The 192,077-nt window shown below is 60.9% G+C and carries 172 protein-coding genes, 3 tRNA genes, 2 other RNA genes, 6 pseudogenes and 2 riboswitches; of the genes and pseudogenes, 64 read left to right on the top strand and 119 right to left on the bottom strand.

Features of this window, described 5'->3' with window-relative positions:
• A pseudogene (locus IWX85_RS20310) lies at nucleotides 1-182 on the top strand (hypothetical protein); the annotation flags it as partial.
• Between the two features lie 115 nt (nucleotides 183-297).
• Here the strand turns inward: IWX85_RS20310 and IWX85_RS04570 are convergent.
• The 6 genes from IWX85_RS04570 to IWX85_RS04545 form a co-directional block, all read right to left on the bottom strand.
• Nucleotides 298-373 (bottom strand) — tRNA-His (locus IWX85_RS04570).
• A 36-nt stretch (nucleotides 374-409) separates the two neighbouring features.
• On the bottom strand, nucleotides 410-2,344 hold the full coding sequence (locus IWX85_RS04565) for a SurA N-terminal domain-containing protein (RefSeq protein WP_196868885.1): 1,935 nt from the start codon (nucleotides 2,342-2,344) through the stop codon (nucleotides 410-412).
• An 80-nt stretch (nucleotides 2,345-2,424) separates the two neighbouring features.
• Nucleotides 2,425-2,500 (bottom strand) — tRNA-Val (locus IWX85_RS04560).
• Nucleotides 2,501-2,518: 18 nt separating this feature from the next.
• Nucleotides 2,519-2,791: an HU family DNA-binding protein gene (locus IWX85_RS04555; RefSeq protein ID WP_011801034.1), complete on the bottom strand. Its 273-nt coding sequence runs from the start codon at nucleotides 2,789-2,791 to the stop codon at nucleotides 2,519-2,521.
• Between the two features lie 241 nt (nucleotides 2,792-3,032).
• Entirely contained in the window at nucleotides 3,033-4,127 is a 1,095-nt protein-coding gene (locus IWX85_RS04550; protein WP_196868884.1) for a tartrate dehydrogenase, read from the bottom strand.
• 16 nt (nucleotides 4,128-4,143) lie between these two features.
• A complete protein-coding gene (locus tag IWX85_RS04545; protein WP_196868883.1) occupies nucleotides 4,144-5,022 on the bottom strand; it encodes an alpha/beta fold hydrolase in 879 nt (292 codons plus the stop codon).
• A 129-nt stretch (nucleotides 5,023-5,151) separates the two neighbouring features.
• Here IWX85_RS04545 and IWX85_RS04540 point away from each other — a divergent pair, with 129 nt between their 5' ends.
• Nucleotides 5,152-6,114, top strand: a complete 963-nt coding sequence (locus tag IWX85_RS04540; RefSeq protein WP_196868882.1) for a LysR family transcriptional regulator — start codon at nucleotides 5,152-5,154, stop codon at nucleotides 6,112-6,114.
• On the opposite strand, the gene IWX85_RS04535 is transcribed toward IWX85_RS04540, so the two are convergent.
• The 3 genes from IWX85_RS04535 to uvrC all read right to left on the bottom strand — a co-directional run bounded on the left by IWX85_RS04535 (nucleotide 6,074) and on the right by uvrC (nucleotide 9,619).
• Nucleotides 6,074-6,955 (bottom strand): DMT family transporter, encoded by an 882-nt coding sequence (locus tag IWX85_RS04535; RefSeq protein WP_051984417.1) that lies wholly within the window; start codon nucleotides 6,953-6,955, stop codon nucleotides 6,074-6,076. The genes IWX85_RS04540 and IWX85_RS04535 overlap by 41 nt on opposite strands.
• 62 nt (nucleotides 6,956-7,017) lie before the next feature.
• Complete coding sequence (gene pgsA / locus IWX85_RS04530; protein WP_036811747.1) at nucleotides 7,018-7,584, bottom strand: CDP-diacylglycerol--glycerol-3-phosphate 3-phosphatidyltransferase; 567 nt, start codon at nucleotides 7,582-7,584, stop codon at nucleotides 7,018-7,020.
• An 85-nt stretch (nucleotides 7,585-7,669) separates the two neighbouring features.
• The gene (gene uvrC, locus IWX85_RS04525) at nucleotides 7,670-9,619 is read right to left on the bottom strand and encodes an excinuclease ABC subunit UvrC (protein ID WP_196868881.1); all 1,950 of its coding nucleotides are present in this window, start codon (nucleotides 9,617-9,619) and stop codon (nucleotides 7,670-7,672) included.
• Between the two features lie 43 nt (nucleotides 9,620-9,662).
• Here uvrC and earP point away from each other — a divergent pair, with 43 nt between their 5' ends.
• From earP to IWX85_RS04510, 3 genes are all read left to right on the top strand, one after another.
• Nucleotides 9,663-10,790, top strand: a complete 1,128-nt coding sequence (gene earP / locus IWX85_RS04520; RefSeq protein ID WP_196868880.1) for an elongation factor P maturation arginine rhamnosyltransferase EarP — start codon at nucleotides 9,663-9,665, stop codon at nucleotides 10,788-10,790.
• Nucleotides 10,791-10,961: 171 nt separating this feature from the next.
• Nucleotides 10,962-11,516, top strand: coding sequence for an elongation factor P (efp, locus tag IWX85_RS04515; RefSeq protein WP_029525317.1), 555 nt, complete (start codon nucleotides 10,962-10,964; stop codon nucleotides 11,514-11,516).
• Between the two features lie 178 nt (nucleotides 11,517-11,694).
• The gene (locus tag IWX85_RS04510; RefSeq protein WP_196868879.1) at nucleotides 11,695-12,558 is read left to right on the top strand and encodes a TIGR00730 family Rossman fold protein; all 864 of its coding nucleotides are present in this window, start codon (nucleotides 11,695-11,697) and stop codon (nucleotides 12,556-12,558) included.
• 33 nt (nucleotides 12,559-12,591) lie between these two features.
• Here IWX85_RS04510 and IWX85_RS04505 read toward each other — a convergent pair whose 3' ends face one another.
• The 12 genes from IWX85_RS04505 to IWX85_RS04450 all read right to left on the bottom strand — a co-directional run bounded on the left by IWX85_RS04505 (nucleotide 12,592) and on the right by IWX85_RS04450 (nucleotide 24,822).
• Nucleotides 12,592-13,788, bottom strand: a complete 1,197-nt coding sequence (locus IWX85_RS04505; protein WP_036811733.1) for an MFS transporter — start codon at nucleotides 13,786-13,788, stop codon at nucleotides 12,592-12,594.
• 13 nt (nucleotides 13,789-13,801) lie between these two features.
• Nucleotides 13,802-15,151, bottom strand: a complete 1,350-nt coding sequence (rmuC, locus tag IWX85_RS04500) for a DNA recombination protein RmuC (RefSeq protein WP_196868898.1) — start codon at nucleotides 15,149-15,151, stop codon at nucleotides 13,802-13,804.
• Between the two features lie 6 nt (nucleotides 15,152-15,157).
• Nucleotides 15,158-16,144, bottom strand: coding sequence for a D-glycerate dehydrogenase (locus IWX85_RS04495; protein ID WP_196868878.1), 987 nt, complete (start codon nucleotides 16,142-16,144; stop codon nucleotides 15,158-15,160).
• 18 nt (nucleotides 16,145-16,162) lie between these two features.
• Nucleotides 16,163-17,575, bottom strand: coding sequence for a sodium:proton antiporter (locus IWX85_RS04490; RefSeq protein WP_196868877.1), 1,413 nt, complete (start codon nucleotides 17,573-17,575; stop codon nucleotides 16,163-16,165).
• A 56-nt stretch (nucleotides 17,576-17,631) separates the two neighbouring features.
• On the bottom strand, nucleotides 17,632-18,828 hold the full coding sequence (gene pncB / locus IWX85_RS04485; protein WP_196868876.1) for a nicotinate phosphoribosyltransferase: 1,197 nt from the start codon (nucleotides 18,826-18,828) through the stop codon (nucleotides 17,632-17,634).
• Between the two features lie 89 nt (nucleotides 18,829-18,917).
• On the bottom strand, nucleotides 18,918-19,271 hold the full coding sequence (locus IWX85_RS04480) for an FKBP-type peptidyl-prolyl cis-trans isomerase (protein WP_036811726.1): 354 nt from the start codon (nucleotides 19,269-19,271) through the stop codon (nucleotides 18,918-18,920).
• Nucleotides 19,272-19,330: 59 nt separating this feature from the next.
• Nucleotides 19,331-19,972 (bottom strand): ABC transporter ATP-binding protein, encoded by a 642-nt coding sequence (locus IWX85_RS04475; RefSeq protein ID WP_196868875.1) that lies wholly within the window; start codon nucleotides 19,970-19,972, stop codon nucleotides 19,331-19,333.
• Nucleotides 19,965-20,747 (bottom strand): ABC transporter ATP-binding protein, encoded by a 783-nt coding sequence (locus IWX85_RS04470; RefSeq protein WP_196868874.1) that lies wholly within the window; start codon nucleotides 20,745-20,747, stop codon nucleotides 19,965-19,967. The genes IWX85_RS04475 and IWX85_RS04470 overlap by 8 nt, the downstream gene beginning before the upstream one ends.
• Complete coding sequence (locus IWX85_RS04465; RefSeq protein ID WP_196868873.1) at nucleotides 20,747-22,618, bottom strand: ABC transporter permease; 1,872 nt, start codon at nucleotides 22,616-22,618, stop codon at nucleotides 20,747-20,749. The genes IWX85_RS04470 and IWX85_RS04465 overlap by 1 nt, the downstream gene beginning before the upstream one ends.
• A 4-nt stretch (nucleotides 22,619-22,622) precedes the next feature.
• A complete protein-coding gene (locus IWX85_RS04460; RefSeq protein WP_196868872.1) occupies nucleotides 22,623-23,399 on the bottom strand; it encodes a nitroreductase in 777 nt (258 codons plus the stop codon).
• A complete protein-coding gene (locus IWX85_RS04455) occupies nucleotides 23,396-23,842 on the bottom strand; it encodes a thioesterase family protein (RefSeq protein ID WP_036814072.1) in 447 nt (148 codons plus the stop codon). The genes IWX85_RS04460 and IWX85_RS04455 overlap by 4 nt, the downstream gene beginning before the upstream one ends.
• Nucleotides 23,843-23,865: 23 nt before the next feature.
• The gene (locus IWX85_RS04450) at nucleotides 23,866-24,822 is read right to left on the bottom strand and encodes a histone deacetylase (protein ID WP_036811716.1); all 957 of its coding nucleotides are present in this window, start codon (nucleotides 24,820-24,822) and stop codon (nucleotides 23,866-23,868) included.
• A gap of 175 nt (nucleotides 24,823-24,997) precedes the next feature.
• Between IWX85_RS04450 and IWX85_RS04445 the strand changes: the two genes are divergently transcribed.
• The gene (locus IWX85_RS04445; RefSeq protein ID WP_196868871.1) at nucleotides 24,998-25,540 is read left to right on the top strand and encodes a phasin family protein; all 543 of its coding nucleotides are present in this window, start codon (nucleotides 24,998-25,000) and stop codon (nucleotides 25,538-25,540) included.
• A gap of 243 nt (nucleotides 25,541-25,783) precedes the next feature.
• Here the strand turns inward: IWX85_RS04445 and IWX85_RS04440 are convergent, their stop codons facing one another.
• Nucleotides 25,784-26,791 (bottom strand): patatin-like phospholipase family protein, encoded by a 1,008-nt coding sequence (locus IWX85_RS04440; protein WP_231379518.1) that lies wholly within the window; start codon nucleotides 26,789-26,791, stop codon nucleotides 25,784-25,786.
• 29 nt (nucleotides 26,792-26,820) lie between these two features.
• Between IWX85_RS04440 and IWX85_RS04435 the strand changes: the two genes are divergently transcribed.
• From IWX85_RS04435 to IWX85_RS04425, 3 genes are all read left to right on the top strand, one after another.
• Nucleotides 26,821-27,879: an extracellular solute-binding protein gene (locus IWX85_RS04435; RefSeq protein WP_196868870.1), complete on the top strand. Its 1,059-nt coding sequence runs from the start codon at nucleotides 26,821-26,823 to the stop codon at nucleotides 27,877-27,879.
• A 164-nt stretch (nucleotides 27,880-28,043) separates the two neighbouring features.
• Nucleotides 28,044-28,811 carry a 3-hydroxyacyl-CoA dehydrogenase gene (locus IWX85_RS04430; RefSeq protein WP_036814068.1) on the top strand — a complete coding sequence of 256 codons (768 nt, stop codon included), beginning with the start codon at nucleotides 28,044-28,046 and terminating at the stop codon, nucleotides 28,809-28,811.
• 173 nt (nucleotides 28,812-28,984) lie between these two features.
• Complete coding sequence (locus IWX85_RS04425; RefSeq protein WP_196868869.1) at nucleotides 28,985-30,841, top strand: gamma-glutamyltransferase family protein; 1,857 nt, start codon at nucleotides 28,985-28,987, stop codon at nucleotides 30,839-30,841.
• A gap of 271 nt (nucleotides 30,842-31,112) precedes the next feature.
• On the opposite strand, the gene IWX85_RS04420 is transcribed toward IWX85_RS04425, so the two are convergent.
• Nucleotides 31,113-32,021: a YihY/virulence factor BrkB family protein gene (locus IWX85_RS04420; protein WP_196868868.1), complete on the bottom strand. Its 909-nt coding sequence runs from the start codon at nucleotides 32,019-32,021 to the stop codon at nucleotides 31,113-31,115.
• A 136-nt stretch (nucleotides 32,022-32,157) separates the two neighbouring features.
• Between IWX85_RS04420 and dnaG the strand changes: the two genes are divergently transcribed.
• Both dnaG and rpoD read left to right on the top strand, forming a co-directional pair.
• A complete protein-coding gene (dnaG, locus tag IWX85_RS04415) occupies nucleotides 32,158-34,185 on the top strand; it encodes a DNA primase (protein ID WP_196868867.1) in 2,028 nt (675 codons plus the stop codon).
• Nucleotides 34,186-34,579: 394 nt separating this feature from the next.
• Entirely contained in the window at nucleotides 34,580-36,784 is a 2,205-nt protein-coding gene (gene rpoD / locus IWX85_RS04410) for an RNA polymerase sigma factor RpoD (RefSeq protein WP_036814062.1), read from the top strand.
• Between the two features lie 124 nt (nucleotides 36,785-36,908).
• Here rpoD and IWX85_RS04405 read toward each other — a convergent pair whose 3' ends face one another.
• Entirely contained in the window at nucleotides 36,909-37,166 is a 258-nt protein-coding gene (locus IWX85_RS04405) for a hypothetical protein (protein ID WP_036811684.1), read from the bottom strand.
• Between the two features lie 77 nt (nucleotides 37,167-37,243).
• On the opposite strand from IWX85_RS04405, the gene IWX85_RS04400 reads away from it, so the two are divergent.
• Complete coding sequence (locus tag IWX85_RS04400; RefSeq protein ID WP_036811683.1) at nucleotides 37,244-37,840, top strand: 3'-5' exonuclease; 597 nt, start codon at nucleotides 37,244-37,246, stop codon at nucleotides 37,838-37,840.
• Between the two features lie 287 nt (nucleotides 37,841-38,127).
• Here IWX85_RS04400 and IWX85_RS04395 read toward each other — a convergent pair whose 3' ends face one another.
• Nucleotides 38,128-38,766: a DUF6806 family protein gene (locus tag IWX85_RS04395; RefSeq protein ID WP_036811681.1), complete on the bottom strand. Its 639-nt coding sequence runs from the start codon at nucleotides 38,764-38,766 to the stop codon at nucleotides 38,128-38,130.
• 330 nt (nucleotides 38,767-39,096) lie between these two features.
• Between IWX85_RS04395 and egtD the strand changes: the two genes are divergently transcribed.
• On the top strand, nucleotides 39,097-40,128 hold the full coding sequence (egtD, locus tag IWX85_RS04390) for an L-histidine N(alpha)-methyltransferase (protein ID WP_370584209.1): 1,032 nt from the start codon (nucleotides 39,097-39,099) through the stop codon (nucleotides 40,126-40,128).
• Nucleotides 40,129-40,243: 115 nt separating this feature from the next.
• Here egtD and alaS read toward each other — a convergent pair whose 3' ends face one another.
• Together alaS and IWX85_RS04380 are read right to left on the bottom strand one after the other, a co-directional pair.
• Nucleotides 40,244-42,868, bottom strand: a complete 2,625-nt coding sequence (gene alaS, locus IWX85_RS04385; protein WP_196868866.1) for an alanine--tRNA ligase — start codon at nucleotides 42,866-42,868, stop codon at nucleotides 40,244-40,246.
• A 72-nt stretch (nucleotides 42,869-42,940) separates the two neighbouring features.
• A complete protein-coding gene (locus tag IWX85_RS04380) occupies nucleotides 42,941-44,332 on the bottom strand; it encodes a PLP-dependent aminotransferase family protein (RefSeq protein WP_196868865.1) in 1,392 nt (463 codons plus the stop codon).
• Between the two features lie 183 nt (nucleotides 44,333-44,515).
• On the opposite strand from IWX85_RS04380, the gene gabT reads away from it, so the two are divergent.
• The 9 genes from gabT (at nucleotide 44,516) to IWX85_RS04335 (ending at nucleotide 53,986) form a co-directional block, all read left to right on the top strand.
• Nucleotides 44,516-45,808, top strand: a complete 1,293-nt coding sequence (gabT, locus tag IWX85_RS04375; RefSeq protein WP_196868864.1) for a 4-aminobutyrate--2-oxoglutarate transaminase — start codon at nucleotides 44,516-44,518, stop codon at nucleotides 45,806-45,808.
• 122 nt (nucleotides 45,809-45,930) lie between these two features.
• Nucleotides 45,931-47,007 carry an ABC transporter ATP-binding protein gene (locus tag IWX85_RS04370; RefSeq protein ID WP_196868863.1) on the top strand — a complete coding sequence of 359 codons (1,077 nt, stop codon included), beginning with the start codon at nucleotides 45,931-45,933 and terminating at the stop codon, nucleotides 47,005-47,007.
• A 77-nt stretch (nucleotides 47,008-47,084) separates the two neighbouring features.
• Nucleotides 47,085-48,116 (top strand): ABC transporter substrate-binding protein, encoded by a 1,032-nt coding sequence (locus IWX85_RS04365; RefSeq protein WP_196868862.1) that lies wholly within the window; start codon nucleotides 47,085-47,087, stop codon nucleotides 48,114-48,116.
• Nucleotides 48,117-48,152: 36 nt separating this feature from the next.
• Nucleotides 48,153-49,427 (top strand): ABC transporter permease, encoded by a 1,275-nt coding sequence (locus IWX85_RS04360; protein WP_370584208.1) that lies wholly within the window; start codon nucleotides 48,153-48,155, stop codon nucleotides 49,425-49,427.
• A 7-nt stretch (nucleotides 49,428-49,434) separates the two neighbouring features.
• On the top strand, nucleotides 49,435-50,262 hold the full coding sequence (locus IWX85_RS04355) for an ABC transporter permease (protein ID WP_196868861.1): 828 nt from the start codon (nucleotides 49,435-49,437) through the stop codon (nucleotides 50,260-50,262).
• Between the two features lie 209 nt (nucleotides 50,263-50,471).
• Entirely contained in the window at nucleotides 50,472-51,416 is a 945-nt protein-coding gene (gene speB / locus IWX85_RS04350; protein WP_196868860.1) for an agmatinase, read from the top strand.
• A gap of 108 nt (nucleotides 51,417-51,524) precedes the next feature.
• Nucleotides 51,525-52,997, top strand: coding sequence for an NAD-dependent succinate-semialdehyde dehydrogenase (locus IWX85_RS04345; RefSeq protein WP_304609499.1), 1,473 nt, complete (start codon nucleotides 51,525-51,527; stop codon nucleotides 52,995-52,997).
• 171 nt (nucleotides 52,998-53,168) lie between these two features.
• Nucleotides 53,169-53,242: transfer RNA gene (locus IWX85_RS04340), tRNA-Gly, on the top strand.
• A gap of 270 nt (nucleotides 53,243-53,512) precedes the next feature.
• Nucleotides 53,513-53,986, top strand: coding sequence for a hypothetical protein (locus tag IWX85_RS04335; protein ID WP_196868859.1), 474 nt, complete (start codon nucleotides 53,513-53,515; stop codon nucleotides 53,984-53,986).
• Between the two features lie 110 nt (nucleotides 53,987-54,096).
• On the opposite strand, the gene IWX85_RS04330 is transcribed toward IWX85_RS04335, so the two are convergent.
• Together IWX85_RS04330 and IWX85_RS04325 are read right to left on the bottom strand one after the other, a co-directional pair.
• Entirely contained in the window at nucleotides 54,097-54,735 is a 639-nt protein-coding gene (locus IWX85_RS04330; protein WP_196868858.1) for a CoA transferase subunit B, read from the bottom strand.
• 3 nt (nucleotides 54,736-54,738) lie between these two features.
• Nucleotides 54,739-55,557 carry a CoA transferase subunit A gene (locus IWX85_RS04325; RefSeq protein WP_196868857.1) on the bottom strand — a complete coding sequence of 273 codons (819 nt, stop codon included), beginning with the start codon at nucleotides 55,555-55,557 and terminating at the stop codon, nucleotides 54,739-54,741.
• Nucleotides 55,558-55,666: 109 nt separating this feature from the next.
• Here IWX85_RS04325 and IWX85_RS04320 point away from each other — a divergent pair, with 109 nt between their 5' ends.
• The gene (locus IWX85_RS04320; RefSeq protein ID WP_036811649.1) at nucleotides 55,667-56,224 is read left to right on the top strand and encodes a PAS and helix-turn-helix domain-containing protein; all 558 of its coding nucleotides are present in this window, start codon (nucleotides 55,667-55,669) and stop codon (nucleotides 56,222-56,224) included.
• Nucleotides 56,225-56,272: 48 nt separating this feature from the next.
• Here the strand turns inward: IWX85_RS04320 and IWX85_RS04315 are convergent, their stop codons facing one another.
• Together IWX85_RS04315 and IWX85_RS04310 are read right to left on the bottom strand one after the other, a co-directional pair.
• Nucleotides 56,273-56,632, bottom strand: a complete 360-nt coding sequence (locus IWX85_RS04315) for an HPF/RaiA family ribosome-associated protein (RefSeq protein ID WP_196868856.1) — start codon at nucleotides 56,630-56,632, stop codon at nucleotides 56,273-56,275.
• Between the two features lie 291 nt (nucleotides 56,633-56,923).
• Nucleotides 56,924-57,313, bottom strand: coding sequence for a carboxymuconolactone decarboxylase family protein (locus IWX85_RS04310; RefSeq protein WP_036814050.1), 390 nt, complete (start codon nucleotides 57,311-57,313; stop codon nucleotides 56,924-56,926).
• A gap of 212 nt (nucleotides 57,314-57,525) precedes the next feature.
• Here IWX85_RS04310 and IWX85_RS04305 point away from each other — a divergent pair, with 212 nt between their 5' ends.
• Nucleotides 57,526-58,122 carry a peroxidase-related enzyme gene (locus tag IWX85_RS04305; protein WP_036811647.1) on the top strand — a complete coding sequence of 199 codons (597 nt, stop codon included), beginning with the start codon at nucleotides 57,526-57,528 and terminating at the stop codon, nucleotides 58,120-58,122.
• Between the two features lie 67 nt (nucleotides 58,123-58,189).
• On the opposite strand, the gene IWX85_RS04300 is transcribed toward IWX85_RS04305, so the two are convergent.
• The 8 genes and pseudogenes from IWX85_RS04300 to IWX85_RS20890 form a co-directional block, all read right to left on the bottom strand.
• The gene (locus tag IWX85_RS04300) at nucleotides 58,190-59,422 is read right to left on the bottom strand and encodes a beta-ketoacyl synthase (protein WP_081932740.1); all 1,233 of its coding nucleotides are present in this window, start codon (nucleotides 59,420-59,422) and stop codon (nucleotides 58,190-58,192) included.
• Entirely contained in the window at nucleotides 59,419-59,733 is a 315-nt protein-coding gene (locus IWX85_RS04295) for an acyl carrier protein (protein ID WP_051984414.1), read from the bottom strand. Before IWX85_RS04295 ends, IWX85_RS04300 begins: the two co-directional genes overlap by 4 nt.
• Before the next feature lie 14 nt (nucleotides 59,734-59,747).
• Complete coding sequence (locus IWX85_RS04290; RefSeq protein WP_036811643.1) at nucleotides 59,748-61,046, bottom strand: NAD(P)/FAD-dependent oxidoreductase; 1,299 nt, start codon at nucleotides 61,044-61,046, stop codon at nucleotides 59,748-59,750.
• Nucleotides 61,043-61,801 carry a methyltransferase domain-containing protein gene (locus IWX85_RS04285; RefSeq protein ID WP_231379517.1) on the bottom strand — a complete coding sequence of 253 codons (759 nt, stop codon included), beginning with the start codon at nucleotides 61,799-61,801 and terminating at the stop codon, nucleotides 61,043-61,045. Before IWX85_RS04285 ends, IWX85_RS04290 begins: the two co-directional genes overlap by 4 nt.
• Nucleotides 61,798-62,862, bottom strand: a complete 1,065-nt coding sequence (locus IWX85_RS04280) for a type III polyketide synthase (protein ID WP_036811641.1) — start codon at nucleotides 62,860-62,862, stop codon at nucleotides 61,798-61,800. The genes IWX85_RS04285 and IWX85_RS04280 overlap by 4 nt, the downstream gene beginning before the upstream one ends.
• 345 nt (nucleotides 62,863-63,207) lie before the next feature.
• Entirely contained in the window at nucleotides 63,208-64,812 is a 1,605-nt protein-coding gene (locus tag IWX85_RS04275) for a hypothetical protein (protein WP_051984413.1), read from the bottom strand.
• Between the two features lie 1,299 nt (nucleotides 64,813-66,111).
• Entirely contained in the window at nucleotides 66,112-66,534 is a 423-nt protein-coding gene (locus tag IWX85_RS04270) for a thioesterase family protein (protein ID WP_036811638.1), read from the bottom strand.
• A 452-nt stretch (nucleotides 66,535-66,986) separates the two neighbouring features.
• Nucleotides 66,987-67,378: pseudogene (locus IWX85_RS20890) on the bottom strand (ATP-binding protein); the annotation flags it as partial.
• On the opposite strand from IWX85_RS20890, the pseudogene IWX85_RS04260 reads away from it, so the two are divergent.
• Nucleotides 67,379-67,837 (top strand): annotated as a pseudogene (locus IWX85_RS04260) (IS3 family transposase); the annotation flags it as partial.
• A gap of 149 nt (nucleotides 67,838-67,986) precedes the next feature.
• Here the strand turns inward: IWX85_RS04260 and IWX85_RS04255 are convergent.
• From IWX85_RS04255 to IWX85_RS04205, 11 genes are all read right to left on the bottom strand, one after another.
• Nucleotides 67,987-68,319 (bottom strand): IS66 family insertion sequence element accessory protein TnpB, encoded by a 333-nt coding sequence (locus IWX85_RS04255; protein WP_196868855.1) that lies wholly within the window; start codon nucleotides 68,317-68,319, stop codon nucleotides 67,987-67,989.
• 116 nt (nucleotides 68,320-68,435) lie between these two features.
• Nucleotides 68,436-69,635 carry a glycosyltransferase family 4 protein gene (locus IWX85_RS04250; protein ID WP_196868854.1) on the bottom strand — a complete coding sequence of 400 codons (1,200 nt, stop codon included), beginning with the start codon at nucleotides 69,633-69,635 and terminating at the stop codon, nucleotides 68,436-68,438.
• Nucleotides 69,632-70,381 carry a polysaccharide deacetylase family protein gene (locus tag IWX85_RS04245; RefSeq protein ID WP_081932736.1) on the bottom strand — a complete coding sequence of 250 codons (750 nt, stop codon included), beginning with the start codon at nucleotides 70,379-70,381 and terminating at the stop codon, nucleotides 69,632-69,634. Before IWX85_RS04245 ends, IWX85_RS04250 begins: the two co-directional genes overlap by 4 nt.
• Nucleotides 70,382-70,399: 18 nt before the next feature.
• Nucleotides 70,400-71,899 carry a ribonuclease G gene (gene rng / locus IWX85_RS04240; protein WP_196868853.1) on the bottom strand — a complete coding sequence of 500 codons (1,500 nt, stop codon included), beginning with the start codon at nucleotides 71,897-71,899 and terminating at the stop codon, nucleotides 70,400-70,402.
• A gap of 18 nt (nucleotides 71,900-71,917) precedes the next feature.
• Nucleotides 71,918-72,520 carry a nucleoside triphosphate pyrophosphatase gene (locus IWX85_RS04235; RefSeq protein WP_196868852.1) on the bottom strand — a complete coding sequence of 201 codons (603 nt, stop codon included), beginning with the start codon at nucleotides 72,518-72,520 and terminating at the stop codon, nucleotides 71,918-71,920.
• Nucleotides 72,521-72,540: 20 nt separating this feature from the next.
• Entirely contained in the window at nucleotides 72,541-73,008 is a 468-nt protein-coding gene (gene rlmH, locus IWX85_RS04230; RefSeq protein ID WP_036811603.1) for a 23S rRNA (pseudouridine(1915)-N(3))-methyltransferase RlmH, read from the bottom strand.
• On the bottom strand, nucleotides 73,005-73,871 hold the full coding sequence (rsfS, locus tag IWX85_RS04225) for a ribosome silencing factor (RefSeq protein WP_196868851.1): 867 nt from the start codon (nucleotides 73,869-73,871) through the stop codon (nucleotides 73,005-73,007). The genes rlmH and rsfS overlap by 4 nt, the downstream gene beginning before the upstream one ends.
• A 30-nt stretch (nucleotides 73,872-73,901) precedes the next feature.
• Entirely contained in the window at nucleotides 73,902-74,495 is a 594-nt protein-coding gene (gene nadD / locus IWX85_RS04220) for a nicotinate (nicotinamide) nucleotide adenylyltransferase (RefSeq protein ID WP_370584213.1), read from the bottom strand.
• Between the two features lie 35 nt (nucleotides 74,496-74,530).
• On the bottom strand, nucleotides 74,531-75,454 hold the full coding sequence (gene hemF / locus IWX85_RS04215; protein ID WP_036811591.1) for an oxygen-dependent coproporphyrinogen oxidase: 924 nt from the start codon (nucleotides 75,452-75,454) through the stop codon (nucleotides 74,531-74,533).
• A 9-nt stretch (nucleotides 75,455-75,463) separates the two neighbouring features.
• Nucleotides 75,464-76,756: a phosphoribosylamine--glycine ligase gene (gene purD, locus IWX85_RS04210; protein WP_196868849.1), complete on the bottom strand. Its 1,293-nt coding sequence runs from the start codon at nucleotides 76,754-76,756 to the stop codon at nucleotides 75,464-75,466.
• Between the two features lie 38 nt (nucleotides 76,757-76,794).
• Nucleotides 76,795-77,520, bottom strand: coding sequence for a YebC/PmpR family DNA-binding transcriptional regulator (locus IWX85_RS04205; RefSeq protein WP_196868848.1), 726 nt, complete (start codon nucleotides 77,518-77,520; stop codon nucleotides 76,795-76,797).
• Nucleotides 77,521-77,608: 88 nt separating this feature from the next.
• Between IWX85_RS04205 and IWX85_RS04200 the strand changes: the two genes are divergently transcribed.
• The 5 genes from IWX85_RS04200 to IWX85_RS04180 all read left to right on the top strand — a co-directional run bounded on the left by IWX85_RS04200 (nucleotide 77,609) and on the right by IWX85_RS04180 (nucleotide 82,315).
• A complete protein-coding gene (locus tag IWX85_RS04200; RefSeq protein WP_196868847.1) occupies nucleotides 77,609-79,123 on the top strand; it encodes a helicase HerA-like domain-containing protein in 1,515 nt (504 codons plus the stop codon).
• Between the two features lie 36 nt (nucleotides 79,124-79,159).
• A complete protein-coding gene (gene upp, locus IWX85_RS04195) occupies nucleotides 79,160-79,789 on the top strand; it encodes a uracil phosphoribosyltransferase (protein ID WP_036811585.1) in 630 nt (209 codons plus the stop codon).
• 100 nt (nucleotides 79,790-79,889) lie between these two features.
• Nucleotides 79,890-80,687 (top strand): leucyl/phenylalanyl-tRNA--protein transferase, encoded by a 798-nt coding sequence (gene aat / locus IWX85_RS04190; protein ID WP_051984410.1) that lies wholly within the window; start codon nucleotides 79,890-79,892, stop codon nucleotides 80,685-80,687.
• Nucleotides 80,684-81,442 carry an arginyltransferase gene (locus IWX85_RS04185; protein WP_036811583.1) on the top strand — a complete coding sequence of 253 codons (759 nt, stop codon included), beginning with the start codon at nucleotides 80,684-80,686 and terminating at the stop codon, nucleotides 81,440-81,442. Before aat ends, IWX85_RS04185 begins: the two co-directional genes overlap by 4 nt.
• Before the next feature lie 93 nt (nucleotides 81,443-81,535).
• Nucleotides 81,536-82,315 carry an IclR family transcriptional regulator gene (locus IWX85_RS04180; RefSeq protein ID WP_036811581.1) on the top strand — a complete coding sequence of 260 codons (780 nt, stop codon included), beginning with the start codon at nucleotides 81,536-81,538 and terminating at the stop codon, nucleotides 82,313-82,315.
• 135 nt (nucleotides 82,316-82,450) lie between these two features.
• Here the strand turns inward: IWX85_RS04180 and pbpG are convergent, their stop codons facing one another.
• The 6 genes from pbpG to IWX85_RS04150 all read right to left on the bottom strand — a co-directional run bounded on the left by pbpG (nucleotide 82,451) and on the right by IWX85_RS04150 (nucleotide 90,043).
• Nucleotides 82,451-83,539 (bottom strand): D-alanyl-D-alanine endopeptidase, encoded by a 1,089-nt coding sequence (gene pbpG, locus IWX85_RS04175; RefSeq protein ID WP_196868892.1) that lies wholly within the window; start codon nucleotides 83,537-83,539, stop codon nucleotides 82,451-82,453.
• Between the two features lie 192 nt (nucleotides 83,540-83,731).
• Nucleotides 83,732-85,270, bottom strand: a complete 1,539-nt coding sequence (locus IWX85_RS04170) for a 2-isopropylmalate synthase (protein WP_196868846.1) — start codon at nucleotides 85,268-85,270, stop codon at nucleotides 83,732-83,734.
• 264 nt (nucleotides 85,271-85,534) lie between these two features.
• Entirely contained in the window at nucleotides 85,535-86,347 is an 813-nt protein-coding gene (gene pssA / locus IWX85_RS04165) for a CDP-diacylglycerol--serine O-phosphatidyltransferase (RefSeq protein ID WP_036811575.1), read from the bottom strand.
• A gap of 230 nt (nucleotides 86,348-86,577) precedes the next feature.
• Nucleotides 86,578-87,594, bottom strand: a complete 1,017-nt coding sequence (gene ilvC / locus IWX85_RS04160; protein WP_036811572.1) for a ketol-acid reductoisomerase — start codon at nucleotides 87,592-87,594, stop codon at nucleotides 86,578-86,580.
• Between the two features lie 67 nt (nucleotides 87,595-87,661).
• On the bottom strand, nucleotides 87,662-88,153 hold the full coding sequence (gene ilvN, locus IWX85_RS04155; protein WP_011801117.1) for an acetolactate synthase small subunit: 492 nt from the start codon (nucleotides 88,151-88,153) through the stop codon (nucleotides 87,662-87,664).
• Between the two features lie 111 nt (nucleotides 88,154-88,264).
• The gene (locus IWX85_RS04150; protein WP_196868845.1) at nucleotides 88,265-90,043 is read right to left on the bottom strand and encodes an acetolactate synthase 3 catalytic subunit; all 1,779 of its coding nucleotides are present in this window, start codon (nucleotides 90,041-90,043) and stop codon (nucleotides 88,265-88,267) included.
• Nucleotides 90,044-90,370: 327 nt separating this feature from the next.
• On the opposite strand from IWX85_RS04150, the gene IWX85_RS04145 reads away from it, so the two are divergent.
• The 6 genes from IWX85_RS04145 to IWX85_RS04120 all read left to right on the top strand — a co-directional run bounded on the left by IWX85_RS04145 (nucleotide 90,371) and on the right by IWX85_RS04120 (nucleotide 93,785).
• On the top strand, nucleotides 90,371-90,937 hold the full coding sequence (locus IWX85_RS04145) for an RNA polymerase sigma factor (protein WP_036811566.1): 567 nt from the start codon (nucleotides 90,371-90,373) through the stop codon (nucleotides 90,935-90,937).
• Nucleotides 90,934-91,380, top strand: a complete 447-nt coding sequence (locus IWX85_RS04140) for a DUF3619 family protein (protein ID WP_196868844.1) — start codon at nucleotides 90,934-90,936, stop codon at nucleotides 91,378-91,380. The genes IWX85_RS04145 and IWX85_RS04140 overlap by 4 nt, the downstream gene beginning before the upstream one ends.
• The gene (locus IWX85_RS04135) at nucleotides 91,377-92,102 is read left to right on the top strand and encodes a DUF3106 domain-containing protein (RefSeq protein WP_370584205.1); all 726 of its coding nucleotides are present in this window, start codon (nucleotides 91,377-91,379) and stop codon (nucleotides 92,100-92,102) included. Before IWX85_RS04140 ends, IWX85_RS04135 begins: the two co-directional genes overlap by 4 nt.
• A gap of 162 nt (nucleotides 92,103-92,264) precedes the next feature.
• A complete protein-coding gene (locus tag IWX85_RS04130) occupies nucleotides 92,265-92,735 on the top strand; it encodes an RDD family protein (protein WP_370584204.1) in 471 nt (156 codons plus the stop codon).
• Nucleotides 92,736-92,772: 37 nt separating this feature from the next.
• Nucleotides 92,773-93,177: a diacylglycerol kinase gene (locus IWX85_RS04125; protein ID WP_231379515.1), complete on the top strand. Its 405-nt coding sequence runs from the start codon at nucleotides 92,773-92,775 to the stop codon at nucleotides 93,175-93,177.
• Nucleotides 93,174-93,785, top strand: coding sequence for a TIGR00730 family Rossman fold protein (locus tag IWX85_RS04120; RefSeq protein ID WP_231379514.1), 612 nt, complete (start codon nucleotides 93,174-93,176; stop codon nucleotides 93,783-93,785). The genes IWX85_RS04125 and IWX85_RS04120 overlap by 4 nt, the downstream gene beginning before the upstream one ends.
• Nucleotides 93,786-93,791: 6 nt before the next feature.
• Here IWX85_RS04120 and IWX85_RS04115 read toward each other — a convergent pair whose 3' ends face one another.
• Together IWX85_RS04115 and IWX85_RS04110 are read right to left on the bottom strand one after the other, a co-directional pair.
• Nucleotides 93,792-94,130 (bottom strand): P-II family nitrogen regulator, encoded by a 339-nt coding sequence (locus tag IWX85_RS04115; RefSeq protein ID WP_029524602.1) that lies wholly within the window; start codon nucleotides 94,128-94,130, stop codon nucleotides 93,792-93,794.
• 85 nt (nucleotides 94,131-94,215) lie between these two features.
• Nucleotides 94,216-95,904, bottom strand: coding sequence for an NAD+ synthase (locus tag IWX85_RS04110; protein ID WP_036811550.1), 1,689 nt, complete (start codon nucleotides 95,902-95,904; stop codon nucleotides 94,216-94,218).
• Between the two features lie 36 nt (nucleotides 95,905-95,940).
• Here IWX85_RS04110 and IWX85_RS04105 point away from each other — a divergent pair, with 36 nt between their 5' ends.
• The 3 genes from IWX85_RS04105 (at nucleotide 95,941) to IWX85_RS04095 (ending at nucleotide 98,550) form a co-directional block, all read left to right on the top strand.
• The gene (locus IWX85_RS04105) at nucleotides 95,941-97,341 is read left to right on the top strand and encodes a GNAT family N-acetyltransferase (protein ID WP_196868840.1); all 1,401 of its coding nucleotides are present in this window, start codon (nucleotides 95,941-95,943) and stop codon (nucleotides 97,339-97,341) included.
• Complete coding sequence (locus tag IWX85_RS04100) at nucleotides 97,338-97,667, top strand: hypothetical protein (RefSeq protein ID WP_196868839.1); 330 nt, start codon at nucleotides 97,338-97,340, stop codon at nucleotides 97,665-97,667. The genes IWX85_RS04105 and IWX85_RS04100 overlap by 4 nt, the downstream gene beginning before the upstream one ends.
• Before the next feature lie 148 nt (nucleotides 97,668-97,815).
• The gene (locus tag IWX85_RS04095; protein WP_231379527.1) at nucleotides 97,816-98,550 is read left to right on the top strand and encodes a hypothetical protein; all 735 of its coding nucleotides are present in this window, start codon (nucleotides 97,816-97,818) and stop codon (nucleotides 98,548-98,550) included.
• Nucleotides 98,551-98,680: 130 nt separating this feature from the next.
• Here IWX85_RS04095 and IWX85_RS04090 read toward each other — a convergent pair whose 3' ends face one another.
• The 3 genes from IWX85_RS04090 to ppa all read right to left on the bottom strand — a co-directional run bounded on the left by IWX85_RS04090 (nucleotide 98,681) and on the right by ppa (nucleotide 104,822).
• Entirely contained in the window at nucleotides 98,681-99,388 is a 708-nt protein-coding gene (locus tag IWX85_RS04090) for a hypothetical protein (protein WP_036811540.1), read from the bottom strand.
• A 320-nt stretch (nucleotides 99,389-99,708) separates the two neighbouring features.
• Nucleotides 99,709-103,830, bottom strand: coding sequence for a chemotaxis protein CheB (locus IWX85_RS04085; protein WP_196868837.1), 4,122 nt, complete (start codon nucleotides 103,828-103,830; stop codon nucleotides 99,709-99,711).
• Nucleotides 103,831-104,279: 449 nt separating this feature from the next.
• Entirely contained in the window at nucleotides 104,280-104,822 is a 543-nt protein-coding gene (gene ppa / locus IWX85_RS04080) for an inorganic diphosphatase (RefSeq protein ID WP_036814011.1), read from the bottom strand.
• 298 nt (nucleotides 104,823-105,120) lie between these two features.
• Here ppa and IWX85_RS04075 point away from each other — a divergent pair, with 298 nt between their 5' ends.
• A complete protein-coding gene (locus tag IWX85_RS04075) occupies nucleotides 105,121-107,370 on the top strand; it encodes a sodium-translocating pyrophosphatase (RefSeq protein WP_196868836.1) in 2,250 nt (749 codons plus the stop codon).
• Nucleotides 107,371-107,509: 139 nt separating this feature from the next.
• On the top strand, nucleotides 107,510-108,619 hold the full coding sequence (locus IWX85_RS04070) for a hypothetical protein (RefSeq protein ID WP_196868835.1): 1,110 nt from the start codon (nucleotides 107,510-107,512) through the stop codon (nucleotides 108,617-108,619).
• Nucleotides 108,620-108,643: 24 nt separating this feature from the next.
• Here the strand turns inward: IWX85_RS04070 and IWX85_RS04065 are convergent, their stop codons facing one another.
• On the bottom strand, nucleotides 108,644-109,348 hold the full coding sequence (locus IWX85_RS04065) for a GntR family transcriptional regulator (RefSeq protein ID WP_036811531.1): 705 nt from the start codon (nucleotides 109,346-109,348) through the stop codon (nucleotides 108,644-108,646).
• Nucleotides 109,349-109,454: 106 nt separating this feature from the next.
• Between IWX85_RS04065 and araD the strand changes: the two genes are divergently transcribed.
• From araD to glp, 8 genes are all read left to right on the top strand, one after another.
• Nucleotides 109,455-111,194 carry an L-arabinonate dehydratase gene (araD, locus tag IWX85_RS04060; protein ID WP_196868834.1) on the top strand — a complete coding sequence of 580 codons (1,740 nt, stop codon included), beginning with the start codon at nucleotides 109,455-109,457 and terminating at the stop codon, nucleotides 111,192-111,194.
• Between the two features lie 17 nt (nucleotides 111,195-111,211).
• Nucleotides 111,212-111,928: a ribonuclease activity regulator RraA gene (locus tag IWX85_RS04055; protein WP_196868833.1), complete on the top strand. Its 717-nt coding sequence runs from the start codon at nucleotides 111,212-111,214 to the stop codon at nucleotides 111,926-111,928.
• Between the two features lie 64 nt (nucleotides 111,929-111,992).
• Nucleotides 111,993-112,976, top strand: a complete 984-nt coding sequence (locus tag IWX85_RS04050; RefSeq protein ID WP_196868832.1) for a tripartite tricarboxylate transporter substrate binding protein — start codon at nucleotides 111,993-111,995, stop codon at nucleotides 112,974-112,976.
• Between the two features lie 147 nt (nucleotides 112,977-113,123).
• On the top strand, nucleotides 113,124-114,557 hold the full coding sequence (locus IWX85_RS04045) for an aldehyde dehydrogenase family protein (protein ID WP_036814006.1): 1,434 nt from the start codon (nucleotides 113,124-113,126) through the stop codon (nucleotides 114,555-114,557).
• A 427-nt stretch (nucleotides 114,558-114,984) separates the two neighbouring features.
• On the top strand, nucleotides 114,985-115,746 hold the full coding sequence (locus tag IWX85_RS04040) for an SDR family oxidoreductase (RefSeq protein ID WP_036811522.1): 762 nt from the start codon (nucleotides 114,985-114,987) through the stop codon (nucleotides 115,744-115,746).
• Nucleotides 115,747-115,867: 121 nt separating this feature from the next.
• Nucleotides 115,868-116,998, top strand: a complete 1,131-nt coding sequence (moaA, locus tag IWX85_RS04035; protein ID WP_196868831.1) for a GTP 3',8-cyclase MoaA — start codon at nucleotides 115,868-115,870, stop codon at nucleotides 116,996-116,998.
• A 236-nt stretch (nucleotides 116,999-117,234) separates the two neighbouring features.
• Nucleotides 117,235-117,879 carry a molybdenum cofactor guanylyltransferase MobA gene (mobA, locus tag IWX85_RS04030; protein ID WP_196868830.1) on the top strand — a complete coding sequence of 215 codons (645 nt, stop codon included), beginning with the start codon at nucleotides 117,235-117,237 and terminating at the stop codon, nucleotides 117,877-117,879.
• Nucleotides 117,876-119,216 (top strand): gephyrin-like molybdotransferase Glp, encoded by a 1,341-nt coding sequence (gene glp / locus IWX85_RS04025; RefSeq protein WP_196868829.1) that lies wholly within the window; start codon nucleotides 117,876-117,878, stop codon nucleotides 119,214-119,216. Before mobA ends, glp begins: the two co-directional genes overlap by 4 nt.
• Before the next feature lie 11 nt (nucleotides 119,217-119,227).
• Here the strand turns inward: glp and IWX85_RS04020 are convergent, their stop codons facing one another.
• The 11 genes and pseudogenes from IWX85_RS04020 to IWX85_RS03985 form a co-directional block, all read right to left on the bottom strand.
• Nucleotides 119,228-122,398, bottom strand: coding sequence for an efflux RND transporter permease subunit (locus IWX85_RS04020; protein ID WP_196868828.1), 3,171 nt, complete (start codon nucleotides 122,396-122,398; stop codon nucleotides 119,228-119,230).
• Complete coding sequence (locus IWX85_RS04015; protein WP_196868827.1) at nucleotides 122,395-124,038, bottom strand: efflux RND transporter periplasmic adaptor subunit; 1,644 nt, start codon at nucleotides 124,036-124,038, stop codon at nucleotides 122,395-122,397. The genes IWX85_RS04020 and IWX85_RS04015 overlap by 4 nt, the downstream gene beginning before the upstream one ends.
• 20 nt (nucleotides 124,039-124,058) lie before the next feature.
• Nucleotides 124,059-125,339 (bottom strand): TolC family protein, encoded by a 1,281-nt coding sequence (locus IWX85_RS04010; RefSeq protein WP_196868826.1) that lies wholly within the window; start codon nucleotides 125,337-125,339, stop codon nucleotides 124,059-124,061.
• A 73-nt stretch (nucleotides 125,340-125,412) separates the two neighbouring features.
• The gene (locus tag IWX85_RS04005; RefSeq protein ID WP_370584201.1) at nucleotides 125,413-125,787 is read right to left on the bottom strand and encodes a hypothetical protein; all 375 of its coding nucleotides are present in this window, start codon (nucleotides 125,785-125,787) and stop codon (nucleotides 125,413-125,415) included.
• 219 nt (nucleotides 125,788-126,006) lie between these two features.
• Nucleotides 126,007-126,522, bottom strand: coding sequence for an efflux RND transporter permease subunit (locus tag IWX85_RS20885; protein WP_370584200.1), 516 nt, complete (start codon nucleotides 126,520-126,522; stop codon nucleotides 126,007-126,009).
• Nucleotides 126,482-127,336, bottom strand: a pseudogene (locus IWX85_RS20880) (efflux RND transporter permease subunit). The gene IWX85_RS20885 and the pseudogene IWX85_RS20880 overlap by 41 nt, the downstream one beginning before the upstream one ends.
• Nucleotides 127,324-128,124 carry an efflux RND transporter permease subunit gene (locus IWX85_RS20875; RefSeq protein WP_370584212.1) on the bottom strand — a complete coding sequence of 267 codons (801 nt, stop codon included), beginning with the start codon at nucleotides 128,122-128,124 and terminating at the stop codon, nucleotides 127,324-127,326. Before IWX85_RS20875 ends, IWX85_RS20880 begins: the two are co-directional and overlap by 13 nt.
• A 68-nt stretch (nucleotides 128,125-128,192) precedes the next feature.
• The gene (locus IWX85_RS20305) at nucleotides 128,193-128,345 is read right to left on the bottom strand and encodes a hypothetical protein (protein WP_231379535.1); all 153 of its coding nucleotides are present in this window, start codon (nucleotides 128,343-128,345) and stop codon (nucleotides 128,193-128,195) included.
• A 175-nt stretch (nucleotides 128,346-128,520) separates the two neighbouring features.
• Nucleotides 128,521-129,127: pseudogene (locus IWX85_RS03995) on the bottom strand (efflux RND transporter periplasmic adaptor subunit); the annotation flags it as partial.
• A 177-nt stretch (nucleotides 129,128-129,304) separates the two neighbouring features.
• Entirely contained in the window at nucleotides 129,305-129,787 is a 483-nt protein-coding gene (rnhA, locus tag IWX85_RS03990) for a ribonuclease HI (RefSeq protein WP_051984406.1), read from the bottom strand.
• A 51-nt stretch (nucleotides 129,788-129,838) separates the two neighbouring features.
• Nucleotides 129,839-130,675 carry a class I SAM-dependent methyltransferase gene (locus IWX85_RS03985; protein WP_196868825.1) on the bottom strand — a complete coding sequence of 279 codons (837 nt, stop codon included), beginning with the start codon at nucleotides 130,673-130,675 and terminating at the stop codon, nucleotides 129,839-129,841.
• Nucleotides 130,676-130,687: 12 nt separating this feature from the next.
• Here IWX85_RS03985 and gloB point away from each other — a divergent pair.
• Nucleotides 130,688-131,456: pseudogene (gene gloB / locus IWX85_RS03980) on the top strand (hydroxyacylglutathione hydrolase).
• Nucleotides 131,457-131,545: 89 nt separating this feature from the next.
• On the top strand, nucleotides 131,546-133,030 hold the full coding sequence (locus tag IWX85_RS03975) for a transglycosylase SLT domain-containing protein (RefSeq protein WP_036811497.1): 1,485 nt from the start codon (nucleotides 131,546-131,548) through the stop codon (nucleotides 133,028-133,030).
• A 35-nt stretch (nucleotides 133,031-133,065) separates the two neighbouring features.
• On the opposite strand, the gene IWX85_RS03970 is transcribed toward IWX85_RS03975, so the two are convergent.
• The 7 genes from IWX85_RS03970 to IWX85_RS03940 all read right to left on the bottom strand — a co-directional run bounded on the left by IWX85_RS03970 (nucleotide 133,066) and on the right by IWX85_RS03940 (nucleotide 138,869).
• Nucleotides 133,066-133,218, bottom strand: coding sequence for a DUF3096 domain-containing protein (locus IWX85_RS03970; protein WP_081932731.1), 153 nt, complete (start codon nucleotides 133,216-133,218; stop codon nucleotides 133,066-133,068).
• 180 nt (nucleotides 133,219-133,398) lie between these two features.
• Nucleotides 133,399-134,448 carry an ABC transporter substrate-binding protein gene (locus IWX85_RS03965; protein WP_196868824.1) on the bottom strand — a complete coding sequence of 350 codons (1,050 nt, stop codon included), beginning with the start codon at nucleotides 134,446-134,448 and terminating at the stop codon, nucleotides 133,399-133,401.
• 139 nt (nucleotides 134,449-134,587) lie between these two features.
• Nucleotides 134,588-135,001: an MAPEG family protein gene (locus IWX85_RS03960; protein ID WP_196868823.1), complete on the bottom strand. Its 414-nt coding sequence runs from the start codon at nucleotides 134,999-135,001 to the stop codon at nucleotides 134,588-134,590.
• Between the two features lie 49 nt (nucleotides 135,002-135,050).
• Nucleotides 135,051-135,674 (bottom strand): recombination mediator RecR, encoded by a 624-nt coding sequence (gene recR / locus IWX85_RS03955; RefSeq protein WP_036811491.1) that lies wholly within the window; start codon nucleotides 135,672-135,674, stop codon nucleotides 135,051-135,053.
• 85 nt (nucleotides 135,675-135,759) lie between these two features.
• On the bottom strand, nucleotides 135,760-136,092 hold the full coding sequence (locus IWX85_RS03950; protein ID WP_029524440.1) for a YbaB/EbfC family nucleoid-associated protein: 333 nt from the start codon (nucleotides 136,090-136,092) through the stop codon (nucleotides 135,760-135,762).
• Nucleotides 136,093-136,166: 74 nt separating this feature from the next.
• The gene (dnaX, locus tag IWX85_RS03945; RefSeq protein ID WP_196868822.1) at nucleotides 136,167-138,008 is read right to left on the bottom strand and encodes a DNA polymerase III subunit gamma/tau; all 1,842 of its coding nucleotides are present in this window, start codon (nucleotides 138,006-138,008) and stop codon (nucleotides 136,167-136,169) included.
• 93 nt (nucleotides 138,009-138,101) lie between these two features.
• A complete protein-coding gene (locus tag IWX85_RS03940) occupies nucleotides 138,102-138,869 on the bottom strand; it encodes a ParA family protein (protein ID WP_036811481.1) in 768 nt (255 codons plus the stop codon).
• Between the two features lie 238 nt (nucleotides 138,870-139,107).
• Between IWX85_RS03940 and ffs the strand changes: the two genes are divergently transcribed.
• Nucleotides 139,108-139,204, top strand: an RNA gene (gene ffs, locus IWX85_RS03935) — signal recognition particle sRNA small type.
• A 78-nt stretch (nucleotides 139,205-139,282) separates the two neighbouring features.
• Here the strand turns inward: ffs and IWX85_RS03930 are convergent.
• The 34 genes from IWX85_RS03930 to IWX85_RS03765 form a co-directional block, all read right to left on the bottom strand.
• The gene (locus tag IWX85_RS03930) at nucleotides 139,283-139,564 is read right to left on the bottom strand and encodes a hypothetical protein (RefSeq protein WP_196868821.1); all 282 of its coding nucleotides are present in this window, start codon (nucleotides 139,562-139,564) and stop codon (nucleotides 139,283-139,285) included.
• A 122-nt stretch (nucleotides 139,565-139,686) separates the two neighbouring features.
• Nucleotides 139,687-143,232 carry a YhaN family protein gene (locus IWX85_RS03925; protein ID WP_196868820.1) on the bottom strand — a complete coding sequence of 1,182 codons (3,546 nt, stop codon included), beginning with the start codon at nucleotides 143,230-143,232 and terminating at the stop codon, nucleotides 139,687-139,689.
• Complete coding sequence (locus IWX85_RS03920) at nucleotides 143,229-144,518, bottom strand: DNA repair exonuclease (protein WP_036811449.1); 1,290 nt, start codon at nucleotides 144,516-144,518, stop codon at nucleotides 143,229-143,231. Before IWX85_RS03920 ends, IWX85_RS03925 begins: the two co-directional genes overlap by 4 nt.
• 800 nt (nucleotides 144,519-145,318) lie before the next feature.
• Nucleotides 145,319-145,657 (bottom strand): hypothetical protein, encoded by a 339-nt coding sequence (locus IWX85_RS03915; protein WP_196868819.1) that lies wholly within the window; start codon nucleotides 145,655-145,657, stop codon nucleotides 145,319-145,321.
• Nucleotides 145,658-145,995: 338 nt separating this feature from the next.
• Complete coding sequence (locus IWX85_RS03910; RefSeq protein ID WP_036811438.1) at nucleotides 145,996-146,232, bottom strand: hypothetical protein; 237 nt, start codon at nucleotides 146,230-146,232, stop codon at nucleotides 145,996-145,998.
• An 11-nt stretch (nucleotides 146,233-146,243) separates the two neighbouring features.
• A complete protein-coding gene (locus IWX85_RS03905) occupies nucleotides 146,244-147,686 on the bottom strand; it encodes a DUF4331 domain-containing protein (protein WP_231379512.1) in 1,443 nt (480 codons plus the stop codon).
• Nucleotides 147,687-147,970: 284 nt separating this feature from the next.
• Nucleotides 147,971-149,443 carry a cobyric acid synthase gene (locus tag IWX85_RS03900; RefSeq protein ID WP_196868817.1) on the bottom strand — a complete coding sequence of 491 codons (1,473 nt, stop codon included), beginning with the start codon at nucleotides 149,441-149,443 and terminating at the stop codon, nucleotides 147,971-147,973.
• Nucleotides 149,444-149,458: 15 nt separating this feature from the next.
• Entirely contained in the window at nucleotides 149,459-150,568 is a 1,110-nt protein-coding gene (locus tag IWX85_RS03895) for an aminotransferase class I/II-fold pyridoxal phosphate-dependent enzyme (RefSeq protein ID WP_370584211.1), read from the bottom strand.
• Nucleotides 150,565-151,581: an adenosylcobinamide-phosphate synthase CbiB gene (gene cbiB, locus IWX85_RS03890; protein WP_196868890.1), complete on the bottom strand. Its 1,017-nt coding sequence runs from the start codon at nucleotides 151,579-151,581 to the stop codon at nucleotides 150,565-150,567. The genes IWX85_RS03895 and cbiB overlap by 4 nt, the downstream gene beginning before the upstream one ends.
• A gap of 7 nt (nucleotides 151,582-151,588) precedes the next feature.
• Nucleotides 151,589-155,869 carry a cobaltochelatase subunit CobN gene (cobN, locus tag IWX85_RS03885; RefSeq protein WP_196868816.1) on the bottom strand — a complete coding sequence of 1,427 codons (4,281 nt, stop codon included), beginning with the start codon at nucleotides 155,867-155,869 and terminating at the stop codon, nucleotides 151,589-151,591.
• The gene (locus IWX85_RS03880; RefSeq protein WP_051984404.1) at nucleotides 155,866-156,219 is read right to left on the bottom strand and encodes a DUF2149 domain-containing protein; all 354 of its coding nucleotides are present in this window, start codon (nucleotides 156,217-156,219) and stop codon (nucleotides 155,866-155,868) included. The genes cobN and IWX85_RS03880 overlap by 4 nt, the downstream gene beginning before the upstream one ends.
• Nucleotides 156,216-156,680 (bottom strand): MotA/TolQ/ExbB proton channel family protein, encoded by a 465-nt coding sequence (locus tag IWX85_RS03875; protein WP_036811428.1) that lies wholly within the window; start codon nucleotides 156,678-156,680, stop codon nucleotides 156,216-156,218. Before IWX85_RS03875 ends, IWX85_RS03880 begins: the two co-directional genes overlap by 4 nt.
• A 35-nt stretch (nucleotides 156,681-156,715) precedes the next feature.
• Nucleotides 156,716-157,477: a 5,6-dimethylbenzimidazole synthase gene (gene bluB / locus IWX85_RS03870; RefSeq protein ID WP_231379510.1), complete on the bottom strand. Its 762-nt coding sequence runs from the start codon at nucleotides 157,475-157,477 to the stop codon at nucleotides 156,716-156,718.
• Nucleotides 157,431-158,012 carry a cob(I)yrinic acid a,c-diamide adenosyltransferase gene (gene cobO, locus IWX85_RS03865; protein WP_196868814.1) on the bottom strand — a complete coding sequence of 194 codons (582 nt, stop codon included), beginning with the start codon at nucleotides 158,010-158,012 and terminating at the stop codon, nucleotides 157,431-157,433. The genes bluB and cobO overlap by 47 nt, the downstream gene beginning before the upstream one ends.
• A gap of 5 nt (nucleotides 158,013-158,017) precedes the next feature.
• Entirely contained in the window at nucleotides 158,018-158,782 is a 765-nt protein-coding gene (gene cobA / locus IWX85_RS03860) for a uroporphyrinogen-III C-methyltransferase (RefSeq protein ID WP_196868813.1), read from the bottom strand.
• On the bottom strand, nucleotides 158,772-159,122 hold the full coding sequence (locus tag IWX85_RS03855) for a ferredoxin (protein ID WP_036811422.1): 351 nt from the start codon (nucleotides 159,120-159,122) through the stop codon (nucleotides 158,772-158,774). Before IWX85_RS03855 ends, cobA begins: the two co-directional genes overlap by 11 nt.
• Nucleotides 159,119-160,114: a precorrin-3B C(17)-methyltransferase gene (cobJ, locus tag IWX85_RS03850; protein WP_196868812.1), complete on the bottom strand. Its 996-nt coding sequence runs from the start codon at nucleotides 160,112-160,114 to the stop codon at nucleotides 159,119-159,121. Before cobJ ends, IWX85_RS03855 begins: the two co-directional genes overlap by 4 nt.
• Entirely contained in the window at nucleotides 160,111-160,932 is an 822-nt protein-coding gene (locus tag IWX85_RS03845) for a CbtA family protein (protein ID WP_196868811.1), read from the bottom strand. Before IWX85_RS03845 ends, cobJ begins: the two co-directional genes overlap by 4 nt.
• 14 nt (nucleotides 160,933-160,946) lie before the next feature.
• Complete coding sequence (locus tag IWX85_RS03840; protein WP_081932726.1) at nucleotides 160,947-161,162, bottom strand: CbtB domain-containing protein; 216 nt, start codon at nucleotides 161,160-161,162, stop codon at nucleotides 160,947-160,949.
• A gap of 36 nt (nucleotides 161,163-161,198) precedes the next feature.
• A complete protein-coding gene (locus IWX85_RS03835; protein ID WP_196868810.1) occupies nucleotides 161,199-161,633 on the bottom strand; it encodes a cobalamin biosynthesis protein in 435 nt (144 codons plus the stop codon).
• Nucleotides 161,630-162,397 (bottom strand): cobalamin biosynthesis central domain-containing protein, encoded by a 768-nt coding sequence (locus tag IWX85_RS03830; protein ID WP_196868809.1) that lies wholly within the window; start codon nucleotides 162,395-162,397, stop codon nucleotides 161,630-161,632. The genes IWX85_RS03835 and IWX85_RS03830 overlap by 4 nt, the downstream gene beginning before the upstream one ends.
• Complete coding sequence (cobI, locus tag IWX85_RS03825) at nucleotides 162,394-163,212, bottom strand: precorrin-2 C(20)-methyltransferase (RefSeq protein WP_196868808.1); 819 nt, start codon at nucleotides 163,210-163,212, stop codon at nucleotides 162,394-162,396. The genes IWX85_RS03830 and cobI overlap by 4 nt, the downstream gene beginning before the upstream one ends.
• Nucleotides 163,205-164,542, bottom strand: a complete 1,338-nt coding sequence (cbiE, locus tag IWX85_RS03820) for a precorrin-6y C5,15-methyltransferase (decarboxylating) subunit CbiE (RefSeq protein WP_196868807.1) — start codon at nucleotides 164,540-164,542, stop codon at nucleotides 163,205-163,207. The genes cobI and cbiE overlap by 8 nt, the downstream gene beginning before the upstream one ends.
• A complete protein-coding gene (locus tag IWX85_RS03815; RefSeq protein WP_196868806.1) occupies nucleotides 164,539-165,636 on the bottom strand; it encodes a cobalt-precorrin-5B (C(1))-methyltransferase in 1,098 nt (365 codons plus the stop codon). The genes cbiE and IWX85_RS03815 overlap by 4 nt, the downstream gene beginning before the upstream one ends.
• Nucleotides 165,633-166,319: a precorrin-8X methylmutase gene (locus tag IWX85_RS03810; RefSeq protein WP_196868805.1), complete on the bottom strand. Its 687-nt coding sequence runs from the start codon at nucleotides 166,317-166,319 to the stop codon at nucleotides 165,633-165,635. Before IWX85_RS03810 ends, IWX85_RS03815 begins: the two co-directional genes overlap by 4 nt.
• Nucleotides 166,316-167,317, bottom strand: a complete 1,002-nt coding sequence (locus IWX85_RS03805; RefSeq protein WP_196868804.1) for a sirohydrochlorin chelatase — start codon at nucleotides 167,315-167,317, stop codon at nucleotides 166,316-166,318. The genes IWX85_RS03810 and IWX85_RS03805 overlap by 4 nt, the downstream gene beginning before the upstream one ends.
• A complete protein-coding gene (gene cobM / locus IWX85_RS03800) occupies nucleotides 167,314-168,138 on the bottom strand; it encodes a precorrin-4 C(11)-methyltransferase (protein ID WP_196868803.1) in 825 nt (274 codons plus the stop codon). Before cobM ends, IWX85_RS03805 begins: the two co-directional genes overlap by 4 nt.
• Before the next feature lie 195 nt (nucleotides 168,139-168,333).
• A riboswitch (cobalamin riboswitch) is annotated at nucleotides 168,334-168,569 on the bottom strand.
• A gap of 76 nt (nucleotides 168,570-168,645) precedes the next feature.
• Nucleotides 168,646-169,413 (bottom strand): ABC transporter ATP-binding protein, encoded by a 768-nt coding sequence (locus IWX85_RS03795; protein WP_196868802.1) that lies wholly within the window; start codon nucleotides 169,411-169,413, stop codon nucleotides 168,646-168,648.
• Nucleotides 169,414-169,436: 23 nt separating this feature from the next.
• On the bottom strand, nucleotides 169,437-170,456 hold the full coding sequence (locus tag IWX85_RS03790) for an iron ABC transporter permease (RefSeq protein ID WP_196868801.1): 1,020 nt from the start codon (nucleotides 170,454-170,456) through the stop codon (nucleotides 169,437-169,439).
• Nucleotides 170,453-171,307 carry an ABC transporter substrate-binding protein gene (locus IWX85_RS03785; RefSeq protein WP_036811385.1) on the bottom strand — a complete coding sequence of 285 codons (855 nt, stop codon included), beginning with the start codon at nucleotides 171,305-171,307 and terminating at the stop codon, nucleotides 170,453-170,455. The genes IWX85_RS03790 and IWX85_RS03785 overlap by 4 nt, the downstream gene beginning before the upstream one ends.
• An 80-nt stretch (nucleotides 171,308-171,387) precedes the next feature.
• Nucleotides 171,388-171,978 (bottom strand): bifunctional adenosylcobinamide kinase/adenosylcobinamide-phosphate guanylyltransferase, encoded by a 591-nt coding sequence (gene cobU / locus IWX85_RS03780; RefSeq protein ID WP_196868800.1) that lies wholly within the window; start codon nucleotides 171,976-171,978, stop codon nucleotides 171,388-171,390.
• Nucleotides 171,971-172,822 carry a cobalamin-binding protein gene (locus IWX85_RS03775; RefSeq protein ID WP_196868799.1) on the bottom strand — a complete coding sequence of 284 codons (852 nt, stop codon included), beginning with the start codon at nucleotides 172,820-172,822 and terminating at the stop codon, nucleotides 171,971-171,973. The genes cobU and IWX85_RS03775 overlap by 8 nt, the downstream gene beginning before the upstream one ends.
• Complete coding sequence (locus tag IWX85_RS03770) at nucleotides 172,815-174,158, bottom strand: cobyrinate a,c-diamide synthase (RefSeq protein ID WP_196868798.1); 1,344 nt, start codon at nucleotides 174,156-174,158, stop codon at nucleotides 172,815-172,817. The genes IWX85_RS03775 and IWX85_RS03770 overlap by 8 nt, the downstream gene beginning before the upstream one ends.
• 2 nt (nucleotides 174,159-174,160) lie before the next feature.
• A complete protein-coding gene (locus IWX85_RS03765; protein ID WP_196868797.1) occupies nucleotides 174,161-176,059 on the bottom strand; it encodes a TonB-dependent receptor domain-containing protein in 1,899 nt (632 codons plus the stop codon).
• Between the two features lie 85 nt (nucleotides 176,060-176,144).
• Nucleotides 176,145-176,432: riboswitch (cobalamin riboswitch) on the bottom strand.
• Nucleotides 176,433-176,468: 36 nt separating this feature from the next.
• Between IWX85_RS03765 and zapB the strand changes: the two genes are divergently transcribed.
• The 4 genes from zapB (at nucleotide 176,469) to IWX85_RS03745 (ending at nucleotide 178,189) form a co-directional block, all read left to right on the top strand.
• Nucleotides 176,469-176,717 carry a cell division protein ZapB gene (zapB, locus tag IWX85_RS03760; RefSeq protein ID WP_036811374.1) on the top strand — a complete coding sequence of 83 codons (249 nt, stop codon included), beginning with the start codon at nucleotides 176,469-176,471 and terminating at the stop codon, nucleotides 176,715-176,717.
• Nucleotides 176,714-177,058, top strand: coding sequence for a cell division protein ZapA (locus tag IWX85_RS03755; protein WP_036811371.1), 345 nt, complete (start codon nucleotides 176,714-176,716; stop codon nucleotides 177,056-177,058). The genes zapB and IWX85_RS03755 overlap by 4 nt, the downstream gene beginning before the upstream one ends.
• A 51-nt stretch (nucleotides 177,059-177,109) precedes the next feature.
• Nucleotides 177,110-177,289, top strand: a non-coding RNA gene (ssrS, locus tag IWX85_RS03750) — 6S RNA.
• 84 nt (nucleotides 177,290-177,373) lie between these two features.
• Entirely contained in the window at nucleotides 177,374-178,189 is an 816-nt protein-coding gene (locus tag IWX85_RS03745; RefSeq protein ID WP_036811368.1) for a sulfite exporter TauE/SafE family protein, read from the top strand.
• Between the two features lie 18 nt (nucleotides 178,190-178,207).
• Here the strand turns inward: IWX85_RS03745 and rraA are convergent, their stop codons facing one another.
• Complete coding sequence (gene rraA, locus IWX85_RS03740) at nucleotides 178,208-178,726, bottom strand: ribonuclease E activity regulator RraA (protein WP_196868796.1); 519 nt, start codon at nucleotides 178,724-178,726, stop codon at nucleotides 178,208-178,210.
• Nucleotides 178,723-178,899, bottom strand: a complete 177-nt coding sequence (locus IWX85_RS03735) for a hypothetical protein (RefSeq protein WP_196868795.1) — start codon at nucleotides 178,897-178,899, stop codon at nucleotides 178,723-178,725. Before IWX85_RS03735 ends, rraA begins: the two co-directional genes overlap by 4 nt.
• Before the next feature lie 65 nt (nucleotides 178,900-178,964).
• Here IWX85_RS03735 and IWX85_RS03730 point away from each other — a divergent pair, with 65 nt between their 5' ends.
• From IWX85_RS03730 to IWX85_RS03705, 6 genes are all read left to right on the top strand, one after another.
• A complete protein-coding gene (locus IWX85_RS03730) occupies nucleotides 178,965-179,381 on the top strand; it encodes an SWIB/MDM2 domain-containing protein (RefSeq protein ID WP_081932724.1) in 417 nt (138 codons plus the stop codon).
• A gap of 348 nt (nucleotides 179,382-179,729) precedes the next feature.
• Nucleotides 179,730-180,740, top strand: a complete 1,011-nt coding sequence (locus IWX85_RS03725) for an ABC transporter permease subunit (protein ID WP_036811362.1) — start codon at nucleotides 179,730-179,732, stop codon at nucleotides 180,738-180,740.
• The gene (locus IWX85_RS03720) at nucleotides 180,737-181,642 is read left to right on the top strand and encodes an ABC transporter permease subunit (protein ID WP_036811359.1); all 906 of its coding nucleotides are present in this window, start codon (nucleotides 180,737-180,739) and stop codon (nucleotides 181,640-181,642) included. Before IWX85_RS03725 ends, IWX85_RS03720 begins: the two co-directional genes overlap by 4 nt.
• 133 nt (nucleotides 181,643-181,775) lie before the next feature.
• Nucleotides 181,776-182,792: an ABC transporter ATP-binding protein gene (locus IWX85_RS03715; protein WP_036811356.1), complete on the top strand. Its 1,017-nt coding sequence runs from the start codon at nucleotides 181,776-181,778 to the stop codon at nucleotides 182,790-182,792.
• Nucleotides 182,789-183,787, top strand: a complete 999-nt coding sequence (locus tag IWX85_RS03710) for a peptide ABC transporter ATP-binding protein (RefSeq protein WP_036811353.1) — start codon at nucleotides 182,789-182,791, stop codon at nucleotides 183,785-183,787. The genes IWX85_RS03715 and IWX85_RS03710 overlap by 4 nt, the downstream gene beginning before the upstream one ends.
• Nucleotides 183,788-183,888: 101 nt before the next feature.
• Nucleotides 183,889-185,526 carry an ABC transporter substrate-binding protein gene (locus tag IWX85_RS03705; protein WP_231379509.1) on the top strand — a complete coding sequence of 546 codons (1,638 nt, stop codon included), beginning with the start codon at nucleotides 183,889-183,891 and terminating at the stop codon, nucleotides 185,524-185,526.
• Between the two features lie 147 nt (nucleotides 185,527-185,673).
• On the opposite strand, the gene ygiD is transcribed toward IWX85_RS03705, so the two are convergent.
• Nucleotides 185,674-186,528, bottom strand: coding sequence for a 4,5-DOPA dioxygenase extradiol (ygiD, locus tag IWX85_RS03700; protein WP_196868794.1), 855 nt, complete (start codon nucleotides 186,526-186,528; stop codon nucleotides 185,674-185,676).
• Between the two features lie 332 nt (nucleotides 186,529-186,860).
• Between ygiD and phaZ the strand changes: the two genes are divergently transcribed.
• Together phaZ and rsxB are read left to right on the top strand one after the other, a co-directional pair.
• Nucleotides 186,861-188,552 carry a polyhydroxyalkanoate depolymerase gene (gene phaZ / locus IWX85_RS03695; RefSeq protein WP_036811346.1) on the top strand — a complete coding sequence of 564 codons (1,692 nt, stop codon included), beginning with the start codon at nucleotides 186,861-186,863 and terminating at the stop codon, nucleotides 188,550-188,552.
• Between the two features lie 71 nt (nucleotides 188,553-188,623).
• Nucleotides 188,624-189,304: an electron transport complex subunit RsxB gene (rsxB, locus tag IWX85_RS03690; protein ID WP_196868793.1), complete on the top strand. Its 681-nt coding sequence runs from the start codon at nucleotides 188,624-188,626 to the stop codon at nucleotides 189,302-189,304.
• Between the two features lie 235 nt (nucleotides 189,305-189,539).
• Here the strand turns inward: rsxB and IWX85_RS03685 are convergent, their stop codons facing one another.
• Both IWX85_RS03685 and IWX85_RS03680 read right to left on the bottom strand, forming a co-directional pair.
• Entirely contained in the window at nucleotides 189,540-190,028 is a 489-nt protein-coding gene (locus tag IWX85_RS03685) for a VOC family protein (RefSeq protein WP_036811343.1), read from the bottom strand.
• Entirely contained in the window at nucleotides 190,028-192,076 is a 2,049-nt protein-coding gene (locus IWX85_RS03680; protein ID WP_196868792.1) for an acetyl/propionyl/methylcrotonyl-CoA carboxylase subunit alpha, read from the bottom strand. Before IWX85_RS03680 ends, IWX85_RS03685 begins: the two co-directional genes overlap by 1 nt.
• Nucleotide 192,077 lies beyond the last annotated feature (1 nt).

The raw sequence follows: 192,077 nt of genomic DNA, 5'->3' as shown, positions 1-192,077 counted from the left end.
TTTGCCAGTGGAAAAAGCAGGGTATCTGGCAGCGCATACACGACACGCTGCGCGCTGCTGTCCGGCGCAAGGCGGGCAGACACAAACACCCCACTTCACTCAAAGAGTGTTGCACGACCGTGCGCCTGCTCTTGGCGTCTACGGTGGATGGAAAACGGACAAAAAAACGCCGTGGCGGGTGAGGCCAAGGCGTGAGATGGTGGCGTGCAGATTTTTTTCGGCATTCGTGTCACTCGTTCGTGACACCGCCGAAGCTCGACTTGATGAAAAGTCTTTTAAATCAACACGATATTGGGTTGGGGTGGCTGATGGGGCTCGAACCCACGACAACAGGAATCACAATCCTGGACTCTACCAACTGAGCTACAGCCACCGTAAGAATAGATTATAACGGCAAAGTGAGCATGCATTACCTGCTTGAAGCAGCTTGCGCATTTTGCTGGGAAACTGCAGGTTTGGTAACCAGTATTTCTGCTTTCAAGCGATCTTTGAGACCGTTGTAATAAGCCAGTGTTTCAGCAGAGGCCCACTGTTGGCCGTACTGGTTGCGCTCTTGAACGGCTGCTACTTCAGCCGGTCGGTCACGTGACACGACCTTGTTGATTTTGACGATTGCATAGCCTTGAGCCCCCAGGTCAACGCCTTCAAAAGAGGGTAAAACGTTTGTATCAGCACGCAGCGCGGCATTAACAAGTATTGCCGACAACTGCTGGCTCTGTTGACGCGATACCACTATTGGAGAAGCCAATACCGCCAAGGCTGGTGCGGCCTTCCAGACTGCAAGCTTGCCAATCCCATCCTTGCCGGCTTCTTCGGCACCGTGCTGTGCCAGCCAGCGCTGGCGCACGCTGCTTTTGACCTCGGCCAAAGGCAAGCTCCGCGCCGGGGTGTACTGGACAATACGTCCTGATACCAGTAGGTTGGAGTCCACCTCAATGGCTTCGGTATTACGTTTTTTCTCGATTGAATCAGGTGAGAAAAGTGCATTGAGAAACTTGACATTGGCCATTGGACCTGTTGCGCCTGAAGCTGGCTGACGCAGTACATTTGCAGCAGTTTTGATTTCCAGTTTTAAACGATCAGCCACCGGCTTCAAACTGTCCGACTGCTCATACACGCCATTTGAGAAGGCTTCAGCAGTTTCAGAAAACTTCTTTTGTGCCTGCTGCTTCTTAAGATCCGCTTCAAGCGTCTCCTTCATCTCTTCAAAACTGCGTTGTTTAGGCACTTTGATATCGGTCAGCTTGATAATGTGGTATCCAAAATCAGACGCTACAACATCGCTGATATCACCCTTATGCATCGAAAAAGCAGTGTCTTCAAATGGCTTGACCATGGCGCCCTTGCCAAAAAATTCGAGATCGCCACCGCGGGGGGCAGAGCCCGGATCCTGGGAGTTTTTTCGGGCCACGTCAGCAAAGGTGTCTGGAGCTTTACGAAGAGTTGCGAGCAGTGCCTCAGCTTTTGCTTTCGCTTCTTCGCGCTGAGCGGCCGGTGCGCTGACCGGAGCGGTAATCAGGATGTGGCTGGCCCGACGCTCTTCCGCGCCACTCAATTGCTTGACGTTTTGCTCGTAATACGTCTTGAGGTCGGCTTCATTGACCGCAATGCCCTTGCTCACGGTATCAAGGTCGAGCAGAACATATTCGATGCTGGCTTGTTCGGGTGCCTGGAAAAGTTTTTCGTTGGCCTTGTAAAACTTCTCAATGTCGGACTCTGAGGGGTTGAGCTTTGCGACGTAATCAGCAGCGTTGAATCGCGCAAGCTGGATCTCACGCTTTTCAAAAAAAGCGTTCAATGCAAGGTCAGCCGCCACACCGGATGTCAAGCCGCTATTGGCCACCCCAGCCAGCACCTGTCGCCGGGACAAGTCAGACCGCACATTGGCTTCAAACGTTTCAGGACTCAAACCTTGGGCGCCGAGCAATTGACGATACCGTTCCAAGTCAAGCGAGCCATCAGTGCGACGCAAGGCGGCAATCTCGGGACTGCTCTGCAATTCCCGCGCAAGATGCTGGTCGCTGGTGGAAAGCTTGAGCTTTTCAGCCGCTGCCGCAACAACGCGGTCGCGAACCATGCGCTCTAAGGTGGCATAGCGTGCTTCAGGCGTGTCGAGCAGTTTGGCATCCAGCGTAGGCATTGAGGCGCGCAGACGGTCAACTTCGCTGAGATGCGCCCGATCCCATTCAGGCTGGGTGATCTCGGTTCCGTCCACCTTGGCCACCACACGGCCCTTTTCAGTGGAAGGGTTACTGTTCATGCCAACCAATATGAAGGATGGCACGATCAACAAAAACAACAATGCCATTGTCCACTTGGTGTGCTTGCGAATGAAATCAAACATCTTCGAATTTCCTGTGTGACGGCCCAAACGGGCACAACAATAAAAAAAGGCGAACCCTTGTTCGCCTTTTTTTTAGTGGGTGGTGGGTGCTGACGGACTCGAACCGCCGACCTACGCCGTGTAAAGGCGCTGCTCTACCAACTGAGCTAAGCACCCCACTGCAAAAAAATTACATCAGTTCAACGCATCCTTGAGCGCTTTGCCTGGACGGAATTTAGGAACCTTGGCTGCCTTGATTTTAATCGCATCGCCAGTCCTGGGATTGCGCCCTGTCCGGGCTGCACGTTTGCCGACAGCAAAGGTACCAAAGCCCACCAAGGACACAGAGCCTCCTTTTTTCAACGTAGCCTTCACTGCGCTGATGGTGGACTCCAAGGCACGCGTTGCAGCAGCCTTAGAAATATCGGCGTTTTGGGCAATGTGCTCAATCAATTCAGTCTTGTTCACAAAAGGCACCTCGTTATTTGATCTATTGGTCTGGTTGGCTTGATACCGGGTTTCACGACACACGGTAGTGCGGTATCGGGACGACAGCTTCATTTCTGGATTCATTAAAGCCATCGGCTTCCAGGCTGTCAACATGACGCAAGTATTTAAACTCTGGAGGAGAATTCTAGCTTTGTTTTGGCGAATTCTGATTTTGTTGCCAAGCATGCGCTTTAATTTTCATGCTTGACAACACGCGGTTTTACCCCTGGGTCAATACTTGTGCGATGGCTTTGCCGACATCCGCTGTGCTCGCATGCCCCCCCAGATCGGGCGTGCGTGGTGCACCACTCCGGGGACTGAGAACCTGTTCAATGGCGGCGAGAATGCCGTCATGGGCGTCCTTGTGTCCCAGGAATTCCAGCATCATGGCTCCGCACCAGATCTGGCCAATGGGATTGGCCAGATTGCGTCCGGCAATGTCTGGTGCCGAGCCATGGACCGGCTCAAACAGCGAGGGAAACTTGCGCTCCGGATTGAGGTTGGCGCTGGGCGCTATGCCGATGGTGCCCGTGCAGGCAGGGCCGAGATCGCTCAGGATGTCACCGAAGAGATTGCTGGCCACCACCACGTCAAAAAAGTCCGGTCGTTGCACAAAATGTGCCGTCAGGATGTCAATGTGAAACTTGTCGAGTTGGATCGCCGGATAGTTTTTCGCCATTTCGGCGACACGTTCATCCCAATAGGGCATCGAAATGGAAATACCGTTGGATTTGGTCGCGCTGGTCAGGTGTTTTTTGGGTCGCGTCTGCGCCAGTTCGAAGGCAAACTTCAACACCCGATCCACGCCGATGCGGGTAAACACCGACTCTTGCAGCACAAACTCCCGTTCGGTTCCAGGAAATGCCCTGCCACCAATGCTTGAATATTCGCCTTCGGTGTTTTCACGCACGATGTAAAAGTCTATTTCGCCTGGCTGGCGAGGGCTGCCGTCACGCCGCACGACCGGGGCAATGATGCCGGGCATCAGCCGTGCGGGCCGCAGGTTGATGTACTGGTCAAATTCGCGCCGGAACAGCAGCAGCGAACCCCACAGCGACAGATGGTCGGCAATCTTGTCAGGCCATCCGACGGCGCCAAAGTAGATGGCATCATGTCCGCCAATCTGGTCCTTCCAGTCGTCGGGGAGCATCTTGCCGTGCTTTTCAAAATAGTCCCAGCTGGAAAAATCGAAGTGGTCGAACTGCAGGTCAATGCCGTACTTGACCGCTGCGGCTTCCAACACGCGAATGCCTTCAGGCATCACTTCCTTGCCGATGCCATCCCCTGCGATGACGGCGATTCTTTTTTTACCCATGGTGTTTTCCTTTGGTTCAGTTTTTGAAAAATTCAAATGCCTGCGCCAGCACTTGTTCAGGCGCCTCTTCCGCGATGTAGTGCCCGCTCGCAACGCTTGCTCCGGATACATCACTGGCGCGTTCCCGCCACAGATGCATGACGTCAAAATACCTGCCCACCGCCCCATGCTCGGCCCAGAGCACGCGAAGCGGCTGCCTCAATTTCAGGCCTGCTGCCACGTCGGCACGGTCATGCACAAGGTCAATCGTCGCTGCAGCACGGTAGTCTTCGCAAATGCTCAGACCTGTACCCGGAATCTGCGCGCAGCGCTCATATTCAGCCAATGCGTCAGGGGCAAAAGCCGCCAGTCCCGCATGCCGCTGGCCCATCACGTTGCGGAGATAGCGAACAGGATCCGAATCGATCAACGCTTCCGGCAAAGGCGAAGGCTGGATCAGGAAAAACCAGTGCCAGTAAGCGCGGGCAAAAGCATCTGAGGTGTTGTCATACATGCCCAGCGTGGGCGCAACATCCAGCAGCATCAAGCGTTGAACCGCTTCAGGATGGTCTGCCGCCAGCCGGTGTGCCACCCGGGCGCCCCGGTCATGGGCCAGCACCTGAAATTGCGTAAATCCGTGATGGCGCATCACGGCGATGGCATCGAGCGCCATGGCTCGTTTGGAATACGCTTGGTGTTCCGCATCGGCGGGCGCGCGAACCGAATCGCCGTAGCCGCGCAAATCCATCAACACCACGGTGAATTCCGTTGCCAGCGCATCGGCCACGGCATGCCACATCACATGCGTTTGCGGATGCCCATGCATCAGCAGGAGCGGGGCACCGGAGCCACCCCGCAACGTGTGCAGTATTCCGGCAGGGCCTTCAACATCACTGGCAACAAAAGATTCAAACATGGATCAACCTAAATTTTTAGCGGTTTTTCACTGCGGTCCACACAAGCCCCCGCCTCACTAAATTTTGTCGCAATCAAAGAGATGATTCAAGCAATAATTTGGCAATCAATTATTTCCACCAAGGCAACAATGGAGCGCAGTGATCTGGAACTGGTGGTGGCCGTACGAAAAGAAGGCAGCATGGCAGCAGCCGCGCGCAGCCTGGATCTGGCGGCGCCTGTCGTCACCAAACGGCTCGCGGCGCTTGAAGCACGGCTGGGCCAGCGATTGTTCCAGCGGACCACCAGGCGTGTCAGTCCCACGGCAGAGGGCGAAACCGTCTATGAACGGGCCGTCGCGTTGCTGCAGGGCTTCGCTGCGCTTGAAGCCGAGCTTCAGGAGCGCAAGGCCGAGCCTTGCGGCCTGATACGGCTGGCCGCGACCTTTGGCTTTGGACGCCTGTGGCTGGGGCCGGCGCTGGCGCTGTTTCAGGAACGCTATCCACGGATCGACATCCAGCTGCAGCTCACCGAGCAATTGCCCGACCTTGGCAGCGAAGGCTTTGACGGCGCCATCTGGCTGTGGCAGGTGCGCGGCAGGCAGGCTGCCCAATGGGTATCACGCCGGCTGGGGCCCAACCGGCGCGTGCTGGCAGCGTCGCCCGACTACCTGAGGATGCACGGTGAACCGTTGACGTTGAGCGCCCTGTGCGACCATGACTGCCTGATCGTGCGCGAAAACGCTCCCGCACAGAGCCAGAGCTTCGATACCTGGACGCTGCACAAAAGCGACAGCAAGACACCCGAGCAGGTCAGGGTGCGGGGTCCGCTGTCGAGCAACTCCGGTGAACTTGTGCGTGACTGGTGCCTGGATAGCCGCGGCATCATGCTACGCAGCCTGTGGGATATTGAACCCTGGCTGGCTTCTGGCCAGCTGGTGCGGGTTCTCGAAGACTATGCCATGCCGGATGCCGACATTCACTGGCTGGCGCCTTACCGCACGGATTCGCCGCGCCGCATTCGTCTGCTGATCGACTTTCTGGTGGCGCAATTCCACGACGAGCCCTGGAAAACTAAGCGGCCTGCAGCTTCGCAGGCCGTACCACCAGGCTGACGCCCAGCGCCGTCAGCGCCGTGCCGACCACAGTCGCCAGCGTGATGGATTCTCCAAACAGCAGCCATGCCATGACGGCTGTGGTGGGCGGCACCAGGTAAAGCAGACTGGTGACCGCGGTGGCCGCGCCGCGCTGGATCAGCAGGTACAGCAGCGAACTGCCACCCAGCGTCAGCGCCAGCACAGACCAGGCCATGGCGCCGATGAATTCGGTGTTCCAGACAATCGCCTCGGATTCCAATAAGGAAAACGGCAGCGTGACCAGCAAGGCGGCAACCAGTTGTATGGCATTGGCGGTGCGCACGTCGGTCGGCTGGACAAAATGCTTTTGGTACAGCGTTCCCACGGTGATGCAACATAAGGCAAATACCGTGCAACCCAGCGTGAGCGCGGTCACTTCGCTGCCACTGCCGAATTTGCGCGCCACCACCAGCAGCAAGCCGCCCAGCCCCAGGGCCAACCCGGCCCACTGGCGGGGCGTGACCTGTGTTTTTGGCGCCATTGAGGAACTCGTTGCGCCTGCCCATGAAAGCCACAGGGCGGTCAGCACGGGCTGCAGGCCAACGACCAACGCCGCCAGGCCCGAGCCCATGCCGCTTTTCACCGCGACCCAGACGCCGCCCAGGTAACCTGCATGCATCAGCACACCGGTCAGTGCCAGGTGCAGCCACTGCTGGCGCACGCGCGGCCAGCGGGCGCGGCTGAAACCGATCCAGATCAAAAAGCAGGCAATGGAAAACGCATAGCGCAGCACCAGAAAGGTCAGCGGCGGCGCGTACGGCAGGCCGAACTTGGCGACGATGAAGCCGGTGCTCCAGATCAGCACAAAGACAGCGGGCATCGCCCGGATGAGGGCGCTGGAGGACGGCGGAGCGTTCAAAACCGGGTTGCGTCAGGAAACATTCATTTGGCCCGTGCGCGGATTTCAGGAATCGCTTTTTGCAGGTAATAGACCATGGACCAGACCGTCAGGATGGCGGACAGCCAGATCAGCCAGGTTCCCCAGACGGGGGTGTTGATGATGCCGAACAGCAGGCCGTCGTAGAGCAGGAAAGGAATTGCGATCATCTGCACCGTTGTTTTCACCTTGCCGAGCATGTGTACCGCCACGCTGCGGGAGGCGCCGATCTGCGCCATCCATTCGCGCAGCGCCGAAATGGCGATCTCTCGGCCGATGATGATGAGCGCCACGAACACATCGGCCCGTTGCAGATGCACCAGTACCAGCAGTGAAGCGCAAACCAGAAACTTGTCGGCCACCGGGTCCAGAAAAGCGCCGAAAGACGATGTCTGGTTCAACTTGCGGGCCAAATAACCGTCAAGCCAGTCGGTGGCGGCAAACACCACGAACATCACGGTGGCAATCAGATTGCGTTGCGCAGCAGGAATGTCGAGGTAAAACACCCCCACGATCAGCGGAATCGCAACAATCCGCGTCCAGGTCATTAAGGTGGGGATGGTCAGGAACATGGCGCCGATTTTCGCATGAGCTGCAGACCGGCTGCGTAAGCCATGCGGCCGACCTGTGCGCTGCAAGCTGCGTCGCGTTGGGCCATCAATGCAGCGCCCGGTAAATTTCCTCGGCCAGTGCGGTTGAAATACCATCGACCATGGCGATGTCCTCGACGCTGGCCGACGCAATGCCGCGCACGCCGCCAAAGCGCTGCAGCAAGCTGGCGCGCTTTTTCGGACCAATGCCGGCAATGTCCTCCAGCCGGCTGCCGCCCACCCGCACCTTGGCCCGCTTGGCACGCATGCCGGTGATGGCGAAGCGGTGCGCCTCGTCGCGAATCTGGGCGATCAGCATCAATGCGGCCGAATCGCGGCCCAGGTAGACCTTTTCCCGGCCGTCGGCAAACACCAGCTCTTCCAGCCCCACCTTGCGGCCCTCGCCTTTTTCAACGCCGGCAATCAGCCCCAGGTCCAGCCCGAGTTCGACAAACACCTCGCGTGCCATCGACACCTGGCCCTTGCCGCCGTCGACCAGCACCAGGTCGGGTAGCGTGGCCTCGCCATTGCGCGCGGCCTCGGCCAGCTTGGTGTAGCGCCGTGTCAGTACCTGGCGCATGGCGGCATAGTCGTCGCCGGGGGTGATGCCTTCGATGTTGTAGCGGCGGTATTCGCTGCTTTGCATCTTGTGTTCCTTGAACACCACGCACGACGCCTGGGTCGCTTCCCCAGCCGTGTGCGAAATGTCGAAACACTCGATGCGCAGCGCGTCCAGGTTGTCCATCGGCAGTTCCAGCGCTTCGGCCAGCGCCCGGGTGCGCGCCTGCTGCGAGCCCTGCTCGGCCAGCAGGCGCGCCAGCTGGAGGCCTGCATTTTTCTGCGCCATTTCCAGCCAGACACGGCGCTGCTCGCGCGGCTGGTGGATGGCGGCGACGCGGCTGCCGGTCTGCTCCGCCAGCGCGGCCATCAGGTCCCTGTCGACCGGCTCGCTGACCACCAGCGTGGGCGGCACCGGCACGTCGATGTAGTGCTGGGCGATGAAGGCCTCCAGCACCAGCGCCTCCAGCGATTTTTCCTTCACCGCAACGGCTGGCGAATCAGGCTCGGCATCAAGCGCCGCCACGTCGGCGGCATGCTCCACATGCGTCGGAAAGTACGGCCGGTCGCCCAGATGCCGGCCGCCGCGCACCATGGCCAGGTTGACGCAGGCCTTGCCGCCCTGCACTTTCACCGCCAGGATGTCCACGTCCACATCGCCGTTCTTGCCGCCAATTTCCATCGACTGTTGGTGCAGGATTTTCGACAGTGCCGCCATCTGGTTGCGCAGCTCGGCGGCCTGCTCGAACTCCAGCCGGTCTGAATGCGCGAGCATTTTCTTTTCCAGCTCGCTCAGAATTTCCTGCGTCTGGCCCTGCAGAAAGCGCTCGGCGTTGGCCGTGTCCAGCGCGTACTGCTCGGGCGACACATGGCCCACGCACGGCGCGGAGCAGCGCTTGATCTGGTACAGCAGGCAGGGCCGCGTGCGGTTGTTGAACACCGTGTCCTCGCAGGTGCGCAGCCGGAACACCTTTTGCAACAGCAAGATGGTGTCTTTCACCGCCCAGGCGCTGGGATACGGCCCGAAATAACGGTGCTTTTTTTCGACCGCACCCCGGTAGTAGGCAATGCGCGGAAAGGCGATGGCCGCCGGCGCGTCGCCCTCGGGCCGGGGCTGGGCGGCGGTCAGCTTGAGGTAGGGATAGCTCTTGTCGTCCCGGAACAGGATGTTGTACTTCGGGTGGAGCGTCTTGATCAGGTTGTTTTCCAGCAGCAGCGCCTCGGCTTCGGAGCGCACCACCGTGGTCTCCATGCGCACGATCTTGGTGATCATGTGGCCGATCCGGGTGCCGCCATGGTTTTTCTGAAAATAGCTGGTGACCCGCTTTTTCAGGTTGCGCGCCTTGCCGACATACAGCACGCCGCCCTGCTCGTCAAAGTAGCGGTAAACGCCGGGCAAGGGCGGCAATGCCGCCACTTCGCTGAGCAGCTGGGGATCGAATTCGTGGGTTGGGGTCATGGTGTCATGCGTGCGGGATGGCCGTATTGTGGACAATCCTTTCATGAATCACCGCCTGCAATGGGACATTTTTTGCAAAGTCATCGACAACTACGGGGACATTGGCGTGTGCTGGCGTCTGGCCGCCGACCTGGCGGCGCGTGGCCACCGCGTGCGCCTGTGGGTGGATGACGCTTGCGCGCTGCAGTGGATGGCCCCGGGGGGTTGCCGCAATGTTCAGGTGATTCCCTGGAAACAGCCGCTCGAGCTGCGGGCAGCAAACCTTGCCTCGCAGCCGAGCGATGTGCTGGTCGAAGCGTTCGGATGCGATGTCGCTCCTGAATTCATAGCTGCTTGCGCAGTTCAGCACAGCGCAAACGGCTTGAAACCCGTCTGGATCAACCTCGAATACCTGTCCGCCGAGGCGTATGTCGAGCGTTGCCATGCCCTGCCCTCGCGGATCCAGCGCGGCCCGGCGGCGGACTGGGACAAATGGTTTTTCTACCCCGGCTTCACGGCAGCCACCGGCGGCCTGTTGCGCGAACCCGGGCTGGCCGACCGGCAGTCCCGCTTTGACGCTCCAGCCTGGCTGGCCGAGCAGGGCATCACATTCAACGGGGAAAAACGGGTGTCGCTGTTCTGCTACGAACCCGGCGCGCTGCCAGGCCTGCTGAGACAACTGGATCAATACGGCCTTGACGGTAAGCCGGTGCGCCTGCTCGTGGCGGCGGGCCGGGCCAGCCATGCCGTTAAAGCCGTTTTTAATGACGAAATAGGCCTGTGGCGCAATACCAGCGGGCACAAGCAGCTATCAATTTCATATTTACCGCTGCTGACCCAGAATGAATTCGATCACCTGCTGTGGGCCTGTGACCTGAATTTCGTGCGCGGCGAGGACTCATTGGTACGCGCGCTATGGGCCGGAAAACCGCTGGTCTGGCACATCTACCCGCAGGACGATGCGGCGCACCTGGACAAGCTGGACGCCTTTCTTGACATGCTCGAAGCGCCGCCTTCATTACGACATTTTCACCAGGCGTGGAACCGCTCGGGCACCGGCCATGAAGCACCTCGGGTACTGCAGCGCGACCTGCAGGACTGGCAAACCTGCTTAGGCAATGCCCGCGAACGCTTGATGCGCCAGAACGACCTGTGCACCAGCCTGCTTAGCTTTGTGGCAAAAAACCGCTAAAATCATGGGCTTTGCGATCCAGCCTGTTGAGGCAAGACGCATGAATGGCCTGAAAACCGGCCCTGTCACTGGCGCCATCACTGGCCCCGTAGCGGGTCCTGGGCCTATAACCCGCCGCAGAACCTGCACCACAACTGCACAGGGTCAGCGGTCCACCACACTGAAATTGCTATGAAAATCGCTCAAGAAATCCGCGTCGGTAACGTCATCATGCACGGCAAGGACCCGATGGTCGTGCTGAAAACCGAATACAGCCGCGGCGGGCGCAACTCTGCCACCGTGCGCATGAAGCTGAAAAGCCTGATTGCCAGCTTCAACACCGAGCAGGTCTTCAAGGCCGACGACAAGCTGGACCAGGTTTTCCTGGACAAGAAGGAATGCACCTACTCCTACTTTGCCGACCCGATGTATATCTGCATGGACGCCGACTACAACCAGTACGAAGTCGAGGCCGAAAACATGGGTGACTCGCTGAACTACCTGCAGGACGGCATGGAACTCGAAGTCGTGTTCTATGACGGCAAGGCCATTTCGGTTGAAGTGCCCACCAGCGTGCAGCGCGAAATCACCTGGACTGAGCCCGCCGTCAAGGGCGACACCTCTGGCAAGGTGCTAAAGCCAGCCAAGCTGGCCACCGGTTTTGAAATTGGCGTGCCTATTTTCGTGGCTCAGGGCGACGTGGTCGAAATCGACACCCGCACTGGCGAATACCGCAAGCGCGTCTGATCCGGCATTGCCCTGCCCCCTAAAAAGGCTCCCACAGGGAGCCTTTTTTATTTCCTGGCGGGAAGCACGACACAAACCGTCTTTATGATGTTCCTGTTACCCATCGCTTTCCTTACCTTGCATACCGCGTGACCGGGGGGACAAACACCGAATTCACGCCTCACAGAAACCCAAGCCCATGGAACAAACACAAGACCTATCAGAAGACCGGCTGGCCAATGCCTGGGCTGAACTGCATTCCCTGTCCAGCGACAGCGCGCCGCTGCGGCCCGATGCCAACCGACTGGCCTTTGCCGACCCGGAGTTCATGCTGCGGCGCGAAACCCGCGCCATCCGCATCCAGCTCGAAATGCTCAAGCCCGAAATCGACCAGCAGGCCCAGGGCATCGAAAACACCATCGTGGTGTTCGGCAGCGCCCGTTTTCCGGCGCCCGAGCAGGCCGAAGCGGCACTTGCCCTGGCCGCGCAGGGCGATGACGAAGCCGCACTAGGGCTGGCCCAGCGGCATATGCGCAATGCCAGGTATTACGACCAGGCGCGGCAGTTCGCGCGCATCGTGGCGGGCTACAGCAACCCGCGCCCGTCGGCCGAGCAGTTGTTCATCTGCACTGGCGGCGGCCCGGGCATCATGGAAGCGGCCAATCGCGGCGCGCAGGAAATGGGCGCGCTGACCGTGGGCCTGAACATTGTGCTGCCACATGAGCAAGGCTCGAACCCTTATGTTTCTCCGTCGCTGAACTTCAAGTTCCATTACTTTGCCTTGCGCAAGATGCATTTCATGATGCGTGCCAAGGCACTGGTGGCTTTTCCCGGCGGTTTCGGAACGCTCGACGAGCTGTTTGAGGTCATCACGCTGGTGCAGACCAAGAAGGCCAAACCGGTGCCCATCATTCTCTTTGGCACCGAATACTGGAAACGGCTGTTCAACTTCGACGTGATGATTGAGGAAGGCGCGATTTCGCCGCAGGACCTGGACCTGATCCAGTACGTCGATCAGCCGCAGGCTGCCTGGGACGCGATCAAGAACTTTTACGAACTTTGAATCCGGCGCCGGGCAGACGCTGTCGAACTTGAGTCAGCCTGGCCTGTCGCCATGCGGCGTGGCGGCAATACTGTCCTTGAGCCGCCAGGCCAGGCGCGAGCCCATGCCCACCAAAGCGCCTGTCGCCCAGAAAACGCCGGCAATGCCGACCAGCGCACCGGCCGATCCGAACAGCATCGGCATCAGCACGCTGGAAGCGTTGATGGCCATGAGCCGCAGGCCCAACGCCTCGCCGTGGCGCGCCTCGGGCGTGATCTGGTGCAGCATACTCATGATCATGGGCTGCACCATGCCGAGTGAAAAACCCAGCAGCACCGAGCAGATGCCCATGCCGAGCGCCGAGCGCATGAAGGGATACACCGCAAACAGCAAGGCCGTTGCCAGCATCGAGGCGGCCAGCACCTTCCATTCCTTCAGGTGCGCGGCCAGCCACGGCATCAGCATGCGGATGACCGCAGCGGCCAGCGCAAAAGCGCCCAGGATCGAGCCGATCACCGAGGCGCTGATGCCGCGCTCAAAGCCCAGCACCGGCACGACGAAGGTGTGGACATCCCAGCACGACGACAACAACCAGTTCACGCCCATCAGGCGGCGAAACATCGGCTGGCGCAGCAAATCCCAGGCTTTGGGCCGCGTGCCATCGTTCGCGGCCAGCAACGCAGGCAGTTCGCGGGTCTGGCGCACCAGGAACCAGGTGACGAGCGGCAGCAGCGCCATCAGGAAAAAAGCCGCCCGGTAACCCGTCAGGCTGCCCGGCGACGTGCCGGCATGGTCGATCAGCAGGCCGGCTGAAAACGGGCCGACAAAATTGGAGATCGCCGGGCCGATCGCCAGCCAGCTGAACACCTTGCGCAGCTGCAAAACACCACCGGCCGCCCGCCCGACATGGCGCTGCAGGGCAATGGTGGCCACGCCGGTGGCGCCACCCGTCAGCAACGCGGCCAGGCATAGCACCGGAAACACCGGGAAAGCGACGGCAGCGCCCGCCCCGGCCATCGCGGCGAGCACGCCATAACTGACCGGGCGCCGCAGGCCATGCCGGTCGGCAAAGCGGCCCGCCGGCAATGCCAGAAACACCTGCGTCAGGGCAAACAGCGCCAGCAGCACACCCACGGCCGCCGGGCTGTAGCCTTCGCGCAGCGCCAGCAGGGGCGCTGACATGCGGGTGCCGGCCATGCAGGCGTGCAGGCAGATCTGGGCCAGGATCAGCCGGGCCAACTCGGGCGTCATGCGGCGGCTGTGCTCATTCCGGCTCCAGTTCCTTGGCCAGCGGAATCAGCCGGGCCGCTTCCGAGTCAGGCAGGGCTTCGACGTTGCGCAGCGCCTTGCCCATCACCCGGCTGCGCTGCTCGGCGCTGCTGAGCGTGTTGAGCACGGTTTCGGTTTGCGACTTGACCTTGGCCAGCACGTCGCCAAACTTGCCGAACTCGGTCTTGACCGCGCCCAGCACCTGCCAGACTTCGCTGGAGCGCTTTTCCAGCGCCAGCGTGCGAAAGCCCATTTGCAGGGAGTTGAGCATGGCCAGCAGCGTGGTCGGCCCGGCCAGTGTGATGCGGTGCTCGCGCTGCAGGCATTCGATCAGGCCCGGACGGCGCAGCACCTCGGCATACAGGCCCTCGGTGGGCAAGAACAAAATGGCAAAGTCGGTGGTGTAAGGCGGCTCGATGTATTTTTCAGAGATTGATTTCGCTTCCAGCCGGATGCGCATTTCCAGCGCCTTGCCAGCCACCTCGGCGCCCGGCCCGTCGGCGCGCTGCTGCGCATCGAGCAGGCGTTCGTAGTCTTCGTTCGGAAACTTGGCATCGATGGGCAGCCACAGCGGTTCGCCCGAATCGGACCGGCCCGGTAACTTGATGGCGAAATCGACCGGGTTCTTGCCGCCGCGCCGGGTCACGACCTGGGCGGCATACTGCTCCACCGTGAACACCTGCTCCAGCAGCGCGGCCAGCTGGGCCTCGCCAAAAATGCCGCGCGTCTTCACATTGGTCAGCAAATGCTTGAGGTCGCCCACGCCCTGCGCCAGCGTCTGCATTTCGCCCAAGCCCTTGTGCACCTGTTCGAGCCGGTCGGCCACCTGTTTGAAGCTCTGGCCAAGCCGCGCTTCCAGCGTGTTCTGCAGTTTTTCATCGACGGTGCGGCGCATTTCGTCGAGCTTGGCCGAATTGGTCTGCTGCAGCTGCGCCAGCTGGTGCGCCAGCGTTTCACGCACCTCGCCCATGCGCCGGGCATTCGACTCGCTGACCGACTGCAACTGGGTCGTCAGCGTGTCGGAAACGCTTTGCTGCAGCACGCTGAGCTGGCGCGAAAAGGCATCGATCTGGGTGTTCTGGGTGCGCGTGGCTTCGGCGCTTTGCTGCACCAGCGTTTGCTGGAAGGTGGCCAGCGTCGAAGCCAGTTCCTGGCGGCTGCTGCGCGCGCTGTCGCTGATTTCGCGCCGCAGTTCGCGCTCCAGCCGGTCGCTGATGTCGGCAAACCCGTTGAGCAGTTCGGCATGGCCTTCGGCGGGCGCGGGCTTGCGCACCAACAGCCAGACCAGCAGCAGCAGGTTGGCCAGCAGCAGGACCGCCGCCAGCCAGAATTCAGGGGAATTAATCACTATTTATTTGATAGCTAACACGGCAGCATTCAAGGGCGTTAAAGGCTTATTTCCTGTAAAAAAAGCGATCAGGTTGTCGGCCGCCAGGCTGGCCATGGCCAGGCGCGTCGGCAGTGTGGCACTGGCGATGTGCGGCGTCAGCACCACATTCGGCACGGCCAACAGGTCGGGATGCACCGACGGCTCGCCTTCGAACACGTCGAGGCCTGCCGCTGCAATCGTCCGGTTGCGCAAGGCTGCTGCCAGTGCCGCGTCATCGACAATGCCGCCGCGCGCAATGTTGACCAGCGTTGCAGTTGGCTTCATCAGCGCCAGTTCGGCGGCACCGATGACATGGTGCGATGCCGGTGAATACGGCAGCACCAGCACCAGATGGTCGGCAGTCTTGAGGAGTTCGTCCTTGCCGACGTAGCGGGCCTGGCATTCGGCCTCCAGCGCCGCATCGAGCCGGGAGCGGTTGTGGTAGATCACCTTCATGCCAAAGCCATGCGCGCCGCGCTTGGCAATTCCCTGCCCGATGCGGCCCATGCCCAGGATGCCCAGCACGCTGCCGTGGATGTCGGAGCCGGCGAACATGTCGTAGCGCCATTTCGTCCATTGCCCGGCGCGCAGGAAATGCTCGCTTTCGGTGATGCGGCGGGCCGTGGCCATCAGCAGCGCAAAGCCGAAGTCGGCGGTGGTTTCGGTGAGCACGTCGGGCGCGTTGGTCGCCAGCACGCCGGCGGCGGTCATGGCGTCGATGTCAAAGTTGTTGTAGCCGACGGCCATGTTGGCGCAGATTTTCAGTTCGGGGCAAGCGGCCAGCACTTCGGCGTCGATGCGGTCGCCCCCAGTGGTGAAGGCGCCAGCTTTGCCTTGCAGGTGCGCGATCAGTTCGGCCTTGGACCAGGTGTGGTCGTCCTGGTTGGACTCGACCTCGAAATGCTGCTCAAGCCGGGCAATGACTTCAGGAAAAACGGCGCGGGCAATCAGGATCTTGGGTTTGCTCATGGGGAAGGGTTGCTTTCTTTATTTGAACCAGAGGAAGGTCATGATGACGAACAACGGAATCAGGACACCGCCTGACCACAGCATGTAGCCGAAGAAGCTCGGCATTTTCACGCCACGGTCCTCGGCGATGGCCTTGACCATCAGATTGGGCGCGTTGCCAATGTAGGTGTTGGCGCCCATGAACACCGCACCGGCCGAAATGGCGGCGAGCGTCGGGGCGAAGGTGGTCATCAGCGCCTGCGGGTCGCCGCTGGCGGTGTTGAAGAACACCAGGTAAGTCGGCGCATTGTCTAAAAAGGAGCTGAGTGCGCCGGTAGCCCAGAAGTACATCGCCGGATCGGGCGATCCGTCTGGCCGGGTCACGCTGGACACCACCGCGCCAAAAGGGCCGCTGGCGCCGGCCTTGAGCATGGCGATCACCGGGATGATGGTCAGGAAAATGCCGGCAAACAGCTTGGCGACTTCCACCATCGGTCCCCAGGAAAACTGGTTGTCTGCATGGACCTTTTCAGAGGTGATGCGCAGCGAGATGAAGGTGATGGCAACCAGCCCCGCATCGCGCACCAGGCCGGGCAGACCGACGCGGGTGCCGGCCATGTCGAACGCCACGGGCGACTTCCAGAGGCCGCTGAGCAGCACCAGCCCGGCAACCGCGCCGAGCAGCCAGAAGTTGGCGCCGCCATCAAAGCCGATGCGCCGGGTGTCGGGCGTCGGGTCGAGCGGCCACAGCGCTCTTCGACGATGGTAAAACCACGAATCCAGCGCAAAGAAGATCGCCAGCAGCGAGCCCACCAGAAACAGCGTTTCAGGAAAGATATGCTGCGCGGTCCAGAAAAAATCCACGCCCTTGAGGAAACCCAGGAACAACGGCGGATCACCCAGCGGCGTCAGCGAGCCGCCAGCGTTCGACACGATGAAGATGAAGAACACCACCACATGCGCCTTGTGCGCGCGGTTGTCATTGGCGCGGATCAGAGGCCGGATCAGCAGCATCGAGGCGCCGGTGGTACCCATGAAGCTGGCCAGCACTGCGCCAATACCCAGGAGGGCGGTGTTCAGCCCCGGGCTGCCATGCAGGTTGCCCCGGATGTGAATGCCGCCGGCGACGGTAAAAAGTGCCGTCAGGAGCAGGATGAAGGGAATATATTCCTCCAGCAGCGCATGCATGAAGCTGAACGCCGCCAGGCCGGGGCCGTACATCGCGGCGAAGGGCAGCAAAAAAGCCAGCGACCAGGCGGCCGACACCTTGCCGAAATGGTGATGCCAGAAGAATGGCGCCAGCAGCGGCAGCAGCGCAATTGACAGCAGCAGGCCGGCAAACGGCACGGCAAACAGCGCCGGCAGCACGCTGCCATCGAGCGAGGCAGCGAACGACAGGCCGGGCGACAGGCAAAGTAGCGCAAACGCGGCACTGCAGCGAAGAAATTTCATGGACAGATCAGGTTAAAAGCCCAATACCCGTGGCCGCAGAGCGCGGGCTGCTGGGCTCAGCGTACCGATGCGACATCAAACACCTGGCGCAGGTAGGCCAGGTATTTTTCGTCGTCGCACATGTTCTTGGACGGTGTGTCGGACAGCTTGGCCACCGGCTGGCCATTGCAGCGCACCATCTTGATGACGATCTGCAGCGGCTCGAACCCCAGGTCGTTGGTCAGGTTGGTGCCGATGCCGAAGGCCAGCTGGCAGCGCCCGCGGAACTGGCGGTACAGATCGATGGTGCGGGGTACCGTGAGCGCGTCGCTGAAGATCAGCGTTTTGGTCCTGGGATCGACACGGTTTTTCACGTAGTGGCCGATCATGCGTTCACCCCACTGGAACGGGTCGCCGCTGTCATGGCGGGCGCCGTCGAACAGCTTGCAAAAGTACAGGTCGAAGTCGCGCAGGAAGGCGCTCATGCCGTACACGTCAGACAGCGCAATGCCCAGGTCGCCCCGGTATTCCTTGGCCCACACTTCAAAGCCGAACACTTGGCTGTCGCGCAAGCGCGGCCCCAGCGCCTGGCAGGCCTGCAAGTACTCATGCGCCATCGTGCCCAGCGGGGTCAAGCCGAGCTTCATGGCGAACAGCACGTTGCTGGTGCCGGCCAGTTGCCCTTCCGCGCCGCTGCCCAGGCGGGTGAGCAGCGTGCGCAGCACTTCTTCATGCCAGGCCTTGCTGAAACGCCGGCGCGTGCCGTAGTCGGCGATCTTGAGTTCCGCAAGGCTCCTGACCTGCAGTTGTCCGATCTTGGTTTCCAGGCGCTTTCGGCCATCGGCGAGGTCGGGCTGCTTTTGCGTGTTGCGGAAATAGACCTCGTTGATGATGGCCAGCACCGGAATCTCGAACAGGATGGTGTGCAGCCACGGGCCCTTGATCAGGACTTCGATCTCGCCCGAAGGCAGGGCCTTGACGCTGACATACTTTTCACTGAGCCGGAAGATCGCCAGGAAATCGACAAAGTCGCTCTTGATGAAACGCATGGCCTTCAGGTAGCTCAGTTCAGCATCCTGGAACTGCAGGCTGCACAGCCCGCGGATTTCCTCGCGAATCTCGTGCACGTAGAACGACAGGTCGCCGATTCCGGGCGCGCCGGCGTTGCGGCACTTGAACTTGTATTCCACCTCGGCAGCGGGGAACTGGTGCAGGACCACCTGCATCATGGTGAACTTGTACAGGTCGGTGTCGAGCAGGCTGGTGATGATCATGGTGAACCCTGGAGCCGCGTGGGGCGGAATGCGTTGCGCCAAGCCCGCTGCCGGGCCTGGCACTTCTTGACGGTGGTTGCAGGGGGCAATCAGGTGCCGAGAAAGTCCACTTCGAACAGCAAGGTAGCGTTCGGCGGAATCGCGCCGCCCGCGCCACGCGCGCCGTAGCCGAGCGCTGCCGGAATCACCAGGCGGCGCGTCCCGCCAACCGACATGCCCTGCACGCCCTCGTCCCATCCCTTGATGACTTCACCGGCACCGAGCGAGAACTGGAAGGGCTGGCCACGGTCCTTGCTGGAGTCGAATTTCTTGCCCTGCACGCCGTCGTTGTAGAGCCAGCCGGTGTAATGCACCTTGACGTATTGGCCGGCCTTGGCGATGGCGCCGGTGCCCAGCACGGTGTCTTCGTACTGCAGTCCCGAGGCGGTGGTGGTCGTCGTCATGGCAATGTCCTTTGTAGCGATGGATTGAAAAATGAATGAGCACCCAGAACGGGCTCATTTCACGAGTCTCTGACTTTACCCGCAACCAGCCACAGCAAACGGTCGGCGCGCGAGGCCAGCAGACGATTTTGCTCGACGACGAGCAGCGCCATGCCTTCGTCCCGGAGGGCCAGCAGGGCATCGCGGATCGACGCTACCAGCACCGGCGCAATGCCTTCGCAGGGCTCGTCGAGCAGCAGGACTTTCGGGCCGGTCATCAGGGTGCGGGCAATCGCCAGCATCTGCTGCTGGCCGCCGCTCATCTGCGCGGCGGGCCGGTTGAGCAGGGTTTTGAGGACCGGAAACAGGTCCAGCGCCCGGGCTTCATGCGCCCTGGCATCGCGGGCGGCGGCGACATGCAGGTTTTCGCGCACCGTCAGTTCGGTGAACAGCCGCCGGTCTTCGGCGACATAACCCAGTCCGGCCTGGGCGCGCCGGTGGGTTTCCCAGCGTTCGACAGTGGCCGTGCCGGACGGCATCTGGTAACGAATCGTGCCCTCGGTACGCACGTCCAGGCCCATTAGCGCCTTGAGCAGCGTTGATTTACCCGCGCCGTTCAGCCCTTGCAACACGACCATCTCTCCGGCTGCCACGCCAAGCGACACCTCGAACAAGGCTTGCGCCGGCCCATAGAAGGCGCTGAGCCTGTCGATCTCAAGCATGCGCAGCTCCTTTGGCATTTGTGGCAGCACCGGCATCGTCCAGACCATCGCCAAGGTAGAGCCGGCGCACGTCGGCATCGCGGGAAATTTCGTCAAACGAGCCCTGCGCCGCCAGCCGGCCCTCGATCAGCACAAGCACCCGGTCGGCGACACCGGCCACGGCGTCCATGTTGTGCTCGGTATAGAGCACGGCCATGCCTTGAGCGGCCAGCTTTTTCACCCATTGCATCAGGCTGGCGCGCTCGGCTTCAGAGAGGCCGGCGGCCGGTTCGTCGAGCAGCAGCAGTTTGGGCGCGGCGGCCAGCGCCATGGCGAGTTCAAGCCGCTTTTTGGCGCCGTAGGCCAGGCTCGCCACGTCCTCGCCGGCGGCATCGCGCAGACCGGCCTGGTCCAGCAGCGCCCTGGCCGCCCCGACCGACTGCCGGTCCAGAAGTTTAAAGGCCGAAATGGCATTTTGCGCACTACTGGCCTGTACGGCCAGCTGCACATTTTGTAGCACGGTCAGCGCTTCAAAGACCTGCGCCACCTGAAAGGTGCGCGCCACGCCGTGGCGCAGGCGCGCGGCCGGCGCCAGCCTTTCCAGCGCCTGGCCGTTCCACAGGATGCGGCCGCCGGTCAGCGGGTACTGGCCGGCAATGCAGGCAAAGCAGGTCGATTTGCCTGCGCCGTTGGGACCGATCAGCGCCACGCATTCACCCGCCGCAACGTCGAAGCTCACGCCATCGACCGCATGGATGCCGCCAAAATACTTCACCAGCCCTTGCACTTGCAGCATCAGCGCGTCCCCCCATTGGCACGCCGGCCGCTGACGCGGTGCAGCAGGCCCAGCAACCCGGACGGCGAAGCCACCATGATCAGCATGATGAACAGGCCCAACAGGCCGCGCCAATACGTCACTTCACGGCCCAGTTCGGCGCCCAGGTAGCTCAGCACCACGCTGCCCACCACCGCGCCCCAGAGCTGGTGCACGCCGCCGAGCAACACCACCAGCAGTGCATCGACCGAGGTGGACACGGCCGCCAGCGACGGAAACACCGCGCCCTTGTGCGCAGCGAACAACCCGCCCGCCAGGCCCGCCAGCACCGCGCTTTCCACAAACACCCGGTACTTGAGCCAGCCTACTGACAGGCCGGACGCGGCAGCGCGAAGCGGCGCATCGCGCACCGCCTGAAGCGCCGCGCCCATCACTGAGCGACCGAGGAACCGCAGCGCGAATACGGCGATCAAGGCCAGCGCCACCAGCAGCGCATAAAACAGCGGCCGGCCGTCATCGCTCACCAGCCGAAGGCCTATCAGCCCGTTGTCGCCACCCGTGAGGCCCACCCACTGCGTCGCGCCGGCCCAGACCACCTGCGCCAGCGCCAGCGACAGCATCGCCAGGTAGACGCCGCTGCTGCGTACCACCGCCGCGCCGAACACTGCGGCCACGGCCAGCGCGGCGCCGCAGCCCACGGCCAGCGCGACCGGAAGCGTGGCGCCCCACAGGCTGTGCGACAACGCCGCACCATAGGCGCCGAGCGCAAAAAACGCTGCATGGCCAAAACTGACCAGCCCGCCCAGGGACATCATGGCCTGCAGGCTGATGCCGAAAATCATCAGGATCAAGCCGTCGGCGGCCAGCGCCTGCCAGTAGGCCCCGCCAGACCAGGCCAACGCAGCGAGCAAGGCAAACGCCAGCGCGATCATCGCGGTCCAGCCGCGCCCCAGCCGAAGGCCGCGAAACTTCTGCGCCGCCTCGCGGTTGCCGCCGTGGTCCAGCGATGCAGTCGGTCCGCCCTTGAGCCCCTGCGGCCTGAACACCAGCACCACCGCCATGGTCAGGAATACCACCACCAGCGTGGCCTGCGGAAACCAGGCGGTGCCGAAGGCATGCACCAAGCCGATCAGCAGCGCGGCCACAAAGGCGCCGCCAATACTGCCCAGCCCGCCGGTGACGACGACAACGAAGGTCTCGACGATCACGTTCATGTCCATCTGCAGATGTGCCGGTTCGCGCGGCAGCTGCAGCGCGCCGCCCAATCCGGCCAGCGCGCAGCCCAGCACCACCGCGCCCAGCATCAGCGGCCTGGGGTTCACGCCCAGCGCCGCCAGCATGGCGCGGTCCTGCGTGGCGGCGCGCAGCCGCTGGCCAAACAGCGAACGGCGCAGCAGCACATGCAGCCCCCACCAGACCAGCGGCCCGAGCGCGATCATGGCCAACTGGTACACAGGAAAAAATTCGTCGCCGATCTGCACCGAGCCCTTGAGCCCGGGAAAGCGTGGCGCAAACACCTCGTCCGGCCCGAAGCCCCATTGCATCGCGTCATGCATCGCCAGACTCAGACCGAAGGTCGCCACCAGCTGGTACAGCTCGGGCGCGCCCGACATTCGTCTTAACAGGAAGAATTCGGCAATGGCACCCGCCCCTGCTGCGCAGGCAGCTCCCAGAAGAATAGCAAGCATGTACAGCGGCAGACTTTCGCCCCAGGCCGGAAACCAGTCGGTGACCCAGTGCGCGGTGAACAGCGCGCCCAGCATGAAAAAGCTGCCATGCGCGAAATTGACGATCCGCGTGACGCCGAAAATCAGCGTCAGCCCCGCCGCCATCAAAAACAGCGTGGTCGCGTAAGACAGTCCGCCGAGCAGTTGGACGACGGAAAAGCTCACTGAATCACTCTAGCCAATTAGTGAACTCGGCCGCGCTCACGCGCGGCGTGCGAAAGGTGTTGACCAGCGCCGATTCGTCGGCATAGCCGAGCGACATGCCGCAGACCAGCATCTCGTCGTCGCCCGCGCCGATGTGCGGCATGATGATCTTGGCAAAGCCGTTCCAGGCCGCCTGCGGGCAGGTATGCAGGCCATGGCCGCGCGCGGCGACCATGAAGTTTTGCATAAACATGCCGTAGTCCAGCAGCGAGCCCCGGCCCATCACCCGGTCCAGGGTGAACATCAGCCCGACCGGCGCATCAAAAAAACGGTAGTTGCGCTGGTGCTGCGCATGCATCTTGTCCTTGTCGCCCTTGGTGATGCCCAGCAGGCCGTACAGCCCCCAGCCATTCTCGCGCCGGCGGTCAATGTAGGGCGACACCCATTTCTCCGGGTAATAGTCGTATTCCTCCTGATACTCGGCCGCCAGCGCCGGGTTGTCGCGCAGCGCGTCATGGGCGCGGCAGACTTTTTCAACCAGACTGTCCTTGCTCGCGCCCTGGAGCACGTAGGCTTTCCATGGCTGCGTGTTGGTGCCCGACGGCGCGCGGCTGGCCAGTTCGAGCAAATGCAGAATCAGCGCGCGCGGCACCGGCGCGGGCAGGAACTCGCGCATCGACTGACGGCTTTCGATAGCGCGATCGACCGCATTGACGGGCGGCTGGCAGGCGCTGCTCGGCGCGTCGTCGGGCGCAAAATCGCCCGCGACGACAGGGTGGACGGAAGAATCGGTTGGGTTCATTTCAGCAGCTCCAGGACAGACAGTAATTCAGGTGGCAGACGGCTTGCCGGCCGACGCGTGGCGCGGTCGACGTACACATGGATGAAATGGCCCCGGGCCGCACACGGCAGGTTGTCATCGGCCGGGAACAGCGCGACCTCGTAGCGCACGCTGGAGGCGCCGGCATGCGCCACCCGGATGCCGGCCACCACCGCTTCGGGAAACGCCAGCGGCGAAAAATAGTTGCAGCAGGTTTCGACCACCAGGCCAATCACGCTGCCGGCATGGATGTCCAGCGCGCCGCGCTCGATCAGCAGGCCGTTGACGGCAGTGTCGAACCAGCTGTAATAAACGACGTTGTTGACATGCCCGTAAAGGTCGTTGTCGGACCAGCGGGTGCCGATGGCCCGAAAGGCCCGGTAATCGCTGCGGTATTCGGGCTGGGGTCGGGGAGTCAGGCTCATGGGAACGCTATTTTGCCAGCGCATCAACCGGCCGATTGCCACCGGCGCCAATATTCAAGCGCCACGCGGTAGGTGTTGACCTGCACCTGCACGGTGTCGTCGATGTTCACGCCATAGCCCCCGGCCATTGAAAAAGCCAGTGGAATCCGCCGTTGCCAAGCCCAGTCAAACACCCGCCGGTCGCGCGCCTCCAGGCCGTCGAAGCTCAGGCTCAACCGTCCCAGGCGGTCGCCTTCGTACGGGTCGGCGCCGGCCAGGAACAGGACCAGACCGGGTTCAAAACGCCGATCCAACTCGTCCAGCGCATGTTCCAGCGCCTGCAGGTAAGGCGCGTCCAGGCAGCCATCGGGCAATTCGACATCCAGATCGCTCGCCTCCTTGCGAAACGGAAAATTCTTTTCGCCATGCAGCGACAGCGTGAACACGCTGGCGTCGCCAGCAAAGATGCTGGCCGTGCCATTGCCCTGGTGCACGTCCAGGTCAACCACCGCGACCTGCAGCGGCCGGCGCGCCTGGCGGTGCTGCCGCGCCCATTCGGCCTGCATCAGCCGCGCGGCCACCGCCGAATCGTTGAACACGCAAAAACCACCACCCTTGCCTGCGTAGGCATGGTGGGTTCCGCCTGCAAGGTTGGCGGCAATGCCCTCGGGTCGGGCACCCGGCGCCAGCCCCAAAGCTGTCCGCGCCGCCATCACAGTGGCGCCAGCCGAACGCCTGGCGCGCTCGGCCATAGCCAGGCTCCAGGGAAAGCCGATCTCGCGCTGCGCCGGCGCCGGCAGCGTGCCCAGGGCGATGGCCTCTATATAGGCAGGCGTGTGCACCAGCGCCAGTTCGCCATCGCTGGCAGCCGGTGCCGGGCCCAGACGGACCCCGGGCAACTCTCCGACCAGCCGCTCACGCAGCAGTCTGTACTTGGGCATGGGAAAGCGGTGTCCGACGGGCAACGGCAATACAAAGTGGTCGGCGTAGAAGGCTTGCACGAGAGGTGATCCTGAAACAACTGATTTAAATCAGAGTAACCTATCTATATTGGTGCGTTGCAGCAAAATATATTTGCAAAAGGACGGGTTTCTCCTATAATCAATTCCATGTTGCAGTGCAGCAATTCAGCGCAAAGCAACTACTAACCTTTAACGACACATTTGGAGATTAACTATGCTGACCGCTGAACAACTCATGGCTTCCCACAAAGCAAACATCGAAACCCTGTTTGGTCTGACCCAGAAAGCCTTCGAAGGCGTTGAAAAACTGGTCGAACTGAACGTTCAGGCCACCAAGGCTGCCCTGGCCGAAACCGCCAATAACGCACAAGCCGTCATGGGCGTCAAGGACGCACAGGAACTGCTTGCGCTGCAAGCCAGCATGGTCCAGCCTCTGGCTGAAAAAACCGCCGCCTACAGCCGACATCTGTACGACATCGCCCAGTCCGCCGGCGCTGAGATCAGCAAGACTTTCGAAGGCCAGACCGCTGAAGCCCAGAAGAAATTTGCCGACCTGGTCGAAAGCGCCACCCAGAATGCACCTGCCGGTTCCGAAACCGCAGTGACCATGATGAAAAGCGCCATGACCGCCGCCAACACGGCTTTTGAATCGGTGCAAAAAGCCGTCAAGCAAGCCGGCGACATGGCCGAGACGAACTTCAACACGGTGTCCGAGTCTGCCTTGAGCGCCAGCAAGGCCACTTCCAAGAAGCGTTGATTCCAATTTGCTGTTTTCGGTGCCCGGCGCACCTTGAAAGCAGATGGAGTCTGCTTCGTGAGGCAGGTCTGAATTGACCGGTTTCAACCAGTTGTCTCCTCGGTTCCTTGCAGAAACGTCTGGTTTCGCGGTTCCGTTCAGGCCCAGTCTCGCGACTGGGCTTTTTTTTGATAAAATCAGCCTTTTGCGCAGGCGCAGCAAGCCTGAATAGCTATTGAAAGATAAGCAAACCCGATCAAGAGTTCAGGGTCTGGTCGTGATGCCGGCAGCCAGCCGGGCCTTCAACGCCGGAAGCGCCGCCAGCATCGCCGCCCTGCCCGATTCAATCGCCAGCTTGCGGGCCGAGAAATCGGCGCTCTTCAGCCCTGCTTGCGAAGGCCGCACCACCACATCGGCTTCCTTCAATTCGTACTGGTTGATACTTTTCCCCATGATGGAAAAGGTCTGCAGCAGGATTTGAAGCGTGTCACCCGCCGGGTTGCCTTCGGGCGGGTTTGAAATATCGACCGCGATCACGATGTCGGCGCCCATCTGCCGGGCAAAGCGCACCGGCACCGGCGACACCAGGCCACCATCGACATATTCATGCCCGCTGATCCTGACTGGCACGAACACCGCAGGCACCGCGCTGGACGCCCGCACCGCCGTGCCGGTGTCGCCGCTGCGAAACAGCACTGCCTGGCCGCTGTTGAGGTCGGTGGCCACGATGCCCAGCGGAATCGCCATGTTCTCAATCAGGCGTCCGTCCACCAGCTGGTTGACATAGCGGCCCAGCGCATCACCGCGAAACATGCCCTTGCCGATGATCGGCAGCATCCAGTCGGTCATTGCCACTTCCTCCATGCCCATGGCTGTCTGCTGCAACTGCGCGCCGGTCTTGCCAGTGGCGTAAATCGCCGCGACCAGGCTGCCGGCCGAGGTGCCCACCACCATCTGCGGCCGCAGCCCGGCTTCTTCGAGCACCGCGATCACGCCAACGTGGGCAAATCCGCGCGCCGCGCCGCCGCCCAGCGCCAGGCCGATCTTCAACGGCTTCCTGACGCCAGGCAACGTGACCGCATCCGGCGCGGCTGGCTTGACGGGCGCCACCGGTGTCGTGGTGCAGCCCGCACCGAGCATGGCGGGCAGCAGCAGCTTGACCAGCCATCTTGCCCAAAACCTGCATGTCAGGCGCGCATCGGCGGCTTGGTCTGGAGTGAGTTTTTCGACCGAAAAGATATTGCGACTTATTCGCATTTGCATTAGACTCATTAACTTTCAAGCTTTCAGGAATTCTCAACATGATTAAAAGTGCGCCAGTTTTTAGCGGTCTTGCCCTTGCTGCTGCTGCCTTGATGGGTGCGGCGGGCAACGCAAGCGCCCAAGAGCAGGTGGTCAACCTGTATTCTGCCCGCCACTACCAGACCGACGAGGCGCTTTACAGCAATTTCACCCAGGCCACCGGCATCAAGGTGAACCGGGTCGATGCCGACGATGCCGGCATCCTGGCGCGCCTGAAGGCCGAAGGCGCGGCGTCGCCGGCCGACGTGATCCTGCTGGTCGATGCGGCACGTCTTTGGAAAGGCGATATTGAGGGCCTGTTCAAGCCGATCAAGTCGCCCACGCTGGAAGCGGCCATTCCGGTCAACCTGCGGGCCAAGGCCAGTCCTGAAGGCACGACATGGTTCGGCTTTTCCACCCGCGCCCGCGTGGTGGTGTATGACAAACTGAAGGTCAAGAAGACCGATGTTGACACCTACGAGGAACTGGCCGACCCGAAAAACAAGGGCTTGCTGTGCACCCGTTCGGGCGCGCACCCCTACAACCTGTCGCTGTTTTCAGCCGTCACCGAGCACCTGGGCGCAGCCAAGGCTGAGCAGTGGCTCAAGGGCCTGGTCGCCAACATGGCGCGCGACCCCAAGGGCGGCGACACCGACCAGATCAAGGCCGTGGCCAGCGGTGAATGCGGCGTGGCGCTGACCAACACGTATTACCTGGCGCGCATCATGCGATCCAACGCGCCCGAAGACAAACTGCTGGCTGAGCGCGTCGGCGTGGTGTTTCCGAACCAGGAAACCTGGGGCACGCATGTGAACATTGCCGGCGCCGCCGTGGCAAAGAATGCCAAGCACGAGGCCAATGCGGTCAAGTTCATGGAATACCTGGCCACCCCGGAGGCGCAAAACTATTTTGCCAACGGCAACAACGAATGGCCTGCCGTGGCCAGCGTGAAGGTCAACAACCCGGCGCTGCAGGCCATGACCGGCGGCAGTTTCAAGTCGGAAACCATTCCGGTCAGCGTTATCGGCTACAACCAGGTCAAGGTGCAGCAGATGCTCGACCGCGTGGGTTACAAATAATCGGATCATTGGTTACTGCCTGAGGGCAAGCCCGGCCGTTGAAAGACGGCCGGGCTTTTTCATGCGCGATAATTCGCAGCTGAATTGACGTTGACGTAAACGTCAAATCGCTTGACCGACTTTCCTTTCCCATTTTTCACCCTTTCAATTTCAAGGAACATCCCATGGACATCGCAGGCAAGGTATTTATCGTCACCGGTGGCGCATCAGGGCTGGGCGAAGGCACAGCACGCATGCTCGTCGCCAACGGCGGCAAGGTCGTGATTGCCGACATGCAGGCTGAAAAAGGCGAAGCCATCGCCAAAGAGTTGGGCGAAGGAAATGCTGCTTTCGTCAAGTGCGACGTGAGCCAGGAAGCCGACGGCCAGGCCGTGGTGGCCAGAGCCGTGTCCATGGGCAAGCTGATGGGCCTGGTCAACTGCGCCGGCATTGCACCGGCAGAAAAAACCGTCGGCAAGAATGGCGCGCACAGCCTGGCCGTGTTCAGCAAGACCATCACCGTCAACCTGGTGGGCAGCTTCAACATGATCCGTCTGGCGTCCGAAGCCATGAGCAAGAACGAACCCGAAGCCACCGGCGAGCGCGGCGTCTTGATTTCTACCGCCTCCGTGGCAGCCTACGACGGCCAGATGGGCCAGGCTGCCTACAGCGCCTCCAAGGGAGGCGTGGTCGGCATGACGCTGCCCATCGCCCGTGACCTGGCACGCAACGGCATCCGCAACATGACGATCGCCCCCGGCATTTTCGGCACGCCGATGATGTTCGGCATGCCGCAGGAAGTGCAGGATTCGCTGGCCGCCTCGGTGCCGTTTCCCTCGCGCCTGGGCACGCCGCAGGACTATGCCAAGCTGGCCAGGCACATCTTTGAAAACGACATGCTCAACGGCGAAGTGATCCGCCTTGATGGCGCGATCCGCTTGGCTCCGCGCTGAAAACATCTGCGCCGCCGGCAACGGACGGCGCTGCAGGCACTCTCTTTTTGATAGCTGGCTATGCCGAACCACCTTGCGCAAACGGCATGAAGGAGCATTAAACCCCGCGCTTTCCTTGGCATACGGTGCGGCGTCACGTACCATTGCGCTTCATCACTTCCCGAGGAAATTGCATGAAACGCCTGCTGACTTCCGTTGCCCTGGCCGCCTTGCTCGCGGCCTGCGCCAGTCCTTCCACCACCCCGTTTTCCTACAACGCGCCCGTGCAGCAGCCCGAGGGCTCTTCGGGCTTCACGCCCAAGCCGGGCTGGGCCGCCACGAAATTTGCCGTCGCTGCGGCCAATCCGCTGGCCACTGACGCCGGCTACCAGATATTGAAAGCCGGCGGCTCGGCGATTGACGCGGCCATTGCGGTGCAAATGGTGCTCTCGCTGGTCGAGCCACAATCAAGCGGCATCGGCGGCGGCGCATTTTTGCTGCATTCCAATGGCGCTGCGGTGGAAGCCTTTGATGGCCGTGAAACCGCACCAGCCTCGGCCAACGAAAACCTCTTCATCGGCGCCGATGGCAAGCCCATCCCGTTTTACGACGGTGTGGTCGGCGGCCGCTCGGTCGGCACGCCGGGCACGGTGCGCATGCTGGAAATGGCGCACAAGCAATACGGCAAGCTGCCGTGGGCCACATTGTTCGGGCCCGCCATTGCGCTGGCCGACAACGGCTTCAAGGTCAGCGCCCGGCTGGGCACGCTGCTCAAGGACGAAAAATACCTGAAGAACGACCGCACGGCAGCCGCCTACTTCTACAAGCCAGACGGCTCGCCGGTCGAGATGGGCACTACCCTGCGCAACCCGGCCCTGGCCGACGTGCTGCGGCAAATCGCCAGCCAGGGCTCCAGCGCGCTGCTGACAGGGCCGGTCGCCCAGTCCATCGTGGCCAAGGTGCAAGGCCACCCGGGCAACCCCGGCAAGCTGGACATGAACGACCTGGCCGGCTACCAGCCAAAAAAACGCGAGCCGATTTGCACCGACTACACCGCACGCGGCAAGGCTTACCTGCTGTGCGGCATGCCGCCGCCGAGTTCAGGCGCCATCGCCATCGGGCAGATCCTGGGCATCCTGAACAACACGCCAGCCGCCACGCTCGGCCTGGTGACCGGCATGGGCGGCGTGCCCGGCACCACCGGGCCCACGCCTTCGGCCGACTGGCTGCACCTGTACACCGAAGCCTCGCGGCTGGCCTTTGCCGACCGGGCGCAGTTCCTGGGCGACCCGGACTTCGTGCAGCCCCCCGGCGGCAGCTGGATGAGCCTGCTGGCGCCCGCCTACCTGAGCGAGCGTGCCAAGCTGATCCAGCCAAGCGGCCCGAGCATGAAAAACGCCAAGCCCGGCGTTCCGGGCGCGGTCAGCAAAGCGTATGCCGCCATGCCGGACCAGCCTGAATACGGCACTTCGCACATCAGCATCGTTGACAGCTTCGGCAACGCGATTGCCATGACGACCACGATCGAGGACCAGTTCGGCTCGCGACTGATGACCGACGGCGGCACCGGCAAGACGGGCGGCTTTTTGCTGAACAACGAACTGACCGACTTCAGCTTCGCGCCGACGGACGCCGAAGGCAAGCCGGTCGCCAACCGGGTGCAGGCCGGCAAGCGGCCGCGCTCGTCAATGGCGCCGACACTGGTGTTCGACAAGGCGACCGGCCAGCTCGTCATGAGCGGTGGCAGCCCTGGCGGCGCGCTGATCATCCATTTCACCGCCAAGACGCTGTATGGCGTGCTGAACTGGGGACTGATGCCGCAGCAGGCCATCGACCTGCCCAACTTTGCGTCGCTGAACGGACCGACGCTGCTGGAAGAAAAGCGCTTTGCGCCGGCCACGGTCGAAGCGCTACGCGCGCGCGGCGCCGAAGTGCGCGAGCAGCCCATGACCAGCGGCCTGCAGGCCATCACGCGCGGCCAGGCCCATGGCATGACGCTCTGGCTGGGCGGCGCCGATCCCCGGCGTGAAGGCCTGGTGATGGGGGATTGATGACAAAAAAGCCTGATTAGCTACGTGCATCAGACGTTTTTCCCCTGTCATTTACGCGAAGGCGGGAATCCAATGTTCGATGCCCAGCGGCGGCTGTATTCCCGCCTTCGCGGGAATGACGGCTTTCACTGTCTGAGGCATGTACCCAATCAGGTAAAAAAAGCTTTACCCGCTTGTCTGCCCGTCAAAAGCTGCTATCCATTCAGTAGCGATTCTTGCTTCAGGCGCCACGGCGGCTGAAGCGACCTGCGCCCCTGGGCCAAGCCGATACTCACGACTTCACCGAACCGGTTTGCAGCGGTTCGGCCGGTGCATCGGGTCCGACTTCTGCGATCCGCTCATACTCCGAAATCACCTGCGCGCCCAGCAGCAGCAGCGTGGCGGCAATTTCCAGGCTGAGCAGCACGACGATGGCGGTGGTCAGTGAGCCATACACCAGTCCGACCTGCGACAGCGTGGCGAAGTACCAGACCAGCCCATGGCGCGTCACTTCCCACAACAGCGCGGCCGTCACGCCGCCCATCAGCGCCCGCCGCAGGGACAGCTGGCCCACCGGCATCACCAGGTAGACCGAAGTCAGCACGAAGATTTCGCCGGTCAGTCCCAGCAGGTAAAGCAAAATGCCTGAAAAACCGCTCAGCGACCAGCTCGCACCCAGGAATTCGAGGCGCTTGTCGCCCAGCGCCTGAAAGCTTCCGGCCACCAGCGTCATCAGCAAGAAACCCAGACCCAGGCAAAAAATGTAGCAATACGGCAGCACGGCCGACACCAGGAAATGCCGCCGCCGGATCGCCACTCGGTGCAGGAAAATCACCGACATCGCGTTTTCCAGGACGGTGAAGGCCAGCGAGCTGAAAAACAGCATCGTGACCAGCAGCACCCAGCCCATGACCTCCCGGTGCGCCAGGAAATTGGTCAGTTCGTTGACGATGAACCGGGACTCTCCCGGTGCCAGCCAGCCGATGTAGCGGCCGAGCGATGCCAGCAACGCGGCCTGGTCGATGACATGCGACAGCGCAATCGCAATCAATATCAGCAGCGGAACAATCGACAGCAGGGCGTAGTAAGCCACCGCGCCGGCCAGCAGCAAACCCTGGTTCGCGCGAAAGCCCTTGATGATCTGCCAGGCAAAGGCGCCAGGGTGGCGCAGCACGTAAGCAGCCTGCGGGTCAAGCGTCATGAAGGGGGCCTGGGGTCGAGGACAGTTGAAAAAGGGAGGGATTCATTATGCGGGGCGGGCGGCAGGCCGGACAACGCCTTCCGCCCAATCCCTTGTAGGCAGCTGTGCTTAAATTGGCGTTCAACTTTTCTGACCCATGGCCATTCCCCAATCATTCATCCAGGAGCTTTTAGCCCGCGCCGACGTGGTCGACATCGTCGGGCGTTACGTGCAGCTCAAAAAAGGCGGCGCCAACTTCATGGGCCTGTGCCCGTTCCACGGCGAAAAATCACCGTCTTTCAGCGTCAGCCCGTCCAAGCAGTTCTACCATTGCTTTGGCTGCGGCAAGAACGGAAACGCCATCAGTTTCCTGATGGACCATGCTGGCATGACTTTTATCGAAGCGGTGAAAGACCTGGCCCAGCAATACGGCCTGCAGGTGCCCGAAGACGACGTTTCACCCCAGGACCGCGCCCGGGCAGCGCAGGTACGCGAGCAGCAGGCGACGCTGACCAGTGTGCTGGAAAAAGCCGGCCTGGCCTACATCCGGCAGTTGCGCACCTCGGAGCACGCAATCCAGTACTTTAAGCGGCGCGGTGTGTCGGGTGAAATTGCCAAGACCTTCGGCCTCGGTTACGCCCCCGAAGGCTGGCGCAGCCTGGCCAGCGTGTTTCCCGACTACAACGACTCCTTGCTGGTGGAAAGCGGGTTGGTCATCACCGGCGAACCTGGAGAAGAAAACGCCGCTGGCGAGGCCAAGCGCTACGACCGTTTCCGCGACCGGATCATGTTTCCGATCCGCAACGTCAAGGGCGAATGCATCGGTTTTGGCGGCCGCGTGCTGGGCGACGACAAGCCCAAATACCTCAATTCGCCCGAAACGCCGGTGTTCAGCAAGGGCCGCGAGCTGTATGGCCTGTTCGAGGCGCGCACGGCCTTGCGCCAGCACGGCTACGCGCTGGTCACCGAAGGCTATATGGATGTGGTCGCGCTGGCGCAGCTGGGCTTTCCCAATGCGGTCGCCACGCTGGGCACCGCGTGCACCTCGGAGCACGTGCAAAAACTGTTCCGCTTCACCGATTCGGTGGTGTTCAGCTTTGACGGCGACAGCGCCGGCCGGCGTGCAGCGCACAAGGCGCTCGACGCCGCCCTGCCCTTTGCAAGCGACGTGCGCACCGTCAAGTTCCTGTTTCTGCCAGCCGAGCATGACCCGGACAGCTTCATTCGCGAGCACGGCCAGGAAGGTTTTGCCGCTTATGTCAGCAAGGCAGTGCCGCTGAGCCGCTTCCTGCTGGAAGCCGCAGGCGAAGGCTGCGACCTGGACACCGCCGAGGGACGCGCGCACATGGCCAGCAATGCCCGGCCGCTCTGGACTGCGCTGCCCGAAGGCATGCTCAAGCCGCAGTTGCTGGCAGAGATCGCTGACCAGGTGATGATTGACAGCCGCGAACTTCTCCACCTCTGGCAAACCGCATCCGGCGGACGTAAAGCCCATTACAAAAAAACTGGCGGTTTACCCGCGTCCAGCCCGGGCTTTCCGGCCAAGGCGGTGCCCGACCTGGACCACGGCATGCCTGCGTTTGGAGACTACCTGCCGATGGACCGGCATGACGATGCCGATTACGCCGCCTCAGAGCCCTACTTTTCGCAGCCGTCTTCTTATGCCCCGTCACCGGCAGCGCCCTCGGGCAAGCCGGGAAAGTTCGGCCGCAAGCCTTTCACCCCCGGCACTGCGCCGCGCCGCGTGACAGGCCGCATCCTGCCGGCCAGCCGCGAGGACCGGGTGCTCCGGCTGCTGCTGACCGAGCCGCAAAGCTGGGACCGGCTCAGCACCGAGGAGCACCAGTTGCTGCTCGGACTGCCGGCGCCGCACGGCGCGCTGTTTGCCTGGCTGGAAAGCCAACTGCACGAGCATGGTCCGCAATCCTGGGCCGCGTTGCGCGAAGGTTTGCGCGGCCACGCCCATGAGCACCATGCCGTGGCGCAGTTTGCCGAAGTGCTGGAAGGCGTGGACTACGACTGGGGCGAAACCCGCCGGATATTGGCGCAGCTTCAGCAAATCCGGCACGACAGTGAAATTGCCGATCTGGCTGCGCGCGCGCCAAATGACCCAGCCGTGCTGGAGCGATTACGCGAGCTCCTGGCGCAATCACGCACCCAAAGCACCCCTTCGAAACCCGCATGAACACTGGATTAATTCGTAATTGAGGGTATAATCCGAATTTTTCCGGCAAGCGCGACAGCAGCACCTCCGGCACCGGCCCCCTTTGAGCCAAGGGAAACTCCACAGGAGACGGCCAACGCACCGCAAGGACTGCATTCCAAATGTTCGCCCAAACAGCTTGCCTAAAACTTTTAGCGTCCTTGTGCCAAGGCACAGGTTGACTTGATTTTTTACCGTTTCCGATTTGAATTCTGAATTTTTGCCTCTGGTGTTTTGACTGTGGTCGGTGCACCAGTGCTTGGATGATGTGCCCGGTTTAGAGGTTGAAAAAACTGAAAAAACCGCCATATCCATCCCAAGCAGTGATGAACTAGCCTCGCCAGGCAAAAATTCCTTGAATTCTGCGAAAACCGATATGCCCTTGAAGAAAGTTCCTGCCGTGCAGCCCAAATCCACCCAAGCCCAACTTCTCGCCGCTGCAGACGCCCTGCTCAAAGGCGCTGCGCCTGCCAAAAAAAAACCCGGCCGCCCGCCCAAGGCGCCTGCGGCCGAAGGCGCCCCAGCGGCTGCAGCCGTGCCAAAGCGCGGCCGAAAAACCAAGGAATCGGGACTCGATGGTGATGAAGACATGTCGGACATCGAAGCCGAGTTTGCCGAAGAGCCGGCAGCGGTCGAGGTGACGGCCACGGTTGAAAAGGTCAAGCCATTGCGCATGAAGATCAGCAAGGCGAAAGAGCGCGCCTTGATGAAGGAGTTCGGCCTGGACGAAACGGTCCTGTCCGAAGAAGACATCCTCAAGCGCCGCGTGCGCCTGAAAACCCTGATCAAGCTCGGCAAGACACGCGGCTATCTCACGCACGGCGAAATCTCCGACCACCTTCCCGACAAGCTGGTCGATGCCGAGACGCTGGAAGTTGTCATCAACATGCTCAACGACATGGGCGTGGCCGTGTACGAACAGGCGCCGGACGCCGAAACCCTGCTGCTCAATAACACCGGCGCCACCGTGGCCACGGAAGAGGAAGCTGAGGAAGAAGCCGAAGCCGCCCTGTCCACCGTGGACAGCGAATTTGGCCGCACCACTGACCCGGTCCGCATGTACATGCGTGAAATGGGCACGGTCGAACTCTTGACGCGAGAAGGCGAAATCGAAATCGCCAAGCGGATCGAGGGGGGCCTGATGCGCATGATGGAAGCCATCTCGGAAAGCCCGGCGACGATCGCCGAAATCATGCGGCTGGCCGAAGAAATCCGCGAAGGCAAGGTTGTCATTTCTACCGTGGTCGATGGTTTTTCCAACCCCAATGAGGCCGATGACTATGTGGCGGAAGAAGACTTCGACGAATTCGACGAAGACGACGATGACGACGGCAAGGGCGGCTCCAAGGCGCTGACCAAGAAGCTCGAAGAGCTGAAAAAGGAAGCGCTCAGCCGTTTCGAGAAAGTCGGCGCGTATGCGGAAAAAGTCCAGAAGACCTATGAAAAGGAAGGCTACGGCACGCCTGTTTACCTGAAAACGCAAAAAGCCCTCAGCGACGAGCTGATGACCGTGCGCTTTACGGCAAAGACGATCGAAAAGCTGTGCGATCTGCTGCGCGGCCAGGTGCTTGACGTGCGCAAGAAGGAACGCGAGCTGCGTAAGATCATTGTCGAAAAGTGCGGCATGCCGCAGGAAACCTTCATCAAGGATTTCCCGCCCAACCTGCTGAACCTGAAATGGGTTGAAAAACAGGTCGCTTCTGCCAAGCCCTGGTCTACCGTGATGGCGCGCAATATTCCGCCGATCCAGGAACTGCAGACCAAGCTCGGTGAATTGCAGGCACGCGTCGTGGTGCCGCTGGGCCACCTGAAGGACATCAACAAACGCATGAATGAAGGCGAGTCCAACTCACGTGATGCCAAGAAGGAAATGATCGAGGCCAATTTGCGCCTGGTGATTTCGATTGCGAAAAAGTACACCAACCGCGGCCTGCAGTTCCTTGATTTGATTCAGGAAGGCAACATCGGTCTGATGAAGGCGGTCGACAAGTTCGAATACCGCCGGGGCTACAAGTTCTCGACCTATGCCACCTGGTGGATTCGCCAGGCAATTACACGATCTATCGCGGATCAGGCAAGGACCATCCGCATTCCGGTGCACATGATCGAGACCATCAACAAGATGAACCGTTTGTCTCGCCAGCATCTGCAGGAGTTCGGCTTCGAGCCCGACGCCAGCATCCTGGCCGAGAAGATGGAAATTCCGGAAGAAAAAATCCGCAAGATCATGAAGATCGCCAAGGAGCCGATCTCGATGGAAACGCCGATTGGCGACGACGACGACAGCCACCTGGGCGACTTCATCGAGGACGGCGCCAACACCGCGCCCCTCGAAGCGGCGATGCAGGCCGGCCTGCGCGACGTGGTGAAGGATATCCTTGACAGCCTGACACCGCGCGAAGCCAAGGTGCTGCGCATGCGTTTTGGTATCGAAATGTCCACCGACCATACGCTGGAAGAAGTCGGCAAGCAGTTCGACGTCACGCGCGAGCGCATCCGCCAGATCGAAGCGAAGGCGCTGCGCAAGCTCAAGCACCCGAGTCGCAGCGACAAGCTGCGCAGCTTCATCGACACGCTGTAAGCCGTCGGCACGGCGTTCCGCGTCGCAAAATCAATACAAAATAGCTGGTCAGCGCCCGTTCAGCGGGCACTTCCAGCTATTTTTTTGAGAGCATCAATGACGATATGTACTTGCAGCTGTGGACTCAGTCCGGAACAAACCGGGCCTTGAACCTGGCTTCGTCTTCGGCCAGGTCAACCGTGACCAGCTGGCCCATTTTCTGGTCACTCAGCCGGTAGGCGGCAAACAGGCTGTACTTGCCCTGGAAATGGTAGCTTTCCAGGTCGATCAGCATGTAGGGATAAGGCACGAAAACCTCGTGCTGGAAAAGCGCCTGGTGCCGGTTGCGCGGCGACGGGAAAAGCTTGTAGTGTTCGGTGGTGATGCTTTTGGCTGTGGCCATGGTCGGTTGATGCTGGAGTTGATGGGATTGCAAGCGAGGGCTGTAAGCTCTACCCCTATTTTCACGCATTGGATTCCATGACCGAACAACACCCCACCCCGGACAAGGATCAGATTGCGCTGCTGTCGCCTTTCGAGCGCCTTGAGCTGCACCAGATCCATCTGGTGGCAACCGCGCAGCAGGCGGCCCGCGCGCTGGAAGCGCTCGACGGCGCCACGGCGCTGGGCTTCGACACCGAATCGAAACCGACATTCGCCAGGAACGAAGCCTCCACCGGGCCGCACATCGTGCAGCTTTCAACGCTGGACCGGGCCTACATCTTCCAGCTGGAAGACGCCGAATGCCGGCGAGCCGTTGCCCTGCTGCTGGAGGCAGGGCAAATCATCAAGGCCGGCTTCGGGCTGGGTGACGACCGCCGCCGCATCATCCACAAACTCGGCGTCGATCCGCAGGGGGTGCTCGACCTGAACACCGTTTTCAGGGAGCGCGGCTACCGCAAGGACATGGGCGTGCGCGGCGCGGTGGCCGTGATGTTCAACCGGCGCTTCATCAAGTCACGCAAAGCCACCACATCGAACTGGGCCAACGTGCACCTGCAGGAATCGCAGCTGATCTATGCGGCAAACGATGCCTATGCGGCGCTCCGCGTTTACCAGGCGCTGGAACTGGGCTGATCTTTACAAAACCAGTCTGGAGATTTTTTCGGGTGATATATGGACGGATCAAGGTCAATTCTCACCAAGCACTGGCGTGACGCCATGAAATCGAAAACCGTCATTTTTGCCATTGCCGCGGGCTCGTTCTGCCATGCTTGGTTGTCTTTAGGGCTGGCTTAATGACCGCCGGAGACCGGGCGAACTGCCACGGGGCCAGCAATGGGTGCAGCTCGGTTCGGACTCTAGGCTCACTGCAATTGCCACCGGCATGGTTGCGCAACTGGTGCTGAACCCCCTGAACCGGCTCAGTGAAGATGGCGCGGTTTACGCCCGCCTGTCCCATGGCCGGAGCCGCCCTGTGAGCCGCCCGAGCCGCGCGGCGGCCGTCCGAGCTGCATCGAATTGACCAGGTCGTCGAAACGGCGGCCAAAGAGCTTGTCAACGGCCTCGACGACCTCGCCGAGTTCGGAGCCGTCGAAATGCCGCTCCATCAGGCCGATCAGGTCTTGCACCAGCAAGTCGCGCTGGACCTGCATGATGGCTGCCGGCGTCGGACCAACAAAATAGATGACGAAGTCATCCCGCGCCTCGTCTTCCTCGCTGCCTTCATCTTCCTCGTCAAAGTCGGCATCGTAGAAGGTCACTTCAATCGGCGCACCCACCTCGGCCAGTTCATTCAGCCCCATGCACATTTCGTCAAGCGACTGGCGAAAGTCGTCGCCACCTGGAACCGTCCAGCACATCTGCAGCAAATGCTTGACAGCGTCAAACCGGATGCCCGGCTCTTCCTCGTAGACGCTGGCAGCGCCTGCGACCAGCGACTTGGAGCCGGCATATTTCCACAAAGGCTTGAGCGCCTCCTGGATTTGCTCGAAGGTAACATCGGCGCGCAAGGGCACTTCGCCGTGAACGTGAATTTCAAAGGGGGTGTTATAGCGCGGCATGGAATTATCTTATCCAGTTTCAAGGGTTCAATGGGGACCAGGATGCCACCCCATGCATTTTGTGAACTGCAAAGCGTGCAGTGTGTAGACCGATGCGGCCAAAAACATGGAGTGCTCCCGTGGTGAGCGGCTTCGATTCGGGGTCTGGGCCGCCCCTGAAACGGCTGAAAGGTATTGTGCCACCCGCACGCCCGTAAAACAGTAGCGCGCTGTAAGGGCCGGACGTGGCGTTCTGCCCGCCCAATGCACGTAAACGACCCGGTCCTACAGGCCGCATGGTAAAAACGTTTTCAAATATGGTGCTCACTGCACTAACCGCCAAGGCCCTCCGTGAAACGTTCTGACCTGTTCTTCGCCCTGCCTTCTGCGATACCGTCCTTGCCGACGCCTCGCTTCATCAACCTGCGCGGCAGCGAATCCCTTGAGCATGAAACCGGCAGCATTGCCTGCGAGCTGACGCAAGGCTTGACGGCGCAAGCCGCTGCGCTGCCGCCAAAGTTTTTTTATAACACTCTTGGCTCCAAGTTGTTCGAAGCCATCACCGTACTGGACGAGTACTACCCGACGCGCACCGAAGCAGGCATTTTCCAGGCCGCTTCGCCGCAGATCGCAGGCGCACTGGCGCAAGCCGGCCTGAACCACCCGTGCCTGATCGACCTGGGCGCGGGCAACTGCGCCAAGGCGCTGTCGCTGATGCCGGTGATCCGGCCGCGCCAGTACGTGCCGGTCGATATTTCGACGGATTTCCTGAGGGACGCGGCCGGACAGGTCCAAAACAGCTTCCCGGCGCTTGACATCGTTGGCGTCGGCATGGATTTCTCTGCGGATCTGCGCCTTCCGGATGAAGTGCAACTGCATGACCGCGTGTATTTCTACCCCGGCTCCAGCCTGGGCAACTTCCAGCCGGCGCAGGCGCTGGCTTTTTTGCGCAACATGGCCGACAAGGCCCAGGGCAAGGCGCGCGGCCTGCTGCTCGGCATCGACCTGGTCAAGGACACGGCCACGCTGCAGGCGGCCTATGACGATGCGCTTGGGGTCACGGCGGCTTTCAATAAAAACCTGCTGCGCAACGTGAATGAACTCCTCGCCGCAGACTTCGACGTCCGCCAGTGGAAGCATGTGGCGCTGTTCAACACGGCGCAGTCACGCATTGAAATGCACCTGGAAGCCCTGAGCGACCTGACCGTCACCTGGCCCGGCCATTCGCGGCCGTTCCTGGCCGGCGAGCGGATTCACACCGAAAGCTCGTACAAATACACGGTTGAATCGATGACCGCTTTGCTGACGCAGGCCGGGTTCAGCCAGGTGCGCCAGTGGACCGATCCGCAGCAGTGGTTTGCGGTGTTCTGGGCAGCGGCTTAGGCAAGGTGCCTTATTTTCAAGCCAAATACGGACTTCGCGCAACAAGCACGGGCACCTCAAGCTATTAAATAGATAGCACGAGGCGCCCAATGCGCGCACCATTGCAGTTTTCTTTTCAGATGCGCTCGGCAACCCATGCGTGCACGGACTTGAGTGCCGCCGCCAGGCCTGACGGGTCAGTACCGCCGGCCATGGCCATGTCGGCCTTGCCGCCGCCCTTGCCGCCGACCTGCTGTGCTACAAAGTTGACCAGTTCGCCGGCCTTGACCTTGGACGTAGCGTTGCTGGTCACGCCCGCCGCGATCTGCACCTTGCTGCCGTCCACCGACGCCAGCACAATGACGGCTGCCTTCAGCTTGTCTTTCAGCTTGTCCATGGTGTCGCGCAGGGTCTTGGCATCCGCCCCTTCGAGCCGGGCGGCCAGCACCTTGAGGCCGTTCACATCGATGGCCTGCAGCATCAGCTCGTCGCCCTGCGACGAAGCGAGCTTGCCTTTGAGCGCGGCAACTTCCTTTTCAAGCGACCTGACCTGGTCGAGCACCTGGCCAATCCGGTTCTGCAACTCGGACGGGCTGGCCTTGAGGCTGCCGGCGGCCGACTGCACGGCGGATTCAAGCGACTGCAGGTAAGCCAGCGCATTCTGGCCCGTAACCGCCTCGACACGGCGCACGCCTGAGGCCACGCCGCTTTCGGCGACGATCTTGAACAGGCCAATATCGCCGGTGCGCCCCACGTGGGTGCCGCCGCACAGTTCCTTGCTCGAACCGATGCTCAGCACACGCACGGTTTCGCCGTATTTTTCGCCAAACAGCATCATGGCGCCGGATTGCTGGGCCGACTCCATGTCCATTTCGCTGGCGTCGGTGGCGATGTTGGCCAGGATTTCGGCATTCACCAGAACTTCGACCTCGCGAACCTGCGCATCGGTCATGGGTGCGTTGTGCGCAAAGTCAAAACGGGTGCGCTCGGCATTCACCAGGCTGCCCTTTTGCTGCACATGCGTGCCCAGCACTTCGCGCAGCGCCTTGTGCATCAGGTGTGTGGCGCTGTGGTTGCGCACGGTGGCGGCGCGTACAGCCTTGTTGACCTGCGCATTCACAGAGTCGCCCACATTGAGCGTGCCTTCTTCCAGCGTGCCGTGGTGACCGAACACGTCGGCCTTGATCCTGAGCGTGTCGCTGACGGAAAAACGGGCTGAACCGCTGATGAGTTCGCCCTCGTCGCCCGCCTGGCCGCCGCTTTCAGCGTAGAACGGTGTCGAGTCCAGCACCACCACACCGCTTTGACCACATTTCAGGGCTGATGCGCTGATCCCGTCTACATAAATTGCTATGATTTTTGAATTTTCTTCCAGTTGTCCGTAGCCGGTAAAGAGGTTGCTGCTGCCTGTGTAATCGAGCGCGCGGTCCATCTTGAACTTGCCGGCGGCTCTGGCCTGGGCTTTTTGCTGGTTCATGGCCACGGCAAAACCGGCTTCGTCCACGCTCAGGCCGCGCTCGCGGCAAACGTCAGCTGACAGATCGAGCGGAAAGCCGTAGGTGTCGTGCAGCTTGAAAGCCACTTCGCCCGGCAGCACCTGAACGCCATCGGCCAGCGCGGCATCCAGAATCTGCATGCCGGTTTCCAGCGTCTCGAAGAAACGCTCTTCTTCCGCTTTCAGTATGGCGGTGATGCTCGCCTCTTGTTCGCGAAGCTTGGGATAAGCGTCGCCCATCAACCGTACCAGGTCGGCCACCAGCTTGTGGAAAAACGGTGTTTTCTTGCCTAGCAAATAGCCGTGGCGAATCGCGCGGCGGATGATGCGGCGCTGCACGTAGCCGCGTCCCTCGTTTGACGGGTTCACGCCGTCGCTGACCAGGAAAGACGTGGCACGGATGTGGTCGGCAATCACGCGCAGGCTCTTGTGGCCCAGGTCTTTTTCGCCGGTTTCGCGCGAAGCGGCCTTGACCAGCGCATCAAAAATGTCGATTTCGTAGTTGCTGTGGACGTGCTGCAAGATGGCGGCCAGGCGCTCCAGCCCCATGCCGGTGTCGACGCACGGTGCGGGCAGCGGCGTGACCGAGCCGTCTTCGGCCATGTTGAACTGCATGAACACGTTGTTCCAGATCTCGATGAAACGGTCGCCGTCTTCATCCGGGCTGCCGGGCGGGCCGCCGGGAATGTGGTCGCCGTGGTCATAGAAGATTTCGGAGCACGGACCGCACGGGCCGGTGTCGGCCATCATCCAGAAGTTGTCGGACTTGTAGCGCCCGCCCTTGTTGTCGCCGATGCGGATCACACGCTCGGGCGGCAAGCCGATTTCCTTTGTCCAGATGTCGTAGGCCTCGTCATCCTCTTCATAAACTGTGGCCAGCAGGCGGTCGGCGGGCAGCTTGTAGACCTCGGTGAGCAACTCCCACGCCCATTTCAACGATTCGCGCTTGAAGTAGTCGCCAAAGCTCCAGTTGCCGAGCATTTCAAAGAAGGTGTGGTGGCGCGCGGTGTAGCCGACGTTTTCCAGGTCATTGTGCTTGCCGCCAGCGCGCAGGCAAGCCTGTACCGAGGTGGCGCGCACATAGGGGCGCTTGTCGGTGCCAAGGAACACGTCCTTGAACTGGACCATGCCGGAGTTGACGAACATCAGCGTCGGGTCGTTGCCCGGCACCAGCGAACTGGAGGGCACCACGGTGTGGCCCTTGGAGGCGAAAAAGTCGAGGAAGGTCTTGCGGATGTCGGCAACGGTGAAGTCGGGTGTGCTCATGGGTGGGTAAAACTCTCAGGAAATGGCATAAAACAGAATCGGGCCGCTGCAAATGCAGGCAAGCGGCTGATTTTAGGCGGCTTTGAGGGTCACGAGGAAACGCAGCAAGGCATCGTCGTCGGACCAGGCGACATTGAAACGCAGCCACGGGCTGGGCTCCAGATCGACTGAAAACAGGTGGCCCGGCCCCAGCAGGATGTCCTGCTCGGCCGCCTTGTAGGCCAGTTCGCCGGCGTTCTGGATGGCCGGGTGGCGCGCCCATAGGAACATGCCGGCCTTGGGTTCGCAAAACAGCTCAAAGCCAACTGCCAGCAGCAGGCTGGCCAGCCGCCGCTGGCCCAGCGCCAGCCGGTCGCGCAGTGTCTTGAGGTGCTTGCGCCAGCGGCCGTCCACCAGCGCGCCATAGGCCAGGCGCTCGGTGAACTCGGACGAGGTCAGGCCCGAGATCATCTTCAGCCGCGCCAGGTCTTCCAGCAGCTCAGGAGCGGCCGCAAGGTAGCCAGCTCGGATATTGGGTGAAATGGTCTTGGAAAAGCTGCTGATGTAGATCACCCGCTTCAATTGGTCCAGGCTAGCCAGCGACGGGCGCGACTCGGGGTCAAGGTCAGCATAGATGTCGTTTTCCACCACCATAAAGTCGTATTTTTCAGCCAGCTGCAGCACCCGGTGCAGGTGCGACAGCACGGCGGTGGAGCCGGTCGGGCTTTGCAGGCGCGGCTGGGTGAAAAACACCTTGGGCCGGTGCTGGATGATGCGCGCTTCCAGCGTCTCCAGGTCGTAGCCTGCCGGGGTGCGCGGCGCGCCCACCAGCTTGGCGCCCAGGAAGCGCAGCGAGAACAGCAAGTTGGCATAGCCCGGCTCATCGACCAGCACCGCGTCGCCCGGCCGCACCAGCTGGCGCGCGGCCAGGTCCAGGCCCTGGCTGGAACCCTGGGTCAGCAGCACCTGCTCAGCATTCACCACAACCTCGCGGCTGGCCAGCAGGTCGCGCACCACCTGGCGCAGCGGCAGGTAGCCCTTGGGCTCGCCATAGCCGCCCAGATCGCCCTCCTCAGCCCCCAGGTTGCGCAGGCTGCGGCGCATGCCTTCGGTGAACAGCCAGTCGCCGGGCAGCCATCCGCAGCCGGGCTTGCTGCGCAATGCGCGGTTTTCAAAAATGCGCCGCAGGTACCACATCGAGTCAAAGCTGTACTGGCTGGAGGCGCCCAGGGGCAGTGCTGCCGGGCTGACGCGGCTGCGAACGAAGAAACCTGAATTGGCCTGCGACTGGAAATAGCCGAGCGCCACCAGCCGGTCGTAGGCATCGACCACGGTATAGACGCTCACGCCGTGGGCATGGGCGAACTGGCGGATGGACGGCAGCTTGGCGCCAGCGCGCAATGCACCATCATCGACCATCTGGCGAAATCCCCCGACGATCTGGGTGACCAGCGCGACAGTTGACTGAGGATCAAGTACGAACATGAAAAGGCAGGCCCCAACAAGGGGCAAAGGGTTTGTATGTACAGGGTGTGCTGGCAGCACAGTGCACCACGCAGCGTGGGTTATCTGTATATGGTAACGCCGGCCAGCGGTCCCTAAAGTACAGGCATACGCTCGGCAGACCAATGGCGAGCCCCCCACCTTCCCCCTCAAAAAGGACGTCCCATGCACCGTGAACCCCATTTGACCAATGCCGCCCTGTTTGCCCGCCGCGAGGCCGCCATTCCGCGCGGCGTGGGCCATAGCCACCAGATCTTCATTGCACGCGGCGAGAACGCGGAAATCTGGGACGTTGAAGGCCGGCGCTTCGTCGACTTTGCCGGCGGCATTGCCGTGCTGAACACCGGGCACCGCCACCCGGCCGTCATCCAGGCGGTGAAGGACCAGTTGGACAAGTACACCCACACCTGCTTTCAGGTGCTGCCCTACGAGCCCTACGTCGAGCTGGCCGAGCGCATCAACGCCAAGGCGCCGGGCGACTTCGCCAAGAAAACGCTGTTCCTGACCACCGGCTCCGAAGCGGTCGAGAACGCCATCAAGATCGCCCGCGCCGCCACCGGCCGCTCGGGCGTCATCTGCTTTTCTGGCGGCTACCATGGCCGCACCCTGCTGACGCTGGCCATGACCGGCAAGGTGGTGCCGTACAAGACCGGCTTCGGTCCCTTTCCAGCCGAAGTCTTTCACGCCACCTTCCCGAACGCGCTGCACGGCGTGACGGTCGATGACTCCATCGCATCGGTCGAAGCGATTTTCAAGAACGACATCGAGGCCAAGCGCGTGGCCGCCATCATCATCGAGCCCGTCCAGGGCGAAGGCGGCTTCACCGTGGCGCCGCCCGAAATGCTGCAGCGCCTGCGCGCCTTGTGCGACCTGCACGGCATTTTGATGATCTGCGACGAGGTGCAAACCGGCGCCGGACGCACCGGCACCTGGTTTGCCGTGGAGCAAAGCGGCGTGGCGCCCGACCTGATCACCATGGCCAAGTCCATGGCTGGCGGCTTCCCGATTGCAGCCGTGGTCGGCCGCGCCGAAGTGATGGACGCGGCCGCGCCCGGCGGCCTGGGTGGCACCTACGCCGGCAGCCCGATTGCCTGCGCAGCCGCGCTGGCCGTGCTGGACGTGTTCGACCAGGAAAACCTGCTACAGCGCAGCCGCGATGTTGGCGAGCGTTTGACCGCAGCCCTCAAGGCCATGGCCGCCCACCACGCCTGCATTGGCGACGTGCGCGGCATGGGTGCCATGGTGGCCATCGAGCTGTTCAAGAACGGCGATGTGAAGCAGCCCGACGCTGACCTGGCCAAGCGCATCACCGCCGAGGCCACGGCGCGCGGCCTGATTTTGCTGACCTGCGGCACCTACGGCAACGTCATCCGCATCCTGGTGCCGCTGACCGCCAGCGACGCGTTGCTCGACGAAGGCCTGGGGCTCATGGCCGCCTGCTTTGACGCCGTCGCCTGATCGGTCCATGATGCAAAGGCATGCCGTTCGACAGACGTCGCCAGTCGTTCAGGCATGCATGTTGCACGCACGGTTTCGGCACGGCGAGCGCCCTTAGCCCTCCAGAATCAGACCTTATACGAATGACAAGCAACCCCACACTGGTCAGTTTCACCGGCGTCCAGAAGACCTACGACGGCATCAACCTCGTGGTTCGCGACCTGAACCTGGACATCCGGCAAGGCGAATTTTTGTCGCTGCTCGGCCCCTCGGGTTCGGGTAAGACCACCACCCTGATGATGCTGGCGGGCTTCGAATCGCCCACGGCGGGGGAGATCAGCCTGAACGGCGTGCCCATCACCCGGACGCCACCGCACAAGCGCAATTTCGGCATGGTGTTCCAGAATTACGCCTTGTTTCCGCACATGACGCTGGCCGAAAACATCGCCTATCCGCTGACGGTGCGCAAGCTGCCCAAGGCGGAGCGCGAAGCCAAGGTGCTGCAGGCGCTGGACATGGTGCAGCTTGGCCGCATGGGCGCACGCTACCCGGGCCAGCTCTCGGGCGGCCAGCAGCAGCGCGTGGCCCTGGCGCGGGCGCTGGTGTTCGATCCGCAGCTGGTGCTGATGGACGAGCCGCTGGGCGCGCTTGACAAGCAGCTGCGCGAGCACATGCAGATCGAACTCAAGGCGCTGCACCGCCGCCTGGGCGTGACGTTTGTGTATGTCACCCACGACCAGACCGAGGCACTGACCATGTCTGACCGGGTCGCGGTGTTCAACGACGGCGCGATCCAGCAAATCGACGTGGTGGGCAATCTGTATGAAACGCCCAGCAACCGCTTTGTGGCCGGCTTTGTCGGCGACAGCACGGTGCTGCAGGCCGAAGTGACCCGGCTGGACGGTGCGCACTGCGAAGTTCGCCTGCCCTGCGGCATTGTGCTGCGCGGCCTGAATGTCAATGCATCCGGCGTTGGCGACAAGGTAGAGTGCGGCACCCGTCCCGAGCGCCTGAAGATTGCCGAAGCCGCTGGCTCCAATACCTTCCAGAGCAAAGTGATCGACGTGATCTATTTCGGCGACCACCTGCGCCTGCGCTGCGCGCTGCCCGGCCAGCCGGACGCGACCCTCAAGATGCCGCTGGGCCACCACCAGTTGCCCGAGCCTGGCCAGACCATCCATGTGCATGCGCCGGTCGAACACCTGCGCATGTACCGCTGACAGCCGCTCTTCAAGTCACCGTGTAACTGCCCCCCGTTTCGTCTCGTTTCCCTAACCTCCTATAAAAGGACTTTCCCATGAAGCTCAAGCCCCTGATGATTGCTCTTGCTGCCGGTATCTGCCTGCCGGCGCTGGCCCAAAGCCAGCTGACCGTGGTCAATTTCGGCGGCGCCAACGGTGCCGCCCAGAAGAAGGCCTATTTCGAGGCCTTCGAGAAATCGGGCGCCGGCAAGATCCAGCAGGTCGAATACAACGGCGAGCAGGCCAAGATCAAGGCCATGGTCGAAGCCAAGAAAATCACCTGGGATGTGGTCGAGGTCGAAAGCCCCGACGTGAACCGTGGCTGCGACGAAGGCCTGTTCGAAAAGATCGACTGGTCCAAGGTCGGCAACAAGGCCGACTTCCAGCCTGCTGCCGTGCATGAATGCGGCGTCGGCACCTTCATCTGGTCTACCGTCATGGCCTACAACGCCGACAAGCTCAAGACCGCGCCGGTCACCTGGGCCGACTTCTGGAACACCCAGAAATTCCCTGGCAAGCGCGGCATGCGCAAGGGCGCCCGCTACAACCTGGAATTTGCGCTGATGGCCGATGGCGTGAAGACCGCCGACGTGTACAAGGTGCTGGCCACCAAGGACGGCGCCGACCGCGCCTTCAAGAAGATGACCGAACTCAAGCCCAGCATCCAGTTCTGGGAAGCCGGCGCGCAGCCGCCGCAGTTCCTGGTCGCCGGCGACGTGGCCCTGACCACCGCCTACAACGGCCGCATCGATGCTGCGCAGCGCGAAGGCAAGAACCTGCAGATCGCCTGGACCGGCGGCATCTACGACCTGGACTACTGGGTCATGCCCAAGGGTGGCGCGAACAAGGACCTGGCGCTGAAATTCATCAGCATGGCGTCCAGCCCCGATGCGCAGGCCGAATACGCGCGCAACATCTCTTACGGCCCGACCAACAACAAGGCCTTGGCCAAGCTCGACCCCAAGGTGCTGGCGCTGCTGCCCACGTCGCCGGCCAACAGCAAGGACGCGCTGCAGTTCAACATCTCGTTCTGGGCCGACCAGGGCGAGGCGCTTGAAAAGCGTTTTGCCGCGTGGTCTGCGCAGTAAGCGCCGGATAACGGATAACGGATCAAGGACTCCGCAATGAACGCACTGGCTTCGGCTTCCCTTCCCCTGATGCCATTGGCAGCCGATACCACCGGACCGGCGCTGGCTGCCCAGCTGCGCCGGGTGGAGCGCCGCAAGCGGCTGCGTGCCATTGCCTTGACCCTTCCGCTGCTGATTTTCCTGGCGGTCACCTTTCTGGTGCCGCTCGGCGCCCTGCTGGTCAGGGCGGTTGAAAATCCGGAAGTCGCCGGTACCCTGAGCCGCACCGGCGATGCACTGGCCGGCTGGGACCGCAAGGCCGCGCCACCCGATGCCGCCTATGCCGCATTGCTGGCCGACCTGGGGGCGATTCCCGAAACCGCGCAGGCCGGTGTACTGGCCCGACGCCTGAACAGCGAAGTCAGCGGCGCCCGCTCGCTCATCATGGGCACCTACCGCGCACTGCCGCTCGGCACTGGCTTGAGCCCGGCCGAGGCGAAAGACAAACTGCTGGCCCATGACCCGCGTTGGGCCGAGCTGCCCTACTGGTGGGCGATTGCCAAGAACAGCTCACGCTGGACCCCCGACTACCTGCTGGCCTCGGTCGACCTGAAACGCGATGCGCAAGGCCACGTCGTACGCGTCGGTGCCGAGGAAGCCGCCTTCAGCGACATCTTGCTGCGCACCTTTTCCATCAGCGCGGTGGTCACGCTGATCTGCATTTTGCTGGGCTATCCGCTGGCCTACTGGCTGGCCACGCTGAACGAGCGCCGCGCCAACCTGATGATGATCCTGGTGCTGCTGCCCTTCTGGACCTCGGTGCTGGTGCGCATCGCCGCCTGGATCGTGCTGCTGCAGACCAACGGGCTGGTCAACCGCTTTTTGATGTTCACCGGCCTGACCGGGGAGCCGGTGCCGCTGCTGTTCAACCGGCTGGGCGTCATCATTGCCATGGTGCACATCCTGCTGCCCTTCATGATCCTGCCGCTTTACAGCGTGATGAAGTCAGTGCCCGGCAACTATGTGCGTGCCGCCGTGTCGCTGGGCAGCACGCCGCTGGCCGCTTTTTTCCGGGTGTACGTGCCGCAAACCTATCCGGGCGTGGCCGCCGGCGGCCTGCTGGTGTTCATCACCTCGATTGGCTACTACGTCACGCCGGCCCTGCTGGGTGGCCCGGCTGACCAGATGCTGAGCTACTACGTCGCCCAGTACACCAATGTGGATGTGAATTGGGGCATGGCCTGCGCGCTGGGTTCGGTTCTGCTGGCCACCACCCTGATCCTGTATGCGGTGTACCGCCGCTTTGCCAAAGCCGAACTGAGCCTGGGCTGAACACACGATGAAACTTTCTGCTGTTCCTGTTTTCCCCGCCTACTACACGCCGCTGGACAAGCTCGGCTGGTATGGCCTGCGCGTGCTGTGCGGCGCGGTGCTGCTGTTTTTGCTGCTGCCGATCATCGTCATCATTCCCCTGTCGTTCAGCAACTCGTCCTTCCTGTCGTACCCGATTCCGGGCTGGTCACTGCGCTGGTACCACGAACTGTTTGCGTCAAGCGACTGGGCGCGGGCCACACGCAACAGCTTCATCGTGGCACCGCTGGCCACCTTGCTGGCCACAGCCCTCGGCACAATGGCCGCCGTCGGCCTGGCGCGGGTGCAGTTTGCCGGCAAGGGGCTGCTGACCGCCCTGCTGATCTCGCCCATGGTCGTTCCCATCGTGGTGGTGGGCGTCAGCACCTACCTGTTTTTTGCACAGATCGGCCTGTCCGACTCCTACACTGGCCTGGTGCTGGTGCATGCCGCCCTTGGCGCACCGTTTGTCGTCACCACCGTGATGGCGACGCTGCAGGGCTTCAACCAGAACCTGGTCAAGGCCAGCCTGAGCCTGGGCGCCGGCCCGCTGCAGACCTTCTTTCGCATCACCTTGCCAGTGATTGCGCCCGGCGTGATCTCGGGTGCGCTGTTTGCCTTTGCCGTCTCGTTTGACGAAGTGGTGGTCACGCTGTTCCTGGCCGGACCAAGCCAGACGACGCTGCCGCGCCAGATGTTCACAGGCATCCGCGAGAACATCTCGCCCACGATTGCCGCCGTGGCCACCCTGCTGATCCTGTTCACCGCCTGCCTGATGATGACACTCGAATGGCTGCGCGGACGCGTCAAGAAGTGAAGCCAGCCTGCCACAAAAAAAACATGATTTCAACATTAAACAGGCCATTTGCGCAGGTGCAGCCTGCGCAGAGAGCTATGAATTAAGTAGCAAACACCGCCAACGCTCATGAATCCCGTGATGGCAAGTCCAAGCGATGTTTGGCGTCATCCCCTGAATCCCAAGCGCTGTATGTCCAACGCCCTTTCACGCCACGGAGAACCCCGAAGATGACCTTTAACCAACCCTTGAGCGGCAATGCCATGCCGCGTTTCGGCGGCTGGGCCAGCATGATGCGCCTGCCAATGTGTAGCGAAGCGGCCGGTCTGAATGCCGGCTTCATCGGCGTGCCGCTGGACATTGGCACCAGCCACCGACCCGGCGCACGTTTCGGCCCGCGGCAGATCCGCGCCGAGTCGAGCCTGATCCGCCCCTACAACATGGCCACCGGCGCCGCGCCTTTCGATGCGCTGCAGGTGGCCGACCTGGGCGACGTGGCGATCAACACCTACAACCTGCAAAAATCAGTCGAGATCATCGAGGCGCACTACCGGCCCATCATCGACACCGGCTGCATTCCGCTGACGCTGGGCGGCGACCACACCATCGTGCTGCCCATCCTGCGCGCCCTGGCCCGCCGGCACGGGCCGGTGGCGCTGGTGCATGTCGATGCCCATGCCGATGTGAACGACGACATGTTCGGCGAGCGCATCGCGCACGGCACGCCGTTTCGCCGCGCCGTGGAAGAAGGCCTGCTGCAAGGCAGCAAGGTCTGGCAGATCGGCCTGCGCGGCACCGGCTATGGCATGGATGACTTCGACTGGCCGCGCCAGCAAGGCTTCACCGTGGTGCCGGCGCACGAGGTCTGGTACCAGTCGCTCGCGCCCTTGATGGCCCGGGTGCGCGAAGCCATCGGTCAGGCGCCGTGCTACCTGAGTTTTGACATCGACGGCATCGACCCGTCTTTTGCCGGCGGCACCGGTACGCCCGAAATCGGCGGCCTCACGGTGCCGCAGGCGCTGGAGATCATTCGTGGCTGCCGGGGTTTGAGGCTCGTCGGCACCGACCTGGTCGAGGTGTCGCCGCCCTACGACACGTCCGGCAACACCGCGTTGCTGGGCGCCAACCTGCTGTATGAAATGCTGTGCGTGCTGCCCGGCGTTCACTACCGGTAACACCCTTTCGCCAAGCGAAGCAGCTTCGCGCTGTATCCTTGCCGGCTGATTTCTACTCTCCGGCCGCCAGTGTTTACCGCAGCGGCCAGCCCTTCAGAAAGAACATCCATGGACATGAAAACCTCTCCCCTTTCGCTGCTCAACGACCCGAGCCTGCTCAAGACCGATTCACTGGTCAATGGCCAGTGGCTGGCCGGCACTTCGCGGTTCGATGTGTACGACCCGTCCAATGGCCAGAAGCTGGCGGACGTAGCCAACCTGGGCCCGGCCGATGCCGAAGCAGCGATTGCCGCCGCCAATGCCGCCTGGCCCGCCTGGCGCAGCAAGACCGGCAAGGAGCGCCACGCCATCCTGATGAAGTGGTACCAGCTGCTGATGGCCAACCAGGAAGACCTGGCCCGCATCATGACGGCCGAACAGGGCAAGCCGTTTGCCGAAGCCAAGGGCGAAGTGGCCTACGGCGCAAGCTTTGTTGAATGGTTTGCCGAGGAAGCCAAACGCGTCAACGGCGAAACCTTGCCGCAATTCGACAACAACCGCCGCCTGATGGTGCTCAAGCAGCCTATCGGCGTGTGCGTGGCGATCACGCCGTGGAATTTCCCGCTGGCCATGATCACCCGCAAGGTCGCGCCCGCACTGGCCGCAGGCTGCACGGTCGTCATCAAGCCGGCCGAACTCACGCCGCTGACGGCACTGGCGGCGGCCGAGCTCGCCGTGCGCGCCGGCATTCCGTCAGGCGTGCTCAACATCCTCACGACCGACGAAAGCGCGGCGGTCGGCAAGGTGTTCTGCGCCAGCGACGTGGTGCGCCACATCAGCTTCACGGGCTCGACCGAAGTCGGCCGCATCCTGATGGCGCAAAGCGCGCCGTCGATCAAGAAGCTGGCGTTAGAGCTCGGCGGCAATGCGCCTTTCATCGTGTTCGACGATGCCGACATCGACTCGGCCGTCGAAGGCGCCATGGCCAGCAAATACCGCAATGCCGGCCAGACCTGCGTGTGCGCCAACCGCATCTATGTACAGGAAGGTGTGTACGAGCAGTTCGTGCACAAGTTTGCCGACAAGGTCAGATTGCTGAAGGTCGGCAACGGCTTCGAGGACGGTGTGGGCCAGGGCCCGCTGATCGAGGACGCGGCAATTGAAAAAGTCCAGCGCCACGTGCAGGACGCACTGGCCAAGGGCGGCAAGCTGCTGGTCGGCGGCCACAAGCTCGAAGGCCAGTTTTTCGAGCCAACGGTCATCTCGGAAGCAACAGCCGACATGCTGTGTGCCAGAGAAGAAACCTTCGGCCCGTTTGCGCCGGTGTTCCGTTTCGTGCACGAGCAGGAGGCAATTGACGCGGCCAACAACACCGAATTCGGCCTGGCCAGCTATTTCTACAGCCGCGACATCGGCCGCATCTACCGCGTGGCCGAAGCGCTGGAATACGGCATGGTCGGCATCAACGCCGGCGTGATTGCCACTGAACACGTGCCCTTTGGCGGCGTCAAGCAGTCCGGCCTGGGCCGCGAAGGCTCCAGCCACGGCATGGAAGAGTACCTGGAGATGAAATACCTGTGCATGGGCGACATGCACAGGTAAAAAGCAGGCTGTAGTTGCAAGCGCTGCGGTCCGCCGAGGCAATTCCAAGCACCATGGCGCTACTTATTTAATAGCTGATTAAGCAATATCAGCCTGCGCAAAAGCCCTATTTTCTTTACAAAACAAGGCTTGGGCGGACGTTGGCGTCTTGCTCCTATAATCCGGGCTATCGCGGGTGTAGTTCAATGGCAGAACGGCAGCTTCCCAAGCTTCATACGAGGGTTCGATTCCCTTCACCCGCTCCAAATCACCGTTTCACCCGGCATCAAGCCGCTTCAAAACCCGCTTAGTTCATAGCTACAGCGGGTTTTTTTCCTGCCTTATGTCGTTTCAGTCTCCACCATGCCATACCAACCAGTTCATGTTGGCAGGTTAGCGAGTATCAACTTTGGCCATCAGTATCAGTACCAGCCAGCCTCCGCCCGCTTCCTACAGATGATCGGGTGTTTTGCCCTGTTTGCAAGAAGCAGAACCATGGACGATGCCCCTGTCGGCATTACCTACGGGGGAAAAACATGAAATATCGCGGATTGCTTTTCTCCGCTCTGATCGGCGCCGTTGCCAGTGCACGCTCCATGACGCCCATGGCAAGCATTGCGGCGGCAAGACTTCTGGGCCATCGCACGCCGGGAAAACTCGTACTGCTGGACCATCCTGTGTTCACCTATGGCGCATTGGCCATGGGGGTTGGCGAATTGTTCGGAGACAAGATGAAGACAGCGCCTGACCGCACTGTTTTTCTGGGCTTGCTCGCCAGGGTAAGCAGCGCAGGCATTGCAGGCGCTGCATTGGCTCCCCTTGGTCGCGAGCAGGCCGGCGCTGTGACTGCGATTGCAACCGCCGTACCTCTGGCCTACCTGACATTGGCCGGTCGTGAGCGAGCAATGGCGCGCATGGGCCAGACTCGCAGCGGATTGATCGAGGACGCGCTGATTGTTGCTCTGGGTGTGACGATTGTGGCGCTGGCGGTCAGGCCAAAAAACAGTTGATGACCGCATCGAATCCGGCGTAGTGACCAAAGGCCCGGGTTTGACCGATGGCGGTGAACGTACCGAAAAAAGGCCCTTCAGGACCTTTTTTCTTGTACAAGAAAAAAGCTTCAGATCAGCGCGACGCCGGTCTTGGCTTGCAACGCTTCCTGGGTAACACCAGGTGCCAGCTCAACCACCTTCAGGCCCAGTGGCGTCACGTCCATCACCGCCAGGTCGGTGATGATGCGGTCCACTACGCCGACGCCAGTCAGGGGCAATGTGCATTTCGGCAGGATCTTCAGGTCGATGGAGCCGTCCTTCTTCTTCGCGACATGCTCCATCAGCACGATCACGCGCTTGACGCCAGCGACCAGGTCCATTGCGCCGCCCATGCCCTTGACCATCTTGCCCGGAATCATCCAGTTGGCCAGGTCGCCCTGTTCGCTGACCTGCATCGCGCCCAGGATGGACAGGTTGATCTTGCCGCCGCGAATCATCGCAAAGCTGTCGTGGCTGCCGAAAATCGACGAGCCCGGCAATGTGGTCACGGTCTGCTTGCCGGCGTTGATCAGGTCGGCATCCACCTGGTCTTCAGTGGGAAACGGGCCGATGCCGAGCATGCCGTTTTCCGACTGCAGCCAGACTTCCTTGTCGCTCGGCACGAAGTTGGCGACCAGCGTCGGAATGCCGATGCCAAGGTTGACGTAAAAACCGTCTTCGAGTTCCTGGGCAGCGCGGGCTGCCATTTGATCTTGGGTCCACGGCATGCTTCAGGCTCCTTGTTGGCCGCTGGCGGCCTTGATGATGGATGGGGCGGGTTCGTCGGCGGTGATGACTGCAGCCTGGGCAATGGCAGCCTGTGCCTCGACCTTGGCGGCAGCAGCATCGACAGGCGCCTCGGTCACGGTGCGTTTTTCGATACGCTTTTCAGGGTTCGGGTTGTGCACGATGCGGTGCACATAAATGCCCGGAAGGTGCACCTGGTCAGGTGCCATGTCGCCGGTTTCCACGATCTCTTCCACCTCGACAATGCAGACTTTGCCCGCCATGGCCACGGCGGGGTTGAAGTTTCGGGCGGTCAGGCGGAACTGCAGGTTTCCCGACTTGTCGGCCCGGTGCGCCTTGACCAGTGCCACGTCAGGCACCAGCGCGCGTTCCATGACATAGGTTTCGCCGTCGAACTCGCGCAGTTCCTTGCCTTCAGCCACCAGTGTGCCAACACCGGTCTTGGTGAAGAAGGCTGGAATGCCAGCGCCTCCGGCGCGCAGCTTTTCAGCCAATGTGCCCTGCGGGGTGAATTCAAGTTCCAGTTCGCCGGCCAGGTACTGGCGTTCGAACTCCTTGTTTTCGCCAACGTAAGACGAGATCATTTTTTTGATCTGCCGCGTCTCCAGCAGCTTGCCCAGTCCGAAGCCATCCACGCCGGCGTTGTTGGAGATCACCGTCAGGTTCTTGACGCCGGTATCGCGCAGCGCGTCGATCAGCGCTTCGGGAATTCCGCACAGGCCAAAGCCGCCGACAGCCAGCAATTGTCCGTCCTTGACGATGCCTCGTAGGGCTTGTGCGGCAGAGGAAAAAAGTTTCTTCACAAAAATGTCTCCTTGTTTCGTTCAGCCTTCAGGACGTTTTCATGCGCCTGTCCAGTCCATTACGATACTACCTATTGCGTTACGTAGTTTCTCTTAAAGGTTTGCCCTGATGTCAACGGATTACCAACTGGCTTTCGATCTGGCACCGGTCGGGCTTGTATTGTCCCGCAACCGCTCGATTCTCGATTGCAACCAGCATGTCTGCGAAATGTTCGGCGCCACACGCGAGCAACTGGTGGGCCAGTCATTCCTCATCCTCTACCCGAGCGCAGATGAATATGAGCGCATCGGCGTTCGAATGCTTCCCATACTGAATGCCACCGGCATGTATTCCGACAACCGCATCATGAAGCGCGTCGACGGTCGAACCAAGGGCGAAACCTTTTGGTGCCACGTCACAGGCCGGGCGCTGAACCGCAATGCACCGCATGAATCCGGTATCTGGACGTTCGAAGACCTGAGCGCCAGCCGTCCGGTGACGGCCGAACTGACGGCCCGCGAGCGCGAGGTGGCAGCCCACCTGATGCGCGGCCTGACCTCCAAGGAGATCGGCCGTGCCCTGATCATCAGCCACCGCACGGTGGAAATATACCGCGCGCGCCTGATGCGCAAATTCAAGGCATCAACCACGGCCGACCTGGTGCAAAGGCTGATGGCCGGGGATTGAATGGCCTGAGCTGGCAGGCGCTTGTCGCCTGCCAGGGGCCTGAAGCGGTCAGGCGTTGTCGAGGTCGGGCTCGCGCCGGATCGACTCGCGGGCGCGGTGGTCGCGCAGTTTGCCCAGGGTATGTTCAAGCACGCGCTTGAGCTTGTCGCTGGCGCCCCGGAACGCTTCGTCCTGGTTGGCGCCATGGTGGTTGACCGCGACAGGCTCGCGGTTGGCCAGCCGGGCTTCCATCATGCAGCGCGTGTGGTCAGGGCTGACCTTTTCGCCGTTCTCGTCGCTCATGTGCACTTCGATGCGGGTGATCTCGTCCTTGTAACGGCTGAAGGATGCGCTCAATTCGGCGTTGGCCCAGCGTTCAAATGATTCGCCAGTTTCAATGCTGTTGTTGGAGTTGATCTGAATTTGCATCTGCTTGTTTCCTTTTCTGGAGAAAGCGCAGCATCAGGCCAGACGACCCTGCTGCGTGGTGACACCGCCAAAAAGGCGGAAGGGAAAAACCATTATGGCCCCGTACGCTGCGAGGCCCTGTAGTCCCCATGCCCCGTCCCGATGTTAAGACGCGGTAACGCCATCGACAGATGGTTTCTCAACAAATCTGCTATCTTATCAATAGCGAAAAAAGCTTATGGCTATTGCGCCGGGGCACTAAAATACATGAATCTCCGGTGCTCCGGCAGGATGCGGGCGCTTAATCTGCGGTCAGTCTTTCCTCGGACCATCCACTACTTCGGCGGCGGTGCGAAAGGCTTCAACCGCCGTCGGCACGCCGCAATAGACCGCTGCTTGCAACAGCACTTCCTGCAATTCGGCCGGTGTGGCGCCATTATTCAGCGCCCCGCGCAGGTGGCCCTTGAGTTCATGCTGCTTGCCCAGCGCCGTCAACATTGCCACGGTGATCAGGCTACGGGTTTTGAGGTCGAGGCCGGGCCGCTGCCAGACATCGCCCCAGGCCTTGGCGGTGATGTGCTCTTGAATCGGCTGGGTAAAGTCGGTCACGCCGGCCAGGGCGTTGGCGACAAACTCTTCGCCCATGACCTGCTTGCGAATAGCCAGGCCTTTGTTGTAGGGGCTGTCCAGGGTTGGGTTCATGCTGCAGGCTCCTTGCAATGAAAAGCCTCCAGCATAGCGGCTGCGGCTGCGCACCCGGGATGTGGCTTATCAGTCAAGGCGACCAAAAACCAGGCAAGCTGCGCTAGGATCGATTGTGCAAGTGCATTCAGCCCAGACCACCGAAGCCATTCAAACCCTGCAACCGCTGGCTGTCGATGTGGCATTTTTACAAAGCAAAACGGAGACCTGACATGCCACGTTACCCCGCCCCCAAGCTCAACGACCTGCCCGACGACATCAAGACCAAAATTCTGGAAGTGCAGGAAAAGGCCGGTTTCGTGCCCAACGTGTTTTTGGCGCTGGCCCGTCGCCCGGCCGAATGGCGTGCTTTTTTTGCCTACCACGATGCCCTGATGCTCAAGGAAGCCAGTGGTAACCCCAATGGCTCGCTGACCAAGGGCGAACGCGAAATGATCGTGACCACCACCAGCGCAGCCAATGGCTGCCTGTATTGCGTGGTGGCACACGGCGCCATCTTACGGATTTATGAAAAAAAGCCGCTGGTGGCCGACCAGGTGGCGGTGAACTACCGCAAGGCCGACATCTCGCCGCGCCAGCGCGCCATGCTCGATTTTGCGATGAAGGTCTGCCTGCAGTCCGACCAGATCGATGATGCCGACTTCGAGGCGCTGCAGGCCCACGGCTTTGACGACGAAGACGCCTGGGACATCGCGGCGATCACCGCCTTTTTCGGCCTGTCCAACCGCATGGCAAGCTTCAGCGGCATGCAGCCGAACCCGGAGTTCTACTTGATGGGGCGTTTACCTAAAGCACCAAAAGCTGATTGATTGCTATTTATTCGATAGCTTTAAACACATACTGATACTGCGCAAAATACCTTTTTGATCATATTTTTCATCCCGCAGCCCGCAACGCCAGCACCGCATTCGTTCCCCCAAAGGCAAACGAGCTCGACAGCATGCTGCGCACCGCGACGCGCTCTCTCGCGGCGTTGGGCACATAGTCCAGGTCGCACTGCGGATCGGCCTGCTGCAGGTGCATCGTCGGCAGCGCAACTGAATGCTGCATCGCCATCAGCGACAGCACGCATTCCAGCGCCGACGTGGCGCCCAGCAGATGGCCGTGCAGCGCCTTGGTCGCGCTGATCGGGATGCGGTTTGCGCGGCTGCCGAACACCGCCTTGATGGCGGCAGTCTCGGCGCTGTCGTTGGCCGGAGTGCCGGTGCCATGGGCATTGATCGCATCCACCTCGTCTGCCGCCATGCCGGCTGATTGCAGGGCGGCGCGCAGGGCCGCCGCCTGGCCGGCTGCGCTGGGCCGGGTGATGTGCCCGGCGTCGGTGAACAGGCCATAACCTGCCAGTTCGCCGTGAATCGTCGCGCCACGCGCCAGCGCATGCTCCCACGGTTCGAGCACCAGCAAGGCAGCGCCTTCGCCCAGCACCATGCCGCTGCGGTTTCTGGAAAAAGGCCTGCACGATGCAGACGGGTCGGCCGGGTCGACACTGGCCACGGTGCGCAGCGCCTCCCAGGCTTTCAGCGAACCGACGCAGAGCGGCGCTTCGGTGCCTCCGGCCAGCGCAATGTCGATGTCGCCACGGGCCAGCCGCAGCCAGGCCTCGCCGATGGCCACGGCTGACGACGAGCAGGCGGTCGAATAGCTCAGGTTCGGCCCGCTCCAGTTTTGCTCGATGCCGATCCAGGCCGCCGGCGCATTGTGCATGCCCATCAGTATCGTGAAGGGCTTGATGCGGTCGGAGTTCTCGCCGTACAGTGTCTGGTAGCCGTCGTCGATGCTGCCGATGCCGCCCATGCCGGTTCCTATGAAGATACCGGCGCGGTGGCGGTCCAGCGCTGCCAGCGCAGGCCGCGCATCGGCCAGCGCCTGGCGGGCCGCCACCAGCGCGAACTGGCTGACGCGATCCAGCATGCGCAGCTGGGGCGGATCGAAATGGTCGGCGCCCTTGAAGGCCACCGTGGCGCCCAGCGGCGCAGACAGCCGGTGGGCAAACGGAACATCGAGCCGGTGAACGGCGGAGCGCCCGGCGCGTGCTGCAGCAAAGGCCTCTGCTGCACTGTTTCCCAAGGGCGACACCACGCCCATGCCGGTGACGGCAACCCGCCTCACGGCACAGTGGAAGAAGTGGCTTCAGGCAACGCGGCCGGCGACGCGGTGCCCGGCGCGCCAGCCTGGCCCTGCTGCCTGGCCACCAGTTCGTCGATGAAGCGCGCCACGTCGCCAACGGTCAACAGTTGCACCGGTTCGGGCGGCAGGCTGATGCCAAACTCGTCTTCAATATTGAACAGCAGATCGGCGACGCCCAGCGAATCGATGCCCAGGGCTTCCAGCGGCGCGTCCGGCGTGAGTTGCGCGGCTTGCAGCTTGTAGTCCTTTATCAAAATGGCACAGAGCCGGTCGAACGTCGTGTTGCTTGGCATGTATTTCCTTTGCTTTATCCAGGGTCACGATGGGCGGGGGTCGCTGCGGCGGGCCTGGCGCATCGTGCGCTGACGCCCGCTGCCAGCCAGCTTACCGTGGCCGGGCTGATCGCGCAGCTGACCTTGCCGCCCCGGCGCGCGCCCTGCGTCATCAGCACGGGCCAGCGGCCCAGCAGCCCCAGCCATGGCGATGTCAGGCCAGGCCGCATGGCCAGGTGCGCCAGGCTGGCGGCCAGCCGGAGGCGCGGCGCGAAATGACGGCGCCATTCGGCCGCATAGCTGCGGCGCACTTCCGACTGCCAGGCGCTGTCGGCCAGGCCATCGGACGCCCCGTCCGATTGCAGCAACTGCGCGCACAGCAGCCAGGCCGACTGCATCGCCATGCTCATGCCTTCGCCGATGATGGGATGCGCCTCGCCCGCCGCATTGCCGATGCGAAACTGCGCATCGCCAGCCTGCAGCCTGATACCCGGATCAATCGGTCCGGTGGCCAGCCAGGCGCCTTCACGCTGCGCCGGACCCAGCGCCTGCGCCACGCCGTGACATGCCTGCTTCAGGAAAGCCTCGACCGCGTCGCCTGCGCTCAGGCCCGGGTTCAGGCGACGGCAGGCTTCAAGCCGGTCCTCCCGGATGCAGCAGGCCAGCGTGGTGAGGCCCTGGTCGGCCAGCACCATGCCGCCATAGCCGCCTTCGAATGACAGCACCGGCAACAGGCCGGGCGCAAGGCTGGCATGGCGGAAATTGGCCTTGAAGGCAAACAAGTCGCCGGGCTGGCGCGCAAGGCGCCGCTCGGCCCGGCCCGTCGGCAGGGGTTCCCAGGAGCCGTGCGCGGCAATCAGCACCGGCGCATGCAGCATTTCCCGGTGGTCCGAACCGATGGCGCGGATATCGCACCGGTGATCGCCCACACTGCCGCCAAGCGCCAGCACCGACCACGGCTGAAACACCACCGCCCCGCTGGCACGGGCCTGCGCCAGCAGCAGCGTGTCGAGCGTCTCGCGGCCAAGCGCCCTGCCCCAGGCGCGATTTGGCGGGTCTGCCGCCGGCAGGTCGGCGATGAACGTTCGCTGTCCTTGCATCAGCGCAACCTGGCGCAGTTCCGGCCCGGCGCTGGCGTCAAATTCAGCGCCGATGCCCAGGGCATCGAGTAGCGGCAGGTTGCTGGCCGCAAGGCATTCGCCGCAGACCTTGCGGCGTGGAAAACGCTGCTTTTCCACCAGCGCCACCGACCATCCGGCCCGCGCCAGCAAGATGGCAGCGGTCGAGCCCGCAGGCCCGGCGCCGATGATGATGGCGTCGAAACGAGTGTTCATGGGGATGCTTCAGCCCCGCCCAGACCGCTTCGTTCGGCCAAAAAACAGTGGCTGAACAGCCCGGCCGAAGATTCGCTGACAGTCCAGAACGACTGCCCGCCCGGCCACAGCGCGCTGAGTTCCTGGTCCCTGAAACCGGCATGAACACTCAGCACGGCGTCCTGGCGCGTCACCGCATTCGCGCCCATTGCCCCGACCAGATGGCTGCCTGCCAGGGCAAGCGCGGCGCGGCGCGGTTCGCAGGCCAGAAAACGCCGGGCGCGCGACTCAATCGCTGCCAGCAGCGTGGCCAGCGCAGGGCCTTCGAAATGGTGCAGGAACAAATTGGCAACGATGACATCCCAGCGCGCGCTTGGCTCGCGCACCGCCGGCGACTGGGTTGAAGCCCAGTCGAACACGTCAACGACCTGGGGAGTGGCGGTCCAGCCGAGACGGGCATAGTCGTCGAGGGTGGATCGGTTCACCAGGTCCTGACGGTCCAGCAGCGTAATTTCCACCTTCGGCCAGCGTGCACCCAGCACACGGGCAACGCCCAGCATCAGGCTGCCGTCGCCCGCGCCAAGTTCGAGCAACCGAAGGGGCGCCGCCGAAGGACGGGATGCCAGCAGGCGCTGGAGCGCCCGGGCCATGATGCCGCGTGTGCCCATGAACCGATGGATGCGCTGCAGGTCACGGCGTGAGCGCATGGCCGCCGGATCGTCTTCAGCCAGTCCATCGAGTGTTTCAGCGGCAACGATGCGCGGCAGGGGCATCATGCGGACTGCACTTCCAGCAAGGCGCCATGGCAGCTGAAACCGGCGCCGAAGGACGACAGCCACCACCAGCCACCCGGCGCACGGTCCTGCAGCGCAGCCTGCAACACGAAATAGACAAAGGCACTGGACAGGTTGCCGTACTCGCGCAGCATGGCGGCGCTGTAACGCAGATCGGTGGGCGCCAGTTCCAGGCGGTGCTCCAGCGCGCGCAGCACATCGCGGCCGCCGGCATGCATGATCCAGGCGCTGATGTCCTGGCGGCCCAGGCCGGCCCGAGGCAGCACGGTCTCCAGCACCTGCTGCGCATAATCGGCCGCCAGCGCTGGCACCTCCCGCGTCAGGATGTTGCGCAGCATGCCGGCGCGCTGCTCGAATTTCAGGGCATCGCGCCGGGACGGCTCGAGCAGCGAAGTGCTGTTTTTCCACTCGACCTGCCGACCCGCCGCGCCAGGCTTGCGCGACAGCACCGCAGCGCCGGCGCCGTCGCCGAACAGGCAGGCGCTGATCAGCACGCCGGGGTCGTTGTCGAGGTACATGGCAGCGCTGCTGACCTCGACGCAGACCGACAGCACCCGCTCACAGGTACCCGATTTGAGCATCGCAGCGCCCAGTTGCAAATTGGGCAGCGCCGCCGCACAGCCCTGGCCGACCAGGTCGAAGGCCTGGACATCGGGCCGCAGGCCGAGCCGCTCGGCCACATGGCCCGTCAGCCCCGGGCACAGATAGCCGGTGCAGGTGCTGACCACCACCGCATCAATATCCTGCGCAAGGCAGTCGGCTTTTTCCAAGGCTCGCGCTGCAGCCTGGGTGGCCAGCGCGGGTGCATGGTCCAAGAACCGTTGAAAAAGGGTATCGGGGTCGATGCAGAACACATCAGCCAGTGAATCGACGGACAGTCGCCGTGCCTCAATGCCGTTGTCGCGCTGCAGGACGGTGCGCGCCACCAAATGCGCACGCGCATCGAGTCGTTCAAACCAGTCGGAATTCTGGAACGCGTCCAGGCACTCTGCCTTGGTGTAGCGCGCTGCAGGCGTAGCAGTTCCGATTCCGAGAAAAAACATGGGTCAGCTCGCCTTGTTACCGGACAGGCTAGCAGGATACGACCTTTCGAAATTCTCCGCGCAACCATTGAAGCTCTCAGGCTGTAGGACGGTGCCGCCTTGCGCATCAGCAACTGCACTGGCAAGCCGGTTGACGGCGGGCAGGCCGCAATGAACTCAGGCAGCATCCAGCGCTGCAGTCCCTTGCATCAGTCTTATCCGCACCCTGTCTTCACTAGAAGCAGTCACCGCCCGGATTGGCAGGAAACAAGCATCCGGTCGTGATGCCGGGCTTCAGGCCATTGATGCCTGAAGCCCGGAATCTTACTGATCAAATGCGGCTAAATGTGCAAGCGCCTTTAAGGCTTAGCAAGCATACCGCGACCAGAAATAGGTGCTGATGGTTGGGTTGTACCCTGGGTTGGCGAAGTTGGCTTTGTACTTGAGGCCGTTTGAATAAGTCACCACGCTGCCGGCGGAATATTGCTTGCCTTGTGTCCAGGTCGAGCTGTTGCAAGTCGGTGCAGGTGCCGGAATTGGCGCGGGGGCTGGTGCTGTTGCTATTGAAGCGGTGGATGAAACCGCGCAGATGTATTGGGACCAGAAGTAGGTGCTGATGGTTGGGTCGTACCCTGGGTTGGCGAAGTTGGCTTTGTACTGTGTGCCATTGGAATAACTCACGATGCTGCCGGCAGCATATTGTTTCCCCTGAACCCAGGCTGAGCTGCTGCAAGTCGGTGCAGGTGCCGGAATTGGCGCGGGGGCTGGTGCTGTTGCTATTGAAGCGGTGGATGAAACCGCGCAGATGTATTGGGACCAGAAGTAGGTGCTGATGGTTGGGTCGTACCCTGGGTTGGCGAAGTTGGCTTTGTACTGTGTGCCATTGGAATAACTCACGATGCTGCCGACAGCGTATTGTTTCCCCTGAACCCAGGCTGAGCTGCCGCATGTGGAGACTGGCGTTGGGGAGGACGTTACGGTTACTGTTGGTGTCGGTGTTGGCACCACAGAACCACCAGCTGTTTTGAAGATGTTCAAAAACTGGTAGTTGGACTGTGCGACGCCACTGAATGAGCCCAGATCAGTCGAGGCATTCGAGGCTTGCGCCTGGTCGCGTTGAAATGACCAATAAGAAAGCAGTCCGATTCCATTGGCTTTGGCGAAGTCGGCAATCGTTTTTGCGTCAACCAGCGAGAAAGTCGAGCCGTCATCGTTCTTTCCGATCATCGGCGTCATTCCCATCATGGCGTGCAATTGCGCCTGGGTCTTGTTCGGATAAAGGGTTGCCATCTGGCTGACAGCGGCACGAAAGGTCATGATGGACGCCTGCGCCACCGTGGAGGGCACAACCATGGTCCTGAGGTTTTCAAGGCCAAAGCTCATGGTCATCACGTTGACCATGCTGATTCGCACGCCTGCGGCGATCGTCGTCTTCAACAGATTCATCGAATTTGCATCGACTCCGCGCAGCCAGCCAGGCAAGGTGAATGACGTATAAAGATCAGGGTACTTCGCTTGAAGGCGGACCAAGACGCGCGTCCTGCGAGCGGTTCCATCAACATCCAGCAATTGATGACCCTCAACATCCCAGTCAATCCGGCGTGTTCCGGAATCGACTATCAGCCTGTCAAGCAGATTGAAAAGCTGGTTATCGTCCTTGCAGGCAATCTCTGCATACACACCGTTTTGTCCCCCAAACGAAATGATGAGCTGGCCACCTGCGCCGACATAAGTGCGCGCATCGGGAAGCTTGTTCAGCAAATCTTGGTCAAGACTGCAAGTTCCCTTGGTGATGGCGAAGGCAAGCGTCGCACTGTCAAGCCCTGCCACACGTTTCGCTTCGGTCAAGGTACCGCCGCTCCATGCGTGGAAGTACGGAGCTATTTCAAGCGCGCGGGCTGATTGACCCAAGCTAAGCAAGACCGCAGCAGTCGCTACGGAGAAGATCTTTGCGAAGTTACGTTTTGGCATAAATGTATATTTAAATGTAAAAGTTGTCTATATTTCACTGAACAAAAAACCAACTCAGCTTTTTTTCTCACTTTTTTAAATGAGTTCAATCTACAAATAGAGCCCTAGCGCCTGGCAAATCACCAGCTTCAAATGTTGGTTTTGTAAAAAACCTCACTTAAGCTCAAAATCTGGCCAAATCTTAATAGGTACCCAAACCACTTTTATTTACATATTTTTGAAATGTTTTTTGTTTTTGACTACAAAAAATGTAGGTAAATTCTTACAAAAATCAGAAATATTTAAGAAACTTTTTAAGTTTTGGAATTTCAGCATTTGTTTTGAATCCCATAACCTGACCTTAAAAAGCATGCCTTTCACGCTTAAAAAAACCTCGGTTTGATTTCGAAATATCAGGTGTGTACCTAACGGATTGAAACAAAAGCAGGCACTTCAACTATCCTGATTCAAGTAGTTAACAAATATAAATAAAAGCATCAAATTGTAATAATGTTACATATTTTTTTATTGATAAAAACGATATAATAAATAATAAAATCAAGTATTTTAATGTTTTAATTGGTAACATCAATTTTTAAGCCTTAAACCAATTTGTTACATAAATACTTTTAATTACTAATTTCCTGTTTTTCAGCAAAAAAATCTTGTTTTTTTGAAAAAAAATCGCCATAAGTAAAAATTTGTAGTCTTATTCCTACTAGCTTGTAGGAATAATTCGATTAACTGAGTCGTCTTTTGCCTGAAATGGATAAAGCGCCAGGTTTCCGCTGTGGCACACAGTCGCCTGATGTAAGGTCGCTGGAAACAACTTGAGCAGAAGGAGGTCCAGCCGATGTCGGGTGGGGAATTTGCACTGTGACCTTGGCAATCACACAGGCCGCCTTGTCAACCGCCAAGGAGCCGATACAAGCCAAACGCATAGTTCTGCTTCGCCGGGTCATCACGGAGTTGGCGGGCTGCGACACAAGCCCATAGGTCAGGAAAAATGACCCGAATCAACAAGGTTCAAAGCAAGAGTCACCTAGCCACGCCAGCCCAAATCGTTGAAACCCATCGCGTGTTGGAACGCAGGTTCGGGCGATGGTCGTCAGAAATACGGGCACGCTGGTGCGGAATGAAAAAACCGCACCATGCAGCGAATCGCCAGCCACCAAGACAATGCCGGCTACGTATTCACAATCCCTTGCAGCCATGTCAGAGCAAGCAAGGAGAAACCAGTAAAAAACAGGTCTTTAGCTCTTTTATTGATAGCTAAGAATGCAAATCGAACCTGCGGAAAGTGGACTTTTTATGAGTAAATTAGCTTTCGACTCGCTGGCGCATCCAGTCCGGCAGGTTCTTTGCTTTTTGAGCTGGAAAATCAACCCAGATGGTGGTCGCGCCACCGGCGGCACAGAGGATTCCAGGGTGTTCGGCGCGTTCCATCGTGGCCCAGCTTTCAAAGGTCGTTCGACCTGGGTCGCTGACATACATCTTGATAAGCACCTCGCCCGGGTACTCGAGCTGCTTGTAAAAGTTGCAAAACGCATTGACGATCACGGGACCTTCACCCTTCGGATCAGGCTGGCAACCAATGGAATACATCCAGTCGATACGGATGGTTTCCATATAGCGAAAGTAAGTTCCATTGTTCAGATGTCCCATGGCATCCATGTCGCCCCAGCGAATGGGAATACGCATTTCATGAACCAGTTTTTTCTTTTCGGGAATTTCAATTTTCATGATTCAGCTCGTAATGAAAAGGCTCACCGTTGATTCCTGATGAAAGCCAGGGTGCACAAGATATACAGCGCGCAAGCACCAAGTTGGTCCAACGTCGGCCAGTAGTTATCCCAAGCATGAGAATACAGTAAGGCAAACAGCGTTTGGCTTGCAATCAACTGGCACAGGCTGACACCGATCCGCAGGCGGGCGACTTTCCAAAAAAATCGTCGTCAGCGAGATCAAGACAAAACCAGCAACCATGCGCCTTCCACTCGTCGGGCTCAAATGCGTATTCCGGTGAACGTGACCGATGATTCCGGCATCGTGACCGGTCATTCCGGTGATCGTGACCGACGGGATGAACCGGCCGAACACAGCACGCTTTAAATTGTAGATATTTCGGTTTTTGGTGTTGGATATTCCTCTTTTTTAGTGTCTTCAAGGGCGCCTCAAGCGGGCCCTGTTGTGTTTTATGGTGTATCCGGTGCCGCAGCCACCACCTGATCGCCTGATGGTTTTTCTCTGGACCGGCGCAGCGACTCCCCCTTGAGCGTGATCCGGTGCGTGCGCTGAAGCAGCCTGTCCAACATCGCGTCGGCGATCGTCGCGTCCCCAATCCAGCTGTGCCAGTGCTCCACCGGCAACTGGCTGGTGATAATCGTGCCCCGGGTGGCAGCCCGGTCATCAATGATTTCCAGCAAATCAGCCCGCGTGCTGGCGTCCAGTCATCAAGAATCAAGACGTCGGTCTTTGCCAGGAGCACCAGCCACTTGCCAAATCCGTCCGCACAATGCAGCACACGCAACTCCTCGGCCAGTCGTGGCGTGCGCAGGTAGCTGACTGTGTGACCACGCCGGCAGGCATCCCGGCTGGCAAGGTGTACCTGTCGCCCATGATCGACTGCTTCGATGGCCTGGTGGTCAGCTGGACCATCGGCACGCGTCCAGACGCCGATCTGGTGAACACTATGCTCGATGCCGCCATCGAGACGGTGGCCGACGGCAATGACCGGCCCATTGTCCATTCTGATCGCGGTGCCCACTATCGCTGGCCTGGCTGGCTTACCCGGATACGCGGTGCAAAGCTGGTTCGGTCAATGTCGCGTAAAGGGTGCTCGCCAGACAATGCGGCTTGTCAGGGTTTCTTCGGACGGCTAAAAACGGAGCTGTTCTATCCTCGGGATTGGCAGGCCACGACCATTGAGCAATTCATGAACATCATCGACTCTTACATCCGCTGGTATAACGAAAAGCGCATCAAGATTTCCCTTGGCTCGCTCAGTCCCGTCGAATACCGAGAGCGCCTCGGACTTACGGCATAACCAGTCCAAGTTTTTAGCCGCACCCCCCTTCGGCCTCTAGGTGGTCAACTTTCGGTCGGCGACAATATCCTAGCACTTAAGGAAGAACATGTCGCCTGCATGAATCGGATACGTGGACTATTGGCCCAGGCCGCGCACTCGGCACTTGCTTAAAGTGGCAAGGCCACCGTGACAGTCGATGCACCTCGGCGCACTTCGATGCGAATGTCTGTCGAAGCGGCCGCAACAGCCGCTGGCGGCAATCGCACTGCAATGAACTCGGCGCGGAGCCTGGTGTTTACATCAGTATGACTGCCACCGCCTGCATCAACGCCTCGGGCATCTTCGCGCAGCCAGCGGTAAACTGCGTTAGCGTTCAACCAGTTTCGCAGCGCTATCGCGGCCACAAAAGCATCGGCATGGCGGCAGGCCTGAAGCACCTCGGCCCTCAATTGGGCGCTGTGCTCGCGCAACGCCACTCTCTTCGTTTCCAGAGTGTCCACTTGTTTGTTTCGTGAACACTATATTTGCCCGCTTTCTTGTCACTCTCAAGATGCCATGGCTGGCCGCTCAACATACTCGAATCAGCGGCTTTGTTATTGCTCAGTCGGGATTGGTCCTACCCGTTTTTGGTTGCGTCAACGTCCAAATACAACATCTCCTGCTGTAATGCAAGCTTGGTCCATTGATAGCAGTTTGCAAAGGCTATTGCTCCTTTGCTCAACTCTGCATTCAACAGCGGTTGAGTCAGAGCCTTTTCAAGCGCATGCTGTAGCTCGGTCGGATCCAAGGGATCATCAATAATCAAAGCATTCGCACTATGCTGCAGAAGCCCTGAGATGCCGCAATATGTTGAACTGCTTACGATCACCGGCAGTCCGTATGACATCGCTTCAAGAACAGCCATTCCAAAAGTATCCTCAAGGGTTGGGTGGGCAAGGCAATCAGCAGACTCATAAGCAGGCGCAACATTTTGCAAAGTACCCAAAAAGAAAACCCGGCATTGCAATCCTAGAATTTTCACTTGTTCCATGAAGATGGGTAATTCAGACAGATTTCCCACAACCGCCAACACGAACCCCGCGGGACATTGACTCAGTGCCTTAAGCAAGGTATTTAGCCCTTTTTTCCTGTAATCATTAGCGACAAACAATATGCAATATCCATCTTGAGGCAAACCCAAGAGTGACCTTGCATTTTTTTTGCCCAGTGGTGTCACTAGCAAAGGCGGTAGCGTGATTCCCGGCGTGATGACGGACATCATCCGTCCACAACCTGGATAAGTGGATTCCATGATCTTGCGAAGGCTTTCCGAAGTAACCACTACTTTTCTGTTGGGACGGTACATGAACCGTAAATGCTCTAGCCCCAGATAGGCCAGGAGGCGAGGGCTAGTTGCCACCTTGATCCACCTAGAAACTTGCCGCCAGCCATGAAGCTCACTAAAAAGAGTGTATTTCACTGGCAACACATGCGCCGTCTGAACGTCACCATGCCATGTATTTTCGTGAGAATGCACGACATCAAAACCACTGCCAGTCAGCCACCAAGTGCATGTGGCGAACCACAACTGATTAATCCACCGGGGTTTGCGCATTGGCATGGAGACCCGGTGATAAGTGACGCCAGGCCAGTTATGGGTTATCTCCTGAGCAAAAACATGAATGTCATGCTTGGCAGCAAGTTGCTCGACCAATGCAATCGAGTAGCGCTCTGCACCACCGCCAGTTGTCGAAAAATTCCGGTTGAAGACAGCAATTCGCAGACGTCTTTGATAACCAATTAAATTTTCAGCAGAATTTGGCGATGGCAAACTCATTTTTTCCTGCGGTCTTCATAAGCAGTTGCAACCTTGAGCCAGAACACTGGGAGGATAGTCGAACGTAAAACGGGCACACGCGGCAATTGAAGCATGTCCGTTTGGGCATGGCAACGACTTCTCTGTGTGGTGGTGGCTGTCACAAAACCTATTTCATCAACCATCCCTATGTGTTCTGGTTGATAACGACCATAAGGGTAGCAAAAATGATCTACTGGATTTTTCACCACTGATTCGAGCACATTTTTTCCTATCGTAATTTCAAGCCGACAGTTGTCGTTGTTGCTAACTGTCAGATCAATGTGCTGATGGGTATGAGAACCCACTTCCTGTCCCGCAGAGACCCATTGACGCAGTTGAGATTCATTCATCAACGGGGTCTGCGCAATGCCAATCCCTCCATCCCAGACATTGGTCTTGCCAAGCAAGCCGCTGACGGCATAACAGGTCGAGGAAAAACCGTGCTTTGTCAACGAGGGCAAGGCATTCGATAGATTGTTCAAGTAGCCATCATCAAAAGTTATTCCCACAACCTTTCCTTTTTTCTGGCCAACCAAATAGGGTTGCAAGGCGGTCATAGACAAACCTTGATAGCCAAGTCGCTCAAGCCAAGCCATTTGACTGGCGAAAGCTTCTGGTGCCACGTAAAGGCTCCGAAAAGGACTGCCTTTTGGAGGTGCGGCAGCTATCTGGTGATACACCAGAATCGGAATGGGCCGGATGTTTGCGGTGAATCTTTTGGACATGCTGGGACCGTCTCGGTGTCAAAGTAACACGATGTCATATTGCTCTTGGGCCATCACCGCTTCAGCCTGCAGAGAAATAGGTTTACAAATAAAGTCACTCAGACTTGCAAGATGTTGGCTTTCCTCGTCCAGAAACAACTCGATCACTTTGGGAGACGCCACGATCCTGAATTCCCGTGGATTGAACTGGCGTGCTTCACGCAAAATTTCACGCAGGATGTCGTACGTCACGCTGCGGGCCGATTTGACAATTCCTTTTCCGCTACAGGAATTGCAAGGTTCGCACAGCTGATGCGCCAATGACTCCCGCGTTCGCTTGCGTGTCATTTCAAGCAATCCCAATGCTGAAAATCCATTCACAGCGGTTTTTATGCGATCTCTCTGAAGTTGTCTTTTGAACTCAGCCAATACGGCATCACGGTGGTTTTCTTTGCTCATGTCGATGAAATCGACAATCACGATACCGCCTAAATTGCGCAGACGCAGCTGTCGCGCAATGGCTTGGGCAGCCTCCAGATTGGTTTTGTAAATGGTTTCGTCGAAGTTTCGGGCGCCAACGAATCCCCCGGTGTTCACGTCAACCGTCGTCAAGGCTTCAGTCTGGTCAACGACCAGATAGCCGCCGGACTTGAGGTCCACCCGGCGACCCAGCGCCTTTGCAATTTCCTCGTCGATGTTGAACAAGTCAAAAATAGGCCTTTCACCGCTGTAAAGCTGAAGCTTTGGCACGGTTGATGGCATGAACTCCAGGGCAAAAGCTTTGAGTTTTTCAAACTGTTCGCGCGAATCGATCCGAATGGTTTGTGTATTTTCCAGCGCCATATCCCGCAGCACGCGCTGTAGCAGGCTTAAATCCTGATGCAAAACAGAAGTTGCCCGCAGCTGCAAGGAAGCCTGCTTGATACGAAGCCAGGTTTTCCGCAAATAAGCAATGTCTTCAGCCAGTTCAACATCAGTGGCATCCTCGCCATTGGTACGAAGAATAAAACCACCCCCCATATCGACGACTAAAGACTGAACCCGCTGACGCAACTCTTCACGCTGGCGGGGCGGAATTTTTTGCGAGACGCCAATGTGGTTATCCTGCGGTAGAAAGACCAGCAAACGGCCCGCAATGCTGATCTGCGCCGTCAAGCGTGCACCTTTGGTGCCCATCGGGTCCTTGAGGACCTGCACCATCAAGGCCTGTCCTTCAAACAACTGTTTCTCGATCGGCTGCAAAGATGGACTTCCAGGCACGGCGGCTGAGCCACCCGGAAGAGACTCGGGCTCGGCATGGCGGCTGTTGATACTGCTCATCAAGTCGGCCACATGCAAGAATGCGGCGCGGTCCAGGCCTATGTCGATAAACGCAGACTGCATTCCCGGCAACACGCGGACCACCTTGCCAAGATAGACGTTGCCCACCAGGCCACGCTCAAGCGTCCGCTCCACCTGCAGTTCCTGCACAGCGGCATGCTCCACCACTGCAACGCGTGTCTCTTGGGGCGACCAGTTAATCAGGATCTCTTGTTGCATTGTTCTCAGACAGTAAGGCTAAATTTCAAGTCCAGCGGCCCGAAGCAGGGAGGCCGTTTCCCATAACGGCAGGCCCATGATGCCACTGTAACTGCCGTTGATTCGGGTGATATGCATGGACACCCTGCCCTGTATGGCATAAGCACCCGCCTTGCCCAGCGGTTCCCCGGTGGCTGCGTAGCGACTGATTTGGTCGGCAGTCATGGGCTCGAAACTCACCTTGGAACTACTGAGTGCGCAAAAACGCTGCTGCCCGGACTGGATGTTCACCGCCGTCAGAACTCGATGCGTTTTGCCAGAAAGTTCAGACAGCATGCGCTCGGCATGGCGGGCGTCGTCGGGCTTGCCGTAAATGGTTCGACCAAGGGCCACGGTGGTGTCAGAGCACAGGATGGGCGCTGGCGGCAGTTGGCGTCGGGTCAGGCGCGCTGAAGCGGCGTCGAGTTTGAGGCCTGTCACCCGCTTGACGTAGCGTGCTGGTGCCTCGTTTTCCAGTGCGTCCTCCAACGCTTCACTATCTTCGCCCGCATCCGGCAGCAGCAATTCATACCGGACCCCCAGTTGTTCCAGCAACTGGCGCCGCCTTGGACTTTGAGAGGCCAGATAAACAAACTGCACCATGCTGAACCCGCCTGAAAAAATTATTCGCGATGATACGGATGATTGATGGTGATGCTCCAGGCGCGATAAAGCTGCTCGATCAGCAAAACGCGCACCATAGCATGCGGCAGGGTCAGGTCCGAGAGGCGAATGCGTTGATGGGCTGACTGCTTGAAGCCGGCATCCAGTCCATCCGGCCCGCCGATCACGATGGCGACATCATCTCCGGACAACTGCCAGCTCTTGAGGTTTTCCGCAAGCGCCATCGTGGTCACAGCCGTTCCGCGCTCATCCAGTGCCACGATCCGGCAGCCCCGTGCAATGGCGCCTTCAATGCGGGAGCGTTCCGCAGCAAGCAGGGTTTCCAAAGTTTTGGAGCCACGCGGTTCGGTCTTGACCGCCCTGAGTTCAACCTTCAGCTCAGGAGGAAAGCGTTTGGCATAGTCGTCATAGGCCGTCTGTGCCCAGTCGGGCACCTTCTGGCCGACGGCGACGATCGTCAGCCTCATTCGCTCCGGGTCGTGGTTTTCTTCGCAGCTGGCTTTCTGGCAACTGACTTTTTGACAGCCGTCTTGACCGCAGCCTGCTTGGCCGCGACTTTCTTGGCCACAGGAATTTTCACGACAGGTGTCTTGACAACCACCTTTTTGGCGGCTGCCTTGGCCACCACTGGCTTGGACTCGGCCGAGGCCAACCTGGAGGATGGTTTGCGTGCCTTGATCGGCTTGGCTTCAGGTTCGGCAGCCGGTGCGGTCGCATTGCGCTTGGCCGTCCAGTCATGCGTCTTTCCAACGCGGCCTACATAAGTGCCGTCGTCCGTTCGTGCGAACGTTGTGGCGTCCGGCAAGCTTTCTTCGCCGGTGCCTTTTGCGGCCCTTGCCGGCTTTGCCGGCAATTTTGATTTGCCGCCGGCCGCCGTACGCGACCTGGCCGGCTTGACTTCTGCTTTCACCTCGACCTTGGCGGCCTTTGGCAGCGGCGTGGGGGCGCCGAGCTTGAGCTTGATGGGCTTTTCGCCCCAGAGTTCTTCCAGGTTGTAATACTGGCGAATCGTGGGTTGCATGATGTGTGCAACAGCCGCCCCGCAGTCAACAATAATCCATTCGCCATTGTCCTCGCCCTCGATGCGCGGCTTGGCGAAACCAGCGTCCCGCACGGCGTCGCGCACGCTGGCAGCAAGCGCCTTGGTCTGCCGGTTGGACGTTCCCGAGGCAACAATCACGCGCTCAAACAGCGATGTGATGTGCTCGGTATCAAACACCTGGATGTCTTGCGCCTTGACATCTTCGAGCCCGTCAATGATGGCGCGTTGCAGTTTTTGGACATCTTTTTTGCCCTCGGTGCTTGAGATTTTGACAGTGGTGGGGGTCATGCAATGCTTTGCTTCAAAGGGGGTGAAAAATTAACCGGGGCGGTACAGTTGATAGTGCGAAATATAACGTGCAACCGCGTCAGGAACCAATTTTCTGGCTTCTTCAGCGGAGGCCGCGCCTGCAGCCATCATCTGGCGAATCTGGGTGGCGCTGAACGGCATCAAAGGTAGCTTGAGAACGAAAAACCGGTGGTTGTGCGGCGCATAAACATCAAACTCGGCTTGAGTCAGCGCGGATTCTGTGCGGGCAGCTATACAAATTATAGCTATTTCAAGAATCTCTCTCCATTGATGCCATTGGCCAAAGCTCGCAAACTGATCAGCGCCTATGAACAGGTAGAGCTGGCATCCTGGATTCTCGGCTTGCAAAGCCTTCAGGGTATCAATGGTGAAGGTAGGTCCCGGGCGCTGCAATTCACGCGCGTCCACCATGGCACGATCAACGTTGCCGAATGCCAGCGTGGCCATGGCCAGCCGGTGCTCGGGGGCGCTGAGCGTCCTGGCCTTGTGCCATGCTTGGCCGGTCGGAATGACATGCAGCACATCAAGAGCGCACTGCTCCAGCGCAGCCCGGGCCAATGCGACATGCGCGTTGTGGGGCGGGTCAAACGAACCGCCGAACACGCCGATGCGTTTGGGAAGGCCAGCAGCGCTGCTACTCAAACCCAGTCCCGCCTGATAAGAAACTCTTTGTACAGGCGCTCCTCGGGGGACCCGGCTTCGTTCGGTCGCTGGTAAGACCAGCTTGCCAGCGGCGGCATCGACATCAGGATCGATTCGGTGCGTCCACCGGACTGAAGGCCAAAATGGGTTCCCCGATCCCACACCAGGTTGAACTCCACATAGCGGCCGCGGCGGTACAACTGGAAATCGCGCTCGCGTTGCGTGAAGATGCTGTCCTTGCGACGTTTGATGATCGGCAGATACGCCTGCAGGAACGAATCGCCTACAGCCTGCATCATTGTCAAGCTCTGCGCCAGGCCAAGCTCCTGGAAATCATCGAAGAACACGCCACCGATGCCGCGCTGCTCCTGGCGGTGCTTGAGGAAAAAATACTCGTCGCACCACTGCTTGAAACGTGGATGTTTGTCTTCGCCAAACGGTGCCAGCGTGTCTTTGCAAACCTGGTGAAAATGCACCGCGTCTTCATCAAAGCCGTAAAAAGGCGTCAGGTCCATGCCACCGCCAAACCAGCAAACCGGCTCGGCAGCTTCACCGACAGGGGTTGCCGCCAGCATCCTGACATTCATGTGTACCGTCGGCGCGTAGGGGTTGCGGGGATGGAACACCAGAGAAACACCCATCGCCTCGAACGGTGCGCCTGCCAGCTCTGGTCGATGCTGGGTCGCAGAAGGCGGCAGCCTGGGCCCGCGCACATGCGAAAAGCCACAGCCTGCACGCTCGAACACCTTGCCCTGCTCCAGGATTTTGGTGATGCCATTGCCCTGAAGCATCTCGCCCGGCTCTTTTTGCCAAGAATCGCTGACAAAGGGCTGGCCGTCGATTTCGGCAACGGCATCGGTGATGCGCTCCTGAAGACCCAGCAAAAAACCGCGAACGGCTGAAAGATCAATGCTGGACATGGCTGGCTCTCAAGACTTGATCGCCCGGTAGCCGATGTCCTTGCGGTACTGCGCGCCATCGAAATCAATGCCTCGTGCGACGTCGTAAGCGCGCTGCTGCGCCGCCTTGACGGTGCTGCCCAGCGCCGTCACGCACAGCACGCGGCCACCCGAAGTGAGCGTCGCACCGTCCTGCCGTTGCGTTCCTGCATGAAACACCATGGCGTCTTCCGCTGCCACAGGCAGACCGTGGATGACATCGCCCTTGCGCGGGTGCAGCGGATAACCGTGCGCGGCCATCACCACGCCCAGCGCCGGCCTGCGGTCCCATTCCATTTCCACCTTGTCGAGGGTTCCCGAGGTGGCGGCCATCAAGACCTCGAACAGATCGGTTTTCAAGCGCATCATGATGGGCTGGGTTTCCGGGTCGCCCATGCGGCAGTTGAACTCCAGCGTCTTGGGCTTGCCCTGCGCATCAATCATGAGGCCGGCATATAAAAAACCGGTGAACGGAATGCCGTCTTTTTCCATGCCTCGGATGGTGGGCAAGATGATTTCGCGCATCGCCCGGGCGTGGACATCGGGCGTGACCACCGGGGCTGGCGAATAAGCGCCCATGCCGCCCGTGTTCGGCCCCTGGTCGCCATCGAGCAAACGCTTGTGGTCCTGGCTGGTGGCCATGACGGCCACATTCTTGCCGTCGCACATGACGATGAAGCTGGCTTCCTCGCCCTGCAGAAATTCCTCGATGACCACGCGCGCGCCGCCTTCGTTGTGGCTCACGCCCAGCGGATTGAATTCCGGGTCCGGCGCCAGCATGAATTCGATCGCCTCGTGCGCCTCGTGCAGGGTCATGGCCACCACCACCCCCTTGCCGGCGGCCAGGCCGTCGGCCTTGACCACGATCGGCGCGCCTTTTTCATCGACATAGGCATGCGCCGCCACCGCATCGTTGAAGGTTTCGTAGTCGGCGGTTGGAATATGGTGGCGCTTCATGAAGGCCTTGGAAAACGCCTTGGAGCTTTCCAGCTGCGCAGCCGCCTTGGTCGGGCCAAACACCCGCAGACCGTGCGCGCGAAACTCATCGACGATGCCGGCGGCCAGTGGTTGCTCTGGGCCAACGACCGTTAATGCTATTTTTTCTGTAGCAGCCCAAGCCCGCAGGGCGTGCGGATCAGTGATATTTATATTCTCAATCCGAGAATCGAGGGCTGTTCCGCCATTTCCCGGCGCCACATACACCGCCTGCACCCTGGGCGACTGGGCCAGTTTCCAGGCCAGCGCATGTTCACGGCCGCCGCCGCCCACGACCAAGACTTTCATGATGAAGCTTTCATTGTTGTTGTGTTTTCTAAAGTGGTTTATTCGGAAAGCTCGGCATTGTGAAAGACTGCCTGCGTATCGTCCATGTCTTCCAGCACATCCAGCAGTTTTTGCATCTTCTGGGCATCCTCGCCGGCCAGCTCGATGGTGTTGTCGGCGCGCATGGTGACTTCGGCCAATTCGGCGATCATGCCGGCGGCCTCCAGGGCGTTCTTGACAGTTTCCAGTTCGGTGTAAGGCGTCAGCACCTCAATGGCGCCGTCCTCGTTTGCAATCACATCGTCGGCTCCCGCTTCCAGGGCAATTTCCATAACCTGGTCCTCGTTCGTTCCCGGCGCAAAGATAAGCTGGCCGCAGTGTTTGAACTGGAATACCACCGAGCCTTCGGTGCCCATGTTGCCGCCGTGCTTCGAAAATGCATGGCGAACTTCGGCCACCGTGCGAACCTTGTTGTCGGTCATGCAGTCCACCAAGATCGCCGCACCGCCAATGCCGTAACCTTCATAACGAACTTCTTCGTAGTGGACGCCTTCGAGGTTGCCTGTGGCCTTGTCGATGTTGCGCTTGACAGTGTCGGCCGCCAAGTTGGCTGCCTTGGCTTTCTCTACTGCCAGGCGCAGACGCGGATTGGTTGCCAGGTCGCCACCGCCCAGACGCGCGGCCACCATGATTTCGCGTATCACCCGCGTCCAGACCTTGCCGCGTTTGTCGTCCTGCCGACCCTTGCGGTGTTGAATATTCGCCCATTTACTATGACCGGCCACGGAAAATCCTTCAGCAATTGATTTAATCTACAGCATTTTACTTTTCGCTTGCCCTTCTCCCACGCCGTTTTATCAGGACCACCACATCATGGCCAAGCCGCTCCTCATTGCTAAAAACGCCCTGACCCCATGCGAGCTGCTGCCTGCACTGGCCAACCGGCATGGCCTGATCACGGGCGCCACCGGAACCGGCAAGACGGTCACCCTGCAGACCCTGGCGGAAAGCTTTTCCAGAATCGGAGTGCCGGTCTTCATGGCCGATGTGAAAGGCGATCTGACCGGCATTAGCCAGGCTGGCGTCATTGGTGAAAAATTGGCAGGCATTCTGAAAGAACGTGGGCTGGAAACACCCGAGCCGCTGGCATGTCCCGCCACGCTGTGGGATGTGTTTGGCGAGCAGGGCCATCCGGTCCGTGCCACAGTGTCTGACATGGGGCCTTTGCTGCTGGGCCGCATGCTCAACCTGAATGAAACGCAAGCCGGTGTGCTGAACCTGGTCTTCAAGATCGCCGACGACAACGGACTGCTGCTGCTGGACCTCAAGGATTTGCGCGCCATGCTCCAGTACGTGGGAGACAACGCCAGCCAGTTCACCACCCAATATGGCAATGTCAGCGCCGCCAGCGTCGGCGCCATCCAGCGCGGGCTGATGCAGATCCAAACCCAGGGCGGCGAGAAATTCTTTGGCGAGCCGATGCTCAACATCAGCGACTTCATGCAGACCGACAGCGCCGGGCATGGCGTCATCAACATCCTGGCGGCCGACAAGCTGATGCATTCGCCGCGCCTGTACGCGACGTTCCTGCTGTGGATGCTGTCCGAGCTGTTCGAGCAGTTGCCCGAAATCGGCGACCCCGACAAGCCCAAGCTGGTGTTCTTCTTTGACGAGGCGCATTTGCTGTTCACCGATGCGCCCAAGGCACTGGTCGAGCGCATTGAACTGGTGGTGCGGCTGGTTCGCTCCAAAGGCGTCGGTGTTTATTTCGTGACGCAAAATCCGCTGGACATTCCGGATTCAGTGCTGGCGCAATTGGGCAACCGGGTGCAGCATGCCTTGCGCGCCTACACACCACGCGACCAGAAAGCAGTCAAGGCCACGGCGCAAACCATGCGGCAAAATCCCGGGCTGGACATAGAAACCGCAATCACCGAACTGGCCGTCGGCGAGGCGCTGGTGAGTTTCCTAGACGCCAAGGGCCGGCCCAGCGTCACCGAGCGCGTCTTTGTGCTCCCGCCCGGCAGCCAGCTCGGTCCGATCTCGCCGCAGCAGCGCCAGCAACTCCTTCAGGACTCGCTGGTAGCCGGTGTCTATGAAAAAGAAGTTGACCGCGCATCGGCTTACGAATTGCTCCAGGAACGTGCCACTGCAGCCGCCCCAGCGGCCGCATCGCCGAATGGCGGCGCGGCAGGCCAGTCGAATTCGGGCGGCATGCTGGGCGGGCTGAACGACATGCTGTTTGGCCGCACCGGTCCGCGCGGTGCCAAACATGACGGCCTGGCGCAAAGCATGGCCAAGTCTGCCGTCCGCACCATGGGCTCGACTGTCGGACGCGAGATCGTCCGTGGCGTACTGGGCAGCCTGTTCGGTGGCAAAAAACGCTGACAATCGGTTCTGACACCACAAGAAAGCCATCCCTTCATGAGCAATGTTCACCTGATCAACCACCCGCTGGTGCAGCACAAGCTGACGCTGATGCGCCGTAAAAACGCTTCGACCAGCACCTTTCGTACCCTGCTCAGCGAGTTGAGCAACCTGATGGCCTACGAAGTTACCCGCGACATGCCGCTTCAGGACATCGAAGTGGAAACGCCGCTGGAAACCATGACCGGCAAGATCATCGATGGCAAGAAGCTGGTTCTTGTCTCCATATTGCGCGCCGGCAACGGTTTTCTAGATGGTTTCCTGAACGTCGTGCCTGGCGCCCGCGTGGGCCACATCGGCCTGTACCGGGACCCGAAAACCCTGGCGCCGGTCGAGTACTACTTCAAGATGCCGCAGGAAATGGAAGAGCGCGATGTTGTCATCGTCGACCCGATGCTCGCCACCGGCAACTCGGCCATCGCAGCTGTGACCAGGCTCAAGCAACTCAAACCCAAGTCGATCAAGTTTGTCTGCCTGCTGACCTGCCCGGAAGGCGTTGCGGCCCTGCAAAAGGCGCACCCCGACGTGGCCATCTACACCGCAGCGATCGACAGGCAACTCAACGAGCATGGTTACATACTGCCAGGCTTGGGCGATGCCGGCGACCGTATTTTCGGAACCAAATAAGGCCCTTACGCACAGGACATGAGCACAAACAGCTATTCAATCTATAGCATCCAAAGTTTTATTTTCTGACTCTCCCCGACCGTTTAGTCCTAAGCTTTTCATGCCTATCCCTAAGGGAACTTCCCAAGTCGCCTTGCCTGCGCTGCCATGGCTTGCAGCAGGTCAGGCTTTTCCACCGCTGGAAAACGCCTGGAGTATGGCCGATCCGGCACCCGGCCTGCTGGCGGCTGGCGAAACACTCGATGCTGCCACCTTGATTCGGGCTTATTCAGGCGGTATTTTTCCTTGGTTCAGCCTGGGTCAGCCGGTGCTCTGGTGGAGTCCCGATCCGCGCATGGTGCTGCGAACCGCTGACTTCAGGCTGCACCGGTCGCTACGCAAACGCATTGTTCATTTCATTAACGATGCACGATGCGAAATCAGGTTTGACAGTGCCTTCGATCGCGTCATCGGCGCTTGCGCCAGCCAACCGAGGGCAGGCCAGTCCGGGACCTGGATTGTTTCGGAAATGGAGCAGGCTTATGGTGAATTGCACCGCGCAGGCCATGCCCACAGTGTGGAAACCTGGGTAAACGGAGAACTTGTCGGCGGCTTGTACTGCGTCAACCTGGGCACCATGGTTTTTGGCGAATCGATGTTTGCGCACCAGACCGATGCCTCCAAGATCGCCTTGGCTGCACTGGTGGCGTTTTGCTGTGCCAAAGGCATCAGGATGATCGATTGCCAGCAAAACACTGGCCATCTTGCATCACTCGGCGCTGCCGAAATCAGCCGTGCAGTGTTTGCCGCTCACCTGCACCATCATGTGAATGCAAGCGTGCCCAGATGGCATTTTGATTCCCTATACTGGCAGCAAATCCTGAAGGCGATGGCAACCCCATTGCCCGCATCATCGTGACGCATCTCAAAGACCTGCCGCTGCACACTTTGCAGTTCTACGCAACCGCGCCCTACCCCTGCAGCTACTTGCCGGGTCGGCAGGCACGTTCGCAGGTCGCAACACCCAGCCACCTGATCCACAACGATGCCTATTCAGAACTGGTCACCCAAGGTTTCCGGCGCAGTGGCATGTTTACCTACCGGCCTTACTGTGATGGATGCCAGGCCTGCGTGCCGCTGCGTGTACCCGTCAATACCTTCACACCAGACCGCAGCCAGCGGCGCGCCTGGAAGCGCCACCAAACCCTCAAAGCCACCAGCCTCAAACTGTGTTTTCTTCCAGAACACTACCAGTTGTACCTGCGCTATCAGAACAGCCGTCACGCCGGCGGAGGCATGGACCATGACAGCATCGATCAGTACACCCAGTTCCTGCTCCAAAGCCGTGTCAATTCAAGGCTGGTAGAGTTTCGCGAACCCTTGCCAAACGGCGAGACGGGAGCGCTAAAAATGGTTTCAATTCTGGATGTGCTCGAAGACGGCATATCAGCGGTCTATACCTTCTATGAGCCAGAATCAGGTACTGGCTACGGGAACTACAGCGTGCTCTGGCAGATCGAGCAGGCTCGGCAACTCGGCCTGCCTTTTGTCTATCTGGGGTACTGGATCGCCCAGAGTCCCAAAATGAGTTACAAGCTCGGTTTCAGCCCCAACCAAATACTTCTAAACGGCGGCTGGATTGACTCACGAACCGTCAACGCCGGCGCCCAATAGGTGTGCTACGCAATTCAACAACGGATCGGGGTGCAGACTTAGCAATGCGCAAGCTTATTTCACAAGGTAAAATTTGCTTTAGAAAGCCTGCACATGATAAAGCCCGACAACGATCTTCCCGTCAAACCGACCGTCCAAGTGATCGAGCGTATGTTTAGTCTTCTGGACATTCTGGCAAACCATGAAGAAGCGGTTTCCCTCAAGGAAATTAGCGAACAATCTGGTCTGCATCCCTCCACAACGCACCGCATTCTTAATGATCTGGCCTCGGGACGTTTTGTGGAACGGCCGGCAGCGGGAAACTACCGCTTGGGCATGCGACTGCTAGAACTTGGGAACTTGGTCAAGGCACGCCTCAATGTCCGCGAAGCGGCTCTTCTTCCCATGCGCGAACTACATAAACTGACGCAACAACCCGTCAACCTTAGCATGCGTCAGGGCGATGAAATCCTGTATGTTGAACGCACTTACGGCGAACGCTCCGGCATGCAGGTGGTACGCACCATAGGCGGCCGGGCACCGCTGCACCTGACGTCGGTCGGTAAGCTGTTCCTTGCTTCCGACGATCCCCAGCGCCTGAGCGCCTACGCGACCCGAACCGGTTTGCCCGGGCAAACACGCAACAGCATCACCGACCTGGTAGTGCTTGAACGGGAACTGTCCAAAGCCCGCCAATACGGATTTGCGCGGGACAACGAAGAACTGGAAGTGGGTGTTCGCTGCATGGCTGCCGGCATTTATGACGACCAGAATAAGCTGGTGGCAGGCTTGTCGATTTCTGCGCCTGCTGACCGGCTGGATGACAGTTGGCTGCCCAAGCTGCAGGCAACAGCCAACGAGATATCGACAGCGCTGGGCTACACTTCAAGGTAAAAGCAGCTCTCACGCCAATATCACAGGCACTTATTGCTATAAATAATACAGCATTATAGAAAGTGTATGCCTGAGACAGTTTTTTTGAAAAACACACATCAGGCAGGTGTTTTCAAGCTTTCCGACCGCTGGACATTAACCGCTGATGTGCTTGTCGGAGGCGCTAATCTTGACCTTTTGATCAGCCACCGGGTTGGTCTCGACCCAGCGCCGCACGCGCTCTGCATCGCCCAAGCGGCTCAGCTTGCCGGCTGAATCCAGAAACACCATGATCAACTTGCGACCGGCGATCTTGGTCTGCATGACCAAGCACTGACCAGCTTCATTGATGTAGCCGGTTTTCTGCAGGCCTATGTCCCATTCTGGGTTTTTTACCAGACGGTTGGTGTTGTTGTACTGAAGGGTTCGGTTTCCAACCGCCACCTGATATCCCGGAGACGTCGTTAATTCGCGCAGCATAGGATCTCCATGGGCAGCATTGACCAAGGCAGCGAGGTCCTGTGCACTGGACTGGTTACGACTGGAAAGACCAGTAGGTTCTGAATAGCTGGTGTCGTGCATACCAAGCATTTTTGCCTTGGCATTCATCAGACTGACAAAAGTGGCCATGCCGCCTGGATAGGTGCGGCCAAGGGCATGAGCGGCCCGGTTTTCGCTCGACATCAACGCCAGGTGGAGCATTTCCCCGCGGGACAGCGTGGTGCCAACGCTGAGCCGCGAACGGCTGTGCTTTTCAGTGTCGACATCATCCTGCGTCACAGTGATCATTTCATCCATTGGGAGCCTAGCCCCACTGATGATCACGCCAGTCATCAACTTGGTGAGGGACGCAATCGGAAGCACGGCATGTTCATTTTTGCTGAATAGCACTTCGCGCGTGTCCTGGTCAATCACCAATGCAACGCTGGATTTCAGATCTAGCGGATCGATTGAACTGTGCAGGCCAGCCATCTGGCCAAACGAAGGCATGGCGGGAATGATGGCCTGAATGATGGAAGGCCGCTTGGAAGGGGCTACCTTCGCGCTGGTTTCAAAACGTACGGTCTTGCGAGTGGGTACAACTTTTTTGGACGCTTTCGATTTTTCGACATGGGGTTTTTTGACAATCGTTCGCTTAGGCGACGATTTTTCCGGTGCCGCATTGGCAGTCGGCGCGACTATAGCAAACGACAAAGCAAAGAATCCCACGATTTTTAATGCGCGACTCAAAAGCTGTTTCGACATGGTGAATATTGCCTGATTTAGTTGCGGTAAAGAGAAAGGCTGAAGTGTATAGAAATAGAAAAAATCACGCAATATCAGGAGCTTGCGTGACTTTCTCGAATAACCACCAGAAACTCTAGATTCGTCTTCCCCTTGCCTCTCAGGTCTGAGCTAAGCCATTGAATCTAAATGGTATTGTTAAAAACAAACTGTCTATCCCTGCGCGGCAACTCTTTCGGCTTTACTTTGAAGTTTATTCAAGGCGCTTAAATAAGCTTTGGCCGACGCCACTACGATATCAGGATCGGACCCCACACCATTTACAACGCGTCCACTATTTTGTAAGCGCACGGTCACTTCGCCCTGGCTTTCGGTGGAGCCGCTGATGGCATTTACTGAATAAAGCACCATTTCTGCTCCGCTTTTGACGTGGATCTCAATTGCCTTGAGCGATGCATCTACAGGACCGTTTCCATCGGACTGGCCCTTGACTTCTTTTCCGGCGACTGTGAAAACGACGCAAGCTTGGGGACGCTCACCGGTTTCACTGTGCTGGGACAGCGAAACAAAACCATACTGTTCGTTGCTATGGGCAACGCTTTCATCGCTGACCAGCGCAAGAATGTCCTCATCAAAAATATCGCTCTTGCGGTCTGCAAGGTCCTTGAACTTGATGAAGGCGTTGTTGATGTCGGTTTCACTTTCCATCGCCACGCCAAGTTCCTGAAGGCGCTGCTTGAACGCATTTCGTCCGCTCAGCTTGCCCAGAACGATCTTGTTGGCCGACCAGCCCACGTCTTCGGCGCGCATGATCTCGTAGGTGTCGCGCGCCTTCAGCACACCATCTTGGTGAATGCCCGAAGCATGGGCAAAAGCATTAGCGCCCACAACGGCTTTGTTAGGCTGGACCACAAAACCGGTCGTCTGGCTCACCAGGCGACTGGCCGCGAGTATTTGCTGTGTGTCGATGCCAAGTTCGAGGCCAAAGTAGTCCTTGCGCGTTTTCACCGCCATCACCACTTCTTCAAGTGAACAATTGCCTGCGCGTTCGCCCAAGCCGTTGATGGTACATTCCACCTGGCGGGCGCCGCCGATCTTCACACCTGCGAGTGAGTTGGCAACCGCCATGCCCAGATCGTTATGACAGTGAACCGACCAGACGGCCTTGTCGCTATTGGGAATGCGTTCACGCAAGTTCCTGATGAAATTACCATACAACTCGGGAATCGCATAGCCGACGGTATCGGGAACATTGATAGTGGTCGCGCCTTCGCTGATGACGGCCTCGATGACGCGGCACAAAAAGTCAGGATCGGAGCGATAACCGTCTTCGGGACTGAACTCAATATCAGCCATGAGATTGCGCGCAAACCGCACCGATAGTTTCGCCTGCTCAAACACTTGGTCAGGTGTCATGCGCAACTTTTTTTCCATGTGCAGGGCACTGGTCGCCAAAAAGAGGTGCAAGCGTCCTGAATTGGCCGGCTTCAGCGCTTCGGCGGCGCGTGAAATATCACGGTCGTTTGCACGAGCCAGCGAACAGATGGTGGAATCCTTGATGACTTCTGCAATAGACTTGACGCATTCGAAGTCACCATTGGAACTGGCCGCAAAACCAGCCTCAATGACGTCAACCTTCAACCGTTCCAGTTGGCGGGCAATGCGCAGTTTTTCGTCACGGGTCATAGAAGCGCCAGGCGATTGCTCACCGTCGCGCAAGGTGGTGTCAAAAATAATGAGTTTGTCAATCATGGGAAGTCTCTTCAGGTTTAATGGCATTGTCACCGGCTGCAAAAGTGCAGCAAGGCTGAGGACGGTTATCTGAAAGAAGTTTTTACGCAGATTTCAATGGCATTGCGTTGTCAAGTAATGAATACCAGCAACCCAAAAAAAACGGCCCGTTGCTGGTGCAAACGGGCCGTCGAGTTATGTGTAAGCGCGCGCTACCATCTCGGCCCGTTGGCAGATAGCAGTAGAGATAGCGAAATTTTTTTCATTCGTTCAATGTACCACAAATCATTTATGTAGCCCACGTTCGTCAGGCTCGTCGGTAGATGTTGAAATTACACTCGTATATTGGCCCTTGGCCTTGCGCCAGCCGTACAGCACATAACCCGAGAGGCCATAAATCACAAACAGGCCGAATATGACCGTCGGCGGATCAATATTGATGATGGCAATGCCAAGTGCGATAAGCACAATGACGACGAATGGGACGCTGCGCTTCATCTGGACATCCTTGAAACTGTAGAAAGGCAAGTTGGTGACCATGGTCAGGCCTGCATACAGCATCAGGCCGAAGGTGATCCAGCGCACGTCAACACCATTGAAACCCAAGTCATTCATCAGCCAGATATAACCCGCAACAAGTGCAGCGGCGGCTGGAGAAGGCAAGCCCTGGAAGAAACGCTTGTCGACCACCGTCGTGTTGACATTGAACCGCGCAAGGCGCAAGGCTGCGCAGGCGCAATAAACAAATGCGCCTATCCAGCCCCAGCGACCAAGGCTGGTAAGTGCCCAGACATAGGCTATCAACGCGGGGGCTGCGCCAAACGACACCATGTCAGACAGCGAATCCATCTGCTCGCCAAAAGCGCTCTGCGTATTGGTCAAGCGTGCAATACGTCCGTCCAGGCTGTCAAGCACCATGGCACAAAATACGCCAATGGCGGCCTCATCGAACCGTCCATTCATGGCCATGACGATGGCGTAAAACCCGCCAAACAGCGCAGCGAGTGTAAACAGATTGGGCAATATGTAGATGCCTTTGCGCCGCTTGCGCGGGACAACTTCAGTGCCTGTTGTAACGTTTTCCTCGCTATCATGCATACAAAGTAATCCTCAGGCACGACTGATGCGCGCAAATAGCTATTGAATTCATGGTGCAGCGATTTAAGGCTTCACGCAAGAGATTGTCTTGTGAACAGGGGCCCAGCATACCGGTTGAGATTAACAATGATAAAAAGCCGATTTTTATTCGGAACATTTTTTCCAACACCATTGAAAAAGCCGCGCAAGGAATTTGCGCGGCTTTACTAGAACCGTCGTGGTCGAAAAGATCAGTTGCGCGTCTGGTCAACCAACTTGTTTTTAGCGATCCAAGGCATCATGGCACGGAGTTTTCCGCCTACTTGCTCAATTTGATGTTCTGCATTCAAACGGCGGCGGCTAATCAGGGTGGGCGCGCCAGCAATGTTTTCCAGCAGGAAGCTCTTGGCGTATTCGCCGGTCTGGATGTCTTTCAACACCGCGCGCATGGCGTTTTTGGTGTCTTCGGTCACAATGCGCGGGCCGGTGACGTACTCGCCGTACTCGGCATTGTTCGAGATCGAGTAGTTCATGTTGGCAATGCCGCCTTCGTAGATCAGGTCCACGATCAGCTTGAGCTCGTGCAGGCATTCAAAGTAGGCCATTTCGGGGGCGTAGCCGGCTTCCACCAGTGTTTCAAAACCCGCCTTGATCAGTTCAACCGCACCGCCGCACAAAACAGCCTGCTCGCCAAACAGGTCGGTTTCAGTTTCTTCACGGAAATTGGTTTCAATGATGCCGGCCTTGCCACCGCCATTGGCCATGGCATAGCTCAGGGCCAGATCGCGCGCCTTGCCAGACTTGTCCTGATGTACTGCGACCAAGTGAGGAACGCCGCCGCCCTGGGTGTAGGTATTGCGCACCGTGTGGCCGGGAGCCTTGGGAGCGACCATCCAGACATCGAGGTCGTCGCGCGGAATCACCGCACCGTAATGCACATTGAAGCCGTGGGCAAACACCAGCGATGCGCCCTGCTTGATGTTGGGCGCCACATCGTTCTTGTAGACCAAGCCGATTTGCTCGTCAGGCAACAAGATCATGACCACGTCAGCAGATTTGACGGCATCAGCCACTTCAGCCACCTGCAGTCCAGCTTTTTCGACCTTGGGCCATGAAGCGCCACCCTTGCGAAGACCGACGACCACCTTGACACCGCTGTCGTTCAGGTTCTGGGCATGTGCATGGCCCTGGCTACCGTAACCGATGATGGCGACCGTCTTGCCCTTGATCAGGCTCAAATCACAATCCTTGTCGTAAAAAACTTTCATCTGTCGCTCCTAAATAATCAGCAAAAAAATAAAAACTGCCAGATCCGGCACCTGGATTCCAGCCAAATCAAACTCTCAGAATTCGCTCGCCACGGCCTATGCCGCTTGAACCGGTTCTCACCGTCTCCAGAATGGCGCTGCGGTCGATGGCTTCCAGGAACGCATCGTTCTTAGTTTGGTCGCCCGTCAGTTCAATCGTGTAACTTTTCTCGGTTACATCAATAATTCGCCCGCGAAATATATCAGCCATGCGCTTCATCTCTTCGCGCTCCTTGCCAACCGCGCGCACCTTGACCATCATGAGTTCACGCTCGGTGTAGGAGCCTTCGGTCAGGTCAACGACCTTGACCACTTCGATCAGACGGTTCAAGTGCTTGGTGATCTGCTCTATCACATCGTCCGAACCAGAGGTCTGGATCGTCATGCGCGACAGGGTCGGGTCTTCCGTAGGCGCGACGGTCAAGCTTTCAATGTTGTAACCGCGGGCCGAGAACAGGCCAACGACACGGGAAAGAGCACCCGGCTCGTTTTCCAGCAAAACTGCAATGATATGTTTCATGGGAAGATTCCTCTTTTCGCTGCCCTCCCCTGCGCACGGTAATGCGCAGACTCGGCAGTCAATAGATTCGTCAGTTGACGAGGTGAATGTATAGGCGGAAGGTCGATGCGGTCAGAGATCTTCCGATCCCAGCAGCATTTCAGTAATGCCCTTGCCGGCCTTTACCATCGGAAACACGTTTTCTGTAGGATCCGTCCGAAAATCCATGAACACGGTGCGGTCCTTGAGCTTGCGCGCCTCGCGCAGCGCCGGCTCCACATCCTGCGGCTTTTCGATCAGCATGCCGACATGGCCATAGGCTTCGGCGAGCTTGACAAAGTTGGGCAGCGCATCCATGTAGCTGCTGCTGTAACGGCCGGAATATTCTATTTCCTGCCACTGGCGCACCATGCCTAGGTAACGGTTGTTGAGCGAAACAATCTTGATCGGAGTGTTGTACTGCAGGCAGGTCGAAAGCTCCTGGATGCACATCTGCACCGATCCTTCTCCGGTAATACAGAAGACTTCCGAATCCGGCTTGGCAAGCTTGATGCCCATGGCGTATGGAATACCAACGCCCATGGTACCCAGACCCCCTGAATTGATCCAGCGCCGCGGTTCGTCGAACTTGTAGTACTGTGCAGCCCACATCTGATGCTGGCCCACATCGGATGTGATGTAGGTATCGGCATCCTTGGTCATGTTCCAGAGCGTCTCGACCACATACTGCGGCTTGATGACATCGCCGGTGCCCATGCTGTACTTCATGCAATCCCGCGAGCGCCAGGCATCTATGGTGTTCCACCAGCCACCCAGCGCATCGGCATCAGGTTTAAGGCCCGACTCGCGAATCATGCCGATCAGTTCCGTCAGTACATCCTTGACGTCACCAACAATGGGAACGTCCACCTTGACGCGCTTAGAAATGCTAGACGGGTCGATATCGATATGAATGATCTTGCGTTCGTTTTGGGCGAAGTGTTTCGGATTGCCGATCACACGGTCATCAAATCGCGCGCCAACTGCCAACAACACATCACAATTCTGCATGGCATTGTTGGCTTCAAGCGTGCCATGCATTCCCAGCATCCCCAGGAATTTCTTGTCACTGGCCGGATAAGCGCCCAAGCCCATCAGCGTGTTGGTGCAGGGGTAGCCCAGCATGTCTACCAAGGTGCGCAATTCCTGCGATGCGTTGCTCAGCAGCACACCACCGCCAGTGTAGATATAGGGCCGCTTCGCCGCCATCAGCAACTGCAGCGCTTTGCGAATCTGGCCAGCATGGCCTTTGCGAACCGGGTTGTACGACCGCATTTCAACGGTTTTTGGATAACCGGCGTACAAAGTCTTGTTGAAAGAGACATCCTTGGGTACATCGACCACCACCGGACCGGGCCGGCCGGTCCGGGCAATGTGAAAAGCCTTTTTCATGGTCTCTGCCATGTCGCGCACATCCTTGACCAGGAAATTGTGCTTGACGATGGGGCGGGTAATGCCCACGGTATCGCATTCCTGGAAAGCATCCAGGCCTATGGCAGCCGTCGGCACCTGGCCGCTGATGATGACCATAGGGATGCTGTCCATGTAGGCGGTCGCAATGCCGGTCACGGCATTGGTCAGGCCAGGGCCCGAGGTGACCAAGGCAACGCCCACATCGCCAGTCGCGCGAGCATAGCCATCGGCTGCGTGCACTGCGGCCTGCTCGTGGCGCACCAGTACATGCTGAATGGAGTCTTGCTTGTAAAAAGCATCATAAATATGAAGCACCGCTCCGCCAGGATAGCCCCAGATGTGCTTGACACCTTCAGCTTGAAGCGACTTGACCAGAATCTCGGCGCCCCGGAGTTCCTGAGAATTTGTGTTGGCAGATGCTGCAGCTGCGGAAGCGATTTCCGCCTTTGTGATTTCCATGTTTAACCTTTGTGAATTTCTCTAACGAAATACCTAGGGTGCCTCTTGGCCCGCTCTTGTGAAGCCGCGTCGAGACTTGAGGCCAAAACCATAAGCAGAAACATAATCTGCCGAGCCATGACCCGTTTGCCTTTTAATGTGCAGCCAGCATTATGACACTGCGCAAGGCTTGCCTGCCGCCATAAACCCACTAATGTTGGAGACGGAAGGTCCGGAGTTAGGCGCAAACGCAATGAGATAATTTAAAGCTGGGCATCGGTCAAAGACCATGCATCGACACATCAAGTCCTAAGTACACAAACAACGCTGGACAACCGGGACCCACAGTTGGCAACTGAACAAGAACTTTCCGACTTTTTGAAAAGCGTTGAAAAACGGGCCTTTAAACGCAGCATTTATCACGTCCGTGATGAAGAAGCAGCGCTTGACATCGTTCAGGACAGCATGATGAAACTGGCCCAGCACTACGGCGACAAGCCGGCTGCAGAGTTGCCCATGCTTTTTCAGCGAATCCTTTCAAATACGACGCTGGACTGGTTCCGGCGCCGCAAGACGCGCAACGCCCTTTTTTCCAACATGAGCGAATTTTCTGCGTCCGGAGACGATGGAGATTTCGATCTTCTGGAAACTTTAGAGAGCCTGACCAACTCTGAAGGGACGGAAAGTGCGCAGGACGCCACTGAGCGAGCTCAGATTTTGCATGCGATCGAAGTTCAGATTCAAGAGTTGCCAGAGCGTCAACGGGAAGCCTTTCTGATGCGTTACTGGGAGGAAATGGATGTGGCTGAAACAGCGGTCGCCATGGGTTGCTCGGAAGGCAGCGTCAAAACACACTGTTCCCGTGCAGTTCACGCACTCAGCAAAGCGCTGAGCGCCAAAGGAATAAAACTATGAAGATTTCGCTCCAGAAAAATTCGACCATTTTGCAAGATCGGTTTGGCCTTAGAACCGCCTCCTACTTGTCAGCCGGCTCGACCAAGCTACCCCATGACATCTCCGAACGGCTGCGGTCAGCCCGCGTCCAAGCGGTTTCCCAGCGCAAGATCACCTCGACTCAAACTTCCGCTGGAGTGGTTCATTCAGGCGGCAGCGCAGCACTAACTTGGGGATCAGGCGAAGGCTTGAGTTGGTGGAGCAGGATTGGCTCGGTGTTACCCTTGATTGCACTGGTCACAGGCCTGTTGGTGATCAATACATTTCAAAGTGACAACCGGACCCAGGAACTGGCAGAAGTCGATGCGGCACTACTGACCGATGACTTGCCACCGGCCGCATTTGCAGACCCTGGTTTTGTCCAGTTTCTCAAAACTAGACGCCAGCCTGCCAGCCCCCTATGACGCACCCCACTGATTTTTTACTGGAGCCGACCTCCGGCATTTTCAATGCGCCAAGGGTGCTCCGAACAGCGGCTCTGATGCGCTCAGTCCTCATGGGCCCGGCAGTTGCCCTCCTGCTGGCATGGTCACCCATTGCTTCGGCGCAGATTACGCAACCGTCCACTTCAGTCAGTGCGCCGACTTCAGGCAACCCCTCGGCAACCGGTCCAGCCTGGTCACAGTTGACGACATTGCAGCAGCAAGCACTGGCACCGTTGGCGTCGAGCTGGAACACCAGCATGAGTGACGCGCAAAAACGCAAGTGGCTGGAGATCTCGAAAAACTACGGTGCGCTTACGCCCCAAGCCCAGGCCACGCTAAACAGCCGCATGAACGAATGGGTTGCACTCAGTCCCCAGCAGCGGGCCCAGGCACGGCTAAATTTCGGCAAGACGCTGGAATTGTCCAAGCAACTGACATCAGAAGAGAAAAAAGCCAAATGGGAAGCCTACCAGGCCTTGAGTATTGAAGAAAAACAAAAACTTGCTGACACAGCCAGCCCGAAACCAAGCGGCGCGGCCACTGCAGTCAAGCCCGTGGCTCCGCAAAAGCTGGCCACAGTTCCCGCACAGGCTGCCAGCCAGCAGGCTTTCAAGCCTGCACCTAAAATCAGCCCTTTGACTGCAGTCCCAGTGCCTGCTCCGCTAGCGCTGCCTGCGCCGGTAAACGGCTCGGCGCAATAGCGACAAAGAACCGGTCAGTTTTGACCGGCCTTCTTTGTTGCCCTATCGTCGCAGCGGCTTCCTTCGCGCATTCACTATTAAGTTGTTCACTTGATCGCAAAAGATATTCAAATACCGTCAATTCCAAGGCGCATGGCCTGTTGGGTGTATGAAGGCATGCTCATGTTCGGCGTGGTGTTCATTGCTGGCTACCTGTTCAGCACCCTGAGCCAGACGCGCAATGCGCTGGATAACCGCCATGGGCTGCAGGCTTTCGTGTTTGTGGTTTTTGCCGTCTACTTTGTCTGGTTTTGGGCCAAGGGCCAGACACTCGCCATGAAAACCTGGCACATTCGTGTCGTCGATGCCAATGGTCTACCGATTACCCAGCAGCGCGCACTGCTCCGCTACCTGCTCAGCTGGATGTGGTTTTTGCCGTCATTGGCAGCAAGCTGGATGATGGGGCTATCGGCTACCGAAGGCGCCCTTGTGACCATGGGATGGGTGGTCATTTGGGCCATCCTGGCGCGCTTTCATCCGCAGCGGCAGTTTTGGCACGATGCCTGGGCCGGCACCCGGCTGATCACTTCGATCACCCCACCAAAAGCAAAACGTCTCACATCAATCAAGGCTGCAGTTTCGAGGCCATCCTGAAAGCCATTTGTCATGCTGCACCGCCAGAATGATCGTCATGCCTGAACAAGTTCCATTTTCCTCGCCCGCCAGCGTCCAGAAAAACCGCCGTGGCCTGAGCCGCATCTGGCATGCAGCAGGCTACTCCCTGGCCGGCCTGCGCGCCGGGTGGAACGAAACAGCTTTCCGGCAGGAGGCGCTGGCCTCGCTGGTGCTGGTGCCGGCCGCCTTCTGGCTGGGCCGTAACTGGATGGAAACCGTCCTGCTCGCAGGAACCGTCATGCTGCTGCTGATTGTGGAATTGCTCAACACCGGCATCGAGGCGGCCGTCGACCGCATCGGTCCTGAATGGCATGAACTTTCCAAACGCGCCAAGGACATGGGCAGCGCTGCGGTTCTGCTCTGCCTGCTGCTTTGCGCAGGCACCTGGACGCTGGCGCTGGCCGACCGGCTTGGCGCATGAATCTTCAGACAGGCAGCGTGAATAACCCTTCTTTTTCCTTGTGCGTGTACTGCGGGTCGCGCCCCGGCAACAACGCCGAATTTGCCGCGCTGGCGAGGCAGGTCGGGACCTGGATTGGCCGTCATGGCGGCCAGCTGGTGTATGGGGGCGGCCACAATGGCCTGATGGGCATCCTGGCTGACGCGGCGCTGGCAGCAGGCGCCCGGGTGATCGGCGTGATTCCGAAGGCGCTGGTCGAAAAGGAATGGGCGCACACAGGTTGTACCGAACTGCACGTGGTGGAAAACATGCATGAGCGCAAGCGCATCATGGCCGAGCATGCCGACGCCTTTCTGGCGCTGCCCGGCGGCATCGGAACACTTGAGGAATTTTTTGAGGTCTGGACCTGGCGCCAGCTCGGCTACCACGACAAGCCGGTCGGCCTGCTCAACCTGGACGGCTTTTACGACAGCCTGCTGACGTTTCTGGGGTCGGCGGTCAGCAGCGGCTTCATGAGTGAATGGCAGATGGGGCTGATCCGCACCGGCAGCGATGCGGAACTGCTCGTGGCCGAGTTGGTGCAGGCGGCCGGCACGGCGCGGCCGACGGTGCAGCTGGACCAGATCTGAGCCGGCTTAAATCGCTGCTTCGTCTTCCTCGCCGGTCCGAATGCGCAACACGCGCTCGACGCTGGTGACAAAAATCTTGCCGTCGCCAATCTTGCCGGTGCGCGCCGCACGCACGATGGCTTCAACACAGCGGTCGACATCGTCGGTCTTGACGACCACTTCAACCTTGACCTTGGGCAGGAAATCAACCACATACTCGGCGCCGCGATACAACTCGGTGTGCCCTTTCTGACGGCCAAAGCCCTTGACTTCGGTGACGGTTAGGCCGGTCACGCCGCATTCTGCAAGGGCTTCACGGACTTCTTCGAGTTTGAAAGGCTTGAGGATGGCGGTAATTTGTTTCACGAAAAGTCTCTCTATGGGTCTGAAAACTGAATGGTAAAGGCCGACTGCTGACTGCGTTGTAACGATTGTGCGTCGCTGCCGACCGTCAGGCGCCAAACTTGCTGGTAATAGGATAACGCCAATCCTTGCCAAAACTCCGGTGGCTGACACGGATGCCGACCGGCGCCTGGCGCCGCTTGTATTCGTTGATGCGGATGAGTCTGGCTACGCGTTCCACCACGGCCCGCTCGAAGCCGGCGTCCACGATTGAATCGACGCTCTGGTCGTTTTCCATGTAGCTTTTCAGGATGGCATCAAGCACCTCGTAGGGCGGCAGGCTGTCCTGGTCGGTCTGGTCGGCGCGCAGTTCGGCGCTGGGCGGGCGCGTGATGATGCGCTCCGGGATCGGTGCGCTGCCGGTGCCGTAGGGGTCGTTTTCGTTTCGCCACCGGGCCAGCCGGAACACCGTGGTTTTCAGCAGGTCTTTGATGACCGCGAAACCGCCCGCCATGTCACCATACAGCGTGCAGTAGCCGGTGGCCATTTCGCTCTTGTTGCCGGTGGTCAGCACGATCGAGCCAAACTTGTTCGACAGCGCCATCAGGAACACACCCCGGATGCGCGCCTGGATGTTTTCTTCTGTGGTGTCCTCGGCCAGCCCCTTGAACTCGCCAGCCAGCGAGGCCTTGAAGGCTTCGAATTCGGGAATGATTGAGATCTCATCGTAGCGCACCCCCATGCGTTCAGCCATGGCGCGTGCATCGATCCAGGAAATATCGGCCGTGTAGGGCGACGGCATCATCACCGTGCGAACCTTGTCCGCCCCCAGCGCATCGACCGCGATGGCCAGCACCAGGGCCGAGTCGATACCGCCCGACAGACCCAGGATGGCGCCCGGAAAGCCGTTCTTGCCCAGGTAGTCGCGCACGCCCAGCACCAGCGCATCCCACAGGTCGGCTTCGGGGCTGCGCAAGGGCACGCTGTCTGCTACTAGTTCAATAGCATTCCGCACCCGCTCCGCCTGCACAAAGAACAGACGTTCCTTGAAACTCTCAGCCCGGCCGGCGAGCGCACCATCGGCCTGCAGGGCAAACGAATGGCCTTCGAAAACAATTTCATCCTGGCCGCCGACCAGGTGCGCATAGACCAGTGGCAGGCCCGTCGCCAGGCAGCGTTCGCGCATCATCAGCTCGCGCTCGCTGCCCTTGCCGACGTGAAACGGCGAAGCATTGATGACCACCAGCAACTCGGCGCCGGCCTGTCGGGCCAGCCGCGCGGGTTCCTCGAACCAGGCGTCTTCGCAGATCAGCAGGCCGATGCTGACCGCGTCAACGCCTTCACCAGCCTGAAATACGCAGGTGCCTTGACCGGGCGCGAAATAACGGCGCTCGTCAAACACCTGGTAGTTGGGCAGTTCGCGCTTGGCGTAACTTTCGATGACCCGGCCTTCGCGCACCACGCGGGCGGCATTGTGCCGCTGCTGCACTGCCACGCTTCGGGTGCGCAGGCCCAGGCCGCTGTCGCCGTGCGTGGGCGTGCCGACCACGACGGTCAGGCCTTTTAACCCGGCCAGCTCACGGGCCACCAGATTCACGGCATCATCACAGGCCTGGATGAATGAGGTCCGCAGAAACAGGTCTTCGGCCGCGTAGCCGCAAATCGCCATTTCCGGCGTCAGCACCAGCCGGACGCCCTGCTGGTAAGCGGTGCGGGCGGCAGCGATAATTTTTTGCGCATTGCCCCCCATGTCGCCAACACAGTAGTTCAATTGGGCAATGCAGATTTTGAGTGACATGTGGAAATCGAACCCTGAAAAAAACGCCAAAAATACGTGAAAAACAAGTCAAACGATTATGTCATCCGCATCCTGGATTCGCCGCTGGCCGTGAATACCGGCGAGTGGAATGCGCTGCTGGCCACGCAAAGCCAGGACGGCATTCTGAACCCCTTCATGCGCCACGAATACCTGGCCGCATTGCACGCCAGCGGCAGCGCCACGCTGAAGACCGGCTGGACGCCCCGTTTTGTCACCCTCTGGCAGGGCGACACCCTGGTTGGGGCCTGCGCCCTGTACCTCAAGGCACATTCCTACGGCGAGTATGTCTTTGACTGGGCCTGGGCGAATGCCTATGCGCAGAACGGACTGGACTATTACCCCAAGGCGCTGGTCGCCGTGCCGTTCACGCCTGTTCCCGGTGCACGGCTGCTGGCACGCGATCATGCCGAGCGTGCGCTTCTGGTGCAGGCGCTGGTGGCATGGTGCGACGAGCAAAAACTGTCTTCATTGCACGTGCTGTTTGCCGCTGATGACGACGTGAAGGCCTGCGAGGATGCCGGTCTGATGCTGCGCCACACGGTGCAGTTCCACTGGACTAACAGTGCCCCCACGCTGGCCGCTGCGCATTCTGCGCTGCCCCCAGAATCCGAATTTCTCCGTCCCCCGTTGGGGGAAAACAGGGATGGGGGCCTCTGCGAACCCGAATCTGGTTTTTCCTGCCGCCCCTTTGCCAGCTTCGACGATTTCCTGATGACGCTGAGCCAGGAAAAACGCAAGAAAATCCGCCAGGAACGCCGCAAGGTCCGGGATGCCGGCATCACCTTTCGCTGGTCGCTGGGACCGCAGATTTCGAGCGCCGACTGGGATTTTTTCTACCGCTGCTACGAACGCACCTACCTGGAACATGGCAATGCCCCCTACCTGAGCCGCGACTTCTTTCATCGCATGGAAAACAGCATGCCTGAGAACTGGCTGCTGTTTGTGGCCGAGCATGAGGGAACCCCCATTGCTAGCAGTTTGATAGCTGTCAGCGCCCGTCCTGATTGCGCAATCGGCATTATTGATGCCAAAAATTTCGCAGCAGAACCAGAAAGTGCGGGAAACACGTCATTCCAAGGCCTGACCGCCTACGGGCGTTACTGGGGCGCGCTGGCGCGGGTCGACTGCCTGCACTTCGAGGCTTGCTATTACCAGCCGATCGAATGGTGTATTGCGCATGGTTTTCAAAGTTTTGAAGGTGGCGCCCAGGGCGAGCACAAGATGGCCAGAGCCCTCCTGCCCGTCAAGACCACCAGCGCGCACTGGCTGGCGCATCCGTCCTTTGCCGATGCCATCGAGCGTTTCCTGGAGCGCGAAGGTGCGGGCATCGACCATTACCTCGAAGACCTGGAGCGGCGCAGTCCCTTTAAGGCAGCAGTAGTTCAACCTCCAACCAATCCGACCATCCCCTCATGAGCGAAAAGCCTGCTCCCTACACCCTTCGCATGGCTGACGCCACCGGCCTGAGCGCCGCCGAGCGCAGCGCCGCAGAACTGCGTTTTCGCTTGGCGCTGGAAGCCGGCGTCGGCGGCCGCGAAGGGGTCGTGCCCACGCTACAGGCCTGCATGCTGGCGCGATCGCTTACCAGCCAATTGACGCCCGGAGAACTGGCCCATCCCGACCATGATGCAGAGCGCGAAGTGATTGCGCTGTGGGAAAAGGCCGAAGACCAGGCCATCATGACGGCCCTGAAACCGCTGCACCGCGACACGGGCGACGCACGTTTCGAAATCAGCTTTTGAAACACCGGTGCTGCACTTTCAACGCTTCTTGGTTGACAGCTGCTGATGCCCGCGTTGATTGCGCTAAAAACTTTTTTTCATCATGAATCCCCTGTCCAGCCCCGTTGACATTGCACCCTACCTGACCGGGCCGTTGGCTGCAGCGGCAATGCAACCCGCCATCACGCTTGGCCGCACCCACGCCCGGCGGTTGCGCGAGATTTACCGCTCCGCTGGCTGGCCGTGCCAAGACATGCTGGAGATCGAACTGCTGGCCGGCGGCATGCTGCAGCGCGTTGACAGCCCGGCAGGCCACGAAACCCTGCGCGTGAGCGATGCCGGCGTTGCGTGGCTGGCGGCCACACTGGCCGTCAACCGCTCGACGCTGTCGGCGCATGAAGCGCTGGTGGAACGCGTGGCCTGCGAAATGGTGCGCGCCGGCCGCATCGCCTGGCGCACCCTGAGCCTGCGCGCGCAACTGCCGCCAGCCGCAGAAGGCGAAAAGGCCAGATGGTGCATGGTGCGGCCCGACGTGTTTTCGATCCGCAACACCACGGTTGAGACCTACCTGGAGCCGATCGTCCACGAGATCAAGGTCAAACGCTCGGACCTGCTCGGCGACCTGCGCCGTCCCGACAAGCGCGGCGCCTACCTCGACCTGGGGGGCGAATGCTGGTACGTGCTGGGCTGCGACGCCAAAGGCCGTCCCATAGGCGCAGCCGATGAGATTCCCGTCGAATGCGGCGTGATGCAGCTTGACAACGGCCGCCTGGTGGTGGTCCGGTCGGCGCCCCGTCGTTCACGGCAAAACCTGCCGCTGGGCGTGTGGATGGCACTGGCCAAGGCAACGCCGGTGGCTGGAATCAACGATGGCGTGCAGGGCCTGCTTGGCGAATGCGTATAGACCGGAGCCCATTTGACAGGCAACTGGGGCCTGCTGGAAACACAGCATCTTGCTACCATATTAATAGCTACCAGCACTTACGGAATATGCGCGATAGGCATTTTTGACCCTGAAAGTCGTTTTTAGGGCTTCAGTGCACCGGCGCTGGCGCGACGGCGAAGCGCAGGCTGACTTGGCAACCTTGCCGGGACAGGCCGACACGCTCTGACAACGCCAGCGCCTGTACATCGGCCCATACCAGTTTTCGGTAACCATCGTCATAACGGTCCAGCTGGCCTTCGCTCAGGGGATCGACCTGCAGCGTGACCGTGACCTCAGACGGTCTGGCCTGGGCATGGATCGTCACGGTGGCAGGCTGGTCCATCGCGTCGGTCAGCTCAAACAAGGCCGCGCTCAGCACCATGCGCAGGGGATCGCGCAGGACCTGGGCCGGCAGTTCCTCGACTTCATTGACCAGCCGGAAACCGCAAAAATGCAGCATGGTGGCCATCAGGCCAACGCATTCACGCACGCCGGACTCGACATCGGTCACGACATCCGGCTCGGGGGCCAGCCAGGTGCCCATGTCCATGCATTCTTCAAGCGCAGCCTTGGCGAATTCATTGATCTTTTCGGCCTCTTCGCGAACCGATGGCAAATCGGGCTGGGCGGCCGAAAGCTTGTGGTGCATGACGCCGTAGATCAGCCCGATGGGCTGCAACGGCCGAACCATGTGGTGCCGCAAGCAAGGCGCCAGGCGCCTGAGAACCGCATAGCGGGCTGCCTCGACCTGCTGGGCGGACACCTTGAGGGGCACCGCAGACATCATTGCGGCTTGAGGGGTTTCCTGGACGGTCATGTTTTCTGCTCCCGATGAAAAATAGGTGGCTTGTCTTGTGTATGGCTTCGCAGGTGCAACCCAGGCATGGCGAATAAAGCAGGTGGCTGCCGATGCAGTTTTCCTGGAAAATCAGCTGAACTGTTTGTATCAAATCAAAATCCGCTCCGGGGCTTTGGAGCAAGGGAATTTGTAATCAGCGGTTACCCCGCTGCCGCTTTATGAGCAGTGCCAGAAACCACCAGCCCTGGCGCATGACACGCTGACGGTTTTGCTGCCCTCAACACACAGCGCCGCAGCCAGCCTGACACGAGCCGCTCGGCCAAGGCGCAAGGCAAGCATCAAGCCAGCTTGTTGGGAACCAGTTGCGCAATGCTCTGGCAGATGTGCGCGACTGTGGCGGGTTTCGACAAATGGGCATTGAAGCCACTTTGCAAGGCCCGCACGGTGTCCACCTGCCGGCCATAACCGCTGAGCGCAATCGCCTTGAGGCTGCGCCAGTCCGGGCTCTTGCGTATTTTGCGGATCAGCTCGTAGCCGTCCATGTAGGGCATGCCCAAGTCCGAAATCAGCAGGTCGTAGCTGTTTTTTTCCAGCATTTCCAGCGCCTGCTGGCCGCTGGTGGCCATGTCCACGTCAGCACCTTCCAGACGCAGCAATGCAGAGAAGGGCTGCAGCAGGTCGATCATGTCATCGACCACCAGAATCCTGAGCCCCTTGAGGTTTGCGCTGGGCAGTCCGGCTTTTTTATCCTGCACCCTGGTTTGCGCCAACGGCAGCCAGATGGTGAAGCACGTGCCCTTGCCAATGCCTTCCGAATCGGCCAGCACCTTGCCGCCCTGCGCCACCGTCAGGTCGCGCACCAGCGTCAGGCCCACGCCCAGGCCGGTGTTGGTGTTGTAGATTTTTTGGTCAGGCGCCTGAATGAACATGCCAAAGATGTGCGGCAGGAACGCCGGGTCGATGCCCTGGCCGGTGTCGACCACACTCACGGTGGCAAATGTGCCGTCGCGGCCCAGCCGCACGGTGATTATTCCCCCGGCAGGCGTGAACTTGATGGCGTTGTTGATCAGGTTCCACAGGACCTGCTCCGTTCGGACGCGGTCGCACAGGGCCACCAGTTCCTTTTCACTGTATTCGTAATTCAGCGTCAGGCTTTTCTTGCTGGCGGCTTCGCGCGCAGCGGCGGCAATCGAAGTGGCCATTTCAGCCAAGTCGACCGGCGCCAGCCGCAGTGTCAGCTTGCCGGTACGGGCACGCGACAGGTCCAGCAGGTCATCAATGATCTTGGTCTGGCTGACCACGGCGCTGCGAATGGTTTCGCCGGCCCGCGCCACTTCGGGAAGCGCGCGCACCTCGGGATGGCTCAGCAGCAACTCGGTGTTGACCTGGATCAGGTTCAACGGATGCTTGAGTTCATGCGACATGACGGCCAAAAACTGGTCCTTGAGTTCGTTGGCCTGCTTTTCCATGGCCAGCAACTCGTCACGGCTCACCTGCTGCGACCGGCTTTCGGTCATGTCTCTGGCAATCTTGGCATAACCGCCGGCCTTGCCCTCCAGCCGGGTGACCACGCCGCAGCAAAAAAAGGTGCTGCCGTCCTTGCGCAGGTGCCAGCGTTCGTCCATGCTGCGGCCTTCCTCGCGCGCGCCGCGCAACTCGTCCTCCGGCACCCCGGCGGCACGGTCTTCGGGAGTGAAAATGGTGAAGAACGGCTGACCTACGATCTCGTGCGGCATGTAGCCGAAATTGCGCTGGGCACCGACGTTCCAGCTGGTGATGGTGCCCTCCTCGTCAATGGTCAAAATGGCATAGTCCTTGGTGGTTTCAGCGGCAATCCGAAGCCGTTCCTCGCCGGCGCGCAGCTTTTCCTCGGCCTTGCGCAATTCGGTGACATCCACAAAGGTCAGTACCACGCCATCGATGTGGTCATCTATCGTGCGGTAGGGGCGAATACCGGCCAGGTAATGCCTGCCGTCGCTGCTGCTGACCGGCCGCTCGATCGGGTTCAGCGTCTTGAGCATTCCGGCTGCATCGTTTGCCAGCGACGCATAGCAGAGCTTGTGGGTGATGTCCATCAAGGGGCGGTTGATGTCGGACTCGATCAGGTTGAAGATGCGGGTTGCCTGTGGGGTGAAGCGCTTGATGTGCAGGCTGCGATCGACAAATATCGTGGCAATGTCCGACGATGCAATCAAGTTTTGCAGGTCGTCGTTCATCATGCTGGTTTCATCGACCTTGACTTTCAGTTCGAAATTGACGGTGGTCAGCTCCTCATTGATCGACTGGAGTTCCTCCTTGCTGGTTTCCAGTTCTTCAGTGGCCGAGCGAAGTTCTTCATTGACGGTCTGCTGCTCCTCGTTCGAGGACATGAGTTCTTCGGTCGATATCTCGGTCTGCTCAATAATTTGATTAAGATTTTTCTTGAGCTGCCTGATCTCGGTTTCCAGCTGCTCGATCAACACCTGGTGTGCCTGCCCGGGATTGCCGGGCGAAAGAGCCGGTGGTTTTTCAGGCACCTCTTCAAACATTACCAGCGCCAGCGCTGAATCAGTGTCAACTTCACCGAAAGAATGCACGCTCATTTCCACCAGGATCATGCTGTTTCCGCGGCGCACCGGAACGGCATGCGTCCTGACCGGCTTGCCGGTATGCATGGCCTGGTAGAGCGCCGTGCGCAATTCGGTGCGCAACTCGGCTTGGGTGTTGTCAAGAAGATTGACTGATGGCGTGCCGCTGCCCGGCAGCAGGAATTTCCCGACATTCTCCGACAGGTGCAAAATATTGTGCTGGCTATCGATCAGCACACTGGGCAGGACAACCTGGTCAATCAGCTTGTGGTGCAGTTCCCCAAAAGAAGCCGGCTTGGGCGCACGCCGGTCAGGCCCCCGATGACTGAAAACCGTCCGATCACTGGGCTGTTCCCTGGCGAGCAGAAAATGGCGGATGGAACTGCCATTCGGATTGACCTTGAAAAACCGGCTCTTTTTGTCAAACACGGTGTAGAGCTTGTTCGCTGCCTCGACAGACTCCGAAGTGCCCAGAAACAGGAATCCTTCAGGCTTAAGCGCAAAGCGAAAGGTTTCCAGAACACTGGACTGGGCCGACTTGTCCAGGTAGATCAGCAGGTTGCGGCAGCAAATCAGGTCAACGCGGGAAAAAGGCGGATCGCGCAGCACGTTGTGATGGGCAAACAGCAACTTTTCGCGCATCTGCTTGACCACCCTGAACTGCTCTTTTTCGGGGTTGAAAAACTTTTTCAGTCTGCCAGGCGACACATCGGTGGCAATCGATACCGGATACAGTGCGTTGCGGCCGACATTGACCGCCCTTTCATCAATGTCCGTGGCAAAAATCTGCAGCTCGGACGTGCAGTGGTGCAGTTCCATCTGCTCCCTGAGCAAGATGGCCACCGAATAGGCTTCCTCACCCGTGGCACAGCCCGCCACCCAGACGCGCACGGCCTCGTCTGGCGAACGATGGGCCAGCAGCGCCGGGAGCACATCGCGTTCAAGCGCTTCGAAGGCCGCCGGATCGCGAAAAAAGTTTGTGACGCTGATCAGCATGTCCTGGAGCAGCAGCTTGACCTCTTCAGGGTGCGCGCGCAGGAAATCACGATAGGCTGGCAGGTCCGGTACGCCATTGACCTGCAGCCGGCGTCCAATGCGGCGCAGAACCGTGGCCCGTTTGTACTGCCGGAAATCATTTTTGGAGTAGGTGCTCAGCGCCGACATGATGTCGCGCAGGGCGTCTTCGGCAAGGCGGGCGGCCTCATCGGTGTCGGCAACCGCAGCCCGTAGCGACGGACCGTCTTTCTGGGGCAGGCTGATGCGGGAGGCATTGGCCCAGAGTTCCTGGAGTCGCTGCGGCATTTCAGCCGCCGTTGTGACGAAGTCGACCATGCCGGTGGCAATCGCGGCTTTGGGCATGCCGTCATATTCGGCATCCCCGGGTTGTTGCACCAACGTGACACCGCCCGCTTCCTTGACCCGCGCCAGACCAGCGGCGCCGTCGTTGCCGGTACCGGACATCACGACGGCAATCGCCCTTTCCTGGTGAACCTCGGCCAGGGTACGGAAAAACAGGTCGATGGCCAGGTGCGCACCCCGCACGCGCGAGTGGCTGGACAGTTGCAGGTGTCCGTCGTTCATTTCCAGGTCGTGCGTGGGCGGTATCACGTACACATGGTTGGCTTGGATGGCGGTCGGCGCATTCACCTGCATGACCGGCATGCTGGCAACGCGCTGCAGTATCTGGGCCACATTGCTTTCATGTTCCGGCGACAAATGGAGAATGATGACAAAGGCCATGCCATTGGCAGCGGGCATCTGCTCGAAGAAACGCAGCAGGGCCTGCAGGCCCCCGGCCGATGCACCGATGCCCACCACGGGAAAGTTGAGAGTGCTTTTGGCCAAGCCATCGGTGTTTTCAGGGTAAAGGGAAGCGTCGCGCGGGTCTGCCATGCTGAAGTACCAGTCTGTCTGGGTAAATGAAATTTGATAATACGGCCGGATGCTGACATAAAAGCTTTCCAGGCTGACGTTCCATCACATGTGTCATTATTGATCCTGACCAGCAAAAATGACCGGTTCCCGACCTCGCCGATCTGTCCAACCGACAAAAAAACCGGCATATCCGGCGTCTTTGACTTTCAGCGGTCGTCATGCCTGAATTGATCCCTTATTCAAACCGCCAACAGCATCAGGACAGAGGGACCAGACAGCGCAGGACAGCCCCAGCGGGAGGATTGGCACACCGCTCGCATCCACCGGGCATGCAAAAAGCGCCTCCCGACTTAACGGGAGGCGCTTTTTTCATGCAACGCCGATTTTGTCATTTACTATTATTTTTATAGCAAACTATCCATACAGGACTTGCGCTAAGCGCATAAAAACCTCAAATCAATAAAAAATCACTCCGCCTGCTGTTCCTTGGCGTAGTTGGCCATGCCGTCGGTGATTTCTTTCTTTGCGGCTTCCGGGCCTTCCCAGCCTGAAATCTTGACCCATTTGCCTTCTTCCAGGTCTTTGTAGTGCTCAAAGAAATGGGCGATGGTTTTCAGGCGCAGCGGGTTCATGTCCTCGGGCTTTTGCCAGTGGCTGTACAGCGAGCATTTCTTGTCGATGGGCACGGCCAGCACCTTGCCGTCTTCGCCGGCTTCGTCGGTCATCTTCAGGATGCCGATGACGCGGCAAGTCACCACCACGCCGGAAATCAGCGGCACCGGTGTGATCACCAGCACATCGACCGGATCGCCGTCGCCGCTCAGGGTCTGGGGCACGTAGCCGTAGTTGCACGGGTAATGCATGGCGGTGCTCATGAAGCGGTCCACGAAAATGGCGCCAGACTCCTTGTCGACCTCGTACTTCACCGGATCGGAGTTCATCGGGATTTCGATGATCACGTTGAAGGCGTCGGGAGCGTTTTTGCCGGGTGTAACTTTATCTAGGGACATGGTCGCTTTGGAGTTGATGAAAACACATTGATGAAAAACGGCCTGTCTGGCCGCTGCGCTCAGCTTGCCCGACAGCCGCTTGTCGCGGGGGCAGGCCTCGCGGGCTGACAAACGGTTATTTGCCCGCATTTTACTGATGCCGACCTTACGGGTTGCCAACGGCTGGTGTTTTCGCGTTTAATTTCCCTGAGTTGGCCAATCGTCCCATCGCCTTGCACGCGAGCCACGAGGAAGCAACGCAGCGGGGGTCCGCTTGCGTGGCACCCATCAAGGCAAAAAAACAAGGTCGGAGGTATTTATGACAGGTCACTCAGCCGCGCTCATTCTTGCGCTGGTTTGCGGGCTCATTGCCGTGGGATACGGCTTTTGGGCGAGAAGCTGGATTCTTTCGCAGGACGCGGGCAACGCGCGAATGCAGGAGATCTCGGCCGCCATCCAGACGGGCGCTGCCGCCTATCTGGCCCGGCAGTACAAGACCATTGCCATCGTCGGCGTCATCCTGGCGGTGCTGATCGGGGTGTTTCTTGACAGCAAGACCGCCATCGGCTTCGTGGTCGGCGCCCTGTTGTCGGGTGCCTGCGGCTTCATCGGCATGAATGTCTCGGTGCGGGCCAATGTGCGGACCGCGCAGGCCGCCACGCGCGGCATTGGCCCGGCGCTCGACGTGGCCTTTCGCGGCGGCGCCATCACCGGCATGCTGGTGGTCGGCCTGGGGCTGCTGGGCGTGACCGGTTTTTTCTGGTTTCTGGTCGGCAACGGCAACTACCTGCCCACCAGCAAACTGGCCGACCTGCTCAACCCGCTGATCGGCTTTGCCTTTGGCTCGTCGCTGATCTCGATCTTTGCGCGGCTGGGCGGCGGCATCTTCACCAAGGGCGCTGATGTGGGCGCCGACCTGGTCGGCAAGGTCGAGGCCGGCATTCCCGAAGACGACCCGCGCAACCCGGCCGTGATTGCCGACAACGTCGGCGACAACGTGGGCGACTGCGCCGGCATGGCGGCCGACCTGTTCGAGACCTATGCGGTGACGCTGATTGCCACCATGGTGCTGGGCGCGCTGCTGGTGGCCGCCGCCCCGGTCAACGCCGTGCTGTACCCGCTGGCGCTGGGCGCGGTGTCGATCATCGCGTCCATCGTCGGCTGCTTTTTCGTCAAGGCATCGCCGGGCATGACCAACGTCATGCCTGCCCTTTACAAGGGCCTGGCCGTGGCGGGCTTGCTTTCGCTGGTGGCGTTTTACTTCGTCACGACCTGGCTGATGCCCGACGACGCCATTTATGCCAGTGGCAGCCAAATGAAGTTGTTCGGCGCCTGTGCCGTCGGCCTGGTGCTGACCGCGTGCCTGGTCTGGGTGACCGAGTACTACACCGGCACGCAGTACGCGCCGGTCAAGCACATTGCGCAGGCGTCAACCACCGGCCACGGCACCAACATCATTGCCGGCCTGGGCGTGTCGATGCGCTCGACCGCCTGGCCGGTGATCTTTGTCTGCATCGCCATTTTGGTGTCGTACAACCTGGCCGGGCTGTACGGGATTGCGATTGCTGCGACTTCGATGCTCAGCATGGCCGGCATCGTGGTGGCGCTGGACGCCTATGGCCCCATCACCGACAACGCCGGCGGCATTGCCGAAATGGCCGACATGCCGCCCGAAGTGCGCGCCGTGACCGACCCGCTCGACGCCGTGGGCAACACCACCAAGGCCGTCACAAAAGGCTACGCGATTGGCTCAGCCGGTCTGGCCGCGCTGGTGCTGTTTGCCGACTACACCCACAAGCTGGAAAGCTATGGCCGCGCCATCAGCTTTGACTTGAGTGACCCGATGGTCATCGTCGGCCTGTTCATCGGCGGCTTGATTCCCTACCTGTTCGGCGCCATGGCGATGGAAGCCGTGGGCCGCGCCGCCGGTGCCGTGGTGGTGGAAGTGCGCCGCCAGTTCAAGGAAATCCCCGGCATCATGGAAGGCACGGCCAAACCTGAATACGGCCGCGCGGTGGACATGCTGACCACGGCAGCGATCAAGGAAATGATCATTCCCTCGCTGCTGCCCGTCATCGTGCCGATCCTGGTCGGCCTGCTGCTCGGCCCCAAGGCGCTGGGCGGCCTGCTGATGGGCACCATCGTCACCGGCCTGTTCGTGGCGATTTCGATGTGCACCGGCGGCGGCGCCTGGGACAACGCCAAAAAATACATTGAAGACGGCCACCACGGCGGCAAGGGAAGCGAAGCGCACAAGGCAGCCGTGACCGGCGACACCGTCGGCGACCCGTACAAGGACACGGCCGGCCCGGCCATCAACCCGCTGATCAAGATCATCAACATCGTGGCGCTGTTGATCGTGCCGCTGATGATGAAATTCCACGGCGTCGAGGTACACGCAGCGCCGCCCATGGCGGTGCAGGCGCCCACGGCGTTCAGCGGCCCTGCCGCGCCGGTGATGACGCCGGTTGCGCCAGGGATGCCCGCACCGGCGCCCGCACGTGCCCCGGCTGCCGCAGCCATTCCAACGCCTGCGGCCAGCATGCCGGCACCAGCGGCTTCTCGATAGGGTTTTTCTTTGCGCACAGAGGGTGCGAATTCAACTTGCAACCACCCGCTTCGGCGGGTGGTTGCTTTGTCCGTCGTTGCCGCTTGCTGTGCTCTTTGCAGCAATTGCGATTTTTACGACAATTGACGACAATCAGGCGATGAAAACCTTCGACGACCTTGAAGTCCGGCGCCCGGCCCTGGCACAGGCCTACCTGGCCTTGCTGGCCGCCCAGCCAGGCCGTCCGCTGGCCCTGTTTGCACCCCGGCGCGTTGGCAAGACCTTCTTTCTGGACCACGACCTGGCGCCCGGTGCAAGGGACGCGGGAATGCTGCCGGTGTACGCCGACCTGTGGCTGCACAAGACAGCCCCGATCGAAGCGCTGAACCATGCGCTGGAAGAAGCGCTGGACGATTTGCAGGTGCCCGCCAGCCGTGCCGCAAAGCTGGCCAGAACGCCGGTGAAGAAAATCGGCCTCCTGGGGGCCAGCATTGACCTGGGCGAAGAACCGCAGCGCCGGGCCTTGCCGGAATCGCCGGCGCTTCGCCTGGATGCGCTGGTCACCCGGCTGGCCGCGCGGCACAAGGGCCAGATCCTGTTGATGCTTGACGAGGTGCAAACCCTGGGCGAGGCGGCCGATGGCGTGACGCTGGTGGCCTCCCTGCGGGCCGTCCTGCACAAGCGTCGCGGGGAGGTGCGCGCCGTCTTTACCGGTTCCTCGCAAGAAGGGCTGGCGCGGCTGATGAATACCGCAGGCGCGCCGATGTACCAGTTTGCGCAAATCATTGATTTCCCTTTTCTGGACGATGCATTCCTGCGCCTGCTGGCAGACCATTTCAGCACGGTGCATCCGGGGAAAGCGCTGGCGCTGGCCGACTTGCGCCATGGTTTCAGCAAAATTGGCTTCAAGCCGGCGCTGATGCGCGATGTGGTCAAGGCGATGTCGGCAGAAGGCGTGACCGATGTCTCGCAGGGACTGCGGAACTACATGACGAGCGACCACCAGGTCGCCGTCTGGCGGGCGCTGCTGAGTTCGGTCGATGCCTTCGACCAGGGGGTGTTGGAAGTGATTGCCAGAGGCGAGCCGCCCTTGAGCCAGGCGACGCTTCAAGCGCTGGCGGCCATCCCCGGTTCGAAGCCGACAATCTCCCGGGTCAGGTCATCCATCGAGAAACTGAAGCGCGGCGGTTTTCTGTCGAAGACCGCCGCCGGCACCCATCTGGACGACCCATTGCTTGCCGAGTTCGTGCTGCAACGCGCAGCACAGTAAGCACCCTGCGCGACCAGGAGCGGGCTAAACGATCCATTGCGGAAATCGCTGCCCGATGTCTTCGACAAAGGCCAGTGTTCCGGCCAGGTGCCGGCGCAAGGCTTGTTGCGCCGCCTGCGCATCCTTGCGCGCAATGGCTTCAACGATCGCATGGTGGTCCCGAACGATCGCCCGGGGCTTGCCGTCGACTGGCAGGTTCAGCCGGCGCAGCCGGTCCACATGCCCGCTTTGCCTGCGCACCAGCGCCCACAGCGGCCCCACACGGGCCGCTTCGTACATTTCCTGGTGAAACGCCTGGTCAGCCAGGGCCAGTTCTGGAACGTCCAGCGGGTTCAGTGCGGCTTCCTGCACGGCCAGGTGCATGTTCAGGCGCTGCATCAATTCGCGGTGTGCCGCATCGGGCAGTTCACACAGCGTTGCCAGGATTTCCAGTTCAATCGCCCGCCGCAGGAAATGCGCCTGCAATGCCGCCGTCAGGTCGATCCGGCTGACCACCGTGGCATGTTGCGGAAAAATGTCGATCAACTGCTCTTCGCCCAGACGCAACAGGGCATCGCGAATCGGCGTCTGGCTGATGCCGAAGTGTTCCGCCAGCTCCGCGCGTTGCAACACCGTTCCGGGTTCCAGCTGGACGGAGACGATCAGTTCCCGCAGGGCTTCGAACACCTGGGGCGCCGACTGGCGGGTGCGGTCCAGCTTGAGCGGCGCAATATTCGCGAGAGCAGTCATGCGGTCTTTACGGGTGGAGAAGTCGTGGCCAGGACAAATGATAGCATTGACACACTAATATATTAGTGCTTTAATTTTCACTATTCCTGAACCCCACGCCCTTCTGATGACCCAAAAGACTTATGAAGAACTGCGCAGCGCGCGCTGGTTTGCCCCGGACGATGTGCGCTCCTTCGGCCACCGTTCGCGGGTGATGCAGCTGGGCTACGGCCCCGAGGACTGGGAAGGCAAGCCGGTGATTGCCATCCTGAACACCTGGAGCGACATCGGCACCTGCCACGGCCACTTCAAGCAGCGCGTGGAAGACGTGAAGCGCGGCGTGCTGCAGGCCGGCGGCTTCCCGCTGGAACTGCCGGCGCTGTCGCTGTCCGAGTCGCTGGTCAAGCCGACCACCATGCTCTACCGCAACCTGCTGGCCATGGACGTCGAGGAATTGCTGCGCAGCCACCCGATTGATGGCGCGGTGCTGATGGGCGGCTGCGACAAGACCACGCCCGGGCTGGTGCTGGGCGCGCTGAGCGCCGGCGCGCCCTTCATCTACATGCCGGCCGGCCCGATGCTGCGTGGCAACGTCAAGGGCAAGGTTCTCGGCTCCGGTTCGGACACCTGGAAATACTGGGACGAACGCCGCGCCGGCAAGATCAACAAGGCCCAGTGGCTGGAAGTCGAAGGCGGCATTGCCCGCAGCCATGGCCACTGCATGACGATGGGCACGGCCAGCACCATGACCGGCATTGCCGAGGCGATGGGCTTGACGCTGCCCGGCGCGTCGTCGATCCCGGCGGTCGATTCCAACCACATCCGCATGGCGACCGAATGTGGCCGGCGCATTGTCGGCATGGTCTGGGAAGACCTGACGCCAGCCAAAATGCTGTCGCGGGCCTCGTTCGAGAACGCCATCACCGTCGCCATGGCCATGGGCTGCTCGACCAACGCCATCATTCACCTGGTGGCCATGTCGCGCCGCGCCGGCGAGCACTGCGCCGTGGGCCTGGACGACTTCGATGCCGCCAGCCGCAAGGTGCCGGTGATTGCCAACATCCGGCCGAGCGGCGACACCTACCTGATGGAAGACTTTTACTACGCCGGCGGCATGCTCGGCATGATGAGCGTGCTGAAAGACCACCTCAAGCTCGACGCCCTGACCGTGACCGGCCAGCCGCTGGGCGTGAACCTGGTCGGCGCCGAGGTCTACAACCCCGACGTGATCCGCCCGCTGGATAACCCGATTTATGCCGAAGGCGCGCTGGCCGTGCTGCGCGGCAACCTGGCGCCCGATGGCTGCGTCATCAAGCCCAGCGCTTGCGCACCGCGCTATTTCCAGCACACCGGTCCGGCGCTGGTGTTCGACGACTATCCGTCGATGAAAGCCGCCGTGGACGACGAAAACCTGGACGTGACCGCCGACCACGTCCTGATCTTGCGCAACGCCGGACCCCAAGGCGGCCCCGGCATGCCGGAATGGGGCATGCTGCCGATCCCTCTGAAGCTGGTCAAGCAAGGCGTGAAGGACATGCTGCGCATCTCGGACGCCCGCATGAGCGGCACCAGCTACGGCGCCTGCATCCTGCACGTTGCGCCCGAGGCTTACATCGGCGGTCCGCTGGCGCTCGTCAAGACCGGCGACTTGATCACGGTCGATGTGCCGGGCCGGCGCATTCACCTGGAAGTCAGCGATGACGAACTGGCGCAGCGCCGCGCCGCCTGGACGCCGCCGCCCAAGCGCTTCGAGCGCGGCTACGGCTGGATGAGCGCGCGCCACATCCAGCAGGCCGACACTGGCTGCGATTTTGATTTTCTTGAAACTTCGTTCGGCGCGCCTATTGGCGAGCCCGACATTTACTGAAAGCGAAAAACATTTCCATGGCTCTTAATCCCGCCACCCGCGACAAGCTCAAGACCGTCAGCACCGCCACGCTGTGCACGGCCCTGTTCAAGCGCGGCCTGCGCAACCAGTTCATCCAGGACGTGCACCCCATCAATCCCAGCCTGCCGACCATGGTCGGCGAAGCCTTCACGCTGCGCTACATTCCGGCGCGCGAAGACCTGAACCCGATCAGCGTGTTCCAGGATCCCAAGCATCCGCAGCGCGTGGCCGTCGAGCAGTGCCCCGAAGGGGCGGTCCTGGTGATTGACAGCCGCAAGGACGCCCGTGCCGCCTCGGCCGGCTCGATTTTGATCTCGCGCCTGATGGTGCGCGGCGCCGCCGGCATCGTCACCGACGGCGGTTTTCGCGACTCGCCCGAACTGGCGGTGCTGCCCTTCCCGACCTACCACCAGCGCCCTTCTGCCCCCACCAACCTGACGCTGCACCAGGCGCTGGACATCAACGTGCCGATTGGTTGCGGCGACGTAGCGGTGTTTCCTGGCGACGTGATCGTCGGCGACCAGGAAGGCGTGTTCGTGATTCCAGCGCACCTGGCCGACGAGGTTGCGGACGAAGCGGTGGAAATGACGGCCTTTGAGGATTTCGTGACCGAACAAGTCCTCAAGGGCCGGTCCATCATTGGCCTGTACCCGCCCACCCAGCAGCAGTCGAAGGACGACTTTGCCGTCTGGCGCCAGGCCAGGGGACGCTGAATCGCCGTCAATCACCTCGCTACTCCCTGCCACAGGCCACCACACTTCATCAGGAGATAAATTTATGTCAAAAAGACGTCTTGCGCTTATCACTATTGCATGTTCAGCTATTGTTTTTATAGCATCTGGTGGAGCAGCCCTGGCCCAGTCCGACTACCCCAACAAACCGGTGAAGATCATCGTGCCCTTCCCCGCCGGTGGCACCAGCGACGTGATGGGCCGGCTGGTGTCCGAAGAACTCGGCAAGCTCCTCAAACAGCCCTTCATCGTCGAGAACATCGGCGGCGCCGGCGGCGTGATCGGCACCGAGCGCGGCGCCAAGTCCGCGCCTGACGGCTACACCCTGGTCCAGACCGGCGTGGGGCAAAACGCCGTGGCGCATGGGCTGGAGCCCTTGCCGAAGTACAACTCCAACACCGACTTCATCCACCTCACGCAGGTGCATTCCGGCCCCAACGTGCTCGTGGTGCATCCCAGCACGCCGTTCAAGACGGTGAAGGAACTGGTCGACTACGCCAAGGCCAACCCCGGCAAGCTCGACTACGGCTACACCCCGGCCGCCTCGGGCCACATGGCGATGGAGCAGTTCAAGCAGACCGCCGGCATCTTCATGCTGGGCATTCCGTACCGGGGTGGCGGCCCGATGATGACCGACATCCTGGGCGGCACCATCAAGATGATGTTCATCAACCAGGACGTGGCGCTGCAGCATGTCAAGGCCGGCAAACTGCGTCCGCTGGCGGTGTCGAGCGCCCAGCGCAATTCGCTGTACCCCGACGTGCCGACCGTGGCCGAGTCCGGTTACAAGGGCTTTGAAGCGCTGTCGTGGTCCGGCATCTCCGCGCCCAAAGGCACACCCCAGCCGATCGTCGACAAGCTCGAAGCCGCACTGGTGCAGGTGATGGAGTCGCCAGCCGTGAAGCAGCGACTGGAATCGCAGGGTTTTGTCGTGCCGGTGCAAGGTGCCAGGCATTACACCGAGTTCGTCAAGAACGAGGAAGCGCGCTGGACACGGGTCATCAAGACTGCAGGCATCAAGATGCCCTGAGCCTGCCAGGGGAGGCGGCGCTGGCCATTCCACGGGCGATGGCCGCAGTAGAACTTCCAGCCCTTGACACGACGGGGCATGGCTGTCACGCTGAAGTTTTCAGCGGACAAGTGGCCTCCAACGCCACATTCACGCAAAATCACCTCCATGCAACTCAACTACATTGCCAACGCCCGCGTCCCGTCCTTGTCCGGCAAGACCATTGCGGTCATTGATCCTTCCGACGGCCAGGTTTTCGACAACATCCAGCGCAGCACGGCGCATGACATCGACGTGGCGGTGCGTAGCGCCCGCGACTGCCTGGAACTGGTCTGGTGCCGGCTCAGCGGCACGGAGCGCGGACGGCTATTGATGCGCCTGTCGGTCAAGGTGGCCGAGCATGCCGATGAACTGGCCCTGATCGAGCAGCGCGACTGCGGCAAGCCGACCCGGCAGGCCAAGGCCGACGCGCTGGCGCTGGCCCGCTACTTCGAGTTTTATGCCGGTGCCTGCGACAAGCTGCATGGCGACACCATTCCCTACCTGGACGGCTACAGCGTGATGACCTGGCGCGAGCCGCACGGCGTGACCGGCCACATCATTCCGTGGAACTACCCGATGCAGATTTTTGGCCGCAGCGTCGGCGGCGCGCTGGCGGCGGGCAATGTCTGCGTCGTCAAGCCCAGCGAAGACGCCTGCCTGTCGCTGCTGCGCGTGGCCGAACTGGCGACCGAAGCCGGGTTTCCGGCCGGTGCCCTCAACATCGTGACCGGCTATGGGCATGAAGTGGGCGACGCGCTGGCCCGCCACGCCGGTATCGACCACATCAGTTTCACCGGCAGCCCCAACATAGGAACATTGATCCAGCAAATGGCGGCGGAACGCCATTGCCCGGTCACGCTGGAGCTGGGCGGCAAAAGCCCGCAGATCGTGTTCGCCGACGCCGACCTGGATGCGGCCATTCCCGCCATCATCAACGGCATCGTGCAAAACGCCGGGCAGACCTGCTCGGCCGGCTCGCGCCTGCTGATTGCAGAGGCGATCTATGACCCCTTGCTGGCGCGGCTGGGCCAGGCGTTTGAAGCCCTGCGCGTCGGCCCGGCGACCATGGACCTGGACGTCGGTCCGCTGATTCGCCAAAGCCAGCAGCAGCGCGTCTGGGATTTTTTGAGCGATGCCCATGTCGCCGGCATTCCGATGGTGGCGCAGGGCCAGATCGTCGATGAAGCGCCGGACAGCGGCTTTTACCAGGCGCCCACGCTGCTCTGCGACGTGCCGGCCAACCACCGCCTGATGCAGGAAGAAGTTTTTGGGCCCGTGCTGTGCGCCATGCGGTTTAAGGACGAAGACGAGGCGGTCGAACTGGCCAACGCCACCCGCTTCGGGCTGGCCGCCGGCATCTGGACCACCGACGGCGCGCGCCAGTTCCGCATGGCCAGGCGCGTCAGGAGCGGCCAGGTGTTCATCAACAACTACGGTGCGGGCGGCGGCGTCGAGCTGCCCTTCGGCGGCGTGAAGTCGTCGGGCTACGGCCGGGAAAAGGGCTTCGAGGCGCTGTACGGGTTCACCACGCTGAAGACGGTGGCCGTGCGGCATGGCTAGACAACTGCGCGACTTGAGCAGCAGCCTGTTTTCTTTTCCATGCTGACCCAGCTCAACCGTCTTGCGAAAAACTGCAGACTGTCGGTGCCAGCCTTGCGCGTCAAACCATTGAGTCGCCGACACTTGCCAACAGGCTTTTAAAAAAGATAAATTACAGTAACTACTCGGGTCGCTTTTCAGGTTAAAGCGTATGACAGGTGTCCTTATGGCCCCTGGCTCTTCCGTCATCCCGGGCTCGACCCGGGATCCAGGTCTTTTCCCCAACGGGGGCATGGATTGCGGATCAAGTCCGCAACGACAAAAGAGAATGAGAAGAGCTTCGAGGGAGCTGAGTAGTTAAAAATTACGAGTGAAATAGGCCTCTAGCGCACAGCTGGCTTGCACTGCCAGCTATTAAATAAATAGTAAACAACCCGGAGACAACATCATGCGCGTCAAGGACAAATCCATCATCGTCACCGGTTCCGGCGGCGGTATCGGCGAAGGCATCGCCCGGCGGCTGGCGGCCGAAGGCGCCCAGGTCATCGTCAACGACATCAACGCCGAGCAGGGCGAAAAGGTGGTCGCTGCCATCGTCAAGGCCGGCGGCACGGCGTCGTTTTTTGCCGCCGATGTGACAAAGTCAAGCCAGGTCAAGGCGCTGGTCGATGCGGCCCTCCAGCGTTACGGCCGGCTCGACGTGGTGGTCAGCAATGCGGGCTGGACGCACCGCAACCAGCCCGCGCTGGAGGTGAGCGAGGACGATTTCGACAAGTGCTACGCCATCAACGTCAAGAGCATCTACCTGGCGACCATCCACGCCACGCCGGTGTTTCGACGCCAGGGCGGCGGCAGCTTCATCAACATTGCCTCGACCGCCGGCGTGCGGCCCCGCCCCGGCTTGAGCTGGTACAACGGCTCCAAGGGCGCGGTCATCACCACGTCGAAGTCGCTGGCGGCCGAACTGGGGCCTGACAACATACGGGTCAACTGCGTGAACCCGGTGTTCAACCCCGACACCGGCCTGTCGGCCGATTTTGCCGGCGGGCCGCTCGATGAGGACCGCAAGGCGCGCTTTCGGTCAAGCATTCCGCTGGGGCGGTTTTCTACGGCGCTGGACGTGGCCAATGCGGTGCTCTATCTGGCCAGCGACGAGGCCGATTTCATCAGCGGCGTGTGCCTGGAGGTGGATGGCGCCCGCTGTGTCTGAGAAAAAAGACGCACGCCCTTGACCTGCGTCGCCCCGATCACGCATATCCACCGGGGGTAAAGCCGGCAGCGCGCGGGCTGGACAGATCGATGGGGTAAATTCTCCCCCAAGGCTATAGACCATGACAGACACACCACGCAAGATCATTCCCCTGGCAGACCTGCGTTACGCCAGCCGCATCCCCGCCGTTCCGGCCCACCTGACAGCGCCGACCGGCCTGCTCGGCGACACGCTGGGCCGGCCGCTGCGCGACCTGCGTATCAGCGTGACCGACCGTTGCAACTTTCGCTGCAACTACTGCATGCCGAGCGAGATTTTCGACAAGGACTACGCCTTCCTGCCGCAAAGCTCGCTGCTGAGCTTCGAGGAAATCACCCGCCTGGCGACGATCTTCGTCGCCCACGGGGTTGAAAAAATCAGGCTCACCGGCGGCGAACCCTTGCTGCGCAAAAACCTGGAAGTGCTGATCGGCATGCTGTCAAAGCTGCAAACGCCCGGGGGCAAGCCGCTGGACATCACGCTGACGACCAACGGATCGCTGCTGGCCCGAAAAGCCCAGTCGCTGAAGGACGCCGGCCTGCAGCGCGTCACCGTCAGCCTCGATGCACTGGACGACGCGATTTTTCGCGGCATGAACGACGTCGATTTTCCGGTGGCCGACGTGCTCCGGGGCATCGAGGTTGCACACCAGGTCGGCCTGGCGCCGGTCAAGGTCAACATGGTCGTCAAGCGCGGCACCAACGACAGCCAGATCCTGCCGCTGGCTCGGCATTTCCGGCATTCCGGCGCGGTGCTGCGGTTTATCGAATTCATGGACGTGGGCGCGACCAACGGCTGGCGCATGGACGAGGTGATGCCCTCCAGCCAAGTGGTTGAACGGCTGCATGCCGAATTTCCCCTGGCCGCCATCAATCCCAACTACAGCGGTGAAACCGCCGAGCGCTGGCGGTATGTTGACGGCGCCGGTGAAGTCGGCGTGATCAGCAGCGTGACGCAGGCGTTTTGCGGCGAATGCAACCGGGCGCGGCTGTCCACCGAAGGCAAGCTGTTTTTGTGCCTGTTCGCCAGCCAGGGCCATGACCTGCGCGCCCTGTTGCGCGGCAACCTGGCCGACGCGCAGATCGCCGCGGCCATCGGGCTGATCTGGCAGGCACGTTCAGATCGGTATTCGGAATTGCGCGCCGGACTGCCGCCCGATGCCAGTCCGGCTGGCGGCGCCAAGCGCATTGAGATGAGTTACATCGGCGGGTGAGTGTGGCCCCCACGCTCCCCACTGCGTGTGGTTCGCTGCCCCCCCCCGAGGGGGCGCTGCGCCTGCGGCCTGGCAAAGCCAGTTCCGCGGCCCCTGCTGGGGAAGAGGTGCCGCCTCTGCGCTTGTTGTTTTGCGTACTCTGCTGCCCCCAGGGGATGCTACGTCTGTGGCCCCGGCGGGGAAATAATGCCTCAACACTTGCTGCTTCGCATAATGCACATTTTTAGGAACACTGGATGACCATGAACATGAAGACACCTTTGCATGCCGAAGCCATCACTGGCGTGATCCTGGCGGGGGGACGCGGATCGCGCATGGGGGGCGTGGACAAGGGGCTGCAAAACTTCAACGGCGTACCGCTGGCCCTGCACACCTTGATGCGGCTGTCGCCCCAGGTCGGCGAGATCATGATCAATGCCAACCGCAACCTGTCTGCCTACGAATCCTTTGGCGTTCCGGTCTGGCCCGACGCAACCTCTTTGGGTGAATATGCGGGGCCGCTGGCCGGCTTCATCACCGGCCTGGAACGCTGCGAAACGCCCTTCCTGCTCACTGTCCCGTGCGACACGCCGCTGTTTCCGGCCGACCTGGTCGCGCGCATGGCCGACGCCATGGCGCGGGAAGGCGCCGACTTTGCCGTGGCCGCCGCACGTGAAGAAGACGGCCAGTTGCGGCCGCAGCCGGTGTTTTGCCTGATGGGCGTGGACATGCTAGAAAGCCTGGCCCGTTTCACCCAGGCCGGCGGCCGCAAAATCGACGCCTGGACGGCGCAGCACCACACCGTCGTCGTGCCCTTCGACCAGCCGGGCGACGCGCCGCATGGCTTTTTCAATGCCAACACGCTGGCCGAGTTGCACCAGCTTGAAGCGAAGCAATCGTGAACGCCATCGACGCGATTGCGGCTCAGTTGCAGGGCTACGACCCGCAGGCCATGACCGCCGACGGCGTTCGTGATTTTCTGGCCCGGCTGGTGACGCCGGTTCAGGACACGATCGAGACGCCCTTGTTTGAAGCACTTGGCCGGGTTCTGGCGGCCGATGTGGTTTCGCCCTTCGACGTGCCGCCGCATGACAACTCGGCCATGGACGGTTTTGCATTTTCGGGTGCGGAACTGGCGTCGGATGCTGCGCTGGAGTTGCAGGTCGCTGGCACGGCGCTGGCCGGCAAGGCCTGGCAGGGCAGCGTCCAGCCCGGCCAGTGCGTCAAGATCATGACCGGGGCCATCATGCCGGCCGGTCTGGACACGGTGGTTCCGCAGGAATTCGTCCAGTTACGCCGAACCGGCGAAGTTGAAACCATTACGATTCCGGCGGGCCTGCTGCGCCTGGGAGACAACCGCCGCCTGCGCGGCGAAGACCTGGCACAGGGCCAGCCCGCGCTACAAAAAGGCGAGCTGCTCACGCCTGCCCGGCTTGGGCTGGCGGCCTCTTTGGGCCTGAAGACACTGACAACCTGGCGGCCCCTGCGCGTGGCCTACTTTTCGACTGGCGATGAAATTTTGTCGCTGGGCGAAGCGCCGCGCGAAGGCGCCGTGTACGACAGCAACCGTTACACCGTCTTCGGCCTGCTCAGCCGACTGGGTTGCCAGGTCATCGACCTGGGCGTGGTGCGCGACGAACCGGCGCTGCTTGAGGCCGCGTTCACCGACGCGGCCCGGCAGGCCGACGCCATCATCACCTCGGGCGGCGTGAGCGTGGGAGAGGCCGACTACACCAAGGCGATGATGAAAAAGTTGGGCGACGTGGCGTTTTGGCGCATTGCCATGCGGCCGGGCCGGCCCATGGCGGTGGGGCGCATTTCAAGCCTCAAATTGGCCGCTGGCGCAAGTGGGGCCGGCGCTGAAAGCTATCAAAATGAAAGTAAGGGCGCGGTGCTGTTTGGCCTGCCCGGCAATCCGGTGGCGGTGATGGTGACCTTCCTGGCGTTTGTGCGCCCTGCCCTGCTGCAGATGATGGGCGCAACACCCGCACCGTTGCCGCTGCTCAAGGCCCACAGCCGCGAAGCCCTTCGCAAGAAACCGGGCCGCACCGAGTACCAGCGCGGCTGGGTTTCAACCGCGCCGGATGGCTCGCTGCAGGTCAAGACCACTGGCAGCCAGGGCTCGGGCGTGCTGCGCTCGATGGCCGAGGCCAACGGGCTCATCGTGCTGCACCACCACCAGGGCAACATCGCCGTGGGCGATGAAGTCGATGTGATGATGTTTGACGGCGTCGTATAACGCTTGGGGGCTCAGACAGGCTTTTGGCGGCCTCTCCAGAATTGCCAGCGCGACGCTGTAGGAACCCGTGGTCTGCGCATCAGCAGGTAGACAGCCGGAATCACGAACATGGACAGCAGCGGCGCGGTGATCATGCCCCCCACCATGGGCGCGGCAATGCGCTGCATCACCTCCGAGCCGGTGCCCGCGCCCCACATGATCGGAAGCAGGCCGCCCAGGATCACTGCCACCGTCATGGCCTTGGGCCGTACGCGCAGCACGGCGCCTTCCCGAATGGCATCCAGCAAATCGTCGGCCGTGGTCTTGCCGCATGCGATGCGCTCGTTCCATGCGCTTTTCAAGTACAGCAGCATGATCACGCCGAATTCCGCTGACACCCCTGCCAGCGCGATGAACCCGACAGCGCCCGCCACCGAGAAGTTGTAGTTCAGCAGGTACAGCAACCAGATACCCCCCACCATGGCGAAAGGCAGTGTGGCCATGATCAGCAACGCTTCTCCGAAAGACCCAAAGCACAGGTAGAGCAGCACAAAGATGATGAGCAGGGTGAACGGCACCACCACCTTGAGCTTGGCCGTGGCACGCTCCAGAAACTCAAACTGGCCTGACCAGGAAACCGAATACCCCGGAGGCAACTTGACCTGTTGGGCGACCGCCTGTTGCATGTCTTTCACGGCGGAGCGCAAGTCCCGGTCACGAATATCCACATAAACCCAGCCTGACAGCCGGGCGTTTTCGCTGCGAAGCATGGGGGGGCCATCCGTGATTTTTACATCAGACACGTCGGACAGCACCAGACGCTGGCCGCGCTCGGTGATGATCGGCAGATTTCGAAGTTTCTCCAGAGAATCTCGCATCTCTCGGGGATAGCGCATGTTGATCGGGAAACGCTGCAGTCCCTCGACGGTTTCCCCGATATTTTCGCCACCGACCGCAGACGAGATGACCGACTGCACGTCAGCGATATTCAGCCCGAAGCGCGCGGCGTCGTCGCGCCGGATGTTGATGTCCACGTAACGTCCGCCCGTCAGGCGCTCGGCAAGCGCGCTGCTCACACCCGGTACATCCTTGAGCGCGCGCTCGATTTCGCCGGTAATCCGGTCAATCGTGGCCAGATCGGCGCCCGCCACTTTCACCCCCACCGGGCTCTTGATGCCGGTGGCCAGCATGTCAATGCGGTTGCGGATCGGCGGCACCCAGATGTTGGACAGGCCCGGCACCTTGACGATGCGGTCCAGCTCTTCGACCAGCTTGTCGGCGGTCATGCCGGCGCGCCACTGGTCCTTCGGCTTGAACTGGATGGTGGTTTCAAACATTTCCATCGGTGCCGGGTCCGTCGCGGTTTCGGCGCGACCCGCCTTGCCATAGACGCTGGCCACCTCGGGAACGGTTTTGATCAGTCGATCGGTTTGCTGCAGCAGTTCTGCCGCCTTGCCGGCCGAGAGTCCCGGCAAGGCCGTGGGCATGTAAAGCAGGTCGCCTTCGTCAAGCCGGGGCATGAATTCGCTGCCGATGTGCTGCAACGGCCACAGGCTCAGCACCAACGCCACACCCGCCACCACCAATGTCAGCTTGGGCGCACGCAGCACCACTTCCAGCAAGGGGCGATACACAGCGATGAGCAAGCGATTCAGCGGATTGCTCTTTTCATCGGGAATACGGCCCCGGATCAGGTAGCCCATCAACACCGGAATCAAGGTGATCGACAAGCCGGCGGCGGCGGCCATGGCATAGGTCTTGGTGAACGCCAGCGGCGAAAACAGGCGCCCCTCCTGGCCCTCCAGCGTGAACACCGGAATGAACGACAGCGTGATGATCAGCAGCGAGAAAAACAGCGCCGGCCCGACCTCCGCAGCCGCCTCGCCAATGACGTGCCAGCGGGCAGACCCTTCGAGCTTCTCGCCCGGGTGCTCGTGGTTCCAGTGCTCAAGGTGCTTGTGGGCGTTCTCGATCATCACCACCGCCGCATCGACCATGGCGCCAATGGCAATCGCAATGCCGCCCAGCGACATGATGTTGGCGTTGACGCCTTGGTAGCGCATCACGATGAACGCGGTCAGGATGCCCAGCGGCAGCGAGATGATCGCAACCAGGGCCGAGCGCAGGTGAAACAGGAAAATGAAGCACACCACCGCCACCACTAAAAACTCTTCCAGCAGCTTGTGCGTCAGGTTCTCCACCGCGCGCTCGATCAGGCCGGAACGGTCGTACACCGGCACGATTTCCACGCCCTGGGGCAGGCTGGACTGAAGGGATTTGAGTTTTTTCTTCACCGCTGCAATGGTTTCCAGCGCGTTTTTACCGGACCGCATCACGATCACGCCGCCAGTGGCTTCGCCTTCACCGTCCAGCTCGCCGATGCCGCGCCGCATTTCAGGCCCTATCTGGATACGTGCCACATCGCCCAAGCGTACCGAGACACCGGCGTCGGTGGTCACGAGCGGTATTTTCCGGAAGTCATCCAGACCTTGCAGATAGCCTGACGCCCGCACCATGTATTCAGCTTCACCCATTTCGAGCACCGAGCCGCCGGCTTCCTGGTTGGCGTTCTGAACCGCTTGGACCACCTTGGTATGCGGGATGCCGTAAGCCGCCAGCTTGTCGGGGTCGAGCACGATCTGGTACTGGCGCACCATGCCGCCCACCGAGGCGACCTCAGCCACATTGGGGATGGTCTTTAATTCGTACTTCAGGAACCAGTCCTGCAAGGCCCTGAGCTGCCCGGCATCCTGCGTACCGCTGCGGTCGACCAGCGCATACTGGTAAATCCAGCCGACACCCGTCGCATCCGGCCCAAGCGTGGCCTTGGCGCCTGCGGGCAAGCGCGACTGCACCTGGTTCAGGTACTCCAGCACCCGCGAGCGCGCCCAGTAAAGGTCGGTGCCATCCTCGAACAGCACATAGACGTAGGAATCGCCAAAGAATGAGTAGCCGCGAACCGTCTTGGCGCCGGGCACCGAGAGCATCGTCGTCGTCATCGGGTAGGTGATCTGGTTCTCGACAATGCGCGGCGCCTGGCCCGGGTAGGTGGTCCGGATAATCACCTGGACATCGGACAGGTCCGGCAAGGCATCGAGCGGTGTTTTGAGTACCGAATACACGCCCCAGGCGCCCAGCATCAGTGTCGCCAGCAGCACCAGAAAGCGGTTGACGATCGACCAGCGAATAAGTTGGGCAATCACTTAACGCCTCCGGCGGCTTGAGGCGCGGGTGCCAGCGGGGACACGCGGGTGAGTTGCGGCAATCCCTCAGCATCGATGTAAAACTCAAAGCTTACCCGGTCGCCAGCTTGCAGATTGGGCGGCAGTTTCCCGGCAGGCGGGCGCTTGAAATCCATGGTCATCGGGCCCCACTTCAGCGCCGGGATGGGGCCATGGGACAGGGTCAGCGCCTCAGGACCGATGGCATCGAGCTTGGCTTCACTTTCATACCGCGGTGCTGCGCTGGCAGCCGCTGGCTTGGGCGCCGCGTTGAGACGAGCCTCGACCCCCTTGAGGCTGGCTTCGGAATCGATCAGGAATTGTGAAGACACCACCACGCGCTGACCGGCCAGCAGGCCGCGCTTGATCTCGGTCTGTCCGCCGCTTTCAATACCGGCCTCCACATCGACCGGGCGGAACCTGCCGTTGTCTTCGGCCAGGATCACCACCATGCGCTTGCCGGTCTGGATCACGGCTTCAGTCGGGATCAGCAAGGCTTTTTCAGCGCGCATGTCCATGAACTGCATCTGAACGAACATGCCGGGAACCAGCCGCCCGCCAGGATTGGCCAGTTCCAGCCGGGCCTTCAGTGTTCTAGTGGCCGCGTTCACTTCCGGCAGGATGGCCTGCACCTTGCCCTCAAACGTCGTTCCCGGTGCGGCCGGACTACTGGCTTGCACCTTGGCCCCCACGCGTACCATCGCGGCCTGTGCCTCGGGCACCTCGGCATTGGCCCAGACCGTGGACAAGCCGTTGATGCGGAACAAGGTGGCCCCTGGCATCACGGTCATGCCCTCGCGGGCCATCAATTCCACCAGCACCCCGGCGATGGGGGCCACGACGGTGATGCGCGCCTGGATTTTTCCAGAGGTTTCCACCCCCCGGATCTGCGCATCGTTCATGCCGGCCTGGCGCATGCGCTGGCGGGCACCGTCGACTACTGCGGCAAGGTCGGTGCCTTGCATGCGGCGCACCGAGAGAAATTCCTCTTGGGCGGCTACCCAGTCGGGCACATAGAGATCGGCCAGTGGCTGGCCCCTGGACACCCGATCGAGCGTGGCCCGCACATGCAGGCGTTCCACATAACCGGTCGCCCGGGCTTGTACGATGGCCTGATCGCGCTCATTGAAGGCGATGCTGCCAACCGCGGACACCCGTGGCGACAACGTGCCTTCGGTCACCTGGGCGGTGCGGACCCCCAGGTTCTGCTGGACGCGCGCACTCACGGTCACCTTGCCTTGGTCGCCATCGCTACCGGCATAGACAGGCACCAGCATCATGTCCATGAAGGGGGATTTGGCCGGGTTGTCGAACTTGTTGCCTGGAACCATCGGATCGTGGTAGTAAAGTATTTTCTTGCCTGCGACGGGGTCGATATCACCTGCCTTGATACCTGCGCTGATATGCCGGCGGGTGGCGTCCTCACCCTCAGCAACGCTTTGCGGCACAGCACCGGTCGTGGCACTGGAGTCCTGGGGGGTGGGAGCAGCGCCTGCGTCTGGCGCGTTGGCATTCGTGGCCATGCCCATGCCGCGCTGCATGCCAAATGTGTACAAGCCGTAGCCGGCTGCAATGAGAAGGCCGGTGAGGACCAGGCCAATGACGAGTGGTTTGAATTTCATGGTTCGTTTTCCGAAGGCGTTTATTGGTGGACGGAAGCCGGCATGCCCTTGCCCGACGGGATCAAATAGTTGATCTGGGCCCACAGGCGCGCGGTGTCCATCTCCAGGCGAAGTCGCTCCATGCGCATATCAATCTCTCCGCGTCGCGCCTCGAGCACGGCGGTGAGCGGTCCTGCCGCGCCGCGGTAGGCCGCGATGGCGGCGCGCGTTCGTTCCAAGGTCAGCGGCAGCAGCGTGGCGTCATATCGGACCAGACGCTCCCGGTTGCTGTGCCACTCCTGAATCATGGCCAGCGCCTCTGCAATATGCATGCGTGTCGACTCTTCGCGTTCAGCACGGACCTTCTCGACCTCGGCAAGCTTGGCTGCCACTTCACGGTTCTGACGATTCTTCTGATCCCATTGCAGCGGAACCGATACATTCAACGAAATCATGTTGGAGAAAGCTGACCCGCGCTGGTTGTACATCAGCTCGACGCTGAAGTCGGACTTCTTGCTGGCCTGTGCAGCATCAGCCTCGGCCTGCGCCATGGCCTCCTGCTTCACGAGAACATCAATCTGGGGGTGGTGGGCGAGCTGGGTCTCCAAGTCTTCGGCGCGCATGCGCACTGTATCAAGGGCAGGTGGCGCGCCCAGCGGCTTTGCCGCTTCGGCACCGACCCATCGCGCCAGTTGGATCTTTGCGGTTTCGATTTGCCGCTCAGCCTGGGCAATGCGGTCCTCAAGCTGCGCGACAGCAGAACGCGCCGCAAACAGGTCGGTCTGTGACCCTCGCCCGCCTCTGTAGGCTGCATCCGCTGCATCGATCTGCAGCCTGGCTTCGTCGCGCTGAACGACCAGCAGCTCGCGCAGCCGTTCCTGGTAAAAGCGGTCCAGCCAAGCCGTGGCAGTATCGCGTTGCAGATTGGTCAGTGCGAGAAGGCGGCCAGCTTGGGCGGCCTCGGCTTCTCGCTCAAAGCGGGCAGTACGGGCCTTGCGTTTGTCGCTGCGAGTGAACTCCTGCATGACGCCCAATGAGCGCATCGTCATGAAGTCACGCGTCAGGCTGAACTGGTCTGGCCCGTTGAGGGGCAGGTTGTTGACACCAAACTTGAGAACAGGATCGGGCAGCTGGCCGGCAGACACCGCCATTTCCCGTGCCGCCATCGTTGCAGCATCCTGAGCGACCAGTTGCTGGGACCGGGCAGCAGCAAGCCGCTGGGCTTCCTGCAGGGACAAGGGTTCGGCCGCCCAGAGCGGCACCGTGGTGTGAGCCAGCAGCACAGCAACTGCGACTCGTCGAACAAGAAAAAAAGAAAACATAAAACCTCCAGACAACAAAACAAGCTGCCGGCGCACATGGCGTGCTCAGGCAGTAGCTAGGTGACTGGAGGATTTAAATACGAAAACAGCAGTTGCGCACGGCCAGGGGCGGCGCCGTGTTGCGCCTGATAAGCGGCGCCTGCAGGGAGACACCCAAAGGTGCGGGGGCGATGCGGGGCAGCGGGAAGTCAGTTGCCATATCGGCCAGACTCGCCAATCCTGGCACCTGGTATTTGTCGGTGCTCTGTTGGCCGTCCTGGCAGTGCGCATGGCACAGGCCGGGCTGCTCGTCGTCCATGGTGAATGCCATGGATTCGGCGCACGGCATGTTGGCCTGGACCATCAGCGACATCTCAGCCGGCTTGATCGTCGTTGCAAAACCGCCAGGGCAGGAATAGGCAGCAACGGCGAATTGCATGAACAGCAGGCTCAGCAGCGCGAACAGCACTTTGGCGAAACGGTTGCGGCGGTTCCAGGTCATGGGAAATGTTCGGTGGGCGTGGTGAAAAGTTGGAGGATGGTTGTGGGTCAGTGTAAATGCACAAGACCCAATGCCGGTAAACCCCTGCCATTTGAAATTGATATTTTGGCAAATATTAACGCTCTTTCCTGCAAACCCTGCTGGATCTGGGAACAGACGATCTTTGAAAGCCTGCTTACGGGTAGCTTATTTCGCCGCAAACTCCGGCTGCTCTTTGGCAACCGCCATATTCGCGCCCGGCACCGCAGCGCGGGTAAGCAACGCACACATCGTCGGCACCACAAACACGGTCAGCAATGTGACCAGTGACATGCCGCCCACGATGACCCAACCAATCTGGGTGCGGCTTTCAGCCTCGGCGCCGGAGGTCAGCGCCAGTGGCAAGGCGCCCAGCACCATGGCGCCGGTGGTCATCACAATCGGGCGCAGCCGCTGCGAAGACGCTTTCACCAGCGCATCAATCATTGCCATGCCTTGTCCGCGCAGCTGGTTGGTGAACTCGACAATCAAAATGCCGTGCGTGGTGATCAGGCCGACCAGCGTGATCAGCCCGATCTGGGAATAGACGTTAAGCGAGCCGTCGCTCCACTTCAGCGCCAGCAAGGCGCCGATCATCGACAACGGCACTGACAGCATGATGACCAGCGGATCGACAAAGCTCTCAAACTGCGCCGCCAGCACCAGCCAACGCGCCTGCAGCACGAGGCACTTGAAGCGCTGAGCCGCACCGATCACACCGGTCTGTGGCACAAAACCGCGCCGTCACGGTCCAGCGCAGCAGTGCACCGAAGCGATCCGAAATGCCGGTCAACACGCGCTCCATGGTGCTGTCAAAGCGGTTTGACTTGGGATTGTGCTTGAGCAGCAGCGTGCACAGCATGGGCGTGAGCGTCAGCGCGACCACACCGGACACCACCACCGCACCGGCCAGCGCCAGCGCAAACTCGACGAACAGTCGGCCGGTTCGCCCCGGCGTGAAGGCCAGAGGCACTTACACCGCCACCAGCGTGGCGGTCATGGTGATGATGGCAAAACCGATCTCTCGCGCGCCCTTGATGCCGGCGGAAAATGGGTCCATGCCTTCCTCGATGTGGCGAAAGATGTTTTCCAGCATCACGATGGCGTCGTCCACCACCAGGCCGATGGCCAGCACCAGCGCCAGCAAGGTGAGCGTGTTGATGGTGAAGCCGGCCAGCGCCATGAGCGCAAACGTGCCGATCAGGCTGACCGGGATGGTGATGATCGGAATGATGGACGCGCGCAAGATGCGCAGGAACACGAAGATCACCAGCGCGACCCGCAGGACGGCCTCGCAAATGGTCGGGTACACGTTCTTGACCGAGCGGTCGATGAACACCGAGTTGTCGTTGGCGATGTCAATCAGCACGTCGGCCGGCAGGTCTGCCTACAGCTGGGGAATGGCGGCCTTCACCCCTTTGGACAAGTCAAGCGGGTTGGCCGTGGCCTGGCGGATCACGCCCACGCCGACGGCCGGGCGGCCGTTCAGCCGGACCACCGTGCGCTCGTCGGCAGCGCCCTCCTCGACCCGGGCCACGTCGCGGTCCGGACCGGGAACCCGTTGACGGTCCTGATCACGATTGCGCCAAACTGCGCCGGCTTGAGCAGGTCGGTTTGCGAGGTCACGCTGAATTCACGCTGCTGCGACTCGATGCGGCCGGCAGGGAGATCCAGGTTGCTGCGTCGAATTGCGTCCTCGACGTCCTGCGTCGTCAGCCGGTAGGAAGCGAGCCTGTCGGTGTCCAACCAGACACGCATGGCGTACTTGCGTTCGCCGAAGATGCGCACATCGGCCACGCCGATGACGGTCTGCAGGCGCGGCTTGACGATACGGTTGACCAGGTCGTTGATCTGCAGCGGCGTCAGCGACTCGCTGGAAAACGCCAGCTGGATGACCGGAAACGCGTCGGCCTCGACTTTGGCAATCACCGGCTCTTCGATCGCTTGGGGCAGCTTGTTGCACACCCGCGAGGTGCGGTCGCGCACCTCGGCGGCAGCGGAATCGGCGTCTTTCTCCAACCGGAAGCGCTCGCTGATCTGCCCCTGGTCGGCGCGGCTGATCGAGGTGATGACATCCACGCCGTCAATGCCGGCAATCGAGTCTTCCAACGGCTTGGTGACCTGCGACTCGATCACCTCGGCCGACGCGCCGGCATAGCGCACGCTCACGGTCACGACCGGCTCGTCGATCTTGGGGTACTCGCGCACCGTCAGGCGGTTGAAGCTGACCGCACCGACCAGCACGATGAGCAGCGACAGCACGGTGGCGAACACCGGGCGGCGGATGGAAATTTCAGCGAGTTGCCTACGGGCGGTACGGCGTTGGTCACGAAGATTCGGGCAGGAGGCCGCACTCAGCCCGGATTGCGGATGGCAGGAGACGCCGGGTTGTGCACGGCAGGTGATGTGCCGGAAGTCGGCATCACGCTGCCTGCTGCAGACAGTTGCGTCACGATGGTGCCGCACGGGTTGGGGCCTGACAGTGATGCTTTTACGGCGCCAGCCATGTGCGAAGCCGGCGAAAAAGATGCAGCGCCGGCAGATTTTTTATCCGTTGCCGCTTCTGTGGCAGCGGCCCCGCCATTCAGGTTCACCACCCGGACGACAGTCCCGTCCTTCTGGATTCGCTGCTGGCCAGTCCTGACCACGGTGTCGCCGGCCGAAAGCCCTTCCAGGATTTCGACCGTCCTTGAGGTAATCGCCCACGTTGACTTGGCGAATGCCGATGATGCCGTCAAAAGGTGCCAAGATTTTCAAGCGCGCCGCCATGGCCTTCGCAAGTGCCGCCTTGGCCTGGGCCACCTGCAGGCCGGCGGCGCTTTCATCGAGCGAGCGCTGGCTGATGAAGTTTTGCGCCACCAATTCCTGGTTGCGCTTTTGGTTGGCCTGGGCAATCGACAGTTCTGCCTGGCTTTGCAGGATTTGCGCCTGTGGCAGCTGGTCGTCAAACTGCACCAGCAGTTGGCCCCTGCGCACCCGCTGACCATCGGTGAAGTTGAGCTGGGTGATGCGGCCGCTGATTTCAGGACGCAACACCACGCCCCGGCGCGAACGCAGGCTGCGCGACCGCGCGCGTGTCACCAACCAGCCGCGCCAGCTCGACCCTGGCCGGTTCCACCGAAGGCGGCTTGGCCGCCGTGCCATTGGTGCCCGCGCCTTGCCCTGGCGCGGGGTTGGCCACGCCGGCGACACCGTCTGCCGGCTTGGGTTTCTGATACCACCACGCAACGCCTGAAGTCGCTGCAATGCCTGCCACTGCGACCAGGGTGTAAATTGCTTTTGATGCCATGAGGGGGTAAAAAGGTGACTTGTCATGAAAAGAAACAGCTTTTCAATGTAGAGCATGGCCAAAAAAATGCTCAAGCGGCGCCGGCTACAACCACCCTTGAATCCGCCCTTCATCAATGCACAGCACGACAGCCAATCTCCTTGCAATGGCGCGCCAGAGACATGGCGCCGGACTGGCTCAGATGCGGCCCAGTGCGCGATCCACTCCTTTATTGGCCAGCGCATCGGCGCGCTCATTGCCCGGATTGCCGTTGTGACCCCGGACCCAGCGCCAGTCGATGGTGTGTCCGCTGGACACCAGCAGCGCGTCCAGCCGCTGCCATAAATCGACGTTCTTGACCGGTGCCTTGGCCGCAGTGCGCCAGCCCCGGGCTTTCCAGCCATGAATCCATTCAGTAATGCCCTTGAGCACATACTGGCTGTCGAGGTAAAGGGTCACGTTGCAGGGTTTTTTCAATGCCATGAGCGCCTCGATGACGGCCGTCATCTCCATGCGGTTGTTGGTCGTTCCCATCTCGCCACCGAAGAGTTCCTTCTCAGTGCCGCCTCCGGCCAGCAAGGCGCCCCAGCCGCCGGGCCCAGGGTTGCCCTTGCAGGCGCCGTCGGTATAAATGACAACGAGTTGAATGGGAACGTGTGGTTCTGCTGCTGAATCGGTCATGGGCTGCTTGTGGTGCCAGGAATGCCTGGTGGGTTTAAAAAAATAAAAAACTCAGCCGCTTATTTTGACCCAGTCGGCGGGATTCTTGCTGGCCACCACGGCGGGCGCAGCAGCCGGTGATTTGCGGGTTTTCCAGGCGGGCTCCAGCAAACGCATGCCGCGCACGTGCTTGACGGCCACCAGAAAATAAACCGCCCCGAAGATCGGCCACCAGCGTTTGCCAGCGTGGTCCATCCAGTCAAATCGGTCCAGCCACTTCTGGCTTTTCAGCGCAGGACGGTAACAGCCAAATTGCGCCGATTCCACTTCGAAGTCGAGCAGCCTGAGCCAATCGCGAAGCCGCCAGTAGCCGATGTATTCGCCAGCGTCCGGCAGAAAAAGTCCCTCGTATCCAAAGCGCTGGTAAAAATGATCGCGTTGCTGGCGCAGCCCCCACAGACTGGCCGGATTGAAGCCGCTGATGACCACCCGCCCCTCAGGGACAAGAACCCGGGCAACCTCACGCAAGGCGGAATGCGGGTCGCTGCCAAGCTCCAGCGTGTGCGGCAATGCCACCAAGTCCAGGCTGCTCTCGGGAAAGGGCAGCGCTGACGAATCTGCGTACAAGGCAGCGCGTGGGAAACATGTGGGTTCAGGCGCTGTGCGAAGCTCTGGTCTGCCACTTGAAGCAAGCGTTAATGTCCGCTTTTCGAGGGAAGAAAGGGCCAGCCATTTGTGCGGCATGCGGTTGGCCTGCAAGGCATTGAGTTCTGGAAATCCCAGTTGCAGGGCATGGTAGCCAAAAATATCACTGACGGCCAGGTCAAAGTGGGAACGTTCCCAGGCCAGAAGATAGGCCCCTGGCGCGGTATCGAGCCACTCTGTCAAACCTATAATTCCCGACTTCATAGAGACCACTGCATGTATTTGAATCCTGTTTCCGCTTTTGCCGACAACTACCTGTGGTTGCTGCACGACACCAAGCGCGCCCTGCTGGTGGACCCTGGCGACGCTGCGCCGGTATTGCGGGCACTGCAAGCATCCCGACTGCAACTGGAATCAATTCTAGTCACGCACCACCATGCGGACCACACCGGTGGCATCGATACATTGCGCCAGGCGACTGGCGCCACGGTTTGCGGCCCGGCCGCCGAATGCATGCCGGCGCCTTTCCAGCCGCTACGCGAAGGCAATCGGGTCGCGACCCTCGGCCTGGATTTCCAGGTGCTGAAGGTGCCAGGCCATACTGCAGAGCATATGCCTTCTGCACCCCGGACAGGGATGGCCAGCCTCTGCTCTTTTGTGGCGACACGCTTTTTTCAGGGGGCAGCGGCCGGCTGTTTGAAGGAACGCCGGCGCAAATGCTGGCATCGCTTGACAAGCTCGCCGATTGCCGGGCACAACACAAGTCTGCTGCGAACACGAGTACACACTGGCCAACCTTAGCTTTGCGCTTGCCGTTGAGCCTGATAATGCACTTTTGGCAGCCCATGAAAAGCATTGCCGCCAGATGCGCGAGCAGAGCAAGCCGACCCTGCCCAGTTTTATCGGACAGGAAGTCCTGATCAATCCTTTTTTACGCACACGGCAAGCTGGCATCATGGCCGCCGTTCATCACTTTGACGCGTCAACCCATGACGACACCACTGTATTTGCCGCCCCGAGGCAATGGAAAAACCTATTCAAATGACACCTGTCCCTCGAACCGCCCCGCTTTACATTGTTTCTTCCTATTGTTTTTTTCACCTCCGTTTTCGGCTGGTCTGGCTGGCATTCCTGATGGCGATGGTGGTGCTGGCAGGTTGTGCAACACAGCCGCCAGGCCTGCCGGACGACCCGGTGCTGTCCACCGGGCCGGGCACCTTACCGGGCCAAAGGATTCCGGCCGGCCCGCTTCGCGCCATCACACCAGGCCAGGTTAATTCCTTCCCGATTGCCTCCACCGAGCCGCCCAAGGAACTCTGGGACCGGATTCGCCGGGGATTTTCCATGCCCGACTTGCAAAACGAACTGGTGACTGACCGTGAGCAATGGTATGCCAGCCGTCCTGATTACATCCAGCGCATGACCGAGCGCTCCAGCAAGTACCTGTTTCACATCGTCGAAGAGCTTGAGCGCCGCCAGATGCCGACAGAGCTGGCGCTGCTCCCCTTTATTGAAAGCGCCTTCAATCCGCAGGCGGTGTCCAGCGCCAAAGCGGCGGGCATGTGGCAGTTCATGCCGGCAACCGGAAAATACTTTGCCCTCAAGCAAAACGACTTCAGGGATGACCGCCGCGACGTACTGGCCTCCACGCGCGCAGCGCTGGACTATCTGCAAAAACTCCATGGCATGTTCGGCGACTGGCACCTGGCACTGGCTGCATACAACTGGGGCGAAGGCAGCGTGGGCCGAGCCATTGCGAAAAACCAGAAAGCCGGGCTGGGAACGACTTATGACGAGCTCAACATGCCCGCGGAAACTCGCCTTTATGTCCCCAAGCTTCAAGCCGTGAAAAATATCGTTGCCAATCCAAATACGTTCAGTACCGAACTGCCGCTGATTGAAAATCACCCCTATTTCCAGCAGGTGCAAATCACGCGTGACATCGACGTTGCCCTGGCTGCACGGCTGGCCGACGTTGAAATTGACGTGTTCAAGGCGCTCAACCCTTCGGCCCGCCGCCCGGTCATCCTTGCATCGGGAACGCCGCAAATTCTTCTTCCTTGGGACAACGCACTGGTTTTTCAACGCAACTTCGACGCCTATAATCAAGGCCAATATGCGAGCTGGACCGCCTGGACAGCGCCAAGCACCATGAACGCCACGGAAGCGGCCCGCCATACAGGAATGAATGAATCCGACCTGCGCAGCATGAACAACATACCGCCGCGCATGCTCATCAAGGCCGGCTCTACACTGATCGTGCCGCGCACAGCCCAGATGAACAATGACGTCAGCAGCCATGTCGCGGACAATGCCCAGGTTTCGCTGGCGCCTGAAATCACCACCCGCCGCACGACGGTCAGGGCGCGTAAGGGTGAGTCGGTTGACAGCATTGCCAGCCGCTACGGCGTGGCTGCCGCCAACGTCGCCAACTGGAACAACGTCAATGCCCAGACAGCCTTCAAGCGGGGCCAACAAATCGTGCTGCATTTGCCGATCACCGCACGCGCCATGGCCAGCGATGTAATCAAAAAGCCTGCCCCTTCAAGGGGAAAAACTGCGGTTCAGCCGGTCAGGCGCAACACCGGCAAGGCGGTGGTCAAGTCAAGAAGAAAGTAATTTCTGGCGATTCAATGCCAAGGAGTCCGGATGCATCAGATCCGCAGAGAGCCGGTTCCGAGGAGGCCGAGCAGCCCGATCACGATCAGGTAGACGGCGACGATATAGTTCAGAAGCCGCGGAATCAGCAGGATCAAAATGCCTGCAATCAGCGCGACGACTGGACCAATGTTCATGGAAAGATTCATGGGTGTTCCCTGGGTATTTATGGTTGAAGGGTGCAATAACAGCATGAAGCTGGACTGCACGAACATTTCAACACGTACTGCAGACAGTCAGGCCGATGCAGACGACAGGAAGTCACAAATAGTTTTCAAACGCTACAAGAACCGTTTCAATATGGCCTGCCATCTTCAGCAGGCATTACGTCAGGCCTTGAAACGTTCCTTGGCGCGTTGTGCGAACGCATTGGTGTAGGTCTTCGACAGGTCAATCCTGCCGACTTTGACGCTCGGGTCAAAGCCGGCGATCGCCTTCAGGGCGGTGGGGGCCGCTTCATCGGCCAGGATGCCATCCAGTGAAATGGATTCGCGTACTTTGTTGAATGAGGCAATGTACAGCCCCCTGTCACCCAGCAGGTAATTTTCGGGAACTGTCTTGATGATGTCCCCCGGCCCTGCAGTCTGGAGCCATTTCAGGCCTCGCACCATGGCGTTGGCCAAGGCCTGGCAGGTATTGGGATTTTTCCGGATGAATTCGAGCGGCGCAAACAGGCAAGCCGCAGGCATGGGCCCGCCGTACAGTTCAGTCGTTCCCTTGAGGGTACGGGCGTCACTGATGATGCGGACCTCGCCTTTTTGCTCCAGGATGGTCATGAGCGGGTCGGTATGGCTTATAGCGTCCACTTGGCCTGAACGCAGCACGGACAAGACGTTTTCGGCATCGCCGACTTCCAGAAAGTTCACATCACCGGCTTTCAGGCCGCCTTGGGCCAACACCATGCAGGCCATCAGGGTACTCGCGCTTTCCAGCGCGGCAACACCGATTTTCTTGCCCTTTAGTTCGGCGATAGGCTTGTAGCGCGGAAAACTTCGGGTCGAAACGCCGAATGCAATCTGGGGCGCCCTGCCAAGCAGCACAAACGACTGGACCATTTGCTGGGCAGCCTGGAGGTGAATGATGTGCTCGAAGCCCGCCAAACAGATGTCGGCCGATTTCCCTATTAAAGCCTGCACGGCCTGCACACCGGTTTCATGGTTGCTAATGGCAACGGTAAGGCCTTCCGCCCGGAAATAACCAAGCTGCTCGGAAATGGTCAGGGGCAAACTGTAAAAAGCGGCCTTGTTGCCCACCGCAATTGTGATTTTTCGGGTTTCAGGCTGGCTTTGCGCATGCAGCGCAGGACAGCTGAATGTTGCCGCCGCCAGTACGCTGGTGCCAGCAAATAGCCGCCGGGACATGCGGGGTAATCGTTCCATGCCAGTTTTCTTTCTTCTCGGTAACTATGCGTTTCAGCATATCGAGACCCCAAAAAAACTGCATCGGGGTCATCCCGCGCCAGCGATTGCTAAACTCAAGCCCTTTGTAGCTTTATGTAACTACCGGGCTTGTAACTTGTCATCGAAACCCGGAAAAAAGAATGCCGATATTGATGAAAAATGCCAGTGCCCAGACGATGGAGCGTGCATTGGCCTTATTGCCCACATACAGCGCGATGTAGACGACACGCAGCACGACAAACACAACCGCAAGGACGTCCAGCAGGGCCTGACTGGCCTGGAACTGGTGGGCAATGATGACCGCGGCAAAAAAGAAGGGAATGGCTTCGAAGGTATTGGCTTGCGACGCATTGGCGCGCGCGCGCCAGTCGGTCTGGCGCGCCAGCCAGGCTCGGGGATCGTTGTTGTCGTAGCCGCCTTTACCAGGAGCGATTCGCATCGCTCCGTATTTGGCAATACCGGCACAGACGATGGGCAGCAAAGCAGCCACCAAAATGCACCAGTAGGCCAGCGTGAAATGTGCAAGCGTCATGAGAAACCTTTTTTATGATGATCGGCAGCGGCCCTGGCTGCCTGCCGGCTTATCGGCGGTCGGTCAAGGCGTGGGCAATGGTTCCCAAGTCCACATATTCCAGTTCGCTGCCCACCGGTACGCCGCGCGCCAGGCGCGTGACCTGCATGCGGCGACTTTTAAGCGCCTGGCCAATCACATGCGCCGTGGCCTCGCCTTCAGCGGTGAAATTTGTCGCCAAAATGACTTCTTGTACTTCACGCTCACTGGCCGGCAAGAGTTCTCCGCTGTCGTCGCGGGGCGCCACGCGGTCGAACAATTTTTGCAGACCGATGTCGTTCGGGCCTATCCCGTCCAGCGGGCTGAGCTTGCCCATCAACACGAAATACAGGCCCCGGTAGGCCAGCGTCCGCTCCAGCGCCGCCTGATCGGCCGGGGTTTCCACGACGCAAAGCTTGCTGCGGTCGCGCTGCGGATTCGTGCAGGTCACGCAAACCGCCTGCTCGGTCAGGGTGTTGCACAACGCGCAGTGTCCAATGCTCTGCACTGCGTGGTCCAGCGCCCGCGCAATCTGCAAGGCACCAGGCCTGTCGTGCTGCAGCAGGTGAAAGGCCATGCGAGCTGCCGACTTGGCGCCCACGCCCGGCAACTTGCGCAAGGCCTGGGTCAGGCCTTCTAAGGCGTTGGTATTCATTTATGGACTTGTCGATTCGGGGATCAATAAGTTGGGTACCAAGCGATAGGGCAGTGCACGCCTCCGTCGGTCCGTCCCCAATGACTCAAAAGGGGAACTTCATGCCGCCCGGCAACGCCGGCATGCCCGCTGTGAGCTTGCCCATTTTTTCCTGGCTGACTTCCTCGGCCTTGCGCACAGCAGCATTGAAGGCAGCCGCCACCAGGTCTTCAAGCATGTCCTTGTCTTCCGTCAGCAGGCTGGGATCGATCTCGATACGCTTGACATCGTGTTTGCAGGTCATGGTGACTTTTACCAAGCCAGCGCCGGCATCGGCCGTGACTTCGACAAACGCCAAGTCATCCTGGGCTTTTTTCAGGTTGTCCTGCATGGCCTGCGCCTGCTTCATGAGGCCTGCGAGTTGTCCTTTGTTGAACATGATTTTTCCTTTGGATAGGGTTGCTGAAACTGTCGTTGATCATATCGGCTGACTGCAACAAAGCGCAGCCTGACTCAGGACGAAACGCTCTTGATGCTGCCTGGAACAATCCGGGCGCCCCATTCACGGATCATGTCCTGCACAAACGGGTCATTTTGAATCAACAGCTCTGCGACGCGCTGGCGCTCGACCAGTGCGGCGCTGTTCCGGCGTGCCGGCGTATTCGTCACAGCGCCCAATTCGACGGCAAGCCGCAGGTCGGGTTCAGCCAGTGCATTCTGAAGCGCGACCTGCAGCTTTTCACGGGCGGCAGCCTGATTCAATGACTCGCGCTCGACGCGCAGGGTCCACAGGCTTTCACTCTGTCCGCACAACTGCGACTGCAATGCCAGTTCGCGCGTCAAGGCTGCAATGGATTCAGCCGCCACCATCAGGTTAACGATCCGTTCCCAGGCATCGTCAAGGGAACCACCTTCCGTGCCGATATCCGCCGATGGCCGCATCGGTGCTTTTGCCGTTTCAGCGAACGCTTCGCTATTCATAGCACTCGGCACATTAGCAGTCTGCGCAGAAGCCATATTTGACTCATAAGCCACCGTCAGTGGAAGCGCTGGCACATAGTGAGCCTGCAAGACCTGATGGGTGTCTTCCAGCCGTGTCCCTGGCCCGGACTGGACAGCATGGAGACGGCCGGCAACAGGGGCCTCGACCGGCTCAGACAGCGACTTTTTTACTGGCTCGGCGGCACTCCCCGACGCAGGCCTGACGGCGACAGGCTGCACCCCGGCAGCTGCTGGGACGACGGCGCCCGGCGGTTTAAAGGCCAGCAGCCGAAGCAGCACCATGGTCAACCCAGCATATTCGTCAGGCGCCAGGCCCAGTTCACCGCGCCCGTGCAGGCACAGACTGTAGAGCAACTGGGTTTCGTCGGCCGGCATGGTACGGGCCAGCCGGGCGGTTTCCACAATCTCAGGATCGGTGTCGTTGTCGCCGGCGCCGATGCCGGGAACAGCCTGCAGCACCGCCATGCGCTGCAGTACAGTGGCCATTTCTTCAAGTGTCGAGGCAGCGCTCAGGCCGTTAAGCCGCAACACTTCAGAGGTTTCGACCACCGTGCGGCCATCGCCACGCGCCAGCGCATCGAGCAGTCGGAACACATAGCTGCGGTCCACGCTGCCCAGCATGACGCGCACACTGGCCTCGTCGAGCCGGCCCGAGCCAAAGGCTATCGCCTGATCGGTCAGCGACAGCGCATCGCGCATCGAGCCGCGCGCGGCGCGCGACAGCAGGCGCAAAGCTTGCGGCTCGGCAGAAACGTTTTCGAGGGCCAGCACCTGTACCAAATGCTCCAGCACCGTCTCGGGCGCCATGGGCCGCAGGTTGAACTGCAAGCAGCGTGACAGCACGGTAGCCGGGACTTTCTGCGGATCGGTCGTGGCCAGCACGAACTTGAGGTAGTCAGGCGGCTCCTCCAGCGTCTTGAGCATGGCGTTGAATGCCGTGTTTGTCAGCATGTGAACCTCGTCGATCATGAAGACCTTGAAGCGCCCCACCACCGGCTTGTACACCGCTTGCTCCAGCAGCTGGGCGATTTCATCGACGCCCCGGTTGGACGCTGCGTCCAGTTCGGTGTAGTCGACAAATCGGCCGCCGTCGATGTCCCTGCAGGCGTCGCACACGCCGCAAGGCTCGGCTGTGATGCCGCCCTTCCCGTCAATGCCGGTGCAGTTAAGCGACTTGGCCAAGATGCGCGACACCGTGGTTTTGCCCACACCCCGGGTGCCGGTGAACAGGTAGGCATGGTGCAGCCGCCCCGTTCCCAACGCATTGCCCAAGGCCTGCACGACGTGAGACTGGCCCACCATTTCCGAGAAGTTCTTGGGGCGGTATTTGCGGGCAAGCACTAAATAGGACATGAACTCATTCTAAATTGGCCGGGCAGCGGGTGAACCGCAGACTGTGGACAGAAGCTTGCGCTGGCGGTCAGTGTTTTGCGGGAAGTTGAGGGCTCAGGGCTCAAGCGCGGCATGCAGTTTGACCAGCGCCTGGGTCAGTTTGTGGCCGGGGTCCATGTAGATCATTGGCAGCGATTGTTCATGCGATTCGCGCACCCTGATGGAAGCTGGCAAGTAAGGATGCAAGACAGGCAAACCTTCTTCCATCAGTTCATTGACAATTCGCTGCGGCAAATTGGCGCGCGGTTGGAACTGGTTGACCACAATACCTTCCACCACCAGCCTGGCGTTGTGATCCGCCTGGATTTCCTTGACATTTTCAAGCAGGGTATACAAGGCCTTGCGTGAAAAATCGTCGCAATCAAAGGGAATCAGGCAATTGCGTGCCGCGATGAGTGCCGAACGGGTGTAAAAATTGAGCGCTGGCGGTGTATCGATGTAAATCCGGTCATAGCTGCCGGACAGTTGCTGCAGCGCCTCGCGCAGCTTGAAGATCTTGTGCCGGGACTCCAGCTTGGCCTGCAATTCGTCAAGCTTCGGGCTGGAGGGCATCAAGTCCAGCCCTTCATGGGGCGTGGCAACGATGAATTCGGCTGGCGAAACGGTACGCAAACTGAAGCTCAAGGTATTTTCAAAAAATCCGCCCACGTCTGGCTGATTGTCGGTGGCCGTCTTGCCCATCAGGTAAGCGCTGGAGTTGCCCTGCGGGTCCAGGTCCACAACAAGCGTGCGCAAGCCCTGGCTGGCGCTGATGGCAGCCAGATTGCAGGTAATGGTGGACTTGCCGACCCCACCTTTTTGATTGAAAACGACGCGTGGCATGAAGGCTTCCTTGTGCGGCAGTAATTAGTGACTGATTGTGCCTTCGATGCCATGTGCGCGAAAGGCCGGTACAGGTGCAGGCAGCCCTTTGAATTGACGGACGGTCAAGGGCGGGAACACTGTCTGCAGTTTTTTCTGGCGGCTCTGGATGAGGAATGGATGAAGCTGCAGGCACAGGTTTTATGAAAATTCTCCCCACGCGTCAAAGCGCTAAGCCAACACCCTTATAATCTGAGGTGACGGGCCTTCCCGCATGGTAAAGCGGCCAACCGGGTCAGATGGGGAACCAAGCAGCCCTAACCGCGGAGCCAGTGCCGGGGCCAAGGCTCGTCACCTCATTATTTGCAGCGCATTTCTTCCAAATGCAAGCCACGCCCACTGCGTCAACAGCTGGTGCATCGGCCACTCAAGTCCTACTCGTTGACTTCTTCAATCGCAAGCGTTGTCTGCAGCGCATGGCTGGCAATCTGCTCGGACATCAGGGCCAGCGAAGCGAGCGCATAAGTCCCGCTGATGATCCCCTTGTAGGCTATTTCGGCAGCCACGGCTTCCTGGTCGAGTCCTTCCGTGGCGGCAACGATGCAGTCCTCCATGGAGCCCAGGCCAACATCTGAATACAGTGTCTCCCCTTCATAACTGACGCTGTATTCGTACAGGTCCTGCTCCATCGGGTCGATGTGAAAACGAACAATCATGCAATCCCCTTGCCTTTTGTTAATGTCAAAAAATAATACCTGACAGCGTAAGACGATATTGCGCCTGCACAACAAATTCCCGTTGGCGTGGACTTTGGCAACCTTGGATCCCCGCGCCCGCTTCACTGGCCGCGCGCAAAGCCGGCTTCGAGCCGGTGAACCCGCAGTTCGTCTTCCCCGACAGCGCTGGACGCGAGCGCCAGCAGGTGATGGTGGTGTGTAAACACCAGCACCTGTGATGCAGTGGCAAATTTTGCCAGCGCGCGGAACATGTGGCTGGCGCGCTCGTCGTCGGCGGTCATGAATACATCGTCAAGCACCAGCGGCATCATCCGGCCTGGTTTGCGCTGCACTTCCAGCGCGGCCAGCCGCAGGGCAAGGTACAACTGGTCGGCCGTTCCTTCGCTCAAGGCTGAAATCTCCATGGCCTTGCCTTGTGCAGGCTGGGCGAGCAGCAGTGGCGTGTCGCTGTCGGCATCAACCGCCAGCCGTACAAAACGACCTGCTGTCATGAGCCGGAAGTAGTCGCCTGCCAGGGCCACCACCGGGCCCTGCGCCTTTTCGCGGTGGCGGCGCAGCGCTTCGCCCAGTAGCGCTTCGGCCAGCTTGAGCCGTGCCCATGGCCTCACGCCGGCGCGGTAGCGTGCAATGGCGGCTTCCATTTCCTCCTTGGCCTGGGCAGCCTCATCCGACGTGTCGATCTGCGCCAATGCAAGACGTGACGCCTGCTCCGCCTCGATCGCGGTCTTTTCATCTGTCTCCAGCGCCAGGATCGTCGCCGAGCAGACCTGTTTTTCCTGCTCAATGGCCACGCTGTCCAGACTGGCCAGTTCTTGGCGCAGGGTGCAAGCGTCCTTTCGGGATGTCCGCGAGAGCTGGTCCTTAAGCCCCTCAAGGCGCATGCGCAGCGCGTGCATCTGGCCAGAGCGAATTTCCGCCTCCGGCAATTCGTCGGCATGCCGAACCCCTGCTTCGCTGACCAGCCCTTCAAGGGTATGCCGGGCATCCTCGACGGCTGAGAGTGCGCGTTGCCTTCGGACGGTTTCCTCGGCCTCCCTGTGTTGCAGCGTTGCCTTTGCCGCAGCCGCCTCGCGTGAACGCAAGAGCCGCCTGGCAAGCGTATCGACCCAGGCATCCCGGTGATCCCATACAGGCTCCTCCAAAAGCCGGCCCAAAGCGGTGGCCCCTTGTGCCGCAGCGTCCTCGCTCGCCTGCATTTGCTTGAACTGCTGCTGGTGACCCGCATGCAACTGGTAGTCATTGACCCAGTGCTGGAGTTCAGCGAGCCGCGCCTTGATGGTTGACGCTTCGGCATCCTTGTCCAGGGACAGGCGAGAGCAACTCCGGTCCAGCGCCGCGCGAGAGTTCTTGATCAATCGGGTCAGCTCGGCACCCCGGAGCTGGTCAGCCTGAAGGCCCTGCCCCAGGCTGTTCAGGTCAATTCGCCAACGCTGCATCGCAGCATGCACAGTCACCAGTTCGCGTTCGGCGGCGCTGCCCAGCGCAACCAGCGCATCGAGTGATGGCTGTGTTTCAGGGACGGTGTGACCCAGAGCCAGCATGGCGCCAGACAAGCCCTGGCTGGCTGCTGCCATCTGCTGCACCAACAGGTCATGGGAAAGCGTGACCTGCGCAAGACGCTCATGCTGGTCGAGCGCCGTTTGCCGAATCACCAGCCACTCTCGTGCCCCGGCTGCCGTGCCGGCGGAAATCCCCAGGCGCGACAGGGTTTGCTGCCAGCCGCTGTCCAGCGACACCAGTGCGTCGGTGTGTTCGTCATCCCTGGTCCGCAAAACCACCAGCGTCTGCGTCATTTCTGCAATGCGCTGTTCGCATTCGGCCACTTCGGCGGCTCGCTGCGCACCCTCGCGCAACAAGTCGGCCTGCCGGTCGGCCTCGGCCAGCGTCTGCTCGAAACGTAGCGGCAGTGCGTCGCCAAAAGTGTCTTCACTTGAAGGTTTGCCTGCTTCTGCAGCAGGATTGATGTATTCAGCCCGTACGGCCTGCCAGCTTGCATCCCGCAGTTCCCTGGCCAAGCGCAAGGTGTCGGCCGTCACCACCTCGCCGGTGGCAGCCAGGCGCTTGCTGCGGCGGTGCTGCAATGCCAGATCGGTTTCCAATTGTCCGGTTCGGTTCTTGTTGAGCGCCGCTTGCTTGAGCAGTTCGTTTCGTTTGTGTTCCCAGGCATCAATTTCGGCAATGGCCAGCCAGCCCGTGAGCGTCAGTTGCGCAGGAGACTGCAGCCCCATGTCGCGCAATGATCCGTCCAGCTTGCGCTGTTCCGTGTTCAGCACAGCCTGCAAGCTTAGCCGCCGCTGCTGCGCATCCCCCAGCGACCGGGCCTGCTCCAGTGCGGTCACCAGGGCCTGCCGCAAAGCAGATGCCGGCTCAGGAATTTCCTCGCGCCGAAGTTGCGCCACCTTGCAACTGTCAACGGCTTGCCGCGCCTGGACATGCTGCCACTCGATGTTCAGTGTCTGAAACGCTTCCAGCGAGCGCAGCACCTCGGCCTGGTCGGCCGAAGACGGCGCTTGCCTGAAGAATGCTTCCAGACTGTCAAGCCCCTGACGGCAGGACTGCATCTGCAGCGCCCGCAGCATCAGCAGTCGGCCTTCATCATCCGTTGCGGCCTGCAGCTTGAGCCGGACATCGCGCTCGCGCCGCACCAGGGACACGTCGGCCTCCAGCCGGTCGATGGCTGGGGCATGGCTGAGCAGCAAGGGCTCAATCTCCAGCGCCAGCAGCGAACGCTGGCAGAGGGCAATCGCTTCATCGGCTTCGCTTAGCCCGATTTGCGACAGCGCCTGGTGCTGGAGGGCGGCGAGCCTGCAGTCGCGGGCGTCGGCTGGCAGGGCCACATGACCCTGAATTGCATCCCACTGGCTTTCAGCCATGTCAAGCTCGCGCAGCAAGGGCTCCACTGCACGCAATTCGGTTAGCCCCTCAAGCTGCCGGCGCTGACCGGCCAGTTGTTCCCTTGCCTGCGCAAGTTGGGCTTGTGCCTCGTCATGGACGCGCTTGAGCACCTTCCACTGGTCCGGCTTGGTCACGGCCTGCCGGTAGCGCTGCCGTGCTTCTTCGAGCTGCCGCGCAGCTTCATTGAGGATGGGCAACTGCCCTTTGGGCACGAAGTATTTTTTTGCATCAGCCTGCAGCGTCTGGAGCATCAGCTTGATACCGGCCGAGCCGGTGCTGGCCTCAAACAGCGCGGCGCCCAGTTCCCCTTCGCCCTGGATGAGCATCTGGCCACCCTTGCGCAAGTGCAGCGAGTTCAGGCCATACATGGTGTCGAACTGCTCGCGCACTACACCGCCGGTCAGCGCCAGCAGCACCTCGGGGGAAACTGAAGGGCCCGTCAACGGCAGGCCGCTTGACGGATCAGCGCTCGTCAGCGGATCCTTGTTGCCCTTGCGGCGGGCCAGGCCCACGATTCGGCCTGACGCATCCTCAAAACACCCGGCCAGCAGCATGTCCCTGAAGCCATGCACAAAATCATCCTTGCTGCGCGGGGGTATGCCATAGCGCAGATCGGTCATGGCACGCAGTGCCGAAGACTTGCCGGCCTCGTTGGCACCATAGACAAGGTGCAGGTTGGCCGTGCCTGAAAAGTCCAGTGCGGCGTTGCTGAACGGGCCAAACGCCGTCAGGAACAGTTTCCGGATTTTCATGAATTCACTTCCTGGCTTGTCAGTCGCGCCAGCAGCGTGGCTTCTGCATCCTTCAACAGAGTCAGCAGCGCCGCGCTATCGTCCAGCCGGGGAATGTCCGTCGTGGCATCAGCCGCCTCATGGGCCATGGCCGCGAGCACTTCAGCAGGGACCTTGCCCAACACTTCGGCCAGCGCGTCGCGGCAAAAACTTTCCAGACCCGTCGGGTCGGCTGCCAGCGTGTCAACCCAGCGCACCAGTTCGCCCAGGGCGTCGTCGCCCTGCTCCACGCTCGAACGGTTCAAGGGCGAGCGTAAATCGAGCTTGACCTGCTCGATCCAGACCTCCACGCCGGTCACATCCTGTGCAGCGGCCTGCACGGCTGCGGCCAGCGTTCCGGGCTGGCGCGCTTCCAACGCATGCAGAGGGGTTTCACCAGACAGCACCACCCGGACGGCATGCAGCACATCGCCTTCTTCGGATGCCGCAAGCTCCAGCGCGTGCGAAACCCGTAAAGGCAGTTCGTCCAAGGTCTTCACCGGCTGCAAGTCGATGACGATCTGATGCCAGCGAACCACGGCCAGTGACATGAAGCGGGCGGTCATCCGGGCACCCTCAACCGTGACCAGCTCGCAGCCCTTGGGGCCGGTTTCACGGGCGTGGCGGCCCTGAAGATTGCCCGGAAACACCACCCGGGGCTGTTCGCAAATCACCTGCCGGGCGTGGATGTGTCCCAGTGCCCAGTAGTCGTAGCCTCTGGATTTCAGGTCTGGCAAAGTCGTTGGCGCGTAGGTGTCGTGTCCGCCAATACCGGTCAGGCTGGTGTGCAGCAGGCCAATGTTGAAACAACCCGGCACGGCCAGAGGGTAGCCGGGCACCAGGTCTTCGGGCACCTCGCGGTCCGGAAAGCTGTGCCCGTGAATGGCGACGCCCAAGGCCTCCAGGCACACGGTTTCGGCGGTGCGGCTGGAAAACACCTTGACATTGTCAGGCCATGGAATCTGCCGGGTTATCACGCCACGCGCATCGTGGTTGCCCTGCACGATGAACACACGAATCCCCTTGCGCCCCAGGCGCACCATCTGTTCGCGCACGAACAGGCCGGTATGGAAATCCTGCCAGTCCCGGTCGTACAAATCGCCGGCAATGAGCACAAAATCGACCCGCTCATCCAGCGCCAGGTCCACCAGGCGCTCCAGCGCACGGCGCGTCGCGCCACGCAGCCGCTCCAGCGGCGCGCCTTCATAGCGGCTCAATCCACGCAAGGGGCTGTCGATGTGCAGGTCGGCGGTATGGATGAAACGCATGCAAGTCACTTTCTTGTCGGAATGGTTGCCTGATTTGCGTCAGACTGCTGGCGATTGTGGGGCAAGGTCGGGCTGCTCATTGAAAATCAAACACTTCATTATTTATAGCAACAAAGATACAGCAGGAATGCGCAAAGCCACGATTTGAGTATTAAAAATCACCCACGAGCAAGCAGGAGCATAAACGCGGCCAGCGCTGGACAAATCGTTCATGTCGAATCTTTTTCAACTGGCAACCAAATACGCCTGTTTTTTAAGCACTGCCCGCCAGCCCAGCACTGGCGCCACTTTCAGGACTTGTCCCTGTTCTTATCCACAAGCTAAGCCACAGACGACGGGGACAAGTCGCCGTCCCGAAATTTCGTTGTGCACGGCAGTGGCCCGGCAAAATTGATCCGCGCTATAAGTGGGAACCCAGGGCACAAGTTCTGGCCGAAGGCGGCTGGACATGAAGGCGTTTTCGAGGGTCAGGAAATCAGCGCGCCGCGCACGGCGCACGAATACGCCAGCATTTCGGGCGCCAACAGCCTTGGCTGGTTGCGTGAGGGCAAGACAATGGCTGGATTTTGCAGCCAGCATGAACTGCATCCCAACCAGATTGCCGACTGATAGCGACAATTACTTGAGAATTCCGCCAACGTTTTTGGTGCATCAGTTGGACAGGGAAAACCCATTGATCTGGCGCTGCTGCATGCCAGGAGAGGCCAGCTCTCGCTGGGAATTGTTTTTTTGAGTGCGCACTCGCCAAGGCGGCATTGCTGAGCCCCAAGCCACTGAATCGACCTTATTCCATTTCTGAATCATTCCGAGATCAGGCGCGAAGCCGCAGACAGTGCTGTCGCACGGCAAGGCGAAGCAACGACATATCGGCACGCTTTAGAAATGCAATGAGTGCTGCCAGACTCGACATTGCCCACTTGATGGGCTGGCGCAACACGGGCATGCCGAATGCAAGCCCGGAGCGCGTCGCGCCCGAGCAGGCTTGCTTGAACTTGCTGCCAAAACTGGCTGAGGCTGCATGGAATGAAATTTTCGACCTGCGCAGGGTCGACTTGAAAATCAGGAGAAAGTTGTTCAAAAAAACCGGGGCCACTTTTTGCCAACAATCGAATGGCCGCGTTGATGGTGGTGCCCGACATGGCGAAGCAAGATGGGATACCGGCATGCGCCAAGACACGCCGGTACTCGGTCCACTCGATGAATCAAGCCCTTCTGAGGGCTGATGGGTTGTTCCGAATGGCATTGATGGCGCGTCTGCGTTCAGAAGCTACAACCCGACCTTCCCGTGAACGCTTGAAGCCGCATTTGCCAGCCCCAAGCGCCTGAGCGGCAGAAAGGACGTGCGCTGCAAACCGACCGCACCGGTCATTTTTCAGCGCCTTTTTGTCCAGTAGCAGGCTATTGGCCTGCAAATTTGGCAAAAACTGTCCTCGGCAGGGCCACTTTTCGCCCTGCACACCTTCTGCCGTCCAAGCGCCTAGCCATCCACTGCCACAGGATCGGTGTCTTGTGGGGAAGTGGCTGTGATCGAGTCCGTCTCCCTCGGGTCGGCTTCATCGGAACTGGTGGCAACCACCGCCGTGACCAACGCCATGAAGCTGTCGGCCAAAGGTTGCGGCACATCATTGTCTGAACCGTCACTGCTGCCACAGGCAGTCAGCGCAATGGCCAGAAGCGTCAAAGCGCCGCCCCTGAATAAAATTCCATGCGTCATTATTTTTCTCCTTAATTGTTGAAGTTGCCTGGAAGCGGCGTGTTGAGGTAGGGAAAGGTGGTTTTGAAATCGGCCGCGGTCTTGCGAACGCCATCCGTCAGGGCCGCACCGCCCGCCGGTGCATCAGATGGTTTGCAGCCTACTTTCAAGCTATCGGCAGCACCTGTCAGCGTGCAAAGCGCACCCATGGCGACCCGCAAAGACAAGTCGGTCACATCGTCGCCAGGACGGCGTCCGTTCGGAAAGCCGGCCTTGTCGCCAGCAGCCACACCCAGCGGATTTTGGGCTGCCGCAACTGCCACGGGCGTCGTGGTGTTCAGACGCAGCATTTCCGAGGGAACCACGTTTTTAGGTTGATTCAAGCCTTCTAGCCCTTTCAAAAATACCGTCACCAGATCGGTCCTCGGAAAATTGGTTGGCGCTGGCGCGGTCGGGAACAAGGTCTGCACCAGGGCTGGCAAAGTCGGATTGGTCACGTAGTCGAGAAACTGGGCATCGCCTGATGGTTTTGATGAATTGAAGCGGTCCTTGTCCTCGATCCCGATCACTACCTCATTGACCAGTGGCATCCCTACGCGCGAGACCTGCGCCCACGGGCCGCCTTCCACACTGGCCCGGTTGTACCCTTTTGGCGACGGATTGATCAGGCGCCCCTGTCGCACGCTGGCCGTCGTGTACGCACCGATGACGGGTTCACCGGCTGTGGCCAGGCAGGCGATGGGCACTTCCATCGCAATCGAGGTGACGTTCTTGTTTTCAAGGTCATTCTTGTTGCCATTGACCTCTGGCCCGAGCGGGTTCAAGTTGAACAAGTCAAAAATCTTGCCCACTGCGATATAAAACGGCTCCTTGCGCTGGCCGACAAATACTTTCGCAGGGCTGGCGCAGCCCGGGATGGCCACGCTGTAAATATGCTTGTTGGCATAGGCTTCGTAGCCCGTGGCGCTGCCAAATGTCTTGTCGCCGATGTTGTCCACCGGCTTGTCGAATTCGGTTGCACCGCCCGCTGCATTGGTCAGGCGTGTCCTGGTTCCGCGGCGGCGGTCTTCCTTGACCATGTCGATGGTGTAGGTTTCACGGACATTGAGTTTGGCATCGTTGACCGCGCTGATGGTGCCCGAGTTGATCAGCGGGATCCTCACATCCTTGCCCCCCACTTTGAGCGTCTGTTTCTTGGTATCGCTCTTGAAGCGGAACTGGAACGTCAGGTGCTCTTTCGCATCGCCCACGTTGTCGACATGGATTTCATACAACCCGTTCTGGTCGAACTGGTAAAAATTTGGCCCGCCTTGCGGATCCTGGAAAGGAATGTAGTTGGCAATCAGCGTGACATATGCCTCTCGGCCCGGCTCATAGCTTCGAAACATGTACAGATCGGTGCCGTCCAGCTTGGACTGACCGGATATGAAGGGCGCTTCCCGGTGGCTGGAGGCATAGGCTGGAACCGCAACCATGAGCGCTACGGCGCCTGCTACTGCCATTGAGCAGAGATTATTTTTTCTGGCAAAACTTGGCATGTCGTCTCCTGATGGGTTGATGGAATATTCCTCAGCCAGACTCGTTGATATCAACCAAGCCATTTGTAGGATGAAACGGACAAGTCCTATCGGGGAAAATGCGTCGCTTTTGAGCTACACGCTTTGGCAAGCTTGCGGCGGCCTTTGATTCACGCACGCCTGGCTACGGAAAAAGAAAAAGCCGCACAGTCAACTTTGTTTTTCGGCGCAGCCTGACGGCTTCAGTGCGTCGTGATCAATGACTGCAAAACGCCAGGCTCGAAATGCCTGTCGATGTAGTCGGCCAGCCCCTCGAACACGACATCGAGCGTCGGCACGGCAGCGCCAAACAGGGCCTGCAGCACGCGCTGGTCTTCAAACAGCCCGTGAAGGTACAAACCCAGCACATTGCCGGCGCCGTTTTGCCACGCCAGGCCGTCTGGCATGACCGGACTGGCCATGTCGCCTGCGGCAGCCATGGCCGGATGCGGTGCGGTCTGGCCATGGTGGATTTCGTAGCCCTGCACTTCAACGCCTGACAAGCCGGCCCACGGGCCACCTACGCTGGCGAACACGGTCTGCCGGTGCCGCACGGTCTTGTTTTCGTCAAACACCGTGACCACCGGCAACAGGCCCAGGCCGGGGCCGTTGCCATCGATGCCGTGCGGGTCAATCAGCGCTTCGCCCAGCATCTGCAGGCCACCGCAAATACCCAGCACTGCGCCGCCCTGCCCGGCATGCGCGGCAATCGCCTGGTCCAGCCCCTGCGCGCGCAGCCAGGCCAAATCGGCACTGGTGGCCTTGGAGCCGGGCAGGACGACCCAGTCGGCATCGATCAGTTGGGCCGGGCTGCGCACCCATTTCAGGCGCACGCCCGGCACGTTTTTCAGCGGCTGGAATTCGTCGAGGTTGCTGATGCGCGGGTAGGCAATCACCGCGACGGTTCGCGTCACCTGGCCTGCGGCTGTACTGCGGTCGTCAAAAATTCCGTCTTCCTCGGGCAGGCCATGCTGCCACCACATCGGCAGTGTGGCAACCGTGGGCACGCCGGTCAGGTTCTGCAACATCTGCGGGCCGGGCGCGAGCAGGCTGGCGTCGCCCCGGAACTTGTTCAGCACAAAGCCCTTGATCAGCTTGCGCTCGGCTTCATCCAGCATGGCCCAGGTGCCGTACAAATGGGCAAACGCCCCGCCCCGGTCGATGTCAGTAACCAAGAGGCAGGCCGCATTCGCATGCAGCGCGACGCGCATGTTCACGATGTCACACGACTTGAGGTTGATCTCGGCCGGAGAGCCCGCGCCCTCGATCACCACCACATCGTTTTCCGCCATCAACTCGTCCAGCGCCTGCGCCACCACCGGCCAGACCGAGAGGCTGCGCCCGCGCCATTCCATGCGCGAGAGTTCGGCGTTGACCTGGCCCATCAGCACGACCTGGCTTTGCGTGTCTTTTTCAGGCTTGAGCAGCAGCGGGTTCATGCGCACCTCGGGCGTGGCGTGTGCCGCCAGCGCCTGGAAATACTGGGCGCTGCCGATCTCGCCGCCTGCCACGACACGGGCGTTGTTGCTCATGTTCTGCGCCTTGTAGGGCGCAACCCTCAGGCCCTGGCGGGCGTAATAACGGCACAGCGCGGTGGTCAGCCAGCTTTTGCCGGCGCCGCTGGTGGTGCCTAAAACCATGACACATTTGGCCAAGGGCGATTTATCGGGGGTCATGCAGGCCTTTGTTGTTCAGTTTGCGATGGCATTCAGGGTTGTCCACGCCATTTTCAGCACATCCTGCACTGCCGGCGGCTGCACACTGACACGCAGATGGCCGCTCAGGCCGAAGGAGGCGGTGTCGCGCAATTTGATGCCCTGCTGTCGCAAAAGCGACAGTGCCGACGACAGGGGGAGGCCTTTCGGCAATGCCGGCGTCGCACAGAAAAAATTGGCATCGCTGGGCAGGCAAACCCAGCCCAGAGACTCGCACACATCGATTTGCCGGGTTTTCCAGCCACGCAGCGTGACCAGGCTGTCGGCCAGCCAGGCTTGCACATCGGGGCGGCTCCAGGCTTGCAGCAGCGCCACGCCATGCGCACCCACTGGCCACGACGGGCTGAGCTGGTCGAGCGCAACAACGGCGTCTTCGGCGTCCACCGGCGCAATCGCATACGCAGCGCGCACACCGGTCAGGCCCAGCGCTTTGTTGGGCGTCCAGAGTTGCCAGACGCTTTGCAGTTGCACCGTGCTCAAGGTGGGCGCGCCACTGAGTCGCAAGGGCTCATAGGCACGGTCCAGCACACACACAGCGTCGGTGCCGGCCAACGAACGCCGCGAAGGGCCACCCCGAGCAAGTTCAGCCCCCCCGGGGGGCCGCAAAGTACGCGAAGCGACAAGCGTGGGGGCCAGTTTCTCCAGCCCCGCCTGCGCAAGCCCCAATGGGCTGGACGGCTCGCAGGCCCAGAGGAGTTGCGCGGCGGCCGGTTCGGCGGCAACCGCCAGCCGGTGCGCGCGGGCGGCCTGCGCATAGTCGCCGTAGCTGTGCGGCGGCAGCCAGACGGCGCCGCCCTGCCCGGCTGTTTGCGCTGTCAGGGCCGTGATGCGAAAGATGAATTCGCTGGCGCTGGCCGCCAGCACCACGCGCCGCGCATCGACCCCGTGAAAATTGGCCAGTTGCCGGCGCAAGGCGGTGTAGCTGGCGTCAGGGTACTGGCTGGCATCGGCTTGCCGGACAGCCGCTTGTGCCGCAGGACACGGCGCGCAGGCGTTGCTGTTGGTTGAAAAGTCATGCAGCGCCGCGCCAAGGTGGTCAGGCCCGCCATGCATGCGCGGTGGCTGCGATGGCATGACGCTTTTCATGGCCATGAGAATGCTATAAAAATAATAGCTGCAAGTGCAAACATAGCGTGCGCAAAGACCACTTTTGATGCATATTTTTGGGCCAGCCGCACCTCCCCGGCCTGCGGCGCGCACCCTGTGGCGTTCAGGGTGTACACGCCGGGCTTGCTCACGCTGACCCCCAGCGCCAGCGCCATGGCCGCCATCGGCCAGCCGCTGTTGGGCGAGGGGGTTTTTGCCGCTTCGCGCCGCAGTGCGCCCGGCCAGAAGTTGCCTGTGACGCCCATCAGCAGCCAGCCCGTCAGCCGCGCCGGCAGCCACGACAGCACATCGTCGGCACGCGCCGCCCATTTGCCGGCCCATTCCCAGTACTGGCCTTTGTAGCTGCCCCGGTAGCCCCACATGGCATCGGCGGTGTTGGCAAAACGGTAGACAGCTGCGCCCGGCAGGCCGAACAGGACAAACCAGAAAATCGGCGCCACCACCGAGTCGTTGAGGTTTTCAGACAGCGTTTCGATGACGCTTTCGCGCACCTGCACCGCCGTCAGCTGTGCGGTGTCGCGACTGACCAGCCAGGACAGGCGTTCACGCCCGGCGGCCAGCGACTGTTGCAGGGCCGCTTCCACCGCACCGGCTTCATCGCGCAGCATGCGCCAGGACAGCATGGACTTGGTGAGCCAGGCCATCGCGGCGACCAGTGCGGCGGCAGCCAGCCCGGTTTCCAGCGCCGGTTGCGTGATGAAGCGGGCCAGCTGCCGGAAGGCCAGCGCCTGCAGACCCCAGGCCAGTACGCCGACGGCGACGGCCCCCACCATCCAGGCCAGCGCGCCGAGCACAAACGCCAGCGCAGGCGGGCAAGTCACGCTGACGCGGCCGCAAACCTGGAGGTAATGCCCGATCCAGACCACCGGATGAACCGCGATGGGTGGCTCGCCCCAGCGGCGGTCTATCCACAACGCCAGCAGCAACACCAGCGCCAGGCAGGCGGCGGGCCCGACAGGTCCCGGCAAGGCATGAAGGCTGGACCAGACCATCGACATGTCAGGCGATTTCTGGCCGGGACAGACGCTCAGCGTGCGGCGCCCACCCAGCCACCGGCACAGGCCGCCAGCGGCGCGACTGCCGCCATGCGCCCAGGGCCAACAGCAAACCGATGGCCCAGAGCGAAGCCAGGGCGGTCACCACCGACTCGGGCGGCTTGGCTTCGGGCAACTGTTCCAGCAGCTTCAGGCCGCGCACCGGCCTGGGCGCAAGGTCATCCGGCGCAGGCAGCGCGGCGGTGGCTTCAAGGGCGGCCGGAAGGCCGGGCGCTGTTGCCTGCACCAGGCGCGGGGCCGCCGCATGGTCCTGCACCGGCACCGGCCGGGATGCCCCCGGCGCCAGGGCCGCATCCGCCGCAAAACGCTGCACCGCCGCATTGCTTTCGCGCAGGCCACTGGCCTGGCGTGCTTCGTTGTAGGCCTGCACCAGTTCTTGCCGGGTATCGGCATCGGGCTGCCAGTAGTTCAGCCGAATCGCGTCGAGCATGCGCTCCAGCGTCTGCGCAAAGGCGGCGCGGTTGCTGCCTTCGAGCCATTCGCGGGTGTCCAGCCGGTACTGGTCGCGCACATAGACGTTGTGCAGCGACTGCCAGTGGTCCTGGCGCACGGCCTGTGGCGCGGTGACCTGCCAGCCCCACAGAAACTGCGCGGTTTTCAACACCTGCAGGCTGCCGCTGTAGCCTTCGGCCTTTTGCGCGCTGATCCACTGGGGATGCAGGTAACGCGTCTGCATTTCCTTGGCGATGGCGCTGGCGGCGCTGTCGGTCACCACGTCGGTGGTGTCGCGCAGGTTTTGCACATACAGCGCCGGGTCTTTGCCGGTGAGCTGGCGCACCGCCTGCGCCATGCCGCCCAGGTACTGGAACGGATCGTCGCTGCTCAGCACGCCATAGGTGTTGGAAGTGCGTGACAGCAAGGCGGCATCGACCTGCGCCAGGTTGCGGGCATAGGCCCTGGCGAAAGCCTTGTGCCGCCCGGCGCCCTCCAGTCCTTCGCCGTAGGCATGGCCCATGCGGTCCATGTAGAGCTGGGCCATGTCGGCATCGCCGCCGCCCTTGCCGGCGGTTTTCCAGGTGTCGGTGGCCTGGGCGGCTTCGCTCAGGCCGGTGCTGTAGCTGCCCTGCTCGTTGGAAAACACCCGTGCCGTGGCCCATTGCCGGGCCTGCTCTGCCGTAGCCCCCGCCGCCGCAAAGGCGCCGGCAAGCTGTTGCGTGTGGCGCGCCACTCCGTTATCAGCTTCCTTGAGCTGGGCGACCTGGCGCACGGCCTCGTCGATCCAGCGCATCACCACCGGGAACTGGTCGCGGTAGGAGCCGGTGACGCTGACCAGCACATCGAGCCTCGGGCGCTTGAGTTCGGCAACTGGCAGCACCTCCAGACCGGTGACGCGGCCGGCGTCGTCCCAGCGCGGCCTGACGCCCAGCGCGTACAGCGCCTGCGACTCCATCACGCCCTGGTGGCGCATGGTTTCGCCGGCCCACAGGGTGAAGGCGATCTTCTCGGGCCAGCGGTCACTGTGTGCTTGCCGGTGCTGCTTCATCCAGGCGTCAAAGGCGGCCACGCCCGTGTCCCAGGCCTGGCGGGTGGGCACGCGGCTGGGGTCGAAGCCGTAGAGGTTGCGGCCGGTGGGCAGGCTGTCGGGGTTGCGCACCGGGTCGCCGCCGTAGCTGGCCAAGACATGCCGGCCATCGAGCGCCGCCAGAAAGCCGCTGATCTCTTCATTGCCGGCCAGCGCCGCATCCAGTTGCCGGGCACGCAGGGCCAGCGCCAGCAGGACTTCGGGCTCCAGAACCTTGGCCTGGGCGCGGTTGGGCACCGAATCGAGGGTGCCGGCCTTCACGGCGTCGGCCGCATCCTGCACCCGCAGGTCGCGCGTGCTGGCCGCCTGCGGGTCTTGCAGCGCCAGCTGCAGCCAGCGCGCCGGACGCGAATGGATGATGGCTTTGGCGTCCAGCAAAAACACCTCGTCGATGTCTTCACCCAACGCATCGATCAGCGGCTTGCGCAGCGTCTGCATTACGGTGCCGAAGCGGCGCCCGGCATTGGGCACTTCACCGAATGCGGCCAGGCCCAGCGGCTGCGCGGTCTGGGCAATCTCGTCGAGGTAGGGGTGCAGCAGTTCCATGAAACCGCTGAAGTCGGCGAGGATTTTTTCCCGGCTCCAGCCGATGTCGCGGTGGAACTGGTTTTCGACGAATTGTGCGGTCAGGCGCGCCTCCACCTCCTGCCTGACCGGGCCGGGCGCGACGGTTTCCCAGTCGTGCATCAGGGTGTGCATTGCGTGCACGCCGGGTCGAAAGCCCGCCGGAGAAAACATCGGCGTGGAATGGCTGACCAGCACCGCACGGCCGCGCCGCTTGGCCGTCAGCGCCTCGCCCAGGTTGTCCATGATGTAGGGGTAGATGTTGGGCAGGTCCCCCAGCGCCAGCAGCGGATCGTCCTGCACCGACAGGCCGCGCTCCTTGCCCGGCGCCCATTCGAGCGTGCCATGCGTGCCCACATGCACCACCGCATCGGCCTGCAGCTCGGTGCGCAGCCAGAGATAGGTGGCCAGGTAGTTGTGGCTCAGTGGCACAGCGGAGCGGTGACCGATGCGTTTTTTTCGCAGTTCGGCGGCAGTGCCGGCGGTAACTTCGTGGCGCAGTGGCTGAGGCATGACCACCGCATGGCCCAGCTGAACGCGGGGAATGATGAAGGCGGGCTCAGTCTGCCCGTCGGCCCGCGTCTGCGGCCGCAGCATCAGGGCTTGTTCGGGCGGACCCCAGTAGGCTTCGATGCGCGCCTGGGTTTCAGGCGGCAAGGCGCGAAACCAGGCCAGGTAAAGGCGCAGCGGAAAGGCGGCGGCCAGCCCCTGCGCGGGCAGGCCGGCCAGGGTTTCGGGCTTGTAGAACGCGGCCAGCGTGGCCTGCACCTGCGGCGTGATCTGCCCGGCATCGGGCGCATCGACCTGGTAGCCGGCGGCCTGCATGGCGGCCAGCATGTTGTGCAGGCTTTTCGGCACATTCAAAAACGACGCGCCAAAGTTGCCTTCGCCCTGCGGGTAGTTGTAGACCATCAGGGCGACGCGGCGCAGGGCCGGGGGCGTCTGCTGCAGGCGGGCCAGCGCGGCGGCCTTGTCGGCCAGCGCATCAATCTGCGCGGGAATCGGTTGCAGCGCGCCGGTCCTGGCGTCGCGTGCGGTGATCAGGAGGGCATCGACCATGCCCGCCAGTTCGCCGGGCGTGTAGTAGTAAGCCACGTCGGTCAGCGCAAGGCCGTCTTTGCTGGCCGTCCACTGACTGGCGTCCATGGCAAGCGCGGGCATGGTCTGCAAAACAGGCACGCCGATACGCTCCAGCTCGGCCTTGCGCGCGCCGGGGTTGAACACCAGCGCCGAATTGATGATGACATCGGCGACGCGCCGGGGCCCGGCGGGCGTTGTCACATGGGTTGCCTGGAAAAACAGGTCCGTCTGCTGGCGGGGCCCGTAAAAGGCGTAGGCGCGCAGCCCGCGCTGCGCCAGCGCGGCAATCAGCGTATCGAGCCACGCGGTATCGTCCGAAGTGAAAACCGCACTATTGACCGCTATTGCTACTGTTTTAATAGCTGCTTGCGCATATGTGTCGTGCGTTAAAGGCATTTTTTGCTTAAAAACCGGGCCGTCCGGCAAATTGTCCAGGGCGCTGGCCTCGTTTTCGATGCGCGGCCATGCCGGATGGTAAAAACCGGCCAGCGGCAGCTGCACGGCCGGGGGCAGCGCCGCCAGCGCAGCGTCGCCCTGCCCGGCACCGGCCTTGAGGGCCGCCATGGCCAGGCGCATGTTCTGTGCACCGCCGAATCGCCAGTATTCGCGCAACCGTTGCGCCCAGGCCGCGCCCACGCCCTGCTGCGCCAGCAGCGGCGCGGCGGCCTGTGGCTGATTTTTGGCCACGCTGCCGAACTCGCCCACCAGGACATACGGCGTGCCGCTCTGGTTCGCCGCCTCGCCGAAGCGGGCGGCCGCGCTGCTTGCCACGCTGCTGTGCGGCGCATCAATCACCAGCAGCCGGGCACCGTGCAGGGCCTGACGCAGGGTGTCGGGCGTATCGGCCGCGGCAGACACGATCTGCAGCGGCAGGCCCGCCTGCCTGGCCGCTTCCGCCAGCCCGGCCAGTCGGGCGGGCGACACCAGGTAGGTGCTCAGCAGCACGATGCGCTGGCCGGCAGGCTCGTCCGCCGTTGCCTGTGCCCGTGCCGGGACGATCGCCAGGCCAAGCACAACGGCGGCAATCTGGCAGCAGCAACGCTTCCAGACACTGCTCATTCTTGGGCGCCGGCGGGCACATAGACCATGCTGCCGTCCTTCATGCGGTAGGCCGTGCCGGCTTTTTCGCCGTCACCCTCGCCCGAGGCGCCGCTGGCCTTGAACCGGGTCACCTTGTTGCCCTCCCTGGTGATGATTTCCATGTCGGGCTTGCCTTCATTGCGGATGATGGTCAGCTTGTCGTTGGCGAACAGGTTCATCGGGTTGTTGATGACGGCGATCAAGAGCATGCCGATCACCACCAGGAACACGTCGATCAGGTTGATGGTCGAAAGCACCGGGTCGTCGTCGTCCTCGTCCAGGATGCGCAGGCGCGGTCTGGCAGCGGCGGGTTTGCCGGGCGGGTTCATGCCACCTGCCCGTCCAGCACCACCAGCATTTCCGCCAGCAGCCAGCGCCGGCGCACGCTGTACACCACGAAGGTGATGGACGCGGCCACCAGCGCCACGATGACCGCAGCAAACGCAGGTGCCAGGCTTTGCGCCACACCCTGCGACTGGCCCGACGCCACTGCCACCAGCGCCGGCCCCATGGGAATCATGGTGGCGACCAGACCCAGCATGGGCGCAACGCGGCTGCACAGGCGCAGGCCTTCCAGCTCCTTGAGCACCGCCAGCTCCAGCGCTTCGGCCGAGCGGCCGCTGACGCGGTTCAGCACCAGCACCCGGCCAGGCTGTTTGCGGCGGCGTGTCCATTCCACGGTGAAAGCGCCCAGGCTCATCACGGCATAGGCAAACACGGCAAACACCAGCAGGGTCACCGGCCAGAGGAACAGCTGGGCCAGCTGGAACAGGGCATTTTCAAAAGGCATGGCGTTAACTTTCGCTATCGGCTATCGGCTATCGGCTATCGGCTATCAGATGAACCTGGATCAGGCGAAGATGCGGCAAAAGGGCCGCCGGGCTGGCCCCACACGTCGTCAAACACCATGTCGCCCAGCGCGGCGCGGTGCGCCCACTTTTCGGCCTGCAGCATGGGCTGGTCGTAAAAGGCATGGACCGGGCCGAGGCACAACATGGCGATGGGCCTGCTGCCTTCGGGCATCTTCAGCAGCTCGGCCAGCTTGACCGGGCAAAAAATCGACACCCAGCCCATACCCAGCCCCTCGGCACGGGCGGCCAGCCAGAGGTTTTGAATGGCGCAGGCGGCGGACGCCAGGTCCATCTCGGGCAGGGTGCGGCGGCCAAACACATGCGCTTCGCGCCCCGGCGGCAAGGCCACCACCAGCAGTTCGGCGGCGTCGAGTACGCCCTGCACTTTCAGCGTCATGAATTCATCTTCGCGCTCGCCCAGCGCCTGCGCGGTCAGCACGCGCTCCTGCTCGACCAGCGCATGCATGCTTTCACGCAGCGGCTGGCTGCGCACCCGGATAAAGCGCCACGGCTGCATGAAACCGACACTGGGCGCATGGTGCGCGGCCGACAGCAGGCGCTGCAGCAGGTCGTCGGCGACCGTGCCGCCGCTGAAGTGGCGCATGTCGCGCCGCGCGTGAATGGCGCGGTACACCGCCTGCCGCTCGGACAGGCTGAAGGCATGGTCTTCACCGGGCAGACTCACGGCATCAGTCTTCAATGCCGCGCTGGGCCGGAATGCCGGCGTTGAACGCATGTTTGACCTTGATCATTTCGGTCACGGTGTCGGCCAGCGCGATGATCTCGGGCGGGCAGCGGCGGCCGGTGATGACCACATGCACGTCTTTCGGGCGGTTTTGCAGCGTCAGCAGCACGTCGTCCAGCGGCATCCAGCCGTAGATCAGCGGATAGGTCATCTCGTCGAGCACCACCATGAAGTTCTCGCCGCTCAGGATGTCGGCCTTGGCTTTTTCCCAGCCGTTGCGCGCCAGCTGGGCGGAATGCTCCAGGTCCTGGCTCTTCCAGCTGAAGCCGTCGCCCAGCCCTTCGATCGGAATGCCCAGCTGCTCGAACATGCGGTGTTCGCCAAAGCGCGCGCTGGGCACTTTCATGAACTGGAAAATCTTGACGGTCTTGCCATGCACATGGTGGCGGCCGTGGGCGCGCAGCGCCAGGCCAAAAGCGGCGGTGCTTTTGCCCTTGCCGTCGCCGGTGTTGACGATCAGCAGGCCGCGCCGTTCGCCCTCGGGTTTTTCATAGGGCTTGTCTGACGGTGGGGTTTCTATTTGCATGGGGCTCACTGTGCAGGAGGGTGGAAATCAGGACTGAGTTGTACCGTCTCGCCAATGATAAGCAAGCCGGGCTGGGGACCATACCCTAGCGCACGCGCGACGAGGTCGCGCAAGCCGGTGGCCATCACGGTCTGGGTGGCGCGCGCGCCATCGCGCACGATGGCTGCAGGGGTATCGGGTGCCAGGCCGTGTGCGATCAACTGGTGGGCTATTTGTGGCAGTCGCTGCAGGCCCATGTAAAAAACACGCGTTTGCCCGGATTTTGCCAAGGCTGCCCAGTCGTGCGTCGCGTTGTCGTCGGCCAGGTGACCGGGCAAGAAAACACAGCTGGCGGCCAGGTCGCGGTGGGTCAAGGGAATGCCCGCCGCCGCCGAACACGCGCTGGCCGCAGTCACGCCCGGTACCACCTCAAAGGCAATGCCTTCCGCCTGCAAGGCCTGCACCTCTTCGCCGCCGCGCCCGAACACATACGGGTCCCCGCCCTTGAGCCGAACGACTCGCCGCCCCATGCGTGCATGCTGAACCAGCAGCGCATGAATGCCGGTTTGCGGCACGGAGTGATACCCCAGGGCCTTGCCCACATACACACGCTCTGCCGCCTCGGGGATCAAGGCCAGCACCTCGGGCGTGATCAGGCGGTCATACATCACCACCTCGGCACGCTGCAGCCGGTCACGTGCCCGCAGGGTCATCAAATCAACCGGGCCCGGCCCCGCGCCCACAATGGACACGAACCCCTGGCCCGAGGGCCGCAGGGCCTCAGCTGGCATCGCAGCCATCCGGTCCCTGGTGAAACACCAGATCGGCCACAGGCTGGCCACCAACCAGATGCTGCTCAATGATGCGGTCCATGTTGGCCGGGGTGACGTTGTAGTACCAGACACCATCAGGCTGCACACACATCACCGGCCCGCCCTTGCAGGCGGCAAAGCAGCTCACGCGGCTGCGCTTGACGCGCATCTCGCCGTCGTGCAGGCCGGCGGCCTTGAACTTGTCGCCCAAGCTGTCAAACAGCGCCTGGGAAGCACCATCCTGCGTGCAGCGCGTCCCGGTGCAGATCAGCAGGTGGCGTTTGTAGCTGCCAATTTTCGGCTTGATCACCTCGTTCATGTCTCCGACTCCTCGGTACTGGCCGCTTCTTCCTTGACCGCCACGTCCTCTGCCGGTGTCATCAGCACGGCCTCGATATAGTCCGCAGGCAGTTTGTGGCGCAGCGCCAGCTCAGCAATGCTCTCGCCCTCGGCACGGTCGGCCTTCAGGTTTTCCATCCAGCCCAGCAAGCCTGTGGACAGCGAGCGGCCAGGCCTTTCGCCCTCGCGGGTACTGCCGTCACCATGCAACTCGTACTTGTTGGCATAACCACGCGGTGTCACCATCAGGCCATGACGGATAAAGGTGTTGCTGTTGCCGATCAACACCGTGGTCAGCATGCCGATGTCGCAGTCCGACATTTTGTCAAGTGTGGTGAATTCAATGCGCTCGCGGCGGCGATACGCTGACTTCACCACCGCCACCGGTGTATCTGGCCTGCGGTGCCGAAGGAACAGGCGCTGGGCTTCCACAATTTGCTGGGTGCGGCGACCGCTCTTGGGGTTATATAGCGCCACGACAAAATCGGCAGCGGCCACGGCGTCCAGGCGGCGGGCAATCACCGGCCAGGGCGTGAGCAGGTCAGACAAGGAAATCGAGCAAAAGTCGTGCGTCAGGGGCGCTCCCACCAGCGCCGCGCAGGCATTGATGGCCGACGCGCCCGGCACAACTTCGACCTCCACGTCGGATTCTGGCGTCCAGCCAGCCTGAAACAGCACCTCGTAGGTGGGCCCGGCCATGCCGTACACGCCGGCATCGCCGGAAGAAATCAGCGCCACCTTTTTGCCTTCGCGGGCGCTGGCCAGCGCATGCACGGCGCGGTCCAGCTCTTCGGTCATGCCCTTGCGCACGACTTCCTTGCCTTCGAGCAAATCAGCCACCAGCTTGATATAAGTGACATACCCCACCACCACATCCGACTCGGCAATGGCCGCGCGCGCGCGGTGCGTCATGTGGTCGTGGCTGCCGGGGCCAATGCCCACCAGCATGATTTTTCCTTGCGGGCGGGTCATGGGTTCACCGCCTTGCCGGCGGATGCCAGCGGCCTGGCGCGTTCAAACGTTGCCGCCATCACCGGACGCAGCCAGCGCTGGAACGCCGCGCCGCACACCAGCCCCATCGACACCCAGAAAGACAGCGACAGCCAGGTGGTGGCCCAGATGAACTGCGTGCCGAGTTCGCGCAATTGCGCCTGTGCCTCGCCGCTAAAACCGGCCAGCGGGTCAGCGCTGATGTGCGGCGCACCCACGACAAAAGGCAAGGCCAGCCACGCTGCCGCTGCCGCCCAACGCGATGGACCCCGCAGGCCGGCCAGCGAAACACACGCCAGCGCTGCGCTGCCTGCCGCCAGCACCCACCAGCCCTGGCGCGAGCCCAGGCGGGCTGCGTCCATGCCGGGAATCTCGGCATGCAAGCCGAGCGAGGGCAAGAAATGGAAACTGAGCCAGCCTGCAGCCGCCACCAGCAAACCCAGCGGCAAAGAACGCATTGCCGTGCCGCGCCACAGGCAGACGCCCATGACGGCAAACACCAGCAGCGCCATGCTGAAGGCATACAGGACGTTGGCCACCCAGGTCCAGAAAATGCGTTCGGCGCCATCGGTCGGCGCCCATTCCTCTGCCGTGCCGTGTTCATGCGCTGGCGCTGCACCTTCGGCGTGGGCATGCGCCATGGCCGCTAGCGGTGCTGCCGGCGTCTCGGCCTTCTGCCCCTCATAGACTTCGGCGGCCTGAATAATTGGCACAGCCTGCCACCGCTGCACACCGGACTGGACACTGCCAACCAGCAGGGCGGCCGCCAGCGCGGCCCAGATCAACCGTTGAAAAATCATGGGTGACTCCCGGTTCAGTGGCAAGGCTTGACGGTGACGTGACGCACGTCATGCGCGGCGTTGTGCGCCAGCGGGCTTTCGGCAAACGCCACGCCGTACAGCACGACCAGCCCCAGGGCCGCACCAGCGGCGAGCTGTAGCAGCGCGCTGCGCACAGCGCTGGCGGGCAAGGCGTCAAGGGAAGGTGAGAAAGAGGCGGAAGGGGCGGAAGAGGCGGAAGAGGCGTTCATGGGTTGCTCCATTTCAGAGTTAGAAATCAAAAAAAATCAAAAAGAGGAAAAGCTGCAAAGGGCCAGGGACACCGTGGCATTTCGCCCGTCGGAGCCCCGGTGTTTATGTTTTTCAACCCGTAGCGCCGTGGCGGGAAGCGCTTGCGCCGTTGCCGAACCCGCCAGCAAGGCGGCCGCTTCGCTGACGGACGGGCTGCCGGTGTACTTGCGCACCGTCTCGGACGGGTTGGGCACGGGCACGACGGCCAGTTGCGAGGGGGTATAGAAATTCAGCGTCCAGCCGTGCTGTGCGGCCAGGGCCAGCAAACCAGGCTCGTCCGCCTTGAGGTCGATACTGGCGGCGGCGACCACGTCACCCAGCTGCGCGCCCGCCAGCGCCAGCGCCTCGTCCAGCGCTTGCTGCAACGTCGCCAGCGGTGTGCCGCGGTCGCAGCCCAGGCCCACGGCAATTTGAAACAAGGGGCGATTCATGCCACCTGCGCTTGCGGCGGGCGGTACACCACCAGGCGCTCGTCAAGCTGCTGCCAGCGCTCCGCCGTGACCTCGGCGTGGGTAATCCACAGCACCGCCTTGAAGTGGTTCAGGTCAACGTCTTCAAATTTTTTAAATTGATGAATGGTGGCGGGCAGCGGCGTGGGCCGGGTCCACCAGTTCGGGCTGCCGGCTTCCTGCACCACGGCAACCGGTTCGCCATTGACGACATGGGCCGAAACGCGGGTGATGTTGAGCTTGGGCGCCTCCACCTTCCAGCCGAGTTCGCGGCCCAGAATATCCACCGCAATGGTCTTGCCCACGTCAGAAGCCGTGGTCAGCACGGCAGTAGCGCCGAGCAACCCGGCCACCTGCTCGGCCATGGCGTTGGCGCCGCCCACATGGCCCGACAGCACCGGAATCACGAACTGCCCCGCGTCATCGACCACCAGCACACCGGGGTCTTCGTCCTTGCTTTTCAGGTGCGGGGCAATCAGCCGCACCACCGCACCCAGCGAGACAAAGAAAACGACCTGGTCAAACTCCGTGAACAGCGTGGCGATTTCATCGCGGAACGCACCGTTGTAGGCGCGCACCAGGTTGGGCAAACCGGCCATGAGTGGTGCGAATTTTTCAGCCACGCAGACGCTCGCCTGCGGCAACTGGCGCGCCAGTTGGGCCGTTTGCTGCGCGCCGTGTTTGGTGATGGCGACCAGCACGACGCGCACGGCGGAGTCGTTATGGGGCAAGGGGTTCATGGTCATCCTAAAGTTTCCTCTTCGATTTCAGTGCTTGTTTTCTTGCGGCAGCCGCGCTGCATGTCGCCGCGCGCACGGCCCGGGTTCTTGACCAGCAGCAGCGACAGGTAATTGACCTGGGTGCCCTTGAGTTCAGCCACGTCGTGAACAATTCGCTCCACCGGGGAACCGGCTTTTTCAATGAAGCGGCTGTGCGCCAGCAGGCCCCGGCGGTCCAGCAGGTCAATCAGGTCGTCGAGCAGCGGCTTGACCTTCATCAGCACCAGGGTGTCGAAGTCTTCGAGCATTTTTTCAACCGCTGCAATGCCGTAGGCTGCGGGCACGATGGCGATGGTGTCGTCCTGCTCCGACAGCGGCATCTGCAGCCGGGCGCAGGCCGCGTTGAAGGAAGTGACACCGGGCACGATGTCGATTTTTGCATCGGCATCGAGTTCGCGCAGCACGCGGGCCAGGTAGCAAAAGCTGGCATAGGTAGAGGCATCGCCTTCAACCAGAAAGAGCACGTCACGGCCGGTCGCCAGCAGCGCCTTCACGGTCTCGGCGGCCTTGAGCCAGTGGCGGGCGAGTTTTTCCACATCGTGCGTCATGGGAAACAGCAGCGGCTGGTGCTGTGCGGGCAGCGCCAGCCCGGCGCGCAGTGCAATGTCGAGCGCGTAGCTTTCCTTGCGCAGGCTGCGCACCGGGTAGGTCCACACCGCATCAGGGCGCTCCAGCAAGGCCCAGGCGCGGCGGGTGATGAGGCCGGGATCGCCGGGGCCTAAAGACACGCCGAACAGGCGGCCCGGGGCTGGCGCCGAGGAAGCAAGGTGGCGTTCAGTCATCGCTTTTCCCTTTCACGGCGGCTTGGAGCACGGTGACTTTTTGCGCACACACCAGCCACACCGGGTTTTCGGCCGCCATGCGATTCATGTGCAAGATCGGCTTGCTGCGGGAGGCCTGCAACTGCAACACGTCCCAGGCCACACCCAGCGACTTGAGCGTCTCGACGGCAGTGGCCAGGTTTTCCAGCGTGACGAAGTTCATCACCAGCCAACCCTCGGGCCTCAAGCGCTGCAATATCAGGCCGATCAGCGCGGCCAGTTCGCCGCCCGAGCCGCCAATGAACACGGCGTCCGGGTCGGGCCAGTGCTGCAGGCCGTCGGGTGCCTTGCCATGCACCAGCGTGTGGTTGCTGACGCCCAGCGCCCGGCGGTTGTCGCGCACATTGACGCCGTCGTCGATATTTTTCTCTATCGCGTAGACATGGCCCTGGCTGCACAGCCGCGCTGCCTCCAGCCCCACAGAGCCCGAACCCGCGCCAATGTCCCACACCACGCTGCTGGCGCGCAATTGCATCCTGGCCAGTGATACCGCGCGCACTTCTTGCTTGGTGAGCAGACCTTTTTCGGGGTAGCGCTGCTGGTAGCGGGCATCGGGCAGGCCCAGCAGAACAGGTTCGGGGCGTAAAGACGTGCGCCAGAGCAGCACCACGTTGGGATCAGCAAACGGCATCTGCGCAGCAGCGCTGATGCGCATGCCGCTGACAATCCGCTCCTCGGGCTGGCACAGGCGTTCGGCCACCGCCATCTCGAAATCATCGGCCAGGCCTTCGGTGACCAGCATGCGGGCTATCCGGTCCGGCGTGTTGGTGGGACTGGTCAAGATGGCCAGGCGATCGTTCTGGCGAATATCGCGCAGCAGCGCATACAGGCCGTGGCTTGGCTCTGACCCCTCTACCCAGTCGCCCGCATCCTTGCTGTGCACCGATGAAAACTTCATGTCCTGCCATGGCAGGCCCAGCCGGGCGCAGGCCAGTTGCAGCGTCGAGACATTGGGCATTACCTCAATCGCCTCGATGCAGAGGCGCGACGCCAGATAGGCGGCAATGCCGTGGCACAGCGGGTCGCCCGTGGCCAGCACCACCACGCGCTGGTGTTCGCTTTGGGCGGTACGGATCCACTCGGGAACCTGCGACAGCGCGCCTGTCAGGTCTCGCTGCAGGGCGGCCGGATCCATCTGCCCGGCCAACAGCTGCAGCGCGCGCGTACCGCCAATCACCAGTTGCGCTTGCGCCAGGTGCGTCAGCGCGGTGCGCCCCAGGCTGGCGACGCCGTCGTCCAGCACGCCGATGATCCGGCATTTTTCAATCAGATGGGTTGTTTCTAAATTCAAGGAGCCTCCGCTATCTTGCGACCGTCAAAGTCGCAGACCAGCACTTTCAAATCAAATTTATCGGGGTAGCGCGCTTGCAGGGTCTGGATCACACGCTGGGCCAAGGCCTTGTGAAAAGCTGGTCCCAGGCCGAGCGCGTCCATGCGCTCGCCTGCATAGCGCGCAGTTTCGTTGCCGCGAATTGCCTCGCACACGTCTGGCGCTGCGCCCAGGCTGGCCGCAATGTCGGCGAGCAGGCCGGTATCAACCTCGGCCCGTCCGGCGTGTGTGATGGTTTCGCCCTGCGCTATTTTTGTCAGCTTGCCGACCATGCCGCCAATCACCACCTGCTTCAAACCGGCTTTCACCGCCGCGCTCATGGCGTAGCGCAAAAAGTCACCCATCTGCACAAAAGCCGGTTCGGGCAGGTGCGGCATCTCGGCCATCACGAACTTCTCGGTGCGCCCGCCAGTGGTCAGCACCACCACGCCATGGCCCAGCGTGCCCGCCACCTGTACGCCCTGCACCACGCTGGCGCGGTAGGCCGCTGTCGAGTACGGCTTGACGATGCCCGAGGTGCCCAGAATGGAAATGCCGCCCAGAATACCAAGCCGCGCGTTCAGGGTTTTTTTGGCCATCTCCAGGCCTTGCGGCACGGAAATGCAGACTTCAAACCCTGTTTCTTCCAGCAGTTCCCCTGCTGCAGCCTGCACATTGGCCGTGATGTTGCGGCGCGGCACCGGATTGATAGCCGGGCCTCCCACCGCCAGGCCCAGGCCAGGCATGGTCACCGTGCCCACGCCAAACCCGCCAGTCAGCACCACTTGGCCGGGCAGGTCGCGGCGCAGCGCCACGTCAGCCGTGAGGTGCGCCTTGTCGGTGCAGTCCGGGTCGTCGCCGGCATCCTTGATGACCATGGCATGCGCCGTGTCCCCATTGACCGCGCCCTCCAGCACGTCAAAAGTTACCAGGTCGCCATTGGGCAGCAGGCATTCAATGCGGTCGGGTACCTGCCCGGTCACCAGCCCCAGCGTGGCCGCACGCGCCGCCGCAGCCGAACACGCGCCGGTGGTGAACCCGGTGCGGGTGCCGCGTGGCGCGTTTTTTTCCATCATGCAGACGCTTTCTGCAGCACTTCTTGCGCCTCGGCCAGACCCAGCAGGGCATGAATCGCTGCCACCACCAGCGTCGAGCCGCCCTTGCGGCCGCGAATCACCATCCACGGCACCGCGTTTTCCAACGCCATCAGGTCCTTGGACTCCGCCGCCGAGACGAATCCCACCGGCATGCCCACAACCAGGGCCGGACGCGCGCCCTCGTCATGAATCAGCCGCACCAGCTCGATCAGGGCGGTGGGGGCATTGCCGATTCCCACGATGGCGCCGTTGATCAAGCCCAGGTGGTGCGCCTTGCGCATGGCCTGCACGGCGCGGGTCGTGCCTTCGGCCTTGGCGGCCTCAATCACATCGGCGTCCGAGATGAACTGGTGCGTGGCCATGCCAAAGTGGCCCAGTCGCGGCGCCGACAGCCCAACGCAAATCATCTCCACATCGGCCACCACACGCGTGCCGTGTGACAGCACTGCCGCCACGCCGGCCGCAACCGCCTGCGGGTGAAAGTCGGTCATGCCGTTGAAGTCAAAGTCGGCATTGGCGTGAATCATGCGGCGCACGATGGGCCACTGATCCGCTGTGTAGCCGTGCGATGCCACTTCGCGGTCAATCACTGCAAAAGAGTCGTGCTCAATGGCCCGGCCTGCAGCCGTAAGCTGCTCGGTGACGATGTTGGCATGGCTCATGGGTGGGCCACATCGTGCGGATGGGCATGGTCATGCGCATGCGGGTGTGGATGCGGGTGCGCATGAATTTGTATGGTGGCCTGGGCAGGGGGATGCGCATGTTCATGGGCATGTTCATGTTCGTGCGCGTGATCATGTTCATGGTTGTGCGCAACGGCGTCGTCGTGGTGGTGGCCACCCATACCGTTTGCGACCCCGAACTCGCGGTATTTGCAACCATCGCACGGCATGCGTGACGCGGTGACGCCACTTTTCAAGTCATTCACCCGTTCTTCCAGCAGCTCAAAGATTTCCCGCTCAAAGCCGAAGTAGTTGGTTGAGGTAAACCGGATAGTGGGGTACTGGGTTTTCAGGTTGTCGACCTGCCGGGTGATGCGCTCGACCAGCGTGCCGTTGAACAGGTAGTAAGGCAGCACCACCACTTGCGTCATGCCCAGCAGGCTTTGCCGCTGCACCGCTTTTTCAAGACGCGGCCAGGTGATGCCGGTGAAGGCCAGGTCGACCAGCGGGTGGTCGGTTTCTTCCATCAGCCAGCGCGCCATCTTGGCCATCTCGCCATTGGCCTGGCGGTCCGACGAGCCACGCCCCAGCATCACCACGCCGGTGGTCGTCGGGTCCGGCATGTCCAGCGCCTGCATCGCGCCCTTCAGGCGACGTTTGACAATCGACAGGATGTGATCGCACGCCGTCAGGTGCGGGGCGTACAGGAACTGCACCCCCGGAAACTTCAGCCGCGCGCCGTCAATGGCTTGCGGAATGTCCATCTTGACGTGCCCGGCGGCGTTCAAAATCAGCGGCACCACCATCACGCGCTGCGAGCCGGTAGCGGCGCGACGCAAACCTTCGCTCATGGTGATTTCAGAAAACTCGATGAAGCAAATCTCGATGCGCCAGTTCGGCTGCCGCGCGCGCCACTGCTGCGCAAACGCTTCAATTTCGTCGTTGCCTGATTTTTCGCGCGAGCCGTGGCCCACCAGAAGAATGGTGTCTGCTGTCATGTTGTCTCCGGAAGGTTTTGGGATGTATCGGTTGTCAGGCCGGTGCTGGCGCGCCGGAATTTGTGCGTGAAGCTGGCGTCGTACAGTTTGGATTTGGCCAGTGTTTGCCAATGCCGCGCGCCCAGCGTCGGGCTCGCAATGACCATTGACTGGCTGACGATTTTGGCGTCGCGGCACAGGCCTTGAATGGTGGCCACGGTGCCCCGAATGATTTTTTCCTCACCCGGCCAGCTGGCCTTGTGAACCACCACCACCGGCGCATCGGGCGACCAGCCGGCCGCCGTCAGCGCCGCCGCGACACGCCCCATCAGCGTGATGCTCAGGAAAATGCACAGCGTGCTGTGGTGCGCGGCCAGCGCCTCCAGCGATTCGCCCTCGGGCATGGGCGTACGCCCTTCCACCCGGGTAAAAATCACGGTCTGGGTGACTTCGGGCAGCGTCAGGCTTTCGACTGCCGTTGCGGCAGAAGCCATGGCTGACGACACGCCCGGCACCACGGCAATCGGCACGCCGGCCGCGTCCAGCGGCTGCACCAGCTCGATCAGCGCGCCATACAGGCCAGGGTCGCCGGTCTGCAGGCGCACCACGGTCTGGCAGCGCCCGGCCTGAATGATCAGCCAGGCCGACATCTGCTCCAGCGTCATGTCCTTGCTGTCGGCGATCACGCAGCCCGCCGGTGCCCAGCGCATGGCAGCTTCACTGACCAGGGAGCCGGCAAACAAAATGGCCCCCGCGCGCTCGATCAGCGCCCTGCCCTTCACGGTGATGAGTTCCGGATCACCCGGCCCTGCGCCCACAAACCAGACGGTGCCGCCGCTCATGACCCCGACGCTGAAAAGCGTTGCCTCAACATATCGTCTCCTCCACGCCCATCGCGCGACAGATTAAATGGGTGTGATCAAGCGAAGGGAGGAGGAAAAGAGAAAGAAGGCGAAGCCGCAAGAGCAACGGATGCCGGTGCAAAAATGCCCGAAACCGCTGTGGACTGTCGCCTGCTGACCCTTGCCCATCGCAAGATCACGCGCAAAAAATCAGGCCGGTCTCCGGACTCACGAGTGAACAAGCACAAAGCTTGTTTGCCGGACCCCCTTCCCATGCGTTGGCACAGTGGTGATGGATCTGGCTTTGACTCGTTTACCGTTGCGAGGGCAGCGTCGGAATGGCATGGGTTGTTGAATAACCCGTGCGCACCGACTTCCCGTTTAAGCCTGCAAACCGAAGGTTGCAGGCCACCTGAAATTCATTTTTAGTTTAGCACCCGAAAATTGATTTTTTCTGACAATCAGGTTCGCAAGGTGCGCGGCGGCTTCGTTGAGCATGATGTAAAACTAGATTCGGGGCAAAGCCAGCCATTGACCGGCCAAGCGATGCACGGTGATTCGCTGGTCAAACACCTCTTCAAGCGCACGGTGCGTGGCGGCGTCAGCGCAGGCACCGTGGTGCGTGACGCAGCCTTTGTCCATCACCACCAGCTCGTCGGCCTGCAGCGCGAACGAGATTTCGTGCAGCACGCTGACCACGGTCTTGCCGCTGGCGACCAAGTTGCGCACCATCAGCAGCCAGTCGGCCTGGTGCGGCGGGTCGAGGTTGGCCAGCGGTTCGTCCATCAGCAGCACCTCGGCCTCAACCGCCAGCGCGCGTGCCAGCAGCACACGCTGGCGCTCGCCGCCCGACAACTGCCCAAGCGGCCGGCCACACCAGTCCCAGGCTTGAGTCGCCCGCAAGGCACGCTCGACGGCAGCATGGTCAGCGGCGCTGGGTGGCGCCAGCCAGGCCTGGTGCGGCAGGCGGCCCAGCATGGCCACGTCGTATACCGTCAGGTCGTCGGCTGAGCTTTCGTTCTGGCCCAGCCACGACAACTGTTGCGCCCGGTCGCGCCCGCGCATCGCGGCCATTGGCTGACCCAGCAAGGTGACATTGCCGCTGTGCGGCAGCAGCCCGGCCAGCACCCTGAGCAGGGTTGATTTGCCCGCACCGTTGGGACCGACGATGCTGGTCCACCGGGCCCGGGGCAAAGCCAGCGAAATACCGTGCAATACCTTATCATTTCCAAGCTTTGCGCATATGGATCGGGCGTTGACAGCTATTGAATCCATAGCAAGGTCGAAAGCCGGAGCTGTCACAGCCCATTCCCCCGCCCGGTATTGCGGTGCATCAGCCAGAGCAAATAAGTGCCGCCCAGCACGGCGGTCAGCACGCCCACCGGCAACTCTTGCGGCGCGACCAGCCAGCGCGCCAGGATGTCGGCGGTGCTCAACAGCACCGCGCCCATCAGGCTGGCCAGGCCAATCAGCCGGCCATGCGTCGTCTTGACCACCGAGCGCACCAGATGCGGCGCAGCCAGGCCGACAAAGGCAATCAGCCCGGTTTGCGCCACCGCCGTGCCGGTCGCCAGCGCCAGCACCGCCACCAGCGCGGCGCGCATCTGCGGCAGCGGCAGCCCCAGGCTGTGCGCGGTCGATTCGCCCAGCGCCAGCCCGTCAAGCGCATGGCTCATCATCCAGGCGGCCAGCATCATCACGGCAAACACTGCCGCCATGATGGCGCAGGCGGTCCAGCCGACAAAGCCGGTGCTGCCCAGCATGAAGGACTGCATGGCCTGCATGATCTCGGGCGTGAGCAGCAGGATCAGGGACGTGATGGCGCCCAGCACCACGCCCACAATCACACCCGCCAGCAGCAGCCGCAGCGTGTGCTGCACGCCTTTGGCCAGCAGCAGCGTGAGCAGCACCGCCAGCACAGCGCCGACAAAGGCCGCACCGGTCAGGCCAATGCGCGCCAGCCAGTGCGTGGCCAGCGGCGACACGCCAAACAGCGCCATCGCCAGTGCCACGCCGAGCGAGGCGCCCGACGCGCTGCCCAGCAAATACGGGTCGGCCAGCGGATTGCGAAACAAGCCCTGCGCCACTGCGCCGGCCAGCCCCAGCAAGGCCCCGGCCAGCCAGGCGCCCAGCGTGCGCGGCAGTCGGATTTCCGAGACGATCAGCAGCGCCTGGGCATCGTTTTGCATGTTCAGCACACTGTCAAAACCGGTGCTGCCCACGCTCATGCCCAGCAGCAGCAAGGCGGCCGACGCTACCGCCAGGCCGATGGCCAGCCAGAACGCCTTGCGGTGCTGGCGGGTAAAGCTGGGGCTCATCCGGCCCCAGCCTTGCCCGCGATGCAGTTGGCCATGATGCGTGCCGCTTCGGCCATGCGCGGGCCGGGGCGCACCACCACGTCGGACTCGTCCACACCGTAAACGCAGATGCGCTGCTGTTTGACCGCCTTGATGCTGGACCAGCCCGGATAGGTCGCCATGGCCTGCATGCTGCGGCTGCCGACCATGATCAGGTCCGGGTTGGCGCGCACCACGAATTCCGGGTTGATGCGGGGAAACGGTCCCAGCGACGCAGGAATGATGTTTTTCACGCCCAGCCGCGTCAGGGTCTCGCCAATGAACGACGCTTCGCCGGCGGCATACGGCCCCCGGCTGACTTCAAAATAGACGCGGGTGTTTCTTGCCTGAGGCGGTATGGATTGCGCCGCCGCCGAGACGCTGGCGTCGATGATTCGCCAAAGGCGGTCCGCGCCCTGCGCTGGCGGAATGTCGAGCAGCACGCCTATCTTTTTCAGCACGCGCTGCACGTCGGCATGGCTTTTGGGCTCCAGCGCCACCACCTTGATGCCCAGCGATTCCAGGCGTTGGCTGGCGCGCGACGAGGTAGCCAGAATCACCACGTCGGGCTTGAGCGCGACGATGGCCTCAATGTTCGGATCGAGTCCGCCCCCCACCACTGGCAGGCTTTTGACGCTGGCCGGATGGTTGGAATAGCGGTCGATGCCAACCAGCCGATGGCACTGCTCCATAGCGCACACCGTTTCGGTCAGCGACGGCAGCAGGCTGACGATACGCTGCGGGCTTTGCGCCAGGGTGACGCTGACGCCTCTGTCATCGGTGAGTTGCAGGGCGTGGGCCGGGGCCAGTCCAGCCAGGCAGAGCAGCAGCATGAAAGCTGTTGTCAAAGTTTTAAGCGCGCTGGCCCTCACCCCAACCCTCTCCCTGAGGGAGAGGGAGCAAGATAAATTCTTCATGCCGTGCCTTTAAGAGTGAGCGGCAAGCCGGCCGCCATGAAGGTCACGCGCTGGCAAGCCTGCGCCACGTCCTGGTTCAGCCGCCCCAGCGCATCGACAAACGCCCGCGTTTCGCGCCCAAGCGGAATCACGCCCAGGCCAATCTCGTTGCCGACCAGGACGACCGGGCCAGCGGCGTTTTCAATTGCTCTCAAAACCATAGCTACCTGCACCCGTGCAGTATGCGCTGGGGCCTCATTTTGCTTAGAATTCTCCATCGGCATGAGAAGATTGGTCAGCCACAGCGTCAGGCAGTCCACGACGACGAGGGTTTGCGGCTGACTATGACGGGCCAAGGTTTGGCCCAGCGCCAGCGGCTCTTCCACCGTTTGCATGCCCGGCACCCGCTCGGCGCGGTCGGTCTGGTGGCGCGCAATGCGCTCGCGCATTTCCTCGTCCCAGGGCTGGGCGGTGGCGATCATCACGGCTTGATGCGCCGGCGACTGCGCCAGCCAGCTGCGCGCCAGCAACTCGGCACGGCGCGACTTGCCGCTTTTCTGGCCGCCCAAAATCAGCTCGCTGCGGGCGGCGGACAGCAATTCATCCATGTGCTGCATCCCAACCAAGGATGAATTTGTGCAGCTTTTCCACGCCATCGGTCAGCGCGGCCGGGCCGGGCTGCAGGATTTCGGACGACTTGATCTCGAACAGCTGGTTGTTTTTGATGGCCGGCACGTTCTCCCAGCCAGGCCGGGCGGCGACCAGCTCGGGCCTGAATTTCTTGCCGCACCAGGAGCCAAAAATAATGTCGGGGGCGCGCTGCACGATCTCCAGTCCGTCGGCAATGATGCGCCCCTTGCCCATGGCTTCCTTCGCCAGTTCAGGGAAGCAATCATCGCCGCCGGCAATGCCGACCAGCTCCGACACCCAGGCGATGCAGCTGATGTGCGGGTCGTGCCATTCCTCGAAAAACACCTGGGGGCGGCGCTTGAGCGAACGCGCCGCCTGCTCGATTTCGAGCAGCCGCTGCTGCATCTGCCCGATCAGCCCCAAACCGCGCTCGACCTGCCCGACCATGGCGGCGAGCTGGTACATCATCGAAAAGATCTCGGCCACGCTGCGCTGGTTGAAGATGGTGACCTGAATGCCGTGGCGAATCAGCTGCGCGGCAATGTCGGCCTGCAGGTCTGAAAAACCGATCACGCAGTCGGGCCGCAACTCAACAATCTTGTCGATCTTGGCGCTCAGGTAGGCGCTGACCTTGGGCTTTTCCTCTCTAGCGCGCGGCGGGCGCACGGTGTAGCCCGAGATGCCGACGATGCGGCGCTCTTCACCCAGCATGTACAGCCATTCGGTGGGTTCTTCGGTCAGGCAGACGATGCGCTGCGGACCATAGGCCGAGGTGTCTTGGCTGGCGGCCAGTGCGCGCCAGCCGTTGGCTGCTTCAGTCATGGTCATCCTTTAAAAACAAACGCGCCGCCGCAGCCGGGCTGGACGCGAACCAGGCATGGAAATAACTCGCCTTGACAGAACCTTTTGATCCGGACACGTACAGCGCCTCGCCTTCGCCGCGCAAGGAGCGTCCCGGGGCGGCCTGGGTGCGGCTGGCAGCCGGCAGCGACGTGGCGCAGGTGGAATAGTGGAACGTGTGGCCGCGCAGGGTGCCGCCCGGCATGTCAAGCTGCTGCGGCCCCAGCGCGGCGAGCCGATTTTGCATCGTCACGCTGCCGGGCAGGACGCCCCACACCGGATGGCTGCTGCCGTTCGTGTCGATGATTTCATCAAACAAGGCCATCATGCCGCCGCACTCGGCCCAGACCGGTTTGCCGGCCTGGACATGCGTGACGATGCTGTTTTTCATGGGAGCGTTGGCGGCCAGCGTTTGGGCATGCAGCTCGGGGTAGCCGCCGGGCAGCCAGAGCGCGTCGCAATCCGGCAGTGAATCGTCTGCCAGCGGTGAAAAATAGGCCAGTTCGGCGCCCATGGCCTGCAGGCAGTCGAGGTTGGCGGCGTAAAGAAAACAAAAGGCTGCATCGCGGGCGACGGCAATCGTCCGGCCCTGCAAGGCCGCAGAGGGAAAGTCCCGTGTCACTGAATCGCTGCCCTGAAAATCAACCGCCCAGGCTTGCAGGTCATGGCTATTCATCTGCCCCAGCGGTGTGTCCGCCAGCGCATCGGCCGCCACATCCAGCCGCTGCATGGCATCGTCCAGTTCATGGTCCATGACCAGGCCCAGGTGCCGCTCGGGCAGCGTCAAGGCTTCGTTGCGCATCAAGGCGCCCAGCCATTGGGCCGGGTCGCGCAGGCCGTCCTCCAGCATCACCGCGTGGCCAGGCGAGGCCACCCGGTTGGCCAGCACGCCGGCAAAACGCAAGCCTTCGCGGTAATGCTGCAGGCCCCAGGCCAGCGCGCCAAAGGTGCCGGCCATGGCGCTGGCGTCAATCACCGCCACGACCTTCAAGCCAAAGCGCTGCGCCAGATCGGCCGCGCTCGGCTGGCCGTCAAACAGCCCCATCACGCCTTCAACAATGATGAGGTCAGCGTCTTGCGCCGCATCATGCAGGCGCTGCGCGCAATCCGCCTCGCCCGTCATCCACAAATCGAGCTGATGCACCGGCGCGCCGCTGGCCAGCGCCAGCCAGTACGGGTCCAGAAAGTCGGGACCGCACTTGAAGACGCGCACCCGCCGGCCCTGCCGCGCATGCAGGCGCGCCAAAGCGCAAGCCACCGTGGTCTTGCCCTGGCCGGAGGCCGGGGCGGCGATGAGGATGGCGGGGCAACAGACCATGCTTATTTCGGCGACCACTTCACGCCAGCGTAAAACGAGCGCCCTGCGGTGGCGTAGGTCCGGGCCAGTTCGTACTGTTTGTCGGCCAGGTTGTCCACGCGCGCCAACAGGGTCCAGTCCTTGGAGAGCGGTGTGCTCGCGCTCAGGTTGAGCAAGGTGTAGCCGCTCAGCGTCCTGGTGTTGGCGGCATTGTCAAAGCGCCGGCCCGAGAACTGGGCCTCGGCGCCTAGCAACCAACTTCCCACGCGGGTATCGGCGGTCAATGTACCGTGCCGTTTGGAGCGGCGGGCCAGTTGTTTGCCGGTGTCCTTATCCGTGGGATTCTGGAAGTCAGCCGAAGCGCCCAGTTTCACGCCGCTCAAGGCATAGCTGCCCGATACGGTGATGCCTTTGTATTCGGCTCGCGCCACGCTGTCGTAGCAGCCAAAAGGCGAGAGGCAAGCGCCTGGTTGATCGACAAAAGTGATCAGGTTGCGCACCTTGTTGCGGTAAGCCACAAGCCCCAGGCTATTGGCGCCCTCGCTGAAGCGCAGGCCGGCTTCCAGGTTGCGGCTGGTCTCCGGTTGCAGGCTGCTCACGCCGTATTCACTGAAACGCTGGTACAGCGTGGGCGCGCGAAAGGCGGTTCCGGCTGAAGCGGTCAAGCGAAGTTTGGGCGTGATCGCAAGCCCGTAGGCCGCACTGCCAGTGCTTTTGCCGCCAAAGCCGCTGTCGTCGTCGTGTCGGACATTGAGTTGCACGGTATGGCTTCCCTGGACCAAACCGTAGCCCAGCGCAACGGCGTTTTGCGTGCGGGTGCGGGTGGCGCCAACGTCGCTGTTTTCCAGTTCGTCTTCCCGGCGCTCCAGTGCGGCCGTGACCAGATGCGGACCGAAACGCAGTTCGTTCTGGAACAGGTAACCGCGCAAAGTGGTCGTGGTCAGGTAACTTGAGGGCGTGGTTTCATAACCGTTGTAGGAGTCGGTCAAGCTCAGCCGGGTGCTGTAGGAATCGCTCCACTGAGCACTCCAGTTGAGCCCCACGGCACGCAACTTGGTATGGGCCAGGTCATCTACCGGGACTGCCGGATCATGGCTGAAGTCGTCGTAATGCGCTTTCAGGTCGCTGGCCAGCAGCGTAGCGTCCAGACGATGTGCGCGATTGACCTGATAACCCAGCCGTGCGTTGGCAGAGGTGCTGCGATAGCCGTCTTTATCGGGGTTGCGCAGGCCGTCGCCGGGCGGAGTAGTTGAAAAGTCGCCGGGGATGCGCAAACGCTGCGGCTGCGCGTCATACCCATCGCTGGCTTCATGGGCCAGGCCGAGCGAATAGTCGAACGCTCCGTCGACGCCTACAGACCCGCTGATACCTGCATCAAGCTTGCGTAAACCATGGCTACCGGCGGCCACGCCGACATAAGGGGTGGCTGGCCCTTGGCCCTTGCGGGTAAACAGTTGAATCACGCCGTTGATGGCGTCCGAGCCATAAACTGCCGCCGCAGGGCCGCGCAGCACTTCAATCCGATCAATTTGCGCCAGCGGAATGCTCTCCCACGCCGCGCCGCCGCTGCCGGACTGCGTGTCCAGGCGCACGCCGTCCAGGTACACGGCCGTGTGATGCGAGTTGCCGCCACGCGAGAACACGCTGGTGGTTCCCCCCACGCCGCCATTGCGATTGATCTCGATGCCAGGCAAACGCGCCAGCAAATCGGCGACGCCGGTAGCGCCACTGCGCTCAATCATGGCACGGTCAACGATGGACACATCAGCTACCAGATCGGACAGGGGTTGCGCCGCGCGAGTGGCGGTGACCACCATTTCCCTGAGTTGCGGCGCAGGCCGCATTTGCGAAAAAGACGGAAATACAGCAGCCAAGGCCAGAGGCAGCGCGGCCAGGCGCACGTTGGAAATACAGATTTTCATGGGATCAAACTATCAACAAAATGCTCTCACCGGCTTCCCCGCCAGTGCATGAGCGTTACGAGCGCGCGAGTTCTTTAAAAAAAACGTGCACGTCCACCTTGTTGGCCGGTATCCGGGCTCGCGGAACTGCTTTCATCGCCTTCCCAAGCGCGTGTTCAAAACGCTCAGTGACTCATGATGAAAACTGAATGCGGCACTGACTTGCTCAGGGCGCTGCATTCGTCCGTTTACCGTTGCGGGGGCAGCGCAGGTTAGAGGTCGCAGCGCTTGGCAAACCGGTTGACCCGGCGCGCATGGCGTTGACTTCCCCCTGCTTCCCGTTGAACTGCAGCATGTGAACCATGCGGCGAGCACCAACAGCGGGCATTCTACGCGGCAAAATACGCCTGACCCTACAATCGCAAGTGCCATGCCGAACCAACACCCTATCGATCCCATCGACCAAATTACCGAACGCGTCGAGCAGCTTTTGCTGCGCTACGAAGAATTGCAGCGCACCAACGCCCAGCTGGGCGAACAGGTCACTGCCTTGTCATACGAGCGGGATTCGCTCAGGTCCCGGCTCAGCGCTGCCCGTGCCCGCGTGGATGCACTGATCGAGCGCTTGCCCGAAACCACCGACTCCGTTGTCAACCCCTTTGTGGACCCTGCGCGATGAAACAGCTAGAAGTACAGATCATGGGTCAGAACTACATGCTGGGCTGCCCGGAAAACAGCGAAACCCGCCTGCTGGAGGCGGTTGAGACCGTGGATTCGGCCATGTGCAAGATCCGTGATGCCGGCAAAGTGAAGGCACGCGACCGGATTGCCGTTCTGGCGGCGCTGAATCTGGCCTACCAGTTGCTGGAGCCTGCGCCCGCACCGCCGGAGCCTGTCCTGCAGACGCCGGACCTGCGGGCCGATGCCGCCGATGACGCCAGCGAAGCATCCCGGGCGCAACTGCAGTCTCTGCTTCAAAAGCTGGAAGCTGCGCTGGCCAGCCCAAATTTCATGGCTTGATCTTTTCAAACTTTCGCCCGGCAACCGATTCGCCGTATGGGCCTACAATCGATTTGTCTGCGGTGCGCGCCGGGCTTTACATTTCCTTGAACCAATGCTCCACGAGCACGGGCTTGGTAAATTGTCAGACAGGTGTGATCGTCTCGCGTCAGACGAACCCGAAGCCTGACTGCCCTCGCCCACCTGAACCCCGGTTCAGGATGACGGTCCGGTGGCATTCGCAGACACCTAATTCTTCTAATTCATCTTCTCGCTTCGACCATCGCCGTTCCGGGAGGAATGCGGTGACCGTCCTGATGTCCAACGTTGCCGCTCATGATTCTCGAACCCTTGCTGATCGTTGAACTCGCCGTGCTCGGCGTGGGAACAGGCTTTCTTGCGGGCCTGCTCGGCATCGGGGGCGGCATGCTGATGGTGCCTTTCATCACCATCATCCTGGCCAATCGCGGGGTTTCCGCTGACTTGGCGGTAAAAATGGCCATTGCCACTTCCATGGCTACCATCATTTTCACGTCTCTTTCGAGCGTACGAGCGCACCACAAACGCGGCGCCGTGCGCTGGGACATCGTCAGACGGCTGGCGCCGGGCATCGTGGCAGGCAGCGTCATCGGCAGTCTGGGCGTCTTTGCCCTGCTCAAGGGGTCATACCTGGCAATTTTTTTTGGCGTGTTCGTGAGTTTTTCCGCCACCCAGATGTTCCTTGACAAAAAACCCAAGCCAACGCGCCAGATGCCGGGGACTGGCGGCCAGTTGGCTGCGGGTGGCTTTATTGGCTTCCTGTCGGGCCTGGTGGGCGCAGGCGGCGGGTTCATCAGCGTGCCTTTCATGACCTGGTGTAATGTTGCCATCCACAATGCGGTCGCCACCTCGGCAGCGCTGGGTTTTCCGATTGCCCTTGCCAATGTGCTGGGCTACGCCATCAGCGGGCAAACCGTGCAGAACCTGCCCGAAGGTTCTCTGGGCTATATCTGGCTGCCGGCGCTGGCCGTGGTCGCCACGTGCAGTTTCCTGACCGCACCACTGGGGGCCAGGGCAGCGCACAACATTCCGGTCGGCAAACTCAAGCGGGTGTTCGCCAGCATCCTTTATCTTCTTGCTGCTTACATGCTCTACAAGGGACTGAGCAGCTAGGCCTGCGGATTACGCTTCTCATGCCTTGAGCGGCAACGGCAACGCCATCACAACCATGCCATCCTCATCGGCATACAGCCAGTCGCCCGGACAAATCCAAACACCCTGAACCTGCACCGCAACGTCCCGTTGCCCTTGCTGCCTTTTTTCAGTGGGAAGAGGCATGGCGGCCAAGGCGCGAATGCCGGTGCCGCACCGTGCAAGTTCGCTGACATCGCGCACGCAGCCATCCACCACGACGCCGGCCCAGCCATTTCTGGCCGCAGCAGCGCCCAGGTTTCCGCCAACCAGCGCACGGCGCAGCGAAGCGCCGCCATCGACCACCAGTACCCGGCCTTCGCCGGGCGAGTCCACCGCAGCCTTGACCAGTGAATTGTCTTCAAAACATTTGACCGTTGACACCGGCCCGCTGAACCTGGCGATGCCGCCGAAGTTCCTGAACACTGGCGGCAGGACCCGGAATTGACCTGAAACGTCGTTTTTATGAACATCGCAAAGATCACATGTCGCAAAGGCAGGGGAAGGAGGTCGGGTCATTTCAGGTTCGCTTTCAGCAAGATATTGAAGGGTTTTCCGGTCATCTGCGCCACCGCATTGGGCTCAACCCGGCACTCAGGCATTGATTTTTTGATTTTCAGGGGTAAATCTTCCACATGAGGCCGGAAATAAAGTGTTTTCCCGCTTTCAAACCGGATTTTCTCCAGTAGCATGCGCTAAGCCACGGAGAAGTCGTTCTTCGGGTGGCGATCTGTCAACTGTCTAGAAGGAATCAATCATGGCAACTGCAACAAAAGCGCCAGCAAAAAAAGCGGCTCCAGAAAAAACTGTCGCTGCAAAAAAAGCGGCGCCTGCCAAAACGGCTGCCGCTAAAAAAACCAGCCCTGCCAAGGAGGCTGTAACTGCCAAACCGGCGGCAAAGAAAGTCGCTGCGCCAGCCAAGAAGCGCACCCCGAATCCGGCTTTCATGAAAGCGCTGACCCTGAGCCCCGAGCTGTCCGCCGTGGTGGGCGACAAGCCTTTGCCGCGCACTGAAATTGTCAGCAAGCTGTGGGTCTACATCAAGGCCAACAACCTCCAGGACCAGGCCAACAAGCGCATGATCAACGCAGACAAAAAACTACTGGCTGTTTTCGGCAAGCCGCAAGTGTCCATGTTCGAAATGGCGGGTCTGATCGGCAAGCACGTCAAGTAAAAGGCTACTCACCGATTCCCTCAAAAGCCGCCATTCAGCGGCTTTTTTTGTGCCTGCTTTCCAGATGATCTGCATGCTCACCATGGCTCACGGGTCACCGTCAACGCGACAGCTTCACTCTGGCGGATAGGGTAAACAAGGAGAAATGGCGGGGGAAAATGAGTCAAGCCCCCAAATTAATCGATAAGATAAAAAAGTTATGGGCTTAATTATTGCTACGCTGCAATACCTGAGGCGCTCCGGGGCCAAGGCATTCTTTGACAGCCTGTTGCGCCCGTTATTTTCCAGTCACTGCAACCCGTTGCTGGCCCGTCTTGTCATGACTTACCTTGCCCCTCTTTCGCAACCATGCTGCGCTTTGTCTTTACCCGCCTGAGCCTGATCATTCCCACCTTCCTGGGCATGACGCTGCTGGCTTTTTTCCTGATCCGCATGGTGCCGGGAGACCCGATTGAAACCATGGCCGGCGAGCGCGGCATTGATCCGGCGCGCCATGCGCAACTGCTCAAGGAGTTCGGCCTCGACAAGCCGGTGCTGGTGCAGTACGGCATCTATATCGGCCGGGTGCTCAAGGGCGACCTCGGCAAGTCGCTGATCACGCAGGAACCGGTCCTCAGCGAATTCATGACGCTGTTTCCGGCCACGATCGAACTGGCCGTTTGCGCGATTATTTTCGCGCTGCTGATCGGCATTCCGGCGGGCATTCTTGCGGCCGTCAAGCGAAACTCCATCCTTGACCACGGCGTGATGGGCATATCCCTGACGGGTTATTCGATGCCGATTTTCTGGTGGGGGCTGCTGCTGATCCTGCTGTTTTCCGTCCAGCTGGGCTGGACGCCGGTGTCGGGCCGCATGTCGGTTCAGTACTACATCGAGCCGACCACCGGCTTCCTGCTGATCGACTCGCTGCTGTCGGACGACAAGGGCGCCTTCTGGTCAGCGGTCTCGCACCTGATCCTGCCGACAATCGTGCTGGGGACCAATCCGCTGGCCGTCATCGCGCGCATGACGCGCTCGGCGATGCTTGAAGTGCTCGGCGAGGACTACATCCGTACCGCCCGCGCCAAGGGCCTGTCCAACCTGCGCGTGGTGGCCGTTCATGCCCTGCGCAATGCCTTGATCCCGGTGATCACCGTGATCGGCCTGCAGGTTGGCGTGCTGTTCACGGGCGCCATCCTGACCGAAACCATTTTTTCCTGGCCAGGCGTCGGAAAATGGCTGATTGAAGCCATCAGCCGGCGCGACTATCCGGTACTGCAGGGCGGCATCCTGCTGTTGGGCGCCATCGTCATGGCCGTCAATCTGCTGGTGGACATCACCTACGGCATCATCAATCCGCGCATCAGGCACCAGCGATGAGCACGGCCATCTTAAAAACGAAGCTTTCCAGCGCACCTGCGCCAGCCCATCCGCTGCGCGAATTCTGGAGCTATTTCAGCGCCAACCGTGGTGCCGTGATGGGCCTGGCCATCGTCGTGACGGTGCTGCTGGTGGCCTTGTTTGCGCCTTGGCTGGCACCGCATTCGCCCAATGTCACTGACAGCGCCGTGTTCCTGAAGCCGCCCGCCTGGCAGGCGGGCGGCTCCTGGTCCTACCCCCTGGGCACCGACGCCATCGGCCGCGACATCCTGTCGCGTCTGATGTACGGTGCGCGGCTGTCGCTGGTCATCGGCCTGGCCGTGGTGGCCATATCGGTGGTGGTGGGCACCGTGCTGGGGCTGCTGGCCGGATTTTTCCGGGGCATTTTTGAAATTGCCATCATGCGCCTGATGGACATCATCCTGACCCTGCCCAGCCTGCTGCTGGCCATCGTCATCGTGGCCATCCTGGGCCCTGGCCTGATGAATGCCATGCTGGCCGTGGCCATCGTGGTGCTGCCGCATTACGTGCGCATCACCCGCGCGGCGGTGATTGCCGAAACATCCCGCGACTACGTCACCGCAGCCCGCATGAGCGGCGCTGGCCGGATGCGGCTGATGTTCAGCGAAATCTTGCCGAATTGCACCGCGCCGCTGATCGTGCAGGCGTCGCTCGGCGTGTCCACCGCCATTCTCGACGCGGCGGCGCTTGGGTTCCTGGGCTTGGGCGCGCAGCCGCCTTCACCGGAATGGGGCACCATGCTGGCCGATGCGCGCGAATTCGTGCTGCGCGCCTGGTGGGTCGTGACCTTTCCCGGGCTGGCCATCCTGATCACTGTGCTGGCTTTTAATTTGCTGGGCGACGGACTGCGCGATGCCTTTGACCCTAAGCTCAAACGATGAAAACGAGCGACACACACCCGATCAACCTCTTCGCAAGTAACAGCGCGGAACTGGCTTTGCCAAGCCACAGCTGTTGCCCCCAGCGGGGGGATCCGGCGACACGCAGTGAGCCGAGAAGGGGGAGGATTTAATCATGGCCCTGCTTGAAATAGAAAACCTGTCGGTCGAGTTCCCCTCGCAAAACGGCGTGATGCATGCGGTCGACGGCGTCAGCCTGTCGCTGGAAGAAGGCGAAGTCCTGGGCATCGTCGGCGAATCCGGCTCCGGCAAAAGCGTCACCATGATGGCGCTGATGGGCCTGGTGGCCTTTCCGGGCCGGGTGCGCGCCGACAAGCTGCGCTTTGCCGGCCACGACCTGTTGTCCCTGTCGGACGGCGAGCGCAGCAAGCTCACCGGCAAGGATGTGGCGATGATTTTCCAGGACCCGACGACCAGCCTGAACCCGTGCTTCACCGTGGGCTTTCAAATCACCGAGACCCTTCGGCTGCATCTGGGCCTGGACCGCAAGGCCGCCACGCGCCAGGCGATCGGGTTGCTGGAGCAAGTCGGCATTCCGGCGCCGGAAAGCCGGCTCAAGGCCTATCCGCACCAGCTGTCGGGCGGCATGAACCAGCGCGTGATGATTGCGATGGCGATTGCCTGCAACCCGCGCCTGTTGATTGCCGACGAGCCGACCACCGCGCTCGACGTGACCATCCAGGCGCAAATCCTCGACCTGCTGCGCAGCCTGCAAAAGGAACGTGGCATGGCGCTGGTGCTGATCACCCACAACATGGGCGTGGTGTCCGAGATGGCGCAGCGCGTGGCCGTCATGTATGCCGGCCAGATCATGGAAGAGCAAAGCGCCCACGCCCTGTTCAACACACCCCAGCACCCCTACACCGAGGCGCTGCTGGCCGCCCTGCCCGAGCGCAGCGACGGCAGCGTGCGCCTGGCAACCATTCCCGGCATGGTGCCCGGCCTCTATGACCGGCCGTCCGGCTGCCTGTTTGCACCGCGCTGCGCCTACGCCACCGAGCATTCACGCATGGTGCGCCCGGCATTGCGCGCCTGGCAGGACGGGATGGTGCGCTGCCATTACCCCCTGGGCGACCCCGACCGGGAAATCGCCATGGCCCAGGACAACCCGTTGCCGGAAACCGCACGATGAGCAGCGCCTCCCTCGCAACCACACCTGTGGTGGAAGCCACCAACCTGAAGCGCGTCTATGAAATCCGGCGCGGCTTCATGGTCAAGCCTGACCACCTTCAGGCGGTCAGCGGCGTGTCGTTTACCGTGCATGCCGGCAAGACGCTGGCCGTCGTCGGCGAATCGGGCTGCGGCAAATCAACGCTGGCGCGCATGGTGTCGCTCATCGAAACCCCCAGCAGCGGCGCGCTGAACATCACCGGCGTCGATGCGGTGAACGGGCCCGAAGAACAGCGCCTGAAGCTGCGCAAAGCGGTGCAACTGGTGTTCCAGAACCCGTATGGATCACTCAACCCGCGCAAGAAAATCGGCGCCATTCTGGAAGCACCGCTGGAAATCAATACGCCCCTGACGGCGCGTGAACGCGCTGAAAAGGCCCGCGCCATGCTGGCCCTGGTGGGTCTGCGGCCCGAGCATTACGACCGCTATCCGCACATGTTCTCCGGCGGGCAGCGCCAGCGCATCGCCATTGCCCGCGCGTTGATGCTGAACCCGGCGCTGGTGGTGGCCGACGAACCGGTGTCGGCGCTGGACGTGTCGATCCAGGCGCAGGTGCTCAACCTGCTGGCCGACCTGCAGCAGTCGATGGGGCTGGCCTACCTGTTCATCTCGCATGACCTGGGCGTCGTGCGTCATATTGCCCACGACGTGCTGGTGATGTACCTGGGCCATGTCGTCGAGCAAGGCGAAAAAACCGCGCTGTTTACACAGCCGCTGCATCCTTACACCCAGGCCCTGCTGGCCTCCACGCCCGGCCTGGCCGGCAGCAGTGCCATCCGGCATCGCATCGTTCTGAAGGGCGAGTTGCCGTCGCCGCTCAATCCACCGAAGGGCTGCGTGTTTTCCACCCGCTGCCCGCATGTGACCGAGCGCTGCCGCGCCGAAAGGCCGGCCCTGCGCGAGGTGGCGGGCAGGATGGTCGCCTGCCACTATGCCGAAGATTTTCTGGCAGCCTGAACCTAGAGTCCATGCCTTGCCAGCCCGTGTTCAAAGTCGCTTTTTGTTGTCAAAAGGCCAGCCCGCTGCCCTGCAGCATCAACCCAGAAGGAAGTCGTCAGATGAACCAGAACCCACCATTTGCAAGTCGGCTGCGTCCGGCGCAGCGCGCCTTGCTGTGCGCGCTTGCCCTGCCCGCACTGCTGGCGCTTTCACCGGTATCGGCCAAAACGCTGGTGTTTTGCTCCGAAGGCAGCCCGGAAAATTTCTACCCCGGCGTGAACACGACCGGCACTTCGTTTGATGCCAACGAACCCATCTACAACCGAATCGTCGAGTTTGAGCGTGGCGGCACCAAGGTGGTGCCGGGCCTGGCCGAGAAGTGGGACATTTCAGCCGACGGCAAGGAATACACCTTTCACCTGCGCAAGGGCGTGAAATGGCACAACACCAGCAAAAGCTTCAAGCCGACGCGTGACTTCAACGCCGACGACGTGCTGTTCATGTTCGAGCGCCAGTGGAAAGAAGACAACCCGTTTTTCAGGGTCACCAGCCCCAACCACTCCTATTTCAGCGACATGGGCATGCCCAAGCTGCTGACATCGGTGCAAAAGGTCGATGACTACACCGTCAAGATCACGCTGAACAAGCCCGAAGCCCCTTTCCTGGCCAATCTGGCCATGCCGTACGCGGCCGTCCAGTCGAAGGAATATGCCGACGCCATGCTCAAAGCCGGCACACCGGAAAAAATCGACCAGGACCCGATCGGCACCGGCCCGTTTTCGCTGCTGCAGTACCAGAAGGACGCGGTCATCCGCTACAAGGCCTTTGCCCACCATTGGGCCGGCAAGGCCAAGATCGACGACCTGGTGTACTCGATCACGCCCGATGCTTCGGTGCGCTGGGCCAAGCTTCAAAAAGGCGAATGCCACGTCATGCCCTACCCCAACCCGGCCGATCTGGAGGCGATTCGCAAGGACCCGAATGTGCAGGTGCTGGAGCAGCCGGGCCTGAACGTCGGCTACCTGGCCTACAACACCACCAAAAAGCCGTTCGACGACGTGCGTGTGCGCAAGGCCATCAACATGGCGATCAACAAGAAGGCCATTGTGGACGGCGTTTACCTGGGCACCGGCATCGTCGCCAAGAACCCGATTCCGCCGTCCATGTGGTCCTACAACGACGCCATCAAGGATGACGAGTACAACCCCGACGCTGCCAAGAAACTGCTGGCGGCGGCGGGCTACCCGGACGGATTCGCCACCGACTTGTGGGCCATGCCGGTGCAGCGCCCGTACAACCCGAATGCCAAGCGGATTGCCGAGTTGATGCAGGCCGACCTGGTCAAGGTCGGCGTCAAGGCCGAGATCAAGAGCTTTGAATGGGGCGAATACCGCAAGCGGATGCAGGCGGGCGAACACCAGATGGGCATGCTGGGCTGGACCGGCGACAACGGCGACCCGGACAACTTTTTGTACACGCTGCTCGGCTGCGCTTCGGCGCAGTCGGTCAGCGGCAGCAACATTGCCAAGTTTTGCTACCAGCCTTACGAAGACGTGGTGTTGAAAGCCAAGACCGTGACCAGTACCGCCGAACGCACCAAGCTGTACCAGCAGGCGCAGGTGATTTTCAAGGAGCAGGCGCCCTGGTTCACCATTGCCCATGCAGTGCAGATCAAGCCGGTGCGCAAGAACGTGATTGACTTCAAGAACTCGCCGTTCGGCCGGCACAACTTCTACGGGGTCGACATCAAGGAATAAGCAGCTTGGCCTGCCTGCAAGGGTCCGCCACGCCACCATGCCGGTCAGCAATCAACTGACCGGCATTTTTATTGAACTACAAGCATTTCATGGCGTTTGCGCATGCGGGTATTGCTCTAACAGCTACTGATTTAATAGCACCACTTTTCAACCCCATACCATCGAGCGCATGGAAATCGACCCCCCCTGGAAACTGGTGTTCAAAAACCGCATCGGCTCGCGCGCATCAACCGCACCGGCGGCATACAGCAAGGGCAAATAATGCTCATGGGTCGGGTGGGCCATCTTCGCCAGAGAACCGAGTTTGAGGAAATTCTGCAAGGCATCGAGATTTCCCTGCTGAACTTGGCCACCTATTGTCTGGTCGAACTCCAGTGCCCAGTCATAAGCCTGGTTGCCGCTGGCACCGCGCTGCATCTGGCGCAGGTTGTGCACGATGTTGCCGCTGGCCACGATCAGCACGCCCCGGTCACGCAGAGCCTTGAGCTGTTTGGCCAGGGCGTAATGGTCTTCAGGCGCGCGCCCATAGTCCATGCTGAGCTGGATCACCGGAACGTCGGCGTCGGGAAACATCGGCTTGAGCACCGACCAGGCGCCATGGTCCAGCCCCCATTCACCGGTGTCCAGCCCCAGCGGCGCCGATGCACGCTGCCGGATCAGCAGGCTGATCGCGCTGGCCGCGTCCGGATCGCCGGGTGCGGGGTATTGCTGGTCAAACAACTCCTGCGGAAATCCGCCAAAATCATGAATCGTCTTGGGATGCGCCATGGCGGTCAGCCACCAGCCTTGCGTCAGCCAGTGCGCTGAGATGCACAGGACCAGTTGGGGCCGGGGAAAATCTGTGCCGAATCGGGCGCCCAGGGCGTGCCAACTGCGCTGGTATTCGTTGTCGCCGATGGCATTCATGGGACTGCCATGCCCCATGAACATCACCGGCATCCTGTCGGATTTTTTCAGCGATAGCAAACTGTCAAGGGCATTGGCGTCCAGCGTGTTGAGCATGTTTATCCAGAAGTGATGGCGGAGCAGGAACAGTCTTGACTGATTAGTCGCTACTGAATTTACATTTTTGGTGCCGCTTTCCTTCAAAGGTTAGCGCTTTTTTCCGATAGCGCAATGCAACTCTTCATGCGAAAACAATACCTTTCTCATAGCATATCAATCAATTGGCAGCGTCAATTTGCTCCCTAAAATGGGGCATGTTAACCAAAATAAGTTGTAATTTTTTGTTAATAATCAGTAATGATCATTAGTTGGCAAGTCGTTTCGACTGTTATATTGCACTGCAACATATTTCGTTTATTAAAAACGTTTCACAAAAAAGGTTCCTTCCAATGCTGTATCAACTCTATGAATCTCAGCGCACTTTGATGGAGCCGTTTGTTGACTTTGCGCAAGCGGCGGCAAAGCTCTACAACAGCCCTTTATCCCCTCTTGGTAAAAATCCACTGGCCCAACGTGTCTCGGCAGGCTACAGCCTGATGTACCGGCTCGGCAAGGACTACGAAAAGCCATCGTTCGACATCCACCAGGTCGAGGTTGACAAGCAAGGCGTCAGCCTGGCGATTCATGAACGCGTTGAAGTTGACAAGCCGTTTTGCGAACTGCGCCGGTTCAAGCGGTTTACCGATGATTCCGCCACGCTGACGCAACTCAAGGACCAGCCAGCCGTGCTGGTGGTTGCCCCCTTGTCGGGCCACTACTCGACCCTGCTGCGGGACACGGTCAAGACCATGCTCAAAGACCATAAGGTCTATATCACCGACTGGAAAAACGCCCGCAACGTTCCGCTGTCGGAAGGCGCTTTCCACCTTGACGACTATGTCAACTATGTGCAGGAATTCATCAGGCATCTGCAGGGCAAGTACGGCAATTGCCATGTCATCAGCGTTTGCCAGCCTACCGTGCCGGTGTTCGCAGCGATCTCGTTGATGGCATCCCGCGGGGAAAAAACCCCCCTGTCCATGATCATGATGGGCGGCCCGATCGATGCGCGCCTGTCGCCAACGTCGGTGAACAACCTGGCAACGACCAAGCCGTTTGAATGGTTTGAAAACAATGTGATTTACCGCGTCCCTTCCAGTTTTGCGGGCAAGGGCCGACGGGTCTACCCCGGCTTCCTGCAGCATACCGGCTTCGTGGCCATGAACCCTGACCGCCATGCCACCAGCCACTACGACTTCTTCAAGAACCTGATCAAGGGCGACGACGCCAGCACGGAAGCGCACCGCAAGTTCTACGATGAGTACAACGCCGTCCTCGACATGGACGCCGACTATTACCTCGAAACCATCAAGACGGTGTTCCAGGATTTCAAACTAGTCAACGGTACATGGGATGTGAGGTCCCCGGAAGGTATCCTTGAGCGGGTCAAACCGGGCGACATCAAGACCACGGCCGTGATGACAGTGGAAGGCGAACTGGACGATATTTCCGGCTCCGGCCAAACCCGTGCTGCGCTTGACATGTGCAGCGGAGTGGCAATCGGGCAAAAAATCCACCTGGAAGCCGAGGGCGCAGGCCATTACGGTATTTTCAGCGGTCGGCGCTGGCGCGATGTCGTCTATCCAGCGGTGAAAACCTTTATCCTTCAGCACAACAAGCCGATTGCACAGATCGAAAAATCGGCAGTAGCGGTTAAAAAAGCAGCCAATCCCTTAAAAAATGTCATGCTGGAAACACCTGCATCGCTTGATATGGCAACCATGCCGGTCACCGCCGAAGTTGTGAATCCGGCTGGCAAGCGTCGTGCCAAGACAACCACCGCCGGTCTCAAATCCACGGTTTCCGCCGGAAAAGCGGTGACAAAAGAGCTTTCGGACGCGGTTGAAAAACCTGCCGTGGGCAAGCCAGTTCTGGTTGCCGTGAAAAACACGGCGGGCAAGTCTGAGCCTGTTGCTGAAACAATCCCGACGGCAACGGCGTTGCCCATTGCAACGCCATCTGCAACAACTGTCACGGCACCTGAGGCAGGTGTCGAAGTGGCTTCCAGTACGCCGATTCCTCCCGAAAAATCAGCCGCCTGACAAAGCTTGGCGCGGTCCATCAGGTGACCGCGTCACCAAGAGCGGTTGAAATCCGGTGGGACAATGGTGCCGTGAAGCAGATCTACCTCAACACCCTCTTTGACCGAATCAATTCGGCGCTCCCGCAAACCCAATGCACGCGCTGCGGCTACAACGACTGCGCGGCTTATGCGCACGCCATCGCCTCAAACGAAACGGCCATCAACCAGTGCCCGCCCGGCGGTGTTGAAGGAATCAGACGCCTTTCAGCGGTCACGGGCTTGCCGGTACAGCAACTGAATCCCTTGAACGGACTGGAAAGTCCTCGCGCCGTTGCCGTCATTGATGAAGCATGGTGCATTGGCTGCACCTTGTGCATCAAGGCCTGCCCCGTGGATGCCATCGTCGGCAGCAACAAAATGATGCACACCGTGATCGAACCCGTATGCACTGGATGCGAGTTGTGCCTGCCAGCCTGCCCGGTCGACTGCATCAGCCTGGAAATTGTCACCGACACCCGCACGGGCTGGAATGCCTGGTCAGAGTCGGAAGCGCATTTAGCACAGAGACGCTATGAACTTCATAGCAAAAGAATCAATCAGAACAAGCGCAAAGACGCTGAAATTCTTGAAAAAACAGTCACAACGCCATTGATCGGAACAAGACAGCCGCTAGTGCGAACGCAGCCCGATGCAGATGAGGCCGAACGCAAACGCGAGGCCATCACGGCGGCGCTCGAGCGTTCACGTGCACAGCGTTCCCCAAAGAAATGAGCCTCCGACTGCTCTAAATGCGCTGGCGGATTCACGGCCTGCGATTACATCAGTCAGCAACGAGGTACTGGTAAACCACTCAGCCCGCGAATCTGTCGTCCACTTGCGCTATAAAAAGCAATCAAGTTTCCCGTTTTCCAGTGGCCTGAGGTCTTCGACATACAGTAAACCCCCCGCTGTTGATGCAACATTTCGACAGCAAAATGCCGACGAAAATTCGCAATCAAGCATTTTTTCAGCGCTGAGTTTGTGCAGTAAACGCCTGGACAACTTCTCTTGGCGCCTGTACCAGTTCAATCAACACGCCCTCACCTGCGATGGGGAACTCTTCGTTCGACTTGGGATGCAGGAAGCAGATGTCAAAACCCGCCGCGCCTTGTCGGATGCCGCCCGGCGCAAAGCGAACGCCCTGCGCTGTGAGCCATTGCACCGCTGCTGGCAGGTCGTCAATCCACAGGCCGACATGGTTGAGCGGCGTGGTGTGAACCGCAGGTTTTTTTCCAATATCCACCGGCTCCATCAGGTCTACCTCGACCTTGAACGGGCCGCTGCCTATGGTGCAAATGTCTTCATCCACGTTCTCGCGTTCGCTGACGAAATTCCCTGTCACCTCCAGCCCCAACATATCGACCCATAGCCTGCGCAGCCGGTCCTTGCGGGTGGCGCCAATGGCGATTTGCTGAATCCCCAGTACCTTGAACGGCCGCACCTGTGCCGCCTGCATCACGCAAACTCCACGATTGGCTGGTCCACACTCAAGGACTCGCCTTTGGCCGCCAGCACTTTGCCGACCACGCCGTCAGCTACCGCGAACAGAACGTTTTCCATCTTCATGGCCTCGATCACCGCTACGCGCTCGCCAGCCTGGACTTTCTGGCCGACCTGCACGGCCACTTCGACCAGAAGTCCGGGCATGGGAGACAACACAAATCGGCTCATGTCGGGCGGTGCCTTGAAGGGCATCAGCGCATGCAGTTCGGCAGCGCGCGGCGACAAGACCATGGCATCGAGCCGCGTGCCGTTGTGAATGATGCGGATCGCCAGCGGGTTCTTGCCCACGCCGCGTTCGACCTGGGCGGCAAACGGCTGGCCGTTGACGGTGCCGCGAATGCGCGCGCCGCCCAGATGCCAGCCGCTGCAAATTTCATAGCGCTTACCGCCTGTCTCTACGGCGCTGGAGCCCGAAACAGCTTGATAATCCCGAACCACCGCAGGTCGTGGTGTGTTCAGGCCGCTGTCGCCCAGACCAATCACCACATACGCTTCGCCCACCGTGACGCCATGGCCCGGCAACTGACCGCTGATGCCCGCCGCCCTCGCCCGAATGCGGCGGTTCACATACGCAGCCAGCGCCACCAGAAAGTCGGCATCGTCATGCGGCACGTCTTCGGCGCGGAAACCGTTGGCGTAGTTTTCGGCAATGAAGCCGGTGTTGAAGTCGCCTGCCACAAACTTTGGATGCGCCAGCAAGGCCGCCTGAAACGGAATGTTGCTACTGACGCCGCGAATCACAAAGCTGTTCAGCGCCTCGCGCATCTTCGTAATTGCGTCGTTGCGGTCGGTGCCGTGAACAATGAGCTTGGCAATCATCGAGTCGTAGAACATCGGAATCTCGCCGCCGTCCTGCACGCCGGTATCGACCCGCACGCCGTACAGGTGCTCAATGTCCGACGCAAACATGGTTTCCCTGGGCGGCTGAAAGCGCACCAGCCGGCCGGTCGAAGGCAAAAAGCCGCGAAACGGGTCTTCGGCATTGACACGGCATTCAATCGCCCATCCATTGCGCTTGACGTCAGCCTGCGTGAGCGGCAGCTTTTCACCGTCTGCCACGCGAATCATCAGTTCCACCAAGTCCAGGCCGGTGATGCATTCGGTCACCGGGTGCTCGACCTGCAGGCGGGTGTTCATTTCCAGGAAATAAAAGCGCTGGTCCTTGCCGACGACAAATTCGACTGTTCCGGCTGACTGGTAGTTCACGGCCTTGGCCAGTTGCACCGCCTGCTCGCCCATCGCCCTGCGCGTCTCGTCGCTGATGAAGGGTGACGGCGCTTCTTCGATCACCTTCTGATGACGGCGCTGGATGGAGCATTCGCGCTCATTCAGGTAGATTACATTGCCGTGGCTGTCGCCGATCAGCTGGATTTCGATATGCCGGGGTTCCTCGACAAACTTCTCGATGAACACGCGGTCGTCGCCAAAGCTGTTGCGTGCTTCGTTGCGGCAGCTGGTGAAGCCTTCAAACGCTTCCTTGTCGTTGAAAGCCACCCGCAGGCCCTTGCCGCCGCCACCGGCACTGGCCTTGATCATTACCGGGTAGCCAATGCCCCGGGCAATTTCTACCGCTTTTTCAGCCGTTTCAATCGCGTCGTTGACCCCCGGAATGCAGTTCACCCCAGCCGCGCCGGCCAGCTTCTTGGACTCGATCTTGTCGCCCATGGCGGCAATTGAATAATGCTTGGGGCCGATGAAAACGATGCCTTCTTCTTCCACCCGCTTGGAAAAACCGGCGTTTTCGCTCAAAAAACCGTAGCCCGGATGCACTGCTTGCGCGCCAGTTTGCTTGCAAGCGGCAATGATTTTTTCGGCCTGCAGGTAGCTGTCGCGGCTCGGCGCGGGGCCGATGTTGACGGCTTCATCTGCCAATTCGACATGGCGCGCGTCCTTGTCGGCATCGGAATACACCGCCACGGTCTTGATGCCCATCTTGCGGGCCGTGAGGATGACACGGCAGGCAATTTCGCCCCGGTTGGCGATCAGTATTTTGGTAAACATG

Origin of the sequence: Polaromonas sp. CG_9.11, from assembly GCF_015752225.1 — a bacterium.
In the GTDB taxonomy this organism is placed as follows: Bacteria; Pseudomonadota; Gammaproteobacteria; order Burkholderiales; family Burkholderiaceae_C; genus Polaromonas.
This window is presented reverse-complemented; position numbering and strand designations above follow the sequence as displayed.

Bases quoted from the DNA above. Each gene is read 5' to 3' on its own strand.
- IWX85_RS04565 (WP_196868885.1), bottom strand. From the start codon at position 2,344: ATGTTTGATTTCATTCGCAAGCACACCAAGTGGACAATGGCATTGTTG.
- IWX85_RS04550 (WP_196868884.1), bottom strand. From the start codon at position 4,127: ATGGGTAAAAAAAGAATCGCCGTCATCGCAGGGGATGGCATCGGCAAG.
- IWX85_RS04545 (WP_196868883.1), bottom strand. From the start codon at position 5,022: ATGTTTGAATCTTTTGTTGCCAGTGATGTTGAAGGCCCTGCCGGAATA.
- IWX85_RS04540 (WP_196868882.1), top strand. From the start codon at position 5,152: ATGGAGCGCAGTGATCTGGAACTGGTGGTGGCCGTACGAAAAGAAGGC.
- IWX85_RS04535 (WP_051984417.1), bottom strand. From the start codon at position 6,955: ATGCCCGCTGTCTTTGTGCTGATCTGGAGCACCGGCTTCATCGTCGCC.
- pgsA (WP_036811747.1), bottom strand. From the start codon at position 7,584: ATGTTCCTGACCATCCCCACCTTAATGACCTGGACGCGGATTGTTGCG.
- uvrC (WP_196868881.1), bottom strand. From the start codon at position 9,619: ATGACCCCAACCCACGAATTCGATCCCCAGCTGCTCAGCGAAGTGGCG.
- earP (WP_196868880.1), top strand. From the start codon at position 9,663: ATGAATCACCGCCTGCAATGGGACATTTTTTGCAAAGTCATCGACAAC.
- efp (WP_029525317.1), top strand. From the start codon at position 10,962: ATGAAAATCGCTCAAGAAATCCGCGTCGGTAACGTCATCATGCACGGC.
- IWX85_RS04510 (WP_196868879.1), top strand. From the start codon at position 11,695: ATGGAACAAACACAAGACCTATCAGAAGACCGGCTGGCCAATGCCTGG.
- IWX85_RS04505 (WP_036811733.1), bottom strand. From the start codon at position 13,788: ATGACGCCCGAGTTGGCCCGGCTGATCCTGGCCCAGATCTGCCTGCAC.
- IWX85_RS04495 (WP_196868878.1), bottom strand. From the start codon at position 16,144: ATGAGCAAACCCAAGATCCTGATTGCCCGCGCCGTTTTTCCTGAAGTC.
- IWX85_RS04490 (WP_196868877.1), bottom strand. From the start codon at position 17,575: ATGAAATTTCTTCGCTGCAGTGCCGCGTTTGCGCTACTTTGCCTGTCG.
- pncB (WP_196868876.1), bottom strand. From the start codon at position 18,828: ATGATCATCACCAGCCTGCTCGACACCGACCTGTACAAGTTCACCATG.
- IWX85_RS04480 (WP_036811726.1), bottom strand. From the start codon at position 19,271: ATGACGACGACCACCACCGCCTCGGGACTGCAGTACGAAGACACCGTG.
- IWX85_RS04475 (WP_196868875.1), bottom strand. From the start codon at position 19,972: ATGCTTGAGATCGACAGGCTCAGCGCCTTCTATGGGCCGGCGCAAGCC.
- IWX85_RS04470 (WP_196868874.1), bottom strand. From the start codon at position 20,747: ATGCTGCAAGTGCAAGGGCTGGTGAAGTATTTTGGCGGCATCCATGCG.
- IWX85_RS04460 (WP_196868872.1), bottom strand. From the start codon at position 23,399: ATGAACCCAACCGATTCTTCCGTCCACCCTGTCGTCGCGGGCGATTTT.
- IWX85_RS04455 (WP_036814072.1), bottom strand. From the start codon at position 23,842: ATGAGCCTGACTCCCCGACCCCAGCCCGAATACCGCAGCGATTACCGG.
- IWX85_RS04445 (WP_196868871.1), top strand. From the start codon at position 24,998: ATGCTGACCGCTGAACAACTCATGGCTTCCCACAAAGCAAACATCGAA.
- IWX85_RS04440 (WP_231379518.1), bottom strand. From the start codon at position 26,791: ATGAGTCTAATGCAAATGCGAATAAGTCGCAATATCTTTTCGGTCGAA.
- IWX85_RS04435 (WP_196868870.1), top strand. From the start codon at position 26,821: ATGATTAAAAGTGCGCCAGTTTTTAGCGGTCTTGCCCTTGCTGCTGCT.
- IWX85_RS04430 (WP_036814068.1), top strand. From the start codon at position 28,044: ATGGACATCGCAGGCAAGGTATTTATCGTCACCGGTGGCGCATCAGGG.
- IWX85_RS04425 (WP_196868869.1), top strand. From the start codon at position 28,985: ATGAAACGCCTGCTGACTTCCGTTGCCCTGGCCGCCTTGCTCGCGGCC.
- IWX85_RS04420 (WP_196868868.1), bottom strand. From the start codon at position 32,021: ATGACGCTTGACCCGCAGGCTGCTTACGTGCTGCGCCACCCTGGCGCC.
- dnaG (WP_196868867.1), top strand. From the start codon at position 32,158: ATGGCCATTCCCCAATCATTCATCCAGGAGCTTTTAGCCCGCGCCGAC.
- rpoD (WP_036814062.1), top strand. From the start codon at position 34,580: ATGCCCTTGAAGAAAGTTCCTGCCGTGCAGCCCAAATCCACCCAAGCC.
- IWX85_RS04405 (WP_036811684.1), bottom strand. From the start codon at position 37,166: ATGGCCACAGCCAAAAGCATCACCACCGAACACTACAAGCTTTTCCCG.
- IWX85_RS04400 (WP_036811683.1), top strand. From the start codon at position 37,244: ATGACCGAACAACACCCCACCCCGGACAAGGATCAGATTGCGCTGCTG.
- IWX85_RS04395 (WP_036811681.1), bottom strand. From the start codon at position 38,766: ATGCCGCGCTATAACACCCCCTTTGAAATTCACGTTCACGGCGAAGTG.
- alaS (WP_196868866.1), bottom strand. From the start codon at position 42,868: ATGAGCACACCCGACTTCACCGTTGCCGACATCCGCAAGACCTTCCTC.
- IWX85_RS04380 (WP_196868865.1), bottom strand. From the start codon at position 44,332: ATGTTCGTACTTGATCCTCAGTCAACTGTCGCGCTGGTCACCCAGATC.
- gabT (WP_196868864.1), top strand. From the start codon at position 44,516: ATGCACCGTGAACCCCATTTGACCAATGCCGCCCTGTTTGCCCGCCGC.
- IWX85_RS04370 (WP_196868863.1), top strand. From the start codon at position 45,931: ATGACAAGCAACCCCACACTGGTCAGTTTCACCGGCGTCCAGAAGACC.
- IWX85_RS04365 (WP_196868862.1), top strand. From the start codon at position 47,085: ATGAAGCTCAAGCCCCTGATGATTGCTCTTGCTGCCGGTATCTGCCTG.
- IWX85_RS04360 (WP_370584208.1), top strand. From the start codon at position 48,153: ATGAACGCACTGGCTTCGGCTTCCCTTCCCCTGATGCCATTGGCAGCC.
- IWX85_RS04355 (WP_196868861.1), top strand. From the start codon at position 49,435: ATGAAACTTTCTGCTGTTCCTGTTTTCCCCGCCTACTACACGCCGCTG.
- speB (WP_196868860.1), top strand. From the start codon at position 50,472: ATGACCTTTAACCAACCCTTGAGCGGCAATGCCATGCCGCGTTTCGGC.
- IWX85_RS04345 (WP_304609499.1), top strand. From the start codon at position 51,525: ATGGACATGAAAACCTCTCCCCTTTCGCTGCTCAACGACCCGAGCCTG.
- IWX85_RS04335 (WP_196868859.1), top strand. From the start codon at position 53,513: ATGAAATATCGCGGATTGCTTTTCTCCGCTCTGATCGGCGCCGTTGCC.
- IWX85_RS04330 (WP_196868858.1), bottom strand. From the start codon at position 54,735: ATGCCGTGGACCCAAGATCAAATGGCAGCCCGCGCTGCCCAGGAACTC.
- IWX85_RS04320 (WP_036811649.1), top strand. From the start codon at position 55,667: ATGTCAACGGATTACCAACTGGCTTTCGATCTGGCACCGGTCGGGCTT.
- IWX85_RS04315 (WP_196868856.1), bottom strand. From the start codon at position 56,632: ATGCAAATTCAGATCAACTCCAACAACAGCATTGAAACTGGCGAATCA.
- IWX85_RS04310 (WP_036814050.1), bottom strand. From the start codon at position 57,313: ATGAACCCAACCCTGGACAGCCCCTACAACAAAGGCCTGGCTATTCGC.
- IWX85_RS04305 (WP_036811647.1), top strand. From the start codon at position 57,526: ATGCCACGTTACCCCGCCCCCAAGCTCAACGACCTGCCCGACGACATC.
- IWX85_RS04295 (WP_051984414.1), bottom strand. From the start codon at position 59,733: ATGCCAAGCAACACGACGTTCGACCGGCTCTGTGCCATTTTGATAAAG.
- IWX85_RS04290 (WP_036811643.1), bottom strand. From the start codon at position 61,046: ATGAACACTCGTTTCGACGCCATCATCATCGGCGCCGGGCCTGCGGGC.
- IWX85_RS04285 (WP_231379517.1), bottom strand. From the start codon at position 61,801: ATGATGCCCCTGCCGCGCATCGTTGCCGCTGAAACACTCGATGGACTG.
- IWX85_RS04280 (WP_036811641.1), bottom strand. From the start codon at position 62,862: ATGTTTTTTCTCGGAATCGGAACTGCTACGCCTGCAGCGCGCTACACC.
- IWX85_RS04275 (WP_051984413.1), bottom strand. From the start codon at position 64,812: ATGCCAAAACGTAACTTCGCAAAGATCTTCTCCGTAGCGACTGCTGCG.
- IWX85_RS04270 (WP_036811638.1), bottom strand. From the start codon at position 66,534: ATGAAAATTGAAATTCCCGAAAAGAAAAAACTGGTTCATGAAATGCGT.
- IWX85_RS04250 (WP_196868854.1), bottom strand. From the start codon at position 69,635: ATGAGTTTGCCATCGCCAAATTCTGCTGAAAATTTAATTGGTTATCAA.
- IWX85_RS04245 (WP_081932736.1), bottom strand. From the start codon at position 70,381: ATGTCCAAAAGATTCACCGCAAACATCCGGCCCATTCCGATTCTGGTG.
- rng (WP_196868853.1), bottom strand. From the start codon at position 71,899: ATGCAACAAGAGATCCTGATTAACTGGTCGCCCCAAGAGACACGCGTT.
- IWX85_RS04235 (WP_196868852.1), bottom strand. From the start codon at position 72,520: ATGGTGCAGTTTGTTTATCTGGCCTCTCAAAGTCCAAGGCGGCGCCAG.
- rlmH (WP_036811603.1), bottom strand. From the start codon at position 73,008: ATGAGGCTGACGATCGTCGCCGTCGGCCAGAAGGTGCCCGACTGGGCA.
- rsfS (WP_196868851.1), bottom strand. From the start codon at position 73,871: ATGACCCCCACCACTGTCAAAATCTCAAGCACCGAGGGCAAAAAAGAT.
- hemF (WP_036811591.1), bottom strand. From the start codon at position 75,454: ATGTCCAGCATTGATCTTTCAGCCGTTCGCGGTTTTTTGCTGGGTCTT.
- purD (WP_196868849.1), bottom strand. From the start codon at position 76,756: ATGAAAGTCTTGGTCGTGGGCGGCGGCGGCCGTGAACATGCGCTGGCC.
- IWX85_RS04200 (WP_196868847.1), top strand. From the start codon at position 77,609: ATGGCCAAGCCGCTCCTCATTGCTAAAAACGCCCTGACCCCATGCGAG.
- upp (WP_036811585.1), top strand. From the start codon at position 79,160: ATGAGCAATGTTCACCTGATCAACCACCCGCTGGTGCAGCACAAGCTG.
- aat (WP_051984410.1), top strand. From the start codon at position 79,890: ATGCCTATCCCTAAGGGAACTTCCCAAGTCGCCTTGCCTGCGCTGCCA.
- IWX85_RS04180 (WP_036811581.1), top strand. From the start codon at position 81,536: ATGATAAAGCCCGACAACGATCTTCCCGTCAAACCGACCGTCCAAGTG.
- pbpG (WP_196868892.1), bottom strand. From the start codon at position 83,539: ATGTCGAAACAGCTTTTGAGTCGCGCATTAAAAATCGTGGGATTCTTT.
- IWX85_RS04170 (WP_196868846.1), bottom strand. From the start codon at position 85,270: ATGATTGACAAACTCATTATTTTTGACACCACCTTGCGCGACGGTGAG.
- pssA (WP_036811575.1), bottom strand. From the start codon at position 86,347: ATGCATGATAGCGAGGAAAACGTTACAACAGGCACTGAAGTTGTCCCG.
- ilvC (WP_036811572.1), bottom strand. From the start codon at position 87,594: ATGAAAGTTTTTTACGACAAGGATTGTGATTTGAGCCTGATCAAGGGC.
- ilvN (WP_011801117.1), bottom strand. From the start codon at position 88,153: ATGAAACATATCATTGCAGTTTTGCTGGAAAACGAGCCGGGTGCTCTT.
- IWX85_RS04150 (WP_196868845.1), bottom strand. From the start codon at position 90,043: ATGGAAATCACAAAGGCGGAAATCGCTTCCGCAGCTGCAGCATCTGCC.
- IWX85_RS04140 (WP_196868844.1), top strand. From the start codon at position 90,934: ATGAAGATTTCGCTCCAGAAAAATTCGACCATTTTGCAAGATCGGTTT.
- IWX85_RS04135 (WP_370584205.1), top strand. From the start codon at position 91,377: ATGACGCACCCCACTGATTTTTTACTGGAGCCGACCTCCGGCATTTTC.
- IWX85_RS04130 (WP_370584204.1), top strand. From the start codon at position 92,265: ATGTTCGGCGTGGTGTTCATTGCTGGCTACCTGTTCAGCACCCTGAGC.
- IWX85_RS04125 (WP_231379515.1), top strand. From the start codon at position 92,773: ATGCCTGAACAAGTTCCATTTTCCTCGCCCGCCAGCGTCCAGAAAAAC.
- IWX85_RS04120 (WP_231379514.1), top strand. From the start codon at position 93,174: ATGAATCTTCAGACAGGCAGCGTGAATAACCCTTCTTTTTCCTTGTGC.
- IWX85_RS04110 (WP_036811550.1), bottom strand. From the start codon at position 95,904: ATGTCACTCAAAATCTGCATTGCCCAATTGAACTACTGTGTTGGCGAC.
- IWX85_RS04100 (WP_196868839.1), top strand. From the start codon at position 97,338: ATGAGCGAAAAGCCTGCTCCCTACACCCTTCGCATGGCTGACGCCACC.
- IWX85_RS04095 (WP_231379527.1), top strand. From the start codon at position 97,816: ATGCAACCCGCCATCACGCTTGGCCGCACCCACGCCCGGCGGTTGCGC.
- IWX85_RS04090 (WP_036811540.1), bottom strand. From the start codon at position 99,388: ATGACCGTCCAGGAAACCCCTCAAGCCGCAATGATGTCTGCGGTGCCC.
- IWX85_RS04085 (WP_196868837.1), bottom strand. From the start codon at position 103,830: ATGGCAGACCCGCGCGACGCTTCCCTTTACCCTGAAAACACCGATGGC.
- ppa (WP_036814011.1), bottom strand. From the start codon at position 104,822: ATGTCCCTAGATAAAGTTACACCCGGCAAAAACGCTCCCGACGCCTTC.
- IWX85_RS04075 (WP_196868836.1), top strand. From the start codon at position 105,121: ATGACAGGTCACTCAGCCGCGCTCATTCTTGCGCTGGTTTGCGGGCTC.
- IWX85_RS04070 (WP_196868835.1), top strand. From the start codon at position 107,510: ATGAAAACCTTCGACGACCTTGAAGTCCGGCGCCCGGCCCTGGCACAG.
- IWX85_RS04065 (WP_036811531.1), bottom strand. From the start codon at position 109,348: ATGACTGCTCTCGCGAATATTGCGCCGCTCAAGCTGGACCGCACCCGC.
- araD (WP_196868834.1), top strand. From the start codon at position 109,455: ATGACCCAAAAGACTTATGAAGAACTGCGCAGCGCGCGCTGGTTTGCC.
- IWX85_RS04055 (WP_196868833.1), top strand. From the start codon at position 111,212: ATGGCTCTTAATCCCGCCACCCGCGACAAGCTCAAGACCGTCAGCACC.
- IWX85_RS04050 (WP_196868832.1), top strand. From the start codon at position 111,993: ATGTCAAAAAGACGTCTTGCGCTTATCACTATTGCATGTTCAGCTATT.
- IWX85_RS04045 (WP_036814006.1), top strand. From the start codon at position 113,124: ATGCAACTCAACTACATTGCCAACGCCCGCGTCCCGTCCTTGTCCGGC.
- IWX85_RS04040 (WP_036811522.1), top strand. From the start codon at position 114,985: ATGCGCGTCAAGGACAAATCCATCATCGTCACCGGTTCCGGCGGCGGT.
- moaA (WP_196868831.1), top strand. From the start codon at position 115,868: ATGACAGACACACCACGCAAGATCATTCCCCTGGCAGACCTGCGTTAC.
- mobA (WP_196868830.1), top strand. From the start codon at position 117,235: ATGACCATGAACATGAAGACACCTTTGCATGCCGAAGCCATCACTGGC.
- IWX85_RS04015 (WP_196868827.1), bottom strand. From the start codon at position 124,038: ATGAAATTCAAACCACTCGTCATTGGCCTGGTCCTCACCGGCCTTCTC.
- IWX85_RS04010 (WP_196868826.1), bottom strand. From the start codon at position 125,339: ATGTTTTCTTTTTTTCTTGTTCGACGAGTCGCAGTTGCTGTGCTGCTG.
- IWX85_RS20305 (WP_231379535.1), bottom strand. From the start codon at position 128,345: ATGGCTGGCGCCGTAAAAGCATCACTGTCAGGCCCCAACCCGTGCGGC.
- rnhA (WP_051984406.1), bottom strand. From the start codon at position 129,787: ATGACCGATTCAGCAGCAGAACCACACGTTCCCATTCAACTCGTTGTC.
- IWX85_RS03985 (WP_196868825.1), bottom strand. From the start codon at position 130,675: ATGAAGTCGGGAATTATAGGTTTGACAGAGTGGCTCGATACCGCGCCA.
- IWX85_RS03975 (WP_036811497.1), top strand. From the start codon at position 131,546: ATGGCGATGGTGGTGCTGGCAGGTTGTGCAACACAGCCGCCAGGCCTG.
- IWX85_RS03970 (WP_081932731.1), bottom strand. From the start codon at position 133,218: ATGAATCTTTCCATGAACATTGGTCCAGTCGTCGCGCTGATTGCAGGC.
- IWX85_RS03965 (WP_196868824.1), bottom strand. From the start codon at position 134,448: ATGGAACGATTACCCCGCATGTCCCGGCGGCTATTTGCTGGCACCAGC.
- IWX85_RS03960 (WP_196868823.1), bottom strand. From the start codon at position 135,001: ATGACGCTTGCACATTTCACGCTGGCCTACTGGTGCATTTTGGTGGCT.
- recR (WP_036811491.1), bottom strand. From the start codon at position 135,674: ATGAATACCAACGCCTTAGAAGGCCTGACCCAGGCCTTGCGCAAGTTG.
- IWX85_RS03950 (WP_029524440.1), bottom strand. From the start codon at position 136,092: ATGTTCAACAAAGGACAACTCGCAGGCCTCATGAAGCAGGCGCAGGCC.
- dnaX (WP_196868822.1), bottom strand. From the start codon at position 138,008: ATGTCCTATTTAGTGCTTGCCCGCAAATACCGCCCCAAGAACTTCTCG.
- IWX85_RS03940 (WP_036811481.1), bottom strand. From the start codon at position 138,869: ATGCCACGCGTCGTTTTCAATCAAAAAGGTGGGGTCGGCAAGTCCACC.
- IWX85_RS03930 (WP_196868821.1), bottom strand. From the start codon at position 139,564: ATGATTGTTCGTTTTCACATCGACCCGATGGAGCAGGACCTGTACGAA.
- IWX85_RS03925 (WP_196868820.1), bottom strand. From the start codon at position 143,232: ATGAAAATCCGGAAACTGTTCCTGACGGCGTTTGGCCCGTTCAGCAAC.
- IWX85_RS03920 (WP_036811449.1), bottom strand. From the start codon at position 144,518: ATGCGTTTCATCCATACCGCCGACCTGCACATCGACAGCCCCTTGCGT.
- IWX85_RS03915 (WP_196868819.1), bottom strand. From the start codon at position 145,657: ATGTCGGGCACCACCATCAACGCGGCCATTCGATTGTTGGCAAAAAGT.
- IWX85_RS03910 (WP_036811438.1), bottom strand. From the start codon at position 146,232: ATGACGCATGGAATTTTATTCAGGGGCGGCGCTTTGACGCTTCTGGCC.
- IWX85_RS03905 (WP_231379512.1), bottom strand. From the start codon at position 147,686: ATGGTTGCGGTTCCAGCCTATGCCTCCAGCCACCGGGAAGCGCCCTTC.
- IWX85_RS03900 (WP_196868817.1), bottom strand. From the start codon at position 149,443: ATGACCCCCGATAAATCGCCCTTGGCCAAATGTGTCATGGTTTTAGGC.
- IWX85_RS03895 (WP_370584211.1), bottom strand. From the start codon at position 150,568: ATGAAAAGCGTCATGCCATCGCAGCCACCGCGCATGCATGGCGGGCCT.
- cbiB (WP_196868890.1), bottom strand. From the start codon at position 151,581: ATGGTCTGGTCCAGCCTTCATGCCTTGCCGGGACCTGTCGGGCCCGCC.
- cobN (WP_196868816.1), bottom strand. From the start codon at position 155,869: ATGAGCAGTGTCTGGAAGCGTTGCTGCTGCCAGATTGCCGCCGTTGTG.
- IWX85_RS03880 (WP_051984404.1), bottom strand. From the start codon at position 156,219: ATGAACCCGCCCGGCAAACCCGCCGCTGCCAGACCGCGCCTGCGCATC.
- IWX85_RS03875 (WP_036811428.1), bottom strand. From the start codon at position 156,680: ATGCCTTTTGAAAATGCCCTGTTCCAGCTGGCCCAGCTGTTCCTCTGG.
- bluB (WP_231379510.1), bottom strand. From the start codon at position 157,477: ATGCGTTCAACGCCGGCATTCCGGCCCAGCGCGGCATTGAAGACTGAT.
- cobO (WP_196868814.1), bottom strand. From the start codon at position 158,012: ATGCAAATAGAAACCCCACCGTCAGACAAGCCCTATGAAAAACCCGAG.
- cobA (WP_196868813.1), bottom strand. From the start codon at position 158,782: ATGCCAGCTGAGGCCCTGCGGCCCTCGGGCCAGGGGTTCGTGTCCATT.
- IWX85_RS03855 (WP_036811422.1), bottom strand. From the start codon at position 159,122: ATGAACGAGGTGATCAAGCCGAAAATTGGCAGCTACAAACGCCACCTG.
- cobJ (WP_196868812.1), bottom strand. From the start codon at position 160,114: ATGACCCGCCCGCAAGGAAAAATCATGCTGGTGGGCATTGGCCCCGGC.
- IWX85_RS03845 (WP_196868811.1), bottom strand. From the start codon at position 160,932: ATGATTTTTCAACGGTTGATCTGGGCCGCGCTGGCGGCCGCCCTGCTG.
- IWX85_RS03840 (WP_081932726.1), bottom strand. From the start codon at position 161,162: ATGAACGCCTCTTCCGCCTCTTCCGCCCCTTCCGCCTCTTTCTCACCT.
- IWX85_RS03835 (WP_196868810.1), bottom strand. From the start codon at position 161,633: ATGAATCGCCCCTTGTTTCAAATTGCCGTGGGCCTGGGCTGCGACCGC.
- IWX85_RS03830 (WP_196868809.1), bottom strand. From the start codon at position 162,397: ATGACCATGAACCCCTTGCCCCATAACGACTCCGCCGTGCGCGTCGTG.
- cobI (WP_196868808.1), bottom strand. From the start codon at position 163,212: ATGACTGAACGCCACCTTGCTTCCTCGGCGCCAGCCCCGGGCCGCCTG.
- IWX85_RS03815 (WP_196868806.1), bottom strand. From the start codon at position 165,636: ATGATGGAAAAAAACGCGCCACGCGGCACCCGCACCGGGTTCACCACC.
- IWX85_RS03810 (WP_196868805.1), bottom strand. From the start codon at position 166,319: ATGAGCCATGCCAACATCGTCACCGAGCAGCTTACGGCTGCAGGCCGG.
- IWX85_RS03805 (WP_196868804.1), bottom strand. From the start codon at position 167,317: ATGACAGCAGACACCATTCTTCTGGTGGGCCACGGCTCGCGCGAAAAA.
- cobM (WP_196868803.1), bottom strand. From the start codon at position 168,138: ATGAGCGGCGGCACCGTCTGGTTTGTGGGCGCAGGGCCGGGTGATCCG.
- IWX85_RS03795 (WP_196868802.1), bottom strand. From the start codon at position 169,413: ATGGATTCAATAGCTGTCAACGCCCGATCCATATGCGCAAAGCTTGGA.
- IWX85_RS03790 (WP_196868801.1), bottom strand. From the start codon at position 170,456: ATGAGCCCCAGCTTTACCCGCCAGCACCGCAAGGCGTTCTGGCTGGCC.
- IWX85_RS03785 (WP_036811385.1), bottom strand. From the start codon at position 171,307: ATGCTGCTGCTCTGCCTGGCTGGACTGGCCCCGGCCCACGCCCTGCAA.
- cobU (WP_196868800.1), bottom strand. From the start codon at position 171,978: ATGGATGAATTGCTGTCCGCCGCCCGCAGCGAGCTGATTTTGGGCGGC.
- IWX85_RS03775 (WP_196868799.1), bottom strand. From the start codon at position 172,822: ATGACTGAAGCAGCCAACGGCTGGCGCGCACTGGCCGCCAGCCAAGAC.
- IWX85_RS03770 (WP_196868798.1), bottom strand. From the start codon at position 174,158: ATGGTCTGTTGCCCCGCCATCCTCATCGCCGCCCCGGCCTCCGGCCAG.
- IWX85_RS03765 (WP_196868797.1), bottom strand. From the start codon at position 176,059: ATGAAAATCTGTATTTCCAACGTGCGCCTGGCCGCGCTGCCTCTGGCC.
- zapB (WP_036811374.1), top strand. From the start codon at position 176,469: ATGCCGAACCAACACCCTATCGATCCCATCGACCAAATTACCGAACGC.
- IWX85_RS03755 (WP_036811371.1), top strand. From the start codon at position 176,714: ATGAAACAGCTAGAAGTACAGATCATGGGTCAGAACTACATGCTGGGC.
- IWX85_RS03745 (WP_036811368.1), top strand. From the start codon at position 177,374: ATGATTCTCGAACCCTTGCTGATCGTTGAACTCGCCGTGCTCGGCGTG.
- rraA (WP_196868796.1), bottom strand. From the start codon at position 178,726: ATGACCCGACCTCCTTCCCCTGCCTTTGCGACATGTGATCTTTGCGAT.
- IWX85_RS03735 (WP_196868795.1), bottom strand. From the start codon at position 178,899: ATGCTACTGGAGAAAATCCGGTTTGAAAGCGGGAAAACACTTTATTTC.
- IWX85_RS03730 (WP_081932724.1), top strand. From the start codon at position 178,965: ATGGCAACTGCAACAAAAGCGCCAGCAAAAAAAGCGGCTCCAGAAAAA.
- IWX85_RS03725 (WP_036811362.1), top strand. From the start codon at position 179,730: ATGCTGCGCTTTGTCTTTACCCGCCTGAGCCTGATCATTCCCACCTTC.
- IWX85_RS03720 (WP_036811359.1), top strand. From the start codon at position 180,737: ATGAGCACGGCCATCTTAAAAACGAAGCTTTCCAGCGCACCTGCGCCA.
- IWX85_RS03715 (WP_036811356.1), top strand. From the start codon at position 181,776: ATGGCCCTGCTTGAAATAGAAAACCTGTCGGTCGAGTTCCCCTCGCAA.
- IWX85_RS03710 (WP_036811353.1), top strand. From the start codon at position 182,789: ATGAGCAGCGCCTCCCTCGCAACCACACCTGTGGTGGAAGCCACCAAC.
- IWX85_RS03705 (WP_231379509.1), top strand. From the start codon at position 183,889: ATGAACCAGAACCCACCATTTGCAAGTCGGCTGCGTCCGGCGCAGCGC.
- ygiD (WP_196868794.1), bottom strand. From the start codon at position 186,528: ATGCTCAACACGCTGGACGCCAATGCCCTTGACAGTTTGCTATCGCTG.
- phaZ (WP_036811346.1), top strand. From the start codon at position 186,861: ATGCTGTATCAACTCTATGAATCTCAGCGCACTTTGATGGAGCCGTTT.
- IWX85_RS03685 (WP_036811343.1), bottom strand. From the start codon at position 190,028: ATGCAGGCGGCACAGGTGCGGCCGTTCAAGGTACTGGGGATTCAGCAA.
- IWX85_RS03680 (WP_196868792.1), bottom strand. From the start codon at position 192,076: ATGTTTACCAAAATACTGATCGCCAACCGGGGCGAAATTGCCTGCCGT.